The 230686-nt window shown below is 70.3% G+C and carries 199 protein-coding genes and 1 pseudogene (2 of these 200 only partly in view); 112 read left to right on the top strand and 88 right to left on the bottom strand.

Annotation, left to right across the window (positions count from 1 at the left end; translation table 11 throughout):
• The 11 genes from AB0K35_RS01520 to AB0K35_RS01470 all read left to right on the top strand — a co-directional run.
• On the top strand, positions 1 to 215 hold the final stretch of the coding sequence (locus AB0K35_RS01520) for an ABC transporter substrate-binding protein (RefSeq protein WP_238669542.1). It extends 1390 nt beyond the left edge of the window; only the last 215 of its 1605 coding nucleotides appear in the window; the start codon falls outside the window, past its left edge; it ends in the stop codon at positions 213 to 215.
• 10 nt (positions 216 to 225) lie between these two features.
• Complete coding sequence (locus AB0K35_RS01515; protein WP_238669541.1) at positions 226 to 1311, top strand: ABC transporter permease; 1086 nt, start codon at positions 226 to 228, stop codon at positions 1309 to 1311.
• On the top strand, positions 1308 to 2207 hold the full coding sequence (locus AB0K35_RS01510) for an ABC transporter permease (RefSeq protein WP_238669540.1): 900 nt from the start codon (positions 1308 to 1310) through the stop codon (positions 2205 to 2207). The genes AB0K35_RS01515 and AB0K35_RS01510 overlap by 4 nt, the downstream gene beginning before the upstream one ends.
• A 1-nt stretch (position 2208) precedes the next feature.
• Complete coding sequence (locus AB0K35_RS01505; RefSeq protein ID WP_363882900.1) at positions 2209 to 3186, top strand: ABC transporter ATP-binding protein; 978 nt, start codon at positions 2209 to 2211, stop codon at positions 3184 to 3186.
• The gene (locus tag AB0K35_RS01500; protein WP_357359928.1) at positions 3183 to 4154 is read left to right on the top strand and encodes an ABC transporter ATP-binding protein; all 972 of its coding nucleotides are present in this window, start codon (positions 3183 to 3185) and stop codon (positions 4152 to 4154) included. Before AB0K35_RS01505 ends, AB0K35_RS01500 begins: the two co-directional genes overlap by 4 nt.
• A gap of 14 nt (positions 4155 to 4168) precedes the next feature.
• Complete coding sequence (locus tag AB0K35_RS01495) at positions 4169 to 5401, top strand: amidohydrolase family protein (RefSeq protein ID WP_363882898.1); 1233 nt, start codon at positions 4169 to 4171, stop codon at positions 5399 to 5401.
• On the top strand, positions 5398 to 7083 hold the full coding sequence (locus AB0K35_RS01490) for a DUF885 domain-containing protein (protein WP_363882896.1): 1686 nt from the start codon (positions 5398 to 5400) through the stop codon (positions 7081 to 7083). The genes AB0K35_RS01495 and AB0K35_RS01490 overlap by 4 nt, the downstream gene beginning before the upstream one ends.
• Positions 7080 to 7451 (top strand): nuclear transport factor 2 family protein, encoded by a 372-nt coding sequence (locus AB0K35_RS01485; RefSeq protein ID WP_238669535.1) that lies wholly within the window; start codon positions 7080 to 7082, stop codon positions 7449 to 7451. The genes AB0K35_RS01490 and AB0K35_RS01485 overlap by 4 nt, the downstream gene beginning before the upstream one ends.
• Entirely contained in the window at positions 7448 to 7774 is a 327-nt protein-coding gene (locus AB0K35_RS01480) for a TIGR04076 family protein (RefSeq protein ID WP_357268774.1), read from the top strand. Before AB0K35_RS01485 ends, AB0K35_RS01480 begins: the two co-directional genes overlap by 4 nt.
• Positions 7771 to 8763 (top strand): LLM class flavin-dependent oxidoreductase, encoded by a 993-nt coding sequence (locus AB0K35_RS01475; protein WP_238669533.1) that lies wholly within the window; start codon positions 7771 to 7773, stop codon positions 8761 to 8763. The genes AB0K35_RS01480 and AB0K35_RS01475 overlap by 4 nt, the downstream gene beginning before the upstream one ends.
• A 101-nt stretch (positions 8764 to 8864) precedes the next feature.
• The gene (locus AB0K35_RS01470; RefSeq protein WP_363882891.1) at positions 8865 to 12206 is read left to right on the top strand and encodes a S8 family peptidase; all 3342 of its coding nucleotides are present in this window, start codon (positions 8865 to 8867) and stop codon (positions 12204 to 12206) included.
• 59 nt (positions 12207 to 12265) lie between these two features.
• On the opposite strand, the gene AB0K35_RS01465 is transcribed toward AB0K35_RS01470, so the two are convergent.
• The 5 genes from AB0K35_RS01465 to AB0K35_RS01445 form a co-directional block, all read right to left on the bottom strand.
• On the bottom strand, positions 12266 to 12748 hold the full coding sequence (locus AB0K35_RS01465; RefSeq protein WP_238669531.1) for a DUF2231 domain-containing protein: 483 nt from the start codon (positions 12746 to 12748) through the stop codon (positions 12266 to 12268).
• 117 nt (positions 12749 to 12865) lie between these two features.
• Positions 12866 to 13498: a LysE family translocator gene (locus AB0K35_RS01460; protein WP_363882888.1), complete on the bottom strand. Its 633-nt coding sequence runs from the start codon at positions 13496 to 13498 to the stop codon at positions 12866 to 12868.
• A 2-nt stretch (positions 13499 to 13500) separates the two neighbouring features.
• Positions 13501 to 14247 carry a metallophosphoesterase gene (locus AB0K35_RS01455; RefSeq protein WP_363882885.1) on the bottom strand — a complete coding sequence of 249 codons (747 nt, stop codon included), beginning with the start codon at positions 14245 to 14247 and terminating at the stop codon, positions 13501 to 13503.
• Between the two features lie 88 nt (positions 14248 to 14335).
• A complete protein-coding gene (locus AB0K35_RS01450; RefSeq protein WP_238669528.1) occupies positions 14336 to 15376 on the bottom strand; it encodes an SEC-C domain-containing protein in 1041 nt (346 codons plus the stop codon).
• 92 nt (positions 15377 to 15468) lie between these two features.
• Entirely contained in the window at positions 15469 to 16299 is an 831-nt protein-coding gene (locus AB0K35_RS01445; RefSeq protein ID WP_363882882.1) for an NAD(P)H-binding protein, read from the bottom strand.
• 103 nt (positions 16300 to 16402) lie between these two features.
• Here AB0K35_RS01445 and AB0K35_RS01440 point away from each other — a divergent pair, with 103 nt between their 5' ends.
• Both AB0K35_RS01440 and AB0K35_RS01435 read left to right on the top strand, forming a co-directional pair.
• Positions 16403 to 17329 carry an AraC family transcriptional regulator gene (locus AB0K35_RS01440; protein ID WP_238669526.1) on the top strand — a complete coding sequence of 309 codons (927 nt, stop codon included), beginning with the start codon at positions 16403 to 16405 and terminating at the stop codon, positions 17327 to 17329.
• A gap of 134 nt (positions 17330 to 17463) precedes the next feature.
• Positions 17464 to 19533: a phosphocholine-specific phospholipase C gene (locus AB0K35_RS01435; RefSeq protein ID WP_363882879.1), complete on the top strand. Its 2070-nt coding sequence runs from the start codon at positions 17464 to 17466 to the stop codon at positions 19531 to 19533.
• A gap of 183 nt (positions 19534 to 19716) precedes the next feature.
• Here the strand turns inward: AB0K35_RS01435 and AB0K35_RS01430 are convergent, their stop codons facing one another.
• The 9 genes from AB0K35_RS01430 to AB0K35_RS01390 form a co-directional block, all read right to left on the bottom strand.
• Positions 19717 to 20553, bottom strand: a complete 837-nt coding sequence (locus AB0K35_RS01430) for an aldo/keto reductase (RefSeq protein WP_363882876.1) — start codon at positions 20551 to 20553, stop codon at positions 19717 to 19719.
• 62 nt (positions 20554 to 20615) lie between these two features.
• Complete coding sequence (locus tag AB0K35_RS01425; protein ID WP_238669523.1) at positions 20616 to 22415, bottom strand: glycoside hydrolase family 15 protein; 1800 nt, start codon at positions 22413 to 22415, stop codon at positions 20616 to 20618.
• A 70-nt stretch (positions 22416 to 22485) separates the two neighbouring features.
• Positions 22486 to 22962, bottom strand: a complete 477-nt coding sequence (locus AB0K35_RS01420; protein ID WP_363882873.1) for a hypothetical protein — start codon at positions 22960 to 22962, stop codon at positions 22486 to 22488.
• 245 nt (positions 22963 to 23207) lie between these two features.
• Positions 23208 to 23894 carry a hypothetical protein gene (locus AB0K35_RS01415; protein WP_238669521.1) on the bottom strand — a complete coding sequence of 229 codons (687 nt, stop codon included), beginning with the start codon at positions 23892 to 23894 and terminating at the stop codon, positions 23208 to 23210.
• A gap of 125 nt (positions 23895 to 24019) precedes the next feature.
• A complete protein-coding gene (locus AB0K35_RS01410; protein WP_363882869.1) occupies positions 24020 to 25234 on the bottom strand; it encodes an exonuclease domain-containing protein in 1215 nt (404 codons plus the stop codon).
• Between the two features lie 14 nt (positions 25235 to 25248).
• The gene (locus tag AB0K35_RS01405; RefSeq protein WP_363882866.1) at positions 25249 to 25944 is read right to left on the bottom strand and encodes a DUF6218 family protein; all 696 of its coding nucleotides are present in this window, start codon (positions 25942 to 25944) and stop codon (positions 25249 to 25251) included.
• Positions 25945 to 26062: 118 nt separating this feature from the next.
• Positions 26063 to 26464 (bottom strand): hypothetical protein, encoded by a 402-nt coding sequence (locus AB0K35_RS01400; protein WP_363882863.1) that lies wholly within the window; start codon positions 26462 to 26464, stop codon positions 26063 to 26065.
• On the bottom strand, positions 26461 to 28914 hold the full coding sequence (locus tag AB0K35_RS01395) for an AAA family ATPase (protein WP_363882860.1): 2454 nt from the start codon (positions 28912 to 28914) through the stop codon (positions 26461 to 26463). Before AB0K35_RS01395 ends, AB0K35_RS01400 begins: the two co-directional genes overlap by 4 nt.
• Before the next feature lie 92 nt (positions 28915 to 29006).
• Entirely contained in the window at positions 29007 to 29405 is a 399-nt protein-coding gene (locus tag AB0K35_RS01390; protein WP_363882857.1) for a hypothetical protein, read from the bottom strand.
• A gap of 95 nt (positions 29406 to 29500) precedes the next feature.
• On the opposite strand from AB0K35_RS01390, the gene AB0K35_RS01385 reads away from it, so the two are divergent.
• A complete protein-coding gene (locus AB0K35_RS01385; RefSeq protein WP_363882854.1) occupies positions 29501 to 29878 on the top strand; it encodes a hypothetical protein in 378 nt (125 codons plus the stop codon).
• Positions 29879 to 29910: 32 nt separating this feature from the next.
• On the opposite strand, the gene AB0K35_RS01380 is transcribed toward AB0K35_RS01385, so the two are convergent.
• The 3 genes from AB0K35_RS01380 to AB0K35_RS01370 form a co-directional block, all read right to left on the bottom strand.
• Positions 29911 to 30528, bottom strand: a complete 618-nt coding sequence (locus AB0K35_RS01380; RefSeq protein ID WP_363882851.1) for a hypothetical protein — start codon at positions 30526 to 30528, stop codon at positions 29911 to 29913.
• A 51-nt stretch (positions 30529 to 30579) separates the two neighbouring features.
• On the bottom strand, positions 30580 to 32340 hold the full coding sequence (locus AB0K35_RS01375; protein WP_363882848.1) for a DUF6119 family protein: 1761 nt from the start codon (positions 32338 to 32340) through the stop codon (positions 30580 to 30582).
• Between the two features lie 101 nt (positions 32341 to 32441).
• Complete coding sequence (locus AB0K35_RS01370; RefSeq protein ID WP_363882845.1) at positions 32442 to 32975, bottom strand: DUF4352 domain-containing protein; 534 nt, start codon at positions 32973 to 32975, stop codon at positions 32442 to 32444.
• 481 nt (positions 32976 to 33456) lie between these two features.
• Here AB0K35_RS01370 and AB0K35_RS01365 point away from each other — a divergent pair, with 481 nt between their 5' ends.
• The 6 genes from AB0K35_RS01365 to AB0K35_RS01340 all read left to right on the top strand — a co-directional run bounded on the left by AB0K35_RS01365 (position 33457) and on the right by AB0K35_RS01340 (position 44969).
• Entirely contained in the window at positions 33457 to 35307 is a 1851-nt protein-coding gene (locus AB0K35_RS01365; RefSeq protein WP_363882843.1) for a class I SAM-dependent methyltransferase, read from the top strand.
• Between the two features lie 13 nt (positions 35308 to 35320).
• A complete protein-coding gene (locus AB0K35_RS01360) occupies positions 35321 to 36943 on the top strand; it encodes a class I SAM-dependent DNA methyltransferase (RefSeq protein WP_363882840.1) in 1623 nt (540 codons plus the stop codon).
• Positions 36936 to 38135, top strand: coding sequence for a restriction endonuclease subunit S (locus tag AB0K35_RS01355; RefSeq protein ID WP_363882837.1), 1200 nt, complete (start codon positions 36936 to 36938; stop codon positions 38133 to 38135). The genes AB0K35_RS01360 and AB0K35_RS01355 overlap by 8 nt, the downstream gene beginning before the upstream one ends.
• A gap of 60 nt (positions 38136 to 38195) precedes the next feature.
• Complete coding sequence (locus AB0K35_RS01350; protein WP_363882834.1) at positions 38196 to 41366, top strand: type I restriction endonuclease subunit R; 3171 nt, start codon at positions 38196 to 38198, stop codon at positions 41364 to 41366.
• 249 nt (positions 41367 to 41615) lie between these two features.
• On the top strand, positions 41616 to 42776 hold the full coding sequence (locus tag AB0K35_RS01345; RefSeq protein WP_363882831.1) for a hypothetical protein: 1161 nt from the start codon (positions 41616 to 41618) through the stop codon (positions 42774 to 42776).
• Between the two features lie 306 nt (positions 42777 to 43082).
• Positions 43083 to 44969 carry a DUF262 domain-containing protein gene (locus tag AB0K35_RS01340; protein WP_363882828.1) on the top strand — a complete coding sequence of 629 codons (1887 nt, stop codon included), beginning with the start codon at positions 43083 to 43085 and terminating at the stop codon, positions 44967 to 44969.
• A gap of 93 nt (positions 44970 to 45062) precedes the next feature.
• Here AB0K35_RS01340 and AB0K35_RS01335 read toward each other — a convergent pair whose 3' ends face one another.
• Positions 45063 to 45479 (bottom strand): winged helix-turn-helix domain-containing protein, encoded by a 417-nt coding sequence (locus AB0K35_RS01335; protein ID WP_363882825.1) that lies wholly within the window; start codon positions 45477 to 45479, stop codon positions 45063 to 45065.
• A gap of 243 nt (positions 45480 to 45722) precedes the next feature.
• Here AB0K35_RS01335 and AB0K35_RS01330 point away from each other — a divergent pair, with 243 nt between their 5' ends.
• Both AB0K35_RS01330 and AB0K35_RS01325 read left to right on the top strand, forming a co-directional pair.
• Entirely contained in the window at positions 45723 to 46022 is a 300-nt protein-coding gene (locus AB0K35_RS01330) for a DivIVA domain-containing protein (protein ID WP_363882822.1), read from the top strand.
• The gene (locus tag AB0K35_RS01325; RefSeq protein WP_238669503.1) at positions 46019 to 46270 is read left to right on the top strand and encodes a hypothetical protein; all 252 of its coding nucleotides are present in this window, start codon (positions 46019 to 46021) and stop codon (positions 46268 to 46270) included. Before AB0K35_RS01330 ends, AB0K35_RS01325 begins: the two co-directional genes overlap by 4 nt.
• A 137-nt stretch (positions 46271 to 46407) precedes the next feature.
• On the opposite strand, the gene AB0K35_RS01320 is transcribed toward AB0K35_RS01325, so the two are convergent.
• The 4 genes from AB0K35_RS01320 to AB0K35_RS01305 are packed head-to-tail and all read right to left on the bottom strand — an operon-like array spanning position 46408 to position 48627.
• A complete protein-coding gene (locus AB0K35_RS01320; RefSeq protein WP_363882819.1) occupies positions 46408 to 46638 on the bottom strand; it encodes a hypothetical protein in 231 nt (76 codons plus the stop codon).
• Positions 46639 to 46641: 3 nt separating this feature from the next.
• On the bottom strand, positions 46642 to 47925 hold the full coding sequence (locus AB0K35_RS01315) for a WXG100 family type VII secretion target (protein WP_363882817.1): 1284 nt from the start codon (positions 47923 to 47925) through the stop codon (positions 46642 to 46644).
• Positions 47922 to 48242, bottom strand: a complete 321-nt coding sequence (locus tag AB0K35_RS01310; RefSeq protein ID WP_363882814.1) for a type VII secretion target — start codon at positions 48240 to 48242, stop codon at positions 47922 to 47924. The genes AB0K35_RS01315 and AB0K35_RS01310 overlap by 4 nt, the downstream gene beginning before the upstream one ends.
• Positions 48229 to 48627, bottom strand: a complete 399-nt coding sequence (locus tag AB0K35_RS01305) for a YbaB/EbfC family DNA-binding protein (RefSeq protein WP_363882811.1) — start codon at positions 48625 to 48627, stop codon at positions 48229 to 48231. Before AB0K35_RS01305 ends, AB0K35_RS01310 begins: the two co-directional genes overlap by 14 nt.
• A gap of 208 nt (positions 48628 to 48835) precedes the next feature.
• Here AB0K35_RS01305 and AB0K35_RS01300 point away from each other — a divergent pair, with 208 nt between their 5' ends.
• Positions 48836 to 50770: a Na+/H+ antiporter NhaA gene (locus tag AB0K35_RS01300; RefSeq protein ID WP_363882808.1), complete on the top strand. Its 1935-nt coding sequence runs from the start codon at positions 48836 to 48838 to the stop codon at positions 50768 to 50770.
• A gap of 485 nt (positions 50771 to 51255) precedes the next feature.
• Here the strand turns inward: AB0K35_RS01300 and AB0K35_RS01295 are convergent, their stop codons facing one another.
• On the bottom strand, positions 51256 to 52656 hold the full coding sequence (locus tag AB0K35_RS01295) for an MFS transporter (RefSeq protein ID WP_363882805.1): 1401 nt from the start codon (positions 52654 to 52656) through the stop codon (positions 51256 to 51258).
• Positions 52657 to 52724: 68 nt separating this feature from the next.
• Between AB0K35_RS01295 and AB0K35_RS01290 the strand changes: the two genes are divergently transcribed.
• Together AB0K35_RS01290 and AB0K35_RS01285 are read left to right on the top strand one after the other, a co-directional pair.
• Positions 52725 to 53336 (top strand): helix-turn-helix domain-containing protein, encoded by a 612-nt coding sequence (locus AB0K35_RS01290; RefSeq protein WP_363882802.1) that lies wholly within the window; start codon positions 52725 to 52727, stop codon positions 53334 to 53336.
• Positions 53337 to 53497: 161 nt separating this feature from the next.
• Positions 53498 to 57526, top strand: a complete 4029-nt coding sequence (locus AB0K35_RS01285) for a discoidin domain-containing protein (RefSeq protein WP_363882799.1) — start codon at positions 53498 to 53500, stop codon at positions 57524 to 57526.
• 54 nt (positions 57527 to 57580) lie between these two features.
• Here the strand turns inward: AB0K35_RS01285 and AB0K35_RS01280 are convergent, their stop codons facing one another.
• Entirely contained in the window at positions 57581 to 58276 is a 696-nt protein-coding gene (locus AB0K35_RS01280; protein ID WP_363882797.1) for an NAD(P)H-binding protein, read from the bottom strand.
• Positions 58277 to 58341: 65 nt separating this feature from the next.
• On the opposite strand from AB0K35_RS01280, the gene AB0K35_RS01275 reads away from it, so the two are divergent.
• The 8 genes from AB0K35_RS01275 (at position 58342) to AB0K35_RS01240 (ending at position 67724) form a co-directional block, all read left to right on the top strand.
• The gene (locus tag AB0K35_RS01275) at positions 58342 to 58923 is read left to right on the top strand and encodes a TetR family transcriptional regulator (RefSeq protein ID WP_363882794.1); all 582 of its coding nucleotides are present in this window, start codon (positions 58342 to 58344) and stop codon (positions 58921 to 58923) included.
• 150 nt (positions 58924 to 59073) lie between these two features.
• Positions 59074 to 60285, top strand: a complete 1212-nt coding sequence (locus AB0K35_RS01270; protein WP_363882791.1) for an MFS transporter — start codon at positions 59074 to 59076, stop codon at positions 60283 to 60285.
• A 117-nt stretch (positions 60286 to 60402) separates the two neighbouring features.
• The gene (locus AB0K35_RS01265) at positions 60403 to 62079 is read left to right on the top strand and encodes an ABC transporter substrate-binding protein (protein ID WP_238669492.1); all 1677 of its coding nucleotides are present in this window, start codon (positions 60403 to 60405) and stop codon (positions 62077 to 62079) included.
• 6 nt (positions 62080 to 62085) lie between these two features.
• Entirely contained in the window at positions 62086 to 63042 is a 957-nt protein-coding gene (locus AB0K35_RS01260; RefSeq protein ID WP_238669491.1) for an ABC transporter permease, read from the top strand.
• The gene (locus AB0K35_RS01255; RefSeq protein ID WP_091399349.1) at positions 63039 to 63926 is read left to right on the top strand and encodes an ABC transporter permease; all 888 of its coding nucleotides are present in this window, start codon (positions 63039 to 63041) and stop codon (positions 63924 to 63926) included. Before AB0K35_RS01260 ends, AB0K35_RS01255 begins: the two co-directional genes overlap by 4 nt.
• Positions 63923 to 64939, top strand: coding sequence for an ABC transporter ATP-binding protein (locus AB0K35_RS01250; protein WP_363882788.1), 1017 nt, complete (start codon positions 63923 to 63925; stop codon positions 64937 to 64939). The genes AB0K35_RS01255 and AB0K35_RS01250 overlap by 4 nt, the downstream gene beginning before the upstream one ends.
• A complete protein-coding gene (locus tag AB0K35_RS01245; protein ID WP_112589347.1) occupies positions 64936 to 65937 on the top strand; it encodes an oligopeptide/dipeptide ABC transporter ATP-binding protein in 1002 nt (333 codons plus the stop codon). The genes AB0K35_RS01250 and AB0K35_RS01245 overlap by 4 nt, the downstream gene beginning before the upstream one ends.
• Entirely contained in the window at positions 65934 to 67724 is a 1791-nt protein-coding gene (locus tag AB0K35_RS01240; protein WP_363882785.1) for a gamma-glutamyltransferase family protein, read from the top strand. The genes AB0K35_RS01245 and AB0K35_RS01240 overlap by 4 nt, the downstream gene beginning before the upstream one ends.
• Here AB0K35_RS01240 and AB0K35_RS01235 read toward each other — a convergent pair.
• Complete coding sequence (locus AB0K35_RS01235; RefSeq protein WP_167457549.1) at positions 67721 to 68401, bottom strand: GntR family transcriptional regulator; 681 nt, start codon at positions 68399 to 68401, stop codon at positions 67721 to 67723. The two genes, AB0K35_RS01240 and AB0K35_RS01235, sit on opposite strands and share 4 nt — an antisense overlap.
• A gap of 70 nt (positions 68402 to 68471) precedes the next feature.
• Between AB0K35_RS01235 and AB0K35_RS01230 the strand changes: the two genes are divergently transcribed.
• Entirely contained in the window at positions 68472 to 69188 is a 717-nt protein-coding gene (locus tag AB0K35_RS01230) for a YoaK family protein (RefSeq protein ID WP_363882782.1), read from the top strand.
• A 3-nt stretch (positions 69189 to 69191) separates the two neighbouring features.
• Here AB0K35_RS01230 and AB0K35_RS01225 read toward each other — a convergent pair whose 3' ends face one another.
• From AB0K35_RS01225 to AB0K35_RS01210, 4 genes are read right to left on the bottom strand one after another with little or no spacing between them, the layout of a single operon-like run.
• Positions 69192 to 69818 (bottom strand): response regulator transcription factor, encoded by a 627-nt coding sequence (locus tag AB0K35_RS01225; protein WP_238669486.1) that lies wholly within the window; start codon positions 69816 to 69818, stop codon positions 69192 to 69194.
• Entirely contained in the window at positions 69815 to 71056 is a 1242-nt protein-coding gene (locus AB0K35_RS01220; protein WP_363882779.1) for a histidine kinase, read from the bottom strand. Before AB0K35_RS01220 ends, AB0K35_RS01225 begins: the two co-directional genes overlap by 4 nt.
• A gap of 5 nt (positions 71057 to 71061) precedes the next feature.
• A complete protein-coding gene (locus AB0K35_RS01215) occupies positions 71062 to 71514 on the bottom strand; it encodes an ABA4-like family protein (RefSeq protein ID WP_238669484.1) in 453 nt (150 codons plus the stop codon).
• Complete coding sequence (locus AB0K35_RS01210) at positions 71511 to 72437, bottom strand: hypothetical protein (protein ID WP_363882776.1); 927 nt, start codon at positions 72435 to 72437, stop codon at positions 71511 to 71513. The genes AB0K35_RS01215 and AB0K35_RS01210 overlap by 4 nt, the downstream gene beginning before the upstream one ends.
• A gap of 167 nt (positions 72438 to 72604) precedes the next feature.
• Between AB0K35_RS01210 and AB0K35_RS01205 the strand changes: the two genes are divergently transcribed.
• A complete protein-coding gene (locus tag AB0K35_RS01205) occupies positions 72605 to 73354 on the top strand; it encodes a glyoxalase (protein ID WP_363882773.1) in 750 nt (249 codons plus the stop codon).
• A gap of 19 nt (positions 73355 to 73373) precedes the next feature.
• Here the strand turns inward: AB0K35_RS01205 and AB0K35_RS01200 are convergent, their stop codons facing one another.
• Positions 73374 to 74012: a helix-turn-helix domain-containing protein gene (locus AB0K35_RS01200; RefSeq protein ID WP_363882770.1), complete on the bottom strand. Its 639-nt coding sequence runs from the start codon at positions 74010 to 74012 to the stop codon at positions 73374 to 73376.
• Between the two features lie 61 nt (positions 74013 to 74073).
• On the opposite strand from AB0K35_RS01200, the gene AB0K35_RS01195 reads away from it, so the two are divergent.
• On the top strand, positions 74074 to 74742 hold the full coding sequence (locus AB0K35_RS01195; RefSeq protein WP_238669480.1) for a class I SAM-dependent methyltransferase: 669 nt from the start codon (positions 74074 to 74076) through the stop codon (positions 74740 to 74742).
• Between the two features lie 200 nt (positions 74743 to 74942).
• On the top strand, positions 74943 to 76115 hold the full coding sequence (locus AB0K35_RS01190) for a beta-propeller fold lactonase family protein (RefSeq protein ID WP_238669479.1): 1173 nt from the start codon (positions 74943 to 74945) through the stop codon (positions 76113 to 76115).
• A gap of 59 nt (positions 76116 to 76174) precedes the next feature.
• Here the strand turns inward: AB0K35_RS01190 and AB0K35_RS01185 are convergent, their stop codons facing one another.
• Positions 76175 to 77041 (bottom strand): aldo/keto reductase, encoded by an 867-nt coding sequence (locus AB0K35_RS01185; RefSeq protein WP_363882765.1) that lies wholly within the window; start codon positions 77039 to 77041, stop codon positions 76175 to 76177.
• A 182-nt stretch (positions 77042 to 77223) separates the two neighbouring features.
• Positions 77224 to 77526: a helix-turn-helix transcriptional regulator gene (locus tag AB0K35_RS01180; protein WP_238669477.1), complete on the bottom strand. Its 303-nt coding sequence runs from the start codon at positions 77524 to 77526 to the stop codon at positions 77224 to 77226.
• Positions 77527 to 77591: 65 nt separating this feature from the next.
• On the opposite strand from AB0K35_RS01180, the gene map reads away from it, so the two are divergent.
• The 4 genes and pseudogenes from map to AB0K35_RS01160 all read left to right on the top strand — a co-directional run bounded on the left by map (position 77592) and on the right by AB0K35_RS01160 (position 82011).
• Positions 77592 to 78365, top strand: a complete 774-nt coding sequence (gene map / locus AB0K35_RS01175) for a type I methionyl aminopeptidase (protein ID WP_238669476.1) — start codon at positions 77592 to 77594, stop codon at positions 78363 to 78365.
• A gap of 185 nt (positions 78366 to 78550) precedes the next feature.
• A pseudogene (locus AB0K35_RS01170) lies at positions 78551 to 79225 on the top strand (CDP-alcohol phosphatidyltransferase family protein); the annotation flags it as partial.
• Positions 79226 to 79518: 293 nt separating this feature from the next.
• A complete protein-coding gene (locus tag AB0K35_RS01165; protein ID WP_363882761.1) occupies positions 79519 to 81174 on the top strand; it encodes a sulfatase-like hydrolase/transferase in 1656 nt (551 codons plus the stop codon).
• A gap of 36 nt (positions 81175 to 81210) precedes the next feature.
• Positions 81211 to 82011, top strand: a complete 801-nt coding sequence (locus AB0K35_RS01160) for an FkbM family methyltransferase (RefSeq protein WP_363882758.1) — start codon at positions 81211 to 81213, stop codon at positions 82009 to 82011.
• A gap of 12 nt (positions 82012 to 82023) precedes the next feature.
• Here AB0K35_RS01160 and AB0K35_RS01155 read toward each other — a convergent pair whose 3' ends face one another.
• Positions 82024 to 82422 (bottom strand): NUDIX domain-containing protein, encoded by a 399-nt coding sequence (locus tag AB0K35_RS01155; RefSeq protein ID WP_363882755.1) that lies wholly within the window; start codon positions 82420 to 82422, stop codon positions 82024 to 82026.
• Positions 82423 to 82491: 69 nt separating this feature from the next.
• Between AB0K35_RS01155 and AB0K35_RS01150 the strand changes: the two genes are divergently transcribed.
• The 3 genes from AB0K35_RS01150 to AB0K35_RS01140 all read left to right on the top strand — a co-directional run bounded on the left by AB0K35_RS01150 (position 82492) and on the right by AB0K35_RS01140 (position 85584).
• Positions 82492 to 82911, top strand: a complete 420-nt coding sequence (locus AB0K35_RS01150; RefSeq protein ID WP_363882752.1) for an ASCH domain-containing protein — start codon at positions 82492 to 82494, stop codon at positions 82909 to 82911.
• Between the two features lie 70 nt (positions 82912 to 82981).
• A complete protein-coding gene (locus AB0K35_RS01145) occupies positions 82982 to 83746 on the top strand; it encodes an ABC transporter ATP-binding protein (protein WP_363882749.1) in 765 nt (254 codons plus the stop codon).
• A complete protein-coding gene (locus AB0K35_RS01140) occupies positions 83743 to 85584 on the top strand; it encodes a hypothetical protein (RefSeq protein ID WP_238669471.1) in 1842 nt (613 codons plus the stop codon). Before AB0K35_RS01145 ends, AB0K35_RS01140 begins: the two co-directional genes overlap by 4 nt.
• A 9-nt stretch (positions 85585 to 85593) precedes the next feature.
• On the opposite strand, the gene AB0K35_RS01135 is transcribed toward AB0K35_RS01140, so the two are convergent.
• Together AB0K35_RS01135 and AB0K35_RS01130 are read right to left on the bottom strand one after the other, a co-directional pair.
• Positions 85594 to 86586 (bottom strand): hypothetical protein, encoded by a 993-nt coding sequence (locus AB0K35_RS01135; RefSeq protein ID WP_363882746.1) that lies wholly within the window; start codon positions 86584 to 86586, stop codon positions 85594 to 85596.
• 76 nt (positions 86587 to 86662) lie between these two features.
• Positions 86663 to 87367 (bottom strand): permease-like cell division protein FtsX, encoded by a 705-nt coding sequence (locus AB0K35_RS01130; RefSeq protein WP_357359778.1) that lies wholly within the window; start codon positions 87365 to 87367, stop codon positions 86663 to 86665.
• Positions 87368 to 87495: 128 nt separating this feature from the next.
• On the opposite strand from AB0K35_RS01130, the gene AB0K35_RS01125 reads away from it, so the two are divergent.
• From AB0K35_RS01125 to nrfD, 4 genes are all read left to right on the top strand, one after another.
• On the top strand, positions 87496 to 88293 hold the full coding sequence (locus AB0K35_RS01125; protein WP_363882743.1) for a PrsW family intramembrane metalloprotease: 798 nt from the start codon (positions 87496 to 87498) through the stop codon (positions 88291 to 88293).
• A gap of 148 nt (positions 88294 to 88441) precedes the next feature.
• Positions 88442 to 91717, top strand: a complete 3276-nt coding sequence (gene fdh / locus AB0K35_RS01120) for a formate dehydrogenase (RefSeq protein ID WP_363882740.1) — start codon at positions 88442 to 88444, stop codon at positions 91715 to 91717.
• Positions 91718 to 91719: 2 nt separating this feature from the next.
• Complete coding sequence (locus tag AB0K35_RS01115; protein WP_363882737.1) at positions 91720 to 92763, top strand: 4Fe-4S dicluster domain-containing protein; 1044 nt, start codon at positions 91720 to 91722, stop codon at positions 92761 to 92763.
• The gene (nrfD, locus tag AB0K35_RS01110) at positions 92760 to 93725 is read left to right on the top strand and encodes an NrfD/PsrC family molybdoenzyme membrane anchor subunit (protein WP_363882734.1); all 966 of its coding nucleotides are present in this window, start codon (positions 92760 to 92762) and stop codon (positions 93723 to 93725) included. Before AB0K35_RS01115 ends, nrfD begins: the two co-directional genes overlap by 4 nt.
• An 87-nt stretch (positions 93726 to 93812) precedes the next feature.
• On the opposite strand, the gene AB0K35_RS01105 is transcribed toward nrfD, so the two are convergent.
• The 8 genes from AB0K35_RS01105 to AB0K35_RS01070 form a co-directional block, all read right to left on the bottom strand.
• Entirely contained in the window at positions 93813 to 95372 is a 1560-nt protein-coding gene (locus AB0K35_RS01105; protein ID WP_238669549.1) for an OFA family MFS transporter, read from the bottom strand.
• Between the two features lie 404 nt (positions 95373 to 95776).
• Positions 95777 to 97357, bottom strand: a complete 1581-nt coding sequence (locus tag AB0K35_RS01100; protein WP_238669465.1) for an MDR family MFS transporter — start codon at positions 97355 to 97357, stop codon at positions 95777 to 95779.
• A gap of 72 nt (positions 97358 to 97429) precedes the next feature.
• Positions 97430 to 98050 (bottom strand): TetR family transcriptional regulator, encoded by a 621-nt coding sequence (locus AB0K35_RS01095; RefSeq protein ID WP_363882731.1) that lies wholly within the window; start codon positions 98048 to 98050, stop codon positions 97430 to 97432.
• 41 nt (positions 98051 to 98091) lie between these two features.
• Entirely contained in the window at positions 98092 to 98952 is an 861-nt protein-coding gene (locus AB0K35_RS01090; protein ID WP_363882728.1) for an alpha/beta fold hydrolase, read from the bottom strand.
• Positions 98949 to 99821 carry an SDR family oxidoreductase gene (locus tag AB0K35_RS01085; RefSeq protein ID WP_363882725.1) on the bottom strand — a complete coding sequence of 291 codons (873 nt, stop codon included), beginning with the start codon at positions 99819 to 99821 and terminating at the stop codon, positions 98949 to 98951. Before AB0K35_RS01085 ends, AB0K35_RS01090 begins: the two co-directional genes overlap by 4 nt.
• Positions 99811 to 101304 carry an NAD(P)/FAD-dependent oxidoreductase gene (locus AB0K35_RS01080; RefSeq protein WP_363882723.1) on the bottom strand — a complete coding sequence of 498 codons (1494 nt, stop codon included), beginning with the start codon at positions 101302 to 101304 and terminating at the stop codon, positions 99811 to 99813. Before AB0K35_RS01080 ends, AB0K35_RS01085 begins: the two co-directional genes overlap by 11 nt.
• Entirely contained in the window at positions 101305 to 101604 is a 300-nt protein-coding gene (locus AB0K35_RS01075) for a DUF4873 domain-containing protein (protein ID WP_363882720.1), read from the bottom strand.
• Positions 101601 to 102329, bottom strand: coding sequence for a TetR family transcriptional regulator (locus AB0K35_RS01070; RefSeq protein ID WP_238669459.1), 729 nt, complete (start codon positions 102327 to 102329; stop codon positions 101601 to 101603). Before AB0K35_RS01070 ends, AB0K35_RS01075 begins: the two co-directional genes overlap by 4 nt.
• A 48-nt stretch (positions 102330 to 102377) precedes the next feature.
• Between AB0K35_RS01070 and AB0K35_RS01065 the strand changes: the two genes are divergently transcribed.
• Complete coding sequence (locus AB0K35_RS01065; protein WP_357359757.1) at positions 102378 to 103268, top strand: diiron oxygenase; 891 nt, start codon at positions 102378 to 102380, stop codon at positions 103266 to 103268.
• 73 nt (positions 103269 to 103341) lie between these two features.
• Here the strand turns inward: AB0K35_RS01065 and AB0K35_RS01060 are convergent, their stop codons facing one another.
• The gene (locus AB0K35_RS01060) at positions 103342 to 103845 is read right to left on the bottom strand and encodes a VOC family protein (protein WP_238669457.1); all 504 of its coding nucleotides are present in this window, start codon (positions 103843 to 103845) and stop codon (positions 103342 to 103344) included.
• A 92-nt stretch (positions 103846 to 103937) separates the two neighbouring features.
• Complete coding sequence (locus AB0K35_RS01055) at positions 103938 to 104462, bottom strand: winged helix-turn-helix domain-containing protein (RefSeq protein ID WP_357268554.1); 525 nt, start codon at positions 104460 to 104462, stop codon at positions 103938 to 103940.
• A gap of 239 nt (positions 104463 to 104701) precedes the next feature.
• Here AB0K35_RS01055 and AB0K35_RS01050 point away from each other — a divergent pair, with 239 nt between their 5' ends.
• Entirely contained in the window at positions 104702 to 109126 is a 4425-nt protein-coding gene (locus tag AB0K35_RS01050; RefSeq protein WP_363882715.1) for a S8 family serine peptidase, read from the top strand.
• A gap of 69 nt (positions 109127 to 109195) precedes the next feature.
• Here the strand turns inward: AB0K35_RS01050 and AB0K35_RS01045 are convergent, their stop codons facing one another.
• Positions 109196 to 109702, bottom strand: a complete 507-nt coding sequence (locus tag AB0K35_RS01045; RefSeq protein ID WP_363882712.1) for a winged helix-turn-helix domain-containing protein — start codon at positions 109700 to 109702, stop codon at positions 109196 to 109198.
• A 269-nt stretch (positions 109703 to 109971) separates the two neighbouring features.
• On the opposite strand from AB0K35_RS01045, the gene AB0K35_RS01040 reads away from it, so the two are divergent.
• From AB0K35_RS01040 to AB0K35_RS01025, 4 genes are read left to right on the top strand one after another with little or no spacing between them, the layout of a single operon-like run.
• Positions 109972 to 110946, top strand: coding sequence for a phosphatase PAP2 family protein (locus AB0K35_RS01040; RefSeq protein ID WP_363882709.1), 975 nt, complete (start codon positions 109972 to 109974; stop codon positions 110944 to 110946).
• Between the two features lie 16 nt (positions 110947 to 110962).
• Positions 110963 to 111655 (top strand): response regulator transcription factor, encoded by a 693-nt coding sequence (locus tag AB0K35_RS01035; RefSeq protein WP_238669452.1) that lies wholly within the window; start codon positions 110963 to 110965, stop codon positions 111653 to 111655.
• On the top strand, positions 111652 to 113112 hold the full coding sequence (locus AB0K35_RS01030) for a HAMP domain-containing sensor histidine kinase (RefSeq protein WP_363882705.1): 1461 nt from the start codon (positions 111652 to 111654) through the stop codon (positions 113110 to 113112). The genes AB0K35_RS01035 and AB0K35_RS01030 overlap by 4 nt, the downstream gene beginning before the upstream one ends.
• The gene (locus tag AB0K35_RS01025; RefSeq protein ID WP_238669450.1) at positions 113109 to 113612 is read left to right on the top strand and encodes a hypothetical protein; all 504 of its coding nucleotides are present in this window, start codon (positions 113109 to 113111) and stop codon (positions 113610 to 113612) included. The genes AB0K35_RS01030 and AB0K35_RS01025 overlap by 4 nt, the downstream gene beginning before the upstream one ends.
• 19 nt (positions 113613 to 113631) lie before the next feature.
• Here the strand turns inward: AB0K35_RS01025 and AB0K35_RS01020 are convergent, their stop codons facing one another.
• From AB0K35_RS01020 to AB0K35_RS01010, 3 genes are read right to left on the bottom strand one after another with little or no spacing between them, the layout of a single operon-like run.
• Complete coding sequence (locus AB0K35_RS01020) at positions 113632 to 114657, bottom strand: D-alanine--D-alanine ligase family protein (protein ID WP_363882702.1); 1026 nt, start codon at positions 114655 to 114657, stop codon at positions 113632 to 113634.
• Positions 114654 to 115799 (bottom strand): alanine racemase, encoded by a 1146-nt coding sequence (gene alr, locus AB0K35_RS01015; RefSeq protein WP_363882699.1) that lies wholly within the window; start codon positions 115797 to 115799, stop codon positions 114654 to 114656. The genes AB0K35_RS01020 and alr overlap by 4 nt, the downstream gene beginning before the upstream one ends.
• On the bottom strand, positions 115796 to 116965 hold the full coding sequence (locus AB0K35_RS01010) for an acyltransferase (RefSeq protein ID WP_363882696.1): 1170 nt from the start codon (positions 116963 to 116965) through the stop codon (positions 115796 to 115798). The genes alr and AB0K35_RS01010 overlap by 4 nt, the downstream gene beginning before the upstream one ends.
• A gap of 148 nt (positions 116966 to 117113) precedes the next feature.
• Between AB0K35_RS01010 and AB0K35_RS01005 the strand changes: the two genes are divergently transcribed.
• Positions 117114 to 117986 carry an LLM class F420-dependent oxidoreductase gene (locus AB0K35_RS01005; protein WP_238669446.1) on the top strand — a complete coding sequence of 291 codons (873 nt, stop codon included), beginning with the start codon at positions 117114 to 117116 and terminating at the stop codon, positions 117984 to 117986.
• Between the two features lie 73 nt (positions 117987 to 118059).
• Here AB0K35_RS01005 and AB0K35_RS01000 read toward each other — a convergent pair whose 3' ends face one another.
• Positions 118060 to 120321, bottom strand: a complete 2262-nt coding sequence (locus AB0K35_RS01000) for a catalase (RefSeq protein WP_363882692.1) — start codon at positions 120319 to 120321, stop codon at positions 118060 to 118062.
• A 184-nt stretch (positions 120322 to 120505) separates the two neighbouring features.
• Between AB0K35_RS01000 and AB0K35_RS00995 the strand changes: the two genes are divergently transcribed.
• The 11 genes from AB0K35_RS00995 (at position 120506) to AB0K35_RS00945 (ending at position 132623) form a co-directional block, all read left to right on the top strand.
• A complete protein-coding gene (locus tag AB0K35_RS00995) occupies positions 120506 to 121405 on the top strand; it encodes an alpha/beta hydrolase (RefSeq protein ID WP_363882689.1) in 900 nt (299 codons plus the stop codon).
• Positions 121406 to 121541: 136 nt separating this feature from the next.
• Positions 121542 to 122327, top strand: coding sequence for an ATP-binding cassette domain-containing protein (locus tag AB0K35_RS00990; protein ID WP_238669444.1), 786 nt, complete (start codon positions 121542 to 121544; stop codon positions 122325 to 122327).
• Complete coding sequence (locus AB0K35_RS00985; protein WP_030490741.1) at positions 122324 to 123046, top strand: ABC transporter ATP-binding protein; 723 nt, start codon at positions 122324 to 122326, stop codon at positions 123044 to 123046. The genes AB0K35_RS00990 and AB0K35_RS00985 overlap by 4 nt, the downstream gene beginning before the upstream one ends.
• Positions 123047 to 123076: 30 nt before the next feature.
• Positions 123077 to 123955, top strand: coding sequence for a branched-chain amino acid ABC transporter permease (locus tag AB0K35_RS00980; protein WP_363882686.1), 879 nt, complete (start codon positions 123077 to 123079; stop codon positions 123953 to 123955).
• On the top strand, positions 123952 to 125064 hold the full coding sequence (locus AB0K35_RS00975) for a branched-chain amino acid ABC transporter permease (protein ID WP_238669443.1): 1113 nt from the start codon (positions 123952 to 123954) through the stop codon (positions 125062 to 125064). Before AB0K35_RS00980 ends, AB0K35_RS00975 begins: the two co-directional genes overlap by 4 nt.
• 83 nt (positions 125065 to 125147) lie before the next feature.
• A complete protein-coding gene (locus AB0K35_RS00970) occupies positions 125148 to 126434 on the top strand; it encodes an ABC transporter substrate-binding protein (RefSeq protein ID WP_363882683.1) in 1287 nt (428 codons plus the stop codon).
• Between the two features lie 145 nt (positions 126435 to 126579).
• Positions 126580 to 127347 (top strand): SDR family oxidoreductase, encoded by a 768-nt coding sequence (locus AB0K35_RS00965; RefSeq protein ID WP_238669441.1) that lies wholly within the window; start codon positions 126580 to 126582, stop codon positions 127345 to 127347.
• A 94-nt stretch (positions 127348 to 127441) separates the two neighbouring features.
• On the top strand, positions 127442 to 128053 hold the full coding sequence (locus AB0K35_RS00960; RefSeq protein ID WP_238669440.1) for a TetR/AcrR family transcriptional regulator: 612 nt from the start codon (positions 127442 to 127444) through the stop codon (positions 128051 to 128053).
• Between the two features lie 64 nt (positions 128054 to 128117).
• Positions 128118 to 130943, top strand: a complete 2826-nt coding sequence (locus AB0K35_RS00955; protein ID WP_363882680.1) for an AAA family ATPase — start codon at positions 128118 to 128120, stop codon at positions 130941 to 130943.
• A gap of 46 nt (positions 130944 to 130989) precedes the next feature.
• Positions 130990 to 132138, top strand: coding sequence for an acyl-CoA dehydrogenase family protein (locus AB0K35_RS00950; RefSeq protein ID WP_363882677.1), 1149 nt, complete (start codon positions 130990 to 130992; stop codon positions 132136 to 132138).
• Between the two features lie 20 nt (positions 132139 to 132158).
• The gene (locus tag AB0K35_RS00945) at positions 132159 to 132623 is read left to right on the top strand and encodes a MaoC family dehydratase (RefSeq protein WP_238669438.1); all 465 of its coding nucleotides are present in this window, start codon (positions 132159 to 132161) and stop codon (positions 132621 to 132623) included.
• A gap of 119 nt (positions 132624 to 132742) precedes the next feature.
• On the opposite strand, the gene AB0K35_RS00940 is transcribed toward AB0K35_RS00945, so the two are convergent.
• Positions 132743 to 133222, bottom strand: a complete 480-nt coding sequence (locus AB0K35_RS00940) for a peptidase inhibitor family I36 protein (protein WP_238669437.1) — start codon at positions 133220 to 133222, stop codon at positions 132743 to 132745.
• Between the two features lie 357 nt (positions 133223 to 133579).
• Here AB0K35_RS00940 and AB0K35_RS00935 point away from each other — a divergent pair, with 357 nt between their 5' ends.
• Positions 133580 to 137218, top strand: a complete 3639-nt coding sequence (locus tag AB0K35_RS00935) for a hypothetical protein (RefSeq protein ID WP_363882673.1) — start codon at positions 133580 to 133582, stop codon at positions 137216 to 137218.
• A 101-nt stretch (positions 137219 to 137319) separates the two neighbouring features.
• Here AB0K35_RS00935 and AB0K35_RS00930 read toward each other — a convergent pair whose 3' ends face one another.
• The gene (locus tag AB0K35_RS00930; protein ID WP_363882670.1) at positions 137320 to 138489 is read right to left on the bottom strand and encodes a cellulose binding domain-containing protein; all 1170 of its coding nucleotides are present in this window, start codon (positions 138487 to 138489) and stop codon (positions 137320 to 137322) included.
• On the opposite strand from AB0K35_RS00930, the gene AB0K35_RS00925 reads away from it, so the two are divergent.
• Positions 138488 to 138703 (top strand): hypothetical protein, encoded by a 216-nt coding sequence (locus AB0K35_RS00925; RefSeq protein WP_238669434.1) that lies wholly within the window; start codon positions 138488 to 138490, stop codon positions 138701 to 138703. The genes AB0K35_RS00930 and AB0K35_RS00925 overlap by 2 nt on opposite strands.
• A 62-nt stretch (positions 138704 to 138765) precedes the next feature.
• Here the strand turns inward: AB0K35_RS00925 and AB0K35_RS00920 are convergent, their stop codons facing one another.
• The gene (locus tag AB0K35_RS00920; RefSeq protein WP_363882667.1) at positions 138766 to 139764 is read right to left on the bottom strand and encodes an acetylxylan esterase; all 999 of its coding nucleotides are present in this window, start codon (positions 139762 to 139764) and stop codon (positions 138766 to 138768) included.
• 21 nt (positions 139765 to 139785) lie between these two features.
• Positions 139786 to 140823 (bottom strand): LacI family DNA-binding transcriptional regulator, encoded by a 1038-nt coding sequence (locus tag AB0K35_RS00915; RefSeq protein WP_238669432.1) that lies wholly within the window; start codon positions 140821 to 140823, stop codon positions 139786 to 139788.
• A gap of 318 nt (positions 140824 to 141141) precedes the next feature.
• Here AB0K35_RS00915 and AB0K35_RS00910 point away from each other — a divergent pair, with 318 nt between their 5' ends.
• From AB0K35_RS00910 to AB0K35_RS00870, 9 genes are all read left to right on the top strand, one after another.
• Positions 141142 to 143505: a glycoside hydrolase family 3 N-terminal domain-containing protein gene (locus AB0K35_RS00910; RefSeq protein ID WP_363882664.1), complete on the top strand. Its 2364-nt coding sequence runs from the start codon at positions 141142 to 141144 to the stop codon at positions 143503 to 143505.
• 11 nt (positions 143506 to 143516) lie between these two features.
• Positions 143517 to 144506 carry an ABC transporter permease subunit gene (locus AB0K35_RS00905; protein WP_363882661.1) on the top strand — a complete coding sequence of 330 codons (990 nt, stop codon included), beginning with the start codon at positions 143517 to 143519 and terminating at the stop codon, positions 144504 to 144506.
• Positions 144503 to 145414, top strand: coding sequence for a carbohydrate ABC transporter permease (locus tag AB0K35_RS00900; protein WP_363882658.1), 912 nt, complete (start codon positions 144503 to 144505; stop codon positions 145412 to 145414). Before AB0K35_RS00905 ends, AB0K35_RS00900 begins: the two co-directional genes overlap by 4 nt.
• Positions 145415 to 145467: 53 nt before the next feature.
• Complete coding sequence (locus AB0K35_RS00895; RefSeq protein ID WP_238669428.1) at positions 145468 to 147105, top strand: extracellular solute-binding protein; 1638 nt, start codon at positions 145468 to 145470, stop codon at positions 147103 to 147105.
• Positions 147106 to 147193: 88 nt separating this feature from the next.
• Positions 147194 to 147883 carry a DUF624 domain-containing protein gene (locus AB0K35_RS00890; protein WP_363882655.1) on the top strand — a complete coding sequence of 230 codons (690 nt, stop codon included), beginning with the start codon at positions 147194 to 147196 and terminating at the stop codon, positions 147881 to 147883.
• Positions 147880 to 149913, top strand: coding sequence for a beta-galactosidase (locus AB0K35_RS00885; protein ID WP_363882652.1), 2034 nt, complete (start codon positions 147880 to 147882; stop codon positions 149911 to 149913). Before AB0K35_RS00890 ends, AB0K35_RS00885 begins: the two co-directional genes overlap by 4 nt.
• Complete coding sequence (locus AB0K35_RS00880) at positions 149910 to 152048, top strand: alpha-glucuronidase (protein WP_238669425.1); 2139 nt, start codon at positions 149910 to 149912, stop codon at positions 152046 to 152048. The genes AB0K35_RS00885 and AB0K35_RS00880 overlap by 4 nt, the downstream gene beginning before the upstream one ends.
• 309 nt (positions 152049 to 152357) lie before the next feature.
• The gene (locus AB0K35_RS00875) at positions 152358 to 153728 is read left to right on the top strand and encodes a PHB depolymerase family esterase (RefSeq protein ID WP_363882649.1); all 1371 of its coding nucleotides are present in this window, start codon (positions 152358 to 152360) and stop codon (positions 153726 to 153728) included.
• 40 nt (positions 153729 to 153768) lie between these two features.
• A complete protein-coding gene (locus tag AB0K35_RS00870) occupies positions 153769 to 155151 on the top strand; it encodes an endo-1,4-beta-xylanase (protein ID WP_363882647.1) in 1383 nt (460 codons plus the stop codon).
• Between the two features lie 152 nt (positions 155152 to 155303).
• On the opposite strand, the gene AB0K35_RS00865 is transcribed toward AB0K35_RS00870, so the two are convergent.
• On the bottom strand, positions 155304 to 155999 hold the full coding sequence (locus tag AB0K35_RS00865) for a methyltransferase domain-containing protein (RefSeq protein WP_238669422.1): 696 nt from the start codon (positions 155997 to 155999) through the stop codon (positions 155304 to 155306).
• 28 nt (positions 156000 to 156027) lie between these two features.
• Here AB0K35_RS00865 and AB0K35_RS00860 point away from each other — a divergent pair, with 28 nt between their 5' ends.
• Positions 156028 to 156435, top strand: coding sequence for a MerR family transcriptional regulator (locus tag AB0K35_RS00860; protein WP_238669421.1), 408 nt, complete (start codon positions 156028 to 156030; stop codon positions 156433 to 156435).
• On the opposite strand, the gene sthA is transcribed toward AB0K35_RS00860, so the two are convergent.
• The 4 genes from sthA to AB0K35_RS00840 form a co-directional block, all read right to left on the bottom strand.
• Positions 156432 to 157835 (bottom strand): Si-specific NAD(P)(+) transhydrogenase, encoded by a 1404-nt coding sequence (sthA, locus tag AB0K35_RS00855; protein ID WP_357359681.1) that lies wholly within the window; start codon positions 157833 to 157835, stop codon positions 156432 to 156434. The two genes, AB0K35_RS00860 and sthA, sit on opposite strands and share 4 nt — an antisense overlap.
• A gap of 53 nt (positions 157836 to 157888) precedes the next feature.
• Entirely contained in the window at positions 157889 to 158914 is a 1026-nt protein-coding gene (locus AB0K35_RS00850) for a cellulose binding domain-containing protein (RefSeq protein WP_238669419.1), read from the bottom strand.
• A 287-nt stretch (positions 158915 to 159201) separates the two neighbouring features.
• On the bottom strand, positions 159202 to 159840 hold the full coding sequence (locus AB0K35_RS00845; protein ID WP_091399091.1) for a response regulator transcription factor: 639 nt from the start codon (positions 159838 to 159840) through the stop codon (positions 159202 to 159204).
• Positions 159837 to 161039, bottom strand: a complete 1203-nt coding sequence (locus AB0K35_RS00840) for a histidine kinase (RefSeq protein ID WP_238669418.1) — start codon at positions 161037 to 161039, stop codon at positions 159837 to 159839. The genes AB0K35_RS00845 and AB0K35_RS00840 overlap by 4 nt, the downstream gene beginning before the upstream one ends.
• A 146-nt stretch (positions 161040 to 161185) precedes the next feature.
• Here AB0K35_RS00840 and AB0K35_RS00835 point away from each other — a divergent pair, with 146 nt between their 5' ends.
• The gene (locus AB0K35_RS00835) at positions 161186 to 161944 is read left to right on the top strand and encodes an ABC transporter ATP-binding protein (RefSeq protein WP_238669417.1); all 759 of its coding nucleotides are present in this window, start codon (positions 161186 to 161188) and stop codon (positions 161942 to 161944) included.
• An 8-nt stretch (positions 161945 to 161952) separates the two neighbouring features.
• Positions 161953 to 164472, top strand: a complete 2520-nt coding sequence (locus tag AB0K35_RS00830; protein WP_363882640.1) for an ABC transporter permease — start codon at positions 161953 to 161955, stop codon at positions 164470 to 164472.
• Between the two features lie 53 nt (positions 164473 to 164525).
• Here the strand turns inward: AB0K35_RS00830 and AB0K35_RS00825 are convergent, their stop codons facing one another.
• Together AB0K35_RS00825 and AB0K35_RS00820 are read right to left on the bottom strand one after the other, a co-directional pair.
• Positions 164526 to 166139: a ricin-type beta-trefoil lectin domain protein gene (locus tag AB0K35_RS00825; protein WP_363882637.1), complete on the bottom strand. Its 1614-nt coding sequence runs from the start codon at positions 166137 to 166139 to the stop codon at positions 164526 to 164528.
• Positions 166140 to 166235: 96 nt separating this feature from the next.
• The gene (locus tag AB0K35_RS00820) at positions 166236 to 166658 is read right to left on the bottom strand and encodes a DUF2000 domain-containing protein (protein ID WP_363882634.1); all 423 of its coding nucleotides are present in this window, start codon (positions 166656 to 166658) and stop codon (positions 166236 to 166238) included.
• A gap of 50 nt (positions 166659 to 166708) precedes the next feature.
• Here AB0K35_RS00820 and AB0K35_RS00815 point away from each other — a divergent pair, with 50 nt between their 5' ends.
• Positions 166709 to 167512 carry an AraC family transcriptional regulator gene (locus AB0K35_RS00815; protein ID WP_363882631.1) on the top strand — a complete coding sequence of 268 codons (804 nt, stop codon included), beginning with the start codon at positions 166709 to 166711 and terminating at the stop codon, positions 167510 to 167512.
• A 6-nt stretch (positions 167513 to 167518) separates the two neighbouring features.
• Here AB0K35_RS00815 and AB0K35_RS00810 read toward each other — a convergent pair whose 3' ends face one another.
• From AB0K35_RS00810 to AB0K35_RS00780, 7 genes are all read right to left on the bottom strand, one after another.
• Positions 167519 to 168352, bottom strand: coding sequence for a helix-turn-helix transcriptional regulator (locus tag AB0K35_RS00810; protein WP_238669546.1), 834 nt, complete (start codon positions 168350 to 168352; stop codon positions 167519 to 167521).
• Positions 168353 to 168620: 268 nt separating this feature from the next.
• Positions 168621 to 170045 (bottom strand): aldehyde dehydrogenase family protein, encoded by a 1425-nt coding sequence (locus AB0K35_RS00805; RefSeq protein ID WP_363882628.1) that lies wholly within the window; start codon positions 170043 to 170045, stop codon positions 168621 to 168623.
• Between the two features lie 84 nt (positions 170046 to 170129).
• The gene (locus AB0K35_RS00800) at positions 170130 to 171095 is read right to left on the bottom strand and encodes a zinc-binding alcohol dehydrogenase family protein (RefSeq protein ID WP_363882625.1); all 966 of its coding nucleotides are present in this window, start codon (positions 171093 to 171095) and stop codon (positions 170130 to 170132) included.
• Complete coding sequence (locus AB0K35_RS00795; protein ID WP_363882622.1) at positions 171092 to 171454, bottom strand: hypothetical protein; 363 nt, start codon at positions 171452 to 171454, stop codon at positions 171092 to 171094. The genes AB0K35_RS00800 and AB0K35_RS00795 overlap by 4 nt, the downstream gene beginning before the upstream one ends.
• On the bottom strand, positions 171451 to 172317 hold the full coding sequence (locus tag AB0K35_RS00790) for an extradiol ring-cleavage dioxygenase (RefSeq protein ID WP_363882619.1): 867 nt from the start codon (positions 172315 to 172317) through the stop codon (positions 171451 to 171453). Before AB0K35_RS00790 ends, AB0K35_RS00795 begins: the two co-directional genes overlap by 4 nt.
• A gap of 30 nt (positions 172318 to 172347) precedes the next feature.
• Positions 172348 to 173118, bottom strand: coding sequence for a citryl-CoA lyase (locus tag AB0K35_RS00785; protein ID WP_238669408.1), 771 nt, complete (start codon positions 173116 to 173118; stop codon positions 172348 to 172350).
• Complete coding sequence (locus AB0K35_RS00780) at positions 173103 to 174239, bottom strand: CoA transferase (RefSeq protein WP_238669407.1); 1137 nt, start codon at positions 174237 to 174239, stop codon at positions 173103 to 173105. The genes AB0K35_RS00785 and AB0K35_RS00780 overlap by 16 nt, the downstream gene beginning before the upstream one ends.
• 198 nt (positions 174240 to 174437) lie before the next feature.
• Between AB0K35_RS00780 and AB0K35_RS00775 the strand changes: the two genes are divergently transcribed.
• From AB0K35_RS00775 to AB0K35_RS00760, 4 genes are all read left to right on the top strand, one after another.
• Positions 174438 to 175874: an amidohydrolase family protein gene (locus AB0K35_RS00775; protein ID WP_363882615.1), complete on the top strand. Its 1437-nt coding sequence runs from the start codon at positions 174438 to 174440 to the stop codon at positions 175872 to 175874.
• 4 nt (positions 175875 to 175878) lie between these two features.
• Positions 175879 to 176682, top strand: coding sequence for an IclR family transcriptional regulator C-terminal domain-containing protein (locus tag AB0K35_RS00770; RefSeq protein ID WP_363882612.1), 804 nt, complete (start codon positions 175879 to 175881; stop codon positions 176680 to 176682).
• 78 nt (positions 176683 to 176760) lie between these two features.
• Complete coding sequence (locus AB0K35_RS00765; RefSeq protein WP_363882609.1) at positions 176761 to 177336, top strand: DinB family protein; 576 nt, start codon at positions 176761 to 176763, stop codon at positions 177334 to 177336.
• A 252-nt stretch (positions 177337 to 177588) separates the two neighbouring features.
• Complete coding sequence (locus AB0K35_RS00760; protein ID WP_363882606.1) at positions 177589 to 178839, top strand: DUF222 domain-containing protein; 1251 nt, start codon at positions 177589 to 177591, stop codon at positions 178837 to 178839.
• A gap of 122 nt (positions 178840 to 178961) precedes the next feature.
• On the opposite strand, the gene AB0K35_RS00755 is transcribed toward AB0K35_RS00760, so the two are convergent.
• Positions 178962 to 179198, bottom strand: coding sequence for a hypothetical protein (locus AB0K35_RS00755; protein ID WP_363882603.1), 237 nt, complete (start codon positions 179196 to 179198; stop codon positions 178962 to 178964).
• A gap of 199 nt (positions 179199 to 179397) precedes the next feature.
• Here AB0K35_RS00755 and AB0K35_RS00750 point away from each other — a divergent pair, with 199 nt between their 5' ends.
• Positions 179398 to 180978, top strand: a complete 1581-nt coding sequence (locus AB0K35_RS00750; RefSeq protein WP_357359645.1) for a DHA2 family efflux MFS transporter permease subunit — start codon at positions 179398 to 179400, stop codon at positions 180976 to 180978.
• A gap of 54 nt (positions 180979 to 181032) precedes the next feature.
• Here AB0K35_RS00750 and AB0K35_RS00745 read toward each other — a convergent pair whose 3' ends face one another.
• The 4 genes from AB0K35_RS00745 to AB0K35_RS00730 form a co-directional block, all read right to left on the bottom strand.
• Positions 181033 to 181494, bottom strand: a complete 462-nt coding sequence (locus tag AB0K35_RS00745; RefSeq protein WP_238669400.1) for a DUF5709 domain-containing protein — start codon at positions 181492 to 181494, stop codon at positions 181033 to 181035.
• 121 nt (positions 181495 to 181615) lie between these two features.
• Positions 181616 to 182500 carry an alpha/beta hydrolase gene (locus tag AB0K35_RS00740; protein ID WP_363882595.1) on the bottom strand — a complete coding sequence of 295 codons (885 nt, stop codon included), beginning with the start codon at positions 182498 to 182500 and terminating at the stop codon, positions 181616 to 181618.
• A gap of 113 nt (positions 182501 to 182613) precedes the next feature.
• A complete protein-coding gene (locus tag AB0K35_RS00735; RefSeq protein WP_363882592.1) occupies positions 182614 to 183537 on the bottom strand; it encodes a sigma-70 family RNA polymerase sigma factor in 924 nt (307 codons plus the stop codon).
• A 94-nt stretch (positions 183538 to 183631) separates the two neighbouring features.
• Positions 183632 to 184042 (bottom strand): WYL domain-containing protein, encoded by a 411-nt coding sequence (locus AB0K35_RS00730; RefSeq protein WP_363882589.1) that lies wholly within the window; start codon positions 184040 to 184042, stop codon positions 183632 to 183634.
• Positions 184043 to 184362: 320 nt separating this feature from the next.
• Here AB0K35_RS00730 and AB0K35_RS00725 point away from each other — a divergent pair, with 320 nt between their 5' ends.
• The 3 genes from AB0K35_RS00725 to AB0K35_RS00715 are packed head-to-tail and all read left to right on the top strand — an operon-like array spanning position 184363 to position 186465.
• Positions 184363 to 184509, top strand: coding sequence for a hypothetical protein (locus AB0K35_RS00725; protein WP_363882586.1), 147 nt, complete (start codon positions 184363 to 184365; stop codon positions 184507 to 184509).
• Positions 184506 to 185663: a winged helix DNA-binding domain-containing protein gene (locus AB0K35_RS00720; protein WP_363882583.1), complete on the top strand. Its 1158-nt coding sequence runs from the start codon at positions 184506 to 184508 to the stop codon at positions 185661 to 185663. Before AB0K35_RS00725 ends, AB0K35_RS00720 begins: the two co-directional genes overlap by 4 nt.
• Before the next feature lie 37 nt (positions 185664 to 185700).
• Positions 185701 to 186465 carry a DUF2071 domain-containing protein gene (locus AB0K35_RS00715; protein ID WP_363882580.1) on the top strand — a complete coding sequence of 255 codons (765 nt, stop codon included), beginning with the start codon at positions 185701 to 185703 and terminating at the stop codon, positions 186463 to 186465.
• Here AB0K35_RS00715 and AB0K35_RS00710 read toward each other — a convergent pair.
• Entirely contained in the window at positions 186459 to 187436 is a 978-nt protein-coding gene (locus tag AB0K35_RS00710) for an aldo/keto reductase (protein WP_363882577.1), read from the bottom strand. The genes AB0K35_RS00715 and AB0K35_RS00710 overlap by 7 nt on opposite strands.
• 168 nt (positions 187437 to 187604) lie before the next feature.
• Here AB0K35_RS00710 and AB0K35_RS00705 point away from each other — a divergent pair, with 168 nt between their 5' ends.
• The 5 genes from AB0K35_RS00705 (at position 187605) to AB0K35_RS00685 (ending at position 191331) form a co-directional block, all read left to right on the top strand.
• Entirely contained in the window at positions 187605 to 187964 is a 360-nt protein-coding gene (locus tag AB0K35_RS00705) for a hypothetical protein (protein WP_238669392.1), read from the top strand.
• A gap of 34 nt (positions 187965 to 187998) precedes the next feature.
• Positions 187999 to 188559 carry a carboxymuconolactone decarboxylase family protein gene (locus AB0K35_RS00700; protein ID WP_363882574.1) on the top strand — a complete coding sequence of 187 codons (561 nt, stop codon included), beginning with the start codon at positions 187999 to 188001 and terminating at the stop codon, positions 188557 to 188559.
• A 4-nt stretch (positions 188560 to 188563) separates the two neighbouring features.
• Entirely contained in the window at positions 188564 to 189130 is a 567-nt protein-coding gene (locus tag AB0K35_RS00695) for a helix-turn-helix domain-containing protein (RefSeq protein WP_363882571.1), read from the top strand.
• A gap of 134 nt (positions 189131 to 189264) precedes the next feature.
• A complete protein-coding gene (locus tag AB0K35_RS00690; RefSeq protein WP_238669389.1) occupies positions 189265 to 189867 on the top strand; it encodes a dihydrofolate reductase family protein in 603 nt (200 codons plus the stop codon).
• Positions 189868 to 189978: 111 nt separating this feature from the next.
• Positions 189979 to 191331 (top strand): cellulase family glycosylhydrolase, encoded by a 1353-nt coding sequence (locus tag AB0K35_RS00685; protein ID WP_238669388.1) that lies wholly within the window; start codon positions 189979 to 189981, stop codon positions 191329 to 191331.
• A 113-nt stretch (positions 191332 to 191444) separates the two neighbouring features.
• On the opposite strand, the gene AB0K35_RS00680 is transcribed toward AB0K35_RS00685, so the two are convergent.
• Positions 191445 to 192389, bottom strand: a complete 945-nt coding sequence (locus tag AB0K35_RS00680; RefSeq protein WP_363882567.1) for a DJ-1/PfpI family protein — start codon at positions 192387 to 192389, stop codon at positions 191445 to 191447.
• A gap of 53 nt (positions 192390 to 192442) precedes the next feature.
• Here AB0K35_RS00680 and AB0K35_RS00675 point away from each other — a divergent pair, with 53 nt between their 5' ends.
• The 6 genes from AB0K35_RS00675 to AB0K35_RS00650 all read left to right on the top strand — a co-directional run bounded on the left by AB0K35_RS00675 (position 192443) and on the right by AB0K35_RS00650 (position 200726).
• Positions 192443 to 193009, top strand: coding sequence for a DJ-1/PfpI family protein (locus AB0K35_RS00675; protein ID WP_363882564.1), 567 nt, complete (start codon positions 192443 to 192445; stop codon positions 193007 to 193009).
• Between the two features lie 112 nt (positions 193010 to 193121).
• Positions 193122 to 195791 carry a carboxylate--amine ligase/circularly permuted type 2 ATP-grasp protein gene (locus AB0K35_RS00670; protein WP_363882561.1) on the top strand — a complete coding sequence of 890 codons (2670 nt, stop codon included), beginning with the start codon at positions 193122 to 193124 and terminating at the stop codon, positions 195789 to 195791.
• 99 nt (positions 195792 to 195890) lie between these two features.
• A complete protein-coding gene (locus tag AB0K35_RS00665) occupies positions 195891 to 197669 on the top strand; it encodes an N-acetylglutaminylglutamine amidotransferase (RefSeq protein WP_238669384.1) in 1779 nt (592 codons plus the stop codon).
• Positions 197670 to 199514, top strand: coding sequence for a S9 family peptidase (locus AB0K35_RS00660; RefSeq protein ID WP_363882558.1), 1845 nt, complete (start codon positions 197670 to 197672; stop codon positions 199512 to 199514).
• A gap of 17 nt (positions 199515 to 199531) precedes the next feature.
• On the top strand, positions 199532 to 200098 hold the full coding sequence (locus AB0K35_RS00655) for a hypothetical protein (RefSeq protein WP_363882555.1): 567 nt from the start codon (positions 199532 to 199534) through the stop codon (positions 200096 to 200098).
• A gap of 73 nt (positions 200099 to 200171) precedes the next feature.
• The gene (locus AB0K35_RS00650) at positions 200172 to 200726 is read left to right on the top strand and encodes a dihydrofolate reductase family protein (protein ID WP_357359615.1); all 555 of its coding nucleotides are present in this window, start codon (positions 200172 to 200174) and stop codon (positions 200724 to 200726) included.
• Between the two features lie 7 nt (positions 200727 to 200733).
• Here AB0K35_RS00650 and AB0K35_RS00645 read toward each other — a convergent pair whose 3' ends face one another.
• Positions 200734 to 203775: a BTAD domain-containing putative transcriptional regulator gene (locus tag AB0K35_RS00645; protein WP_363882552.1), complete on the bottom strand. Its 3042-nt coding sequence runs from the start codon at positions 203773 to 203775 to the stop codon at positions 200734 to 200736.
• Between the two features lie 491 nt (positions 203776 to 204266).
• On the opposite strand from AB0K35_RS00645, the gene AB0K35_RS00640 reads away from it, so the two are divergent.
• Positions 204267 to 206141: an adenylyl cyclase gene (locus AB0K35_RS00640; protein WP_363882549.1), complete on the top strand. Its 1875-nt coding sequence runs from the start codon at positions 204267 to 204269 to the stop codon at positions 206139 to 206141.
• 96 nt (positions 206142 to 206237) lie between these two features.
• Here the strand turns inward: AB0K35_RS00640 and AB0K35_RS00635 are convergent, their stop codons facing one another.
• Positions 206238 to 207437, bottom strand: a complete 1200-nt coding sequence (locus tag AB0K35_RS00635) for an FAD-dependent monooxygenase (RefSeq protein ID WP_363882546.1) — start codon at positions 207435 to 207437, stop codon at positions 206238 to 206240.
• Positions 207438 to 207630: 193 nt separating this feature from the next.
• Here AB0K35_RS00635 and AB0K35_RS00630 point away from each other — a divergent pair, with 193 nt between their 5' ends.
• The gene (locus AB0K35_RS00630; RefSeq protein ID WP_238669378.1) at positions 207631 to 208152 is read left to right on the top strand and encodes a TetR/AcrR family transcriptional regulator; all 522 of its coding nucleotides are present in this window, start codon (positions 207631 to 207633) and stop codon (positions 208150 to 208152) included.
• 343 nt (positions 208153 to 208495) lie between these two features.
• Here AB0K35_RS00630 and AB0K35_RS00625 read toward each other — a convergent pair whose 3' ends face one another.
• Complete coding sequence (locus AB0K35_RS00625) at positions 208496 to 209851, bottom strand: glycosyltransferase family 2 protein (protein WP_363882542.1); 1356 nt, start codon at positions 209849 to 209851, stop codon at positions 208496 to 208498.
• A 249-nt stretch (positions 209852 to 210100) separates the two neighbouring features.
• Between AB0K35_RS00625 and AB0K35_RS00620 the strand changes: the two genes are divergently transcribed.
• From AB0K35_RS00620 to AB0K35_RS00595, 6 genes are all read left to right on the top strand, one after another.
• On the top strand, positions 210101 to 211141 hold the full coding sequence (locus AB0K35_RS00620; RefSeq protein ID WP_363882539.1) for a GDP-mannose 4,6-dehydratase: 1041 nt from the start codon (positions 210101 to 210103) through the stop codon (positions 211139 to 211141).
• Positions 211142 to 211265: 124 nt separating this feature from the next.
• Entirely contained in the window at positions 211266 to 213653 is a 2388-nt protein-coding gene (locus AB0K35_RS00615; RefSeq protein WP_363882536.1) for a discoidin domain-containing protein, read from the top strand.
• A 176-nt stretch (positions 213654 to 213829) separates the two neighbouring features.
• The gene (gene fxsT / locus AB0K35_RS00610; RefSeq protein WP_363882533.1) at positions 213830 to 215356 is read left to right on the top strand and encodes an FxSxx-COOH system tetratricopeptide repeat protein; all 1527 of its coding nucleotides are present in this window, start codon (positions 213830 to 213832) and stop codon (positions 215354 to 215356) included.
• Positions 215357 to 215480: 124 nt separating this feature from the next.
• Positions 215481 to 216833 carry a tetratricopeptide repeat protein gene (locus tag AB0K35_RS00605; RefSeq protein ID WP_363882530.1) on the top strand — a complete coding sequence of 451 codons (1353 nt, stop codon included), beginning with the start codon at positions 215481 to 215483 and terminating at the stop codon, positions 216831 to 216833.
• The gene (locus AB0K35_RS00600; RefSeq protein WP_363882527.1) at positions 216830 to 217276 is read left to right on the top strand and encodes a hypothetical protein; all 447 of its coding nucleotides are present in this window, start codon (positions 216830 to 216832) and stop codon (positions 217274 to 217276) included. The genes AB0K35_RS00605 and AB0K35_RS00600 overlap by 4 nt, the downstream gene beginning before the upstream one ends.
• Positions 217277 to 217329: 53 nt before the next feature.
• The gene (locus tag AB0K35_RS00595; protein ID WP_363882524.1) at positions 217330 to 218418 is read left to right on the top strand and encodes a tetratricopeptide repeat protein; all 1089 of its coding nucleotides are present in this window, start codon (positions 217330 to 217332) and stop codon (positions 218416 to 218418) included.
• 61 nt (positions 218419 to 218479) lie between these two features.
• Here AB0K35_RS00595 and AB0K35_RS00590 read toward each other — a convergent pair whose 3' ends face one another.
• The gene (locus AB0K35_RS00590) at positions 218480 to 219016 is read right to left on the bottom strand and encodes an NUDIX hydrolase (protein ID WP_363882521.1); all 537 of its coding nucleotides are present in this window, start codon (positions 219014 to 219016) and stop codon (positions 218480 to 218482) included.
• Between the two features lie 41 nt (positions 219017 to 219057).
• Positions 219058 to 220404 carry a hypothetical protein gene (locus AB0K35_RS00585; RefSeq protein WP_363882518.1) on the bottom strand — a complete coding sequence of 449 codons (1347 nt, stop codon included), beginning with the start codon at positions 220402 to 220404 and terminating at the stop codon, positions 219058 to 219060.
• 238 nt (positions 220405 to 220642) lie between these two features.
• Between AB0K35_RS00585 and AB0K35_RS00580 the strand changes: the two genes are divergently transcribed.
• Positions 220643 to 220804 (top strand): hypothetical protein, encoded by a 162-nt coding sequence (locus AB0K35_RS00580; RefSeq protein WP_363882515.1) that lies wholly within the window; start codon positions 220643 to 220645, stop codon positions 220802 to 220804.
• Positions 220791 to 222035 (top strand): helix-turn-helix transcriptional regulator, encoded by a 1245-nt coding sequence (locus tag AB0K35_RS00575; protein WP_363882513.1) that lies wholly within the window; start codon positions 220791 to 220793, stop codon positions 222033 to 222035. Before AB0K35_RS00580 ends, AB0K35_RS00575 begins: the two co-directional genes overlap by 14 nt.
• A gap of 54 nt (positions 222036 to 222089) precedes the next feature.
• On the opposite strand, the gene AB0K35_RS00570 is transcribed toward AB0K35_RS00575, so the two are convergent.
• On the bottom strand, positions 222090 to 222539 hold the full coding sequence (locus AB0K35_RS00570) for a hypothetical protein (RefSeq protein WP_363882510.1): 450 nt from the start codon (positions 222537 to 222539) through the stop codon (positions 222090 to 222092).
• Between the two features lie 147 nt (positions 222540 to 222686).
• Here AB0K35_RS00570 and AB0K35_RS00565 point away from each other — a divergent pair, with 147 nt between their 5' ends.
• On the top strand, positions 222687 to 223883 hold the full coding sequence (locus tag AB0K35_RS00565) for an epoxide hydrolase family protein (RefSeq protein WP_363882507.1): 1197 nt from the start codon (positions 222687 to 222689) through the stop codon (positions 223881 to 223883).
• Between the two features lie 5 nt (positions 223884 to 223888).
• Here AB0K35_RS00565 and AB0K35_RS00560 read toward each other — a convergent pair whose 3' ends face one another.
• Positions 223889 to 224755: a metallophosphoesterase gene (locus tag AB0K35_RS00560; protein WP_238669093.1), complete on the bottom strand. Its 867-nt coding sequence runs from the start codon at positions 224753 to 224755 to the stop codon at positions 223889 to 223891.
• A 140-nt stretch (positions 224756 to 224895) separates the two neighbouring features.
• On the opposite strand from AB0K35_RS00560, the gene AB0K35_RS00555 reads away from it, so the two are divergent.
• Complete coding sequence (locus AB0K35_RS00555) at positions 224896 to 225747, top strand: alpha/beta hydrolase (RefSeq protein WP_363882504.1); 852 nt, start codon at positions 224896 to 224898, stop codon at positions 225745 to 225747.
• An 89-nt stretch (positions 225748 to 225836) separates the two neighbouring features.
• Here AB0K35_RS00555 and AB0K35_RS00550 read toward each other — a convergent pair whose 3' ends face one another.
• From AB0K35_RS00550 to AB0K35_RS00525, 6 genes are all read right to left on the bottom strand, one after another.
• Positions 225837 to 226853, bottom strand: coding sequence for an acetylserotonin O-methyltransferase (locus AB0K35_RS00550; protein ID WP_238669096.1), 1017 nt, complete (start codon positions 226851 to 226853; stop codon positions 225837 to 225839).
• A 42-nt stretch (positions 226854 to 226895) separates the two neighbouring features.
• A complete protein-coding gene (locus AB0K35_RS00545; protein ID WP_238669097.1) occupies positions 226896 to 227525 on the bottom strand; it encodes a hypothetical protein in 630 nt (209 codons plus the stop codon).
• The gene (locus tag AB0K35_RS00540; RefSeq protein ID WP_238669098.1) at positions 227522 to 228928 is read right to left on the bottom strand and encodes a selenium-binding family protein; all 1407 of its coding nucleotides are present in this window, start codon (positions 228926 to 228928) and stop codon (positions 227522 to 227524) included. The genes AB0K35_RS00545 and AB0K35_RS00540 overlap by 4 nt, the downstream gene beginning before the upstream one ends.
• Positions 228929 to 228942: 14 nt before the next feature.
• A complete protein-coding gene (locus tag AB0K35_RS00535) occupies positions 228943 to 229674 on the bottom strand; it encodes an ABC transporter ATP-binding protein (RefSeq protein WP_363882501.1) in 732 nt (243 codons plus the stop codon).
• Positions 229647 to 230372 carry an ABC transporter permease subunit gene (locus AB0K35_RS00530; protein WP_363882498.1) on the bottom strand — a complete coding sequence of 242 codons (726 nt, stop codon included), beginning with the start codon at positions 230370 to 230372 and terminating at the stop codon, positions 229647 to 229649. The genes AB0K35_RS00535 and AB0K35_RS00530 overlap by 28 nt, the downstream gene beginning before the upstream one ends.
• Before the next feature lie 103 nt (positions 230373 to 230475).
• Positions 230476 to 230686: the end of an aliphatic sulfonate ABC transporter substrate-binding protein gene (locus tag AB0K35_RS00525; RefSeq protein ID WP_363882495.1), read on the bottom strand. It continues 767 nt past the right edge of the window; only the last 211 of its 978 coding nucleotides appear in the window; its start codon lies beyond the right edge, outside the window — the gene reads right to left on this strand; it ends in the stop codon at positions 230476 to 230478.

Here is a 230686-nt window from a genome sequence, read left to right as displayed (position 1 = left end):
CTGTGGTGGCCGCCGGCAGGAAGGTCACCGCGACCCTCGACCTGGCCGGTCGGGCCACCGCCATGCAGGAGTGGCAGCGGCTGATGAACGCGTCCTCGCCGTACCTCGTGCTGGCCAGCAACTCCTCCATCGTCGTGGCGACCACGGACCTGACCGGGGCGGACTACACCGCCGCCGGTTGGCAGGTGGACGTCGCAGCGGTCGGCCGCAAGTAGTCCCGACGACATGACGACAGTCAACGACGGTGAGCCGGGCGCGGTCGCCACGACCGCGTCCCGGCCCCGGGGGGCCCACCCGCTGCTGACCTTCCTGGCCAAACGGGTGGCGGTCACCGCCGGCCTGCTGCTCGGCGTCACGGTGGTGACGTTCGGTCTGGTCAACGTGGTCCCCGGTGACCCGGTCACCGCCAACCTCTCCGACCAGGCGCTCAACGACCCCGCCGCGGTGGCCGCGTTCCGCGAGAAGTGGGGCCTGGACCAACCGCTCTGGGCCCAGTACCTGCACTACCTGGGCAACCTGCTGCACGGCGACCTGGGTCACTCCCAGCAGACCGGGCGGGCCGTCCTGGACGACCTGCTGCACTACGTGCCGGCGACCCTGGAACTGGCCCTGCCGAGCATGGTGCTGGCGCTGCTCATCGGCACGGGGGTCGGCATGCTCGCGGCGGTCCGCAACGGCCGGCTCACCGACCAACTGGTCCGGGTCGGCGCCCTGCTCGGGCTCTCCACCCCACCGTTCTGGCTGTCCCTGGTCGTGCTCTACGTCTTCTTCTACCAGCTCGGCCTGGCCCCCAGCGGCGGGCGACTCTCCACGGACTTCAGCCCGCCACCCACCGTCACCGGCATGTACACGGTCGACGGGGCGCTCGCCGGGCAGTGGGACGTCGCCTGGGACGCCGCCCAGCACCTGTCCCTGCCGGTGCTGGTGCTGACCTCGCTGACGGTGGCGATGCTGGTCCGCTTCGTCCGCTCGGCGATGCTCGAGGTGCTCCAGCAGGACTACATCCGGGCCGCGTACGCCAAGGGTCTGCCGACCCGGGTGGTGCTGCGCCGGCACCTGCTGCGCGCCGGCCTCGTCCCGGTGGTCACCGTCTCCGGCCTGGCGTTCGCCTCGCTGCTCTCCGGGACGGTGCTTGTCGAGAGCATCTTCGGCTGGCCCGGCGTCGGCCAGTACGCGTACCGCAGCGCCACGGCGCTGGACCTGCCCGCGATCCTCGGCGTCAGCCTCTTCGTGGCACTGGTCTACACGCTGGTCAACCTGACCGTCGACCTGCTGTACGGGCTCATCGATCCGAGGATCCGGTTGTCATGACGACACTTGCAGACCCGAAGGCGGAGCGGGCCCTGGGCCGACGCCGCTGGCTCGGCCGACTGCGCGGTGGCTCGACCAGCCGACCGGTCTGGCGTCAGCCGATCACAGTGGTGGCGTTGACGATCCTCGGTGGATGGTTGCTGCTGGCGTTGCTCGCCGACGTTCTCGCACCGTACGACCCGCTGGCGCAGAGCCCTGACACGTACGCGTCGCCCTCCGGGGCGCACTGGTTCGGCACCGACTCGCTCGGGCGCGACATCTTCAGCCGGGTCGTCCACGGCGCCCGCCTGTCCATCCCGCTGGCCCTGGCCATCGTCTCGCTGGCCCTGCTGGTCGGCGGGCTGCTCGGGCTGGTCGCCGGGTACGTCGGCCGGTTCGTCGACGAGGCGCTGATGCGCCTGACCGACCTGGTGTTCGCGTTCCCGCAGATCATCCTGGCCATGGCGGTGACTGCGGCGTTCGGCCCGAACACCCGCAACGCCGTGCTGGCCCTGGTCATCGTGTCCTGGCCGGTCTACGCCCGGGTGATCCGCAGCGCGGTGCTGAGCATGCGCGGCGACGACTACCTCAACGCCGCCCGCCTGCTCGGCGTCGGGCCGATCCGGGCGTTGCGCCGCGACGTGCTGCCCAACAGCATCGGCCCGGCGATAGTGCTGGCCACCCTGGAGCTGGGCAACGCTGTGCTGCTTCTCGCCGCCCTGTCGTTTCTCGGCCTGGGCCCCCGCCCGCCGGCCGCCGAGTGGGGCTCGATGGTGGCCCTCGGCGCGCAGGACCTGTCGATGTGGTGGGTCAGCGTCTTTCCCGGCCTCGCCATCCTCACCGTGGTGATGGCGTTCAACGTGCTCGGCGACGCGCTGCGCGACCGGCTCGACCCCCGCTACACGAAGGGACGCTGAGGTGGCACCGCTACTCGACGTCGACTCCCTGGCCGTCACCCTGCCCTCACCGCGTGGCCCGCTGCCGATCCTGCACGACGTGTCGTTGACAGTCGACGAAGGTGAACTGGTCGGCATCGCGGGGGAGAGTGGCTGCGGCAAGAGCCTCACCGCGCAGACCCTGCTCGGGCTGCTGCCCCCGGGGGCGGCGGTCACCGGCTCGGCCCGGTACGCCGGCACCGAACTGCTGGGCCTGGACGCCCGGGGCTGGCAGCGGGTCCGTGGCGCCGGCATCGCCATGGTCTTCCAGGACCCCAGCGCGGCCCTGCACCCGATGCTCACCGTTGGGCGGCAACTGACCGAACACATGCGGGTGCACCTGCGGATGGACCGGCGCGCTGCCGGCCGCCGCGCTGTGGAACTGCTCGACCAGGTCCGCATCCCGGACCCGGAGCGGGCGCTGCGGGCGTACCCGCACCAGTTCTCCGGCGGGATGCGGCAGCGGGTCGCCATCGCCATCGCGCTGGCCGCCCGGCCCCGACTGCTGATCGCCGACGAGCCGACGACCGCCCTCGACGTCACAGTGCAGGCCGGAATCCTCGCCCTGCTGGAACGGCTGCGCGCCGAGACCGGGCTGGCCGTCGCGTTCATCACCCACGACCTCGGGGTGCTCAGCGCCCTGACCACCCGTGGCTACATCTTCTACGCCGGGCGGGTCGTCGAGACCGGCCCGACGGGCAGCCTGCTCACCGCCCCCACCCACCCGTACACGGCCGCGTTGCTCGGCGCCCGACCGCACGGCACCCAGACCGGCGGGACGTTGCGGCCCATCCCGGGCGCGCCGCCGGCACCCGGCGAGGCGCCGCCGGGCTGCCCGTTCCAACCCCGATGCGGGTACGCCGAACCGTCCTGCGGCGAGGCCCCGCCCCCGCTCACCCCCGCCGGCGTCGACCGGTCGGTGGCCTGCGTGGTCCGTCCGCACCTGGAGGTGGCCGCGTGAACACCCCCGCCCGACTGTCCTTCACCGACGTCGAGGTCGAGTACCGCTCCCGAGGACGTGGGCGGGTACGGGCCGTCGCCGGGGTCAGCCTGGAGGTGTCGCCCGGCCAGATCGTCGGGCTGGTCGGTGAGTCCGGGTGCGGCAAATCCACACTGGCCCGCGTCGCGGTCGGGCTCAGCGCACCGAGCGCCGGCACCGTCGAGTACGCCGGCCGACCGGTCACCCCGCTGGGCTGGCGGCCCCGATCCGGTGCCGAGGTCGGCCTCCAGATGGTCTTCCAGAACCCGTACGCCTCGCTGAACCCCCGGCGCACCATCGGCTCGCAACTCCTCGACGGCGTGCCGGCCGCGGTCACCGGGTCGGCCCGCCGGGCCCGGGTACATGAGCTGCTCGAACGGGTGGCCATGCCGACCAGCGCCGCCCAGCGGTATCCGCACCAGTTCTCCGGCGGTCAGCGGCAGCGTCTGGCGATTGCCCGCGCGCTCGCCCCGGAACCCCGGATGATCATCGCGGACGAGCCGGTCACCGCGCTGGACGCCTCGTCCCAGGCGCAGGTGGTCAACCTGCTCGTCGGGCTGGTCCGCGACCTGGACATGGGCATGCTCTTCATCTCCCACGACCTGGCGTTGGTGCACGAGATCGCCGACGTGACAGCCGTGATGTATCTGGGCCGGATCGTCGAGGCCGCACCCACCCGCGAGCTGTGGCGCGAGCCCCGACACCCGTACACCCGGGCGTTGATCGACGCGGTGCCGCAGATCGGGCCCACCCCGCGCCTGCCCGCCATCCTCGCCGGGGAGGTGCCCGACCCGGCCAACGCGCCCACCGGGTGCCGTTTCCGGCCACGCTGCCCGCACGCGTTCGCCCCCTGCGGGGAGCAGCCCCCCACAGTCGACCTGGGTGACCGCAGCGTCGCCTGCTGGCTCACCGACTCCGCAACGGCCCCGACCGTCGCGCGCTCACTCTGAGGACACCCATGCGCATGCCCACCGAACAGGTCCTGGTCAACCTCGCCCTCTACGACGGTGTCCAGGACGCCCTCCAGCCGGATCGCGGCATCTGGATCGACGCCGATGGGATGATCCGTGCCGTCGGTCAGGTCGACGACGTCCTCGCCGAGGCCGGTGCCGCCCCGGTGGTCGACCTGGGCGGCGAGCACGTCATGCCGGGTCTGACAAACATGCACGTCCACCTCTCGTTGGGGTTGCCCGGCCACCTCGCCGACACTGTGCACAGCTCCAACCTGGCCGAGTTGGTGCTGCTGATGGCCGACTCGGCCCGGCGCACCCTGCACTCCGGTGTCACCACCGCCCGCCTCGTCGGGGAGAGCCGGTACGCGGACTTCGCCCTGCGCAGGGGGATCGAGGCCGGCGCTGTCGACGGCCCGCGCATCTTCACCGCCGGGCACGCGCTCTGCTGCACCGGTGGGCACGGCTGGGACGCCGACGCCCTGGAGGCCGACGGCGCGGACGGGTTCCGGCGGGCCACCCGCGAACAGCTCCGCGCCGGCGCCGACCTGATCAAGGTCTGCATCTCCGGCGGGATCGCGGGCCAGCACGAGGCGATCGACACCCCGCAGTTGCTCGACGACGAGATGGCCGCTGTCATCCGCGTCGCGCACGACTGGGGGCGCAAGGTCACCGCGCACGCCGGCCCGGCCGACTCGGTCCGCCGCGCCGTCGAGCTGGGCCTCGACTGCGTCGAGCACGGGTACGAGCTGACCGACGACGTCACCCGACTGATGGCCGAGCGGGGTGTCTGGTACGTGCCGACGATAGTGGTGAGCCGCTGCGAGCAGTTCTTCCGCGATTCCGGGGTGCCCGGCTGGCTGATGGACCGGGCCCTCGCGGCCGGGCCCCGGCACTGGGAGAGCCTTCAGTACGCCATCCGCAACGGCGTGCCGATCGCGCTGGGCAGCGACATGCCCCCGCACGCCGGCTACGACGAGACCACGGCGACCATCCGCGAGCTGGAGTTCATGGTGGACGCGGGGATGCCCGTCGCCGACGCGCTCAAGGCCGCCACCACCCGCCCCGCGCAGTGGCTGGAACGTGCCGACACCCTCGGCGCCGTCGAGGCCGGCAAGCATGCCGACCTGCTGGTGCTGCGCGACGACCCGACCCGCTCGGTCTCCGCGTTGCGCACCCTGCACGCGGTGATGAAGGGCGGGGTGGCGTACCGCGACGACCACGGCCGGCTCGGCGTGCCGCGATGAGCAGCATCACGCAGGTCGCCGACGGGTACCTCGACGCGCTCGCCGAGCTGGACCCGCAGGCGGCCGAGGCGGTGGGGCGTACCCCTCGATCGCATGTCCCGGACCTCTCGCCGGACGGCTTCGACGCCCGTGCGGAGCTGGCCCGGCGCACCGCGACGGCCGCGGCGGCGGCGACCACGCACGACCCCGGCGAGCGGTCCCTGGCCGATGCCCTGCGCGACCGGCTGGCCAGTGAGGTCGACCTGTACGACGTGGGGTTCACCACCCGACTGCTCGCCCCGCTGGCCACGCCGGTGCACCTGCTCCGGCAGCTCTTCGACAATCTGCCCCGGCACACCGAGGACGACTGGGCGGTGGTGGCCGACCACCTGCACCAGGTGCCCGACGCCCTGGACCGGTACGCCGCAACGCTGCGCCGGTCGGCACAGCAAGGACAACTGGTCGCCCGCCGCCAGGTGCTGGTGGTCGCCGACCAGTGCACCTCCTGGACCACCGCCGACTTCTACGGGCGGTTGGTCGACGGCTGTCCCGGCGGCCCGCTCGCCGCTCGGCTGCACCGGGGCGCGCGGCTGGCGAGCGCCGCCACCGCCGGTTTCGCCGCGTTCCTCCGCACCGAGCTGGCACCCTCCTCGTCCACCGTGGACGGTGTCGGCGGTGACCTGTACCGGGTCACCGCCCGCAGTTTCCTCGGCGCGACAGTCGACCTGAACGAGGTGTACGAGTACGGCTGGGCGGAGTTGGACCGCACCGCCGCCGAGCTGCGGACCGTCGCGGTCGAGCTGGGCCACTCGCGGGTGACTGCCGCGCGGGCGGCCCTGGACGCCGACCCGGCCGGTCGGGTGACGGCCGGGCCCGCCCTGGAGGAGTGGCTGCGCCAGCGCACCGAGCAGCTGACCGACGCGCTCGACGGGAGCCACTTCGACATTCCGTCCGCCACCCGCCAGGTGCTGTGCCGGATCAGCCCCGCCACGTCCGGGGTCATGTACTACACGCCGCCCGATCCGGCGTTTACGCGTCCCGGCGCGATCTGGTGGTCGGTGCCCACCGGCGAGTCGACGGTGCCGGTGTGGCGGCACGTCGGCACGCTCTGCCACGAAGGGCTGCCCGGCCACCACCTCCAGCACGCCGTCACCCTCACCACCGCCGCCCTGCATCCGTGGCAGCGCACCCTGTGCCAGGTGCACGGGTACGCCGAGGGGTGGGCGCACTACGCCGAGCGCCTCGCCGACGAGATCGGCCTGTACGCCGGCCCGGCCGAGCGGCTCGGCATGCTCGACGGTCAGCTGTGGCGGGCCGCCCGGGTGGTCATCGACCTGGGTCTGCACCTCGGGCTGCCGATCCCGGCCGGCAACGGGTTCACCGAGGAGCGCCGCTGGACGCCAGCGCTCGCGGTGGACGTCCTCACCCGCGTCGTCGGCCTGGACGCCGAGACTGCCCGCTTCGAGGTCGACAGGTATCTCGGCTGGCCGGCGCAGGCCCTGGCCTTCAAGGTCGGCGCACGGCTGTGGCAGCAGGCCCGCCGGGACGCCGAGCGCCGCGAGGGCGCCGCCTTCGACCGGAAACGCTTCCACCACACCGCGTTGGCGCTCGGACCCATGGGACTGGATCCGCTGCGCGCCCGTCTGGCCGACCTGCCCTGCCCCCCGGCACCGCCGTACCCGATCGGAAGTGACAGCCGATGAGCGATGAGCTCCGCACCACCATCACCGACCTGTACCGGTCCCTCGGCGACCGGCCCGCCTTCGACGCGCACCTGCACCCCGACCTGACGTTCTGGGAGTCTGACGCCGACGGCCTGCTGTCCGGCCTGCCCGCGCTCGACGACCTGCGCGACCGGCGGGCGACCCGGGCGACGGGGTCGGCGCCGATCTCGGTGGCGCCGGAGCACCTGCGCGCCGATGCCTGGGGCGACACGGGTCTGGTCCGCTACGTGCTGCGGGCCCGCTTCGCCGATGCCCGCCCGGACGAGTGTTTCCGGGTGACCGACGTGCTGCGCCGCGAGGATGGCTCCTGGCGCATCGTGCACCACCACGCGGAGGCCGTGCGATGAGCGCCGAGGAACCCACCACCGATCTGTACGACCTGCGGGTCGTGGTGGAGCGGATCGAGGGCCGCTCGGTGTGCGGTCTGAAACCGGGCGACCACATCGACCTGACCGGCTCCAACCGGCTCACCATACCGGCCGGGGGGCACTTCTGCCTGTACGCCCTGGCGGCGTGCCTGCCGTTGCTGCCGGCGAAGCAGCGGGCGCTGGCCGAGGGCGACTGGATGGCCCGGGACAGCCACGTCGCCTGTCCGGACCCGGACGAGCGGCTCATCATGCGCATCGAACGGACCGGCCTTCAGCGCATCCCCACCGAGGAGTTGACGTGAGCGCTGGGCTGGTCGGCATCGGCCTACAGTCCGACAAGTCCGCCGACGAGTACGCGGAACTGGCCGAACTGACCGAGCGGCACGGCTTCGACGTGTTGTCGGTCTTCGGTGACCTGATGTACCAACCGCCGATCTTCCCGCTGTTGGTGGCGGCCCGGCACACCCGGCGGATCCGCCTGGGCGCGGCGTGCCTCAACCCGTTCACCATGCACCCGGTGGAGGTCGCCGGTCAGGTGGCCGCACTGGACCTGGCCTCGCGGGGTCGGGCCTACCTGGGCCTTGCCCGGGGCACCTGGCTCAACGAGATCGGTGTGCCGCAGGTCCGTCCGATCCGGCGCATCGTCGAGACGGTCGCCGTCGTACGGCTGCTGCTCGCCGGCGACGACAGCGGTTTCCAGGGTCTGGAGTTCACAGTCGCGCCGGGCACGTCGCTGCGGTACACGCCGGCCCGTGCCGACGTGCCGGTCCTCGTCGGCACCTGGGGGCGGCAGACCGCCCGGGCAGCGGCCGGCTTCGCCAGTGAGGTCAAGGTCGGCGGGTCGGCCAACCCGGCGATGGCCCGGATGATGCGCGCCTGGCTGGACGACGCGGCGGTCGCGGGCCGGAACGGCACTGGTGTCGTGCTCGGCGCTGTCACAGTCGTCGACGAGGACGGTGCGATGGCACGTCGGGTGGCGCGCCGGGAGGTGGCCATGTACCTGGCGGTGGTCGCCGCGCTCGACCCGACGATCGAGGTGGACCCGGAGTTGCTGGCCCGGATCCAGCAGCACGTCGGCCGCCGGGAGGACGACCTCGCCGGTGCGCTGATCGGCGACGACCTGCTTGATCTGTTCGCCTTCTCCGGCACGCCCGAGCACGTCGCGGGGCAGGCCGCGGCGGTGTTCGACGCCGGGGCGAGTCGGGTGGAGTTCGGCACCCCGCACGGGTTGACGCCGCACGGCGGCATCGACCTGCTCGGCCGGCGGGTGCTCCCACTGTTACGCGGGTGAAAACTCCTCATCAAGGGCCTCGAAGATCACGTATTCCTGCATATGATCTTGCGGGAAGCCGCCCGAAGAGGCGCTTTCGTCCACATTAGACGAGGAGCGACATGCTCAGGAAAACGCGATGGCTGTTGGCCGTCGCCGTCACGGCCACGACGCTGACCGCCCTACCGGGCGGCGCTGCCACGGCCGGACCCAGCGACATCGGTCAGACCGGCGCACCCGCAGCCACTGCCGATCCGAAGACGCACACCGTCACCCTGCTGACCGGGGACGTGGTGACCGTACGGGACACCGGATCGGGCTGCCCACAGGCCACAATTCAACCGGCGGAAGACAACGCGGTGATCCACCAGAGCTGCGGCCCCGACGGTCACCTGCACGTCATCCCCGCCCGCGTCGCGTCCCAGATCGGCAGGGTTCTGGACCCCGACCTGTTCGACGTCACCACGCTGATCGCCGACGGCTACGACGACGACAACTCCACCGAGCTGCCGCTCATCGTGCAACCCGCCACCGCGTCCGCCCGGGTGGCCGCGCTCGGTGACGTGCTGTCGCTGCCCAGCATCGGTGCGGTCGCCGGCCGCGTACCCAAGAAGAGCCCGGCCACGGCGAAGCTCGCGACCAACTCGCTGCTCGTCGGCGCGAAGAAGGTCTGGCTCGACCGCAAGGTCCGGGCCACCGCCCTGACCGACGGCGGACGCCCGGCCGGCCTGGACCGCAACCTGGGCCAGATCGCCGCGCCGGACGCCTGGAAGGCCGGCTACACCGGCAAGGGCGTCCGGGTCGCGGTGCTCGACACCGGCGCTGACTTCACCCACCCGGACCTGGTCGGCCGGGTCGCCGAGCGGGCCGACTTCACCGTCGAGGGCGGTGACGCCGTCGACCACAACGGCCACGGTACGCACGTCGCGTCGACCATCGCCGGCACCGGCGCGGCCGCCCACGGCCAGCGTCGCGGCGTGGCGCCGGACGCCAAGCTGGTGATCGGCAAGGTTCTCGACGACCACGGCTACGGCGACGACTCCGGCATCATCGCCGCGATGGAGTGGGCCGCCACCCGGGCCGACGTCATCAACATGAGCCTCGGCGGCAGCGACCCGGACGACGGCAGCGACCCGCTGTCGCTCGCCGTCGACGCTCTGAGCACGTCCACCGGCGCGCTCTTCGTCATCGCCGCCGGCAACAGCGGCGGCGCCATCTCCTCACCGGGCTCGGCGGCCAGCGCGCTGACCGTCGGCGCTGTCGACCGCGACGACAAGCTCGCCGACTTCTCCAGCCGCGGGCCGCTGGTCACCAGCAACGTGGCCAAGCCGGAACTGGTCGCGCCCGGTGTCGACATCGTCGCCGCCCGGGCCGCCGGCACCAACCTCCAGGACCCGATCGACAGGTACTACGAGGCGATCAGTGGCACCTCGATGGCGAGCCCGCACGTGGCCGGCGCCGCCGCGCTGCTCGTCGAGCGCCACCCGGACTGGACCGGTGAGCGACTCAAGGCCGCCCTCGTCGGCGCCGGCGACCCGCTCACCGGCATCGACCCGTACGCCGTCGGCGCCGGCCGGCTCAACGCGGCCCGGGCCCTCGGTGGCCCCACCAGCGACCAGCCGGTGGTCAACCTCGGCACCTTCGCCCACCCGCAGTCCGGGACCAGCGAGACGAAGCTGAGCTGGACCGGTGAGTCGACGACCGTTCTCGACCTCGACGTGTCGATCGTCAACCACGACGGCCAGCCGGTGCCGCGCGGCGCGGCGTCGCTCTCGGCGAGCCGGCTGACGCTCAAGCACGGCACCACCGCCTCGGCGACGCTGCGGGTCAACCGCGCGGCGCTGGCCGCCCGGCCGGGCTTCTACCTGGCCACCGTCACCGCTCGTTCCGGCCGCAAGCTGGTCGCGACGACCCCGGTGAGCTTCTACGTCGAGCAGCCCAGCTACGACCTGACGATCCAGACGAAGCCAATGCCGGGCCTGAAGGACGGCGCGGAGAGCTGGATCAACCTGATGGTCACCAACCTCACCGACCCGGTGATCTACTACGACGGCGCGGGCGGTACGCCCGGAGACACCTTCACGCTGCGGGTGCCGGCGGGCCGGTACGCGGTCCTCGGCTCCTCCGTCGCCTACTACGTCGACAGCGACGTGCTGGAGACGACCCTCGCCGCCGAGGCCGACCTGGACGTGCGCGGCGCCCGGAGCGTGACGCTCGACCCGGCGCGGGCCAAGCCGGTGACGGCGACTGTCGACGGGGTGCCCACCACGCCCACCCGCACCGACCTCACCAACGTGCAGACCGCACCGAACGGCCTGTCCTGGTGGCACCAGATCAGCGGGTACGGGGCCAGGACGACGGTCCGCACCACAGCGCTGCCCAAGCCCACCGTCGGCTCCCGGCGCACCTGGGCGGCGGTCAACCTGGACTCGCCGGCCGGCACCACCAACCCGTACCGCTACAACCTTGTGCACGAGTACGCGGGCGGCGTGCCGGCCGACCCCGCCTTCCGGGTGAACAGGGCCGAGCAGGCCAAGCTCGCCCGGATCGAGGAGCGCTTCCACCAGGTGGACTCGGAGGGGATGGTCACCCAACTGATCCGCAGCGGCTTCACCGCGGACGGGGCGCCGGTGACGCAGACCCATGAGGGGAACCTGCCGCCGTACCGCACCGACTACCTCTCGGCTGGCTACCGCTGGGCCGACGAGGGTGTCTACGGCGGCCTGTCCGCTCAGGAGGCCCCCCGCACCTACCAGCCGGGCAGTCGGCAGACCAAGGTCTGGGCCCGGCAGCCGTTGCACTCCGGCTGGTACGACGACCCGGCCGGCGTCGACCACAGCTGCGCCACCGCGCCGTCACGGACCCGGGGCAACCTGCACATCGACCTGGTGTCGCTGACCGACCAGCACCAGCGGGCCGACTGCCTCCAGGGCGCCTCGATCGGCGTGAACCGCAAGCTGTCCTTGTACCGCAACGGGAAACTGGTCGAGGAGCGGGACCGCCCGCTCGCCGACTTCACAGTGCCACAGCAGGTGGCCGACTACCGGCTGACCCTCGACGTCGACACGAGCCTGATCCTGCCGATCTCCACCAAGGTCAACACGTCGTGGACGTTCCGGTCGGCCGGGCCGGACGGCACCGGCAGCGTGCCGCTGCCGCTGCTCGCTGTGGACTACGCGCTGCCGATGGACACCAACAACCACGCCACCGGCGGAACGGCGGAACTGGCCGTCCGGCAGATGCGCGGCATCAAGGCGCAGAAGGTGACGTCGTTCCAGGTCTGGACCTCGACGGACGACGGGGCCACCTGGAAGTCGGCCCGGGTCACCGGCAGCGACGACGGCTACCGGGTCGCGCTGCCGACGGCCGCCGCCGGGCAACCCGTGTCGTTGCGGGTGAAGGCCGCCGCCAAGGGTGGTAGCGGAATCGAGCAGACCATCATCCGGGCGTACCACGCCGGCTGACCGTCGACACAGTGGTGCGACCCGGCTCCGGCCGGGTCGCACCACCAGGTGCCGGACCGTCACTGGCCCTCCCAGACCGCCTTCGCCCCGGAGTCGCCCGTACGGAACACGTAATACACGGTGACGGCCGCGGCCACCAGCGACAACACCTGCAACGCCGGGGTCAGCAGTCGGGGGCGCGCACCCGCGGCGGGACGCGGCGGAACGAGCCGGACCAGTGCCAGGGCCACCACCCCCAACCCGATGCTGGCGTAGAGCGTGATGTCACCGAACTCCTGGTGCGCCTCCAGCTTCGGCAGGAACTCGGGGGTGACCCGCTTGGCGGCGCGCATCCGCTCAAGGAAGGCGTCGCCGGAGAGCTTCGTCAGCAGGGCGGCGACCGGCGCACCCACTGCCAGCAACCCCAGCACCCACCGGGTGTGCGGCCGGATCGGCGGTACGAACGCGTAACCGACAGTCAGCAGAGCCAGCAGCGGCACGAACACGACAGCGGCGTGCAGCAGCAGAGGGTGGGCCGGGATGCCCATGAACTCCTCGAACATCGGCGTCTCCTCCGGTGACATCAGCCTGGACGTTGATCGTCCACACCGGGACGCTATCGGTACCACGCGGGCGTGTCATCCCCGTCGATCACTCACCTGTCGCACCGCAGTGCGGACTCAGGTCGCCGCCGCACGTACGCCGAGGCCGACCAGGATCACGCCGGTCAGTCGATCGAGCATTCGTCGCACCGATGCGGTGCGGAGCAACCGGGCGGCGGCACCGGAGACGACGGTCCAGCCGGCGAGCCAACAGGTGTGCAGCGCGGCGTGCGCCGTGGCGAGCAGCACCATCGGCACCAGCACCGGTCGGCCCGGTTCGAGGAACTGCGGTGCCAACGTGAGGTAGATGGCGGCGGCCTTGGGGTTCAGCACGTTGCCGAGCAACCCTTGCAGGTACGGGTGGTCCACTCGCCAGGGCAGCCTTCGGGCGGGAACCGCCGGTCGCCGTTCCGCTCCCGCGCGGCGCGACGCGGACCAGAGCATCCAGAGCCCGAGCCCGACCAGATAACCGGCCCCGACCAGCTTGACCACCCAGAACGCCTGCGACGAGCGGAGCACCAGCGCGGCCAGGCCGACGGCGGCCAGCGTGGCGTGCGCGTAGAGCCCGGTCACCGTACCCAGGATCACCCACCAGCCCTGCCGCCGCCCGCCGGCGGCCACCCGCGAGATGACCAGGGTCAGGCTCGCGCCCGGCGTGGCGGTGATCGGCGCGACGGCGAGCAGGAAACCGAGCACCGCGACCCCGTGCATGCTCAGACCACCACCCGGTAGTGGGTGGTGAACAGCCCGGCGTCGTCGTACACGTGGAACGCGACGCCGGGCGGTTGGGTCTGGGTGGCCAACGGGCCCTCGCCCTCCCAGGGCATCCGCAGTGTGGAGACCACACCCGGGGCGATCCGCAGTGGACGGCCCGCGAAGGTGCTCGCGGCGGCGGTGTGGAAATGCCCCGTCAGCACGGCGACGACCTGCGGGTGGGCGGCGACGAGCTCGGCCAGGGGGTCGGCCGGCAGCAGCCGCATCGGGTCGATGACCGGGTGGTGCAGCACCACCGGCGGGTGATGCAGGGCGACGAACGTCGGCGTCCCGGCCGGCACCGAACCCAGCTCGTCGGCGAGCCAGGCCATCGTCTCCTCGTCCAGGTGACCGTCGTCCGCACCGGGCACCGACGAGTCGGCGAGGAGGAAGACCGCCCCGGCCACGTCGTGGCGGGCGTTGATCGGGCCGGTGCCGCCGCCGTCGTCACCGAGCAGACCCTTGCGGTACGCGTCACGCACATCGTGGTTGCCGGGGCAGAGCATCACCGGCAACGGAGAGTCGAAGAGCTTCGCGGCGGTCTCGTACTCGGCCACCTCGCCGTGGTCGGCGATGTCCCCGGTGATCAGGATCGCGTCGACAGGCCGTGGCAGGCCGTGCAGGTAGTCCATGACCCGGGCGGTCCGCTCGGCCGACCGGGGATGGCTGTCGAGGTGGGTGTCACTGAGATGCGCGATGACCAGCACGGGGGCTCTCCTAACGGCTACCAACATCAAGCCGTCAGGGGACACTACTCCGGCCAGGTCGGCCGCCGCAGCGTGGTGTCCGCCGAGGTCAGCTCCGGGAACGCGGCAGGCAGTCCTTCTTGTACTTGAGGCCCGAACCGCACCAGCAGGCGTCGTTGCGCTCCGGCGGCCAGGCGATCCGTGCGCTGGGCCGCGCCGACACCTCGGCCGCGTAGCCGGCCCGGACCGCCGCGTCGGCCGGATCGCCGCCACGTCGACCGGCGAACGCGGTCAACCCGGCCACTGTCGCGCCGAACACGCCCAACCCGGCCTGGCCTGCTTCCCTCAGCCGAACCAACTCCGTCTCCAGCCGGCCCCGGTGCGCGTCCCAGTCCGGCCCGTACACCTGGGTGAGGGCAGGGTGCTCGGCGAGCAGGCGATCGAATTCGGCCCGCGGCCAGAAGAGCAGATCCGACTCGGCGTCCCGACGCTCCCCGGCCCGACGCACGAGCTGGGTCTCCAGCCGGTCCGCCAGGTCGTCCTGCCGGTCGTGCGGCAGGTTCAGATTGCGGCGTACCCGATGCCGTTGTTGCAGCAGGAAGAAGGCGACACCCGGCGCGTCCGGCGGACCGAGCTCGACCACCGGGTCGACAGCGGTGCTGGCCGGCCCGGCCGCGGCAATCGCACCTTCGAGCACAGTGTTGACCGCCTCGCTCAGCCACGTCTCGGCGGTCGCCGAACGCCCACCGGCATCCAGCGCGGCACTGACGTAGGCGGGGGCGTCGGGCTGCACGAGCAGCAACGGGCGCAACGCCGTCAACTCCGCCAGCGCCTCGTCGTCGCGGCCGCCGGCCCGGAACAGCGCGCGGGCCCGCAGCGCGCGGGCGAACCCGGCCCGAGGGTCATCACCGGACGGGTACGCCGCCAGCGCCTGCTCCGCGTAGCGCAGCGCGGCCTCGGGCCTGGCCCGGATCTCGGCGATCTCGGCGGCCAGCGTGAACGCGTCCCCGGCGTCGTCCGGGTCCTCCAGCCGGCCCTGCTCGGCGGCCTCCGCTACGTCGGCGGCGACACCGAGCGGATCGGCGTTCCCGAGCGCCGAGCGGCGAAGTTCGGCGAGGTCAGCCTTGGTGAGTGTCTCTCTCGTCGGCACGATCTCACGGTACGTCGGGGTACGCGCGGAATGCGGGCAGATCACCTGTTACCCCGCTCTCACGCCGCGTCTTCTGCCTGCCGCCGGGCGGACTACGACCAGGCGCCGGCCGCCGCGGCCTGAGCGGCGTAGGTGTCGAAGTCGAGCGGGTCCCGTCCGAGAACTCGTCGTACCCCGTCGGTCGGTTCGGCGAGATGACCAGCCCGCATCCCGGTGAACAGGGCGTTCAGCGCCGTCGCCGCCTCCGCCGGATAGCCCTCGGCGAGCAGCTCCGCGTGGTACTGCTCGGGGGTGAGCTCCTCGTAGCGCATCGAACGGCCGGTCACCCGGGTGATCGTCGCCACCGCCGCGGCGAACGTGAGCGCACGAGGACCAGACAGGTCGTACACCTGTTCGTGGTGACCGGGCGACGTCAGCAGCGTCGCGGCCACGTCGGCGACGTCCTGGGCGTCGACGAACGGCTCCGGCGTGGCGCCCATCGGCAGGGCCAGCCGACCGTCGAGCAGCGGTTGGCGAAACAGGTCCTCGCTGAAGTTCTGGCTGAAGTTGTTCGGCCGGATGATCGTCCACTCGATGCCGGATGCGCGCACCGCCTCCTCCGCGGCGAGCATGCCGGGGGAGAAGTCAGCGACCCGGTCGATCCCCCGGCCGGAGAGCGCCACGATCCGGCCGACACCCGCGTCGACAGCCTGGGTCACGAAGTGTGTGGCCAGCGCCGGGTCCTCCGGAGCGAGCAGGTAGACCGCCGAGACGCCCGCCAGGGCCGGCTGCCAGGTGTCCCGCCGCGACCAGTCGAACCGCACCTCACCGGAGCGAGAGGCGGCCCGGGCGGACCGACCCGCAGCCCGCAGCGTCTGGACCAGCCGACGACCGGTCTTGCCGGTGCCAGCCATCACGAGTGTCGAAGATGCGTCCGTCGTCATGACCACCAGTCAACGCGCCCGGTCGAGGGCGGGACATGTCCTGTCGTACGTCAGGCATGTCCGATCGTCCGCGGTCCATCCTCCGCGCTCTATCGTCGGTGGCATGGACCCGTTCGACAGTCTGCTGCGCGGTCTGCACGCTAACGGCGCGGCCTTCGGCCGGTCGGTGCTGACGCCGCCGTCGGCGCTGCGGTTCACCGACGGCGCACCGCTGACGCTCTGCGTCCCGATGCGGGGCGAGGGCTGGATCTCCCACCCGGAGAGCGACAAGCCTCGCCTGGTCCGGGTCGGCGAGGCGGCCACAGTGCGCGGGCCGGCGCCGTTCGTCTTCTCCGCCGAGCCCCGGTCGAGCTTCGAGCCCGGGGAACTGCGCGACGTCCGGCGCGGCCAGACCGGCCCGGTCGAGCCGGTGGGCGCGGACCACACCGACAGTCTCGTGCTGCTGGTCGGGGTGTACCACGTCCGGGGTCGGGTGCCCCAGCGGTTGTTGGGCGCGCTGCCGCCGGTGCTCGTCGTGCCCGAGGACCAGGACTGCGCCGCGCTGCGCGACTACCTGGACGCCCAACTCGACGCGGGGCGGCACGGACGACAGGTGGTGCTGGACCGCCTGCTGGACTGGTTGCTGGTGTGCACCGTGCGGGACTGGTTCGACCAACCGGAGGCCGAGGCCCCCGGCTGGTACCGCGCGCTGAGCGACGACACAGTCGGCCCGGTGCTGCGCGCCATGCACGACGCTCCCGGTCGCCAGTGGACCCTGGCCAGCCTGGCCGCGCAGGCCGGAGTCTCCCGGTCGACGCTGGCCAAACGGTTCACCGCGTTGGTGGGCGAGCCGCCGCTCACCTACCTGACCGACTGGCGCATGACGGTGGCCGCCGACATGCTGTCCGAATCGAGCGCGACTGTCGCCGCCGTGGCACGTCACCTCGGGTACGCGGACGCGTTCGGGTTCAGCGCGGCCTTCAAACGTGTCCACGGCATGAGCCCGAGCCGGCATCGACGGCTCACCCGGGTCGACGCCACCGCGGCCTGAGCGGCTACTCGTCCAGGCCCGGAGCCGGTCGACGAGTGGTCGCAAAACCAACTAACCACTGTCATCTGCCGTCAACCCGTCGTCGGTAGCGTCCGGTCGCCAGTTTCCCGACCAGGTCGCACAAAGGCGGAATTATGGGCACTGTGGATCGCCGTACGTTCCTGAAGGCGATGGGAGTTCCCGCGATCGGCGCGGCGCTTCCGATGGACCTCAGCAAGGCGCTCGCCATCCCGGCGAACAACCGGACCGGCTCGATCGAAGACGTCGAGCACGTCATCATCCTGATGCAGGAGAACCGCTCGTTCGACCACTACTTCGGCACCATGCGTGGCGTACGCGGATTCGGTGACCCCCATCCGGCGACACTGCCGTCGGGCAAGGACGTGTGGCACCAGCCCAACGGGACCGACGAGCTGCTGCCCTTCCGCCCCGAGGTGAAGGACCTCGGCCGGACCTTCCTGCCGGACCCGCCGCACGGCTGGAACGACGGGCACGCCGCCTGGAACGACGGCCGGTTCGACAAGTGGGTGCCGAACAAGGGCGTCACGGCGATGACCTACCACACCCGCCAGGACCTGCCGTACCACTACGCGCTCGCCGACGCGTTCACCGTCTGCGACAGCTACCACTGCTCGCTGATGGGCCCGACCGACCCGAACCGCTACCACATGTGGAGCGGCTGGGTCGGCAACGACGGCAAGGGCGGCGGCCCGGTCATCACCAACGCCGAGGCCGGCTACGACTGGTCCACCTACCCGGAGCGGCTGGAGCGCAACGGCATCTCCTGGAAGATCTACCAGGACGTCGGCACCGGCCTCAACGCCGCCGGCTCCTGGGGCTGGACCAACGACCCGTACATCGGCAACTACGGCGACAACTCGCTGCTCTACTTCCACCAGTACCAGAACGCGCAGCCCGGAACGCCCCTCGCGGACAAGGCCAAGACCGGCACCGAGGTCAGGACCCAGGGCCGCGACCCGGAGGCGCTCCTGGCCGACTTCCGCGCCGACGTCGAGGCGGGACGCCTGCCGGAGGTCTCCTGGATCACCGCACCCGAGGCGTACACCGAGCACCCGAACTGGGAGCCCGCCTACGGCTCCTGGTACATCTCGCAGGTCATCGACATCCTCGCCGCGAACCCCGAGGTGTGGAGCAAGATGGCGCTCTTCATCACCTACGACGAGGAGGGCGGCTTCTTCGACCACGTGGTCCCACCGACGCCCCCGCAGACCCGCGAGCACGGGCAGTCGACAGTGCCGACCACCAACGAGATCTTCCCCGGCGACGCCGACCACCCGGCCGGACCGTACGGCCTCGGCATCCGGGTTCCCATGGTCATCGTCTCGCCGTGGACGCGCGGCGGCTACGTGAACTCGCAGGTCTTCGACCACACCTCACTGATCAAGTTCCTGGAGGCGCGGTTCGGGCCCGGCCGGCCGGACCTGATCGAGCAGAACATCACCCCGTGGCGGCGGGCCGTCGTCGGCGACCTGACCACGGCGTTCGACTTCCGGCACCCGAACCGCTCACGCGAGGTCAGGCTGCCCGACACCGACGACTTCAAGCCCGAGGAACTGGTCCGGCACCCCGACGAGGTGCCGGTCCCGCCGGCCGACCAGCGGCTGCCGAAGCAGGAGCACGGGGTACGCCCGGCACGGCCGATCCCCTACACCCTGCACGCCGACGGGCACCGCAGTGACGACTCGTTCCGGATCGACTTCCGCAACTCCGGCGGTGCCGCCGCTGTCTTCCAGGTCCGCCAGGCGGGCCGCGCGGACGCCCCGCGCAGCTACACGGTCGAGCCGGGCAAGCACCTGACCGACACCTGGCCGGTCACCTCCGGGTACGACCTGTCGGTGCACGGGCCGAACGGGTTCTTCCGCCGATTCGCCGACGGCCGGTCCCACCTCGACGTCACCCCCGCCTACGACGAGCACGACTACAAGCTCGCCCTCACGCTCACCAACCGCCTGTCGAAGCGGGTCGAGGTGACCGTCCGCGACGGGTACAACGCCCGACCGGTCACACTGTCGCTGCGCCCCGGCGAGACCGAGCGCGTCACGTGGGCGCTCGCCCGCACCCACGGCTGGTACGACCTGACGGTCCACGTCGCCGGTGACGCCGACTTCGCGTACCGCTGCGCGGGTCACGTCGAGAACGGCAAGGACAGCATCAGCGACCCGGCCCTCGGCGGGCTCGTCTAAGCGACACCGCGTCACCCGGGTCGCGGACGGCCCGGGTGACGCGGCTCGGCGCCGCGATCGGCGGCGGATGTGCGGATGAGCGGATGTGCGGATGTGCGGATGTGCGGATGAGCGTGATGACTCACAGGCATATCGATGCCGCACAGTCATCACGCTCGTCACGGCGCTCGTACGTCGGCTCGGTCAGAACTCCTCGTACACCGCCGGGTCCTGGTCCGAAAGCCGCCCGTCCGGGCGGCCCAGCGCGGTGATGGCCTCGACCTGCGCGTCGGTGAGCTTGATACCGAAGACGTCGAGGTTCTCGACCTGCCGCTGCGGGGAGGCGGCCTTGGGCAGCGGGATCACCTGACGGGCCACGTGCCAGGCGAGGATGGCCTGCGCCGGGCTGACGCCGTGCGCTGTCGCGATCTCCACGACGACGGGGTGCTGCTGCAGGTCGTTGCCGTGGCCGAGCGGGCTCCACCCCTGCACCAGGATGCCGTGCTCCCGGTGGTAGTCGAGCGCTTCCTGCTGCGGAAAGTACGGGTGCACCTCGATCTGGTTGACCACCGGGGCGACCCCGGTCTCGGCCACCAGCCGCTCGATGTGCTCGGGCAGGAAGTTGGAGAGCCCGATGTGCCGCACCAGCCCACGCTCACGCGCCTCGATCAACGCCCGCCACGCCTGCACGTACCTGTCGACCTTCGGGTTCGGCCAGTGGATCAGGTACAGGTCGATTCGGTCGAGGCCGGTGCGGAAAACACTCTCCTCGATGGTGGTCAGCGCCTCGTCGTAGCTGTGGTGCCGCCCCGGCAGCTTCGAGGTGACGACCAGCTCGTCCCGCACGTCACCGGCCGACCGGGCCGCCCGGCCGACAGCGCCCTCGTTCTCGTAGTTCACCGCCGAGTCGATCAACCGGTAGCCGGTCCGGATCGCCTGGCCGATCGCGTCGACACCCGCCGAGCCGTTCAGCCGGTACGTGCCGAGCCCGATCGCCGGCAGAGTGGTGCCGTCGGCTGCCGTCAGATGGGGAATCGTCATGATCGGAACCCTACCCGCGCGAGCCGTCCCGCAGGCTGGGTCTCTTCCGCCCGGACGGTCCCTCAGGTGGCCCCGTCACCAGCGGGGGCGTCCCTGATGGCGAGTGCGGCCTGGATGAGCGCGGCGTGGGTCAGCGTCTGCGGGTAGTTGCCGAGGTGGGCACCCGTCGCCGGGTCCACCTCCTCGGCGTAGAGGCCAAGTGGGCTGGCGTGGTCGGCCATGACCCGGAACAGCTCGACGGCCTCACGGCGACGCCCGGTGCGGGCAAGGGCCTGAACGAGCCAGAACGAGCAGGGAAGGAACGCGCCCTCGGTGCCGGGGAGGCCGTCACGTCCGGGCGGGTAGCGGTAGAGCAGTGGACCGCCGGCGGACAGCCGGTCCCGGATGGCGTCGATGGTGCCGCGCACCCGGGGTGACTCGGCCCGGTCCATGCCCAGCAGCGGCAGGACGAGCAGCGCCGCGTCGAGATCGGAGGAGCCGTAGCTGCGGACGTAGCTGACCGCCGTCGGGTCGAAGCCGCGCGTCCGGACCTCGGCGGCGATCGCAGCACGGGCGTTCTGCCAGCGTCGACGTTGACCCTCCCGCAGGGGGTGCGTGTCGGCGATGGCCAGGGCACGATCCAGAGCGAGCCAGCCCATGAGCTTGGAATGGACGTGTTGGTCGGGCTCCCGCACCTCCCAGATACCGGCATCGGGCTGCTGCCAACAACCGGCGACGACGTCGGCGAAACCGCGCACCGCCCGCCACGTCTCGGCGGAGAGGCGGTGCCCGCCCTGGGCGAACGCCCAGGCGGCGTCGATCACCCAGCCGTAGCCGTCGAGCTGGTGCTGACCGGCGGCGCCGTTGCCCATCCGTACCGGACGGCTGTCGAGGTAGCCGGGCCAACCGGACAACTCTCGCTCCGCCGGCACCTGCCTGCCGTGCAGGGTGAGCAGCGCCGGCAGGCGTGGCCGTTGCAGTCGGCTCGCGTGCAACAGCCACGCGAGGAAACCACGTGCCTCGTCGGTCTTGCCGACACTGAGGAAAGCGCTGACGCCGATGCTGGCGTCCCGGGGCCAGACATAGCGGTAGTCCCAGTTACGTCCCCCACCGGGATCCTCGGGCAGTGACGTGGTCGGTGCGGCCACCGGCGCTTTGCAGGGCGAGTAGGTCAACAGCCGCAAGGTGAGCAGACTTCGTACGACGTGTTCCCGGAACGGCAGCCGCTCGTCGATCTCCGCGGTCCAGGCCCGCCAACGGCTCTCGTCCTCAACCAGCAGGTCCCAGGCGGCCGTCGGCTCGACGTGGATCAGCGGTTCGCGGTGGGCCACGGCCAGCACGAGGGTGACCGGACGGCCCGGGCGGACGGTGATCGAGCTGGGCCGACCCGGTTCGATGCCGAACGCGGGCGTGCTGTCCAACGCGACAGCGAGCGCCCCCCACTCACACACGAGGGCCTGGCTCCGGTGGTGGGCTCGGGGCCGGCGGTGCCGTGCGCCGAGGCGGGGATCGAACTCCACCACCGCGTCGACCGGCGCCTGCTCGGCCGACAGCCGTCGCACGATCAGTGTCGCGGGCAGCAGGCGACCGCTGACCTCGGCCACCATCGCCTCGGTGAGGGTCAGCCGGCCGCCGCCCACCGCCCAGGTGGTTTCCAGGGTGGCGGTGTGCTGCCGGTACCGCCGTTCGACGACAGTGGCCGGCCCGGCCGGGCCGACCCGGAAGGTTCCGGCTTCCGGGCCCCCGACCAGTCGGCCGAACAGGGGATCGCCGTCGAAGCGTGGCACGCAGAGCCAGTCCATCGCGCCGTCACTCGCGACCAGGGCGGCGGTGCGAGTGTCGCCCAGCAGACCGTAGTCGCTGATCGGCGGCCCGTCAGTCATCGAGATCGCCCCTTGACGGGCCGGGCTGACGAACAACGTGCGTCCGGCGGGAACAACAGTCGTGTGCGGGTCACCTGGCCTGCAGGAGCAACCCAAGAAAGGCCCCGTAGATGACGTGGACGACAACCGTGACCAGCGGTGTCTGGATGCCGTAGTTGACGGCGAACAGGCCGGGCGGCTCCAACACCGCCGTGCTGGCCGGCCCCGCCCGTTGCGAGGCCATCCGCGGGTGGACACCAGGAAGCAGCGGAAGAATCACCGTCAGCGCGATCCCGACGTGCACGATCCCGAGCAGTGCCCCGATCCACCAGGTGGCGCGGTGCAACAGCGCGAACGTGGCCGCGTAACCGAGGGCGAAACCCTGACCGGTGCAGAGGTGCAGGAAGAACCCGACGACCCGCGCCCGGTCGGGATCGTCGGTGACGAAGGCCCCGAGCACCAGGGGAAGGTCGAGCCGAGTGAGACCGGCCAGCTGAGCGGAGATCATCGCCGCGGTGAGCGCCGCGGTGGCGACCAACCCGAACAACGCCCATCCGGCCCAGTCCATCTCAGCAGTCGTCGACGCCGCGGGCGTACTCGGTCATCGGTCCACCCTCCGGCTGAACAACGCGAATCCCACGGCCCGGACCGGACACCCGCCCCACCGGGTGCCCGGTTTCTCACCATAAGCCCACGAACCTGTCGCGCTGACCCGCTCGCGCAGATGTCCCTTGACGAGTTGACACCGGGTCGGTGCCGTGCCACTGCCTCAGGTAGGCGCTCCACCCATGCCGGCGGTGCGCTGCACGTCGGTCACGGCCAGGACGGCGGTGGTGGGCCGAATGCGCGACGACTGGCCCGCACGGCCAGAGCAGCGAGGGCAGCGTTGGCACCACCGCCGATCACCGCACCGATACCGAACGGTGCCACTCGACCGAGAACGATGATTCCCTGCTTGGTTCCGTACTTCGTGATGAAGTTCCGCCCCAGGACCGTGTTGATCTGGCGCAACGTGGCGACAGGCACCTTGGCGACAACCTGACGCCCCCAGTGTTGCCCCGTGCGCTCGGCGACCCTCGTGATGGTGGCGGAGCCGGACCCGCCGAGCATGATCCCCATCACGATCGTTCGGCGGCGCTCGACCTCGTCGATGCGGACTCCGTGGACTTCAGCGATCGAGAGCGCGAAGAGCGCGCTCAGCTGAAGTGAGGACAGAGCCTCGCCGGCCGTCAGCGCCAGTGCGACGCCCGTGCCGACGCCCGGTGCCGCTGCGGTTCCGCCGACGGCGGCGCCCGCCCCGGTCAACGCGCTGACATAGATCCGCTCCAGGTTGCGGATCACCTCGGCTGGTGTCGCCTCCGGGTTGCGCTGGCGGGCCCGGGCGAGGTTCTTCTGCACCAGTGGGGTCTGCAGGGCGATTGCCTTGTCCAGCAGGTCGAGGACCCGCTGCCCACGTGCGCCCGCCTCCGGCGCCGGTAAATCGAGGGCGTCGTCTGCCATGCCTTGAACTCCTTGGTCGTCACGTCTCAACTGGGCTGCCACTCGACCAACCGATCGGATCTTGCGTCACCTCATTGACCGGTGGACGCCCTACTGGGTGGGCGAGTTCGTTCCTTCAAGGCGCATTACTCAGCGAAGTCGGCGAGCATGCGCTGGTACGCGATGGGGTGCACGACCGGAACGGCGTACTGGCGGGCCTTCTTGGCCTTGCCGGACATCGAGTCGGGGTCAGCAGCCACCAGGAGGCGGGTCTTCTTGGTGACGTTGTCACCGACCTGGAGCCCTGCCGCCCGAGCATCTTCTTCCCAGGACCACCGCGGTGGTTCCATCGCCCCGGTGAAGACCACCACGTCGCCGGGTCGAAGCCGCCAACTCTTGGTCTGAGGCCGGGCCGGGCCGACGTCACGAGCGGCCTTGAGGGCATGGTCGACGTCGGAGGCTTGTAGCCCGAGCAACGAGGCAACCTGGTCCAGGTCGTGGCGTTCGGCCGACGTGAGGACGTTGTCCTCCAACGCCACGGCCGCCAGACTCGCCAGATAGGTGCGGTGCAGGTGGTCGACGTCGACTCGGGCGAGGCCGAGCTCTTCGGCCGTGGCGACGAGCGCGTCCGCTTCGCTGGCCGAGATATGCCGGTCAAGCAGTGCCTGGTCGAGCAGATCGAGGTACGCGTCCCCCTGTGGTTCACGGAGCCGCGGGAGCCGGTCCACCAGCCGAGCCAGGAAGTGCTCCTCCCGGTGCCCAGGCTCTCGGCGAGGCACCGGCACCACTGCTTCGGTAGCCAAGGGTGGCCAAGGCGCAGCCGCAGCGGCGTCAATGACGGACGTCCACGGCGGTGGCGTTCCTACGTCCCGCAGATAGCGGGCCAGAAGCTGCGAGGCCGCCCTCGCGTCATGCAGAGCGGAGTGGGCCTGGTGCGGCGGCAACCCCGCCGCGCGACAGCAGTCGTGCAGGCTGCGGCCGGCCGACGGGAGGAAGTGCCCGGCCAGCCGCATGGTGCACAGCCCTTCGGCCAGGCTGATCGGCAGTTCAATCCCCAACCGGCGGTACTCCGCGATGAGGAATGCGGCGTCGAAGTGCAGGTTATGAGCGACCAGCACCCTCCCGCGAAGGAGGCTGGCTACGTGACCTGCCAGCCGACCGAACTCCGGTGCGCGCCGTGCTTCGGCGGCCGAGATGCCGTGGATGAGTTGTGGACCGAGATCCCGGCCGGGGTTGACCAGGCTGCACCACTCGTGCGTCACCTGCCCGGCGTCGTCAAGGTGGATGACGGCGACCTCGACCACGCGGTCGTGCCAACTGGTGCGCAGGCCCGTCGTTTCCAGGTCGATAACTGCGTACACGTCGGGTCGACTCCTTAGATCGTGGCCTGAGCGGAGTTGTCGGCGGCAGCACGCAACCAGGCCAGCCACCGTGGAGGCAACGGCTGTGGCTCGCCCAGAGCGCGCAGGTACTTTCGGCGATACCGTGCCTGTTCCGTGTCCTGCCAGAGCTGAGCGGTCATGGCGACAGCCGACGTCAGGGCCAGCGCCGACCCCGCGACCGGCGATGCGGCGCGCGGCTGCGCGGCGAGCCGGATCGCCAGATCCTCGTGATCCGGCACCTCGCTGGGCCAGGCGAGCGGGGCCAGCTTCGACTTGGACACCGCACGCTGCCGGTCGATTGCGTCGCTGTAGGCGGACCGGTGCTCGGTGATCTCCGCGAGTAGGTCGGAGACGGTCAGCACGTTCCCCCGCAGCATGTTGACCAGTTCCTGCGGCAGTACGTGAGCGATCCTCTCCAGGATCGCGACCGGAGCCTCCCGGTTCCACCCCACCAGGCACCGCCCCTGCAACATCCACATGATGCGAACAAGTTGGTCGTCCTGCGCGGCTTCATCGAGGCGTACCAGCCACGCCCCGCCGGCGCGTCCGGTCGGGCTGAGCCGCCACACCGCTACCGCCTCGACGCCGTCCGCGTCGGGGCCGACGGCGAGAACAGCATGACCACGCGCACCGGGCACGTAGTCAACGGAAATGGCCAGTTCGCTCTCGGACTCCTCAGGTTCTGCCATCCCACGTCCTTCATGATCGACAACAGGAGCATCACAGTAGGTGTCAATGTGCTCACCCAGGCTCAGCCGGAGCGGCACCTCATCGCGCGTAGCGTCCAGACGCGAGTGTCTGAACAGATCACACGCGCGGGGTGAGCGGTTCAAGTCGCGCGAGCAGGGTGCTCACCTCGGCGTGCAGGCGACGCAGCTCCGCAGCCGTGGGGGCCAGCTCGTAGCAGTGGTGGTGCGTGGCGGCGGAGAGGCTCGCCCAGGCGAACGCCACCCGGCGGGCGGTTTCGCCGCCCGGACCGAGCCGGCCGCGCAGCATCAGCTGCTTCGCGCGGCCCTGCCGGCACGCCGCCACGGTCGGCTTCACCCGCCGCCAGTAGGCGTCGATGCCGCCTTCGAGGGCGAGCCGGATCAGGCAGGCGCAGGCCCGCGGCCACCAGCCAGCGGTCACGGCGGTGGCGCCGAGCAGACCGGACCCGCGCAGCAGTTGATCGGCCGCCGCCAGGCAGCGCTGTGGCGTCGGCGCGGTCACGACAGCGCCGCCGCGAGGAGGCGGGCGTCCGCGACCAGGCCGGGCAGGTCCGCCAGGTACGCACCGTGCACGCCTTCCCGACACGCCTGGTACGCGTTCACCGCACGTCGTCCGTGCCGGCGGCCGAGCCAGCCGAGCACGTCACCACCCTTCTCAGCGTCATCGAACACCGCCAACGCGACGGTGGTGGCGACCCGGCGGGACGCGTCCTCGATCGCCTCCTCGATGTCGGCGTGCCGGACACCCCGCGCCACGCGGTTCCGCCAGACCGAGCGGTGGCAGGCCGCTTCGACAGCAGAGCGGCACAGTTCCGCGACCACCGGTCCGCGTACCTCTGCGGGGATCTCCTCGTTGAGCGCCAACGCGTACGCGTCGTCCAGATAGCGGGTCACCGGGTCGGAGCCGGCCCGCAGCGTCACCACCGACCTCTCCGCGCGGGTCACCTCGATGATCCGCGCCTTGCCCAGGTCGAGCCGGCGCACCGCGTCCGGCAGGCGGGTATCGTGGGTGAAGACGACCACCTGCCGCTGCTCGGCCAGCTCGGCGAGCACCCGCGCGAGACCGTCCACCTTCGACGGATCCATGCTCTGCACCGGGTCGTCGACCACGATGAACCGGAACGGGCTCTCCGGGGCGCAGCTGCGGGGCAGGAACGTCGCCAGCCCGAGCGCCTGCATCTCACCCTGGCTCATCACACCCAGCGCCGTGCCGTTGTCGGCGCCGTCCACGCTGACCGGGAAGACCACCCGCCGCCGGGTGTTCGCGCCTTCCAACGTCATCGACCCGAGCTCGACGTTGCTTTCCTGCCGCAGCTGCGCCCAGATTCGCTGCGAGTGCCCGGCGAACGGCGCGACCCGCTCGTTGCGAATCTCTCCACCTGCGTCCTTCAGCCAGGCGCGCGCGGCTTTCAACCGGGTCACTGTCGCCTCCCGCGCCGGCAGTGCGCCGACGGTGGCCGCCCACTCGCGCACCTCGGCCGCCGCCGCCCGCCAGCCGGTGTCGCGTTGCCGCAGAAACCCCTCGGCATACGCGCGGGCCGCGTCGACCGCCGCCACCACCGCCGGGTACCGCGCCGCCAGGTGGTCGGCCAGCTCGGCCGGCTCCCCAGGTACGCGCCGCAGCGCGGCAACGGCGTCACGCAGCGCCCCGACCGTCGGCTCCGACCCGGTGCCCTCGGGCACAACGAGGTCATCGATCAGGTGGTGCGTCTGCCGCAGCAGGGCCGTCAGCCGGGTCGTCGCTGTCTGGGCGGCGACGCTGCGCTGCCGAAGGTCGCTGAGCGACTGCGCGGCGGCGGCACGCCAGCCACCGTCGAGGGTGCCGGTGGCACAGACCGGGCACGACCCGTCGCCTTCGTCCTGGTGATGTTCGAGGGCGAGGCGGAGCAGCTCGGCGCTCCGCAGCGCGGCCCGGGACCGACCACCGTCGTACCGCTGGGCCTCGACCGCCGCGTCCCGCAGCTGACCGGCGAGCCGGGTCGCCTCGTCGACCGGCGGCGGGGCGAGGGCGGCGACCTCCCGACAGAGCAGCACCTCCCGGTCGGTGGTCGCCTCGTCCGGCTCGTCGAGGATCGCCGCCACCGCGCCGAGGTCGACAGGGCCCCGGCCACGCAGCAGCACGGCGACCCGCCGGGCCCGGTCGTCGACGATCCCGTCGAGCGTGCCAACCAGGGCGGCGCGCTGTGCGCGTACCTCCTTGATTGCCGCTTCGTGCGGCCGGATGGCGCGCAGCAGACGCTGGTCGGCGTCGGCGAGCGCGTCCAGCCCGAGGATCGCGAAGAGCGCGTCGAAGAGCTGACTCTGCGTCCCGGCGGCGAGCTTGCCCAGCTCGGCCGCGGTGAGGAACGGCCGGTACAGCTCCAGGGGGCGGGCCAGACCCAGCTCGGAGAGGCCCGCGTGCCGGCCCTGTGCGCTGGTGACCGTCACCTCGGCGTCGGCCAGTTCGGCCCCGACCGGCCAGGCCCGGTTGACCCGGGTCGGGGTGGCCACCCCGTCGACGCGCAGTTCCACACCTACCCAGCACGGGTCCGGGTTGTGCAGGTTGCGCCACCCCGTACGCCACACGCTGGTCTTGTCGGCCCACCGGGCGCTGTCACCGGTGAGGGCGAGTTCGGCGGCCTCGGCGAAGCTGGACTTGCCGGAGCCGTTGCGACCGACGATCAGTGTGAAGCCAGGGCCGGGGCCGATCTGGATGGTCCGTTCCGGGCCGACGCCACGGAACCCGGCGACGGTCACCGACTTCAACCAGATCCGTTCCGCCGGACCCTCATCGGCGGGGGAGCGGGGGTCAAGCCGGGTCGGAGTACCGGCGAGCGCGGCGGTGAGGTCCTCCTCGCCGGTGAGGGCGGCGAGGACCAGCTCGGCAGTCTCGGTCGGTACGCCGTCAGCGGCGGCCAGTCGGTCGAAGATCAGCTCGATCAGCGGGGCGGTGGTCTGTGCGGGCTGGGTCATTGTCGTCTCCAGGCGTGTGGTGTCCGCGGGCCGACGGCTCGTCGGCCCGCCCGGGGTGAGCGGTGGAAGTGCGGGTTACCGCGGTCGCGCGGTCAGACCGTGGCGTTCGCGTGCCAGTCGCGCAGGAACGCGTCGACCAAGGCGTGCGCACGAGGACGCAGGTCGAAGGACTCCTCCCGCCGGCGGCGGGCCATGTGCGACAGGCCGTCGGCGGCCTCGTTGAGGGCGTGGCCGCTGTGCCCCTTGACGTGCGCGAACGTCAGGTCGGGGCGGTGGGCCACCTGCTCGGCGAGCCGGACCAGGGTCGGTTTGTCTGACCAGCGCCGCTGCCGCAGGCTGTAGCCGACGGGCATCGCGTCGGTCTCACCGGCCTGCCAGCGGTGCAGATACCGCACGGCTGTCAGGCTGTCCAGCAGCACGGCCATGCCCGCTGGCACCTCGTCAAACCCTGTGAGCAGATAGTCGACCGCACGCAGTTCGTCGACGAGCACCCGGGACCTGCCGGTCGGGTCGAGGCGGCCGGTGCCCCGCCCGAGCAGGCCGTAGTGGCCGTCGCTCGGCCGGTGCCCCGCCCGAGCAGGCCGTAGTGGCCGTCGCTGACCACGTAACCGATGCCACCGGCGCGGCCCTTCCAGCTGGCGTCGGTCGCCGCGACCAGCGGGCCGGCCGCCTTCGCCCAGCGGAGTACCCGGCCGCGCCCGCGCTGCTGGTCCGGGCGCGGCGGCGCATGCTCAAGGTGCTCGGCAGCGCGCCGCTCGGCGGTGTCGAGCAGCTCGCCGGCGGAGATCAGCTCGTCGTAGTGGGCGGCGGTGAGGGCGAGGTGGACGGCATCACCGATGCCCTGGCAGTCGTCGCAACGGGTGGCGCGGGTGTAGGGACGAAGGAGGAGGACGCGGTCGCGCAGGGGCGGGGGGAGCTGGGTCAGGGCGCGGAGGAACTCATCGGGGCGCACGACGCCTCCTGACGTCTCGTGATGGGGACACGCTGATTGGGGTCTCACAGCTCCGACACGTCGGTCGCGACGGCGGTCAGCTTGTCGCCGGAGCGCTTCGTGCTGGCCGTCTCCTCCTGCTGGACGGAGGCGGAGTCGCCGGTCACCTCAAAGGTGTTGATGATCGGGTCCTCGGCGCCCTTGACCTCGTACGTCACCTCATAGGTGCTGGACGGGTCGAGGCCGTCGCCGGTATAGGTGACGTCAATCCGGTAGGTGATGTTGCAGCCGGCGCTGCCGAAGCACTGCTTCCGCAGGGTCTTGACCTTGAGCTTGAAGTCGCCCTTCGTCGGGGTGTCGTAGACGGGTGCGGGCGGCGGCGTCGTCGCGGGCGCGGTGGTCGACGCCGCAGCACTGGTCGGGGCGGACGTGCTGGGGCGCGACTGGGATGCGGCGGTGGGGGCGGCCTTGCCCTGGTCGGGCGACTCCTCACCGTTCGTCGTCGCCAGCAGCACGCCGCAGCCGCCGAAGCAGAGCAGCAGCACCAGAACGGCAGCACCGGCGATGACCCACCTGACCTGGGATCTTTTGCGGCTGACGGGCTGCGGGCTCGTTGCGCCCACGGTCTCGGGCTGAGCCGGGGGCTCGGCCGACGGGTCCGGCTGGTGGTGGGGCTCGGTCATGGTTCTCTCCTTTGTTGAGCGGGATGCTGTGGAGCTGATGTCGTGAACGGATCAGGCGGACGGGATGCCGACGACCTCGACCTCGACGCCCTCGTTGCGCAGGGACTTCATCGCCCGGTAGAGCGCGACCTGGGCGAAGGTGAAGAGCGACTTCACGGTGAGCGGCTTGCCGGAGCCGAGAGCGATCGCGTAGATGACCTTGCGGGGCCGGAAGCCGGGGTCGATGACGCGCGCCGACGGCTGCTGACGGACCATCTCGGCCAGAGTGGTGCGGGCGTCGGCCTCGTACCGCAGGGCGTCGACCGACACCTCGCCCTGTGCGAAGAGGTGGCTCAACGCCGAGCTGCCCTTGGCCCGCTTGACGTGGATCAGTTCGTCGTCGGGTCCGAGCAGGTCGCAGGCCTCGATACCGCGGTTGTGCTGGCTCGTCCGCAGCAGCCGCCGGTCCAGCAGGGTCAGACCGCAGACCCGCGCAGCGTGGACGTTGTACTGCTCCTCGTCCGCGTGGTCGGTGGTCCAGGCCGGGAGTGCGATGCTGGCCGGCCTGGCCAAGATCTGCTCGATCTCGTCGCGGAGGAACGCGCGGTGCCGGTCGCCGATCTCGTACCAGCCGCCCTCGTGCAGCAGGAGCTGACTCGCACCGTGCGCGAGCTGCGCGGTGATCCATCGCGACACTGCCGTGGAGCCGATCTCCTCCTCGCCGGCCGCATCCGCGTAGAGGGTGACGCGTCCCTTGCAGAGCGACGTCCACCGCTCGCCGTCTGGGACGCCCTCGGTCTGCGCGAGCACGTCTGCCAGCGTGAGTTCCGTTAGGTGCACCGGGCGGAGGCCGGACTTCGGCACCCGAAGCTTGTACGACTGGATCCGCTCGATCTCGCTGACGATCCGGCCCGGTACGGCCAGCCCCACCTCCGCTGGATCCGGCAACCGGAGCAGCCGGTCCAGCTGCTCCTCCACTGTCGACAGCCGAGGGTCCCGGGCCGGCACCGGTCGGATCTGGGTGATGAACTCCAGGTCAGCGAAGGGTGCTTCCTGCTTGGAGACCCGGTCGATCTCCCGCAGGTCGGCGAGCAGGCTCGCGGGCTCGACGCCGAGGTGGATGCGCAGGGTGTCGCTGCCCTCGACCGGGGTGGCCTTGCCCGTGGACCGGCAGACGGTGAGGTTCGGGTTGAACGTCCGACCGCAGACCTGGCCGACGATCTCGCCCCACTTGTCGATGCCGTACATCCGGATGTGCTGACCGCCCGGGACCATGTTGCGGTCCACCCGGCCGGAGGTGCCGAACACCCGCCGGCGTACCTGCTTGATCTCGTCGGGGGCGAGCGACCGCACCGCGAAGCCGATCCCGAAGCCCGAGTTGGCCAGGTCCAGATCGACCATGTGACGGCCCACGGTGCCGTAGGCGAGGGCGTAGACGTGCTCGTCGACCGCGACGAGCAGCGCGGCACCGCCACTGCTGAAACCCAGGTCGATCGTCTCCCCGGTCAACGAGGCGAGCACGTCGCACCAGTCGGCCCGCTCGCGCGGCACCGTCCCGTGTACCAGCAGCGCCGGTGCACCGGCGACCAGGCGCTCCTCGACCATGAAGTCGTGCTGTCGCACGTAGCGGTGGTTCACCGCCTCATGCAGACCTTCGACGGTCGGCGTCACCCGTTCCAGCTGGTAGACCGACGTCAGATAGGTGCCCTCCGGCCGCTCGGGCAGGTCGAGGGCGAAGAGGGTAGGCACTTCGTAGGGCGGACGGGTGACGTCCTTGCGGACGACACGACGGTTGGTCGGTCTGGTCGTGGTCGGCTGGCTCGCACGGCGCACGTCGATCTCCTCGCGTTGAGAATCGGGGTGGCGGTGGCGGTGGTGCGGGGGAGGGGTGCACCGAGGGCGGGCTTCGCGGGTCCCGCCCTCGGCGCGAGCGGTCAGCTCAGGGCGACGTCGACGCCGCCGGAGAACATCGAGTCGTGCAGCTCGAGCTTGGTGAGCTTGACGTTCTTGGGGATGTCGAAGACGACGACGCCGTTGACCTGGTTGCCGGGGTTGATGTCGTTGAGGAACGTCTCGGCGTTCTTGTTCGCGTAGATCGCCGCGCCGGAGTCGGCGGAGTACTCGGTGCCGTCGGCCGCGTACGCCTTCTGGCTGCTGCCGTCGAACATCTGCGCTTCCTTGCCGATGTTCTTCACGTTGAGCGTGACCAGGCAGAACTGGCCCTGCGCCTTCTGGCCGAGCATGTCGTTGCCGATCTTGGCGACGCCGCACTTGGACGACTTGACCGTGAACTCGAACTTCCCGTCCCGGGCCGGCTGGCCGATCTTCGCGGTCTTCGCCGGCTTGTCCTCGCTCTTGGCGCCGCCCGCGTCGTTGCTGGAGTCGCTCGCGTTGTCGGTGGCGCCGGAGCCGCAGCCCAGCGCGACGACGGCGGTGGCGATCAGTGCGAGGGTCGTGGTCTTACGCATTGTGTTCTCCTTGACGGGTTGATGGGTCGGCCAGGGCTGGCGCTGGTGGCCGCTCCGGTGCCGCATCCAATAAGAGCGGCAGGCCGGCCGGCACGCGACAACGCATCGTGAGAAGACCGGCTATCAAGGGTCACGCCAGTAAGCTCTGATAACCCCCCCTACCACCTGTGATGACTTGCTCCGAATCCCGCTTGATCGGTAATGTCGCAGCGCGGACAACTGGACGGGTGGGGGGAGGTAGGGACAAATGTCGTCGACGGTCACGCTGGGGCAGATCGCCAGGTTTGCCCAGGTGCGCCGGCCCAGCGTCAGCAACTGGAGGCGCCGGCATCATGATTTCCCTGACCCGATAGGCGGTTCGCCTGGCCAGCCACTCTTTGATTCGGATGAAGTGGCCCGGTGGCTGGACCGTCGGCCAGTGCCGGCTCTGCGTGAGGATGAACTAGCGCCTCTCACGTACGGAGACAGATTCCGGGCAAGCATGGACCGTGGTGGCAGTCTCGATGAGACCCAGCTCGATCCCGACACATTCGCCGACGTCGCGCTCGAGTTGATCGCGCTGCGAGTGGCCCATCAACGCCCGCTGCCCGCCGACCTCGCCGCTCTCGCGGAGCTGTGCGTCAGAGCCGAGGCTCAGTACCCTGATCTCGTCGGCCTGCTCAGTCATGTCGGCGCTTGCGGCCAACCGGCGTTGTCGATGCTTGACGATGTCGAGCGTCTGGTGTCAGAGCTTGGTGCAGCGGCCGCGGCCGAGGAGGTGCTCTCCACAGCTGGTCGTCGTGGCTGGTCCGGTGGCCCGGTTGAGACGCCCGTCGAGATCTGCGACCTGATTCTGCGCTTGGCGAACGAGATGCTGGGAAATCTCACCGAGCTTGCCGTGGCTGATCTCGCGGCCGGCCCAGGGAAGATGCTCACCGCCATGATGGCCGCCGGCGGCCCACGCGAGATCCGGTGCGCTGAGGCAGACCCTGTGGCGGCAAGGTGGCTGCGTCTGAGGTCCTTCTGCCACGGCCACCAGATGATCACGGTCCTCACCGACGGACGGGACACGGGCAGTCTCTCGGGCTCGGACCTTGTCTTTGTCGACCCGCCATTCCAGCCCGGCGAGCAGGAACACCATGAGGAACACCCGCTGTCCTGGGCCTCTCGAGTGGTGGAGTGCCTCAGCGACGATGGCGCTGGGTTCGCCGTCGTGCCGGAATGGACGCTGACGCGCACGGGGATGTCGCGCCGGCTTCCGGTGACGTGGGTACGCGAGCAACTCGTGCGTCGAGGTTGCGTCCGCGCGATCATCCAACTACCCCGCCACATTCACCGCTTCATCGGCGGCACGGACCTTGTGCTGCTGGTGCTGGCGCCCGACGAGGGCGACACAACGCGAGACGTCGTTGTCTGCGACGCCGAACAGGTCCGGTCCCGGTACGGCCGGTCATGGATCGAACAGACAACGCGGCTCGTGTGCGGCTCGCGGGAATCGCGTGAAGCTGAGCAATGCACGGCGATTCCCGTGTCGGTGCTAATGGGTAGGCGGTCGCTCCTGCCGTCACATCTGTTGATACCCAAGGCGGCACCTGAGGACCACGTGGTGGAGGCGGTGCGGGCACGTGAGTCTGCGGCGGCAACCTTCAAAATGGGCGCGGATGACGCGATCACCACGCTGGAACGGATCGGGGTGACGACCCGAGCGCAGGGCATCGCATACCGCACGGTCGGCGAGTTGCTACGCGGCCGGCAGCTCATCCGCCTGCCGGGCCATCGCATACCCGATGCTGATCTGGGTCGAAGCGGTCAACGAGTTCTGGGTCGCGAAGAGCTGCTCGGAGAGGTTCCCGTCGGCGGGCGTCGCATCGACGTTCTCACACTCGGGCAGTACGCCGCAGCCGCGATCACGGAGCCGGGCGACGTGGTCGTCATGGCCGGCGACCAGCTTCGCGTCATGGTCGACGCTGCCGGCGGCAGTGTCCTGCTCACCCCCGTACAGGGCTTGCGCATCCCCGGCTACGTCAAACACTCGTCCCTGTACCGCGACGAGCCCCAGCAGGCATGGATCGGGCCGTACGCGCTGGCGGCCCTACTCGGCGCGGCGCGCAACGCGGCGCGCACCGGGATACGCGTGCGCAGCGTGACTCTGCACCAGCTGGAGATCCCCGTGTTGACCGCCAGCGACTACGGCCACCTCGATCAGGCGTCCATGATGCTCAATGACCTAGCAGAGCAGGCCCGCAACCAGGCTGCGGCATTGGATTTGGTCCGGCAGCGAATCGCCGCCGGCGTCGCCGACGGGGCGATGAGCCTGCGTTTCAAGCCCAACACATCGAACGCGACCATCTGAGGAGACAAAGCCAGTGCCCCCACGCGCGCGCAAGTCGGTAGAGCCGCAATCGGCCGACCTCAAAGACACCCTCTGGAAGTCGGCCGACAAGCTGCGCGGCAGCATGGACGCCGCCGAGTACAAGCACTTCGTACTCGGCCTGATCTTCCTCAAATACACCTCGGACGCGTTCGACGAGCGGCGAGCGCAGATCGAGGCCGAGCTGGAGGGGGAGGGCATCCCCGAGGAGAACCGGCCCGCGCTGCTGGAGGACCAGGACGAGTACGCCGGTCGGGGCGTGTTCTGGGTGCCGCAAGCCGCCCGTTGGGAGTCTCTCGCGCACCGTGCCAAGGCGGCAGCTGGCCAGACCAGCATCGGCCAGCTCCTCGACGGAGCGATGAAGGCCGTCGGCGACGCCAACCCCGACCTCAAGGGCGCTCTGCCGCAGGGCCTCTACAACGGGCGTGGCGTCGACGAGCGCCGCCTTGGCGAACTCGTCGACCTCATCCACAAGCTCCGTTTCCGTGACCAGTTCGACGCCGACGGCAAGCGCCGCAGCGCCCGCGACGTCCTTGGCGAGGTCTACGAATACTGCCTGGAGAAGTTCGCGCTAGCCGAGGGCCGACGAGGTGGCGAGTACTTCACACCGAAGAGCATTGTCAAGCTTCTCGTCGAGATTCTCGAACCACAGCCCGGGGAGCGGGTCTACGATCCGGCATGTGGCTCCGGCGGCATGTTCGTGCAGGCCGAGAAATTCATCGAGACCCACGGTGGCAAGGCGTTCGACATCTCGGTCTTCGGCCAGGAGCTCAACCAGAATACCTGGCGGCTGGCGAAAATGAACCTCGCAATCCACGGCATCGAAGCCAACCTCAGCACCAGGTGGGCGGACAGCTTCCACGAAGACCAGTTCCCCGACAAACGCTTCGACATCGTGATAGCTAACCCCCCTTTCAACATTTCCGACTGGGGCGGCGACCGGCTCGTCATGGACCCCCGCTGGGAATACGGCATTCCGCCAGTTGGGAACGCCAACTACGCGTGGCTCCAGCACATGGCCCACAAGCTCTCGCCGAAGGGCCGCGCCGGCATCGTGCTTGCCAACGGTTCCACGTCCAGCAAGCAGTCCGGCGAGGGCGATATTCGTCGGGCCATGGTCGAGGGTGACCTCGTTGCCTGTATGGTGGCGCTCCCCGGCCAGCTCTTCCGTTCCACCCAGATCCCGGCCTGCTTGTGGTTCCTCTCACGGGACAAAAGCCCGCAGGGGGTTAAGCGGCTCGCCAACCGTACCAACCAGATCCTCTTCATCGATGCCCGAAACATGGGCGTCATGGTGAACCGAACTGAGCGCGAATATACCGACGAGGACATCCATTTCATCGCCGGCATCTACCACGCCTGGCGTGGCACCGACAAGACGACCGAGTACGTAGACGTGCCCGGCTTCTGTAGGTCAGCCTCCCTAGAGGAAATACGCGAACACGACTTCATCCTCACGCCCGGCCGCTACGTCGGTGCAGCTGAAGTCGACACCAGTGGCGACGAACCAGTCGAGGAAAAGGTCTCCCGATTGACGAAGGAACTCTTCGCCGCCTTCGACGAGTCGGCGCGAATTGAGGCCGTGGTCCGCGAACAGCTCGGGAGGATCGATGTCTGAGATGATCCTGGGCGATGCACTTGAGGTGCTGATTGACCACAGAGGCAAGACGCCAAAAAAACTCGGCGGCGACTTCACTCCAACCGGCGTGCCAGTTGCATCGGCAATGCTCGTTAAGAAGGGTCGCCTTGATCTTGCCGGGGCGCGTCGGATTTCGCCCGAGCTGTATAGGCGATGGATGCCAGTGCCGACTCGGCGCCACGATGTGATTCTTACCTCTGAGGCACCTCTTGGTGAGTGTGCACTCGTTGATACTGACGAGCCGTTGGTGCTCGGCCAGCGATTGTTCGGCCTCCGCGGCAAGAAGGGCATTCTAGACAGTCGATACCTGTTCTATGCTTTCCAATTCCAGCGTGTTCGGGATGATCTCCATAGCAGGTCTAGTGGTACGACGGTTCTCGGAATTCGACAATCCGAGCTGCTGAAGATCCGGATTCCTGCGCCTGAGTTTCCAGTGCAGGTTGCGATCGCGGGTCTTCTGGGCGCACTGGACGACAAGATCGCAGTCAACGAGCGAATTGTCTCGACTGTCGACACCCTAGCATTGCAGAAATTGGAAGCCTTGTTGGCTGGGTTTAGCCTCAATGACGGATGGCGGGAGGCCACCCTCGGCTCGATTGCGAAAGTGAACGGTCGAAAGCGTGCATCTGTTCCGGGAGGCCAACTTCGCTACATCGACATCTCGAGCGTGTCGCCAGGGCAAGTCTCATGGCCAGAGCTATCGAGTTGGGATGACGCGCCGGGTCGGGCCCGCCGCGGCGTCTCTCGTGGTGATGTTATTTGGTCCACAGTGCGTCCAAACCGTAGGTCGCACGCACTCATTCTGGACGATGACCCTAACCTGGTTGCTTCCACCGGCTTCGCTGTCATGACACCAAAGGGCGTTGGTCCGGCGTATCTATACGGCATCACTACCCGGGAAGAGTTCGTCACCTATCTGGAGAGCGTCGCTGAGGGTAGCGCCTATCCGGCGGTTCGCGCTGAACGGTTTGCCGACGCGAAGGTTCCGCTCCCACCGGACGATTCGCTTATGGCGTTCGAGGACACCGTCATCCTGCTACGAGAACGGGCACACCAAGCCGACATCGAAAGCCGGGTGCTCACCAGGCTCCGGGACGCGCTCCTCCCCAAGCTGATTTCCGGTGAGTTGCGGATCAAGGACGCCGAGCAGTTCCTCTCCGACGCGGTTTGACACTCCATCCACACATCCCTGAGCAACTTTCCGCGCCTCGGCACCCACCCTGGAGAAGCCATGACCTTGTCGGACGACCCGACCTTTCCCCACGACGAGTCCGAGGCGGAGTGGGAGCACCACGTCAAGGATCAACTTGGCGAGTGGTGGCAGCCCATGACCGGCACGGAACTAGCGCCATCGCGCAAGGGTGATGGGGCGCGGAAGTCCTGGGGCGACTTGGTGCTGTATGGCCGGCTTCGCGACGCGGTCGCACGGATCAACCCGCAGTTGCCGCTGGACGCCGTGGACGAGGTGGTCGCCGAGCTCGAAAAGCGGACGTCGGCCGACGCGTTCACCGAGCGGCACCGCATCCACACGTTGCTCACGCATGGGGTGAAGGTCGGTTACGCGGATCCGGCGTCGGGAGAGAACCGCACCGACACGGCCTGGGTCATCGACTTCCTCGACCCGTACGGCAATGATCTGATCGCGGCCAACCAGGTGACGCTCAAGGATACTCGCCGCAAGCGCCGGCTGGATTTGGTGGCTTATGTGAACGGTTTGCCGCTAGCGGTGTTCGAGCTCAAGAAGGCCGGCGCGGCCGACGGCACTCGCGAGGCGTACGACCAGCTCCTCACCTATCGGCGTGAGTTCGGGGCGACGGCACTCGCGGTGCCGGTCTTCGCAGTCGCCAGCGATGGCATCACCGCTCGGATCGGGACGCTCTTCACCCCCTGGGAGCACATGGCTCCGTGGGACATCGACGAGCGCGGTGAGCCGGTTGACGTCACTGACGGCCGCGCGCTGGAGACTCTGATCGGTGGGGCGTTTGACCCCAAGGTCTTCCTGGACCTGCTGGTCAACTTTACCGCCTTCTCGCGAGAGCGGGGTGGCGCGATCGACACGGTACGTCTGGCGAAAGCTCACCAGATGTTCGCGGTCAACACCGCGGTCGACAAGACGATCACCGCGGTGGGCGGCGACGGCAAGATCGGCGTCGTGTGGCACACGCAGGGCTCAGGCAAGAGCATGGAGATGGTGTACTACACCGCGAAGGTGATGCAAGAGCCGGCGCTGCGCAACCCGACGATCGTGGTGCTCACCGACCGGATCGACCTGGACAGCCAACTCTTCCTCACCTTCGCCGCCAGTGACCTGCTCCCTGAGACGCCCGTACAGGTGGACACGAAGGAGCAGTTGATGCGCCTGCTGGACCGGCCGTCCGGCGGGATCATCTTCACCACCCTGCAGAAGTTCAACCGCTCCAAGGCGGACAAGGAAGCGAACATCGACTTCCCGCTGCTGTCGAAGCGGCGCAACGTGCTCGTGGTCGTGGACGAGGCGCACCGCAGCCACTACGACTTCCTCGACGGCTACGCCAAAAACCTGCATGACGCGTTGCCTAACGCGGCGTTCATCGCCTTCACCGGCACGCCAATCTCCAGGGCCGAGGCGAACACCCGCGCTGTCTTCGGCGACTACATCGACGTGTACGACCTGACCCGCGCCGTCCGAGACGGCGCCACGGTGAGGGTCTACTACGAGAACCGACATATTCCAGTGCACCTCCCCGAGGGCGTGAACCCGGTGGAGTTGGACGAGGAGGCCGAGGACCTGACGGTCGACCTCGACGAGGAGGAGATCAAGCGCGTTCGGCGGGCGTTTGCACAGTATGAGGATGTCGTCGGCCACGCTGATCGGGTACGGACGCTAGCCCAGGACATAGTCGAGCACTGGGAGCGGCGTCGGACCGAGATGGTCAAGCTGACCGGCAAGCCCGGCAAGGGCATCATCGTCTGCTACTCCCGGAAAGTCGCCGCTGACCTCTACGAGGAGATCACCGCGATCCGGTCGGAGTGGCACGACGAAGACGACGACCAAGGGCTGATCAAGGTTGTCTACACCGGCAGCGCTAAGGACCAGGAGCCGATTGCCACCCACGTCCGGGCGACCGGCGCGATCAAGAAGATCCAGCGCCGGGCCACGGACGCCGAAGACCCGTTGGAACTGGTGATCGTTCAGTCGCTGTGGCTGACCGGGTTCGACTCGCCGCCGCTGCACACGATGTACCTGGACAAGCCGATGCGCGGGGCAGCGTTGATGCAGGCCCTCGCCCGAGTCAACCGTCGATGGGGCGAGAAGCCCAGCGGTCTGGTGGTGGACTTCCTTGGCATCGCCGACGACCTCACCAAGGCGCTCGCCGAGTACACCCGGACCGACATCGATGAGAGGCCTATCGGAAAGGACATCAGTGCGGCCGTCGACATGGTGGTTGAGCTGCACGGCGTGATTGGCAGCCAGCTTCACGGCATCAACTGGAAGGCCAAGCGCGACTCGGGCAGACCGCGTGCCTTTTACCATGCCGCGCTCGACGTCGTGGATTACCTCCGCAGCCCTGAACCGGACCTGGAAGAGGGCAAGCCGACCCTCGCTGATCGTTACGCCGACACCGCCCGCAAGATCGCTCGCGCCTACAGCAACTGCCCCCGTGAGGACAAGCTTCGGCCACTACGGACGGACTTGGAGTTCTTCGAAGCCGTACGCCTGTATCTGGCCAAGTTGAGGGCCGAGGAGCGGGCGGAGCGGGGGCTCGCGACGGCGGCGGACGTCGAGCTGGCGATCCGGCAGCTAACGGCGAGCGCGATCGCGGTCGATGAGGTGGTCGATATCTATGAGGCGGCTGGCATCCAGCGCCCCGACCTGTCGCATTTGGACGAAGACTTCATGCGTCGAATGCGCGAAAGCCAGCGCCCTAACTTGGCCATCGAGGCACTGCGCCGAGCGATCGAGCGCGAGGTCCGGTTGGCCCACCCCCACAACGTCGTTGCTCAGGAGGGGTTCACCGCCAAGCTGTTGAAGACGATGCAGCGATACACCTCCGGCGGCCTCACCGCTGCCGAGATCATTGCGGAGCTGGTCGCGCTGGCCAAGGAAGTTTCGGCTGATCGCGGCAAGGCTGCCGAGATGGGCCTGACGGAGGACGAGTACGCCTTCTACACGGCTGTCGCGCAGAACGAGTCGGCCAAGGAACTGCTTGGCGACGAGGTGCTGGGGCAGATCGCCAAGGACCTCGTCAATGAGCTTCAGGATCTGCCGGTCGACTGGTGGATCCGGGAGCAAGCCCAGGCTCTGGTCCGCAGCAAGGTCAAGCGGTTGCTGGCCCGGTACGGCTACCCGCCCGACGCCCGTATGGATGCTGTTGATCTGGTACTCAAGCAGACCCGCACGTACGTGGAAGACCAAACGTAGCGCCGCGACGTCTCACCGCATCCGGAGGCGCATGTCTTGCGGTGAGGACGGCCGAGGTGCCTCAGCTTATTGTCCACAAACGGTGCTTGAATAGATCTTCAATTTGACCACGTGCTGTGGTTTTCTCGTTTGGGTGCCAGTGGTGGAGAGGAGCCTGTCGGGTGGGCCGGCGCGGTCCCGGCCCCCTGGCGGCACGTTGATCTGGCGAACAGCCAGCTGAAGTGAGGCGTTGGTGAGCAGGTTGAACGGGTGATTGAGCTACATGACGCGGTGAAGCAGTGCGCCGACCTGTTGGAGCGCCACCGGCGGCGTGCGCAGCGGATTGGTGAGCAGAACACCAAGGCAGGCTTGATCGAGCCCGTCATCGGCGCCCTGGGATGGGACTTGTTCGACCCCGATGAGGTGCACCGTGAGTACCGACGTCGTGGCACTGACAACCCGGTCGACTACGCCCTCCTACTACTACGCACGCCGCGACTGTTCATCGAGGCAAAGGGGCTTGGCGAGAATCTTGACGATCCGCGGTGGGCAAACCAGACGATCGCCTACGCCGCCGTCGCTGGCGTCGAGTGGGTGGCGCTCACGGACGGCTCGGAGTGGCGGGTCTATAACGCCCACGCGCCCGTGCCGGTTGAACAGAAGCTCTTCCGTGCTGTCCGACTTGAGGACGACGTTCAAGCGGTAGTCGAGCTGTTGAGCCTGCTCAGTAAGGACAACATGCGGGACAACCGGATCGAGGAGTTGTGGAAGGGCTTCTTCGTCGACCGACAGGTAAACGCCGAGCTTGTTGAGTTGTTCGCCGGCGGGGAGCCTGCGTCCGACCTTGTGGCGTTGCTCGACCGTCGGCTTTCTAAGCTCACCCGGGAGGACATCCGCTCCAGCCTGGTACGAGCGCGAGCAACCTTCGACTTCCCCGCGGCGGCCACGTCGATTGCCTCCCGAGCAGTTCCAGCGGCCCCTGTGCCGCTCATAGCTCAAAGGCAAGGGAGCAGCATTGAAAATCCGCAAGTCGTTCCGGTCGCGGAGGTTCAATCAAGGTTGAGTTCCAGCGCTGGCAAGCGCCGATCCGGTAAGCCGCTGGTCAGTCCAGAAGAACGCCGGCTTCATCTTCCCGACATGATCGACGTGGGCCGGCTACGGCCGGGCTGCACGCTCGTGGCCAGTTACTTCGGCAAGCAGCACCAGGCCGAACTCTTGGTCGACGGCACCATCCGGTATCGCGGACAGGTCTACAACTCGCCCTCAGGGGCGGGGGAGGCGGTGAAGATCGCCGTGCACGGTCCGGGTGTCTCGGCCACCACGAAGGCGACCGATGGTCTGGACTTCTGGCACACCGAGGACGCACGCACCGGCGAAGTGGTGTCCCTCAAGGAGATCCGGCGCCGGACCCTGGCGGATCTGTCCGCTTGACACATGCTGCCGATGGCCACGCCGGATACCGGTGCCGTGGCCTGGCGGAATATCGGCACGGTGACTACGAGCCCGATGGGTAGCCGTTTCCGCCGCACCCGAGATCGCCTCGGGCCCGAGGCGGTTAGTGCAGACGCTCGTCGACCTGCCCGACCTGCCTGATCTGTCACCGACGTCCGACTGACCTGACTTTCGGCCCGTACCGCCGCACACTCGGTCGCATAGCTCAGACCGTCGAGGGGCAGTGCCCCGAAGGACGTCCCGGTACCCTGACCGCACCGTCAATAAATCGTTCCGGGGAGCATCGTGGGGTTCCAGACGCCACAGTACAAGTTGTCCAAGCTTCTGGAACAGGCCGGCAACGGCAGGATCCAGCTGCCGGACTTCCAGCGCGGCTACAAGTGGGACGAGGAGCGCATCAGGTCGCTGCTCGTCACGGTGACGCTGGGACACCCGCTTGGCGTGCTGATGCTGCTTCAAACCGGCAACGATCAGGTGCGGTTCAAGCCGAAGGCGATCGAGGGAACTCCCTCGGAGTCTGGCAAGGCGGAGCCGGACCTGCTTCTGCTCGACGGGCAGCAGCGCCTGACGTCGCTCTACCAGTCACTGACCGGCTCGGGGGTGGTCGACACCGAGGATGCCCGGAAGAAGCAGGTCCAGCGACGCTTCTACATCGACATCGCCCGAGCTCTTGAGGACCCGGCCCGTCGGGACGAGGCGGTGGTAATCGTGCCGGGCGACGGGATCGAGCGGACCAACTTCGGCAAGGACATCCGCCTCGACGTGTCCACGCCGGAGAAGGAGCGCCAGCACGGCTACTTCCCGTTCCGTCTGATCTATGACTCGCCCGGTCAGCTCGACTGGTTGTGGAACTTTCCAGGGGAGACGGGCGACGCGACCGCGCGGAGAGCGCTCATCCAGCGCTTCCAGGGCGAGATCCTCACGCCGATGCAGAGCTACGAAATTCCAGCCATTGAGCTGGATAAGTCGACTACCAAAGGCGCCGTCGCCACGGTCTTCGAGAAGGTCAACACCGGCGGCCTTCCCCTCAACGTCTTCGAGTTGTTGACAGCTACCTTCGCCGGTGACGCCGCTTATTTCGACCAGCACGGCGATGACTTCCGACTGAAGGACGACTGGCAACTCACCGAGCAGATCATTTCCGCTCATCCCGTCCTGAGGGGCATCCGCAATACGGATTTCCTCCAAGCAGTCAGCTTGCTCGTGACCGCTCACGGGCCGTCGTTCACCTCCGCTCGGAAGGAGGACGTGCTGCGGCTCGAACTCAGTCAGTACTTGGCCTGGGCTGAGCAGGTGAGGGAGGCGCTGGTGTGGGTAGCACAGTTTCTCCGGGACGAACACATCCACCGGTCGCGCGACATCCCGTACCCGACGCAACTGGTGCCGTTGGCGGTGATCCGCGTGATCCTCGGCGAATCTGCGACTATCCATGGGGTTCGGAGCCGCCTTCGCCAGTGGTTCTGGTGCGGCATCCTCGGCGAGCTCTACGGCGGCGCTACGGAAACCCGCTTCGCGCGCGACGTTGACCAGGTCCCGGCCTGGGCGCGCGCCGTGACATCCCCGGACACCACAATCCAACTCCCGGGCACCGTATCGGGAGCGACGTTCGCTGAGTCCCGGCTGCTGTCGTTGCGAACCCGGCAGTCCGCCGCGTACAAGGGCCTGCACGCACTCTTGATGGCGGGGGGTGCCAAGGACTGGAGATTCCACCAGACCTTCGACCACACGCAGTACGTCGCTCTCGACGTCGACATCCACCACGTCTTCCCAAAGAAGTGGTGCGACGACAACAAGATTCCGCGCAATCTCCGCGAGAGCATCATCAACAAGACGCCATTGGCCGCGAAGACCAACCGTCTGATCGGTGGAGCTTCTCCTGCAACCTATGTGCCGAAGCTCGAAGGCGCCGCTGCCGTCGGCTCCGATGAGCTTGACGACATCATCGGTGCCCACCTAATCGACACTAAGGCGCTGCGAGCGGCTGACTTCGACGCGTTCTTCCTCGCTCGTCGGCGGGCGCTGCTGGAGTTGGTGGAGAAGGCCATGGGCAAGCAGGCGCAGCGGGACGTTGATGCGGGGGAGTTGACCGGGGGTGCGGAGGCGCCCGAGGCGTTCGCGGAGGAAGACGACGATCCACAGGACACAGGCGACCCCAACGAGGACGACCGCTAACCTCGTCTGCAGGGCGTCCCCAGATAACGGCGAGGCACTTCTACTTGATCCGCCGCCCACGCCGGCCATGCGGATCGGTTCGGCGGTTGCGGCTTAACTCTTGGTTGGGCGCATCAGCTCGACCTGGTCGCCGGGCTTGACCTCCACCTCGCCCTTGCTGTGGCGGATCTCCAACACCGGGACACCTTCGTCGAGGTGCAGCTCGTTGCGTTCTCGGCCAGTCGGCATTCGAGCGACGACCGACGCGCCGGCCGGCAACTCCACCCGTTGCCGGTCAGGCGCACTTCGCACCCGCGTTCCGTGGCCGCGGACGGTGCTGACCAGCCCTTCGGACCGCAGGATCGATATCGCCATCCGGACCGCCTCACGGCCGATGCCGTACTCCTGTGTCAGCCGGGATTCGCTCGGCAGCGATACCCCGGGCGCCAGCTCGCGAGACTCGATCCGCCTCCGCAATAGGTCAGCGACCTGCACGTAGACGGGCGTGTGTGAGCGCGGATCGACGGTCATACCTGGTAAGCCTTATCCCCCCGTGCGCCCTACTGGTTGTGCCCCTGTGCCCCTGTCCGTATATTTGCCTGAAGCGGCAGAGCCTCAAGGCGGGAGGCTGATCTATAGCCCGGTCGAGTGACGCCGTACAGCAACCCTGCTGCCGTGCCGCTAGTCGAAGCCGCGGTGGCAGGCGGGGTGGGCCCGCGCGAGCGGTGTGAACAAGGCCCACCCCTTCCATCAAGGGAAAGGCAGGCAGAGCAGATGAGTGCCCGCAACGAACGACCGGCACAGGAGGTCGGAGCGACGTATCGCTCCTCGACGTACACCAGCCTGCTGCCATGGCAGGTGCGCGAGCGCCGCTTCGCACCGACCAGGCTCGGACGTCGCGGTCTGAACCCCGACGACGTGTACGCCTTCCTCGACCGGGTCGCTGGCGACATGGCCGCCGTCTACGCCGCTCTCGCCGAGAGCCGCCGCGAGACCGCCCGGATCAAGGCCGGGCTGCGTCGCTGGCAGACCGATCAGGCCCGCGCCCGCAACGAGCGGGGCCAGGCCCGATGAGCCAGCGGTACGTCATCCACCTGCCCGTCGTTGCCACCGACCTGCCTGCCGCGCAACGCCTGGCCCGGGTCATCGGCCGGTGGATGCTGGTGCTGCCGATGACCGACCCGGGGGAGACCACCGTCTCCGAAGAGGACCATCAGCTCGTCCGGCACCGGGTCTTCTGTGACCTGCGCATGCCAGGCGGCCGGCGTTGCCTGCTCCGTGACGGCCACGACGGTGAGTGCTCGCGCCGCCTGCGCCGGTGACCGGATCGGCCCGATGGAAGGCCAGGTCAGCAGCCGTGACGGCGTCGACGGGGCACAAGAGCTACCGGGGGAGGCATGCTGGACCAGATCCACTTCGAGGCCGAGTTGCCCGCCAACGCGCATGCGCGCCGACGGGTTCAGCTCGCAAACAACATCCTTGCCGGGAACTCGCCGCTGGATCGCCAAGCCTTCACGATCTTCGCCGTGATCGCACCGGCGGCCGAGTTGAATTCGCCATCTTCGACATGGGCGTCGAGAGTGGCTGGATCGATCGTGAGAATCCGGTCGAACTTGTCATCCAAACCGAACTCGTACCGGACCTCGCCCGCAGCAGCCTCGACGCGCCGGGCGGTCACCATCATTCCCATGCCCTAGCCTCCCATGTCGGCGTAGTCCTCGTAGGTCGGCCCGGGTATGGACGATCCCCAGTCGGACACCTGGTTGGCGGCAAGATGCGCCTCACGGTATGCCGCCTGCGGATGTGCCCGGTAGTAATGCAACTCCGCCAGTTCGTGCTCTAGCAGAGCGTGATCCTCGGGCAACGGGTTGCCTCGGCGCAAGCGTAACCATGCCTCAGCCATGGGAGCGCTCGGATCATATCGTTGATGGATGACTCCGCCCGCGTAGTCGTCCATCGGGTGCTCGTCAAAGAAGATGTGCCGACGGATCTGTTCTATGTCCTCCCGCGAAAACCCGCGGGAACCGTCGAGGCGGGGGACCTCCGCGACCTGGCGAGCTATGAGGTCAACATCATCCTGCCTACGGATGGCGTCGTAGGCATCCTCTGCCCAACGGTCCTGCCGTCCATAGTCCGCAAGATCACGAGGCCGTGTGGTGTGGCCGCCATGAAGGCCCTGTGGCCCCTCTCCCGAGCTTCCCGACCGCGCAGGCGGCGAGTCGCGCAGCCGGCCCAGCGCCTGCTTGAGTTTCTCGATGAGGTCGCCGAGCCGGCGCATCTCCGGAATCAGCCGTCGCAGGCTGGTCAGCAGCCCTCGCAGCAACCGCGCGATCCGCGCCCCCCACGACGCCACCAGGGTCGTCACCTGCTCCACCACCAGCGGCGCGGCCAGTCCGCCGGTGATGAGGAGTTCGCCCGCGTACACGATGATGCGGGAGACGCAGGTGGCGATGGCGTCGCGGACCAGGAGCCGGACGGCGGCCACCAGGCCGGCGGCGCCTTCGGTGATCGTGGCCATGGTGTCGGCGCCCTGGGCGAGGCCGCTGATGGCCTGGCGCTGTTCGTTGGCCCAGGCCCGGTAGGCGGGTCCGGCACTGCCGCCCCAGCCGGCGACGTCGGTGCGGACGGCGCGGGCCAGTTCGGCGGCGTCGTCGCGGAGCGACCCTGCGACGTTGCGCCAGGTCTGGGCGTGTGCGGTGATCTGCGCGGGGTCGCCGGCGAGCCAGTCCAGCGCCTCGCTGAGCGGCTTGACGTGTTCGATGAGCCAGGCGATCCCGTACTGGAGCAGGGCGCCGACCGGGTCGGAGACGAACGCGAGAGCGTCAAGGCTGGCGCTCACGACGCCGATGCTGCCGTCGATCCAACTGCCGTTGCGGACGCCCTGGGCGATGAGTTCGATGTCCTCGCAGATCCACACGCCCGCCCAGGCGCTGGGCGGGGTGTCCACAGCGGCGGCGACGAGCGGGTTGGCCGTCACGGGCGCTGCCGCACTCCGTCGAGCAGGTGCTTGGCGTGGGCGTCGGACTCTCGGTACCGGTCCGCGCCGACCCGCAGCCTGCCGGCGGTGTCCCGCACCGATGCGGCGGCGCCGCCGATGCCGTCGACAAGGGTTCGTTGCAGGCCGTCGAGCAGCACCGGCATCATCGCGCAGAGCTGCCCGTAGGCGTCGGTGCCCAATCGGACGTGTTGGCCTGCCTGCTGGGCGGTGTCGAGGCTGCTGGCGCAGCGATCGAGGCGTGCGGCGTGGGCGGTCAGGTCGTCCGGGTCGACCTGGATGCCGTCACCGGCGGGCATCGGTCGATCCCTGGTCGGGGAGAAGCCGGCTACGGTACGAGTCGACGATGGCCTGGGTGCTCGGGTCGTCGCCCAATGACTGCGTGGCTGCGTCGCTGACCTGTCGGAGCAGGTCGGCACGCGCGGCAGTGGTGGTCTCCAGGATCTGTCGGGCGGTGTGCGCCGCGGGTTGTTGCCGGATGCGCTCGTCGAGCCGTAGGTCGATCAGTAGGCCGGCCGAGTCGACTGTGACGTCGACAGTCCGATCGGCATTGTGGGCGGCGCCGGTCAATTCGCGCATCGTCGCCGACAGCGTTTTCGCGCGTTCCGCCCGCTCGGCGAGCGATGACTCCCACTCGTCGAGTCGGCGCTCCGCCGCGTCCAGCGCAGCGTCGTCCGCCCACATGTCGACCCTCCCCGGGGGACCACTGCCGGCGGCAACCGGCGGGACATCACCGGCACGCTACCAACCGGTCGCCCTGCGTGCATGCCCTCGGGGTGAACGCCAAGGACGTTGCGCCAGGGGCAGCGAAGCGGGCACAGGAGTGTCGCCTTCGCTGAGGAGGAGTGGCAATCCGAACCACGTGACGGTCAGGTCGACGAAGATTGTCCCCGTGACGAGCGACAACACGCAGCGGGGGTGGTCCGCCCGAACCATCTGGGACAGGCGGTTCGACGCTCCGCTGCGCGCGTTCCTGCGTACCGAGACCGGCGGCGCGCGGGTGGTGCTGATCGCCGCGGTGGCGGCTCTCGTCTGGGCCAACCTGCACGTGTCGTCGTACGAGTCGGTCTGGAGCACGTCTCTGTCGGTCCGGCTCGGCGACTGGCAGGTGGAGCATGACGGGCGTACCTGGATCAACAGCGGCCTGATGACGTTCTTCTTCCTGGTCGCGGGGCTGGAGTTGCGCCGCGAGTTCGACATCGGTGAGCTGCGGGAGCGGCGTCGCCTGGCGTTGCCGATGTTGGCCGGGGTCGGCGGCATGCTGGTGCCGATCGCGATCTACCTCGCCATCAACGCCGGGCACACCACGGCGGCGGGCTGGGGCGCGGTGATGGCCACCGACACGGCGCTCGCGCTCGGCGCGCTGGCCGTCTTCGGGCCACGCTTCTCGGAACGGCTGCGGGGTTTCCTGTTGACCGTCGCCGTCGTCGACGATGTGGTGGCGATCGCGGTGCTGGCCATCGCGTACCCGCATCACCCCTCGCTGACGGCGCTGGTCATCGCGGCGGCGATTTTCGGCGTCGTACTGCTCGTCCGGGGCCTCGGGGTGCGGTTCGGCCCCGTCTACGCGCTGCTCGGGGTGGCGGCCTGGCTCGCCGTCTCGATGTCCGGTGTCGACCCGGTCGCGGTGGGCCTGGTGATGGGGTTGCTGAGCTACGCCTACGCTCCCGGCCGAGGCGACCTGCAGCGGGCCAGCGACCAGTTTCGCCTCTTCCGGGAACAGCCCACCCCGCAACTCGCCCGGATGGCCCGGGCGGGGCTCACCTCTGCGCTGTCGCCGAACGAACGGTTGCAGACGCTCTACCACCCGTGGGCGAGCTACGTGGTGGTGCCACTCTTCGCGCTGGCCAACGTCGGCATCGTGATCGACGGCGACCTGCTGGCCAGGGCCGTGACCTCTCCGGTCACGCTCGGGGTCGTGCTCGCGTACGTCGTCGGCAAGCCGGCCGGGATCGTGGCCACAGCGTGGTTGGTGACCCGGCTCAGCGGCAACCGCTTCCGGCCGCCAGTCGGTTGGGTTGCCGTCGTGGGCGTCGGCACGATCTCCGGCATCGGGTTCACCGTCGCGCTCCTGATCGCCACCCATGCCCTGAGCGGCCCAGCCCTCGACGAGGCGAAGTTCGGCATCCTCGTGGCGACGTTCGGCGCGTCACTCGTCACCTGGCTGGTGTTCCGCTCCGTCGGACGGCTCTCGCCAGCGCGGCGGACCCGCGCGCTGTTGGGCGTCACCGAGGGGATCGTCGACCTGATGCTGCCGGTCGACGGGGATCGCGACCACATGCGGGGGTCGCTTGAGGCGCCGGTGACTGTGGTGGAGTACGGCGACTTCGAGTGCCCCTACTGCGGGCAGGCCGAGCCGGTGGTCCGGGAGTTGCTGGCGGACTTCGCCAACATCCGGTACGTCTGGCGGCACCTGCCGCTCACCGACGTCCACCCCCATGCCCAACTCGCCGCCGAGGCCGCCGAGGCGGCGGGGGAGCAGGGCGCGTTCTGGGAGATGCACGACCTGCTGCTCGCCCACCAGGACGCGCTCAACCCCACCGACGTGCTCGGTTACGCCGAACAGCTCGGCCTGGACCTGGACGGGTTCCGGGAGCACATGGTGAAGCGTATGGGCGTGGACCGGATCGCCGAGGACGTCGACTCCGCCGACCTCAGCGGCGTCACCGGCACCCCGACCTTCTTCATCAACGGCCGGCGGCACCACGGCGCGTACGACATCACCGCGCTCTCGGCGGCGGTGAAGTCGGCGTTCGCGAGCGCGAAGCTCCGCCCCGAGTACCACCCTCGGGATCCCGGCCGCCGCGAGGGCGGGCCGGCGAGCTGACCGACGGGCACCGCGGTCGGTGCCGCCACGACCGCGGGTACGGGTGGACGCCTCGCTCACCCGCCGGCGGTCGCGGCGCCGTCGCTGGATCAACGGGGTCCGCCGCCGTGACCTCCGATCCGCCGCGGCGTCGCGGGGTGCGGAGGTGTTGGTCGGCTCCTTTGGAGCTGAATCGTTTGCGACATCACCGACGGGGCGGCGCTGCCGGCTGCGGGTTTGCAGCCGGGAGGCGGAAGCGGCAGGCATTCGGTCTGATTCGTTTGCGGCATCAGCTCCAAAGGCAGCGCGCCACAGCCCAGCCCCCACAGCCCAGCCCCCACAGCCCAGCCCCCACAGCCCAGCCCCCACAGCCCAGCCCCACAGCCCAGCCCCAGAGCTCAGCCCCAGAGCCCAGCCCCACAGCCCAGGGCCGTGCAAGCCGGGGCCCGGCAGCCAGGGTCCCGGCAGCCCCGCCGCAGCCCTCGCGGCCCAGGCGCCGCGGGCGGTCAGGTGACCGGGAGGGCGGCCAGCCGGTGGGCGCGGCGGCCCGCGACGGCCACGACGATCGCGAGGGCCAGGGCGATCAGGAAGAAGACGTCCGCGCCGGTGAAGGCCGCATGGAAGCCCGCCGTCGGGTCGGTGGCGGAGCTGGCACGGGTGTACGCGATGGTGAGGATCGCGATGCCGAGTGAGCCACCGAGTTGGTGGGCGACGTTGACGAGGCCGGACGCGGCGCCGGCGTCCTGCGGTTCGACTCCGGCGACGCCGCCCTGGGTCATCAGGATGATGGCGAGGCCCTGGCCGATTCCGATCACCAGCAGGGGCAGCAGCACGTCCGGGAAGTAGCTGGAGCCGGTCGAGATCCGCGACAGCCACGCCATGCCGACCAGCGCGACGACGAGGGCCGCCACCAGCAGGACAGGCCGGCCGAGCCGGTTCTGCAGGGGCCGGATGGCGTACACCATGGCGAAGAACATGCCGGTGATGGGCACGTACGCGAAGCCGGTCTGGAGGGCGCTGAGGTGCAGGACCTCCTGGAGGTACTGGCTGAGGAAGTAGAAGGTGGAGAAGGTCGCGCCGACGATGAGGATCCGCCCGGCGTACGCTCCGGAGCGCTCCAGGCTGCGGAAGAGTCGCAGTGGGGTGATCGGCTGCGGTGCCCGGTGTTCGATCAGCGCGAAGGCGCTCAGGAGGATGACGCCGAGGCCCAACGGGACAACGGTGCCCGGTGCGCTCCAACCGGTCGCGGCGGCCTGGATGAAGCCGTACACCAGGGCGGTCATGCCGCCGGTGGAGGTCAGCGCCCCGCCGAGGTCGAACGTGCCGGCGCGGCGTTCGGTCTCGACCAGGAACCGTGGGGCGAGCAGCGCGATGGCGATGCCGATCGGAACGTTGACGAGCATTCCCCAGCGCCAGGAGAGCAGGTCGGTGAAGACGCCGCCGATGACGATGCCGACGCTGCCGCCGGCGCCGATGACCGCGCTGTAGAGGGCGATCACTTTGGCTCGGGCCCCTGGTTGGGGGTGGTCGGCGACCAGCAGCGCGAGCGTGGAGGGCACCGCGAGCGCGGCGGCGAGACCCTGCACGACGCGGGCGGTGATCAGCCAGCTGCCGCTCTGGGCGAGGCCGGCGGCGAGGGACGCCGCGGTGAACACTGTGATCCCGGCGAGGAAGACGCGGCGGCGGCCGAGCAGGTCACCGGCTCGGGCGCCGAGCAGGAGCAGGCCGCCGAACGCCAGAACGTAGGCGTTCTGCACCCAGGAGAGCCCGGACTGGGAGAAGCCGAACTGCCGCTGCACGTGCGGCAACGCGGTCGTGATGATCGAGGTGTCCAGCGTCATCATCAGCTGCGAGCCGAGGATGAGCGCCAGGGCGATCCCGCGTCGGGAAGCGGGAGTCGGGGACATGGTCCGCCTTCTTTCGGGGCTAGACTGATAGGAGACCTCCGAATAAGTGGAGGCGCACTATCACTCTAGTGATAGTCGCCCTCCGGTTGCTAGCGCTGGGAGACATCGGCATCGTGACGGCCCTCACCCACCTGCGCGTGGCCCGCCCGCACCGGGCCGACGCCGCCCGCAACTACGACGCGATCCTGGAGGCTGCCCGGGTCGCCTTCGCCGAGCAGGGCGCGCAGGCTCCGCTGGAGGAGGTCGCCCGCCGGGCCGGAGTGGGCATCGCGACGCTCTACCGCAACTTCCCGACCCGGGAGGTGCTGATCGAGAACGTCTACGTCACCGAGGTCGAGGCGGTGTGCGCGACGGCCGGGGAGGCCGAGGGGCTCGCTCCCCGCGACGGCCTGTACGCGTGGCTGCGGCGCTTCGTGGAGTACATCGGGGCGAAACAACCCCTGGCCGCCGGCCTGAACCGGGAGTCCACCGCCTACCTGGAGTGTCGGCGGGCGCTCTACGCCGCCGGTGGGCCGCTGCTGGATCGGGCCCAGCGGGCTGGCGAGGTGCGCGCCGACGTGACGATCGACGACGTCATGCGCCTGGCCAGCGCCATCGCCTCCGGGCACTTTCCCCGCGCCGACCAGCGCGATCACGTGCTCACTGTCGCCCTGGACGGGCTGAGTACGCAGCCGGAGTGACGAACCCCGCGCGTCGATGTCCGAAGTGGAACAGTCGCGGAACGTGTTCGGGGAATCACGATGGACTCGGGACCTTGACTCTCGGGAAACATCGGGCCACCATCTGACAACGTTGTCACAGACCCCCGCCATCTGACAACGTTGTCATGTCTGGAGGCAAGATGTCCGAGCCATCGCCGATCTCACGGCGTACCTTCCTCTCCGCCGGCGCGACGCTGCTGGCGTCGGTCGGGGTGACCGCTGCCCTCCCGGACGCCCTCGCGTCCGCCGCCGTGCCGGCGCCGACCGCCACCCCCACCGACCTTGCCCGGTACCGCCCGGTGACGGTCTCCTCGACCGACTACGCGCCGACGCCGGCCACCTTCGCCGTGGACGGCCTGCCGCAGGTGGGCGTCCGGGGGAGTGGATGGCGCGCCGCCAACGGCGATCCACAGTGGATTTCGGTGGACCTCCAGGCGCTGTGCCGGATCGAGGCCGTCTCCCTGGTCTTCGAGGCCACCCTCACCGACGGGCCGTTCGACGGCAACTACACCGACACCGACGGTGACGAGATCCTCTCCAGCGCCGCCACGGCGTACCGGATCGAGGTCTCCACCGACGGCAGTGCCTGGCGGTCGGTGTACGAGACCAGCGAGGGCCAGGGCGGCACGCAGACCATCAAGCTTCCCGAGCCGGTCACCGCCCGGTGGATCCGGATGACCGCCACGAAGCGCTCGAACAGCAACCCGGTGGGCCTCAACGGCTTCCAGGTCTACGGCGTACCCCTCGCGGGCCGGCCGAAGGCCGAGGGATGGACCAGTTGGGAGGGTGGCAACACCGGCCCGGCTCCCGAGCTGAGGGTCGCCGCCGACGGCACTGTGCCGCTGGAGTCGGGCTGGTCGTTGACGATGGACGACTTCGCCGGCACCGCCGACGGCGCCGAGCTCTCCCGCGCCGGCGTCGACGTCCGGTCCTGGCTGCCGGCGACGGTGCCCGGCACCGTGCTGGGCACCCTGGTCGAGCAGGGCCACCTGCCCGACCCGGTGGCCGGCTTCAACAACATGCGCATCCCGGAGGCACTGTCCCGGCACACCTGGTGGTACCGGCGCGCGCTGCGACTGCCGCGCGACCTGGACACCTCGGCCGGCCGACGGATCTGGCTGGAGTTCGACGGGATCAACCACGAGGCGACAGCCTGGGTCAACGGCGTGCAGGTCGGCAGCGTCAAGCACCCGTTCGCGCGGGCTGCCTTCGACATCACCGACGCGTTGGCCGGTCACCGCGGCGAGCACGTCCTCGCCGTCCGGGTCACCCCGATGCCCCACCCGGGCACCCCCGGCGACAAGGGCCCCGACGGTCGTACCTTCCTCCAGTCGGCCCACCACTACCTTGACGCGCCGACCTACCTGGCGGTGTCCGGGTGGGACTGGATGCCGGCCGTCCGTGACCGGGTCACCGGCCTCTGGGACCACGTCCGCCTGCGCAGCACCGGCGCCGTGGTCATCGGCGACCCGCACGTGCAGACCACGCTGCCCGACCTGCCCGGCACCGACACCGCCGAGGTCACCATCCGGGTGCCGGTCCGCAACGCGGCGGCCAGCGCCACCACTGTCACCGTCCGCGCGGAGTTCGACAAGGTACGCGTCGAGTCCACGGTGACCGTCCCCGCCGGCGGGAGCACCACAGTCACCTTCGCACCGGAGCGCTTCCGCGCGCTGCGGCTGCGCAACCCCCGGCTCTGGTGGCCCAACGGCTACGGCGACCCCCACCTGTACGACCTCACGCTCACCGCCACCGTGAAGCGCTCGGTGAGCGACCGGCGTGCGCTCCGCTTCGGTGTCCGCGAGTTCGCCTACGACTGGCACCAGCCGATCGTCATCTCGCCGCCCGGAAAGCCCGCGTTGGAGTTCGTCGACGGCGCGGCGACCCAGACCGTCACGTTCGACCGGCAGCACGCCCAGCACGTACGCATCCAGGCCGGCCAGCGCGCCACCGGTTGGGGAATCTCGATGTTCTCGCTGTCGGTGGCCGACGGCGCCGGCCCGGATCTCGCCCTGCGCCGCGACGCCACCGCGTCGTCCTCGGAGAACGACGGCAACGGGCCCGGCAAGGCCGTGGACGGCGACGCGACGACCCGCTGGGCCTCGCAGGCCGAGGACAACCAGTGGATCCAGGTCGACCTCGGCGCGGCGGTCGACTTCGACCGGGTCACCATCGTGTGGGAGCAGGCGTACGCGCTGGACTACCGCGTCCAGGTCTCCGCCGACGGGGACGCCTGGACCGACGTGACGTCGGTCAGCAACGACACCCCGCTGGGCAGCCGCGCCACCCAGGTCGAGACGTTCGCCAGCCAGACCGCCCAGCACCTGCGCATCCAGACCGGCGCGCGGGTGACCTCGTGGGGCGTGTCCATGTGGGCGCTCTCCGTGCAGCGGCAGGCCGAGCCGGACGTCGACCTGGCCCTGGGCGCAACCGCCACCGCGTCGTCGTCCGACAGCGACTCGAACGGCCCGGACCGGGCCGTCGACGACAACCCCCGCACCCGCTGGTCGTCGACGTTCGAGGACAACCAGTGGATCCAGGTCGACCTCGGCGCTCCGGTCAGCTTCGACCAGGTCAGCATCGTCTGGGAGCAGGCGTACGCCCGCGACTTCGTCATCCAGGTCTCGGCCGACGGGCAGCGGTGGACCGACGTGAAGTCGGTCAGCAACGCCGTCACCCAACTCAAGATCAGCGTGAACGGTGTGCCGGTGTTCGCCCGGGGCGGCAACTGGGGCTGGGACGAGCTGCTGCGTCGGGTGCTGCCCGACCGGCTGGCCGACACGGTCGAGATGCACCGCGACATGAACTTCACGATGATCCGCAACTGGCTCGGCAGCAGCAACCGCGAGGAGCTGTACCAGGCCTGCGACGAGCAGGGCATCCTGGTGTGGAACGACTTCTGGCAGGCGGGCGCGTTCCTGCCCAACCCGCCCGGTTACGTCGACATCGCCGCCGACACGATCCGGCGGTTCCGCCACCACCCGAGCATCGTGGTGTGGTGTGGCGCGAACGAGGGTGACCCGCCGCCGATCGTGGACGCCGGGCTCAAGCAGGCAGCGGCCACCGAGCACCCGGAAATCCTCTACATTCCCAACTCGGCCGGCGGCATCGTCAGCGGTCACGGCCCGTACCACTGGGTGGAGCCGGCGACGTACAACAACAGGAACACCTACGACACTGGCGCGTTCGGTTTCCACACCGAGATCGGCATGCCTGTGGTGTCGGTGGTCGAGAGCATGCGCAACCTCGTGGGTGACGCGCCGCAGTGGCCGATCGGTGAGGTGTGGAACTACCACGACTGGTCGACCATCGGTAACCAGCGTGTCGGCACGTACCAGGCGGCGATCGACGCGCGGCTCGGTGAGTCCGCCTCGCTCGACGAGTTCGCCACAAGGGCGCAGTTCGTCAACTACGAGAGCCACCGCGCGATGTTCGAGGCGTGGAACGCCAACCTGTGGCAGGACGCCACCGGTCTGCTGCTGTGGATGTCGCACCCGGCGTGGCACAGCACGGTCTGGCAGACCTACGACTACGACCTCGACGTGAACGGCGCCTACTACGGGGCCCGCAAGGGGTGCGAGCCGGTGCACGTCCAGGCCGACCCGGGCACCTGGCAGGTCCGGGTGGTCAACCACACCGCCGCGCCGCTCAGCGGGGTCACGGTGAGCGCCCGACGCTACGACCTGAGCGGCAGGTCGTTGGGCTCGGCCCAGCGTCAGCGGGTGGACGTGGCCCGCTCGGCCACCACGGCGGTCTTCCCGCTCGCCGCTCCGGACGGCGGTGGGCTGCACCTGGTGCGACTGGAGCTGCGGGACGGCCGGGACCGGCTGCTCGCGGAGAACACCTACTGGCGCTACGACAAGGCCGAGCAGGTGCGGGCGCTCAACGACGTGCCGAGCACCCGACTGTCGACGTCGTCGAGCACCGTACGCGTCGTGGACGGGCGCAACACCGTCACCACGACGGTCCGTAACCAGGGTCGTACGGTCGCCGCCCTGGTACGGCTCGCCGTGCGCGACCAGCGCGGTGAGCGGGTCCTGCCGGCCCGCTACGACGACAACTACTTCTGGCTCCTGCCGGGGGAGAGCCGCGAGGTGCGGATCTCCTGGCCCGCCCGGTCGGGCCTCGCCCGCCAGGTCACGGTGACCGCGCAGGCGTACAACTCCTAGGGGTACGCGGTGGGAAGCGGCGCGGTGCGGGCCGCTTCCCACCGGCGGGGAGGGTCACTTCTTCTTCATGACGGCTTCGCGCCAGATCAGACCGGCGATGCTCGGCCTCACCTCGGTGGTGATCACCGCCATCGCCCGCCGGACGTACCGGTCATCGGTCAGCTGCGCCACCATGCTCGCCGCCAGGTCCGCGCGCGCCGTGAACAGGCCGTCCGCGACGTCCTGCGCCACCTCGTAGCGGGTGACGGTCGGGTGGTCGAACAACCCGGACGGCCGGGTGATGGTCCAGTCCAGGTCGCTGTCACGAACGAGGGACTCCATCCGCCGCATGTCCTCGTGCGCGGTGCGGCCTGCCCTGCGGTTGAACAGCGGGTCCAGCACGTTGTTGAAGAAGAACTCGCCGGTCGGGCGCCAGGTGGGGTCCAGCACGCTGGAGCTGACGGTGATCAGGCGCTTGATCCCGTGGCGGTGCATGGCGGCCATGATGTTCGCGTTGCCCCGGGAGTAGACGGTGATCGGCCTCGGGGTGAGGGGGACGCCCAGGCTGGACAGGACGGCGTCGCCGCCGGCCACGGCCCGGTCGACGGCGTCGGGGTCCGTTACGTCCGCGCTGACCACTGTGAGGCCGGGGCGGGGTTGAATGGCGTGCGGGCGGCGGGTGACCGCGACGACCTCGTGGCCGGCGGCCAGGGCCTGCCCGGTGATCTGACGGCCGGTGGGGCCGTTGGCGCCGAAGACGACAGTGCGCATGTGTTCGCTCCTCGCTGGGGGTTGACGCCGTTGACCGTGCCAGCGGGGGAGAGCATTATTCAACCGTGTTGAATAAAACGCGGGGTCGGCCCCGCGGCAACCCCGACACCAAGGCCCGCATCGCCGAGGCCGCCCGCGAGCTGTTCCTGAAGCACGGTTATCCGGGCACGACGGTTCGGGCCATCGCCGCCGCCGCTGGCGTCGACTCGGCGTTGATCAGTTACCACTTCGGCTCCAAGCAGGGCCTCTTCAGTCAGTCGCTGAACCTGCTGTGCGTCGATCCCACCGCGCTCGACCAGGCTCTGCGGGGCGACCGGGACCAGCTGGCCGACCGCCTGCTCGACTCGGTCACCGGCCTGTGGGACGCCACCGGGCCGGTGCAGAGCCGGATGGCGGTGCAGGATGACGACACGATGCGCGCCCTGCGGGACTACCTGGACGGTGAGCTACGCCTCCGCATCGCTGAATTTCTCGGCGGGCCCGACGCCACGCGACGCGCCACCGCCGCTGTCGGCGTGCTCGGTGGGCTGATCTTCACGCGTTACCTGAACCCGATCCGTTCGATCGGTGGGCTCTCACCGGTCGACGTCCGGCGGGTCTTCGGGCCGGCGCTGCGTGTAGCCCTGTCCGGCCGAGCCCTGGGCTGAGCGCGCGGCCACCTGATCTGGTCGTTTCGGGCTGTTACCGCATCTCCGCCAAGGTCGAGACCCATGCTGTACGCGGGCAGGGAGCCGCGACTCGGAGGGTGCGGGAGTCGGCGGCGCGCAGGCAGGGGTCCGATCCCGGGGAGACTGGTCATGTCCGACGCGAGCCGCGCCGGGGGCGCGACGCCTCGGTCGACGTCCGGCGCGGTGCGGGTCGCGTTCGCGTTCTGGATCACGCTCGTGGGCACCACGGTGCCGACGCCGCTCTACCCGCTCTACGAGGAGGAATTCGGCTTCGCGTCGTTGACAGTGACAGTGGTCTACGCGCTGTACGCGCTGGGAGTCGTCGTCGGGCTGCTGGTCTTCGGTCGGCTCTCCGATCAGATCGGTCGACGCCCGGTCATCCTCATCGCGCTGCTGCTCTCGGTCGCCGCCGACGCCGTGTTCCTCGCCGCCGTGGACCTGGCGATGATCATCGTGGGTCGGATCCTCGCCGGGCTGTCGGCCGCGCTGATCATCGGCACGGCGACGGCGGCGTTGGCGGAGCTGATCGACCCTCGGCACCCGAAGCGTGCCGCCACCGTGTCGATCTTCGCGAACCTGGGCGGCCTGGCCACCGGCACCCTGCTGTCCGGGATCGTGTCGGACGTGGCACCCGAACCGCTGCGGCTGCCCTGGGTGATCGTGCTGATCCTGGCGTTGATCGCGATCGTTGCGCTGCGCGGGGTGCCGGAGACGGTCCGGGAACGTTCGCCGGTGACGGTGCGGGTGCAGCGGTTGTACGTGCCGGCGAGCATCCGCGGCGCCTTCGTCCGCTCGGCGATCACCGCTGGCGCGGGCTTCGCCGCCCTCGGGGTGCTCACGTCGGTGAGCGGGCTTTTCCTCGGCATGGTCCTGCACGAGACCTCACACACCCTGGCCGCGCTCGTGGTGTTCGTGGCGTTCACCGGCGCGGCGTTCGGTCAGCTGCTGACCCGGGTGTTGTCCTCGCGCGCCGCGCTGGCCAGCGCCTGCGTCGGTCTGGTGGTGGGGGCGGGCCTGCTGGCGTTCAGCATGTGGATGGCGTTGCTGGCGACGCTGCTGATCAGCGCGGCGATCATCGGGGTCGCGTCCGGGGTGGCGGTCGGCGACGGCATCGCGACGATCACGATGAAGACCGAACCGCGGCACCGGGCCGAGACGGTGTCGACGTTCTTCGCCATCCTGTTCGCCATGCTCGGTGTGCCGGCGGTCGGGGTCGGTCTGCTGATCCAGACGATCGGGCTGCGCCCGGCCGGCGAGGTCTTCAGCGTGGTGGTGGCGGTGCTCGCGCTGGTCGTCCTGCTCAGCCTGGTTCGGGGCGGCCGGACCCGGCCCGCGAGCTGATCACCGGCCGGGCCTGTTCAGGGTGCCCGGGGTGCCTGGCGAGCCATTCACTGAGGTCTTGCGGCGGTCATCGTATACAACATACGCTCCCCGAATCGCCCACTCGAGGAGCTCTCCATGACGAACCTCTCCGTCCGCGACACGAACCTGCCCCGCCGCCGGGTGCTCCGGGCCGCCGTGGCGGCGGCCGCCGTCGTCTGCACGGTCGTCGCCTGCTCACCGGTGTCCAAGAACGACGGCGGCGACCCGTCCGGCGGCGACCAGGCGGCGGGCCAGGATTCCTTCGGCACGCCCGCCGACCCCGCCGCCGTGAAGCAGGGCGGCAAGCTGGTCATCGCCCTCTCCGCCGAGCCCGACGCGCTGGACCCGACACTGTCGAGAAGCCTCTACTCCCGCTACGTCTTCCAAGCCATGTGCCAGAAGCTCTACGACGTCAACGAGCAGGCGCAGGTCGTACCGCAGCTCGCGACGGCCCTGCCCACCACGAGCGGCGACGGCCGGACGGTGACCATTCCGCTGCGGCCCGGCGTGCGTTTCGCCGACGGCACGGCGTTCGACTCGGCGGCGGTGAAGGCGACCCTGCAACGCCACCTCACCAACGAGCGGTCGGCGCGTAAGAGCGAACTCGGTCCCATCGACGGCGTCGACACCCCGGACGCGCAGACCGTCGTCCTGCGGCTGAAGCAGCCGTTCGCGCCGCTGCTCGGGGCTCTCGCCGACCGGGCCGGCATGATCATGAGCGCCAAGGCGTTGCAGAGCCTCGGCGACGACTTCGCCTCGGCGCCGGTCTGCGTCGGCCCGTTCAAGTTCGCCAAGCGGGTGCCGCAGAACTCCATCGAGGTGGTGCGGGACCCCAACTACTACGACGCGAGCAAGGTGCACCTGGACGCCATCTCGTGGCGGATCCTCACCGACGCCAGCATCCGCGCCGCCAACCTGCGCTCCGGCGACGCCCAGGTCGCCGACTCCGTCTCCACCCAGGACGTCGCCTCGCTCCGGCAGGACGCGGCGCTTACCGTCCTCCAGTCACAGTCCCTCGGCTACCAGGGCCTGACCATCAACGTCGGCAACGTCGACGGTGTCGGCACCGCCCCCAAGCCGATCAACCGCCCCCTCGCCCAGAACGCCAAGGTGCGGCAGGCCTTCGAGCACGCGATCGACCGCAAGGCCCTTGTCGACGCGGTCTTCAACGGCGTGCACACCGCCGCCTGCTCGCCCATCTCACCCGCCAGCCCGTTCTCGTCGCCCGAGGCGCAGACCTGCCCGGCGCACGACCCCGCCAAGGCCAAGCAACTCCTCACCGAGGCCGGCGTGCAGACGCCGTACCCGGTCTCGATGCTCGCCTCGAACACGCCCGACACGCTGCGCCTCGCCCAGGCGTTGCAGTCCATGGTCAAGGACGGCGGGTTCGACCTGAAGATCAACCCGGTGGAGTACTCGTCGCTCCTCGACGAGCAGGACCGTGGCAACTTCGAGCTGCTGCAGCTCGGCTGGAGCGGGCGGATCGACCCGGACGCCAACATCACCAACTTCGTCGGCACCGGCGCCAGCCAGAACGTCGCCGGCTACAGCAACCCGCAGCTCGACACTCTGCTGACCCAGGCCCGGCAGGCCGGCGACGTCGAGGAGCGCAAGAAGCTGTACGGGCAGGCGGTCACGCTGCTTCAGCAGGACGACGCCCTGATCTACCTCTACCGGCAGCGCAACCTGACCGCCGTCAGCAAGCAGATCCAGGGCCTGCAGGTCTACCCGGACGGCGTGATCCGGGCGGCCTTCGCCGGCTTCGGCAAGTAGGCAGTAGTGGCCCGCTATCTGCTCACCCGCGCCTGGCAGTCGGCGCTGACCCTGCTGATGTCGACGATAGTGGTCTTCGTCGGCGTACGGGCGCTGCCCGGCGACCCGGCCCTCGCCCTGGCCGGCGAGGACCGGTCGCCGGAGGCCCTGGAGGCCATCCGGCGGCACTACGGGCTGGACCAGCCGCTGCCGGTGCAGTTCGCCCAGTACGTGGAGCGCATGGCACAGGGCGACTTCGGGGTGTCCATCCGCACCGGCACGCCGGTCTCGTCGATGCTCACGACCGCCCTGCCGGTGACAGTCGAGCTGTCCGTCCTGGCGATCCTCATCGCGGCGGCGCTGGGCGTCGGCGCCGGGGTGCTCGCGGCGGTCCGTCGTGGACGCCCGGCGGAATGGCTCGCCAACGGCCTGGCCCTGATCGGCCTGTCGGTGCCGCACTTCTGGCTGGGGCTGCTGGCGATCCTCTACCTGTCAGTGGCGACCGGGCTCTTCCCCGCCTCCGGCTTCGTGCCGATCCTGGAGGACCCCGTGGACAACCTGCACCACATCGTCCTGCCGGCCGTGATCCTCGGCACCGGCCTGGCCGCCATCATCATGCGGCAGACCCGGTCGGCGATGCTCGACTCCCTCTCCTCCGACTACGTGCGGACGGCGAAGGCGAAGGGGCTGCGACCGCGCGCCGTCATCACCCGGCACGCCCTGCGCAACAGCCTCATCGTGGTGGTGACCGTCGTGGGTCTCCAACTCGGCGGGCTGATCTCGGGCGCTGTCGTCACCGAACAGATCTTCGGGCTGCCGGGCTTCGGCAAGATGACGATCGACGCGGTGTTCCAACGGGACTACCCGGTGATCCAGGCCGTCGTCCTGCTCACCGCGGCTGCCTACATCGTGATCAACTTCTTCGTGGACCTGCTCTACTCGGTCATCGATCCACGCATCCGGGTGACGGGAGATCCGGCATGACCGTCCTCACCGTACCGATGGCGGAGACCGGCACCGCCAGCATCACCCGGCGTACCCGGGTGCTGCGGCGGCTGCGGCGCAACCCGCTCGCCGTGGTGAGCTTCGTCGTGCTCGCGCTGGCGGGCGTCATCGCGCTGCTCTCGCCCTGGCTCGCGCCCTATTCGGTCGACCAGACCGACTTCGCCCGTACGTTCGCGCCTCCGGGCACCGCCGGGCACCTGCTGGGCACCGACGACCTCGGTCGGGACGTCCTCTCCCGCATCATGCTCGGCGCGCGGGCGTCGTTGCAGGTCGGACTCCTGGCGGTGGCCACGTCACTGGTCATCGGGGTGCCGCTCGGGCTGGCCGCCGGCTACTTCCGGGCCTGGGACGCGGTGATCTCACGCTTCACCGACCTGCTGCTGGCGTTCCCGTTTCTGATCATGGCGGTGGGGTTGGCGGCCATCCGGGGCGCCAGCCTCGGCAACGCCGCGGTGGCCATCGGCATCGCCCAGATCCCCGGGGTGATCCGGGTCGTCCGCTCGGACACGCTGCGCCTCAAGTCGCTGGACTTCGTAGCGGCGGCCGTCGTGGACGGCGCGAGCGACCTGTGGGTGCTGGCCCGGCACATCCTGCCCAACGCGACCTCGGTGATCCTGGTGCAGGCCACTGTCGCCATCCCGGCCGCGATCCTCGGCGAGGCGGTGCTGTCCTTCCTCGGCCTCGGCATCCAACCCCCGGCGCCCAGTCTGGGCACCATGCTGGCCACCGCCCAGCAGTTCGCCGCCCGCGCACCGTGGGCCGCCGTCTTCCCCGGCGTGGTGATCATGGGTCTGGCGCTGGCGTTCAACGTCTTCGGTGACGCCCTGCGCGACGCCCTCGACCCGAAGGGAGACCGGCGATGACCACCGCCTCCGCGCCCGTGTTGGAGATCCGCGACCTGTCGGTGTCGTTCCCGACCGAGACCGGCACCGTCTCGGCGGTCGACGGGGTCAGCCTTGACCTCGCAGCCGGGGAGATCGTCGGGATGGTGGGCGAGTCGGGGTGCGGAAAGAGCGTCACAGCGATGAGCCTCGCCGGGCTGCTCCCGGGCAGCGCCCGGGTCACCGGGTCGGTCCGCCTGGACGGCACCCAACTGGTCGGGGCCCGCGAGTCGGCACTGCGCCGGGTCCGGGGCCGGGAGATCGCCTACATCTTCCAGGAGCCGATGACGTCGTTGAACCCGGTGCTCAGCGTCGGGCGGCAGATCGGGGAGGTGCTCCAGGTCCACGAACGAATGTCCCGACGGGCGGCGCGGGCCCGCGCCGTCGAACTGTTGACGCTCGTCGGGATCCCGTCCGCAGCCCAGCGGGTCGACAGCTATCCGCACCAACTCTCCGGTGGCATGCGCCAGCGCGTGATGATCGCGATGGCGGTGGCCTGCGGCCCGAAGGTGCTGGTGGCCGACGAGCCGACCACCGCGCTGGACGTCACCGTCCAGGCCGGCATCCTCCAGGTGCTGCGGGACCTGCGCGACCGGCTCGGCACGAGCGTCCTCATCATCACCCACGACCTCGGCGTGATCGCCGACATCGCGGACCGCGTCGTCGTCATGTACGCGGGCCGGGTGGTGGAACGGGCGCCGGTGGACGACCTGTTCGCCCAGCCCCGGCACCGGTACACGGCCGGGCTCCTGTCGGCGTCACCGCAGCCGGGCCGGCACGCCGGCACCGACCGGTTGACCGAGATCCCCGGGCTGGTGCCCGTTCTGGCCAGCCAACCCGACGCCTGCACCTTCGCGGATCGCTGCCCGGCCGCCGACGAGCAGTGCCGGGCCGCCGCCCCGCCGTTGGAGGACGTCGGTGGCACCGACCATGTCGCTGCCTGTTGGCACCCCTGCGCGACGGCACCGACGGCAGCTCAGGAGGCGAACCGATGACACCGCAGCCGAACGCCCTGGAGATCGCGGACCTGGTGATGCACTTCGGCCCGGTGCGTGCCGTGGACGGGGTGTCACTGACCATCCCGCGAGGCCGGGTCACGGCCCTGGTGGGCGAGAGCGGTTCCGGGAAGTCGACAGTGGGCCGATGCGTGGTGCGGCTCGTCGAGCCGACAGCGGGAACCGTCCGGATCGCGGGCACCGACGTCACCCACCTGTCCCGACGGCGGCTGCGTCCCCATCGCGGCGCGGTGTCGATCGTCTTCCAGGACCCGGCCGCGTCACTGGACCCGCGCATGCTGGTGGGCGAGATCGTGGCCGAGCCGCTGCGGCTGGCCGGCAAGCGGATCTCCCGGCGCGAGCGGGACGCCCGCGTCGCCCCCCAACTCGAACGGGTGGGCCTGCGCGCCGAGGTGGCCCGCCGCTACCCCCACGAGCTGTCCGGCGGGCAACGCCAACGCGTCAGCATCGCGCGGGCCCTGATCTCCGAGCCCATGTTGCTCATCGCCGACGAACCCACCAGCGCGCTCGACGTGTCAGTGCAGGCGTCGGTGCTCAACCTCCTCGCCGACCTGCAACGCGACATCGGGTTCGCCTGCCTCTTCATCACCCACGACCTGTCCGCTGTCGAGTACCTGGCCGACGACATCGCTGTCATGTACCTCGGTCAACTGGTCGAGACCGGCAGCCGCGAGCGGATCTTCGCCCGCCCCGCACACCCGTACACGCAGGCGCTGCTCTCCGCCGCGCCGGTGGCCGACCCGGTGCGTCAGCGCCACCGTCAGCCGGTGCTGCTCGGCGACGACCTGCCGTCCGCGCTCGACCCGCCGTCCGGCTGCCGGTTCCGGACCCGGTGCCCGCTCGCCTTCGACAGGTGCGCGACGGAGGTGCCGGCGCAGACCGCCATCGGCGACGGCATGGCCGCGTGTCACCTGGTCCGGCCGGACGGCACCGGTCCCGACGTTCGTACCGCAGATCCCAGTGAGGTGTTGTCATGACGTTCACCACCCGACCCACGTTGCAGGGCACCTTCGGCATGGTGTCCTCCACCCACTGGCTCGCCAGCCAGTCGGCGATGGGCATCCTGGAACGCGGGGGCAACGCCTTCGACGCCGCGGTCACCGCCGGTTTCGTCCTGCACGTCGTCGAGCCGCACCTGAACGGGCCGGGCGGCGAGGTGCCGGCCATCGTGGCCACCGCACGGGACCCCCGACCGAAGGTGCTGTGCGGGCAGGGCCCGGCCCCGGCCGGTGCCACCATCGCGCACTTCCGGTCCCTCGGAATGGACCTCATCCCGGGCGCCGGGCCGCTCGCGGCGGCCGTGCCCGGCGCGGTGGACGCCTGGCTCCTGCTGCTGCGCGAGCACGGCACGCTCACCCTCGCCGAGGTGCTGGAGCCGGCGATCGGCTACGCCGCCGCCGGGCACCCGCTGGTGGGCCGGGTCGGTGACACGGTGGCGGCCGTCCGGTCGTTGTTCGAGGAACACTGGCCCACCTCCGCCGCGCTCTGGCTGCGCGGCGGCCGGCCACCGGCCGCGGGGGAGTTGGTCACCAACCCGGCGTACGCGGACACCCTGCGCCGACTCGTCGAGGCGGGACGGGCGGCCGGCGCCGACCGGGAGGCCCAGATCGAGGCCGCCCGCCGGGCCTGGAGCACGGGTTTCGTCGCCGAGGCGATCGACGCGTTCAGCCGGCGGCCGTTCCAGGACTCCAGTGGCCGCCCGAACGCCGGGCTGGTCACCGGCGACGACATGGCCGCGTACTCGGCGAGCTGGGAGACGCCCGCCACCCTCGACTGGCACGGCTACTCGGTGGCGAAGACCGGTTTCTGGGGTCAGGGCCCGGTGCTGCTGGAGTCCCTGGCCACCCTGGACGCGCTCGACGACCCGGGCGCGTACGACCCGGCGACCGCGGCGGGCGTGCACGCCCAGGTCGAGGCGCTCAAGCTCGCCTTCGCCGACCGGGAGGCCTGGTACGGCGACGGGGCCGACGTGCCCGCCAAGGCGCTGCTCTCGCCGCAGTACGCCAGGGAACGGGCCGCCCTGATCGGCGATCGCGCGTCGGCGGAGTTGCGGCCGGGGCACCCGGACGGGGCGCAGCCGCGCCTGCCCGCCCACGTCCGACCCGGTGCCGGTCGGCGTACCGGGCCGACGGATGCCACGACGGGAGAGCCGACGGTCCAGTCTGACGGGGTCACCCGGGGCGACACCTGTCACGTGGACGTGGTCGACCGGTGGGGCAACATGATCTCCGCTACGCCCAGCGGCGGCTGGTTGCAGAGTTCCCCGACCATCCCGGAACTCGGCTTTCCGCTGGGCAGCAGGTTGCAGATGTTCTGGCTGGAGGAGGGGCTCGCCTCGTCGCTGGCGCCGGGCCGCCGCCCGCGTACGACGTTGAGCCCGACGATGGTGCACCGCGACGGCGAGCCGGTGCTGGCCTGCGGCACCCCCGGTGGCGACCAGCAGGACCAGTGGCAGTTGCCGTTCCTGTTGCGGCACCTCGTCGGTGGGCAGAGCCTTCAGGAGGCCATCGACGCGCCGGCGTGGCACACGGTCAGCCTGCCGGGGTCGTTCTACCCCCGCGACATGGAGCCCGGTGTCCTGGTGGTGGAGGACCGGCTCGACGAGGGCGTGCTGGCGGCCCTGCGGGCGTACGGACACGAGGTGCGGGTCACCGACGGGTGGAGCCTCGGTCGGCTCTGCGCGGTGACCCGTGATCCGGCGACGGGCGTGCTGGCGGCCGGTGCGAACCCCCGGGGGATGCAGGGCTACGCGTGCGGTCGTTAGCGGGCGCCGTAGCCGCCTTCGGCGTTCTCGTACGCCGCTGCGGATGCCGCGTCGAGGTGGTCGAGCGCGGCCCGCTCGGCGCGGTCACCGTCGCCCGACTCGATGGCGTCGACGAGTTGGATGTGCTCGGCCCACGAGTGTGGCGCGCGTTCGGCCGCGCCGAGCCGGAAGACCCACTGGACATGGAGGTAGAGCGACTTGGCGATCGACGACAGCCAGGGGTTTCCGCTGATCTGGAGGATGCGCAGGTGCAGCGTGCTGTTCAGTTCGGCGACGCGGGCCAGGTCGTGGCGCTGCGTCGCCTCGCGGCCCTGGTCGAGCAGGGCGCGCAGGGACGCCACGTCGGCCGCTGTGGCCCGCTCGGCGGCCAGCCGGGCGGCCAGTGTCTCCAACCGCTGGCGCACGGCGAACATGTCGGTGATGGTCCCGCTGCTCGGTGAGGCGACGACCGCTCCCCGGCGGGGGAGGATCACGACGAACCCCTCCGCCTCGGCGACGCGCAGCGCCTCCCGGACGGGGTTGCGGGAGACGCCGAAGTCCTCGGCGAGCCGGTCCTCGGTCAGCCGTTCTCCGGGAAGGTAGTCGCCGTCGATGATGGCGGTCCGCAGCGCGGCGAGGACCTGATCGCGTAGCGGCAGGTGTTGCGCGCCGAGCTTGTCCCGTAGGTCTTCAGCCACCTGGTTGCCTCTCCGTGAACGTGTCCGGACAAAGTGTATACGAAGAACAATTATTGGAAGGTGGCCGACAGTGTCGAGCACAGCGCCCCGCGTCACCCACCCCCACGTCGCCCCGCGCCGAGACGAGCGCCTGCTGCGGCGACGGCAGGCCCTGGTCGTCGTTCTCACCTTCCTCACCGGGAGCGCCGACGCTCTCGGTTTCCTCGCCCTCGGCGGCGCCTTCGCCAGCGTGATGACCGGCAACATGGTCCTGCTCGGGCTCTCGGCCGGCCGGGGCGAAGCCGACCTGGCTCTGACGTCGGGCTGCGCCATCGCCAGCTTCATCGTCGGTGTCCTCGCGGGCGCCCGCGTCGTCGGCTCGGCACAGCCCGACGATCCGGTCTGGCCCCGGCGGGTCACCTGGGCGCTGGTCCTGGAGCTGTCGGTGTTCGTGGTGTTCGCCGTCGTCTGGGAGGTCACCCTGCACACCCCCGACGCGGCTGTCCACCTGGCGTTGCTGATGCTGTCAGCGGTCGCGCTGGGCGTGCAGAGCAGCGCGATCCAACGCTTCGGGGTGTCCGGCCTGTCCTCCACGTACCTGACCGGCACGCTCACCAGCCTGATCGCCGGGGTCGCCGCCCGCAGCCCGTGGGCCACCCTGCGCCCCAAGGCCCAGGTGCTGCTGGCCCTCATGGTCGGCGCGGCGGTCGGCGCCCTTGTCGCCGTGCACCTGCCGGTCGTCGCCCCGGCACTGCTGATCGTGCCGCTGGTGCTCGTCATCGCCGTGTCCGCGCGGATGCGGGCGTGAGCGTCAGACGCCGCGAGCGAACAGGGCCAGGCGTACCCGGTTCGGGCTGTCGGTCTTGGTCATCAGGCTGGTGATGTGGGTCTTGACGGTGGTGACACCGATGTGGAGCTGGTCGGCGATCTCGGTGTTGGACAGGCCCTCGGCGACCAGGTCGAGCACGTCCCGTTCCCGGGCGGTCAGGCCCGGCAGGGCCGGCGGTGACCCCGGGCGGGCGTGCACCGCGCGCTGCACGAGGCGACGCAGCACCTCCGGACTGAACGGGCTGTCACCGACGGCGGCCCGGCGGATGCCGTCCAGCAGCTCGGTCGGGGGCGCGTCCTTGAGCAGGAACCCGCACGCTCCCGCGGTCAGCGCGGGGTAGAGGTGGTCGTCGTCGCCGAACGTGGTCAGCACCAGGACTCGGGTGGCGGGGCGTTCGGCGAGGATCCGGCTGGTCGCGGTGATCCCGTCGACACCGGGCATCCGCAGGTCCATGACGACGACGTCGGGGAGCAGCCGCCCGGCCAGCGGAATCGCCTCCCGGCCGCTGTCGGCCTCCCCGACGACCTCGATGTCGGGCTGGGCGTCGCAGAGCATGCGCAGCCCGGCCCGGATGAGGTGCTGGTCGTCGACCAGCAGCACCCGGATCACGCCGGCTCCGGCGCGGGCGACCCGGCCGGGGCCTCCCGCTCGCGGGGCACCGACCCGACCGGCGCGGCGGCGGCCACTGCCGGAAGGACGGTCCGTACCCGCCATCCGGTGCCGGTCGGCCCCGCCTCCAACCGGCCGCCGAGGACCTCGACACGCTCGCGCATCCCGGTGATGCCGTGGCCGCCACCGACCGGCACGCCCGCCGGCACCCCGTCGCGCCCGTTGTCGGTGACCTCCCAGTGCACGGAGCCGTCCCGGACAGCGACCACGAGATGCGCGAGCGCCGACGTCCCCGCGTGTTTGGCCACGTTGGTCAGCGCCTCCTGGGTCAGCCGCAGCACCGCCATGCCGCGCACCGCGTCGAGTGAACCGATCGCCGGGTCGAGATCGGCCTCCACAGTGACACCCGCCTGCCGGGCCCGGTCGATGGACGCGCCGATCGCCGCCGGCAGCGCGGACGGTTCGATGGCGGTCAGCGCCGCGTCGCCGCGTACCCCGTCGGGGTTGCGCAGCACCGCGACCAGCCGGCGCAGTTCCGCGAGGGCCGCGGTGCCGGTGCCGTGCACGTCGTCGAAGACCTCGCCCACCCGCGGGTCCAGGTCGGTGAGCACGTGCCGGGCCACGCCGACCCGCAGCACCATCGACGCCACATGGTGCGCGACGACGTCGTGCAACTCGCGGGCGATGGCGCTGCGTTCGTCGGCGCGGGCCGCGCGACTCTCCGACTCGTGCTGGCGTTGCTCGGCCACCGCCCGCTCCACGGCCTGCCGACTCAGCTCCCGGTTGGCGCGGATGACGAGGCCGAGCAGCACCGGCACACCGACCTCCAGGGCCAGGCCGACGACGCCCGAGGCGACCTGGCCGACCGGGTCGCCGACCGAGTCGGTCAGGTCCACCACCACCAGCAGCACGGCGGACAGCCAGATGGTCCGGGGGCGGCGCGCCCGCATGGTGATCTCGAGCAGTGCCCAACTCGCGCCAACCTGGTTGATGGTGAAGTCGTCGACCAGGCAGATCGCGACAGTCAGCAGGGCGGCCTGCGCCACCAGGTTGACCACCGGCCGACGGTGCGCCGCCAGCGCCACGGCGAACGCGAGCACCGCGAGGATCCACTGTGGTGTCGTGGGCGTGCTGGTGGAGTGCGGAACGAAGAGCAGGTAGCACAGCCCGCTGAGATCGAGCAGCACCATCCGCACGAGGGTGTCCCGCACGTCGAACAGTCGCCCCGGCCAGCTCACGGTGGTCAGCCTAGGTGCTGCGGGCCGGTGGCGACGGCCGCCGGCCGCCGCCACCGGGTCCGGACCGCGAGGTACGCGGCCAGACCGAGCGGTCCGAGCAGGATGGTCAGCAGCAGCACCGGAGCCATCACCAGCGCCGGCACCCCCCGATCGCGGCTGTCCAACCACGCCCACCGCCCGACGAACAGATCGAACGCGATCATGTGCGCCCAACCCGCCGCGGCCCCGTCGGAGGTGCCGAGCAGGTCGCGCACCCCGGCCAAGGTCGGCGACCCCACGGCCGGCAGCACGTCGCCGAACGCCGGCAGCACCAGCAGCGCGTAGATCACCACGACCGGCGCCACGATCAGCGGCGAGGCGATGATCCGGGCGGTCCACGACCAGCGCGGCAGCAGGATCATCAGCGCCCAGAACGGCGCGGCCACCGCGAACGTCAGGGAGAACAGCGTCGCGGTCACGCGGCCAGCGCCAGTTCCGGGCGACGTCGGCGGGCCAGCACCAGGCCGGTGGCGCTCGCCGTCGCGACCACCAGTGCCGCGAGCGCGGCGAGCGTGACGGCGTCCGGCCGCAGCAGCGGTTGTTCGCGCAGGGCCTGCCAGGTCAACAGCACTGTGAGTACGCCGTACGCGCCGCCCGCGACGACCAGCAGCCGGGCGCGGGTGCGCTCGTCCAACCGCGTCGCGAACCGGCTCAGCAGGATCGCCAGGATCGGCAACGCCTGAAGGGCGTGCAGCCCCACGAAGTGCCCGATCCGCAGGTCACCGCCCGTGGTGCTCCAACCGACGACGGGCAACCCCGGCCCACCGTCGGGCACGCCGACGCTGTGCGCCCCACCGATCCCCTCGATCCCCGGGTCCTGCATCGGCAGCGCCATCGGCACCGCCGCGAGCATGCCCAGCAGGGACAGGCCGAGCCCCCATCCGACGGCGGTTGCGGCGACCCGATCGGGGATCCGCTGGATCAGGACCACGATCCCGATGACGAGGTGCGCGAAGAACAGCACCATGATCGCCGCCCCCATCGCCGCGAACAGCGCGGTGTTCACCGGGGTGCTGTCGTTGAAGTGGCTGGTCTGCCCGCGGATCACCTGACCGACGATCACCGCGTTCTCGACGACCGCCACCGCGACGATGACGACGACCGCCCTCTCGACGGCCCGGCTGCGTCGCGGCAGCAGGGAGAGCATCCAGGCGAGCGTGGCGCCGTACAGCACAAACGACACGGCGAACTTGAACGGCTTGAGCCAGATCGGCGCCCCGGTCAGGACGCGCGAGTCGACGAGGATGCCGACCACGGTGATGACGGTGAGCACCGCCATCACGGATACCAGGAACATCAGCGGGCGGTTCCAGCGCGCCGCCCGGCGCACAACGGTAGTCATGTCTGTAGATGGTCGTAGCCGCGTCCGCCGATCGCGTCCGACCCCGAGCCCCGGTTGCGGCCGCTGGTCGGAGCCCGCCTCCTCCCTGGGTAGGAGACGAAACCCCTCGAGGGTCGCTCGGTGATGCTGGCACAATGGCCGGCCTGCCGACCGGACGGGGATCGACGATGACGACCAATGCGGACCGTGTCCAACCGAACGAGACCACAGTGCCGCTGCTGCACTGCCCGGCCCCGGAGGAGACCCTGGCGTTCTGGCGGGCGCTCGGCTTCGAGGTGGCCTACGAGCAGCTCAAGCCGTACGTGTACCTGGCCTTCACCTGGAGTGGGCTCCAGCTGCACTACGGCCCGGCGCCCAAGGACCTGGACCCGGCGAAGGAGCATTCCGGCGGCTGCCTGGTGATGGTGGACGCGGTGGCGTCGTACCACGCGGTGTTCACCGAGGCGATGCGCCGCAGCTACGGCAAGGTGCTCGTCAAGGGCCTTCCCCGGATGACCCGCTACCGCGCCGGGGCGTCGCGGTTCAGCATCGTCGACCCGTCGGGCAACACCATCGTGTTCATCCAGCGGGACGAGCCGATGGAGGTGGAGTACGGCGGGTCGCAGGAGCTTGACGGGCTGGCCCGGGTGCTCGACAACGCGCGGATCCTGCGCGAGTTCAAGATGGACGACCGGGCGGCCTACCGGGCGCTCGACTCGGGGATTCGCCGCCGCGCCGAGGACGCCCCGGTGGTCGAGCGGGCGACGGCGCTGGCCGGCCTGATCGAGCTGGCAACCGCGTTGGGCAAGGCCGACCGGGTGCCCGAGTGGGGTGCCCGACTCCGGGCGCTGTCCCTGACCCCGGAGCAGCGGACGCAGGTGGCGCAGTACGTCGCCGACCCCACCCTCCTCGAACCGTGGTGGCCCGACCCGCGCTGACCCCTGACCTCCCCGCGCCTCACGCGCCGTCGGCGCAGAGTTGGGAGGTCAGGGCGGTGCGGGCCCACTCCTCCCACGCGTCCGGTGACCAGTCGCGGTCCCGGACGAAGATCAGGTAGAGCTGCGGGCTGAGCAGGCCGAACAGCAGGTCCGCGGCCATCTCGACGGAGAGGCCGGGACGGGTGTCGGGCTTGCCGACCAGGGCTTCGGCCACCGCGTACTGCACCGTGTAACGCGGGTCGGGGCCGTCCGGCCACTGTGCGGCGATCTCCGGGTCGGTGGCTGCGGCAGCCGCGATCAGCGGCATGATCGGGGCGACCCGGCCCAGGATCTCGCGGGTGCCGTGGACGTGCGCGCGCAATTGCCCGGCTGCGGTGGGCTCGGCGCACGCGGCGCGAAACCACTCCCGATCCATTGTGGCGACCGGCTCGGTGTCCCCGGCGATGGACGTATCGACGACGTCCTTGAACAGCGTGCGCTTGTTGCGGAAGACGAAGTAGACAGTTTGGACGGCCACGCCCGCCCGGTCCGCGACCTCCTGCAGGCTCGTCGCCCCGTAGCCCTGCGCGATGAACAGCTCGCGAGCCGCCTCGACGACCTTCTCGCGGGTGCGGCGGGAGCGCTCGGCTCGCTTGTCGGGCCGCTTGACTCTGTCCATATTGCGAGCCTACCTTTAGAGTCAGTCACTAGAGTTGCACTATAAATTCTTGGAGGAGACGATGAACCAGCCCCACGCCACCCCGAACCCGGGACCGGACCTGGCCTCGACGCGGCGCGACACGGAGGAGGAGTCCGTCCACCGCGCGCTGGAGGGCTACTACCGCACCGGCAAGCCACCGTGGGACACCGGCGTGACTCCGCCCGAGCTGATCGACCTGGTGGAGGGGCGCGGCGCACTACCGCCCGGCCGCGCCCTCGAACTCGGCTGCGGCACGGGGACCAACGCCACCTACCTCGCCCGGCACGGCTGGGACGTGGCGGCCGTCGACCTGATCGACCGCGCCGTCGACCAGGCCAGGGAGAAGGCCGCGGCGGCGGGAGTGGCCGTACGGCTGCTGCACGGAGACGCCACCCGCCTCGACGAGCTGGACCTGCCAGGCCCCTTCGACCTGTTCTTCGACCTGAGCTGCTACTGCGGGGTCCCACTGCACCGCCGCGACGCCTACGCCGCCGGGCTCACCCAGCGCGCCGCCCCCGGAGCGCTGTTGCTGATGTTCGGGTACGGCCCCGAGCCGCTCGGCAGTCCGATCCCCGAGGTCACCTCGTGGGCGGCGGGCGTCACCGCCGACGAGCTCCGAGCCAGGTTCACCGGCTGGGAACTGATCGACGTCACGCCGGGCACCAACTCGGTGCCGACCTTCTGGTTCACGCTGCGCCGCGACGCCTAGCACCCTGCGGAATTCCGCCCCGACGCGCCGAAGGTCCGCTTCGCCGTAGGCCAACGTCCGCCTGCCCGCCCGGGGATTCCACAGAACGGCACGAAATTACCGCTTTAGGGTAAGTATGGCCAACCCGCCTAGCTGCTCCGATACCTTTTGAAGGAGAGGAAAACTCGTATTCCTCCCTTCGGGTGCATAAGGAGTCAGAGATGAAGCGCAGCGTCGCGCTCGCGGCAGCCCTCCTGGCAGGCCTGACCAGCGTCGGATCGATCCCGGGGACCGCCTTCGCCGATGGCGGCGGCCCTGGGTACCACGACGACCGCAAGGGGGGTGATCACCACCACGGCGACGAGGGCGCGGTCTTCGTCCAGACCAACAAGGCCGAGGGCAACACCATCAAGGTGTACGACCGCGACGAGGACGGCCGTCTCACCAAGGCCGGCGAGTACGAGACCGGCGGGCTGGGCGGCTTCACCATCGGCGCGCCACTCGACGCGCTGGCCTCGCAGGGTTCCCTGACCTACCACAAGGGGCTGCTGTTCGCGGTGAACGCCGGCAGCAACACCGTGACGGTCTTCCGCGTCGAGGGCACCCGGCTGCACAAGCTCCAGGTCATCTGGTCCGGCGGTCTCCTGCCGGTCAGCGTCGCGGCCCGTGGTGACCTCGTCTACGTGCTCAACGCCGGTGGCGAGGGTTCTGTGCAGGGCTTCGAGCTGCAGAAGGGGCGGCTGTCCCGGATCGAGGACGCCAACCGGTCGCTCGGGCTGCACAACGGCAACCCGCCCGCGTTCGGAACCGCCCCGGCCCAGGTCAAGATCGACCCGGACAGCGAGTTCGTGCTGGTGTCCACCAAGGGCGCCAACGTCATGTTCAGCTACGAGATCGGTCGCCACGGCGAACTGTCCCGCAACCCCGTCATCAGCGACGCGGGCAACACCCCGTTCGGCTTCACCTTCGACACCGAGGACTCGCTGCTGGTCACCGAGTCGGGCGCTAACGCGGTGAGCCGGTTCGAGCTGGAGGACGACGGCGCACTCGACCAGGTCGGCCCGTCGGTGCCCAACGGCCAGCAGGCGCCGTGCTGGATCCAGCGCGTCGGCGACTACTTCTTCGTCGCCAACGCCGGCAGCTCCACCATCAGCTCCTACCGGGTCAACGACGACGGCAAGCTGGAAATCGTCAAGAACGTCGCCGCCGACACCAACGGCGGGTCGATCGACATGACCACCAGCGACGGCTTCCTGTACGTGCAGAACGCCACCGCCGGCAACGTGCAGGGCTACGAGGTCAACGACGACGGCTCTCTGAAGCTCGTCACCACAGTGGAGGGTCTGCCGAAGTTCACCGACGGCATCGGCATGGAGGGCATCGCCGCCTCCTGAGCACGCCACCCGCTGGTCCCGGTCGCTCGTCGACCGGGACCAGCTCCTGTCGGGGGTCGCTAGTCGAGGCTGGCCAACTCGTCAGGCGACAGGACCAGCGCCCCGGCGGCCAGGTTCTCGACCAGGTGATCGGGGTTGCCGGTACCGGGGATGGCCAGCAGGTGCGGGCCGCGGCTGAGGGTCCATGCGATCCGCACCTGTGCCGGCGTCACGCCGTGCGTGCGCGCGATGGCCTCCACTGCCGTGTTGGCGGCCACGCCGCCGGTCTCACGTCGGTCGCCGGCGATCGCGAAGAACGGCACGAATGCGACGTTCTGTTCACCGCAGGTACGCACGAGCTGATCCTGCGTACGTCGGGTGTCCACACCGTACGTGTTCTGCACGCAGACCACCGGGGCGATCGCCTGCGCCTGCGCGAGGTGGTGCGGACGGATGTTGGACAGGCCGAGATGCCGGATGAGGCCGGCGTCACGGAGTTCGGCCAGCGCGCCGAAGTGCTCCGCCACCGAGTCCAGCCCGTCCTGGCGCAGGTTCACGACATCCAACTGGTCGCGGCCGAGTTGGCGCAGGTTCTCCTCGACCTGCCCACGCAGCTGATCCGGCCGGGCCAGCGGCTGCCACTCGCCCGAGGGGTCGCGGCCCGGTCCGACCTTCGTCGTGATGACCAGGTCGTCGGGGTACGGCGACAGCGCCGTGTTGATCAACTCGTTGGCCGACCGGAGCGGCGAGAAGTAGAACGCGGCAGTGTCGATGTGGTTCACCCCGAGGTCGACCGCCTGGCGTAGCAATCTGATGACCCGCGCGCGGTCGCTCGCCGCGCCGGCGCTACCCGTCAGGCGCATCGCGCCGAATCCGATCCGATTGACGGTGAGATCGCCGAGCGTCCAGGTGCCAGCGGATTCCGCACTGATTGTGGTGGTGGGCATTGGGCGAACCTAGCCACCGCCGCTGACCTGCGCAGTCGGGCGTCTGCCCGATACCGGTCGGGAAGGATCGCTGTTAGGTTATCTATCGTGGGAAGCGCTTTTCCGGCGGCACAGTGACAGCCTGCGGTTCAAACGGATCCTGACCGCATTCGCGTTTGGCGCTGGCGACAGGCCGTCGCGCGCTAGGAGGCCAACCGCTCGCGCGCGGGGCGCGTCGGTCGAGGCAGTTCGGCACCGCCGTCCGGCTTGTTGATCTCCGACCAGACGGCGTCGAGGGAGAGGCCGAGGACGTCGGCGATCGCCGCGATGGTCGGGAAGGCGGGGGTGGCTATCCGGCCGGACTCGATCTTTCGAAGGGTCTCTGGTGAGACGCCCGCGTCCAGCGCGGTGAGGAGCATCGAACGCTCTCCACGGGCTCGACGCAGGAGCGCGCCGAGGCGCTGTCCGCGTTCGAGCTCTTCGGGAGTGAGCGGCAACCTGACCATGTCCCGATTCTAGTACCGGGATAATATGGCCGGGATACTTATTGGTCGCCCGAGGAAGGCGCTGCATGATCGAGATCCTGAGCCCCACCGACGTGCTGCGAGCGAAGGACACCGGCGCGCTGGTCGCCGGCATCCTGCAGACGTTGAAGAGCCGCTGCGTGGTCGGCACCAACCTTCTGGACATCGACCGGTGGGCGCAGGCCATGATCACCGAAGCCGGGGCGCAGTCCTGCTACGTCGACTATGAGCCGTCCTTCGGGCGGGGGCCGTTCGGCCACTACATCTGCACGTCGGTCAATGACGCAGTGCTGCACGGGTTGCCGTACGACTACCCGCTCGCCGACGGCGATCTGCTCTCGCTCGACCTCGCCGTCTCCCACCGTGGGGTCGTCGCGGACTCGGCCATCAGCTTCATGATCGGCGACGTCCGACCACCGGAGAGCGTCGCGCTGATCGACGCGACCGAGCGCGCGTTGCGGGCGGGGATCGCCGCCGCCGGCCCCGGCGTTCCCATCGGTGACATCTCCCACGCGATCGGCTCGGTCCTCAACGCGGCGGGATACTCGGTCAACACGGAGTTCGGCGGCCACGGCGTCGGATCGACGATGCACCAGGACCCGCACGTCTCCAACACCGGGCGCCCCGGTCGCGGCTACCGGCTACGCCCGGGGCTGCTGCTGGCGCTGGAACCGTGGGTGATGGCGGACACCGCCACGCTCGTCACCGATGCCGACGGCTGGACCCTCCGCAGCGCGACGGGCTGCCGGACGGCGCACAGCGAGCACACCATCGCCATCACCGACGACGGTGCGGATGTGCTCACGCTGCCGACGCCCTGACCCGTACGGCACGATCGACGCCCTCATCGGTGAGCCGACGACGGGCCACCCACGATGGGCGATTAACCGCCCGTCGAAGGGGCACGTCCTCCGTGGCGCCCTGCCGGGTCGCGTTCAGAATGAACCGATCGGTCATATTTTCCGTGATGACGGTCAGGGTCACCCACCAGAGTCACGGAGGCACGATGTCAACGGTTCGAACTGGTCCGGTCATCGGACTGCTCGTGCAGATCGTCCTGCTGGCGGTGCTGGCGGAGACGGTCGGTCTGGGCACGGCGGGCTGGGTGGCGGGTCTGGCGTACGGGATGGTCCTGTGCGCCCTGCTCAGCAAGGGGATGTCCCGCTCGGGCGCGGGCGCGCTCAGCCCGGCGGACCGGGTGACCCTGAGCCGGGCGATCCTCGTCGGCGGCGTGACGGCCCTGGCCGCCGACTCGTTCGGCCGGTCGGCGCCGGTCACAGTGATGGTCGTCCTCACCAGCGTGGCGTTGGCCCTCGACGCCGTGGACGGATACACGGCCCGCCGCACCGGGACCACCAGCGAACTCGGCGCGCGCTTCGACATGGAGATCGACTCCTTCCTGGTCCTGGTGCTCTGCCTGCACGTGGCACCCACGGTGGGTGCCTGGGTGCTCGTGATCGGCGCGATGCGCTACCTCTACGGCGCCGCGACCTGGGTGTTGGAGTGGATGCGGGGATCCGCGCCACCGCGGTACTGGAACAAGGTCGTCGCCGCGACCCAGGGCGTGGTGTTGACGGTGGCGATGGCCGACATCCTGCCCGCGCCGCTGACGACAGTGGTGCTTGTGGCGTCGGTGGCACTGCTTGTCGAGTCGTTCGGGCGTGACGTCGCCTGGCTCTGGACGACCCGGCACCTCCGCCACACCGTCATCCACTGCGCCCCGGACGCGACTGTCCAACCGGCCAGCTCGGCGAGCCACAGCACCCCGAGGGCCGCAGCAGGCCTGGCCGAGCTGACCCCGGGCCAGACCGATGGGCTGCAGTGGTCGGACCGTCCCACTGTCACGGTGGCCCGACGCGGGATCGCCCGCGTCTGAGCCGCCCGGACGCCGCGCCCAACAAAGATCATGGAAGGATGCCCGGGTTGTCGCTCTTGACGCGCGTACGGCAGCTGCCGAGCCAGGGACGGAGGGCGATGACTGGCGAAACCTCCGGCGGGACCGCCGACGGCACCGATGCCGAGGAACGGCCGAGACGCTCCGTCGCCGCCCGGCTGACGACAGTGCTGGCCGCGCTGCTCGTCCTGCTCGTCCTCACCGTGCCGTACGACTTCGGCCGACTCAGCCCGGCGGCGTTCGCGCGGATCCCCCTGGAGGCGCTGCTGGTAGTGGCCCTCCTGCTCGCTCTGCCCGCTCGCGGCAGCCGACTGGTCGCGACGGTGGCCGGCGCGGCACTCGGCCTGCTCGGCCTGTTGAAGCTGCTCGACCTGGGCTTCACCGCCGCGCTGAGCCGGGCGTTCGACCCGGTGCTCGACTGGGCGCTCCTCGACGAGGGGTTCGCCTTCCTCAGCGAGTCGTACGGCCGACCGGCCGCCATCGGCGTCGCCATCACCCTGGCGGTGGTGCTCGTGGGCCTGCCCACACTGGTCACGCTGTCGATGCGGCGACTGCGGCGGCTGGTGGTCCGGCACCGCACCGGGACCACCCGGATCGTGGCCGCGCTGGTGGTCGTCTGGGTGGCCTGCGCCGCGTTCAACGTGCGGGTGGTCGAGGGCGTGCCGGTCGCCGACACGTCCGCGACCACACTGGCCAACGGTCACGGCTTCCAGGTGCGCCTGCGCCTCGACGACCGCGAGACGTTCGGCGCGCTGATCGAGGCCGACAGGTACGGTGACACCCCCGGTGACCAGCTACTGACCGCGCTGCGCGGCAAGAACGTGGTCGTCGCCTTCGTGGAGAGCTACGGCCGGGACGCCGTCGAGGACCCGGAGTTCGCGCCGCAGGTCGGTGCGGTGCTCGACAGTGGCACCAGCGAGCTGAGCGCGGCGGGTTTCGCCGCGCAGAGCGGCTTCCTCACCTCGCCGACCTTCGGTGGCGGCAGTTGGCTCGCGCACGACACGCTGCTCTCCGGCCTCTGGATCGACAACGACCAGCGGCACCGCACCCTGCTGGCCAGTGACCGGATGACCCTCAACGGCGCCTTCCGCCGGGCGAACTGGCAGACCGTCGGCGTGATGCCCGCCGTCACCAGGGCCTGGCCGGAGGGTTCCTTCTTCGGCTACGACCGGTTCTACGACGCCAGGAAGCTCGCGTACCGTGGCCCGAAGTTCAGCTTCGGCACCCCGCCCGACCAGTACACCCTCGCCAGCTGGCAGCGCCTGGAGCAGGCGAAGCGCGACGGCAATGTGATGACCGAGCTGGCACTGGTGTCGAGTCACGCGCCCTGGACACCCGTCCCGCCGCTGCTCGACTGGGCCGACGTCGGCGACGGCGCGGTCTACCGTGGGGCCGGCGTGGGCAGGTCCGACGACAAGCGCCGCAACACCGCCCAGATCCGGGCGGACTACCGAAAGTCCATCGAGTACACCCTCGGCGCGCTCATCTCCTACGTGCGGACCTACGGAGACGACGACCTCGTGTTCATCGTCCTCGGTGACCACCAACCAGCCGCAGTCGTCACCGGCGAGAACGCCAGCCACGACGTCCCGATCTCGATCATCACCCGGGACCGGGCCGTGTTGGACCGGATCTCCGGGTGGGGCTGGCAGGACGGGCTGAAGCCCGGGCCGCAGGCGCCGGTCTGGCGGATGGACGCCTTCCGGGACCGGTTCCTGACCGCTTTCGGACAGTAACCCGGCCACCTCTCTCACGGACTGGACCCCAGACAGATGACGGCTACCACCGACACCAGGATCGCCGCGCTCCGGACCGACCCGACAATGTCGCTGCTGCACCGGTCGCTTGACGTCTACTACGGCGATCCCGAGCGGGACGCGAGGATGGACGCGTTCTACTCCCGCTTCGTCAGCGGCGGGGACCTCGTCTTCGACATCGGCTCCCACGTGGGCGACCACATCGCCAGCTTCCGTCGCCTCGGTGCCCGGGTCGTCGCTGTGGAACCGCAGCCGCTGTGTCTGCGCGCCCTGCGGGCGATCTACGCCGACGACGACAAGGTGACAGTTGTGGACGCAGCGTGTGGCGCGCTCTCTGGGCGCACCCGGTTGCACGTCAACTCCGCCAACCCCACCGTCTCGACCGCCTCACCGGACTTCGTCCGCGCCGCGAGGGGCGCGGGCGGGTGGGAGGGCGAGGTGTGGGACACCGACATCGAGGTCGCGGTGGTCACCGTCGACGCGCTGATCGAGACGTACGGCGTGCCGACCTTCACCAAGATCGACGTTGAGGGTTTCGAGGACGAGGTGCTGGCCGGCCTGAGCCGCCCGCTGCCCGCGTTGTCGTTCGAGTTCACCACCATCGCGCGTGCGGTCGCCGACAGGTGTCTCGATCGCCTGACCGCGCTGGGCTTCGACGGGTTCGACGTCGCGGTGGGCGACGACAAGTCGATGACGTTCCGACGTTGGATGTCAGCGACCGACCTGGCGACGCACCTGCGCGACCTGCCGCACTCCGCTAACTCCGGCGACGTGTACTGCGTGGCGCGCGACAGGCAGACCATCACCACGCCGTAGCCGTACCCGACGTCAGATCATGCGCAGGACGAGCGCGGCGGAGACCGCCAGCTCACGATCGAGCACCTCGTCCCGGGGGACGAACACCATCGCCTGCCCCTCACCGAGGACCACGTCCTCCTGACGGGCCGTGGTGGTGCCACGGAACACGTGGACAGTCACGGTGTGCGGGAAATCCGCCTCGTACGGGCGCGGTCCGCTCCACAGCGGGTGCAGCTCACCCACTGTCAGACCAGTCTCCTCCAGTAGTTCGCGGCGGGCCGCCTCCTCCGGTGACTCGCCGGGCTCGGCATGGCCACCCGGCAGGCTCCACTGGCCCGGCGAGACGGCCACATCCTCGTCGCGGTGCTGCAGGAGCACCGCGCCCGACGGATCGACGAGCAGCACGAGGGCGACGCTGTAGGTGGCCATGACGAAACCGTGCCACGTCGCCGCGAGCATGTCGACGACGGCCGCGCCCGGGTCGCGTACGCTCCGCGGATGGACCTCGATGATCTTCCGCTTGCCGAGTTCGCGTTTCCGGGGCCACTGCGGGACAGGCTCGTTGACGCGATCCTGTCCGGGGCGAAGACGTCGACGACCGGTCTGCTGGTCGGGTACGAGTGCGCGAACGAGCCGCTGCCCGAGGTGGGTCAACTGTCCGCGGTGGTGGACTCCGCCGGCCGCCGGGTCGCGGCCATCGAGCTGACCGATGTACGGGTGGTCCGCCTCGCCGACGTCGACCTGCCACACGCGCTGGCCGAGGGGGAGGGCGACGAGTCGCTGGCCCAGTGGCGTGCGGGGCACGAGGAGTTCTGGCACAGCGCCGAGGTACGCGCCGAGCTGGGCGATCCAGAATTCACAGTGGACGATGACACGCTGGTGGTGACCGAACGCTTCCGGCTGCTGCACGTGGCCTGAGGGTGTCCGACCACTGTGGAGGCCCGAGCAGTGGGCCACGCCGTCGTGCACTGTCACCTATGCTCGGCGCGTGATCCCCCCGGCACTCGAGATCCGTGGCCTGGTCAAGACCTTCGCGGCGCATCGCGCTGTGGACGGCGTCGATCTGACCGTGCACCCCGGCACCTTCCACGGCATTGTCGGGCCCAACGGCGCCGGCAAGTCCACCACCATCGGGATGGCAGTCGGTCTGGTCACCCCGGACTCCGGGCAGATCCGGATCCTCGGCCACGACGCGCTGCGCGACCGCCGTGGGACCCGCGCGCTGACCGGCGTGCTGCCCGACGGCCTCGACTTCCCCGAACGCCTCACCGGCGCCGAACTGCTGCGCTATAGCGCCGGCCTGCGCGGGCTGCCCCGGGCCGCGGCCACCGACCGTGCCGCCGAGCTGATCGAGGTGCTCGGCCTGGCCAAGGGTGCCGGCACCCCGTTGGCCGACTGCTCCACCGGCACCCGCAAGAAGCTCGGCCTCGCCCAGGCGCTGCTGCACGCGCCCCGGCTGCTCGTGCTCGACGAACCGTTCGAGGCGGTCGACCCGGTCTCCGCGGCCACCATCCGCCGGGTGCTGCGCCGGTTCGTGGCCGGCGGCGGCACCTGCGTGCTGTCCACCCACTCGATGCTGCTCGTCGAGCAGATGTGCGACGAGGTCACCGTGATCCATCAGGGCCGGGTGGTCGCCGCCGGGACGGTCACCGAGGTCGCCGCCGGCAGCAGCCTGGAGGACCGGTTCGTCGAGTTGGTCGGCGCCGAAACCTCCGGCAGCGCCGGTCTGGACTGGCTGACCGGGGCACGATGAGCGCGGAACTGACCGCCCCCGACCGGTTGGGCGGCACCCTCGGCGCGATGGCGGTACCGGCCCGGATGCGCGCGACGATGCTGCGTCGCTCGTTGCGCGAGCACCCCGGCCCCACGGTGGCCGGTCTGGTCGGTCTGCTCGCCGCCGCCTGGTTGATCCGGTACGCGCTCCGCGGTGACCAGCACACACTCGGCCTGCTCGCCGGGGCGTGGGTTCTCGGCTGGATCGTGTTGCCCCTGCTGCTCGGCGGCGGTCGTGGCCGGGTCCGCCCGGCCCACCTGCGGTTGGAGCCGATCGGCGGGGTTCCGGCCGCGATCGGTCTGCTCGCCGCGTCGGCGATCGGTATCGGTCCGGCTGTCTCGCTGGTGGCACTCGCCGCGCTGCCGGTGCACGCCACCCGGTACGGCACCGTCGCGGTCCTCGTCACCGCCGGCGGCGCGGTGCTGCTCTGGCTGCTCGGGCTGATCGGCTCGGCCATCGCGCTGGAGGTCGTCGGCCACGCCGGCGGTCCGGCCGGGGCGCTGCTCACCGGCGTCTTCACCGGTACGGCGATGGGTGTCGCCGGGTCGCTCTGGGCGGTCTTCCCGTGGGTGTCGGTCCTGCTCGTGGCAGCGCCGGGAGAGGTGGTCCGGGCCATGGCGTACGTGCCGAGCGCCTGGCCGGTCGCCGCCGTGACCGGGCCAACCGGGCAAGGGGTGCGCCTGATGGCGACCCTGGTGGGAATCGTGGCGCTCTGCGCCGCCGCGTACATCATGCTTGTCCGAAGGGTGATCGCCGCCGGCGCGGCGTTCCGGCCGCGCCGGACCGTGGCGGCGTCGACGGCCGCGGTTGAGCGCGAGTGGTGGGCGTGGGTGCCGGCCGCGACGCGGGCGGTCGCGGGCCGTGAGTTGCGGGCCTGGACGCGGCATCCGCTGCGGTTGCAGTATCTGGCGTTCGCTGTGGTGTACGGGGCGCTGCTCGCCGGGCTGCCGCTGCTGTCCGACGTGGACCTCCTGCTGCCGTGGGCCGGGCCGCTCGCAGTGCTCGGCGCGGCGGCGATGTCGGCCGGGCTGGTCGGGCTGGACGGCACCGCGCTGTGGCTGCCGCTCACCACACCGGGCGGCGAACGGGCGGAGGTCCGGGGACGGGCAGTGGCCTGGCTGGTGCTGGTCACCCCGATCGGGGTGCTGCTCGCCGTCGCCGGTGTCCTCCTCGCGCCCGACGTCGACCCGCTGGCAGCACTCTCCACCCTGCCGGCCCTGCTCGGCGCGGGCGCGTCGGTGCCGGTGTGGGTGTCGTTGCTGCGCGTACGCCCGGTGGCCGACCCGCGGCATCCGACCGCGGCCGACAACCCGACCGACATCGTCAGCGTGCTGGTTGCCACAGCGGCCGGGCTGCTCGCCGCCGCGCCGGTGCTCGCCCTGGCCTTCTGGGGCCCGTCGGCGGTGGCGCCGCTGTTGCCGCTGGTCGGGCTGCTCGGAGGCGCCGCCGCCTGGTGGGGTGGCGTGTGGTTGGCCGACGAGCGGCTCGCCCGGCGCGGCACGACTGTGCTCGCCGCGGCCGGTCAGCGGAGCCGCCCCCCGGAGACGGCGCTCCCGCTGACGTGGGACGCGCAGTGGTATCGGGAGAACAAGTCGACAGCGTGGGCGCTGGGGTTGCTGACCGTCGGGTGGATTCCGGTGATCCCGCAGGGGTTGATGCCGCTGGCGTTCGGAATCGACAGCGGGTGGATCGTGGCCGGTCACCTGGGCGGGAGCGCGCACACGGCGGTGGGGTTGGCAATGGTCGGTCTGGGCGTCGCGATGCTGCTCACCGGCCTGGTGCTGTGGGATCGTCGAGCGCAGCCCGGCGGCTCCTGATCCACAGCTCTACCACAGCGCCAGTTGACCCTCGACCTCGTCCGTGTGTGGCTCCCGGAGCTGCCAGAGGCGGAGCACCCCGAGGCGGGCGTCGTGCGTCATCCACCGCCCGTGTCCACCGGCGGACCGGATCGAGTTCTGGGGCATGTCGACGCCGTAGTCCAGCACGGTCTGCGGGCGCAGCGTGCGGGTGGAAAGCAGGAGATGCTGCTCGGCGTCACCCTCGTCGGTCGCGACGCCGACAATGACCCAGTCGTCGGATACGACGGCCGCGGTCTCGTGCATCCGGTAGTCGTCGGAGTCGCCGAACTCCGGGATGTCGTCGTAGCGGCGCTCCACCCGGGCACTGTCGTCGGCGACATCGCGTATCGCGATCCGGCCGCTGCCGTGCGGCATGGAGAGGTAGAAGCTCCCGCTGGCGTTCATGTCGGCCAGACAGCCGTTCAAGCTCTGCCCGGCGGCCAACCGCCGATCGCCAGTCGTCCAGCGGTAACTGAGGCAGGTCTCCGGTCCCACAGCGACATGCAGCCCGACGTGCTGTCGATTGGCGTCCAGGATGAATGTGGCGAAGCCCTCAACGGTCTGAAGGGGGCGCCGGTCCACCTCGGACCCGCCCCCGGACGCGTCCAACACGACGAGTTGGTCGCCGGCAGCGTCGGGCAGAAACAACCAGAGAAGGTCGTCCCCGGCCAGGTGACAACTCGGCCGGGGCCAACCTGTCGAGAAGACAGTGCCGTGCTCGACCTCCCACAGGACCCGGCCATCGGCGCTGCGGACCTGCACCTGGCGGGGTCCCACGAGCGCGAACCGCGACAGGTCCGCAGCCACGCCGACGGCCAGGCTCGGGTCCTCGTCGGAGGACTCCCACGCCAGCGCGACGGTCAGGTCCGAGTGCAACACGCGCAGCGAACGACGGCTCCACGCCAACAACCCCGTGCCGGTCAGCCACTCGACGACGGTCGGCGGCGTCATCACTGTCTCGGCGATCAGCAACGGGCGCACAGCCGTGAGCCTACGCACGACGAGAAGCTGTGGTCGTGCTCGCAGTCAGGAGCCATGGCAGTGGATGCCGCAGGCGTTACAGCATCGCCAGAGGGGCAAGGGGTACGCCGTCGACTCCGTCGAGCCTCATCAGCTCGCCCACGCCAGATCCTTGTCCGTTCAGGGGCATCTCGAACCGCCACGACTCGTGCGTCATCTGCGGTTGGAGCTGCGTGGACAGGTCACCCTTGCCCTGGCACCGCTTGCGCAGGCGCTCGTACGCGGCGTCGCGGTCCTCGAATTCGATCGACTTCGCCGTTGGGAGTGCCCGGACGGCCTTCTCCACGGCGGCGCGTTGTTCGTCGGTCGCCGACGACGTGAGCCGGACGATGACGCCGATCCGCGATGGCCGAGGGTCGACGTCCGCGATCCTGAGCGCCACGTCCTGCACGCCGTCGGCCTCAACCATCACCAGTTCGATCGCCTCGGCGATCGACGCGTCGGTGACTGTGGCGTGCAGAAGCTCCGGCATGTACTCCGGCTTGAGGGCCGCCAGCAGGTCGGGCTGGTCCTTCAGATCCGCCTTCTGGCGCTCGTACGCCTGCTCGCGGGTTTCCAGGGACACCTCAGTGACACTGGGCATCGACCGGAGCTGCTGCTCCACGCTGCCCTTCTGCGCCACGGTCACGTCGTTGTCGAGGAAGACGGTCAACGCCACGTCCCCGGGTTCCTCTGGTTTCGAGGTGCAGGCGGGAAGGGCGAGCAGGACGACGAGTGACAGTAACGGTGCTCCGCGGCGCATGGGCGCAGATCGTAGCCATCACTCGCGTGCATCGCCGTCCCTTGACAGCTGACGTCGCCGCTGGGAGGTCGTCAGGATCTCGGTGCCGGGGCTGGTCTTCGTAACAGTGGTCCGCCAGACTGCGCGGTATGCGTGATCGGTGGCGCCGGTGGGCGTGGGTCGGAGTGCTCGTCATCGGGTTGATCCTCTATGTGGCGGTGCTGCGGACCTTGGTCAGCACCAAGAATCCGAACTTCGTACCGGCGTTGATCCTGCTCGGGTCGACGCTTGTGCCGTTGACGTTCCTGACGTTCGCGCAGGCCCGGACCGGGCGGTGGCAGGTGCCGGCGTCGGTGCTGGTGACGTCGGCGTTCTTCGGCGGTGTGATCGGCACTGTGGTCGCCGGCACCCTTGAGTACGACACTCTGCGCGGCCTCGGCACCCTGCCGATGCTGTTCGTCGCGTTGATCGAGGAATCGGCGAAGCTGATCGTCCCGGTGGTGCTGCTGTTCACGGTGGTGGCCCAGCGTCGCCGCCGGGTGCCCTCCGACGGGCTGATCATCGGCATCGCCGCCGGCATGGGGTTCGCCGCGCTGGAGACGATGGGTTACGCCTTCAGCGCGCTGCTGAGTTCGCAGGGCAACATCGGCGCGGTGGAGCAGACGCTCTTCATCCGGGGCCTGACGGCGCCCGCCGGTCACACCGCGTGGACCGGGCTGACCGCCGGCGCGCTCTGGGCGTTGCTGGCGAGCCCGAGCGTCGCTCGGCTCTTCGGGTTCATCGGCACGTTCGTGGGTGTCGTCGTCCTGCACACCCTTTGGGACACGTTCTCCGGTTCGCTGGTCTTCGTCGTGTTGGCGATCATCAGCATCGGCTGGTTGTTCTGGGAGCTGCGCCGCTACCGGACCTTCAGCGATCAGCACACCGGCCAGCTGCAACCGCACTGACCAGCGCCGTACTCCCATGCCTCTCCCGGCCCTCGCACCACACTGCCGGGGGAGGCATGACTGTTGGTGATCTCGCTGCGACCGGGCCGGCACCTCATCTAACGTCAGAGTGTTCATATTTGGCGGGATAGGTCGGGAAGGTGCGGCGATGGGGGTGCGCAGCTGGTTCGAGGGTTGGCCGGTCTACCGCCAGCTCACCGGCACGGACCCGCTGGGCCGGGGTGCCGCGGCGAAGTCCGACGGGTCCCGCGCGCTCACCGCCCGCACCGATACCGCCGATTCGATGGCGCGCTCCGTCTGCCCGTACTGCGCTGTGGGTTGTGGTCAGCGGGTGTTCGTCAAGGACGGGCAGGTCAGTCAGATCGAGGGTGATCCGGACAGCCCGATCTCGCGGGGTCGGCTCTGCCCGAAGGGTTCGGCGAGCAAGAGCCTGGTCACCAGTCCGCTGCGGCAGACCACTGTCCGCTACCGCCGGCCGTACGGCACCGAGTGGGAGGACCTCGACCTCGACACGGCGCTGAACATGATCGCCGATCGGGTCCTGGCCGCCCGGGACGAGACCTGGGAGGACGTCGACACGCAGGGTCGACCGCTCAACCGGACGCTGGGTATCTCCAGTCTGGGTGGGGCGACGCTGGACAACGAGGAGAACTACCTCATCAAGAAGTTGTTCACCGCGATGGGGGCTCTCCAGATCGAGAACCAGGCCCGTATTTGACACTCCTCCACCGTCCCCGGTCTGGGGACCAGCTTCGGTCGTGGCGGCGCCACCCAGTACCAGCAGGACCTGTCGAACTCCGACGTCATCGTCATCCAGGGTTCGAACATGGCCGAGGCACACCCGGTGGGCTTCCAGTGGGTGATGGAGGCCAAGCGTCGGGGGGCGAAGGTCTTCCACGTCGACCCGCGGTTCACCCGTACCAGCGCGCTGGCTGACTCGTACCTGCCGATCCGCGCGGGCACCGACATCGCGCTGCTCGGCGGGGTGGTGCGCTACATCCTCGACAACGAGCTGGACTTCCGGGAGTACGTCGTCGCCTACACCAACGCCGCGACGATCGTGACCGAGGAGTACGCCGACACCGAGGACATGCACGGCCTCTTCTCCGGCTTCAACGACGACAACGCCACCTACGACCAGGCCAGTTGGCGGTACGAGGGTCACTCGCAGAACCAGACGACCCGCGACAGCGAGACGCAGCGGGAGACGGCGGCCGGGCTGGAGAACGAGTCGCACGGCGCGCCGGTCGGCGGCGAGACCCAACGTGACGAGACGTTGCAGCACCCCCGCTGCGTCTACCAGATCCTCAAGCGGCACTTCGCCCGCTACACCCCGGAGATGGTGGAACGGGTCTGCGGCATCCCGCAGGAGAAGTTCTTCGAACTGGCCCGGGCGTGGACCGAGAACTCCGGCCGTGACCGCACCGGCATGCTCGTCTACTCGGTGGGCTGGACGCAGCACAGCGTCGGCGTGCAGTACATCCGCACCGGCGCGATCATCCAGCTCCTGCTGGGCAACATGGGCCGCCCGGGTGGCGGGGTGATGGCCCTTCGCGGGCACGCCAGCATCCAGGGCTCGACCGACATTCCGACGTTGTTCAACCTGCTGCCGGGCTACCTGCCGATGCCCCACCACGCCGAGCACCCGACCCTGGACAAGTGGGTGGACAGCATTGCGCACCCCGGGCAGAAGGGCTTCTGGGGCAACGCCCGCACCTACGGCGTCAACCTGCTCAAGGCGTACTGGGGTGACGCGGCCACCGCCGACAACGACTACTGCTACGGGTACATGCCGCGGATGACCGGCGACCACGGCACCTACCAGCAGGTGCTCGACATGATCGACGGGAAGATCAAGGGCTACTTCCTGCTCGGGCAGAACCCGGCCGTCGGTTCGGCGCACGGCCGGGCGCAGCGGCTCGGCATGGCCAACCTCGACTGGCTCGTGGTCCGGGACCTGTTCATGATCGAGAGCGCCACCTTCTGGCAGAACGCGCCGGAGATCGAGACCGGCGAGATCGCACCCGAACGGTGCCGCACCGAGGTGTTCTTCCTACCGGCCGCGTCGCACGTGGAGAAGGAGGGCACCTTCACCCAGACCCAACGGCTGTTGCAGTGGCGGGAGAAGGCCGTCGAGCCGCCAGGCGACGCCCGCTCCGAACTCTGGTTCTTCTACCACCTCGGTCGCGTCATCCGGGAACGGCTCGCGACGTCGACGAAGCCACGCGACAGGGCGCTGCTCGACCTCGCCTGGGACTACCCCACGCACGGCCCGAACGTCGAGCCGAGCGCCGAGGCGGTGCTGCGCGAGATCAACGGGTACGACGTGGCCACCGGTCGGCCGCTGGCGTCGTTCACCGAGATGAAGGACGACGGCTCCACCGTCGGCGGTTGCTGGATCTACACCGGGGTGTACGCCGACGGCGTCAACCAGGCGGCCCGCCGCAAACCCGGCTCGGAGCAGTCCCTGGTGGCGCCCGAGTGGGGTTGGGCGTGGCCGGCGAACCGGCGCATCCTCTACAACCGTGCCTCCGCCGACCCCGACGGCAACCCGTGGAGTGAGCGCAAACGCTACGTCTGGTGGGACGCGGACAAGAGCGAGTGGACAGGCTACGACGTGCCGGACTTCGAAAAGACCAAACCGCCGTCCTACCGACCGGAGCACGGCGCCTCGGGTGTGGCGGGCATCGCCGGCGACGACCCGTTCATCCTCCAGGGAGACGGCAAAGGCTGGCTGTACGCGCCCACCGGCGTGCTCGACGGACCGATGCCCACCCACTACGAGCCGGTCGAGTCGCCGGTGCGCAACCCGCTCTACCGACAGCAGGCCAACCCGACCCGCAAGGTCTACACCCACCCGATCAACACACTCAACCCGAGCCCGCCGGAACCGTACAGCCAGGTGTTCCCGTATGTGTTCACAGTCAGCCGGCTCACCGAGCACCACACCGCCGGTGGGATGAGCCGGACGGTGTCGCCGCTCGCGGAGCTGCAACCGGAGATGTTCGTCGAGGTGTCGCCGGAGTTGGCTGCCGAACGTGGTCTCACCCACCTGGGGTGGGCACACATGGTCACCGCCCGTGCGGCCGTCGAGGCGCGGGTGCTGGTGACCGACCGGCTCACCCCGTTGCGGGTGGACGGTCGGATCATCCACCAGGTGTGGTTGCCGTACCACTTCGGTTTCGAGGGTCTGGTCACCGGTGACTCGGCGAACGACCTGTTCGGTATCAGCTTGGACCCGAACGTGCTGATCCAGGAGAGCAAGGTCGGCACCTGCGACATCCGATCCGGGCGGCGCCCGCGAGGCGCCGAGCTGCTGGCTCTCGTCGTCGACTACCGGCGACGGTCCGGCGACCTCAACCCGCACTATCCACCGCAGGTCACGACCGACTCCGCGGACAGCGGCCCGGACCAGGAGGTCTGACCATGCCCCACACCAACGCCCTGTACGGGCCGCTGGACCCCGCACCGGACGCCGGTTACGAGAACCCGCCGCCGCAGATGGGGTTCTTCACCGACACCAGCGTCTGCATCGGCTGTAAGGCGTGCGAGGTGGCCTGCAAGGAGTGGAACGGTGTCCCGGAGAGTGGGCTCGACCTGCTGGGAATGTCGTACGACAACACCGGAGCGCTGACAGCGAACTCGTGGCGGCACGTCGCGTTCGTGGAGCAGCCCCGTTCGGCCGGCTGGGCGACTCCGGCGTTCGCGGGGGACCCGGACGGGCCGGCGATCAGCCCGGTGACGGCGGCGGCCGGCGCGCATACCAGCACCGACACCGGAACGTACCCCGGCCTGCCCACCGGCTCGCCCGCCGCGGCGGCCCGCATGTCGGGCGGACCGGAGTTTCTGGGGATGCCGGGTGCGCAGCCACCGGGGAGGGGCTCGGGCGCGGAGGGGCGGACGGATTTCCGCTGGCTGATGATGTCGGATGTGTGCAAGCACTGCACCCATGCGGCCTGCCTGGATGTCTGCCCGACAGGTTCGCTGTTCCGGACGGAGTTCGGCACAGTGGTGGTGCAGGAGGACATCTGCAACGGCTGCGGTTACTGCATCTCCGCCTGCCCGTACGGCGTCATCGATCAACGCAAGGATGATGGTCGGGCGTGGAAGTGCACGCTGTGCTACGACCGCTTGGGCGCGGGCATGACCCCGGCGTGTGCGCAGGCGTGTCCGACGGAGTCGATCCAGTACGGAGAACTGGACGAGTTGCGGGAGCGGGCCGCCGCGCGGGTCGCGAAGCTGCATGAGCGCGGAATGCCGGAGGCCCGGTTGTACGGGCACGACCCGAACGACGGCGTTGGTGGTGATGGTGCGTTCTTCCTGCTGCTCGACGAGCCGGAGGTGTACGGACTGCCACCGGACCCGATCGTCACCACCCGCGACCTGCCGGCCATGTGGAAGCGTGCCGGCCTGGCGGCGATGACGATGGCGGCCGCCACGGCCGTCGCGTTCCTGGGCAGGCGGCAATGACCCGCGGCGGCGAGCAGCTCACCGTGCCGCCAGCCGACTTCGCCTCCTACTACGGCCGCCCGGTTCTGAAGCCGCCGGTGTGGAAGTACGACATCGCCGGCTACCTGTTCACCGGAGGCCTCGCCGCCGGAAGTGCGCTGATCGGCGCGGGCGCCCAACTGACCGGACGACCCGGGCTGCGCACTGTGGGCCGTTGGACAGCTCTCGGCGGTGTCGCCGCCAGCACGTACCTGCTGGTCCACGATCTTGGCCGACCGGCCCGGTTCCATCACATGCTCCGGGTGGCCAAGGTGACCTCGCCGATGTCGGTCGGCACCTGGATCCTCGCCGCGTTCGGCCCGCTGGCCGGTGTGGCCGCGGTCGCCGAGCTGGCGCCGCTACTCCCGCAGCACGGTGTGCTCGGCCTCGCCCGTCGGATCGCACCGCCCGTCGGCAACGTCGCCGGCCTGGCTGCCGCGGCAACCGCGCCAGCGCTGGCGACGTACACCGGGGTGCTGCTCGCCGACACGGCCGTGCCGTCCTGGCACGACGCCTACCCGTCGCTGCCGTTCGTCTTCGCCGGCAGCGCGCTCGCCGCCGCGTCCGGGATCGGCCTGATCGCGGCACCGGCCGCCGAGACCGCCCCACTGCGACGACTCGCCCTGGCCGCCGCCGCCATCGAGTTTGGCGGAGGGCACCAACTGGAGCGGCAGGGCCTCACCAGCGAGCCCTACAGGCACGGACGCAGCGGCCGGCTGGTCAAGGCGGGACGCGTCCTGCTCGCCGTGGGCACCGCCACCGCGCTGCTCAGCCGACGCAGCCGGGTCCTGGCGGCGATCTCCGGCGCCGCCCTCGTGGCATCGTCGGTCGCCACCCGGTTCGGCGTCTTCGAGGCGGGCCGGGTGTCGGCCCGCGATCCGAAGTACACGGTCGTGCCACAACGGGGGCGGCTCGACGAGAAGAGGTCGGCCACCCAGCTCTGAGCGGATCGGCGCAACGGAAGGCGCCCCCTTCAAGGGGACGCCTTCCGTTGCGTTGCAGGAGGTCTGGCCGCTATGGGCCACCGCGCGTCAGCCGGTGAACAGCTTCGCGGCGGTGATGGCGGTCTGGACGATGCCGTACCCGAGCAGCACCGCGACCAGCAGCCACGACAACCAGAGCCGCCCGGTCTGGCTACCGACGCGCGGCGGCGCGGGCGGCTGGCTGTCGCGCCCGAGAGCGACAGGCTCGGTGATTGTCGCCTTCGCCACGGGCGAGGTCGGTCCCCGGTTCGGTTCGTGGAACCGCTCGGGCACGGAACGCACCAGCAGGTTCGCGATGAACCCGATGGCGAGGATGCCGACCATTGTGAACAGCGCGGGCCGGTACGCCGCCGCGGTGAGGGTGCCGGGCTTGCCCTGCGTGTCGAGGATCCCGTTGACGATCAGCGGACCGGCGACACCCGCAGCCGACCAGGCGGTCAGGATCCGGCCGTGGATCGCCCCGACCTGGAAGGTGCCGAACAGGTCACGCAGGTAGGCGGGCATGGTGGCGAAACCGCCACCGTAGAAGGAGATGATCGCGGCGGCGATCAGCACGAAGACCGCTGTCGCGGAGTGGCCAGCCACGGCGAGCAGCAGGTACAGCACCATGCCGACGCCGAGGTAGACCATGTAGATGGGCTTGCGGCCGATGAGGTCGGACGTCGTCGACCAGACGAACCGCCCAGCCATGTTGAACAGCGACAGCACTCCCACGAAACCGGCCGCCGCCGACACCGAGACAGTGGTGGCGGTCCCGTTGTCCCGGAAGAAGTCCTGGATCATCGGGCTGGCCTGCTCCAGGATGCCGATGCCCGCTGTGACGTTGCAGAACAGCACGATCCACAGCAACCAGAACGACCGGGTACGCACGGCGTTCGACGCCGACACGCTCGCCGTCGTCACCAGCGGTTTGGCGGCGACGCTGGCGGGGTCGAAGCCGGCGGGCCGCCAGTCCGGTGCCGGAACCCGGACGTTGAACGGGCCGAACATCATGATCACGAAATAGCCGATGCCGAACGTGACGAAGAGCGCCACGAGGGCGTGCCCCGACGCGACGGCGGCCGGGTTGTCGGGGTTGTAGCCGGAGTCGTAGAGGGAGAGCAGTTGGCGCGCGAGCGGGCCGGCGACCAGGGCGCCGCCGCCGAACCCCATGATGGCGAGCCCGGTGGCCAGGCCGGGGCGGTCCGGGAACCACTTGATCAGGGTGGAGACGGGCGAGATGTAGCCGATGCCGAGCCCGATGCCGCCGATGACGCCGTACCCGAGATACAGCAGCCAGAGCTGCTGGGTCGCGATGCCGAGCGCGCCGACCAGGAACCCGACGGCCCAGAAGCACGCCGAGACGAACATCGCCCGGCGCGGTCCGTTCCGCTCCACCCAACGGCCGCCCACCGCCGCTGACGAGCCCAGCATGACGATGGCGATACTGAAGATCGCCCCGATCGCCGTCTGGCTGGTGTCGAAGTGCGCGATGAGGGAGTTCTTGTAGACACTCGTCGCGTAGACCTGGCCGATGCACACGTGCACGGCCAGGGCCGCGGTCGGGATGAGCCAGCGGCTGTATCCCGGGGGAGCGACAGTGTGCCGAGGATCGAAGACCGACAGCATGGGCATCGTCCACACCTCCTGCGGCCGAACAGGCCGCGACGTTGCCGAGCTGTCGACCCGGCAGTTGGCCGAGCGGCGCCGCCGCAGTGGCGGCCCGGCGCACGTCTGGCGTCAGCCGTTGACCGGCTCAATCTCACGTTACGTGGCAAGACGTTCACGTCATGTGGTTACCGGGAAACGCGCAACCCGAGACGTCGGCTCGTCACCGGCGGCGGCCGGTGGGTCAGCTCGCACGCTTTGCTCTGCTTCAACCGACGCAACAGTCAGGGCCCGAAACCGCTGCGCGGGCTGAAGCAGAGCAAAGGTGGCGGCAGGGAGAGTGCCCTCGCTGATTCGCCATTTCCGGCCTGGGCGCAGAGCGGGGGCGGGCCAATCGGCCCGCCCCCGCCCTGCTGGCGTACGGCTCAGTGAATCGCGGCTTTTGCCGCCGCCTCCTCCTGGGCGCGTCGTTCGTCCCCGCTGAGGGTGTGCAGCGGCTTCTCCTTGATGAACAGCACGACGATCAGCGCGAGCAGCGCGATCGGCGCGCCGACCAGGAAGAGGTCCGCGGTGGCGATGCCGTACACGTCCTGCACGATGCGCAGCACCGGCTCGGGCAGGGTGGACAGGTCGGGCACCTCGGCGGAGCCACCGCCGGCGGTCGCCGCCGGGCCGAGCCGGTCGGTCGTCAGCGAGGTCACCCGACTTGCCAGGACCGCGCCGAGGGCGCTGACCCCGATCGCGCCGCCCATGCTGCGGAAGAACGTCAGCACGGAGGTGGTGGCACCGAGTTCGTGGGCCGGCACGTCGTTCTGCGCGGCGAGCACGAGGTTCTGCATGAGCATGCCGACGCCGACGCCCAGCACGGCCATGTAGATCGACAGCACGAGGACGCTGGTGTTGGCGTCGATGGTGCCCAGCAGCAGCATCCCGACGGTCATCACCGCGGCGCCGGCCACCAGGTACGCCTTCCACCGGCCGTACTTCGTGATGAGCTGGCCGGCCACCGTCGACGAGACGAGCAGACCGAAGATCATTGGGAGGCTCATCAGGCCCGCGACGGTGGGCGACTTGCCCAGCGAGATCTGGAAGTACTGGGACAGGAAGACGGTGCCGCCGAACATCGCGACACCGACCAGCACGCTGGCGATGGTGGCCAGGGAGACCGTGCGGTTGCGGAAGATGCTCAGCGGGACGATCGGCTCCGCCGCCCGCGACTCGACGAACACGGCCAGCGCCAGCAGGACCAGACCGCCGATGACCATCACTGCCGTCCAGCCGGAGGCCCAGTCGAACTTGTTGCCGGCCAGGGACGACCAGATCAGCAGCGTGGAGACGCCCGAGGTGATGAGCAGGGCCCCCAACCAGTCGATCTTCGCCTTACGACGGACGACCGGCAGGTGCAGGGTGCGCTGAAGCAGGGCGATGGAGATGATGCTGAACGGGACGCCGATCAGGAAGCACCACCGCCAGCCCAGCCACGACGTGTCGACGAGCAGGCCGCCGATCAGCGGGCCGGCGATGGTTCCCACACCGAAGACCGCGCCGAAGATGCCGGCGTAGCGGCCCAGCTCACGCGGCGGGATCATCGCCGCCATGACGATTGTGGCCAGCGCCGTCATGCCGCCGGCGCCGATGCCCTGGACGACCCGGCTGAGCAGCAGAACCTCGACGTTCGGCGTGAAGCCCGCGATGAGTGAACCCACCACGAACAGTCCCAGTGACAACTGGATCAGCAGCTTCTTGCTGTACAGGTCGGCCATCTTGCCCCACAGCGGCACCGTCGCCGTCATGGCGAGCAGTTCGCTGGTGACGATCCACGTGTAGACGGTCTGGCTGCCGTTCAGATCCGCGATGATCCGCGGCAGCGCGTTCGCCACCACTGTGGAGGCGAGGATGGACACGAACATGCCGACCATCAGGCCGGAAAGGGCCTGGAGAACCTCCCGACGCGACATGCGCGTGCCGACCTCGGCGGTGTCGGCGGGCGGGACGGTGGTGGTCATTGACGCTCCCTTGTCGGGTTTCTGGCGGAGTGGCTGGCCCCGGAGCTGATGCGGCGGGGAAGAGACTGCGGGTCAGGAGATGGCCGGTGGGTCCGGCAGGCCGGCGGCGATCGCGGCGAACGCCTCGTCGACGAAGTCGTGCAGCGGCCGGGCGTCGTCACCGGCGGCCCAGCGCAGCATCGCGGTGCGGAAGGCGGCACCGGCGACAGCGACGACCAGCGGCGGATGGCCGTGGTCGAGGCCGACGCCGAGGCGGGTGGCGACGACCGCCACCATGGCCTGCTCGGTGGCGCTGTTGCCGGCCACCAGCCGGGGCAGCAGCGCGGGGTTCTGGGTGATGACAGCCAGTCGCAGCCGCCACAACTCCCTGTCGGCCTGGATCGAGTCGACCGCCTCGTCGAGGGCGACCCGCACTGCCTGCAACGCCGACACCTGCGCGGGGGCGGCCGCCAGACGCGCCACTACCGGGTTGCCGTCGAGCGCCGGATCGTCGGTGAGCGCCTCGTCCTTGCAGGTGAAGTAGTTGAAGAAGGTCCGTGAGGAAACGTCCGCGGCCTCGCTGATCTCCTCCACCGTCACGTGCTCCAGGCCGCGTTCGGCGACCAGCCGCAGCGCGGCGGCCGTCAACGCCGCCCGCGTCTGCGCCTTCTTGCGGTCGCGACGCCCGGGCGCAGCGTGGTCGGTGTCGGTCACGCTGGCGAGGTTAGGAGCGAACTTGCAGAGTCTGCAAGTTTTTAGAGTGTGAAGTGATCTTCCTGACTCGTGACCTGGACGGAGACCGAGGGATCCGGTCGTTCGGTGTGGGGCACGGCGCCGGTGGTCTCCAGGATGAGCGCGGCGACCAGGTCCGGGTCGTCGCTCATCGGCACGTGCCCGCAGCGGGGCAGCGTCACCACCCGCGCCGCCGGCAGGCCCGCGCGGGCCCGCTCGGCCTGGTGGACGCCGAAGATCCGGTCGCGGTCACCCCAGCCGATGGTCACCGGCACCGTCGCGTCGGACAGCCGAAGGCAGTCGAAGCGATAGTCGCGGGCGGCTCGGGCCACGGCGTTGAAGCCGACCCCGCGTCGCAGGGCGAGCGCGTCGCCCAGCGCGCGTTCGACATCCAGCAGTGTCGGGCGGGCCATCAGCGGCGCGAAGCACAACGCCCGCAGGTACGCCGAGCGCAGCGCGACCCGCATGATCGGCGTGGGCAGGTACGAGTTGGCCCGCAGCATCCGGAGGATGGCCAGCGCCCGGCGGCGCTCCGCCGGGGTGAAGAAGCCGGCGGGGGAGAAGGCGGTGGCCGAGGCGACCGCCCCGGTGGCGGCAAGCTCCAGGGCGATCGCCCCGCCGAGGCTGTAGCCGGCGACGTGCGAACGCTCCAGCCCCCACTCGGTCAGCGCCGGCAGGACCCCGGCCACCGTGGCGGCCATGTCGGCGGGCATGCCGGTGCCGGGCACCGGGGAGTTCCCGAAGCCGGGCAGGTCGAGCGCGATCACCTCGTGGTGGGCGGTCAACCGGTCGAACACCGGCTCCCACGCCTGATGGCGGTGACCGATGCCGTGGATGAGCACGAGCGGCTCGCCGCTGCCCGCACGGCGGAAATGAATGCTCATGGCCGCTCTCCCACCGACGTCCTGCCGAAGGAACGCCCGAGCTGGCGTACCTCGTCTTCCATCTGGCCGACCATGGTTTCGCCGCCGAGACGGGTGATCAACGCGTCCGAGAGGCCGCTCAGCACCACCGGCCGCAGCGCCTGCACCAGGGCGAGCGCCCGGGGCACGTACACAGTGCGCTTGCGGCGCTCGATGCCGTGCAGCAGGGCCTCGACGCACTGCTCGACGGGCACGACGGCGGACAGCGGCCACGGCAGCCGGCGCAGCGTGGTGCGGAACGACGCCAGGTCGGCACGGATGTCGCGGACCAGGTCGGTGTCGGTCCAGATCGGATGCGCCGTGCCGACGGTGACGCCGCGTGAGCGGGTCTCCAGGCGCAGCACGTTGGCGAACTGCTCCACACCCGCTTTGGACGCGCAGTAGGCGGCCATGCCGGGCATCGCCGTGAAAGCGGCAGCCGACGAGACGATCAGGACGTGACCACGGGCGGCGGTGACGTGGGGCAGCGCCGCGCTGACAGTGCGGATCGCGCCGCAGAGGTTCACCTCGACGGTACGGACCAGCGCGTCGACCGGTCCCACGGCGACTGTGCCCAGGTTCGCGATGCCCGCGTTGGCCACGACCACGTCGATGCCACCGAAGCGATCCACAGTGGGGGCGACGGCGGCGTCCAGCGCCGCCTGGTCGGTGACATCACACTCGTACCAGTGCGCGTCGAGGTCGGCGCTCAGCTGCTGGAGCAGCTCGCCTTCCAGCCCGACGAGGGCGACCCGGGCTCCACGGGAGACGGCCGCACGGGCCAGTTGCGCCCCGATGCCGCGCGCCGCGCCGGTGATGAACAGGGTCCTGCCCGTCAGGTCATACCGCATCGGCGTGCTCCCGCTCCGATTCGTTGGGGGTGCCGCCGGTCGAGGCGACCTGGTAATCGGCCGGGCGGAACCGGCGCAGCCGCATCCGGAAGCTGGTGGCGAAGCCCGGCCAGATGGTGGTGTTACGGCCGGTGGCGTCGAGGTACCAGCTCGAACAGCCGGTCTGCCAGACGGTGCCGGCCATTTTCTTGTCGACCCGCTCGGTCCACCGTCGTTGCGCCAGCGCGGTGGGCTCGATGGCCTGGATGCCAGTGGCCCGCATGTGACGCAGGGCCGCGAGCACCAGATGCAGCTGCGCCTCGATCATCAGCACCACCGAGGTGTGCCCGAGCCCGGTGTTCGGGCCGAGCAGGAAGAACAGGTTGGGGAAGCCGGCGATGGTAGTGCCCCGGTACGCGTGCATGCTGGGGGTCCACGCGTCGCCCAGGCTGCGCCCGCCCCGACCGTGGATGCGCCGGACGACGGGGGAGTCGGTGACGTGGAACCCGGTCCCGAGGATGATCGTGTCCGCCCGGTGGTGGACGTCGTCGTCGGTGACGAGACCGTCCGGCACGATCCGAGCGATGCCGGCGGTGACCACGTCGACGTTCGGTCGGGTGAGCGACGGCCAGTAGTCGTTGGAGATCAGGACCCGCTTGCAGCCCATCGCGTAGCGGGGGGTGAGCTTGTCGCGCAGGTTCGGGTCGGGAACCTGACGCCGCAGCGTACGCACTGACAGGCGCGAGGCAAGGCGGTTGACCGCCGGGTGCAGGAAGCCCAGGCCCATGCTTTCGCGTACCAGATAGAGCCCTGCCCGGGCGGCCCGCTGCGCACCGGGCACGGTGCGGAACGCGGCCTGCTCGACCCCGCTGATCCGGCGCGACAACCTCGGCATGATCCAGGCGGGACTGCGCTGGAAGAGCGTCAGCCTCGCGACAGTCGGCTGGATCTGTGGCACGAACTGGACCGCCGAGGCGCCGGTGCCGATCACCGCGACCCGCCGGCCGGTCAGGTCGTGGTCGTGCCGCCACCGGGCGGAGTGGAACATCGTCCCGGCGAACTCGTCGATCCCGGGCAGGTCGGGGATGGCCGGGTCGCTGAGCGGGCCGGCGGCACAGATCAGTACCCGGGCGCTGTGGTCGCCGCCCGAGGTGCGCAACAGCCAGCGTTGGCGCTGGTCGTCCCACCTCGCCTCGTGCACCTCGTGGCGCAGACGCAACTTCGGGCGGATGCCGAAGCGGTCGACGCAGCCCCGCAGGTAGTCCCAGATCTCCGGCTGACTGGAGAAGGTGTTCGACCAGCGGGGGTTGGGGGCGAAGGAGAACGAGTAGAGGTGCGACGGGACATCACAGGCGCAGCCCGGGTAGCTGTTGTCCCGCCAGGTGCCGCCGACGTCCGCACCCCTGTCGAAGACGAGAAAGTCGGTGAAGCCGGCCCGCTGTAGGCGGATGGCGGCGCCCAGGCCACCGAATCCGGCGCCGATGATGGCGACGTCTGTTTCCATTCACTCCTCCGTGGGCTCGGGCGCGGCAGGCGGGTCGGCCTCTGGCGGCCAGGGCGGATCGCCCACGCCGGTGATGCGTACGCCGCCCCACGGATCGACCTCGGCCAGTCGGGCCGCCCGAACGCGGTCGGTGATGCGCACCTCGACGTCGCGCCGGCCGGAGCGCAGCAGGTGGGCCACCCGCGGCTCGGGCTCGATCCGTCCGCCCCAGTGGAAGCGGCCGTCGACGGGCTCCCACCGCCCGCTGAGGTGCACCCGGACCGGGGTGCCCTCGACACCCGCCGGGCCGTGGTAGCTCACGGCACGATCCGCTCGTGGGCGCGGGTGAGCTCGTGCGGCAGGTCGGCGCTGGCCCGCACCCCCTCGATGCCGCTCCACAGCAGGGTGGTCAGGTAGTCGGTGAGGGCCGCCCGGCTGATCGGCTGGCCGTGTGTGGTCCACCAGTCGCCGACCGCCTGCACGAAACCCACCAGGCCGTACGCCCAGGGCTCGGCGGGACCGGCGTCCAGGCCCAGCGTGCGTAGCCGGTCGCCGATCACCCGGGCGAGCCCGGCGGCCACCTGCCGGCTGGTGCCCGCGATCACCTGGTGGATGCCGGGGTCGCCGGACTGGTGCATCAGGAACCGGTAGAGCCTCGGTTCCGACTCGATCACGCCCAGGTAGGCGTCGATCGTCGCTTCGACCAGGCCACGTTCCTCGCGGACCTGTTCGATGGCGGGCGCGATGGTGTCGACCATCCGGGCCGCCACCACCTCGCTGACCGCTACCCAGAGCTGCGACTTGTCGGCGAAGTAGCGGTACAGAACCGGTTTGCTGACGCCAGCGGCGGCGGCCACCTGTTCCATGTCGACCTCCGGCCCGTGCCGCAGCAGCGCCTGCATGGCGGCCCCGACCAGCTCCTGCCGTCGTTGCTCGCGATGGTCTGCCCAGCGGTCTCGGCGGCCGTTGCCCTTCGCCTTCGGGCTGCCGTCGGGAGGGATGGCCGACGGGTCGGACGCATTGACATCGGTGAACGGCGATTGCATGCTACTACTCGTAACAGTTACCGATCGTCACGTCAATATGGAGGAACCATGGAGGCGGCGGAAACCGAGCGTGCGGCGGTCGCCGAGCGACTGCTCACGTCCTCACTGCGGACCAGCTACGACCCCACCGTCGAGATCGACTGGGACGCCCCGCACACCCCCGGCGCCTACTGGCTCCCGCCGCAGCGCAGCAGCCTCTACGGCACCCCGTTGTGGGAGCAGCTCAGCGAGGAGCAGCGCGTCGAGCTCACCAAGCACGAGGTGGCCAGCGCGGCCAGCGCCGGGCTGTGGTTCGAGACGATCCTCATGCAGATGCTGATCCGGGAGTACTACCGCGCCGACCCGACCAGCCGGCAGGCCCAGTACGCGTTGACCGAGGTCGCCGACGAGTGCCGGCACTCCATCATGTTCGGCCGGCTGATCGAGGCGATGGGTTGTCCCGTCTACCGCGCCAGCGCCACCGACCACCACCTCGGGCGCTTTCTCAAGGCCACCGCCAGCGGCCCCAGGATGTTCGCCGCGATCCTCATCGCGGAGGAGATCCTCGACGCGTTCCAACGCGAGATCATGGCGGACGAGTCTCTCCAGCCGCTCATCCGGATGGTCTCCCGCATCCACGTCGTGGAGGAGGCGCGGCATGTCCGGTTCGCCCGCGAGGAACTGGCCGCCGCGGTCGCGGCCACCGGCCCGCTGGGCATGGCGTACGCCCGACTGTTGGTCGGTCGTGCCGCCTACACGATCGCCAACCGCCTGGTCCATCCCGACGCGTATGCGGCGGTGGGCATCCCGCCGGCTGTCGGTCGTGCCGCTGCCCGCGCCAACCCGCGCTGGCGTGCCACCCTGCGCTGGTCGGCGGCGCGGGTGCACGCCAACCTGGCGGACGTCGGCCTGGTGGCGGGGCCGGGGCGTCGGCTCTGGGCCCGGGCCGGGCTGATCTGATCGTCGCCCCGCGCGCCGAGCGGCATGGGGCGGCCCGTCTCCGGCCGGACCCCACGCCGCCCGTCTGGGCTCACTAGCTGCGAGCGAAGCCACCCTTCGGCGCGATGATCTCCAGGTTCGTCCCGTCCGGGTCGTTGAAGTACGCGACAGCGGTGCCGACCGCCGCCGGCGGCTCCACCTCGCCGGACGCGAACGTGTACGGCTGGCCGAGGAACTCGAACCCGGCCTCGCTCATCCGGTCGTAGACCGCGCGTACGTCGTCCACGTGGAAGCACAGGTGCATCGAGCCGGGCCGGTTGGCCGCCACCTGGGCGGCGTCGCCGATCGGCTCCTGGAACTGGATCAGGTCGATGCCGAGGTTGTCGAGGTTGAACGTGGCGTACCGCAGCTTCGTCGTCGGCAACCCCTGTGACTGCGCGAACCCCGCGCCGTGCATGCTTTCGTCCCGAACGACCGGTTCCGCGCCGAGCAGGGCCTGGTAGAACGCGACCGAGCGGTCGAGGTCACTCACCGCGATCCCGACGTGCGCGGCCTTCTTCAGCCCGATGGACACGGTCGAGGGATTGGGGAATGCCATCCTGACTCTCCTTACCAGCGCTCTTCGTCGCCTGTGTTGTTGCTGATCTTCCTGGCGTACCCAGGGCGAGATCAGTTCATGCGACGTGGCTGTCAGGCCCGCTCGACCCGCGCCTGCTGGTGATCTGTCAGCCGCAGCCCCACCCCGCGCACGACATCGATGGTGGCCCCGGTGCCCAGGTCGTGCAGCTTGCGGCGCAGCCGCTTGACCAGCGACTGCACGTCCGCCTTGCGTTCGCGCCCCTCGTCACCCCAGACCGAGCGGTGCAGCTCGGCGTAGCTCCAGACCCGGGCCGGCTCGGTGATCAGGCAGGTCAGCAGGTCGTGTTCCAGGCGGGTGAGGTCGATCTCGCGTTCCCCGCAGCGGGCGCTGGAGCGGGCAGAGTCGATCACCAGGGCGGCGACCGGCGCCGGTTCGGACGGGGCGGCCACCTGCTGAGGAGCGGCGATCAGCCGGCGCAGCTCGTCGAGGTCGGCGACCAGCAGCAGCGGCGCGATGCCGTCGAGAAGCTCAGCGAGCCGGATGCGCTCGGCGGGCGACGGGGTCACCGCGATCAGCAGTGGGAACGGCTCGTCGGCCGGCTCACTCCTGTTCACCGTTGCCTCGTCCTCGGCCACCGCACCACCCGGGATCGATGGGCATCCCTGCCCAACTCTCGTCACGGTCCTGACAATGATTGGCAAGCGTGCCGCCAGCCAGGGCAACTCTTAGCGACAAGTTGCTCACGGCAAGTTCTTGATCGTCCGTTCTTCTCGATCATAGTGTCCACTCGGGCAACCGGCGTGACCCGCGCGGTGCATGGGGAGGTCCACCATGGCCCACTACACCCTGGGTCGTTCTGAGGGAGGCAGCACCGATGTTCAGACGTCCACAATGGCGGCGCGCGGCCAGATCGCTGGTGAGCGCCGGCGCGGCGACGATCCTCGCCGCGACATGCTTGGCCACTGTCAGCTCCGGCGCGCAGGCCGCGCCGGGCGGTGCGATGGGGGCGGGCGCCCCGACCGGGGACAAGATCCGACCGGAGCTCGCCAAGCAGCTCCAGGCCAAGAGTGAAGGGGACTTCTGGATCCGGTTCAAGGACCGGGCGGACCTCAGCAAGGCCAGCGCCATCAAGGACTGGTCGAAGCGTGGCACGGCGGTGGCGGACGCGCTGCGCAAGACCGCCGCCGCGAGCCAGGGCAAGATCCGGGCCGACCTCGACAGCTCGGGCACCAGATACCAGACCTTCTGGGCCACCAACGCCATCAAGGTGAACAGCGGTTCGCTGGCGATGGCCCAGAAGTTCGCCGGGCACTCGGAGGTCGAGGGCCTCTACGCCCCGGTCGCGTACAAGGTGCCGGAGACGACCAAGGGCACCGACGAGAAGACGGTGAACGCCCTGGAGTGGGGCATCGCCAACATCAACGCCGACGACGTCTGGTCCCAGTACGGAGTCAAGGGCGAGGGCATCACCATCGCGAACATCGACACCGGGGTGCAGTTCAACCACCCGGCGCTGGTGAACTCCTACCGGGGCAACAACGGCGACGGGACGTTCGACCACAACTACAACTGGTTCAACGCCGCCAACGCTACCGGGGCCTGCGCCACCGCCCCCTGCGACGGTGATGGCCACGGTACGCACACCATGGGCACCATGGCCGGCTCCGACGGCGCGAACCAGATCGGTGTCGCCCCCGGGGTCAAGTGGATCGCGGCGAACGGTTGCTGCCCCAGTGACGCCGCTCTTGTCGAATCCGGTCAGTGGATGCTCGAACCGCTCGACCTCAACGGTCAGAACGCGGACGCGAGCAAGCGACCGAACATCATCAACAACTCGTGGGGCACCCAGGACCCGTCCAACGAGCCGTTCATGGAGGACGTGACGGACGCCTGGGCCGCGTCCGGAATCTTCGGCACCTGGTCCAACGGCAACAGCGGGCCGGCCTGTCAGACCAGTGGCTCGCCGGGCAGCCTCGTCAGCAACTACTCGACCGGTGCGTACGACGTCAACAACAACGTCGCCGGCTTCTCCTCCCGCGGGGCCGGTCAGAACGGCGAGATCAAGCCCAACATCTCCGCGCCGGGCGTGAACGTCCGGTCGAGCATCCCCGGCAGCGCCTACGGCAGCATCAGCGGCACCTCGATGGCCGCACCGCACCTCGCGGGCGCGATAGCGCTGCTGTACTCGGCGGCGCCGTCGCTGGTCGGCGACGTCAACGCCACCCGCGCGCTGCTCAACGGCACCGCGATCGACAAGGCCGACGACCAGTGCGGTGGCACCGCCGCCGACAACAACGTCTACGGCGAAGGTCGACTGGACGCCCTCGCGTTGCTCAACGCCGCCCCGACCGGCGACATCGGCACGCTGGCCGGCACGGTCACCGACGCGACCTCCGGCGCCCCTGTCGCCGGCGCGACACTGACGCTCACCGGCGCGTCCGAGCGTGAGCTGACCACCGGTGCCGACGGCAAGTTCTCCACCCAGCTCCCCATCGGCGACTACCAGGTCGCCGTCGCGGCGTTCGGGTACGCCAGCACCACCAGAACGGCAACGGTCGCGAAGGCCGCGACCACGACGCTCAACGTCGCCCTCACGGCGGTGCCGAGTGTCAACGTCACCGGAGCGGTCACCGACGGCTCCGGCCACGGCTGGCCGTTGTACGCGAAGGTGACAGTGACTGGCGTGTTCGGTGTCTACGACTACACCACCCCGTCGAACGGCCGCTACAGCATCAAGCTGCCGGCCGGGCAGACGTACACCCTGAAGTACGAGCCGCAGTACCCGGGCTACCAGACAGTCACCAAGCAGGTGGTGGTCGGCTCGGGCAACGCCACCGCCAACGTCGCCGTGCCGGTGGACAGCAGCGTCTGCACCACCGCGCCCGGATACACGACCGGCTCCGACGGTGAGTACGAGACCTTCGACGCCACGACCACGCCGGCCGGCTGGACCGTCGTGGACAACGCGGGCAGCGGTCAGGTCTGGAAGTTCACCGACGACGGAGACCGGGGCAACCTGACCGGTGGCACCGGCAACTTCGCGATGGTCGACAGCGACGCCTACGGAGCGGGCACCAGCCAGGACACCGCCCTGGTCAGCCCGGTGGTCGACCTGACCAGCGTCACGGCCCCGGTCATCCGGTTCAACCAGGACTTCAACCAGCTCAACGACGACACGGCCGACGTGGACCTGAGCATCGACGGCGGTGCCACCTGGACCAACGTGCTCCGGCAGGAGACCGACGTCCGGGGACCGAAGCTGACCGAGATTCCGATTCCGCAGGCCGCCGGCCAGGCGCAGGTGCAGGTCCGCTTCCGCTACTACGACGCCTCGTACGAGTGGTGGTGGGAGGTCGACAACGTCCTGATCGGCAGCCAGGTCACCTGCGTGCCGGTCGACGGTGGTCTGGTCGTCGGCAACGTCCGCGACAAGAACGACGGCAGTTACGTCAACGGCGCGACCGTCACCAGCAAGGACCGGCCCGCCGAGAAGGCCGTCACGGTGGCGACCCCGGACGACCCGGGGCTGGCCGACGGCTTCTACTGGATCTACTCGTCGCTCACCGGCGAGCACCCGTTCACGGCGACCGCCGGCAACTACGTCAGCCAGACCAAGTCTGTCGACGTCGAGGCCGACTGGGCGACCACCGCGAACTTCCAGCTCGCGGCCGGTCGACTGGCGGTGACGCCGACGCAGCTGAGCGCGACGCTCCAGATGCCCAACGGCAAGACCAGCAAGTCGTTCACGGTGACCAACACCGGCGGCGCGCCGGTGGAGGTCAAGTTCGGTGAGCGGGACAACGGGTTCGAGCTCCTGCGGGCGGACGGTTCCACTGTCACCCGGCAGCAGGTGCTCGGGTCCGCTGGAGCGCCGGAGCAGCGGCTCACCGTCCCGACGTCGTTCGCCGCCAAGGCGTCCGGCAAGGAGGCCAAGGCGGCTGCCGCGGCGACCGGCCCGCAGGCGGCGCCGTGGACCGACATCGCCAACTACCCGGCCACGATCATGGACAACCGGGTGGTGAACCTGGACGGCAAGGTGTATTCGCTCGGTGGCGGCGACGGTGAGGCCTCCACCACCAAGAACTACGCCTACGACCCGGCCGCGCAGACCTGGACGGCGATCGCCGACCTTCCCGGCGCGCGTAACGCAGTGACCGCCGGCGTGGTGAACGGCAAGATCATTGTCACGGGCGGCTGGGGCGACGCGGGCCCGGACTCCGCCACCTGGTCGTACGACCCGGGGGCCAACACCTGGACCGAGCTGGCCGACAACCCGGCACCGCGGGCCGCGGCCGGTCAGGCAGTCGTCGACGGCAAGCTGTACGCGGTCGGTGGCTGCACGACGGCGGCCTGTCTGCCGATGTCGAACAGCGTCGTCCGCTACGACCCGACCGGTGACAAGTGGGAGACGCTGGCCAACTACCCGAAGTCGGTGGCCTTCGCCTCCTGCGGCGGGATCGACGGCGTCCTCTACTGCACCGGCGGCAATGACGGGTCCGCCGCGCAGAAGTCCAGCTACGCCTTCGACCCGGGTGCCAACACCTGGACCGCCATCGCCGACGCGCCGACCGACAACTGGGCCAGCTCGTACGCGGTCGCCAGCGGCAAGCTCCTCGTCGTCGGTGGCTCGCAGGGTGGGGCCATCAGCAACGCCGGCTTCGCCTTCGACCCGGCCGCCGGGTCGTGGTCCAACCTGCCCAACTCGAACACCGCGCGGTACCGCGGCGGCGCGGCGTGCGGCTTCTACAAGATCGGCGGCTCGTCCGGCAACTTCAACGCGGCCCCGGACAGCGAGGTGCTCCCAGGCTTCGAGGGTTGCTCCGAGTCGGCGGCCGACGTCAGCTGGATGACCATCGACAAGTCGGCGGTCACCCTCGCACCGGGCGCGAAGGTCACTGTCACCGTCGGGCTGACGGCGAACGTGGACCAGCCGGGCACCTACTCCGGCGCCGTCGCGATCTCCGAGAACACCCCGTACTCGGTGGCGCCGGTCGCGGTGACCATGACCGCGAACCCCCCGAAGACCTGGGGCAAGCTCATGGGTACGGTCACCGGCACCAGCTGCCAGGGTGCGACAGCGCCGCTCACCGGTGCTGTCGTACAGGTCGACTCGTGGGCGGCCTCGTACACCTTCGCCACCGACGCCGAGGGCAGGTACGCCTACTGGGTGGACCGCCGCAACAACCCGCTCACCATGATCGTGGCCAAGGACGGCTGGAAGCCGCAGACCCGTCAGACCAGGATCGACACCGCCACTCCGACCGTGGAGAACTTCGGTTTGGCACCCATCAGGTGCTGACGCACTAGCCGATGAGGTCCGGCCCGCCTGGTCCCCGACCAGGCGGGCCGGACCGCGCCCGGGGGTGATTCAGACGGGAGCGAGCCGGAAGCCGACGCCGCGTACCGAGTGGATCGTCGCCGCGGCGTTGAGACTGGCGAGCTTGCCGCGCACCCGGCGGATCACCGAGTGCATGTCGGAGCCCCGGCCGAGGTGCCGGTTGCCCCAGACCTCGAGGTGCAGGCGCTCGTAGGTCCAGACCTGACCGGGCGCGTGCACCAGGCAGAGCAGGACGTCGTGCTCCAGTCGGGTCAGGTCGATCTCCTGGTCGCGCCAGCGCAGCACCCGGCGGTCGGAGTCGACGGCCAGATCCGGTGGCGGTGGCTGTGGGCTCGGCGCCACCTCGGCGAGCGCCACCCGGGTCGGGGGAGCCGGGGCGGCAGGCGCCTCGACCACCCCGAGGAACTCTCGTGCCTGGTCGACTGTCGAGACGATCAGGAAGGCGTCACTGCCGCCGAGCAGCCGGGCCAGATGTCGCCGCTCGGCCGGCGAGGATGCGATGCCGATGACCAGGCTGGCCACTGGGATTTCCTGCATGTGCCAACACCTTCCGGTTCCCCAACTCACTCCGGATGGATTTTTCGTACCGCCGACCGAAACATCGATCGGCGTCCTGACCCTAGTGGTGGCTGATCTCGGCTGGGTAAAACATAGTTGCATGGAAGCATGTGAATCCCATCGCGCCGTCCAGGTCCACCCGGTCCCACCGCCGACGATCCGCTTTCCGGAGGCGGTGGGGGTGGTTGTGACAGAACCAAGACAATCCGAGGACGGGGTACGGACCTGGCGAAGCGAGCATGGTCGCCATGTCCATCGGATCGTTGTACCTCGTAGGGCGGTCGACGCCCGGTCCGGCGCGACCGCTGCCCCACGCCCGCGCGGCGGTTCCACTGGGCCTGCGGCTGCTCGCGGCGGCGCTGTGCGCTCTGGTTGCCCTGACCGTCACCGCCGCCGTCTTCGTGCGGACGTACCCCGGGCAGTGGCTGGACGGGGTGCTCCTGCCGCGCGCCGAGCGAGGCGGAGGGTACGAGCAGCAGACCGTGCTGGTGGGCCCGGCCAAGACGGTGCTGGCCACCTTCGGCAGCCCGAGCCTCATCGCGGCTCTGCTCGGTGTGGTGCTGCTGGTGGGTGTGCTGCGCCGGCGGCTGGTGGCGGGGGCCGTGGGTGTGGGCATGGTCGTCTGTGCGGTGCTGCTGGCCGGCGCCGTGAAATCGGAGCTGCCCCGCCCGGATCTGCAGGTTCTGAGCTCCACCACCCACAACAGCTTCCCCAGCGGTCACGTCGCTGCGGCGACCGCACTGCTGCTGGCGTTCATGCTGGTCCTGCCCGGGTGGGCCCGGCGCTGGCTGGCGGCGCCGGGCGCTGTGGGGGTGTCGGTGATCGCCTCCGCCACGATGATCGCGGGCTGGCACCGGTTCAGCGACGTGCTCGGTGGCGTACTGCTGGGGGTGACGGTGTTCTGCCTGGGCGCGGCCGCGTTGGCGGCCTGGTCCGGCGACGGCGACACGACCGGCGGTTCGGACGGTGGCAGCCTCTGGCGCAGGCTGGCCGAGGCGGGAGTCGGGCTGGTCGTGCTGGTCTGGGCGCTGCTGGTGGTCGTGCCCGGTCTGGCCGCGTCGGTGCAGCGGGGTTTGTTGATCGCCATCGTGGCCGCCGCCGCGTCGACGATGTTCCTGGTGGGCGCTGTCGTGTTCCTGGTGCGTTCGACGGAGTTCGCGGTTCGGGTTCCCGCGCGGAGCCCCGCGCCGCCGCCATCGACGGGAACCCGAAACATCTCATGATGGGATACTTGACGACATGTCCCAGGTGCTGTTGATCGAAGACCACCAGACGGTGCGCGACGGACTGCAGTTGGCGCTCACCCGACAGGGCCACACAGTGCATGCCGTGGGCACCGGTGAGCAGGGGTTGGAACGGCTGCGCACGACCCCGTCCGATGTCGTGGTCCTCGATCTCATGCTGCCCGGGATGGACGGGTTCGAGGTCTGCCGTCGGATCCGGCAGCTCGGCGACCTGCCGATCATCATGCTCACCGCCCGCAACGACGACATGGACGTGGTGGCCGGCCTGGAGGCCGGCGCCGACGACTACGTGGTCAAGCCCGTGCAGGCCCGGGTGCTGGAGGCGCGCATCCGCGCGGTGCTGCGGCGGACCGGTGGCGACTCGCGGCGCGGCGGCGACCGGACCGGCCTGGAACAGCACGGTGCGTTGACCATCGACCGGGCCGCGCTGGTGGTCAGCAAGGACGGAACGCCGGTCAGCCTCGCCCCGACGGAGCTGCGGCTGCTGCTCGAACTCTCGCACACGCCGGGCCAGGTGCTCAGCCGCCAGCAGCTGCTGGAGGCCGTGTGGGAGCACGGGTATCTGGGCGACTCGCGACTCGTGGACGCCTGCGTCCAGCGGGTACGCGCCAAGATCGAGGCCGATTCGTCGGCACCGCTCTACATCCAGACAGTGCGTGGTTTCGGATACCGGTTCGGGCCGCTGTGACACTGTGGCGCCGGGTCGGCGCGTGGGTCTCGGGTCTGCGGGTCCGACTCGTCCTGGCGTTCGCGCTGCTGGGCGTGACCACGACGGTGGCGGTGGCCAGTGGCAGCTACTTCCAGGCTCGGACCGTCATCCTCCAACAGGCGCAGGACGCCGCTGTGACGTCGCTGACCGACCAGCTCACCAAGGTCTACCCGATCGTCCAGCTTCCGCCGACCCAGGACGACCTCGAACTGTTGGCCCAGCGCCTCAGCGACCGGGAAAGCTTCGCGGTGGTCGTCTACCGGGACATGCGGACACAGAGCGGCTCCAAACTCGCCGACCCGCTCACCCCCGAGCTGCGGCAGGAGGTCCGTGACGGTCGCATCGGCTGGCAACGTGTCTCGCTCGCCGGAGAACCCGCGCTGCTCATCGGTACCCAGTTGGCGCTGGACAGCCCGGACGGCATGTCCCGCCCGTCCGGGGTGGAGATCTACTCGGTGCGCAGTCTCGTGCCCGAGCAGCAGAGCATCGACCAACTCGCCAGCAGGGCATGGCTGACCGGCGGGTTGTCCCTGCTCCTCGCCGTCCTGCTGGCCCTGCTGTCCGCCCGCGGAGTCCTGCGGCCCGTCCGCGACCTCAGCCAGGCGGCGCGCCGCCTCGGTGAGGGCGACCTGAGCACCCGGTTGACGATCCGGGGCGCCGACGAGCTGGCGGATGTGGCACGGACCTTCAACGACACCGCGGGCACGCTGGAGCGGCAGGTAGGCGAGCTGCGGCGACTGGAATCCGACGCCCGCCGCTTCGTGGCCGACGTCTCGCACGAACTCCGGACTCCGCTGGCCGCGATGACGGCGGTCACCGACGTGCTCGACGAGGAGGCGGAACACCTGCCCGGGGACGCGGGCCGGGCCGCCCGGCTGGTCAGCCAGGAGACGCAGAACCTCACCCAACTGGTCAACGACCTCATCGAGATCAGCAGGTTCGACTCCGGCACCGCGCGGCTCGCCCTGGACGACGTCGACGTGGCCGCGGCGGTGACCGCGACCCTGCGCATCCGCGGCTGGCTGGACCGGGTACGAACGGAGTTGGCACCCGGCATCGTGGCTCGACTCGACCCCCGCCGACTGGACGTCATCGTCGCCAACCTGGTCGGCAACGCCTTCCGGCACGGTGCCGAGCCGGTGTCGGTACGGCTCAGCGCCGACCAGGACTGGGTCACCATCGAGGTGGCCGACCGGGGACCCGGACTGGACCCGGAGGTGTTGCCACACGTCTTCGACCGCCTCTACAAGGCCGACACCGCGCGAACCCGCTCCGAGGGCAGTGGCCTCGGTCTCGCCATCTCCTGGGAGAACGCACGCCTGCACCGTGACGGCGATCGACGGGGGAGTCTCGTAGCGGGCAACGGCCACCACGGCGGCGCGGTGTTCACCCTCCGCCTGCCCCGCGAAACGGCGGACACCGGAGGTGCCCGGTGACCGGCCGACGGACGGGCCGCGCGCTGCTCGCCAGCGGCCTGCTGCTGACGCTGGTCGCGGCGGGCTGTGGGGTACGACCCAGCGGGGTCATCACCGGTCGCCCCCCGATCAGCGGCCCCGCCCAGGGCACGTGGCTCTACCTGCTCGCGCAGGGCGAACTGGTGCTGGTCCTCCGCCCGGTCAACGCGGACCCGTCGCCCACCGCCGCGCTCTCGCTGCTCGCGGCCGGTCCGCAGGAGAACGAACGCGCCCAGGGTTTCACCAGCGACGTTCCGGCTGGCCTCGACCCGGTCACCGTGACGGCCGGAGCCGGTCGGTCCGGTGACCTCACGGTGCGGGCGAACATCGCGGCGCAGGCGTTGTCAGCGCGCGCGGTCGACCAGATCATCTGCACGAGCGTCGCCGCCGCGGCGCAGGTCAGCGCGGCGAACACCGCCACCACCGTCACCATCGTCGGGTCGGACGGCGCCCGAGGGCCCCGGGCGTGCCCGATCAGGTGACCGGGCACCGAGCGCCGACTCACACCAGGTGGTCGACAGCGCGTTCCGGCCGGGGCAACCCGCTGTGGTGGCAGTGGTCCTGATCGGCCAGCGCGCCGGCGATCAGGATGTCGATCAAGGCGGCGAAGCCGATGCCGGCCTGCTGCCAGATCTGCGGGAACTGGGACGCGGCGGTGAAGCCGGGGAACGTGTTGACCTCGTTCACTATGGGCTCGGTCGAGCCCTCGGTGGGCAGGAAGAAGTCGACCCGCAGCAGCCCACGGCAGTCGAGGGCCTGGAAGGCGCGGATCGCACGGTCCTGAAGCACCTCGGTGGTCGCCGCGTCGAGCGGGGCGGGAATCTGGAAGATCGCCCCGCCGTCGTACTTCGCGTCGTAGTCGAAGAAGCCAGCACCGGTCACCCGGATCTCCAGCGGCGGGCCGGCCTGCACCCGGCCGTCCGGGTGCTGGAGCACAGCCACGTCGATCTCGCGCCCCCGCGCTCCCTGCTCGACGAGCACCTTCGGGTCGACCTGGCGGGCCTGCTCCAGCGCGGCGGGAACTCCCGCCCAGTCGTCCACCCTGACGACGCCCAGGCTCGACCCGGCCCGGGCCGGCTTGACAAAGACCGGCAGCTCCAGCCGACGCTGGTCCTCGGGGGACAACTCCTCGCCGGGACGCAGTGTCACCCCCGGGCTGACCCGCAGGCCCTCCGCCGCGAGGAGCCGCTTGGTGACCCCCTTGTCCATGCCGGCGGCGCTGGCGAAGACGCCGTTGCCGACGTACGGCACACCGAGCCACTCCAGCAGCGACGACACCGTGCCGTCCTCGCCGTACGGGCCGTGCAGGGCCGGGAACACCACGTCCTGGGCACGCAGGACGCGCAACGCCGCGGGCAGGGGCGTCGGTCGGCCGCCGACGTGCCACAGGCCGTCGCGGTCGATGAGCACCTCGGTGACCTGGTACCGCTCACGGTCCAGGTGGGCGAGGATGCTCGCCGCCGAGCGGCAGGACACCTCGTGCTCGCCGCTCTGCCCGCCGTACAGCACTGCCAGTCGGGTTGTCATGAGTTCCGTGCCCTTCCGTGGAGGTGCTCGCGGGCCACCCGGGCCCCGATACCGGTCAAGATCTCGTGTGGGTTGGTGTCGGCCCAGCGGGCCCACTCGACGACAGTGGGAGGGTGCTGGTCGTCGCCCTCGGCCGGGCCGAACACCACCACCGGGTCGCCGATCGTCACGGGAAGATCCCCGGCGTCGACAACGCACTGGTCCATCGCGATGCGCCCGACGATCGGGCACCGCCGGCCGCCGAGCCACACCGAGGCGCGGCCACCCGCGGCCCGGGGGAGCCCGTCGGCGTAGCCGAGCGGCAGCAGCGCGAGCGTGGTCGGTGCGCCGGTCACGTGCTCGGGCCCGTAGGAGACGCCAGTGCCGGCCGGCACCCGCTTGACGTTGACCACGCTCGTCCGCACTGTCATCGCGGGGCGCAGCCCGAACTCGCCCGGACCGTTCACGCCGAACGGGTCCACGCCGTAGAGGGCGATCCCGATCCGGCAGAGGTCGAATCGGGTCCGCGGTGCGGAGAGCGCGGCGGCCGAGTTGGCCAGGTGGACGAGGTCGGGGCTCAGGCCAGCAGATCGTGCGGTCCGCAGCGCCTCCTCGAAGATCGCCACCTGACGGGTGAGCGCGGGGGCGCCCGGCAGGTCGGCGTCGGCGAGGTGGGACCACACCCCGCGCACCCGGATCCCACCCTCTCGTTCGTACTTGCGGGCCCAACCGACCAGTTCCGGCCAGTCGTCCCCGGCGGCCCCGTTGCGGGACAACCCGGTGTCCGCCTTGAGCTGCACCATCGCCGGCACGCCGAGCAGACGGGCCGCGTCGGCGACGGCGTGCAGGTGCGCCGTCGTGGACACGCCGACGTCGACGCCAGTCTTGATCAACATACCGAAGTCGTCATCCGGGCCGTGCAGCCAGCTCAACGTGGGCGCTGTCACACCCGCCTCGCGAAGGGTCAGCGCCTCGGCCGTCGAGGTCACCCCCAGCCAGGAGGCGCCGGCGCGCAGCGCGGCCCGGGCCACCTGCACCGCACCGTGGCCGAACCCGTCGGCCTTGACCACCGCCATCAGTCCGGTGCCGGTGACCGACGCGATTGCCCGCACGTTGCTGGCGATCGCGTCCAGGTCGATCAGGGCTTCGGCGAGGGCGCTCATCCGGCCGCCTCCACGCGGCGCGCGCCGGGCAGCGCGAACAACCAGCCCGCGCGAACCGCCAGCAGCCCGCGGTGAACGGCCAGGCTCAGACCGATCACCAGCCCGCTCAGCAGAATCGGATAACCGAGCACTATCAGGCCCTGAGCGGACCCATCCAGCCCGGAAAGCGGTACGAGCAACAGCCGGTGCAGCAGGGCCAGGACCGGCATGTGGATGACGTAGATCGGCAGTGTGATGCGGCCGAGCCTAGCCAGCGGTTCGCTGAGCGCCGACCACCGCGACAGCCGGGCAGCGGCGGTTATGCCGAAGATCACTGCCAGCACGGAGACCGCCGGCCATACCCCGAACCACTGCTGGGCGCCGGTCACCGCCATCGCGGCGAGCGCCAGGACGTAACCACCAGAGGTCAGCAACAGCCGGCGGCGGCTGGCGGTGGCGGCCCACCGCTGGATCTGCGGCCGCAGGTACAGGCCGGCGAGGAAGAAGACCAGGTTCTGGTAGAGGCCGGCGCGGTTGCCCGGGGTGTCGAGCAGGCCGGCGGCGGCGACGGCGGACAGCGCGGCGGCGGGGACCAGGACCAGCGCCCGGGGCGCCCGGCGGGTCACCTTGGCGATCGTGAAGTAGAGCGCCAGGGCGTACAGGTACCAGAGGTTGGACGGCGTGACGGTGAGCTGCTCCAGCAGGCCGAGCGCCGAGGTGGCCCGGTCGGTAGGCAGTTGCGGCGCGGCGGCGAGGACCACTGTGTGGATCAGCAGCCAGACGGCGTACAGGTAGAGGAACCCGGCGATCCGGCTGCGGGCGACCACCCGCCACTGCCGCTGGGCGGCGTTCGCCGCGAAGACGCCCGAGATGGTGAAGAACAGCGGCATCCGCAGCGGGAGGAACTGCTCACCCAGCGTTCCCCAGAAGCCCGGCACCGGTACGCCGACGTGCCAGTCGATCTGGAGGTAGTCCTTCACGACGACGTGCCACAGCACGACGAGGATGATGCAGACGCCCTTCGCGGCATCAGCCCACTGCGCCCGGTGTGACCCGGCGGCAGGTGCGGGCGCGGAGGCAGGGGTGGGTCCGGTCCGGTGGCGGTGGCGGTGGCGGAACCGGACGCGCGTCGCGTCGGGCTTCAGCTCGACGGGCCGGGGCTCGGTGGGAGACAGCTGTTGGATCACTCACCGAAAGCTGCCAGCCGGATATCCGCGCGTGATCCACGAATTGTCATGGTCCGGTAATGGACGCCGCCGGAGCTGATTCGTAGGCGGTTCCGAGCCGCCTCCGGCAGACGCCGGGCGGCACTAGGCTCGTTGCGGAGGTGCCAACATGAAGCTCGGGCTGCACTACTGGAACTACTCGACTCCGGCCGACCCGGCCGCGATCGCACCGACCCTGGCGCAGACGGCGACAGTCGCCGAGCAGGCCGGCGTCGCGTCGTTCACGGTGATGGACCACTTCTTCCAGATGGACGCGGTGTTCGCGGCCGAGGAGCCGATGCTGGAGGCGTACACCACGCTGGGCTACGTCGCGGCCATGACGCAACGGATGACGCTGGGCGTGCTGGTCACCGGCGTGATGTACCGCTACCCGGGGTTGCTCGCCAAGACCGTGACGACCCTCGACGTGCTCTCCGGCGGCCGGGCCCGCCTCGGCATCGGCGCCTCCTGGTACGAGCGGGAGCAGCTCGGGCTGGGCGTGCCGGTCGTCCCGGTGGCCGAGCGGTTCGAGCGGTTGGAGGAGACGCTGCGCATCTGCCTTCAGATGTGGAGTGCCGACGACGGCCCGTTCAACGGGCAGCACTACCAGCTCGCCGAGACCATCAACTCGCCGCAGCCGTTGAGCCGCCCGCGCCCGCCGATCATGATCGGTGGTGGCGGCGAGAAGAAGACCCTGCTGCTGGTGGCCCGGTACGCCGACGCCTGCAACCTGTTCGGCCGCGGCGGCATCGACGACATCGCGCGCAAGCTGGATGTGCTGCGCGGGCACTGCGCCGCCGAGGGCCGTGACTACGACACCATCGAGAAGACCGTGGTCGCCGCCCAGGCGCCGCTGGACGACACCGACGCGTTCCTCGCCGAGGTGTCCGAGTACGCAGCGCTCGGCGTGCGCGAGGTGCAGGTGACGCCGGATCGGGACCCTGTCGAGTTCGCCCGGCGGCTCGGCGACGAGGTGCTGCCCCGGTTGGCCGACATCGGCTGATTCCACAGCGCCAGGACCCTGACCAGGGCCGTCCTCCCGGTGGTGCGGAGGACGGCCCTCGTCTGTGCCTGGGTCAGGCGACCGCGGCGGGGAACCGTTCCCAGACCCGGTGTGCGGCCATCAACTGCTGCACGGCGGTCAGCGCCTCGGCGCCCGAGCCCGCCGCCACGACGCCCGGGGTGCCGGCGACTCCGACCTGCTCCAGCACTGTGACGCCGGAGCCCCAGGCGCCGATCGCCTTGGCGTGCCGCCAGCACTCCTCGACGAGAAGCAGCACGCGGGGGTCCACGGTGGTTGGGGCCGGCGTGCCCGCCTTGGCGTCGCGGGCGGGCAGGGCATCCGGTGCGGGTGCCGGCGCGCCGGCCAGGAGGACCGCGTCGAACTCGACCGACCGGCCGGTGGCGAAGGTGCGCTGCACCGGCAGGTCGCCGACCATGCCGCCGTGCGGGGCGATCAGCAGCGGCACCATCCCGGCGTCGAACACGGCCCTGCGGACCTCGTCGACGCCCTCCAGGTCGCCGTCGGGGTCGACGACGATCCCGACCATCCGGCCGTCACTCGGCCACTCCCGACCGACCTGCGACAGCGCCGGGCTGGGCGTGACGTCGGGAAGCGGCACTGTCGGCTGGGGCGCGGGCAGGCCCAGGCCGGTGGCGACCTGTTCGCACAGCACCGGGTCGATGTTGGCGAGGCTCTGCAGCTGACGCTCCTTGATCGCCTGGTGGTAGCACTTGCCCAGCTCGAAGGTGTACGCCCTGATGATGTGTTCCTTCTCGACCGGCGACATGCTCAGCCAGAACAGGCGGACCTGGCTGTAGTGGTCGTCGAACGAGGCAGGGTTCGCGCGTACCTTCGGCGCCTGCGCCACGGTCACCGGCACGTCGACGAAGGCGTGCTCGGCGTCCCCGGCGGGGAACGGGTTGCCGCCGTCGAGCGAGTTCGGTCGGTACGGTGCGACGCCTGCGTGCACGGCGTGCTGGTGGAAGCCGTCACGCAGCATGTCGTTCACCGCGGCGTGCGGGCGGTTGATCGGGATCTGCGTGAAGTTCGGCCCGCCCAGGCGGGTGAGCTGGGTGTCGAGGTACGAGAAGAGCCGGCCCTGCAACAGCGGGTCGTTCGTGACGTCGATGCCCGGGGGCAGGTGACCGAGGTGGAAGGCGACCTGTTCGGTCTCGGCGAAGAAGTTCGTCGGCGTCCGGTTGAGCACCAGCTTCCCGATGGGCTGCACCTCGGCCAGCTCCTCCGGCACGATCTTCGTCGGGTCCAGCAGGTCGATGTCGGCGAAGGTCTCCTCGGGAGTGTCCGGGAAGACCTGGATGCCCAGCTCCCACTCGGGATACGCGCCGGCCTCGATGGCGTCGTAGAGGTCGCGTCGGTGGAAGTCCGGGTCGATGCCGCCGATCAGCTGCGCCTCCTCCCAGGTCAGCGAGTGCACGCCCAGCTTCGGCTTCCAGTGGAACTTTGCCAGCACCGTCTCCCCGGCCTCGTTGACGAGGCGGAAGGTGTGCACGCCGAAGCCCTCCATCGTCCGGTACGAACGCGGAATGCCCCGGTCGGACATGTTCCAGATGGTGTGGTGCTGCGCCTCGGTGTGCAGAGACACGAAGTCCCAGAAGGTGTCGTGGGCGCTCTGCGCCTGCGGGATCTCCCGGTCGGGGTGCGGCTTGCCGGCGTGGATGATGTCCGGGAACTTGATCGCGTCCTGGATGAAGAAGACCGGGATGTTGTTGCCGACCAGGTCGAAGGTGCCCTCGTCGGTGTAGAACTTCGTGGCGAAGCCACGGGTGTCGCGGACCGTGTCGGCCGAACCCCGCGAACCGAGCACCGTGGAGAACCTGACGAAGACGTCGGTCTCGCGCCCCTTCTTGAGGAACCCGGCCCTGGTGACCGCCTCGGCGGTGCCGTACGCGGTGAACACACCGTGCGCGCCGGCGCCCCGGGCGTGCACCACGCGCTCCGGAATGCGTTCGTGGTCGAAGTGCATGATCTTCTCGCGTAGGTGGTGATCCTGAAGGAGCACCGGGCCGCGCGGGCCGGCCTTGAGCGAGTGGTCGGTGTCGCGCAGCCGCGCGCCGTTCGCGGTCGTGAGGTAGGCCCCCTGCTGACCGTTGGCGATCGTCGGCGCGCCGGTCTCCGCGCCGGTCGGCGTGCGCGTCTGCGGTGCCCCCTGTTCGGGCTTCGGCGGTAGCGGGTCGTGCGGCGTCGTCGGCTCCTCGAGCGGCGGTGGCGCGCTCCCCGGCGCACCGGGGACATCCGGGGTGAGGGCGTCGGCGATCTTTCCTGAAGCGGTCTTCACGACGTTCTTGACCGCCTCGGCGGGCTTGCTGGAATCCACTGAATGAACCTCTCGATGGCGCGTGTGCGGGCCGGCGTCTGCCCTGCTACCCCAGGTCAGAGGGTCGAAACACCATTCATCTCGGCATCCCGCGCCCGGACTGGTGATTTCGCCGATGCCGAGATCGGCCAAGCAGCTAAAACTGACACACGTCGATATCCCTCGACTTTAGGGAGTGCCCGACGTGTCCTCACCAACCACCACCCGTCCCCGTTCCGTCGCAGCCCGTGCCACCCGGTTCGCGTTGGCCGCCGTCCTGGCCGCCGGCGGCGTACTGGCCGGATCCTCCGGTGCCGCCCAGGCCGCCGGCCCGTACGAGCGGGGCCCCGCCCCGACCACCGCGATCCTGGAGGCCAGCCGCGGCCCGTTCGCGACGGCCTCGCAGAGCGTGTCCTCGCTGAGCGTCACCGGCTTCGGCGGCGGCGTCATCTACTACCCGACCAGCACCAGCGAGGGCACCTTCGGCGCCATCGCCATCTCGCCCGGTTACACAGCCGCCTGGTCCAGCATCAGCTGGCTCGGACCGCGCATCGCCTCGCACGGGTTCGTGGTGATCGGCATCGAGACCAACACCCGACTGGACCAGCCGGCCAGCCGGGGCCGGCAGTTGCTCGCCGCCCTGGACTACCTCACCCAGCGCAGTTCGGTGCGGACCCGGATCGACAGCAGTCGACTCGCCGTGGCCGGCCACTCCATGGGTGGCGGGGGCAGCCTGGAGGCGGCATCGTCGCGGCCGTCGTTGCAGGCCGCTGTGCCGCTGGCACCGTGGAACACCGACAAGAGCTGGTCCGAGCTGCGGGTGCCCACCCTGATCGTCGGTGGGGAGAGCGACAGCGTCGCGCCCGTCGCGACGCACTCGGTGCCGTTCTACAACAGCATCCCGGCCTCCGCCGAGAAGGCGTACCTGGAGTTGAACGGGGCGAGCCACTTCTTCCCGCAGACCACGAACACGCCGACCGCGCGGCAGATGGTGGCCTGGTTGAAGCGCTTCGTCGACGACGACACCCGTTACGAGCAGTTCCTCTGCCCCGGCCCGAGCGGCTCGCAGATCCAGGAGTACCGCAACACCTGTCCCAGCGCCTGACGGCGGTCACGGGGCGGTCGCCGCTGGCGGCCGCCCCGTCCACGTGCGCGAAGGGGCATTGAAGGTCTTGACGCCAAACCCGAGAAACGTACACTGCGAGTGTAAATAAACACCCGCCACGACAGAGGGATGGGTGATGGAGCGCGGCCTCGAACTGCACCACATCGGCGTCCGTTTCGGCGGCCTCACCGCCCTCGACGACGTGTCAGTGCGGGTGCCACCCAACCGGGTGGTGGGCGTCATCGGGCCCAACGGCGCCGGCAAGACCACGCTGTTCAACGTGATCTGCGGCTTCGTCGCACCGGAGACGGGCTCACTCACCCTCGACGGCCGGCCGCTGCGGCCACGGCCGCACCGGCTGACCCGGCTCGGCATCGCCCGGACCCTCCAGGGCACCGGACTCTTCGCCGGGCTCAGCGTGCTGGAGAACGTGATGACCGGCGCCTCCCACACCGCCCGTGCCGGCTTCGTCCCGGCGCTGCTCGGGCTGCCGGCCAGCGACCGCGACGAGCGCCGGCTGCGCGGGGACGCCCTCGCCATCCTCGACGAGCTGGGCATCGCCGAGCACGCCGGGGCCGCGCCGACCACACTGCCCTTCGCCGTACGCCAGCGGGTCGCCCTGGCCCGCGCGCTCGCCGCGCGGCCCCGGCTGCTCCTGCTCGACGAGCCGGCCGGTGGCCTCGGAGCGGACGACATCGCCGAGCTGGCGGAGCTGGTCCGGCAACTGCCCCGGCGGGACACCGCCCCCTGCGCCGTGCTCCTGGTCGAACACCACATGGACCTGGTGATGGCCGTCTGTGACGAACTCGTGGTGCTCGACTTCGGCCGGGTCATCGCCGCCGGCACCCCGGACGAGATCCGCGACGACCCCGCGGTCACCGACGCGTACCTCGGTGTCACAGTCGAGGAGGCATCCCCATGACCGCGACCGACCTGCTCGTCGTGCGGGGGCTGGTCGCCGGTTACGGTGCCGCGCCCGTGTTGCGGGCCATCGACCTCACCGTCCCGGCCGGCACCATCGCCGCTGTCGTCGGCGCGAACGGCGCCGGCAAGACCACTCTGCTGCGCGCGCTCTCCGGCATGATCCGCCCGGCCGCCGGCCAGGTCCTGCTGGCCGGGGAAGACCTTCGCGGTACGCCGGTGGAGCAGCTCGTCCGACGCGGCATGGCGCACGTGCCGGAGGGTCGTGGCGTGATCAGCGAGCTGACCGTCGACGAGAACCTGCGGCTGGGCGGGCTGTGGCGACGCGACCGGGCCGACGCCGGGCGGGCCCTCGACGAGGTCTACCAGCTCTTCGAGCCGCTGGCCCGACGCCGCCGGCACCTCGGTCACCAGCTCTCCGGCGGCGAGCGGCAGATGCTCGCGCTCGGTCGGGCCCTGGTCGGCAGACCCCGTCTGCTGCTGCTGGACGAGCCGTCGCTCGGCCTTGCGCCACGGGTGGTCGCCCGGACCATGGCCCTGCTCCGCCAACTGCGCGACCGCACCGGGCTGACCGTCCTGCTGGTCGAGCAGAACGTGCGCAGCGCGCTCGCCGTCGCCGACCAGGGCGTCGTGATGTCCCTCGGTCGGGTGGTGATCGCCGCCCCGGCGGTGCAGCTACGCGACGACGTCGACCTGCGCCACGCGTACCTCGGTTTCTGACCACCACCTCGTCCCCCGGAGGGAGGACTGTTGGACCGCTTCGTGTTCCTCACCGTCGACGGCCTGTCCCGGGGCGCGGTGTACGCCGCGTTCGCGGTGGCCCTGGTGCTCATCTGGCGGGCGGCGCGGGTCGTCAACTTCGCCCAGGGAGCGATGGCCGTCGCCGCCGCGTACGTCGCCTACACGGTCAGCACCGCTACCGGTTCCTACTGGCTGGGTTTCGTGGTCGCGATCGTCGCCGGCCTGCTGCTCGGCGCGCTGGTGGACCGCGTGGTGATGCGGCACGTCGATCACGCCTCACCGCTCAACCCGGTGATCGTCGCGCTCGGGCTGGTGCTGCTGATCCAGGCCGTACTGGGCATGGTGTACGGCAGCGAGTTCCGCCCGGCCGAGGCCCCGTTCAGCCGGTCCGCCCTCACCGTGGGTGGGGTCGCCGTGCTGTCCCCGTACGACCTGTTCGTCTTCGCCACGATCGGCGTGGTGGTCAGTGGCCTGGCCTGGATGTTCGCCCGTACCCCGGTGGGGTTGCGGATGCGCGCGGCGGCCTTCGCTCCGGAGGTCTCCCGGCTGCTCGGGGTCAACGTCGGTGGGATGCTGACCCTCGGCTGGGCGCTCGCCTCCGGGGTGGGCGCGCTGGCCGCCATGCTGGTCCTGCCGACCGAGTTGGGCCTGCACCCGCACGCGATGGACCTGGTGTTCGTCTCGGCGTTCACCGCGGCGGTGGTCGGCGGGCTGGACAGTCCACCGGGGGCGGTGGTCGGTGGGCTGGTGGTGGGGCTGCTGCTCTCCTACGTCAGCGGTTACGCCGGCAGTGACCTCACTCCGCTCGCGGTGCTGGTCCTGCTGCTGGCGGTGCTGCTGGTCCGGCCCGGTGGGCTGTTCGCCCCGGTCGCGGCGAGGCGGGTGTGAGCGCCACGAGGGCGGCGCTGCCGCCGAGAGAGCAGCTGGACGACCGGGGCGGCCGACCGGTCGACCGGCGACGCGGCTCCACACTGCTGCGCCACCTGGCTGTGGTGCTGGCCGCCGGGTTGCTGTTGGTGGCGGTCAGCTACTCCGTCGAGCCGTTCCGCAACTTCCAGCTCGCAACTGTGGCCGCCTACCTCTGCGCGACGGCTGGGCTGACCGTCCTCACCGGGCTCAACGGTCAACTGTCGCTCGGGCACGGCGCGTTGATGGCCACCGGGGCGTACACGGTGGCGCTCTGTCAGACCGCGTTCGCCGACCGGGGGATGACCGGCGGCTGGCTGTTGCCGCTGTCGTTGGGTGCGGCGATCGTCTGCACGGTCGCGGTCGGCGCGGTGGTCGGTGTGGCCGCGGCCCGGCTGCGCGGCCCCTACCTGGCCGGGGTCACCCTCGCGGTGGCCGTGGTGGTGCCGGCGCTGGCGGTCACCTTCGACGGCGTGTTCAACGGCGAGCAGGGGCTGTCGGTGCCGGTGGAGCCGCCGCCGTTGTCGCTCGGCCCGTACTTCCCGTACGAACGGTGGCAGCTCTGGGTCACCGGCGCGGCCACCCTGCTCGCGTTGCTGCTGTTGGCGAACCTGATCCGCAGCCGGTACGGGCGTACCTTCCGGGCGGTCCGCGACGACGAGGTGGCGGCCCGCCTGGCAGGCATCCACGTGGCCCGCACCCAGGTCCTCGCGTTCGTGGTCAGCGCCGCCACCGCCGGGCTCGGCGGCGCGCTCCTGGCGGTGCTCGCGCAGAGCGTCTCACCCGGCGCGTTCTCGCTGACCCTGTCGCTGTTCCTGCTGATGGCAGTGGTGATCGGTGGCCTGGGTCGACTGACCGGCGCGTTGTGGGGAGCCGTCCTGCTGGTCGCCCTGCCCGATCTGACCCACTCGGTGACCGAGATGCTCACGCTCTCGCCCGCGGTGGCGCAGCGGCTGGAGGGCAACCTTCCCCTGGCGATCTTCGGGCTCACCCTGATCGTCGTCATGATCGCCGCCCCCGGCGGTGTGCAGGGTCTGCTGTCGCGTCTCGGCCGGGCGTTGCTGGCCAGGCGGCCGACCCGGCGTTCCTGAGCTGTCCTCGGTCCGGCCTCGGCCGGGCGCCCCACCACCACACCGTTCCCAGACAACCGGACCGAGAAAGGTCGGTGTTTCCCATGCACCGTAAAGCGCATCGCGGCCTCGCGATCGCCAGCACCCTTGCCCTGCTCATCACCGCAGCCGGCTGTAGCGGCGACGACGGACCCGGCTCCGGCGGGGCGTCGGTGCCGGGTGTCACCGCCACCGAGATCGTCGTCGGCACCCACATGCCGCTGACCGGGCCGGCCTCGGCCGGCTACTCGAAGATCGCCCCGGCGACGAAGGCGTACTTCGACTACGTCAACGCCAACGGCGGAGTGCACGGCCGCAAGATCACCTACAAGATCATGGACGACGGCTACAACCCCGCGAACACCCAGCAGGTGGTCCGTCAGCTCGTCCTCCAGGACAAGGTCTTCGCCGTCCTCAACGGTCTGGGTACGCCGACGCACACCGGTGTGCTCGACTTCCTCAAGAGCAACCGGGTGCCAGACCTGTTCGTCGCCTCCGGCAGCCGCAGCTGGGACCAGCCGGACAAGTATCCGGGCACGTTCGGGTTCAACCCGGACTACACGGTCGAAGGCAAGATCCTCGCCAACTACGCGAAGCGGGACCTGGCCGGGCAGAAGGTCTGCTTCCTCGGTCAGGACGACGACTTCGGGCGGGACAGCCTGGCCGGCGTGGAGAAGGTGCTCGGCGCCACGGCCGTGGCGGTCAAGCAGACGTACGTCACCAGCAACACCAACGTGGCGCCGCAGATCGGCGCGTTCAAGGCGGCCGGTTGCCAGGTCGTCGTGCTGGCCACAGTGCCCGGCTTCACCGCGCTCTCCATCGGCACCGCGGCGCGGCTGGGCTTCAAGCCGCAGTGGCTGGTCTCCAACGTCGGCGCCGACCACCCGACACTGGCCAAGCAGCTCGGCGCCGCCGCGCCGCTGTTGGAGGGCATGGTCGGCACCAACTACCTGCCGATGCAGAACGACACAGCGAACCCGTGGATCCAGCTCTTCACGAAGGTCAACAAGGAGCACAACGGCGACGCGCCGTTCGACGGCAACACCGTCTACGGCATGTCGGTCGGCTACCTCTTCGTGCAGGTGCTGCTCGCCGCCGGCAAGGACCTGAGCCGGGAGAAGGTGCTGGAGGCAGTGCAGAAGGGCGGCTTCCAGGGCCCCGGGCTGGTGCCGCTGCGCTTCTCCGCGAAGGACCACTCCGGGTACGGCGGCCAGCGGTTGAGCCGGGTGAGTGGGGGAGTGCAGAGCTACTTCGGGCCGGCGTACGAGACGGACGAGGCGGACGGGTCGGTCAACGAGTACACCGCCACCCCGGCCGCGCCGCCGGCGAACGGGGTGCCGACCGTCTCCTGAGGCCCCGCAGCCCCGACGTCCGACCGGGCGTGGTCCCGCCCGACCACGCCCGGTCGGACGACTGCGCGCGTGCTGTCGGCTCGGCCTGCCGACCGGTCGCCGGAGGCGTTGACCGATACCGATCGACGCTCCTACTATCTGCACCGTGAATGCATATTCGGACCGACTCGCGGGCCGGGTCGCCATCGTCACCGGCGCCAGTCGGGGGATCGGTCTGGCCATCGCCCAACGCCTCGTCGCCGAGGGCGCGCGGGTGGGTCTGACCGCCCGCCGCCCGGAAGGGCTGGCCGAGGCGGTCGCCACCCTGGGCGGTCCGGCGCACGCCCTTGCGGTGCCGGGCCGGGCCGACGATCCCGAGCACCGGGCCGCCGCGGTGCGCCAGGTGAGCGCGGCGTTCGGCCCGGTGGATCTGCTGGTCAACAACACCGGCATCAACCCGGTGCACGGCCCGCTGGTCGAGCTGGACCTGGCTGCGGCCCGCAAGATCCTCGACGTGAACGTGGTCGCCGCGCTCGGCTGGGTGCAGGAGGTCTGCGCCGCCGGCATGACCGAGCGCGGCGGCTGCGTCGTCAACGTCTCGTCGATCGCCGGGCTGGGCCCGTCCCCCGGCATCGCCTGCTACGGGGTCAGCAAGGCTGCGCTCAACCACCTCACCGCCAGTCTCGCCGTGGAGCTGGGGCCGATGGTCCGGGTCAACGCGGTCGCCCCCGGCGTGGTGAAGACCCGCTTCGCCGCCGCCCTCTACGACGGGCGGGAGGCCGAGGTCGCCGCGCGGTACCCGCTCGGACGCCTCGGTCTGCCATCGGACGTGGCCGGCGCTGTCGCCTTCCTGGCCTCCGACGACGCCAGTTGGATCACCGGGCAGACCATCGTCTGCGACGGTGGCGTCTCGCTGACCGGCCGGGCCGGATGACGACGTCGGCGGAGCGTCCGGAGCCGCTGATCAACGGCTGTCTAGACTCGGCGGTGCGTCGGGGGACGCCATGGCGGTGAGGGGGCGAGGGCGGATGGACGGGGTCGATGTGGCGGGCCGGGTCGACGGGCGCACCGCCCGCGCCGAGCGGACCCGCGCGGCCATCGTCGAGGCGCACCTCGCGCTCATCTCCGAGGGTGACCTCCGCCCGACCGGGGAACGCATCGCGGAGCGGGCCGGGATCTCGTTGCGCACCCTCTGGACCAACTTCAAGGACATGGAAACCCTCTTCGAGGCCAGCGGCGCGGAGGTGCTCCGTCAGCAGGACGCCGCCTACCGGCCGATCTCGACCGGGCTGCCGTTGGCGAAGCGGGTCGACGCGTACTGCCGGCAGCGGGCCCGGCTGCTCCAGCTCATCGCGCCGTCGGCGCGGGCCGCCCAGATGCGTGAGCCGGTCTCCGAGCAGCTGCACCGCAACAAACTCAAGCACATCGAACGGGTCCGCGACGAGGTCGAGGAGCTCTTCGCCGTCGAGCTCGCCGAGGCCGGGCCGGGCCGGGAGCAGTTGCTCAACGCCCTGGTGGCGGCGAGCACGTGGCAGGCCTGGTCGATGCTGCGCTACGGGCTCGATCTCGGCGTGGACCAGGCCCGCGCGGTGATGTCCCGGACCGTGGGCGCCCTGCTGGCCGAGGTCGCGCCCGACTGATTCCGGCCCGGCCCGATATCGCCCCCTCTTTCCATTCGGTTTCCGATGGGTAACACTGGCAGGCATGGTTACTGCATCAAGAGTGCAACTAACCGTGCTGCGTGGCCGGGACGACGAGTGCCGGGCTGTCCGGAGCCTGCTCGACGGCATGACCAACGCCGGCGGTGCCCTGCTGTTGCGTGGAGAGCCCGGATCGGGCCGGACGGCACTTCTCGGCTACGCCCATCGGCACGCCGAGGGTGGCTGCACCGTGCTGGCCGGCAGCGGGCTCGCCGAGGAGGCCGCCCTGCCGTACGCCGGCCTGCAACGTCTTGTCGACCCGGTGCTCGACCGGGCCGCCGCGCTCCCCGGTGAGCAGCGCCAACTGCTGCGGCGCGCACTGGCCGGGGAGAGCTGCCCGGCCGACCGGCGGTTGACCCTGTCGATGGCGGTGCTCGGGCTGCTCGCCGCCGCCGCCCGGGACCGGCCGCTGCTCGCCACCATGGACGACATCGACCGGGGTGACCCGCAGACCGCGCAGGTGCTGGCGTTCGTGGCCCGCCGACTGCGGCACCTGCCGCTCGCCGTCCTGCTCACCGCGGACGTCACCGCCAACCTCGACGGGATACCGGCGCACCGACTGCGCGCGCTGAGCGAGCACGAGAGCCGCGCCGTCCTCACCGATCGACTCGATCGGCTGACCGAACGCGAGGGCGTCAACCGGCTCCCCGACCGGCCAGCCACGTCGGCCCTGACCGCCTTGGCCGCGATCGGCGGCGGCAACCCGCAGGCCCTTGTGGACCTCGCCGAGGTGCTCACCGCGGGGCAGTGGCGGGGCGAGGAGTCACTGCCCGCCGCGCCACCGGCGGACGGAGCGCTGGGTCGCGCGTACCGTGCCCGGCTGGACCGGCTGCCCCCGGAGACCCGGCGGGTGCTGTTGCTCGCCGCGCTCGATGAGGACGGCGAGCCGGGCACCCTGATCCGGGCCACGGCAGCCGCCGGCGCCGAGGTCGAGGCGCTCGCCCCGGCGGAGGTCGCCGGCCTGGTCCGCGTCGAGCAGCGCGGCGTCACGTTTCCGCAGCCGCTGGTGCGCACGATGATCGCGGCCAGCGCGCCGCTCGCGGAGCGTCGCGCGGCGCACCGACTGCTCGCCGAGGTGCTGGTCGCGGACGGGCAGCGGCTCCGCCGGGCGATGCACCTCGCCGCCGCGACCGCCGGTGCCGATCCGGCCCTCGCCGCCGAGCTGGAACAGGCGGCGGTCGGCGGACCCGACGGCTGGGTCGCCGCCTCGGTGGCCCTGCGGTGGGCCGCCGAGCTGAGCGACCAGCCGAGGCTGACCGCCACCCGCCTGCTGACCGCAGCCCGGTACGCCTGGGCCGGGGGACAACCCGACGAGGCCCGGCTGCTGCTCGACCGCCTCCGCGCGGTCTGCGTCGACCCGGTCGTTCGAGGCCGCGCCGATCTGCTCCGCGGCGAGCTGGAGCTGCGCTGCGGCACCGCGATGAGTGCGTCGGCCACGCTGCTGGCCTCCGCCGCGGCGGTAAACGGCACCGACCGTGCCCTGGCGTTGACCGGGCTGGTGCGGGCCGGGGAAGCGGTCTGCTTCACCGGCGACCAGTACCGGTACGCCGAGATCGGCCGGCGGGCGCTGGCGTTGCGGCGACCGGACGACCCACCGGCCATCGAGGTCATGGGCTGTCTGGTCGCCGGGGTGGCGGCGACCCTGCGGGGCGACCACGAGCGAGCCGGGCCCGCGCTGCGCCGCGCCGTGGTGCTGGGCGACCGGCTGACCGGTTGGGCGTTGACCCCCACCGCGCTCAGCTGCGCCGCGGCGGCCGGACTGCTGGTGGCAGTGGACGGCGCGGCCCACCGGCTCGCCGAACGCGCCGTCGAGCTGGCCCGGGAACGGGGTGAGTTGTCCATGCTGCCGCGGGCGTTGGAGCTGCGGGCGGTCGCCGAGTACTGGCTGGGTCGGCACGAGGCGGCGGCGGAGACCTCCCGCGACGGGCTGCGCGTGGCTCGGGCCACCGGGCAGGTCAACTGCGCCAACGTCCATCTGGGCATGCTCGCCGTCCTCGCCGCGATCCGGGCCGATCGGGAGACCAGCCTGCGGCGGATCCGCGAGATCGGCGAGTCGCCGACGCCGGGCAGCCGCCCGCATGCGCTCGCCGCGTGGGCTCTGGCGGTGCTCGACCTGGTTGACGGCCGGCACGCCGAGGCGGCGGAGCGGCTGGCGTCGCTGGCTCGGCTCGGCACGCGCCGAGGCCAGGTCCTCGTGCAGGTGATGGCCACCCCGTACCTGGTGGAGGCGGCGGCGCACCTGGCGCACCGGCCGGCGGCGACGGCCGCGCTCGCCGCGTTCGACAGGTGGGCCAGCAGCACCGCGAGCCCGTTGCGCCGGGCCCTGTCCGCGCGGTGTCACGCACTGCTCGCTCCTCGGGGCGGCCCCGAGGCGGAACGGGACTTCCAGGCGGCGCTGCGTCTGCACCCGACCGAGGCCGGCACGTTCGAGCGGGCCCGCACCGAACTGCTCTTCGGTCAGGAGCTGCGCCGCAGTCGACGCCCTCGCGACGCGCGGACGCACCTGCACCAGGCCCGCGAGATGTTCAGCCTGCTCGGGGTGGAGTGCTGGGCCGAGCAGGCCACCACGGAGCTGCGGGCGGCCGGGGAGTCGATCGGTCCGCCGGACCTGCCCGCGGCGCGGTTGTTGACCGGCCAGCAACTGCGGATCGCCGAGTTGGTCGCCGAGGGCGCCACCAACCGGGAGATCGCCGCCCGGATGTTCCTCTCCACCCGCACCGTGGATCACCACCTGCGCAACGTGTTCCACCGGCTGGGCATCCGTTCGCGGACCGAACTGGCCCGCGCGTTCACCGCCGAACGGCACGTCGGTCTGGCCTTCGACCGGTGAACGTCCGGTCTGGACGCGTTTAACTATCACCGCTAGTTTGAGCGTCATGGACCTCACCCTCTCCGCCGAGCAGGCGGCGGTCCGCCAGCTGGCCGCCGAGTTCGCCGACCGCGAGCTGCTGCCGCACGCGGCCGCCTGGGACCGCCGCGAATCGGTCGACCCCGCCATCGTCGGCATGCTCGGTGACCTGGGCTTCCTGGGGCTGACCATCGCCGAGACCGACGGCGGTTCCGGCGGCGACCACCTCGCGTACTGCCTGGTCCTGGAAGAGTTGGGCCGGGGCGACTCGGCGGTGCGTGGCATCGTCTCGGTCTCCCTCGGCCTGGTCGCCAAGTCGATCGCCGCGCACGGGAGCGCGGAACAGCGTGCCGAGTGGTTGCCGAAGCTCTGCGCCGGCAGCGCACTCGGCTGCTTCGCGCTGACCGAGCCGGACAGCGGATCGGACGCGGCCGCACTGGGCACCCGCGCGATCCGCGACGGCACCGACTGGCTGCTCACCGGCACCAAGATGTTCATCACCAACGGCACCACCGCCGACGTCGCGCTGGTCTTCGCCCGCACCGGCGGCCCCGGGCACCGCGGAATCACCGCGTTCCTGGTGCCCACCGACAGCCCGGGGCTGACCCGGCGGGAGATCCACGGCAAGCTCGGCCTACGCGGTCAGGCCACCGGCGAGCTGGGCTTCGACGAGGTGCGCGTGCCGGACACGGCCCGCCTCGGTGCCGAGGGCGCCGGGTTCCGGCTGGCCCTGGCCACCCTCGCCAAGGGGCGGATGTCGGTGGCCGCCGGCTGTGTCGGCATCGCCCAGGGTTGCCTCGACGCGGCAGTCGGTTACGCCGGGCAGCGCACCCAGTTCGGCAAGCCGATCGCCGCACACCAGCTCGTCCAACAACTGCTCGCCGCCATCGCGGTCGACACGGCCGCCGCCCGGCTGCTGGTGTGGCAGGTGGCCGACCTGATCGACCGCGACCAGCCGTTCGCCACCGAGGCGTCGACGGCCAAGCTCTTCGCCAGTGAGGCCGCCGTCCGCGCGGCCAACAACGCGGTCCAGGTCTTCGGCGGGTACGGCTACATCGACGAGTATCCGGTCGGCAAGTATCTGCGCGACGCCAGGGTGGCAACGCTCTACGAGGGCACCAGTCAAATTCAGCAACTCCTCATCGGACGCGCGCTCACCGGCGTCAACGCCTTCTAACAGCTGTAGGGAGATCCGGCATGAGAGTCTTCACCTCCGTCGAGGAGTTGGCCGCCGCGACCGGCGAGAGCCTCGGGCCCGGTCCGTGGCAGCGCATCGAGCAGAGCCGCGTCGACCTCTTCGCCGACGCCACGGACGACCACCAGTGGATCCATCTCGACCCGGTCCGAGCCGCGGCGGGGCCGTTCGGCGGGACGATCGCCCACGGGTACCTCACCCTGTCGCTGCTGCCAGCCCTGGCGGGCGGGCTCTACCGGGTCGAGGGGGTGGCGATGGGTGTCAACTACGGGCTGAACCGGGTGCGCTTCCCCGCGCCACTGCGGGTCGGCGCCGCCGTACGCGCCACCGCCACCATCGTCGACGTGTCGCCGGTGAGCGGCGGTGTGCAGCTGGTCGTGACGGTCACAGTGGAGAGCGACAGTGGCGGCAAGCCCGTCTGCGTGGCCGAAACCGTGAGCCGGCTCTACCGCGCCGTGGAGCAGTGACCGACGAGTTCGGCGAGGGTCGCGAGGTGCTCGGTGCTGCGTCCTACCCGGCCTCCTGAGCACCTCCGCAGGCTGAGGGGCGGCGACGGGATCCCGTCGCCGCCCCATCGCTGCGCGTCCTAGCAGTCGACGCGGAGCGAGCTGGCCCTGTTCCTTGCGCTCGTCGCCAGATTGACGTTCTTGCTGTTATTCCAGATCGATTGCAGCGGTGTCCCCGTTCCGCTGGCATTGTCGAAGAGGCGCATCGTGCCTCCGCCGCGGTTCCGTACCGACTCGATGTTGTTGTTCATGCCGGACGGCATAGCCAGGTTGGGCTCACAGCGGGCCAGGATGTACATGGTTCCCGTCGCGTTGAGGCCGGTCCACAGGCAGGCGTAGCCGGCCGGACAGTCGCCCCAGGCCTGGGTTCCGAAGTCGACCGCGGTCAAGCCGCTGCTCGTCGCGGTCTGCGGCCGGGCGTCGGCGGACGCTGCGGACGCCGGAGAGCCCGCCAGCGGCACGAGCAGGCCGACGGCGACCGCGAGGGCCGCGAATCGGTGCCGCACCGAAAGTCGGGGTCGCGACAGACCGTTTTCAGCTGCCGTAGGGGTGATATTCATGTCTACCTTTCCTGGACTGCTGACGCTTCAACAATTGACGTTGCCTCGGTAGCGAACTCGTAATCGAATACCCCCTCTTCCATTCGGGGATTGCGTGACACCCCCGTACCCAGGGCGGCCATCAGTGCTGTGGGTAACAACGCCGATGCCGTTTCTGGCGTGCATCACACACCCCCTCCAGTTCTCCTTGGTGTCGTCGATCGACTCGAGTCGTCGAACGTGGCCGTACGCCTGGTTGCGCGGTGGCTGCTATCCGACACTCGTCGATCGGCGTTCACGGAACTAGATATAGTCGCCAATGGATTGTTTGCCAATAATGTCGCCAGGCTGACAAACAACTCTGTGACGGGGGACAACGTGGGAAGACCTGAGCGGCCGCTCGACCCGGAGGCAGGCGAGCTGGAGCGGTTCGCACTCGACCTGCGTCAGCTGCGGACAAAGGCGGGTTCGCCGACCTACCGTCAACTGGCCAGACGCGCGCACTTCTCGGTGACCACCCTGGCGAAGGCGGCCAGCGGAGAGACCGTGCCAAGCCTTCAGGTGACACTGGCGTACGTGGCCGCCTGTGACGGCGATCCAGCCGAATGGACCGAACGGTGGCACAGCCTGATCGCGAGCATGACGTCCGCCGAGACGGTGGGGGCCAGCCGCGGGCCGTACTGGGGAATGGCAGCGTTTCAGCCGGAAGACTCAGAATGGTTCTTCGGACGTGAGCGCATGGTGGCCCAGCTCTGTGAAATGCTCACCCGCCTCCGGTTCGTCGCGGTTTTCGCCCCGTCTGGTGCGGGCAAGTCGTCCCTACTGCGAGCGGGTCTGATAGCGGCTGTGGTCGATAATCCGGTGAAGGGTCTGCCGACCTGGGCCACACTGCTGATGACGCCCGGCGAACATCCCATCGAAGAGCTCGCGTTCCAGCTCGCCAATGAGCAGGACCTGGCTCGTGACACGGTCCAACGCCAACTGACCGATGATCCGGCCAGCATTCGCGAAACGATCGAGCAGATTCGTGATGCCCGCTCATCGGTCGCGAACATGCTCATCGTGGTGGACCAGTTCGAGGAGCTCTTCACGCTCTGCCGGGACGAGGAGGAGCGATCGGGCTTCATTGCCGCGCTGCTCGCCGCAGCGGAGATCCCCAGGGTTCGCGTGGTGCTGGGAGTGCGGGCCGATTTCTATGGTCGGTGTGCCGCCTATCCGGCCCTGGTGGCCGCTCTCCATGAGCACCAGCTGTTGATCGGCCCGATGGACGATGAGGATCTGCGTCGGACGATCACCGGCCCCGCCGAGCGCGCCGGGTTGCTCGTCGATCCGGCACTGGTGGAGATGGCAGTGGCAGACGTCGGCGGTCAGACGAGCGCGCTGCCGCTGCTGTCCCACGCGCTGTTGGAGACGTCGCGCCTGCGGCAGGGTAAACGGATCACACTGGCCCACTACCGCGAGTCAGGCGGCGTGAACGGCGCCATCACGCGTACCGCCGAGGGGGTGTACGCGCAGTTCGACGAAAGGCAACGAGGGCTGGCACGGGACATCTTCCTGCGCCTGACCGCCCTCGGTGACGGCACCGAGGACACCCGACGCCGGGCGCCCCTCGCCGAGTTGGTGGGTGGGTCGGACCCGTTGGCCGCGGCTGAGGTGCTGGGCAGGTTGACGGCCGCGCGGTTGGTCACGGCCGATGAGAAGGGCGTCATGGTGGCCCACGAGGCCCTGATCCAGGAGTGGCCCCGGCTGCGTCGCTGGCTGACCGAAGATCGGGAGCTGCTGCGCTCCCATCGCAGGCTGACGGGGGCTGCCGCCGAGTGGGATCGGCATGACCGTGTGGACGGATTCCTGTATCGGGGGGTCCAGTTGGCGCTCTGGGGAACGCACCAGGTGATGGACCTCAGTGACCTGGAACGGGACTTTCTGGAGACCAGCCGTGCCCGAGAGAGCCGGCGCCGGGCAGCCCGACGGCGGCGGACCAGCGTGGCGTTGACCGCGCTCGCGGCGACCGTTGTCGTCGTGAGCGTCCTCGCCGCAGTGGCACTGGTGCAGGCGAACAGGGCGGCCGCCGAACGAGACCTCGCTGTTTCCCGGCAGCTGACCGTCGAGGCCAACAACCAACTGCAGATCGATCCACAGCAGGCGCAGCGCCTCGCCCAACGCGCTCTGACCACACGCCCGACCGTCGGCGCGGAGATGGTGCTGCGCCAGGCCGCCGCCGATGACCGACTGCAGGCGATTGTGCCGATGAGCGGCAAGAAGGCATTGGGGGTGGCGTTCAGTCCGGACGGAGGGCGGGTGGCGGCCACCGGGACCGACGGCGAGGTGCGGGTGTGGACCTGGGCCGGGCACGGCGTCTCCGGCCCGGGCCTGGCTCTCACCGGCGGACCCGAGGGACAGGTCTGGAGCCCGATGTTCAGCCCGGACGGGAAGCGACTGGTCACCGCCGGGTCGGACGGCACCGTCCGGATCTGGCAGGTCGATGGAACCACCGGTGCCATCGTTTTACGCGGGCACGAGGGCCCGGTCTGGGGAGCGGCCTTCAGCCCCGACGGACGGTTGGTCGCCAGTGCTGGCGAGGACACCACCGTTCGGGTCTGGGATGCCCGCGGCGGCTACCCACCGGTGGTGCTGCGTGGGCACAGGAAGGTGGCGGTCGGTGTGGCCTTCAGCCCTGACGGGCGCCAGTTGGCCAGCAGCGGCCACGACGCGACGGTGCGACTCTGGGACCTGGCCACGCGATCCACCAGAACGATTCTCACCGGGCCACGCGAGGCCACCAGGACACTGGTGTTCAGCCAGGACGGCACCCGCCTGGCCTGCTCCAGCGCCGACGGTACGGCCTGGGTGTGGCCGCTGACCGGGCCGGAGGCCCCGGTGGTGCTGCGCGGGCATGAGGGCACTGTGGAAGGGCTCGCGCTGAGCCCGGACGAGCAGTGGGTCGCGACCACCAGTGACGATCTGACCGTACGGATCTGGAACGTCAACGGCGCTGGCGACCCGTTGGTGCTGCGCGGCCACACCAACCGGGTCTGGGCGTTGGCGTTCAGCAGGGATGGATCCCGGTTGGTGAGCGCCGCCGATGATGGCACGTTACGGATCTGGGACCCGGGCAGCGATCGTCTGATCCTGCGGGGCCACAAGAAGGCCACCTGGTCCGCCGCGTTCACCCCGGACGGGCAGCGGGTGGTCAGCGGCGGCGAGGACGGCACGGTGCGGGTCTGGGAGCTGGCCGCACCCGCCGAGCCTCGGGTGCTCGGCAGCCACGACGGCGACGTCTACGGTCTCACTGTGAGTCCGGACGGGACGAGTGTGGCCACCGGCGGCCGCGACGGCAGCGTACGGGTCTGGGACCTCGCCGGCAGACACGATCCGGTGGTGCTCCGGGGGCACGAGAAGCAGGCGTGGACCGCTGACTTCAGCCCTGATGGCCGCCGCCTGGCCAGCGTCAGCAACGACCGGAGCCTGCGAATCTGGGACCTCAGCGGTCAGAGTGCCCCGGTAGTCCATCGGGTCGCCGAGGAGATCCGGTACGCCGCCTTCAGCCCGGACGGCACGAAGGTCGCCACAGCCGGCGCGGAGGGCACCCTACGGATCTGGGACGCTCTCGGCACTGCCGAACCACTACTACTTCCCGGTCACGAGGGACTGGTGTGGGCCGTGGCGTTCAGCCCGGACGGACAACGGGTCGCCAGTGCCGGCTTCGACGGCACCGTGCAGATCCACTCCGTCGCGGGCGGCAGCGCGCCGATCGTGTTGCGAGGGCACGAGGGTCCCGTCTGGCACGTGTCGTTCAGCCCGGATGGGCAGTGGGTGCTCAGCTCTGGAAAGGACGGCACCGGTCGGCTGTGGCGCGCTTCGGAGGCCGCGCAGTCAGTGACCTTCGGGGGATTCGGCGCCTCCGTGGAGACCGTCGACTTCAGCCCGGACGGCGAGCGGCTCGTCTCGACGCATGACGACGGCACCGTACGCGTCTGGCCCTGCCGTGCGTGTGTTCCGGTCCAGAACCTGATGTAGCCGTGAGGGCCACCGTTCACGGCGTTGACGCGGGGTCTCGCCGACCAGCGGGTGCCGGGGGCGGTGCCGGGCCGCCGGGCCCGGCACCGCGAGGGCCGGTGTCAGGCGACCGCGCAGGCGGTGCCGTTGAGGGTGAACGCGGCCGGCCGGCCGGTGCCACCCGTGTGGGTCGCCTGGAAGCCGATGTCGACCGAGGTGTTGGGCGCGATCGTCGCGTTGTAGGAGACGTTGCGGGCGGTCACCGCTCCGCTGGACGGGGAGTAGGTGGCGTTCCATCCGCTGGTGATGGCCTGCCCACCGGGCAGGGTGAACGCCAGGGTCCAACCGTTGACCGGCGTGCTGCTCGTGTTGGTCACCGAGACCGACGCGGTGAGACCGCTGTTCCAGGCGTTGACCGTGTACGTCACGCGGCAGTCGCCGGACGGCGGGGGAGTGGTCGGCGGGGGCGTGGTGGGCGGGGGCGTGGTGGGCGGGGGCGTGGTGGGCGGGGGAGTGGTCGGAGGTGTGTCGCCTCCGATGCTGCCGGGCACGGTACGGAGAGCGTCGTACCAGGCGGCGGCCATCTTGCGGTAGCCAGTGGCGTTAGGGTGCACCCCGTCGGCCAGATCGCTGAGCGTCAGGGCGCGGTACATGTCGACCAGGTGTACGCGTTTTCCGGCGGCGGCCCGGCTCTGCACGATCCCGGGGATCGCGGCGTTGTAGCCCCGGACCTGGTTGTCAGCGCCGGACTTCGGGATGATCGTCGCGACGAACACGTCAGCGTTCGGGGCGGTGTTGGTGATCCGGTCGACGAGCGTGGCCAGCCGCGACGGAGCCCCGGACGTGTCGCCGTACATGTCGTTGGTGCCGATGTGCAGCAGCACGGTCCGCGGGTTCGTGGCCCGCAGCCAGTTCACCACGTTGGCGTCGATCTGGGCGATCGTCCAGCCGGAGTGGCCCTGGTGGTCGTGGTCGCCGAGGCTGGCTGGCCCGTTGAACTGGGAGCCGACGAAGTCGATCCGGTAACCACCGGACGTGAACCGCTGCCACAACTCGATCCGGTAACCGCCGGGGACGTTGAATCCGTCGGTGATCGAGTCGCCCAGTGGCATCACGCGTATGCCGCCGTTGGACTCCGCGCTGGCGGGAGTCGTCGCGACCGGCACGGCGGCGATGATGGCGGCGACGGCGGCCAGGGCCGTCCACCACCGGCGGGCCCGCCGGGGTCTCGACGTCCGTGCGCTGGCGGTCGGTGCGAGGGGGACGGGTTGAACGAGGGCTGGACTGCGCATGGGACTTCCTCTGGTGGGGGTGCGCGACGTCAGCGGCCACCGGGAGACGGTTGCCGCCACGAACGCGGTACGCGGAGGTGGGGTGCTCGGCACGACCAGGAGCCCGGACGTCTGCACTGGTGGTCGTGGCGGTTCGGGGTGGGCACCGGTCGTCGAGGGTCTGGCGCGACGGACCGATGAGCCGTGGCGGAAGTGTGCCCTGCACCTCGCCTGACGCACCATAGCGTGTTATCGCTAACACCGGCAATGCATCGGCGTTCAACGATGCCTGGGCTGCTACTCCCGGCCTGGATGGAGCACGGAACGCAGCCAGCGAAGCTGACGCCGGACGTGCACGGCCTCGCCGCCCTCATGGCCGTTGAACGGGTAGACGTGCATCTCCCGCTCGGGCGGGACCGGCCTCCCGTTCGCGGCGCCGTAGTGGTTGTAGGCGGCGAAGGCGGTTCGCGGCGGGCAGACCGTGTCGCGTTGGCCCACCCCGAAGTGCGCCGGAGCCGTCGCCCGACGCGCGAAGCTCACCCCGTCGACATAGGACAACGTGCGCCACACCGCCTGCTCGGCCTCCCGGTGCACAGCGAGGTACCGGGCGATCTCTCCGTACGGCGCGAGGTCGGTGAGCGCGACGGCCCGGCGCATGTCGCACAGGAACGGGGCGGTGGTCAGCACCGCGCTGAGATCCTCGACGAGACCCGCCACCGCCAGGGCGATGCCGCCGCCCTGGCTGTTGCCGACCACAGTGACCCGGTCACCGTCGACCCCCGGCAGCGCGCGGACCGCCTCGACAGCCCGCACCGCGTCGGTGATCAGACGGCGGTAGTGGTAGTCGCGCGGATCGAGGATCCCCCAGGTGGCCGGCCAGGGTCCGCCGGGCGCGCCGTGCGGGTCGGGGGTGTCCCCGGCGCCGTGCTGCCCCGCCTGGCCCCGGTTGTCCATCAGCAGGTGCGCGTACCCGGCCACCGCCCAGGTCGGCCGCTCGTGGGGCAGGCCGCGCCCGCGTCCGTAGCCGGCGTACTCGACCACGGCCGGCAGCGCCTCTCGAACCCCGGCCGGGCGCGTGTACCAGGCGCGGACCGGGTCACCGCCGAAGCCGGCGAACGAGACGTCCCAGGAGTCGAGCAGCCGCAGGTCGGTGGGTTCGGAGCGGACGTCGACGAGCACCGGTACGGCGGCTGCCTCGGCGAGCGTGTCCCGCCAGAACTCGTCGAAGTCGTCGGGTTCGGCGACCTCGGGTGCGTACCGCTGGAGCTCGTCGAAGGTGGAGGCGGAGTGGGGCACGGGTCCTCGCAGGGGCCGGGGTCAGTGCGGGTGGGCGGGGGGCGCGGTGCTCTCCCGGACGACCAGCTCGGTCACCAGGTCGATCCGGCTGGTAGCCGGCTCGTTTCCCCTGGTCAGGTCCAGCAACATCTGGGTGGCGATGCCGGCCATGTCGCGCAACGGCTGGTTGATCGTGGTGAGCGCCGGGTCGGTCCAGGCCGAGACCGGCAGGTTGTCGTACCCGATCACCGAGAGGTCCTCGGGCACTCGCAGGCCGCACTGACGGGCGGCCCGGAGCACTCCCATGGCCTGGATGTCCGACCCGGCGAAGATCGCCGTGGGTCGGTCCGGCCGCTGGAGTAGTTGCAGCCCGTGGGCGTGCCCGGCTCCGGCGGAGAAACTGCCGTAGCGGATCAGCTCGCGGTCGACCACTATCCCGGCTTCGTCGTGGGCCGACTGGAAGCCGGCGGCGCGGGCTCGGCTGCACAGCACGTCGGGTGGCCCGGAGATGATGGCGATCCGTCGGTGCCCCAGCTCCAGCAGGTGCCGGGCGGCGAGCAGGCCACCGTTCCAGTTGTTCGACCCGACGGTCGGCACGGAGGCCGAGGTGGCACTGTCGGTGTCGACGACGACGAACGGAATGCCCTGCCGGCGCAGGTGCTGTTGTTGGGCCTCGGCCAGGTGGGAGAGGACGAACACCACGCCCAGGGGGCGGTCGGCGAGTAACGCCTCCAACCATCGTGTCGGCGGGCGGTGCGCGCCGTCGAGCTGGGCGATCGACAGCCCGATGCCGGCCGCCGAGGTCACCGCCTCGACGCCCCGCAGGATCTCCATCGCCCAACCCGTGTCGAACTCGTGGAACACGAGGTCCACCCGGCCGCCGCTGGTCGCGTGTCGCCGGGCGCGGCGCTGGTACTGGTGGCGGTCGAGGCTCGCCTCCACCCGGGCTCTGGTGCCGGGGGCGACGTCGCCGCGTCCGTTGAGGACCTTGGACACGGTCGCGACCGAGACGCCGACATCGTTGGCGATGGTCGCGATGGTGGTGGAGGCGGGTGGGTCGAGCGGGCGGTGCTCTGTCATCGCGGCCTCATACAACATCCGAAAGTTTCGGGCGACCTTAACATGATGAGACATTCACGCCAGTGTGTGCGGCAGCCGGACTGCGCATTCACGGACATTGCGCGGCTTGTCGACGACGGAGCGCCGATGATGGGGTCACCGTGTGCAGGAAACACCCTCTGGTAGTCCGATTGAGACTCTTGACAGGCATCGATGGGCCACTTAGGTTGCCGAAAAGGTTACGCAGGTTTCCGGAAAGTTTCGGATCGTGAGAAAGGTCCGCCACCGAGCCGGTTCCACCAGGGCACGGGGATGTGGCCGGAGCTAAGGGGTCAGGGCATGAGCAGTCAGTCGCTCGAGGACGGCGGCACCGCGCCGTGGCGAGATCAGCGGCTGTCGCCGACCGAGCGAGCCGAGGCGCTCCTGCCGATGATGTCAGTCGAAGAGAAGATCGCCCAGCTCGTCGGGGTCTGGGTCGGCGCCGACGCCAGCGGCGAGGGCGTCGCACCGCACCAGTCGGACATGATCAGCGAGTTGCCGCAGTGGAGCACTGTCATCCAGTACGGGTTGGGCCAGTTGACCCGCCCGTTCGGCACCGCCCCGGTCGACCCGGTGTCCGGCGCGCGGTCGCTGGCGGCCTCGCAGGCGCAGATCGTTGCCGCCAGCCGGTTCGGCATCCCGGCGCAGGTGCACGAGGAGTGCCTCACCGGGTTCGCGGCGTGGCGGGCCACCGTCTACCCGACTCCGCTCAGCTGGGGCGCGTCCTTCGACCCCGACCTGGTCGAGGCGATGGCCGACCGGATCGGGCGGTCGATGCGCGCCGCCGGTGTGCATCAGGGCCTCGCCCCGGTGCTGGACGTCACCCGGGACTACCGCTGGGGCCGCACCGAGGAGACGATCGGCGAGGATCCCTACCTGGTCGGGACGACAGGTGCCGCCTACGTGCGGGGCCTGGAGCGGGCCGGCGTGGTGGCCACGCTGAAACACTTCGCCGGCTACTCCGCCTCCCGAGGCGGACGCAACCTCGCGCCGGTGCCGATGGGTCGGCGCGAGCTGGCCGACGTCATTCTGCCGCCGTTCGAGATGGCGCTGCGCCTCGGCGGCGCCCGCTCGGTGATGAACTCCTACGCCGAGATCGACGGCCTGCCCGTCGCGGCCGACCGTGGGCTGCTGACCGGGTTGTTGCGTGACGAGTGGGGCTTCACCGGCACCGTGGTGGCCGACTACTTCGCCGTACGGTTCCTCCAGACCCTGCACGGAGTCGCCGAGGATGCCGCCGACGCGGCCCGGCTCGCCCTGCGGGCCGGAATCGACGTCGAGTTGCCCACGGTGGATGCCTTCGGCGACCCGCTGGTGCAGGCGGCTCGCCGCGGCGAGGTCGACGAGGCGCTGATCGACTGCGCGCTGCGTCGGGTGCTGATCCAGAAGATCGAGCTCGGTCTGCTCGACGAGGGCTGGCGGGAACTGCCCGACGACGTGGCGTCCCTGCGCTTCGACGACGAGGCCAGCCAGGACGTGGCCCTTCGCCTCGCCCGGGAGTCAGTCGTCCTGCTGCGCAACGCCCGCGTCCTCCCGCTGTCAGTGGGTAGCCGGGTCGCCCTGGTCGGTCCGCTCGCCGACGACCCGATGGCCATGCTCGGCTGCTATTCGTTTCCCAACCACGTGGGCGTCCACCACAGCGACTACGGGCTCGGCCTGCGCATCCCCACCCTGCGCGACGAGTTGGCCCGACGCGTCCCGCTGCTCACCCACGAGCCGGGCTGCGCCATCACCGGCGAGGACACCTCGGGCATCCCGGCCGCGGTCGCCGCGGCCGCCGCCGCCGACGTGTGCGTGCTGGCCGTCGGCGACCGGGCGGGAATGTTCGGCCGGGGCACCTCCGGTGAGGGCTGCGACGCCGTCGACCTGCGACTACCCGGCGTGCAGAGCGACCTCGTCCGCGCCGTCCTCGCCACCGGCACCCCGGTCGTCCTGGTGTCGATGGCCGGCCGCCCGTACGCGCTCGGTCCGGAGTTCGACGGCGCGGCGGCCGTGGTGCAGGCGTTCTTCCTCGGTCAGCTCGGTGGGCAGGCGCTCGCCGAGGTGCTCACCGGCGCGGTCGATCCCTCCGGGCGGTTGCCGGTCAGCGTTCCCCGCGACGCCGGCGGGCTGCCGAGCACCTACCTGGCGCCGCCGCTCGGCCGGCGCAACAAGGTCTCCTCGATCGACCCGACCCCGGCGTACCCGTTCGGCCACGGGCTGAGCTACACCACCTTCGAGTGGTCCGACGCGACGGTGGTCGAACCGCGCGAAGATCCGACTGCCTGGCCGGTCGACGGCGAGGTGCGGGTGCGGATCACCGTGGCCAACACCGGTGAGCGGGCCGGCACCGAGATCGTGCAGCTCTACCTGCACGACCCGGTCGCGCAGACCACCCGTCCGGTGGTCCGGCTGATCGGCTACACCCGGCTGCCGTTGGCGCCCGGCGAGGCGGCACACGTGACGTTCGGCGTACCGGCCGACGTGGCGTCGTTCACCGGGCTGGCCGGCCAGCGGATCGTCGAGCCCGGCGACGTCGAGCTGCGCTTCGGCCGATCGAGCGGCGACGTGGCGGCGGCCCTGCGGCTGCGGCTGGTCGGCACCGAGCGCCAGGTCGGTTTCGAGCGGGAACTGCTCACCTCGGTGCGGGTCGAGCCCCTCGTGGCTGTTCCACAGTCGGCATAGGAGGGTCGAGGATGACATCCACCCTGCGGCCACCGCCGCCGGCGCCGCCGCGTTCACCGCAGGAGGCGCAGGGCCCTGCCCCGCGCTCGCCACGACGCGGTCGCAGTTGGCGACAGGCGCTGCGCCGGGACTGGCAGCTCTACTCCCTCACCATCCTGCCGCTGCTGTTCTTCCTGGTCTTCCGGTATCTGCCGATGCTCGGCAACATCATCGCCTTCCGTCGGTTCAAACCGGGCGGCAGCATCTTCGGTGAGTACTGGGTCGGGCTGCGCTACTTCCGGATGTTCCTCACCGACCCGACGTTCTGGGAGGTGTTCACCAACACCCTGGTGCTCGGGACGCTGACCCTGCTGTTCTGCTTCCCGCTGCCCATCGTGTTGGCGCTGCTGCTCAACGAGGTCCGGGCCCGCCGCTTCAAGCGGTTCGTCCAGTCCGTCTCCTACCTGCCGCACTTCCTGTCGATAGTGATCGTGGCGGCGATGGTCATGCAGCTGACCTCGATCGAGGGCACGGCCAACCAGCTCGTCAACCTGTTCGGCGGCGACCCGGTGGCGTTCCTGCAGAGACCGGAGTGGTTCCGCACCATCTACGTCTCGTCCGAGGTCTGGCAGACCGTCGGCTGGGGCACGATCCTCTACCTCGCCGCCCTCACCACCATCGACGAGGACCTGTACGAGGCCGCCCGCATCGACGGCGCCGGCCGGCTGCGCCAGACCTGGCACGTCACGTTGCCCGGCATCCGTCCGACCATGGTGACGTTGCTGATCCTCAACATCGGCAGCTTCCTGGCGGTCGGGTTCGAGAAGATCCTGCTGCTCTACAACCCGTTGACGTACCCGACCGCCGACGTGGTGTCCACCTATCTGTTCCGGATGGGCTTCCAGTCGAGCAACTTCAGCTACGCGGCCGCCATCGGCCTCTTCGAGGCGGTGATCGGGCTGGTCCTCGTCCTGTCGGCGAACGTCATCTCCCGGCGCACGGTGGGGACGAGCCTGTGGTGATCCTCGGTACGAAGACCGACGCCCCGAAGACCCGCGGGCCGGATGACAGCCGGGGTTACCGGGTCTTCCGAGTCGTCAACACGGTCGTCCTGATCGGCGTCGTGGTGGCGACGCTGTACCCGTTCCTCAACATCGTCGCCCGCTCGCTCAGCGAAGAGGCGTACATCATCGCCGGCAAGGTGACCATCGTCCCGCGTGGGTTCGACCTGACCGCTTACAAGCTGCTGATGTCGGACGCGTTGTTCTGGACGAACTACCGCAACACTGTGGTGTACACCGTGGTCGCCACGCTCATCTCGATCGTGCTGACCACCTGTTACGCCTACGTGCTGTCCAAGCCGCAGCTCAAGGGGCGCACCTTCCTCATCGGTGTCGCGCTGTTCACCATGTTCTTCTCCGGCGGCCTGATTCCCAACTACGTGCTGGTCACCAGCCTGGGCATGAAGAACACCATCTGGGCCGTGGTGATCCCCAATGCCATCAGCGTGTTCAACCTGCTGGTCATGAAGGCGTTCTTCGAGAGCCTGCCGAGCGAGTTGGAGGAGGCCGCGGCGGTCGACGGGCTGAACACGTACGGCATCCTGCTGCGGATCGTGTTGCCGCTGTCGAAGGCGATCATCGCGACGATGGTGCTCTTCTACGCGGTCTCCTTCTGGAACTCGTGGTTCACCGCGTTCCTCTACATCGACCAGCAGGATCTGCTGCCGGTCACCGTGTACCTCCGCAATCTCATCGCGGGCGCCACTGACGCACAGCAGTCTGGCGCCGCCGCCGCCGACGTCGTGCAGGCCGCGGCAACCCTCCAGGCCGTGACGATCGTGCTCACCACACTGCCGATCCTGGCGGTCTACCCCTTCGTTCAGCGGTACTTCGTCCGCGGCGTCATGCTCGGCGCGGTCAAGGGATGACGGCGAGCGCCGCACCGCTGCACCTCCGAACCCCACCACCGAAAGGACGAGCCATGCTCCACAAGACGTGGCGCCGCGTGGCGGTAGCCACAGCGGGTCTGCTCGCGCTATCCCTTGCCACCGCCTGTTCCGAGGACCCCGGTGAGTCGACGGACCTCTCCGAGAACCGGGTCGGCGCGATGGCCAACTACGGCATCGGCGACCAGTTCAAGGCCACCGAGGCACTCTCCTTCTCCACCCTCTACAACAACCACACGTTCTACCCGCTCAAGGAAGACTGGCTGTTCTGGTCGGAGCTCACCAAGCGGACCAATGTCAAGATCGATCCGGTGGCCGTGCCGCTGAGCGACTACGAGCAGAAGCGCAGCCTGCTGATCGGCGCCGGCGACGCTCCGCTGATCATCCCGAAGACGTACCACCCGCAGGAGGACGCGTTCGTGGCCTCCGGGGCGATCCTCCCGGTGAGCGACTACCTGGATCTGATGCCGAACCTCAAGGACAAGATCAGCAAGTGGAACCTCCAGCCGGAGATCGACAACCTGCGGCAATCCGACGGTAAGTTCTACCTGCTGCCCGGCCTGCACGAGAAGCCCACGCAGGACTACACGGTGCTGGTGCGCACCGACATCATGCAGGAGCTGAACCTGGCCGTCCCGAAGACCTGGGACGAGTTGTACACCGTGATGAAGGCGATGAAGGCGAAGTACCCGAACGTCTACCCGTACTCCGACCTCTTCAGCAAGCCCAATCCGACCGGCGCGCTGCTGAACATCCTCGGCTCGGCTCACGGCACCTACGCGGGCTGGGACTTCCAGCACGCCACCTGGGACCCGGCGGCGAAGAAGTTCAGTTACACCGGCTCGTCCGACCAGTACAAGCAGATGGTCACGTTCCTGCACAAGCTCGTCGCCGAGGGTCTGCTCGACCCGGAGAGCTTCACCCAGACCGATGACCAGGCACGGCAGAAGCTCGCTAACGGCAAGTCCTTCATGGTCACCGGCAACGCGCAGACCCTGGTCAACAACCACCGGCCCGACCTGGCCAAGACCCTGCCGAACGCCAAGATGGCCAAGATCCCGCTGCCGATCGGCCCGGCCGGTGAGGTCAACCCGTTCCCCCGCCTGGAGAACGGCATCATGATCTCCACGAAGGCCCGGGAGAGCAAGAACTTCGTGGCCATGATGCAGTTCATCGACTGGTTGTGGTACTCGGACGCGGGCCTGGAGTTCGCCCGCTGGGGCATCGAGGGCACCACCTTCACCAAGGACGCGTCCGGCAAGCGCACGCTCAACCCCGGCGTCGACTTCCTCGGCCTCAACCCGAAGGCGCCCAAGCACCTGCAGAAGGACTTCGGCTTCCAGAACGGCGTCTTCGCCTACGGCGGCAGCCCCGACCTGGTCCGTGGCTTCTTCTCGCCGGAGGAGCTGGAGTTCCAGAAGGTGATGGACGCCCGCAAGCCGAGGGAGGTCCCCCCGCCGCGCCCGTTCACCGACGAGGAACGCGAGCAGGTGTCGCTCTGGGAGACCCCACTGAAGGACTTCGTCACCCAGAACACCCTGAAGTTCGCCCTGGGCCAGCGCCCCCTCAGCGAGTGGGACGCGTACGTGGCCGAACTGAAGGCCAAGAACGCCGACCAGTACATCGAGCTGGTCAACAAGGCGTACGAGCGGTTCCAGAAGAAGAACGGCTGACCAGCGGGGGTCCGGTCGGGCGGCCTGTCGCGGCCCGACCGGACCCCCGGCGACCACGGATCAGCTGCGTCGACCGGAGGGAGCGACAGTGAGTGGCGCGACTCAGACCCGGCGACAGTTCGGCGACGGACCACTGTCGCGGATCACCTCGCGCGTCTACATCCTGCTCGTGGTCGAGCTGCTCCTGCTGCTCACCACACTGCCCGCCCTGCTCCCGCTGCTTCTGCTGGGCCGTGACCCCAGCAACCTGCCCCTGGCCGCGCTCCTCCTGGTACCGGTCGGCCCGGCGGTCTCCGCCGCCCTGTACGCCCTGCGCCACCAGCGGGCCGACCTGACCGACCTGCATCCGGCCAGAGTGTTCTGGCGTGGCTACCGGGCCAACGTGCTCGGTGTGCTGCGCGTCTGGGTGCCGACGCTGCTGTGGCTGACAGTGCTCGCCGTGAACCTCGCCTACCGCGGCGCGGTCGGCCTGTCGAGCTGGTGGGCGGTGCCGCTGGTCCTGATCGGAGTGGGCGTGACGCTCTGCGCGGCCAACGCCCTGGTGATCACCTCGCTGTTCGACTTCCGCACCCGGGACGTGCTCCGGTTGGCCGCGCACTTCCTCGTGCGTACCCCGGCTGTCACCGTCGGCAACGGCCTGCTGCTGGCCGCGGCGGCCGGGATCACCGCGGTCTTCTCCGAAGCGGTGTTGATGCTGCTCGCGTCCATCGCGGCGCTGGCGTACCTGCGCGTCGGCGACCCGATGATCCACCTGATCCGGAAGGAGTTCACCGCATGAGCCTGCCCCTCAGCGCCAAGGTGCCCTTCGGGGGCGACTACAACCCGGAGCAGTGGCCCGAGGACGTGTGGAAGCAGGACTACCGTCTCTTCGACAGCGCACGGATCGACCTGGTCACCCTCGGCGTGTTCGAGTGGGCGCTCACCCAACCCGCCGAGGACACCTACGACTTCGCGCTGCTGGACAGGATCGTCGAACGGGCCAGTGCCGAGGGACGCGGGATCTGCCTGGCCACCGGCACCGGAGCCCACCCACCGTGGTTGGCGAGGGCGTACCCCGAGGTGACCCGGACCGACTTCGAGGGCCGCAAGCACCGCTTCGGTCAGCGACACAACTCCTGCCCCAGCTCGCCGGTCTTCCGCCGGCTTTCGACGGAGCTGGCCCGCCGGGTCGCCCGCCGCTACGCCGACACACCGGCGGTGCTCGCCTGGCACGTCGGCAACGAGTACGGCGGCGCCTGCTACTGCGCGCTGTGCGCGGACGGCTTCCGGGGCTGGCTGCGCCACCGCTACGGCACCCTCGACGAGCTGAACGAGGCCTGGTACACCACCTTCTGGTCGCACACCTTCACCGACTGGGACGAGATCGAGCCGCCGTCGGCGTTGACCGAGCACTGGCGCGGCCCGGACCACACCGCGTTCCCGGGCATCACCCTCGACTACCTGCGGTTCACCTCCGACGCGATGCTGACCAACTTCCGCGACGAGAAGGCGGCCATCCGGGAGTCCAGCCCGACGCTGCCGGTGACCACGAACTTCATGGGCATGTACCGGCCGATCGACTACCATCGCTGGGCCCCTCATCTGGACTTCGTCTCCTGGGACAACTACCCGCCCGACGACGAGTCGGCGGCCCGGATGGCGCTGACCCACGACCTGATGCGCGGGCTCAAGGACGGCCAGCCGTTCTGGCTGATGGAACAGACCCCGAGCTTCACCGCGTGCCGCGACGTCAACCCGTTGAAACGCCCCGGCCTGATGCGGCTGTGGAGTTGGCAGGCCGTGGCGCACGGCGCCGACGCCGTGCTCTTCTTCCAGCTGCGTGCCTCCCGTGGGGCCAGCGAGAAGTACCACGGCGCTGTCATCGGGCACGCCGGTCGCTCCGACACCCGGGTGTTCCGGGAGGTCGCCGAGCTGGGCGCCGAACTGGAACGGCTCGGCCCGGCGTCGTTGGGCGCGCGGACCCCGGCCCGGGTGGCGCTGCTGTTCGACTGGGACAGCTGGTGGGCGTTGGAGCTGTCCGACGGCCCGTCCCGGCTGGTCCGCTACCAGCAGGTGGTGCTCGCCTACCACAGGGCACTCTGGGACGCCGGTGTGGACCTTGACGTCGTCGCGGTGACCGCCGACCTGTCCCGCTACGACGTGGTCGTGGCCCCGGCTCTGCACCTGCTCAAGGGTGACCTGCCGCAGCGGCTGGAGGCGGTGGCGACGCGCGGCGGGTCGGTGCTGACCACCTACCTGTCCGGCCGGGTGGACGAGAACGACCAGGCGTTCCTGATGGACGTGCCGGGCCCGCTCGGGCAGCTCATGGGTGTCCGGGTCGACGAGTGGGACGCCCGCGGCCCGGAGGTGGTCAACCCGGTCCGCCTCGGCGACGGCGTGGATCAGGTGGACGTCGACGCGCGACTGCTGTTCGAGCTGGTGATCCCGCAGGGCGCGCAGGTCGTCGGCACCTACCGGGCCGACTTCTATGCGGGTACCCCGGCGGTGACCCGCAACTCCTTCGGCGCCGGTGACGGCTGGTACGTGGCCGCCGGGCTGGACCAGGCCGGGGTGTCCTGGGTGGTGCGGCAGGTGCTCGCCCGGCACGACCTGCTCGGGCCCTACCCGGACGTGCCGGACCTGGAATCCGCCGTCCGGGTCGCGGTGGACGGGTCGCGGCTGCTGTTTCTGCTCAACCACCGCGCCGAGCCGGTCGAGGTGACCGCCCGGACCGGCGGCGTCGACAGGCTCACCGGCGACCGTGTGGCGGCCGGCGGTGCCCTGCGGCTGCCGGCGTACGGGGTTGTCGTGCTGGAGGAGGACCGGTGAACGCCGAAGAGTCGGTGGAGTTGGAGCAGCTGATGTTCGTCGAGGAGCCGATGGACGGTGACGAGCCGCGCGTCCATCCGGCCTGGCTGCCCCCGGAGGCGTTCCGGTCGCTCGGCGCGCGTCGCATCCTCCTGCATGGCGAGGGGTTGCTCGTCGACACTGTCCTCAACGAGGTCTCCCGCGCCTGCGCCCGTTACGGCGGACGGGTGTGGCACTCCCCGTCCTGGGACGTCGACGTCGACCTGGTGCTCGCCCTGCGCGACGCCGCTGAGCTGCCCAACCCGGCGGTGGAGGCGGCACGCGCCGCCGGCGAGGCGGCGCTGGTCGAGCTGGGCGACGGCGGGACGCTCGGCGACGAGGGTTTCGTGTTGGCGCGGGCCGGCGACGTGACAGCGGTGCTGGCCGACGCGCCCGCAGGCCTGCTGTACGGGCTCTTCCACGTGGTCCGGCTCTGCGCGGCGGCCTTCGACCCGGCCCGACCCCCGGAGCGGCACCGGCCGGCGCTGCGCCGACGAATGCTGAACCACTGGGACAACGTGGCGGTGCACCCGGTGATGGGCCAGGTCGAACGGGGGTACGCGGGCGGCTCGATCTTCTGGCAGGACGGCCGTCCGCGCGGCGACCTGGCCCGGGTACGGGAGTACGGGCGGCTCCTGGCCTCCTGCGGGGTCAACGCGATCTCGGTGAACAACGTCAACGTGGCCCGCACCGAGGCGCTGCTGCTCACCGAGCGGCTCGGCGACGTGGCCGAGATCGCGGACGCGCTGCGCCCGTACGGCATCCGGGTGCACCTGTCGGTCAGCTTCGCCGCTCCGGTGGTTCTCTCCGGCCTGCCGACCGCCGACCCCCTGGACGAGACTGTGCGGGCCTGGTGGGCTGCTGCCACCCGGCGCGTGTACGACCGCATCCCGGACTTCGGCGGCTATCTGGTGAAGGCCGACTCGGAGGGGCAACCAGGCCCGTTCACGTACGGCCGCGACCACTCCGACGGGGCGAACCTGCTGGCCGAGGCCCTCGCCCCGTACGGGGGAGTGGTGCACTGGCGGGCGTTCGTCTACAACCACCACCAGGACTGGCGGGACCGGTCCACCGACCGGGCGCGGGCCGCGTACGACCACTTCGCCCCGCTCGACGGGCGGTTCCGCACCAACGTGGTGGTCCAGGTGAAGTTCGGCCCGGTGGACTTCCAGACGCGGGAGCCGGTCTCGCCGGTGCTCGCCGCGATGCCGGCGACCCGGCTGGCGGTGGAGTTGCAGGTCACCCAGGAGTACACGGGCCAACAGCGGCACGTCTGCCACCTCGGCCCGTTGTGGAGTGAGGTGCTCGGCTTCTCCCCCTGGGGGCCGGGTGGGCGGACGATCGCCGACGTGGTCACGGGGGAGACTGCGGCCGGCGGCGGGATGGTCGCCGTCGCCAACGTCGGCGACGACCTCTTCTGGACCGGGCATCCGTTGGCACAGGCCAACCTGTACACGTTCGGCCGGCTGGCCTGGGACCCTCGGCGGGACCCGACGGCGATCCTCGACGAGTGGATCACGCTGACCTTCCCGCCGTCGGCGACCGCCGACGCGGAGCTGGTGCGGCGGACCCTGCACGAGATCATGGACGACTCGTGGCGCACGTACGAGCGCTACACCGCCCCGTTGGGCGTCGGCTTCATGGTCAACCCCGGCGACCACTACGGTCCCGGCGTCGACGGGTACGAGTACAGCCGGTGGGGCACCTACCACTTCGCCGACCGTGACGGCGTCGGCGTGGACCGCAGCCGCGCGTCGGGCACCGGCTTCGCCGGCCAGTACCCGCCGTACTGGGCCCAGGTGTACGAGTCACCCGAGACCTGCCCCGACGAGCTGTTGCTCTTCTTCCACCACGTGCCGTACGGGCACGTGCTGCACAGCGGCTCGACAGTCATCCAGCACATCTACGACACCCACTTCGCGGGGGTCGAGGAGGTGACGGCGATGCGACGGAGGTGGCAGACGTTGACCGGCATGATCGACCCGAGCGTGTACGAGCGGGTCGCCGAACGCCTCGACGAGCAGGTGCGCTGCGCCACCGAGTGGCGCGACCAGATCAACACGTACTTCTTCCGCAAGTCCGGGGTGCCGGACGAGCGAGGACGGGACATCTACTGAGCGGCGGCGAGGGCGGCCCGACCATCCGGTCGGGCCGCCCTCGTGACCGTGCGCCTCGGCGGCCTCGCAGGTTCCGAAAACGTCCCGATAATTTATCGCCACCCATCGGCGCTGATCATGCCCGCCGATGCCCATTGTTGCGCAGGTGACCGCCGGATCCGTTGCGGCGAAAGGTTTCCGGAAGTCTTGACAATCGAGTGTGCTCGATTGAAGCTGACATGGTCACGCGAGCCGCGGTCAAGGTCGGGCGAAGGGCAGTCCTCGACTTAAGTCCCCTTCCACGCGCCTTTTTCGCAAGGGATCGCGACGATGACACTGAAGACAAAAATGCTTGGCGTCGTCATGGCGGCAGTGACACTGGCCGCCGCCGCGTTGACGTTCGCCACCCCCGCGTCGGCGGCGACGCTCACGCAGGTGACCAACTTCGGCACCAACCCCACCAACCTGCAGATGCACCTGTACGTCCCGGACCGGGTGGCCGCCCGACCGGCGATCCTCCTGGCCATGCACTACTGCACCGGCACGGGCCCCGCGTTCCACTCGGGCACCCAGTACGCCTCCCTCGCGGACCGGTACGGGTTCATCGTGATCTACCCGTCGGCAACCCGCAGCAGCAAGTGCTGGGACGTCTACTCACCGCAGGCGCTACGCCGTGGCGGCGGCAGCGACCCGGTCGGGCTGATGTCGATGGTCGACTACGTGCGGCAGCGCTACTCCGCCGACCCTGCGCGGATCTTCGCCACCGGCACCTCTTCCGGCGCGATGATGACCAACGTCATGCTGGGCGACTACCCGGACGTGTTCGCGGCGGGCGCCTCGTTCGCCGGGGTGCCGTTCGCCTGCTTCGCCACCGGCGGCACCTCGGAGTGGAACAGCCAGTGCGCCAACGGGCAACTCATCCGGACCGCGCAGCAGTGGGGTGACCTGGTCCGGGAGGCATACCCCGGCTACACCGGCCAGCGGCCCCGGATGCAGATCTGGCACGGTACCAACGACGAGACGCTGCGCTACCCGAACTTCGGTGAGCAGGTCAAGCAGTGGACCAACGTGCACGGGCTGAGTCAGACCCCGACGTACACCGACTCCCCGCAGTCCGGCTACACCCGCACCCGGTACGGCAGCAGCGGCCCGATGGCACCGGTCGAGGCGATCAGCATGCAGGGTGTCACGCACAACGTGCCGGTCGACGCCGCGCAGGTGATCCGCTTCTTCGGGCTGGACGGCACCGCGCCGCCGACCACCCCGCCGCCGACGACGCCGCCCCCGACGACGCCGCCCCCGACGACGCCGCCCCCGACGACGCCGCCCCCGACGACGCCGCCCCCGACGACGCCGCCCCCGACGACGCCGCCGCCGACCGAGGGCGCCTGCCGGGTCGGCTACACGGTCAACGCCTGGAACAGCGGCCTCACCGCGAGCGTGGCCATCACCAACACCGGAGCCACCGCCGTGAACGGCTGGGCGCTGACCTTCACGCTGCCCAGCGGACAGCGCATCACCAGCGGCTGGAACGCCCAGTACGCCCCGGCGAGCGGTGCGGTGACCGCCCGCAACGTCTCCTACAACAACACCATCGCCCCGAACGCGTCGGTCGAGATCGGCTTCCAGGCCACGCACGAGGGTGGCACCGGCAAGCCCACCTCGTTCGCCCTCAACGGTGCCGCCTGTTCGGTGTCCTGATTTCCCTTCCCACCCCACCACCCCTAGAAGGAGTCACACGATGAGAAGTACGAGATGGAAGGCGGCATCCAGAGCCGCCATCGCGCTCGCCGGCGCGGGTGCCCTCGCCGCCAGCATGGCGCTGTTCGCGACGGCACCCGCCTCCGCCGGGACGACGCTCGGCGCGTCCGCCGCCGAGAAGGGTCGGTACTTCGGTACGGCGGTGGCCGGATTCAAGCTCTCCGACAGTGCGTACACCACGATTTTGAACCGTGAGTTCAACATGGTGACCGCCGAGAACGAAATGAAGATGAACGCCACCGAGCCGCAGCAGAATCAGTTCAGCTACGGGGCCGCCGACCAGATCGTCAACCACGCCCGCAGCCGCGGGATGAGCGTGCGGGGTCACACCCTGGCGTGGCATTCGCAGCAGCCCGGCTGGATGGAGAACATGAGCGGCAGCGCGCTGCGCCAGGCGATGCTGAATCACGTGACGCAGGTGGCCACCCACTTCCGCGGTCAGGTGGTGGCGTGGGACGTGGTGAACGAGGCGTTCGCCGACGGCAGTTCCGGCGGCCGTCGCGACTCCAACCTCCAGCGCACCGGCAACGACTGGATCGAGGCGGCGTTCCGGGCGGCGCGTGCCGCGGATCCGGGCGCGAAGCTCTGCTACAACGACTACAACACCGACAACTGGACGCACGCCAAGACCCAGGGCGTCTACAACATGGTGCGCGACTTCAAGGCCCGTGGCGTGCCGATCGACTGCGTGGGCTTCCAGTCGCACTTCAACAACGATTCCCCGTACGTGAGCAACTACCGCACCACGCTGTCGAGCTTCGCGGCGCTCGGCGTGGACGTGCAGATCACCGAGTTGGACATCCAGGGCGCTTCGGCGAACACCTACCGCAGCGTCGTCGAGGACTGCCTGGCCGTGGCCCGCTGCAACGGCATCACTGTGTGGGGGATCCGCGACAGTGACTCCTGGCGCGCTTCGCAGACCCCGCTGCTGTTCAACAGCAACGGCTCGAAGAAGCCCGCGTACGACGCGGTTCTCGCCGCGTTGAACAACGGCACCACGCCCACCGACCCGCCCACGGACCCGCCGACCGACCCGCCGACCGACCCGCCCACGACTCCGCCTCCGGGCACGGGTGGCTGCACGGCGACGGTGTCGGTGAACCAGTGGACGGGTGGCTTCGTGGCGAATGTTCGAGTGACGGCCGGCTCGTCCGCGCTCAACGGCTGGACGGTGACGATCGCGCTGCCGTCGGGCGCAACGGTCACCAACGCGTGGAGCGCCGACCGCAGCGGTAACAGCGGCTCGACAACCTGGACGAACGTGTCGTACAACGGCCAGGTCGGCGCCGGACAGTCCACCGAGTACGGCTTCCAGGCCAACGGCACCGCCGGCAGCCTCAGCCCCACCTGCTCGGCCCGCTAAAGCCCCACCGGCCGGTGCGGAGGCCCACCGCCTCCGCACCGGCCCCTCACAGCCCTCGTTGATCAAGAGGTTTGCGTCATCCGGCCTGGCGTGTCATGACGCAAACCTCTTGATCACCGGAGTGGGGGGAGGGGGCGCCTGGGTGTTGGCGGTCACGCTTGGGCGGCGACGAGGAAGATCGGCACGACGACGAGGATCCGGTTCGCGTGGGCGCGTTCGACCTGCTCGGCGAGCCAGGTCTCCTCGTCGGTGATCCGTCTCAACAGGTCGAGTGCGGTGTCGTCGGTGAACACGGCGGTGTGCACCTCGACGATCGGGTCGGTGAACCCGGCGTCGAGCAGCAAATTGCGATACCTACGGGCAACGCGTGGCGACGGGAGTGAGTCCGCCTTCGCGTGGACCAGCCGACGGGTGGTTTCCGACTCGTCCGAGTCGATGGCGATCATGTCCCAGTCCTGGCCGAGCAGCACGGCCCGGCCGCCCGGTGCGAGCACCCGCCGGGCCTCGGCGACAGCTCGCGCCGGTTCGTCGAGCACGTGCAACACCTTGTCGGCCCGGTAGTAGGCAGCCGATCCGGTCTTGAGCGGCAGCTCGGTGGCGTCGCCGACGTGGAACTCGCCGGCCGGCCAGCGCCTTCTGGCCGCGGCGATCATCTCGGGGTCGAGGTCGACGCCGATCGCGTGGGCTCCGCGCTCGGCCAGCTCGGCGACGGCGCGGCCACTGCCACAGCCGGCGTCGACGACAGTTCGGCCAGCGAGGTCGCCGAGCAACTCGTAGGAACGGGTGCGCAGGTCGACGGCTGCGGGCTCGCTCTCGATGGCATCGAGGACAGCTAGAAGACTGGACATGCCCGCCATGCTCGGACTTAATGTCGACATGAAGTCAAGCCCGATGACGATCGGTGAGGTGGCCGACCACTTCGGCCTGCCGGCGCACGTCCTGCGGCACTGGGAATCGGTGGGTCTGCTCTGCCCCGCCCGGGTCACCGGCAGCCGTCGCCGCTACACCCGCGACGACCTGTTCCGGGTGGCTTCGATCCTGCGCGCGAAGCAGGCCGGCCTGCCGCTGCCGGACATCCGGGCGTTCCTCGCCGCGGGTGACCCGGCCGCCCGCAAGGATGTGCTGCGCCGCAACCATGGCGCGCTGCAGGCCAGGATGGCGGCGCTGCGGTCGGCGCTCGATCTGCTGGAGGCCGGGCTGTCCTGCTCACACGAGGACATCTCGACCTGCCCGAACTACCGCACCCATCTGGCGGAGTTGGTGGAGGCCGGGGGACGTGGCTAGCCGTCGATGCGGACGATGTTGCGGATCTTGTTGGACGCGTCCAGGGCGGCGACCTTGTACGCCTCGGCCAGCGTCGGGTAGTTGAACACCGCGTCGACCAGGTAGTCGATGGTGCCGCCGCAGCCCATCACCGCCTGACCGATGTGGACGATCTCGGTGGCGGCCGTGCCGAACACGTGCACCCCGAGCAGTCGGCCGTCGTCGGGGGAGACGAGCAGCTTGAGCATGCCGTACGAGTCGCCCACGATCTGACCCCGGGCCAGTTCGCGGTACCGGGCGATGCCCACCTCGAACGGTGTCGAGCTCTCGGTGAGCTGCGCCTCGGTCTGCCCGACGAAGCTGATCTCCGGGATCGTGTAGATGCCGATCGGTTGCAGGCCGTGCATCTCCCGGATCGGCTCACCGCAGGCGTGTTGCGCTGCCAGCCGGCCCTGCTCCATCGAGGTGGACGCGAGCGCCGGAAAGCCGATCACGTCGCCGACGGCGTAGATGTTCTCCACACTGGTGCGGTAGTTGGCGTCCACAGCGATCCGGCCGCGTCGGTCCGCCTCCAGCCCGGCCGCCTCCAACGCCAGGTCGTCGGTCTGGCCCTGCCGCCCGGCCGAGTACATCACAGTGTCGGCGACGATCTTCTTTCCGCTCTTGAGGATGCACAGCGCCGCCGTCTGGTGCTTCTCGACGGCGGCGACCTCCTCGCCGAAGCGGAACGCCACGGACAGGTCGCGCAGGTGGTACTTGAGTGACTCGACGACCTCGTCGTCGCAGAAATCCAGCATCCGCTCACGGCGTTCCACCACCGTCACCTTGGTGCCGAGGGCGGCGAACATCGAGGCGTACTCCATGCCGATCACGCCGGCGCCGACCACGACCATGCTGCGGGGTACGGCCTGAAGGTTGATGACGCCGTCGGAGTCCACGATCGTCCGGTCGTCGAAGTCGACGCTGTCCGGGCGGGCCGGGCGGGTGCCCGCCGCGATGACGATCTTGTCGAAGGTCACCCGGGACTCGCGGCCGGAGCCGCCGTCGACCCAGATCGAGTGCGCGTCGGCGAAACGCCCGGTGCCGGTGATCATCGCGACCCGGTTGCGGGCCAGCTGATTGCGGATGACGTCGGTCTGCCTGGTGATGACGTGCTGGGTTCGGGCGGCCAGATCGCTGACCGTGATCTCCTCCTTGACCCGGTAGCTGCTGCCGTACAGGTCCCGCTGGCTCAGGCCGGTCAGGTAGAGCACTGCCTCGCGCAGGGTCTTGGAGGGCACGGTGCCGGTGTTGATGCACACCCCACCGATCATGTCGCGGCGGTCCACGATGCCGACCCGCCTGCCGAGCTTGGCGGCGGCGATCGCGGCCTTCTGACCGCCGGGTCCGGAGCCCAGCACCAACAGGTCGTAGTCATACACAACCGCTAGCGTCGCAAGATGTCGTGGCTAGCGCCAGACCCCGGAGTCGAGCGTTATTCGTCTGCCACAGTGCAGAGGCCGCCGTTCAGCGTGATCTCCTCCGGCAGTTGCGTGCCAGAGGCGACGAGCCCCAGCGACACAGTGCCGCCGGGCGGGATCACCGCGTTGCGACCGGTGTCGCGCACCCGCAGGTAGCTGTTGTTGAGCCGGTCGACCACCTTCGCGCCCCAGATGCCGTGGACCTGCTGGCTGGCCCAGAACCGCCACGTCATCGTCCACCCGTCGACCGCCGTGGTGCCGGTGTTCTCGACGACGAGATGGGCCACGAAGCCGTCCGGCCACTGCCGCACGACGGATCGGACCGCGCAGCTCGGCGGCGGCGGCAGGGTGGTCACCGTGACCGGTGCGGACAGTGGGGACAGGTGTCCGACCTCGTCGCGGGCCTGCACCACGAAGGTGTACGTGGTGTTCGGCGTCAACCCGCTGATCTGGGCACTGTTCACGGGCGGGTACTGGTACACCTCACGGACCCGGGTGAGAGTGCCGACGGCGTCGACCTGGAACACCTCGTACCGGTCGAGCGCGACGTTCTCCACCGAGTGCGCCCACCGCAGCCGGACCACAGTGGCGGCGACGTCGTACGCCACCGGTTGACCAGGCGCGCCCGGCGGCTGGTCGTCCCCGGGCGGCATGGTCAGCCGCAGGCTCGGGTTGGACACCGAACTGTTGCCGGCCGCGTCCAGAGCCCACACCGAGAAGGTGTACGTGCGCGAGGGCCGCAGGTTGGTGATCCGGATGCTGTTGGTGTCTGTCGAATACTGGGCGCCGGAATCCTCGAACTGCGCGCCGACCGGGTAGCGGACCACCCCCACGTTGTCGGTCGAGGCCTCCCAGGTCAGCTCGACCGAGGTGGTGTCGATGGCGACGACGGTGATCGGGCCGGGTGCGGTGGGCCGTTCGGTGTCGGCGGCGGCGGCGCGCGCCGGGGTCGCGCCGGCAGCGAACAGGGTTGCTGTCAGTGCGCACGCGACCAGCGCGGCGGCCTTCGAGCGAATTGCTCGACTTCGACGATCACGCACGATGAATCCCCCGCCTCCGGTCGTCCACCACTCCACCAATTCATCTACATCGATACTAGGTCACTGTTGCTCGGCAGAATGCCCCGTCGGATTCGGACGCCGACCTTGGCACGCCGGTCGCCCCAGGGCTGGTGGACGGTGTGGCGGTCGTTGCCTTTGGAGCTGAATCGTCTGCGACATCGGTGGCCGCCGGTGCCGCTGATTCGTTCACGACATCAGCTCCAAAGGCAACGAACAAAGACATCAAGCCGCCCGCGAGCCGCCGCCCGCGAGCCGCCGCCCGCGACCTAGCCGACGAGGCGGCGTTCCCAGGCCCAGGCGGCGATCTCGACCCGGTTGCGGGCCTTGAGCTTCATCTGCACGCTCGCCAGGTGGGTCTTGACGGTGCCCACGGCGATGAAGAGCTGGGTGGCGATCTCGGCGTTCGTCAGGCCGCGGGCGACGAGCTTCACCACGTCGAGTTCCCGTGGGGACAGGCCACCGTCGTCGCGCGCCGGAGCGGGCGAGCTGAGGTGCTCCAACAGCCGTACCGTGATCGAGGGGCTGATCAGCGCGTCGCCGGACACGGCCGCGCGGACCGCCTCCACCAGCAGGGCCGGGCCGGAGTCCTTGAGCAGGAAACCGCACGCGCCGTTGGAGAGCGCGGTGTGCACGTACTCGTCGAGGTCGAAGGTCGTCACGACGACCACCCGGATCGGGTCGGCGACGCCCGGCCCCGCCAGCAGCCGCAGTGCCTCAAGACCGTCGAGGCGGGGCATCCGGATGTCCAGCAGCACCACGTCCGGGCGCAGTCGTCGGGCCAGCTCGACGGCCTGGACGCCGTCGGCGGCCTCGCCGACCACCTCCATGTCCGACTGGGCGCCAATGATCATGCCGAAGCCGGTCCGGACCATGGCCTGGTCATCGGCGATCAGCACCCGGATCACCGGGCCACCGCCGCTTGCAGCGGGAACGCCGCGTCGAGCACCCAGCCACCGGCGACGCCGGGCCCGGCGGTGATCGTGCCGCCGAGGGCGCGTACCCGCTCGGTGAGGCCGATCAGGCCGAAGCCGTGCCCCCGGGCCGGCGCTGTCCGCGGCGACGTGCCGTCGTCGGCGACCCGGACCAGCAACCAGTCCGGGGTACGCCGTACCGCCACGTCCACTGACCGCGCGTCCGGCGCGTGCTGGCGGGTGTTGGTCAGCCCCTCCATCACTACCCGGTACGCCGACGTCGAGACCTCCACCGGCAGTCCGTGCAGGTCGCCGTCGACGTGCAGTCGTGCCGGCGCGTTCGCCGCGCCGTTGAACCCGGTCAGCAGCGGCTCCAGCTCGGTCACCCCGGCGAGTGGGGCCAGAGGCGCGTCCGGTGGGGCGTCCGGGTTGCGCAGGATGCCGACCATCCGCCGCATCGAGGCCATCGTCTCCGCGCCGGCCCGCTCGATCTGCTCCAGGGCGACGATCACCCGCTGCGGGTCCTGCTCGGCGACGAACCGGGCGCCCTGCGCCTGCACCACGATGCCGGTGACGTGGTGGGCGATGAAGTCGTGCAGGTCCCTGGCGAACTCGGCACGCTGCTCGGCGCGGACCAGCGCGATGGCCCGCTCCCGGCCGGCTGCCATGATCCGCAGGTAGAGCCCCACCCCGGCGGCGCCGGCCGCGGCGAGCACCTGGAGCAGGCCGAAGATCACCAGCAGGTTCTCGGTGCCGACGCGCAGTGGCATCGCGGCGACGGCGAGCCCGGCGGCCGCCGCCGCCCACGGGGCGAGCCGGGCCGCGCCCCAACGGCTCACCACGAAGACCACGCCGATCAGCCCGGCCGACTCGGCGAGCCCCCAGGTGCGGGCGGGCAGGAGGCCGCCGCCTCCGGAGACGAGCACCACCCCCGCGGTCACGGCCAGTGAGGCGGTGGCGAGGGCCAGCGCGGCCACCGGCAGCCGCCGGGAACCCGGCCGGTGCACTGGCAGCCAGAGTGGCACGGTCGCCACCGCCAACCCCACCGGCACCAGCAGGAGCACGAGAGCGGCGAGGCTTCGTTCATCCGCCGTGCTGGCCGCGAAGTCGAAGAAGGCGAGCAGGCCGAAGGCCACCAGCCCGGCCGTCTGGGCCAGGCGTACCCAGAAACGTCGAAGATCCGGCGCGCTCATGATGACCCAGCGTAGCCAACCGGACGGAGGTGGCAGATCGGCCAAAAGGCAGACCCGACGACGGCGATACCCGGCCCCGGGCCGATGCGCCCACCCGCCGGTCGCGGCGACGCTGTCCGGGTCACCACGCAGCCACTGGAGGAACGATGACAACCCACGCCCCGCCGGAGACCAGCCACGCCGCGGTCGCCGCGGTCAACCTGGTGAAGGTGTACGGCAGCGGCGACACCGCCGTCCGTGCCCTGGACGGGGTCTCGGTCGGCTTCGGCCGGGCCGAGTTCACCGCGATCATGGGCTCGTCCGGGTCCGGCAAGTCGACACTGATGCACTGCCTCGCCGGCCTCGACACCGCCACCTCCGGTCGCGTCCTGCTCGGCGGCACGGAGCTGACCGGCCAGTCGGACCGGACGCTGACCCGGGTACGCCGGGAGCGGATCGGGTTCGTCTTCCAGTCCTTCAACCTGCTGCCGCAGCTCACCGCCGCGCAGAACATCACGCTGCCGCTGGACCTCGCCGGTCGGCAGCCCGACGCTGAACTCCTCGCCCACCTGGTACGGGTGCTGGGCCTCGGCGACCGCCTGAACCACCGGCCCAGCGAACTGTCCGGCGGCCAGCAGCAGCGGGTGGCGTTGGCCCGGGCGCTGGTGGCCCGGCCCGAGGTGGTCTTCGCCGACGAACCGACCGGCAACCTCGACTCCCGCTCCGGGGCGGAGGTGCTCACCATCCTGCGCGACTCGGTACGCGACCTCGGCCAGACCGTCGTCATGGTCACCCACGACCCGATCGCCGCCGCGTACGCCGACCGGGTGGTGCTGCTGGCCGACGGCCGGCTGGCCGGCGAGATCGACAAGCCGAACCAGGTGTCGGTCACCGACGCCCTGCGTGACCTGGCGGCCAGCCGATGAGGGCGACGGTGCTGCGTACCCAGACGACAGCCGCGGCGCGGCGGCCCGGCCGGCTGATCCTGACCGGCCTGGCGATCCTGGTCGCGTCGTTCGTCGTCTTCGGCACCGTGCTGGTGCAACAGATCACCGAACGGACAGTGCGGGACAACCTCAGCGGCACCCCGGCCGTCACCGATCTGGTGATCGGCACCCCCGGCGTGCCGCCACCCACAGTGACCGACGTGCGGCAGGTCCGGGCCGTGCCCGGGGTGGCCGAGGCGGTGGCCCGGGTGGCCACCGGGGTCTCCATCGGAGAGGGCTACCTCAACCTCCAGTCCGACCCGGGCACCGGTCCGCTGACCACGGTCCGGGTGATCGAGGGCAGCTACCCGGACCAGCCCGGCGAGATCGCGATCACCCCGCGCACCGCCGAACGGCTCGGGCTCTCGGTGGGCACCACCACCAGCGGCACCGGCGGTGAACTCACCACGCCCGCCCCGCTCACAGTGACCGGCATGGTGGAGACCGGCGCCGACGCCGGTTACGACGCGTACGCCCCGGACAGCGCCGTGATCGCCTGGGCGCGCCTGACGGCCGTGGAGCGCATCGACCTGCGGGTGGCCCCTGGCAGCTCGGCCGAGACCGTACGCCAACGGGTGACCGCCGCGGTCGCCGGCCAGCCGATCCGTTCCGGCGCCGAGGTGCGCGAGGCCGAGGCTCAGGCGGCGGCCCAACAGGTCGGCAGACTCTTCATCCTGGTCGGCATGTTCGTCTCCATCGCGGTCGTCGCGGCGGCACTGGTGGTCACCTCGACCTTCCGCATCGTCTTCGCGCAGCGGATGCGGCAGCTCGCGCTGCTGCGGGCGGTCGGCGCGAGTCGGGGCACACTGGTGGGTGCCCTGACCGCAGAGGGAGCCCTGACCGGGTTGGTCGCCGGCGTCGTCGGGGTCGCCAGCGCCCTCACCCTCGGGTACGCGCTGCCGGCGATCCTGCGCGCCACCGGCCACGCTGTCTCCTCACCGGGCCTGCCACTGGCGGCTGCGGTCGCTGTGGTGATCGGCGCCGTCGTGATCACCGTGCTGGCCGTGCTGGCACCGGCGCTCTCCGCCGCCCGGGTCTCCCCGCTGGAGGCGCTGCGCGCGGCGAGCACCACCGCCGGTCGGCGCGGCATCGGCGCGCTGCGTCTGGTCCTCGGGCTGCTCCTGGCCGTCGGCGCGATCCTGGCGGCGGTCGGGACGATCAGTCAGTTGCCGAAGCCGGAGCAGTCGGACTACGACCCGTCGATGCCACTGCTCATGCTCGTCGGGTCCGGCGGGTTGGCGTTCTTCGCGCTGGTGGCCCTCGGCCCGCTACTGGTGCGTCCGGTGCTGGCCGTGGTGGGTTGGCCGCTGCGTCAGCTCGGGCCGCTCGGGCGGATGTCGGTCGGTGGGATCGGCGGGGCGCCGCGCCGGGCCGCCGCGGTCTCCGTCGTGGTCGCGCTGGGCGTGACACTGATCTCCGGGGTGGTCATCGGCGGCGCGTCGTTGCAGATCCTCGCCGACCGCGAGATGGCCCTCTCGGCCCCGTCCGACTTCGAGGTCACCAGCAACGGTGGGACGCTCCCGCCGGCCGTGGTGACCCGCGCCGAGGCGGCACACGGCGCGCTGGCGAGGGTGGTGCCGTACCGGATGGTCGACGACGCCTGGCTGCTGCGCGGCGCGGACAAGCTCGGCGACGTCGAGTCCGGTTATCCGACCAGCGACCTGGACCTGGCGGCGTTGCCGAGCACCGGTGCCCTGGACGTGGCCCAGGGCACCCTGACCGATCGTGGCCCCGGCCGGATCGTGCTCAACAGCTGGGTCGCGCGGGACGCGGGTCTGCGGGCCGGCGACACGGTCACGCTCGCCGTCGCCACCGGCACTGTCGACGTGCGGGTGGCCGCCGTCCTGCCCGGTGACGGGCCGCTGCACGCGGGCATCCTCGCCGATCCGGCCGACCTGGACCGGCTCGGTGTGCCGAGCGCGTACACCGGTCTGCTGGCCGACGCGGCCGGTGCCGGCGAGGACGGTCGCACCGTCGGCGTACGGGCGCTGCGGCAGGCGATCGGAGGCAGCGACGGGGTGGGCCTCGCGGTGCTCGCCGACGAACGGGACCGCAACGACGCGTTGGTGCGCACCCTGATCTGGATCGCCGTCGGTCTGGTCAGCCTGACCGTCCTGATCGCGGTGGTCGGCGTGGGCTCCACCACCGCGCTCTCGGTGGTGGAGCGGGTACGCGAGTCCGGCTTGCTCCGGGCGATCGGGCTGTCCCGGACCGGCCTACGCACCATGCTGACCGTCGAGTCGGGCCTGTACGGGGTGATCGGCGCGACCATCGGCCTGGTGCTCGGCATTCCGTACGCCTGGTTGGCGGTCCAGACCCTCGGGATCGAGGCGCCGCTGACCACGCCGCTGCTGCCGCTGGCCGGGCTCTTCGTGGTGCTGGTCGGGTTGACCGCGCTGGCCGGGGTGCTGCCGGCCCGTCGGGCGTCGCGGGTCAGCCCGGTGGTGGCACTGGGGGCCGACAACTGAGCACCGCCGTGGGGTGACGCCGTACGTTCGGCGCCACCCCACGGCGGCCTGGATCAGTTGGGGTTGTTGGCGTGGGTCAGCGTTTCCCAGGCGACGAAGAGGTTGTTGGTGCCGGCCGGACGTTGTTGCAGCGTGAGGGTCTGGGTGTTGGTCATGACGTTGCCCAACCGGGTGCTCATCGCGTTGAAGCCGACCTCGGTGATCGGTCCGAGGCCCCGGGTGAGGCTGCCACCGCAGAGCCAGGAGGGCGGCGCCTCGCCGAGCTGGTAGCGCGAGTGGAAGCCCAGCGCCTGACGCAGCCGTTCACCGACCTGCGGGTACAGGTCCCGTCCCTGGATCCGGGAGGTCTCCGCGACGTGCGAGATGGCGGAGATCCCGTACCCGGTGTGGACGAAGTCGCGGCAGGTTTCCTGGGCGAGGCCGGCGACGAAGGTGGACTGGCCCTGCCAGTAGCCGATGATCTCCGCGCTGGTGTCCAGGCCGCTGCCGGGCAACGTGTACGGCAACGCGCCGTCGCTGGGCAGGTAGACGAAGGCCCGGGCGCGGTTGAGGAAGCGGGTGGTCGCCGCGTCGTACACGGCCCGGTCGTCGAGGAACACCGCGATGCCGACGGTGGCCTCCATCATCGTCAGCTCCCAGTTGCCGTTGCTGTTCGATCCGTTGCGCACCATCGGCAGGTAGACGTTGCGCAGCATGGTGGCGAAGCGGTTGGCGTTGGGCCAACTCGTGTACGTGTACTTGATGATCTCGGCCGCCCGGGGCCAGACCGAGGCGGCCCAGCCTGTCTGCAGGGGAGCGTTGCTGCCGGTGTGCGCGGTGATGGTGGCCGACCACGCGTCCATGATCTGGATGGACTTCTGCGCGTACCGGGCGTCCCCGGTGACGTACCAGGCGAGCGCGTCGGTGTACGCCGCGATCGCGTCCTCCCGCTCGTCGGTGCAGCCGTTGTTCGGGTTGGAGTAGGAACCACACTCGACCACCGAACGGGGCGCCGGGGTGCGCGACAGGGAGGCGTACCGGCTGCTCATCATCTGGTTGTGGGCCGCCGCCCACGGCTGCGCGCCGGCCTGCACCCGGCCGCGGACGAAGTCGAGCTGGCCTTTGCTGACCAGCACGCCGGGGTGGGTGAAACCACCAGAGGGCGGTGGTGTGGTGCCACCGCCGGTGGGCAGCGTCCAGGTCTGGTTGGCGGTGCCGGTGCAGCTCCAGAGCTGTAGCGGGGTGCCGTCGGCCGAGCTGGGGCCGGTCGCGTCGAGGCACTTGCCCGATGTTGGGTTGACCAGTTGCCCGGCGCTGGGCGACCACTGCTGCGCTCCGGTGCCGTTGCAGTCGTAGATCTGCACCCGGGCCCCGTTGGCGGTGCTGGCGGCGGCGATGTCAAGGCACTTGCCCAGCGCCCGGATCGTGCCGTCGTCGGCCACCGTCCACTGTTGCGCTGTGGAGCCGTTGCAGGTGAAGAGCTGCACCGGCGTGTTGTTGGCCGGGTTCGCGGCGGCCACGTCGACGCACTTGCCGCCGTACCCGGTGATGGGGCCCGTCGTGGCCGCCATCGCTGGCGATGCGCCGACGACCAGGCCGGTCGGTACGGCGAGCAGGGCCGCGGCGAGCGCGGAGGTCAGTCTGATGCGGGGGCGGCGGGGCGGGAGCCCGGCCAATCGTCGCGCCATGTGGGGGTCCTTCCGGGGCGGCGAAACAACTGTAAAGTGTGTTAATCATTACAGTCATACACACCGATATCAATGTCTTCGTCGCCACGGATGCCGTTACGGGTGCATGGACGCACCCTTGAGCACCTTGTCCACCACGTTGCGCGGCGCGTGCAGCGCCAGGCCGACCAGGTCGAGCTTGTCGCGTCCGACCGCCTGGACGGCGGCGCGGTTGTCCCGGTCGTTGCCGGTGCCGAACAGCTCGGAGGTGAAGATCGCCAGCCGTAGGCCACGGGTGAGGGCGCGCGAGTGCGCGCCGACCAATGTGGCCTCGTCTCCGGCGAAGACCAGCACCGGCTGACCGAACATCGGCAGGTAGCTGGTGCCGTCGGCGTCGCGGTACTCCTCGCCGACCAGCTCCGGCAGCGTGCTCGCGATGCCGCTGACCAGGAAGGCGGTGACGTTCAGCCGTTGCCAGCTCGCCAGGTCGTTGCGGAGCAGCACGGCGATCTTGGTGGGAAAGCGGATCGGTTCGGTCATGGCGTCGAGCCTGCCCGCCCCGACGCCTACCGGTCTTGTACGTTCTTAGCGTGGCCACCCGCCCGGCGGGCTCGCACGTCAGCGCGTGGCGACCCGCGGTAGCCGGGGTCGCCGAGGTCTTCCACGCCCATTTCGTCGACCACGCCTACCCCCGGCACATCCACCAGGTGTGGACGCTGTTGATCGTCGACGACGGCGCGGTCCGCTTCGACCTGGACCGGCACCGGCACGGCGCGCTGCGCACGTCGGTCACCCTCCTGCCGCCGTACGTGCCGCACGACGGCAGCTCCGCCACCCCGGACGGCTTCCGCAAGCGGGTCCTGTACCTCGACACCTCGGCGCTCGACGCGGAGCTGGTCGGGCGGGCCGTCGACGAGCCGGACCTGGCCGATCCGCAGCTGCGCGACCGGGTCCACCACCTGCACCAGGTGCTCACCACACCCGGCGACGAGTTCGAGGCCGAGAGCAGGCTCGCGTTCATTCTGGACCGGCTACGCCGCCAGCTCCGCCAGCGTTCCCCGGCCGGTGGCCAGCCTCCTGGACGCGGCCTCGCGGTGCGACTACGGGAGCTGCTGGACGCGCGGACCGTCGAGGGCATCACGCTGGGAGAGGCCGCGGAGCTGTTGCACGCCCACCCGACCCACCTGGTCCGAACGTTCACCCAGGTGCACGGCGTGCCACCACACACGTACCTGACCGGCCGTCGGGTCGAGCTGGCTCGTCGCCTGCTCCTCGCCGGGCAGCGGCCTGTCGAGACCGCCGTCGCGGCCGGGTTCTTCGACCAGGCGCACCTGACCCGCCACTTTCGGCGCTACCTGGGCGTCAGCCCAGCCCGCTACCCCCGCCCGAGCTGACAGCGGTCAGACGAGCTGGCCGCCGATGACGGCGAGCAGGCGCAGCTTCTCGTCGCTCGGCGACCCGGGCACGGCGGTGAAGACCAGCAGTGTCTGTGACTGGTCGGGATCCACAAGTGTCTGACAGTGCAGCTCCAACGCCCCGACCTCCGGGTGCACGAAGTGCTTGGGCGGGCAGTAGCCGGCGGGCACCGGGTGCTCCCGCCACAGCTGCGCGAATTCCGGGCTCCTGGCCAGCAGGTCGTCGACGAGCGCGGCGGCCCGTGAGCCGCGCCCGTCGCGAGTGTACGCCGCGTGCAGGTGCGCCACGAGCAGGCGACTCTGCGTCTGGTGATCCTGCGCCGGGTGCAGTTGCCGGGCTCTTGGGTCGGTGAACCAGCGGTGGTGCGCGCTGCGCGCCAACCCGGTGTACCGGGTCTCGTCACCGAGCAGGGCGACGGCCGGCGCGGTCTGCGCCAGGGTCTCGCCGAGGTGGTTCACCACCTGGGCCGGGGTGTCGTGCATCCGGTCGAGGATGCGCATCATTCCCGGGTTCACGTGGTCGGCCCGCATCGCGCGGCGCGGAACGGCGTGACCGGCGAGCTGGAACAGGTGATCACGTTCGGCCAGGGAGAGCCGCAGGCCCCGGGCCAGCGCGGCGAGCATCTGCTCCGAGGGGTGCGGCCCGCGCTGCTGCTCCAACCTGCTGTAGTAGTCGGTGGACATCCCGCTCAACGTGGCGACTTCCTCACGCCGTAGCCCTCCGGTGCGCCGGCGCGGGCCCCGGGGCAACCCGACGTCCTCGGGCTGGAGCGCCTCGCGGCGGGTGCGCAGGAAGCTGGCGAGTTGGGCGCGGTCCACGGTGTCTCCGATCGGTGGGGCCGGCTGGATCGGCACGTCGTATTCAACAGGCAGGTCCGGCTGCGATGTTCCGCCGCCGGGTCCGGATCCCGGACGGGGCGGCCTCTGCAGCGCGCCCTTTGCTCTGCTTCAGCCACGGCAACACCGGATGTCCGATATTCGGACGCCGGGCGTTGCCTCCGGTGCAGCAGAGCAAAGGACGCAGCGGGTGGTGGCGGGGCCTTGCCCTGGGACGCGTTTCGGGCCGGGCCAGGGCCGTCCCGCGCGGTCAGCGCTGGATGGACTTGGTCTCCAGGAACTCCTCCAGACCGAAGCGGCCGAACTCGCGGCCGTTGCCGGAGTGCTTGTAGCCGCCGAACGGGGCGAGCGGGTTCCAGTGGCCCGCGTTCACGTCGACCTGGCCCACGCGCAGCCGCCGGGCGACGGCAAGGGCGTGCTCCGGCTCACCGAAGACGCCGCTGGTCAGGCCGTACAGCGTGCCGTTGGCGATGGCCACCGCCTCCTCCTCGTCGGCGTAGGGGATGATCGTCAGCACCGGGCCGAAGATCTCCTCCTGGGCGATAGCGGAGGCCGGGTCGACGTCGGCGAAGATCGTCGGCTGGACGTAGGCCCCGACGGGCAGCCCCTCGGGCCGCTGCGGGCCGCCGAACACGAGCCGGGCGCCGTCGGTGATGCCCCGCTCGATGTAACCGACGACCTTCTGCCGGTGGGCCTCGGACGCCATCGGGCCGACGCGGGTGGCCTCGTCGCCAGGGTCGCCGACGGTGTACTGCTTCGCTGCCTCGACGGCCAGGGCCACGACCTCGTCCTGGCGGGCGGCGGGCACCAGCATCCGCGGCCACGCGCCGCAGACCTGGCCGCCGTTGCTGAACGCCATCATCAGGCCCCGCTCGACAGCGGTGGGCAGGTCGGCGTCGTCGAGGATGATGTTCGCGCCCTTGCCGCCCAGCTCCAGCGCGACCCGCTTGACGGTCGCCGCGGCCACCGCGGAGATCCGCTGACCCGCCCGGGTAGAGCCGGTGAAGGAGATCATGTCGATGTCCGGGTGGGCGGAGATCGCCTCGCCGACGGTCGCGCCGGTGCCGTAGACGACGTTGAAGACACCCGCAGGTACGCCGGCCTCGGCGGCGACCTCGGCGAGGACGCGCGCGGTCAGCGGGGCGTTCTCGGACGGCTTGAAGACGATCGTGTTGCCGGCGAGCAATGCTGGCGCCAGCTTGGAGACGATCTGCTGAAGCGGGAAGTTCCACGGCGTGATCGCGCCGACCACGCCGATCGGCTCGCGGACGATCAGCGAGTTGCCGACCTCCTCGGTCCAGGCGAAGTCGTCTGCCAGGCCGGCGATGGACTCGACCACGGCGGCCGGGAACGCGACCTGGGCGGTCCGGGACATGCCGATCGGCGAGCCCATCTCGGCGGTGATCGCCTGGGCGATCTCCTCCGTGCGGGCGGCGAGGCCGGCGCCGAGGCGGCGCAGCACGGCCGCCCGGTGTTGCGGGGTGGTCGCCGACCAGGCCGGGAATGCGGCTCGGGCGACGGTGACGGCGCGCTCGACGTCGGCGGCGGTGCCGGCCGGGGTCTCGGCGACGACCTCGCCGGTGGCCGGGTTCACCACGGGAAGGGTGCCGGCGGAGCTGGTGACGGTCTCGCCGCCGATCCAGTGGCCGGTGACGGTGTAGGTGGAAGGTGTCATGGACCGACCGTCGCACCGCTACCGAACCCCAACCAGGTGCGGTTTATCCAGGGTCCCGCGATCCCTGGGTGGGGCCCGGCCCGCTCAGAGCGTGAGGACGATCCGGCCGGCGGTGGTGCCCACGTCCTGCCGGGCCCAGGCGTCAGCGATGGCGTCGAACGGCACGATCTCGTGGTCGACGGTGAGCCGGCCGGCCGCCGCGTGCCCGGCCACCACTGTCAGCGCCGCGGCCCGCTCGGCGGTCGACAACCCGTTGTTGGTGTAGCCGATCATCCGCAGTGCCCCGCTGCGCAGCACGGCGGACTCGATGGGTGCGCTCGCGCCGGCCGCGGCACCCAGGTTGACCAGCCGTCCACCCGGGCGCAGCACCCGCAGCGCCGCCGCGGCCGGGACACCGAAGACCGGGTCGAGGACGAGGTCGACCGGCCCGTCGGCGGCGTCGCGCAGCCGGTCGGCCATCGACGCGACATCGTCGTCGGGGAGCAGTGGGAGGGCGACGGCGGCGCCGAACTCCAGGGCGCGGGCCCGTGCCGCGGCCGACCGGGCCACGGCAATGACCCGGCGGGCGCCGCCGAGCAGGGCGAGTTGGACGGCGGCCTGGCCCACCACGCCCCCGGCGCCGAGCACGATGACCTGTTCGCCGGCCGCCAGGCCGCCGGCCTCGGTCAGCGCCGCGTGGGCGGCGACCGCAGAGAGACCGAGGGCGGCGAGCAGTGTCAGCGGTACGCCGGCCGGCAGCGCCACCACGTCGGCGGTCGGCACCGTGACAGTGCTCGCCATGCTGCCGTCCACACCGGAACGCATCCCGGCCGACGTGCCGAACCAGACAGCGGTGCCGTCGGCGAGCCGACCGACCCCCTGCACACCCGGCACGTACGGGGTGCTCGGCGGGCCGAAGTAGCTGGTGCCGCTGGCGCAGAGCACGTCCAGCGGGGTGATCGGCACGGCCTCGACGGTGACCGCCACCGCACCGTCGGCCGGCACGGGCGTCGGCCGTTCGGTGATCGCCGGCACGGCGCCGCAGGCGGTGAGCACTGCCGCGCGGATCACGTCGCGATGTCCGGGTAGGGCATCGAGAAATGGGCAAGCCTCGCGCCGTAGGACTTCTGGTATTCCAGCGGCGCGGTGTTGTCCCGCTCGAAGAGGGCGATGAAGAGGGTCAGGGTGAGGAACGGGTGCGCGCCCAACTCGAAGAGCTTCACGTGGTCGTGGGTGGCCAACGCCTCGCGCTCCACGTCGTCGAAGCGCAGCCAGGTGCTCGCCTCGCCGGTGTGGCAGTTCAGCACGGCGTTGGCGCGTTCGGTTTCCCACCAGGCGACCAGCTCGCGCGGCTCGCTGCGGTAGCGCTCGACCAGCTCCGGATCCCGGTCGACGGTGAAGAGGAACTTGTTCAGCAGGTATCTGCTCATGCCGTCGGCGCTCCGTTCGGGTACCAGGTGAAGTACGCCTCCATGGTGTGAAACAGATCGAGGGTGTCCACGTAGTCGGCCTTCACCCCGGCGCCGGCCACGCCCATCATCAGCATGAAGTCCATGAAGCCGTGGGTGGCGTTGCCCGGTGAGTGCAGGCTGTCCAGGGTGACCTCGCGCAGGCACTCGTCCAGGTCGCCGTTGGCGATCCACTCGACGGCCTGCCTGTCGAACTCCGGGTCCGGGCCGTGCGGGCCGAACTGCCGGGGGCCACCCAGCTCCAGTGAGAGGTGACCGGTGCCGATGACGGCCACCCGCAGGTGCGACGGCCACGACTCGACGATGTCGCGGATGCTCTGGCCGAGCTGGACGAAGCGCTTCGGCTGCGGCAACGGTGGCGCGAAGATGTTGGTGTAGATCGGCACGATCGGCAGGTCGGCCTCGGGCCGCAGCGTGATGATCGGGCAGGTGATGCTGTGGTCGATGCGCAGCTCGTTGCTGAACGCGAGGTCGAAGCCGGCGTCGAGCCCGGCCCGCAGGATGTGCCCGGACAGGTCCTCCTGGCCCGTGAGCAGCATCCGGGGCAGCCCGAACTCGCGCTCCTCGTTGTACCAGTTGGCGTCGTAGTGGGGCGCCTTGCCGACCAGGAACTGCGGCATGTTGTCCAGCCAGAGCTGGTGGAAGTGGTCCGAGCCGACCATCACCAGCACGTCGGGTCGGGCTCGGGTCAACGTCTCCCGGAACGCCAGGATCTTGCGGGTCCACTCGTCGGCGAACGGTGGCCGATCCTCGCCTGTGGCGGTGCTGGCCCGGTAGTAGAAGGGGTGGTGGGTGGAGGCGATGACCGCGACGATGGAGGCCATTCCCACTCCTTTCGGGGGTGGAGGAGGGGATCAGGGTTCGTAGACGGCGTTGCGGTCGACGGTGCGGTAGATGTCCATGCCGAGCGGTCGTCGTCGCTCCTCGGCGAGGTGCCCGAGCAGCCCCGCCGCGCGGGCCAGCAGGGCGAAACCGCGCAGCATCTCGACCGGGAGCCCGAGGTCGGCGAGGGCCGCCCCGCAGACGCCGGCGCCGTTGAGCGGCAGGGTGCGGCCGAGCACCTGCGGGTGTACGCGTCCGATCGCCTCGAACAGCAGCAGGTGCGGGCCGTGCAGACCCTCCTCGGTGGCGATCCTGATCAGCACCGGGGTGCGCGGGTCCTGCTCCTTGTGCACGGGGTGCCCGAGCCCGGGGACCAGTCGACGCTCCCGCTTGGCCCGGGTGACCGCGTCGAGCGCCACCGCGTCGTAGTCGGTCACCTCGCCGGCCTGGGTGAGCGTGTCGGCGAGGAAGCGTCCACAGTCCTCGGTGACGCCGAGGAAGCGAGAGCCGCCGCCGAGCAGGCCGGCGGCGAGCGCGCCCTGCAACGACTCGGGCGCGGACAGGTACGTCAGCCGGGCGGCGATCGCCGTCGGGGTGAAGCCGTGGTCGGCGAGGGCCACCAGCACCGCCTCGAAGACCCGTACCTCACCCGGGGTGGGACGGCGGCCGGCGACCAGCCAGTACGCCAGTTCGCCGAAGCCCACAGTGCCCATCAGGTCGGCGGCCAGGTCCTGTCCGAGCAACGAGATGGTGGTCGGGTCGGAGGTGCCGATCCCGGTGGGGAAGCTCAGTTCTTCAGCCACGCGCGGATCTCCTCGCCGTGTTCGTCGAGCCCCGGCGGTGGCAGCTCGTACCGGGCCGGGGTGTCGGAGAAGGTGATGGGGTTGCGGACACCGGGCACGTCTCCGACGGTGACGACCGGGTCGAGTCCCAGTTCCTCGGCGAGCGCCACACCACCGTCGATCGTGTTGATCGGCGCGCACGGGACGCCGGCGGCGAGCAGGTCCCGAAACCACTCGTCCTTTGTCCGCCTGGCGAGGCGTTCGACAAGCAGGGGCCGCAACTGTTCGCGGTTGGCCGTGCGGTCCTGGTTGCGGCCGAAGCGCGTGTCGTCCGGCAGGTCGGGCAGGTCGAGCACCTGGCAGAGCTTGCGGAACTGCCCGTCGTTGCCGGCGATGACGATCAGCTCGCCGTCGGCGGTGGGCAGTGGCTCGTATGGGAAGAGGCTGGGGTGCGCGTTGCCCATCCGGAACGGGACGGTGCCGCCGGCGACGTAGCCGCTGGAGTGGTTGACCAACCCGGACAGTGCCGAACTGAGCAGGTTGACCTCGACGTGCTGGCCTCGTCCGGTCTCGCCACGGTGGTGCAGCGCGGCGAGGATGCCGATGCTGGCGTGCAGCCCGGCCATTACGTCGAAGACGGAGATGCCAGCCCGGTACGGCGAGCCGTCCGGGTCGCCGGTGAGGCTCATCAGGCCCGAGATGGCCTGCACCATGAGGTCGTAGCCGGGAAAGTCCTTACCGGCGCCGGTGCCGAAGCCGCTGATGCTCGCGTACACGATCTTGTCGTTGTGCGCGGCCACGGTGTCGTAGTCGAGGCCGAACCGGGCGAGGCCACCGGGCCGGAAGTTCTCGATCAGCACGTCGGCGCGGCGGGCCAACTCCTGCGCGGCGGCCAGGTCGTCGGGTTTCCTGAGGTCCAAAGCGATCGACCGTTTGTTGCGGTTGATGCCGAGGTAGTACGTCGAGACCCCGTCACGGGTGGGCGGCATCCAGGTGCGGGTGTCGTCGCCACCGGGGCTCTCCACTTTGATCACCTGGGCACCCAGGTCGGCCAGGAGCATCGTCGCGTACGGCCCGGCGAGGATCCGGGAGAAGTCCGCGACGAGCAGGCCGGCCAGTGGGCCTGTCGAATGCTGCACCATGTTTCCGCCCGTTCTGCGGACACCTGTCCGCCGGGACAGCTTGCGATACCGCACCGTGCGTGTCAACGGTGCTTTTATCGAACGGGGCCACACTCTTGACACGCTTTGTGGCTGGGACCACACTTGCGCCACTCGGGCTGGCCGCACAGCGGACAACGGTCCGGATTCCCCTCGTACTCCGAAAGGAATGGGTGGCGAATGAGCGCAACCGACCGGCCGGTGGTCTTCCGTAACGGCCTGGTTCTCACCATGGACGACGCGCGCACGGTGCTGCCCGGCGCCGACGTGCTGGTCGTCGGCGGCCGGATCGCGCAGGTCGGTGTCGGCCTCACCGCACCCGACGACGCCCTGGAGATCGACGCCACCGACGGCATCCTCATGCCCGGCATGGTCGACACCCACCGGCACCTGTGGCAGACCGCGATGCGCGGGTACGGCGCCGACTGGACCCTGACCCAGTACTTCGTCTGGTACTACCTCGAGTCGGGCAAGCTGTTCCGGCCCGAGGACGTCTACGCCGGCAACCTGCTCGGCGCGATCGAGGCGATCGACGCCGGCGTCACCACCACTGTCGACTGGTCGCACGGGTTGCAGACACCCGAGCACGCCGACGCCGCAGTGGACGCCCTGGAGGCGGTCGACGGACGGTTCGTGCTCGCCTACGGCAACATCCAGCAGGGGCCGTGGGAGTGGGCCACCTCGCCGGAGTTCCGCGACTTCCACCGCCGCCGCATCGACGGTGGCAAGCTGGCCGGCTTCCAGTTGGCGTTCGACGTCACCGGCGACCCCGCCTTCCCGGAACGGGCCGCGTTCGAGGTGGCCCGGGAGTTGGGCGCCGCGGTCACCACCCACGCGGGCGTGTGGGGCGCCACCAACGACGACGGTATCCGGCTGATGCACGAGAACGGGTTCATGACCCCGTCGAACGTCTACGTGCACGCGGCGACGCTCACCCAGGACTCGTACAACCGGATCGCCGCGACCGGCGGCTCGGTCTCCGTCTCGACCGAGAGTGAGCAGAGCGCCGGCCAGGGCTACCCACCCACCTGGCAGTTGCGCCACCACGACATCCCGGTGTCACTGTCGATGGACACCAGCGTGTGGTGGAGCGGCGACCTCTTCTCCGCGATGCGCAGCACGCTCGGCGCGGACCGCTCCCGGGAGCACCTGGAGGCGCACGCCAAGCAGGAAACCATCACCCACTGCCACCTGCGCGCCGAGCAGGTCGTCGAGTGGGCCACCCGTGGTGGCGCCCGTGCGCTCGGTATGGACGCCACAATCGGCGCGCTCACCCCCGGCCGCGGGGCCGACGTCGTGCTGATCAAGAACGACGCCTCGCCGGCGATGTTCCCGATCCTGAACCCGCACGGTCACGTCGTCTTCCAGGCCCAGCGTGCCGACGTGCACACAGTGCTGGTGGGCGGCCGGGTCGTGAAGCGCGGCGGCCGCCTCGTCGGCGTCGACCTCGCCGCAGCGCGGGCCACTGTGGCGGCGACCATCGACCACCTGCGCGAGACGATGGGGGAGCAGGCGTGGCAGCGGGGAATGAACCCGGACATCCCCGAGACCGCGATCCTGGAGAACCCGTACCAGTACACCGAGTGGGACGCCGGGTCGGCGCAATGGAAGCATTAAGGACATGAGTGACAACGGAAGGGGCGCCGGACCCGACTTCATCGAGGCTCTCGCCCGTGGCCTCGACGTCCTGCGCTCCTTCCGTCCGGCCTGCCCCTCGATGACGCTCAGCGAGATCGCCACCGCCACCGGCCTGGCCCGCCCCACCGTCCGGCGCATCCTCATCACGCTCGAATCGCTGGGCTACGTCCGCGCGGTCGGCCGCGGCCACACCCTCACCCCGCGCGTCCTGGAGCTGGGGATGGCGTACGTCAACGCGCTGAACATGTGGGACGTGGCCCGGCCGCACATGGAGAAGCTCGTGGCGCAGACCAACGAGTCGACCTCGATGGCCCAGCTCGACGGCAGCGACATCGTCTACGTCGCCCGGGTGGCCGTCCCCAAGATCGTCACCCTGGGCGTCACCATCGGCACCCGCTTCCCGGCACCGGCGACGTCGATGGGCAAGGTGCTGCTTGCGGCCCTCCCACCGGACACGCTGGCGACCGTTCTCGCCGAGCCCAGCCGCTCCGGCATCACACCGCGCTGGCAGCCCGCGCCGGGCGACCTCGACGCCGTGCTGCGCGAGGTCCGGGCGAAGGGCTGGGCGCTCGCCGACCAGGACCTGGCCCCGGGCATCCGGTCCGTCGCCACCGGCGTACGCGACGGCGAGGGGCGGGTCGTCGCCGCCATCAACGTGACAGTGCACGCCGCCGAGACCTCGCTGGAGACCCTGCGCGAGGAGCACCTGCCGCGGTTGTTGCGCGCGGCCGCCGACATCGGGCACGACTGGGCGCTCACCGCCGCCGTGCCGGTGGTCACCGTCTAGGGCGTTCCCTGTCGATCATGGTGTTCCGTGGATCGTCCGGGGCAGCGCCGACACCCGACCGGATGCCATAGTGCCGCGATGAAGGCGGACCTGCACAGTTACTTGAAGGGCGGCCGCGAGTCGCTGCTGTGGAAGCTCGACGGGCTCGGCGAATACGATATTCGGCGTCCGTTGACCCCGACCGCGACCAACCTGCTCGGTCTGGTGAAGCACTCGGCGGCCATGGAGATCCTCTACTTCGGCGTCGTGTTCGGCCGACCGTTCGAGCAGGAGCTGCCGTATGTCGGCGACGGCGCGGAGACCAACGCCGACATGTGGGCGAGCGCGGACGAGACCCGCGAGGAGATCGTGGCACTGTACCGTCGCGCGATCGCCCACGCCGACGCCACCATCGAAGCCCTTGCGCTGGATGAGGTCGGCCGCGTGCCGTGGTGGGGCGATGTTGCTGTCACGTTGCACCACGTCCTGGTCCACGTCATCGCGGAAACACAACGGCACGCGGGCCACGCCGACATCGTGCGCGAACTCATCGACGGCGCGGTCGGGCTGCTGTCTGAGAACGACAACCTGCACCCGGCCGACGAGTCGTGGTGGCTGGACTACCGCCAGCGAGTTGAGCAGGCTGCCCTCGACGCCAGCAAACGCGGCAACTAGGTTCGCTGCCGATCGTTCACCCGCGCTCAGGTTACGGGCAGCCTGCCTGCCCGCCTGCCCGCCTGCCTGCCTGCCTGCCTGCCCGCCTGCCCGCCGGCACGGTCTGCGGCGGCGGCTCATGCGGCGGCTCATGCGGCGAGCCCGGCCGACGAACGGAGACTCCGCGCGGACGCCCCCGACGCCCAGGCCGGGCCGATCGAGCATTGATCATGGTGACTGAAAAGTGTCGTACACCTGTTCTAGTCTCGGGTCATGGTCGAGGAGTTGGCGCAGGCAGACGACGCGGTCGCCGCCTGCGTCGACGCCGCCACCTGGGCCCTTACCGAGCACGACCTGATCGCCGCGCTCGACGCCGCGCACCGCCTCGAGCAACGCCTCGCCGCCGTGAAGCTAGCCCTGATCCGTGAGCTCGACGGCCGCGGCACCGCCACCGCGCAGGGCGCCTCGTCGACCGCGGTGTGGCTGCGCGAACGGTTGCGCCTCACCATCCCCGCCGCCCGCCGTCTCGTCGACCTCGCCACCGCCCTCGACACCGGCAACCCAGGGGTACGACAAGCGCTAGCCGACGGGCAGATCAGCCTCGATCAGGCCCGGGTCATCGCCTCCACGATCAACACCGTGCAGACCACCGCTGGTCCCGAGGCGGCCGACAAGGCCGTCGGTGTGCTCACCGACTGGGCCGGGCAATTCGACCCCACCCACCTGCGCACACTCGGCACCCGCATCCTCGATCACGTCGCCCCCGACCTCGCCGACGCCGCCGCCCGAGCCGCCCTCGAAGCTGACGCACGGCGGGCCACCCGCGACCGACACCTCACCCTCTCCGAGCAGACCGGCGGCCGCCTGCGACTCACCGGCATCCTCGATACCGAAACCGCCGGGCTGTTCCGCGCCGCCATCGACCCGTTGAGCACGCCCTCGGGCGCCGATGACTCCCGGTCCGCCGGGCAACGCCGCCACGACGCCCTCGCCGACATCTGCCGGCTCGCCCTGCGGACCAGCGAGCTGCCCGAGCACGGCGGCGACCCCGCGCAGATCGTCGTCACCGCCACCTACGACGAACTGACCCGGCAGTTGGGCGCTGGCACCCTCGACACCGGCCTGCACCTCACCCCGGAAACGGTTCGCCGCCTTGCCTGCGACGCCACCATCCTCCCCGCCGTCCTCAGCAGCACCGGCCAACCACTCGACGTCGGCCGACAACGCCGTCTCATCTCAGGGCCGCTGCGACGCGCCCTCGTGCTGCGTGACCGCGGCTGCGCCTTCCCCGGCTGCGACCGACCACCACGCTGGTGCCACGCCCACCACATCCACCACTGGGCCGACGGCGGCACCACCAACCTCGACAACAGCGTGCTGCTCTGCGGCCACCACCACCGACACCTGCACCACAGCGACTGGACCGTGCGACTCGCCGGCGACGGCCACCCCGAATTCGTGCCACCCGCCTGGCTCGACCCCGAACAACTCCCCCGCCGCAACCACTACCACCGACGAACGTGAGCACCAGCAGCGTCCAACGATCATGTGCCAGCAGGCCAGCCCAGTACGCCCTACTTCCGTGCGGTTCACCAAGGCGAAGCGAGGTGCGCGGCCAGGGCTCGGCACGCCCCACTCTCAGCCAGTCACTCGGGGCGGAATGCGGCCGTGCCGCACGCCGCGCCTGTGGTTGACGTGCCAATCGTTACGACGGTGATCGCGTAGTCGCCAGCCAGCCATTGGCCGGTGCCGCGTTGGCCGGTGCCGTGCTGGTCCGGGCCGCGTTGGCCGGTGCCGTGCTGGTCCGGGCCGCGTTGGCCGGTGCCGTGCTGGTCCGGGCCGCGACCCGCCGCCGGCTCGCGGTTCTGTCGTCTGATCGACACCCCGACGTCCAGTCACAGTCGTACGGCCGTTCGGATGCGACGCCGGGCCGTCACGAAATCCGGCGGCGAATCGTCACAGCTGGCGGTTAGTCTTCCTCCGCGCGTCGTCGTCCTGGCACGACGCGCCCCCGCGCCCGGTTGGCGCGGCATCGCCGCCACCGCCCACCGTCGGCCGGCTCAATCGACTTCAGGAGAGTTAGTGACACAGCAATCCATCGCGACATCGGACAAACTCGACGCTGCGGTGCTCAAGGTGGCGGGCGTCGTCGTCCTTGGCGCGATCATGTCGATCCTCGACGTGACGGTGGTCAGCGTGGCGCTGCCCAAATTCCAGAGCGAGTTCGACGCGTCCTACGCCCGCGTGGCCTGGACCATGACCGCCTACACCCTCGCGCTCGCCACAGTGATCCCGCTCAGCGGGTGGGCGGCGGACCGGTTCGGCACCAAACGGCTCTACATGGTGGCGCTGGCCCTGTTCACTATCGGGTCGGGGCTCTGCGCCATGGCCGACACGATCGGCGAACTGATCGGCTACCGGGTCCTGCAGGGCCTCGGTGGCGGCATGCTCATGCCGCTGGGCATGACCATCATGACCCGGGCCGCCGGGCCGCACCGGATCGGCCGGTTGATGGCCGTCCTCGGCATCCCGATGCTGCTGGGGCCGATCGGCGGCCCGATCCTCGGTGGTTGGCTGATCGACACCGCGAGCTGGCACTGGATCTTCCTGATCAACCTGCCGATCGGCCTGATCGCCCTGGTCTACGCGCAGGTCGCGCTGCCGAAGGACGCGCCCGAGCCGTCCGAGTCGTTCGACTTCGTCGGCATGCTCATGCTCTCGCCGGGTCTCGCCCTCTTCCTCTACGGCATCTCGTCCCTGCCGGAGGCGGGCACCTTCGCCGAGACCAAGGTCTGGGGCCCGATGCTGGTCGGCGGCGCGCTGGTGGTGGCGTTCGTGCTCTACTCGTTCAAGCCCCGGCACCCGCTGCTCGACCTGCGGCTGTTCCGCAACCGCAGTCTGACCATCGCGTCGGTGACGATGTTCGTGTTCATCATCGCGTTCATGGGCGCGGGCCTGCTGTTCCCGAGCTACTTCCTGCAGGTGCGCGGTGAGTCGACGCTGGCCGCCGGCCTGCTGATGGCCCCGCAGGGCATCGGCGCGATGATCACCATGCCGATCGCCGGCACGCTGGCCGACCGGGTGCCGATCGGGCGTACCGTCCCGTTCGCGCTGGGTCTCATCGTCGTCGGGTTCTTCGGTTTCACCCAGGTCGACCCGCAGACCTCGTACTGGCTGCTCGGCGGGTCGCTGTTCGTGATGGGTCTGGGCATGGGCGGCACGATGATGCCGATCATGACGTCGGCGTTGCGGACGTTGCAGGCGCAGGAGGTGGCCCGCGGCTCGACGCTGGTCAACATCCTCCAGCAGATCGGCGGCTCCGTCGGCGCTGCCGTGATGTCGGTGATCCTCACCAACGAGCTGAACGGCTCTCGGCCGATCCCCGGCCTGGTGGACGAGAGCGGCAAGCCGGTCACCGAGGCCGGGCTGGCCATCGCCTCCCAGCAGCGGCCGGAGCTGCTTCAGCAGATGCCGGTGGACCCGTCGCTCATCGAGCGCGGGCTCGACTTCGCCGCCAAGTCGTTCGCCAGCACGTTCTGGGTCGCGTTCGCGTTGGTCGTGCTCACGCTCATCCCGGCGGCGTTCCTGCCGCGTCGGCGTCAGCCGGCGCAGCTCGACGACCCGCAGGGCGAGCAGGTCAGGACGCCGGTCGTCATCCACTGACCGATCCCGCCGCGCCCGGCACCCACTGAGGTGCCGGGCGCGGCGGGTACGGCGTCAGCGCAACGGACCGTCGCCGGGCCCGTCCGGGTCCTCGACGACGTGGATCGCCGCTTCCTCCGCGCTGGCGGCACCCGCGTCGATGCCGGCGTCCCACGCCACCGACTCGGCCTCGTCGTCCTCGCGGACACCCTCGTCGTAGGCGACGAGACGGCCGGCGCGTGCCTCCGCCTCGTACCCCCGGCGGGTCAGCTCGTCCTCGTCGTCGCCACCCTCGGCGTACGGGTCGACATCCGGCACCTCCTGGGCGAGGTGTTGCTCCAGCGATTCGCCCGCGCGCTCCTCGGCTGGCGTGGTGCCGAACCGGTTTGCCGCCGTCCAGTGGTCCTCGGCGATGATGCCGGTGTCGAGGGGGTCGCCGACCCGGTCGTCGTCGAGGGTGTCGGAGGCGTCCAGGACGCCGTCGTCCTCAACCACGTTCCACTCGTCGACGGAATCCATCCGTTCGGTCTGGCTCACGGTGGTCTCCTCTTCGTCACGGTGCAGCAAAGCGCTCAGCCTATGACCGTGCAACGCGCCAGCATCCCGAGGCCTGCCCGTTGTGACGAACGAACCTCGGGGCGGGCGGCGCCGCTGTGGGTCAACGCTTCAGCAGCTCCGCCACAGCGTCGGTGAACTCCACCGGCTGCTCGATGTGCGCGAAGTGTCCGCTTCGCTCCAGCGTCACCAGCCGCGAGTCCGGAAGCCCCGCGTGCAACTGCTCGGCCCAGCGGGGGCCGCAGATGAAGTCGTACCTTCCGACGATCACCACGACGGGCACGGTGATCTCACCGAGGTTCTCCCGCACGTCGAAGGGCGTGGGGTCCTGCGCGCCGGCCGGCGTCGCCCAGATCCGGACGGCCGCCTGAAACGGGGCGAACTCGTCCTGTCGCCCCCAGAAGTCGGCGAAGTACACAGGCAGGGCGGCGCGCAGAGCGGCCCCCAACGACTCGTTGCCAGTCGCGCCGCCGATCTGCGCGAAGGCAGCCGGGACCGCCGCCGCCTCCGGCCGGTCCGGGTGCCGCTGCGGGTAGGCGGCGAGGCCGGCCATGGCCTCGCCCCAGAATTCGGCTCCGGTGACGGGCGAGGTGTCGTACAGGGCGAGGCCCGAGATCCGATCCGGGTGGGCCAGCGCGTACCGCTGGACGACGAAACCACCGTGCGAGTGCCCGAGGAGGTATACCCGGGGTTCGCCGAGGTGCTCGACGACGGCGTGCAGGAACCGGACATACGTGTCGAGACGGTAATCGTCGGGATGGTCGAGCTGCCCTGACGCGCCAGTGCCCACCGGCTCGACGTAGACCATCGTGAAGTGCGTCTCAAGGCTGGGCGTCCGCAGGTATTCCCACTCGATGCCCGGGCCGCCGGAGTGCGCCACGCAGACCGGGCCGGTGCCGGCGACGTGGTAGACCTGCCGAACGCCATCCACTGTGAACGTGTGGGCACCGGGTGCGAGGGCGCTGACGTCGTGGCTGGTGAAACCCATGAACTATCTCCCGATCCGAGACCCGCGCGGCGTCCGCCGACACGGCAACTGGTGCATGACGCGGACCAGATGCGCGGGGCGCGGGAAAAGTTCGCTCGGTCGGAGAAGTTTCTTCAGACCAGCGCGGGGACGGGGTGGAAGAGGGTGAGTTGGCGTACCCGGCCCTCGCGCAGCACCTGCAACCACAGTGCCGCCGGTGGGCAGTGCTGTGGGTCGTCGGGTGGGCTGATCAGGTCGGTTTCCCAGATCAGCACGTCGCCGCTGGCCACCACGTTGCGCAGCCGCTGACGTACCCCGGCGGTCAGGTCGCGGTTCATGCCGTTGATCGCCAGATCACGGCCACCGCGCGGGCCGCCCGGCACGATCATCTCGGCGTCCGGCCACCAGCTCTCGCGGACCACCCGCTCGAAGTCGCCGCCCATCGCCGTGGTGATCATGTCGTGGCCCGCCCGCCACCGCGAGTCGTTCGAGGCGGTGACGTCCGTGTGGGCGGCGTCCGCCGCCGCCCGCAGGCCGCCGGCGAGCGCCCGGCGGGCGTGGCTGAGGCGGCTGCGGACGGTGCCGACCGGCACACCACACACTGCCGCGATCTGGTCGTACGAGGACGCGTCGCTGAAGTACCGCAGCAGGGTGACGAGCCGGTCAGGTTCGGACAGTTGCCCCAGGGAGTGCCACACCCAGTCGCGCATCGCGGCCCGGTCCAGTGCCTCCTCCGGGGTGGGTGTGTCGGCGGGGCGGGTGAACCACTCGGGTTCGGCGACCGGGACGGCTCTGGGCCCACGCAACGTCATCCGGCTGTTGTTACGGACGATGGCTCGCAACCACTGGCCGACGGCGTTCGGGTCGCGGACCTCGCCGATGCGACGCAGGGCGACGACCATCGTGTCCTGCACCGCGTCCTCGGCGTCCGGTCCGTAACCGAGGACGCTCAGCGCGACGGCCCGCATCCCGGCCTCGTGCCGGGCCAGCAGCGCCCCCAGCGCAGCCGCGTCTCCCGCCTGCGCGAGTACGACCAGCTCTCCGTCGCTCTGCGTCACGCCCAGTTCCTCCCCGAAACGCCTGTTCTGAACGCTTGTGCTCCATCAAGCGTACGGCGGGCCGGCGTGTCGATGCCCCGGGCCGTCGACCGTCCTACGCTGCGGACGGGCTGGCGGCGCGGGTCGCCCGGGAGCCGATCTGCCGCAGGTGCGCGATCAACTCCGGAGGCTCGTGCAGCTCCATGTCGTAACCGAGGGTCAGCAGGCGCCACGCCAGCCACTCCAGAGTGTCGGCGTTGCTGCGCAACCGGCGGGAGGTCGCGTCGATCGGCTCCAGATCGACGCCGGCGTCACCGAGCGGGCCTGCCATCCGCTCGATCGGCGCGTGCAGCGTCACCACCGCCCGGTAGACGGGCGTCAGCTCAAGCAGCTTCTCCGCCATGAACGAGGCGGCGTCGGACGCCGGCAGTTGCCGTGCGGCGACCCGGGTCCGGGTGGGGCGCAGGTCGGTGATCCGGTCGACCCGGAAGATCCGCCTGTCGTCACGGTCGTTGTCGTAGCCCACCAGATACCAGCGCCGACCCGCCGACCCGCCGACACCAGCTTGTACGGCTCGACGAGCCGTTCGGTGTCCACGCCGTCGCGACGGCGGTAGGTGAATCGCAGCTGCTCCCGGTTGTTGACGGCGGCGGCCAGCGCGTTCAGGTGCTCCGGGTCGACAGTCGGCCGGGGGTGTCGGACATGATCCCAGAATGCCAGCGATGTGTGCCAGAAGCTGTCCTACATGGGCCGTAGCGTTCGGGGCATGACGCCATTTCGCAGGCCTGGAACGACTCGCCGGTCGGGCTGCTGGCCTGGATGATGCAGACGTTGAAGGAGTTCACCATGACGGTGTCGACGCCGGAACAGGCCATCGACCGGGACCACCTGCTCACCAATGTGAGCCTCTACCCGGGCAGCCACTTCGTGGCGATGGACGAGCCGCTGGCGCACGCGGCGGTCATCCGCGCGTTCTTCGCGGGCCTGCGATGATCGAGCTGACCTGGGCTCAGGTCTCCGCTCGACGTCTTCAGCGGCACCGGCTCGACCCGTCGGCCGCGCCGACGGCACCGGACGCCGCACGCGTCGCCGACGTGGTGTCGGCGATCTGCGGCGCGCACGCCCAGATCGCGTCGGCCGCCGAGCTGTCCATCGGGCTGCGGCTGCCGGGCGCGACCCGCGCCCTGGTGCGCCGATCACTGTGGACCGATCGCACAGTGGTCAAGACCCGGGGGCCGCGCGGGACGGTGCACCTGCTCGCCGCGGCGGACCTGCCGATGTGGGTCGGCGCGCTGTCCGCGTTGCCGGCCCCGTCGTGGGAGCGAAGTGTGGTCCTGCTGACGCCCCGGCAGACCGAGCAGGTCCTCGCGGCCATCGCCGACGCGGTCGCCGAGGCCGACCTGACCACCGCCGAGCTGACCGAGGAGGTCGTCGCCCGTACCGGCCCGTGGGCGGGTGACCTGGTCATGGAGGCGTTTCAGGACAAGTGGCCCCGGTGGGTCGCGGCGATGACCGCCGCCACCCGGGCCGGAGTGGTCTGCTTCGGCCCGAATCGCGGTCGGGCCAGCACGTACACCAGCCCAACCCGGTGGCTGCCCGACTTCGCGCCGATGCCCGGCCGGGCCGCTCTGGCCGCCCTCGTCCGCGGCTACCTGCACGCGTACGGGCCGGCCACCCCGGCGCAGTTCGCCCGGTGGCTGGGGGTGCCCACGGGGTGGGGGACGTTGCTGTTCGACTCGCTCGACCTGACCGAGGTGACGGTGGAGGGCGCAGGGGCCTGGGTGACCGCCGACGACACCGAGTTCCCCGACGACCGGCCGTCCGGGTTGCGGCTGCTGCCGTACTTCGACGCGTACGCGGTTGGCTGCCACCCCCGCGAACGGCTCTTTCCCGGTGCCGCCGCCGAGCGGGCGCTCGCCGGTGGTCAGGCCGGCAACTATCCGGTGCTGCTGGTCGACGGGGTGGTCGCCGGCGTGTGGCATCAACGCCGTTCCGGCCGCTCGATCCGGGTCACCGTCGAGCCGCTGCGGGCGCTCGGAGCCGCCCAGAAGCGGGCGTTGGGGGAGGAGGCCGAACGGGTCGGCGAGATCCTGGAGGGCAAGGCGTCGTTGACCATCGGCACCGTCAGTGTCGGTCCGCATGCCTGAGGCCACGCCGGCTCACCGCCTGGGCGACGATGGGAGTGTGCACCCCGAACCGGTCGACCACGCGCCCCGGCAGGCGTTCCCCTGGGCGCTCCTGCGCCAACGCTGGGAGGACCTCACCTTCCTGCACTGGGCCGTCGCTCCGGAGGTGGTCGCGCCGTTGCTGCCCGCCGGCACCCGTCCGGACACCCTGGACGGGGTCAGCTACGTCGGCCTGATCGGTTTCCGGATGGTCGGGCTGGGCCTCGGCCGGGGGCCGGGGGTGCCGTACTTCGGCACCTTCTGGGAGACAAACGTCCGGCTCTACTCCGTCGACGACGCCGGCCGCCGAGCTGTCGTGTTCCGCTCGCTCGACGCGTCCCGCCTGCTGCCGGTGCTGGTGGCGCGGGCGACGCTGCGCCTGCCGTACCTGTGGTCGTCGATGCGGTTGGATCGCGACGGCGACCGTCGCACCTACCGCTGCCGGCGACGCTGGCCGGGGCCAGCGGGCGCGACGAGCCGGATGGTGGTGCGGGTGGGGGAGCGGATCGTCGAGCCGACCCCGCTCGAACACTTCGTCACCGCCCGCTGGGGGCTGCACACCCGGGCGTACGGGCGCACGCTGCACCTGCCGAACTGGCATCCGAGCTGGCCACTGCACCGGGCCGAGATGCTGCACCTGGATGACGAGTTGGTCGCCGCCGCCGGGCTACCGGCACCGGTCGGGCCACCGGTGAGCGTGCTCTACTCGCCCGGTGTCGGGGTCAGGTTCGGCCCGCCGGTGGCGGCCCGGCCACGCGGTGCCGGGCCGCCGGAGCCTCAGTAGCGGCCACCCTCGGGTGCGGGCAGCGCGTCCAGGTCGGCAAGGTCCTCGGCGCTGAGCCGCACGTCAGCGGCCAAGCAGTTGTCCACCAGGTACTTCGGGGTCTTGGTGCCGGGGATCGGGATGACCTGGTCCCCCTGGGCGACCACCCAGGCGAGGGCGACCTGCGCGGGGCTGAAGCCGGCCCGGTCGGCGATCTCCCGGACCCGGGCGACGATGGCGAGGTTCGCGCGCAGCGCGTCCTGCTGGAAGCGCGGCAGGCCGCGCCGGAAGTCGTCGGCGGGCAGGTCGTCGAACGAGGTGAACCGGCCGGCGAGGAAGCCGCGACCGAGCGGGGAGAACGGCAGGAAGGCGATGCCCTGCTCGGCGCAGTACGGCAACACCTCGGTCAACGGGTCGCGCGTCCACAGTGACAACTCGGACTGCACCGACGCCACCGGGTGCACGGCCTGGGCCCGCACGATCTGCGCGACAGTCACCTCGGACAACCCGAGCTGCCGGGCCTTGCCCGCCGCCACGACCTCGGCCATCGCGCCCCAGGACTCCTCGATGGGCACCTCCGGGTCGACCCGGTGCAGTTGGTAGAGGTCGACGTGGTCGGTGCCGAGCCGGCGCAGGCTCTCGTCGATCGCGGCGCGGATGTGCTCCGGGCGGCCGTTGTTGCCGATCTTCGGCAACTTGCCGGTGTCGCCGGTGGGGGAGGTGGCCACCAGGCCGACCTTCGTGGCCAGTACGGCCCGCTCCCGGTGACCGCCGGCCAGCGCCCGCCCGACCAGCTCCTCGTTTGTGTACGGCCCGTACACGTCCGACGTGTCGATCAGTGTCGCGCCCAGGTCCAGTGCCTGTCGGATGACGGAGATCGACGTGTCGTCGTCGTGAGGGCCGGTGATGTCGTAGGCGTGGCTCATGCCCATGCAGCCGAGGCCGATGACGCCGACCTCGGGTCCGGTGCTGCCCAGCGTGGTGGTTCGCATGCGCCCACGCTACGACTGGCCCGGCCGACCCGCACCCGCCGAGCGGGGCATTGATGTTCCCGGGCAGGTGACGACTCTCACCGGAAATGGACTCGGGAGTCCGGTACGGTGAGGGCTAAGCGGACCTGCGAGTCCGGATATGCCTGAGAGTGACCCACGAGGAGCCCCATGACCTACGTACGGATCAGTGACGCCCTGCGCGCTGTGGTCTTCGAGCCGACGCGCGACCTGACCGAGGCGCTCGACGAGTTCTACGCCCCCGACTACACCCACCGCAGCGACGGCGAGACCCTCGACCGGGCCGGATTCGTCGAGATGGTGACCCAGGTCCGCGGTCAGATCGTCAGCGGCACCGTGCGGGTCCTCGACGAGCTGCGCGACGGTCTGCGCTACGCCGAACGACACGTCTACGAGATCACAGTGGCCGACGGGTCGACCGCCCGGCGGGAGATCACCATCTTCGGGACGTACGCCGAGGACGGCCGCTTCCGCCACCTCAGCGAGACGGGTTTCGACCTGCCCGCCTGACCCCACCTCGACCACCAACAAAGAAGAGAGAGCCATGCCCCGCCTTACCGACCCCGACCCGAACACGATTCCGGCCGACGTCCGCGCCGTTCTGTCCGCCCTGCCGCCCGACCCGATGGTCAAGATGCTGACCCACTCGACCGGCACCGTGAACCTCTTCATCCAGCTCGCGAGGGCGCAGTTCACCTCGTTGGAGCTGCCCGCCCGCTCGCGGGAGCTGGTCATCCTCACCGTGGCCGCGCACACCGGGTGCGAGTTCGTGGCGGCCCAGCACGGCCCGATGTCCGCGACGGCCGGCGTCGACGAGCGCACCCGGGGGATCATCAGCAGTCGGGACGTCGACAACCCGCACCTCTCCGCGTACGACCGCACGCTCATCCGGTTCGCCGCCGAGGTGGTGCGGTCACCGCGGGTTCCCGACGACCTCTTCGACCAGGTGCGGCACATCCTCAGCGAGCGCGAGATCGTCGAGGTGCTCCAGGTGATCGGCTACTACTGGTCGTTCGGCCGGGTGGCCACTGTGCTCAACGTCGAACTCAGCACCGTGTACGGCGACGAGCCGCTGCTGACCGACGAGACCGAGCGGGCAGACTGAGGCGATGACCGCGCCGACGCCGAGCGACCCGGATACCCCCCATCGGCGGCTGGACGCCCGTCGCAACCAGGAGCGGGTCATCGCCGCCGCCCGGGAGCTCTTCAGCGAGCAGGGTCTCCAGGTGACGGTGCCGCAGGTGGCGGAACGGGCCGGGGTGGGTCGCGCGACTGTGTACCGCAGCTACCCCAGCAAGGAAGACCTGATCGTCGCTGTCGTCCAGCGGCAGTTCGAGGAGTTGGAGCAGCGCATCCGCGCGGCGCTCGACGGCGTCGACGCGTACCGGGAGTGGTGTTCCTTCGTGCCCGACCTGTTCGGACGCCTCGCCCGCGACCGGGTCCTCGCCGACGCGTTCTTCGAGGGCCGGCTGGTGCCCGCCGCGCGCATCCTGGAACTGATCGGGCAACTGGTGGCGGCAGCCCGAGCGTCCGGCAAGATCCGCCCGGACGCCGGGGAGCTGGACATCCGGGTAATCCTCTGCGGAGCGGTCCGGCAGCTCATCGTGTTCGACGAGCGCGACCCGGCGGTGTGGCGCCGCTACGCCGACCTCGTGCTCAACGCGCTGCGCCCCTGACGGCCACGGCTGACACTGGGAGAAAGCTCGGCCGACGTGTCGAGGACGGTAGCGCGGCTTCGACAACGTGTTGAGGGCCGGAGACAGCCGGCCTCGCCGACAAGCCGACACCCCACGGACCGAGGAGCGGATCGATGACGAAGGTGACGACCGGAGCGACGATGTCGTTGGACGGCTACATCGCGGACGCGTCCCACGGCGGCTTCGAGTATCTCTTCCAGTGGTACGAGAACGGCGACGTCGAGACGCCGACGGTCGACCCCGAGCTGACCTTCCGGACGTCCGCCGCGAGCGCCCGGCACCTGCGGGCTCGCACCGAGCGCACCGGCGCGCTCGTCGTCGGCAGGAGGCTCTTCGACATCACCAGCGGGTGGGGTGGCCGGCATCCGTTGGACGTGCCGGTCGTGGTTGTCACGCACAGCGTGCCGGAGGGCTGGGCACCCGAGAACGACTCCTTCGTCTTCGTCACCGACGGCATCGAGAGCGCCATCGCCCGGGCGAAGGCGATCGCCGGCGACAAGGAGGTCGGCGTCAACGGCGGCACCATCGCCGCCCAGGTCGTCGAGGCCGGCCTGCTCGACGAGGTGCACGTCGACCTCGTCCCGGTCCTGCTCGGCGCCGGCATCCCGCTCTTCGCCGACCTGAGGATCGCGCCACTTCAGCTGGACGGTCCGTTCAGCGTCGTCGAGGGCGATGGCGTCACCCACCTGGCCTACCGGGTACGCCCAGCGGCCTGAGCGCCGCGGGGGCCAGCGCCCCCACCTTGCTCCCATAGTCATTGATCGATATTGTGCGCGCAGGCGCCGCCCCGCCTCAGACCACCACCGTCGATCCGAAGCGGGTTCCGCATGCGCACACTGAGACTTGTCACGACCCTGGCCGTCGCCGGCCTGCTCGCCGGTGGGGTGGCAGTGGTCGCCGCCACACCGGCCAGCGCGGCGAGGGCCGTGTTCTCGGTGACGAACAACTGGGGCAACGGCTACCAGGGGCAGGTCACCGTCACCAACGACACCTCCGCACCGATCACCAGCTGGCGGGTCGAGTTCGACCTGCCGTCCTCCTCGGCGGTCAGCCAGTCGTGGAACGCGCAACAGACGACCTCGGGCAGCCACTACACCTTCGCCAACGTGTCCTGGAACGGCACCCTCGCCGCCGGCGCCTCCACCTCGTTCGGCTTCCTCGTCAACGGCACCGGCACCCCGGTCAACTGCACGGTGAACGGCGCGTCCTGCGCCGGCGGCCCGCCCCCGACCACGCCGCCGCCCACCACCCCGCCCCCGACGACCCCGCCGCCGACCACCGGCACGCCGGTCGAGCGACACGGGCAACTGCGGGTCTGCGGCACCACGATGTGCGACAGGTCCGGCGCGCGGGTGCAGCTGCGGGGCATCAGCAGCATGTGGCTCAACTGGGAGACGGCCCCGTACGCCGAGAACCTCTCCGCGTTGACCTGGATGCGCGACAACTGGAATCTCCAGGTGATCCGCGCGGCCATGGGCGTGGAGCCGGCGGGGGCGTACCTCAGTGACCCGGCCAAGGCGCGCGCGCAGGTGGAGACCATCATCAACAACGCGGTCACCGCCGGGGTCTACGTGATCGTCGACTGGCACGCGCACGAGGCGCAGAACAACCAGTCCCAGGCGGTGGCGTTCTTCGGTGACCTGGCCCGCCGGTACGGCCACCTGCCCAACGTCATCTGGGAGCCCTACAACGAGCCGCTCCAGGTGAGCTGGACCAATGTCATCAAGCCGTACCACCAGGCGGTGGTGTCCGCGATCCGCGCCGCCGACCCGGACAACATCGTCGTGCTCGGCACCCCGACCTGGTCACAGGACGTGGATGTCGCGGCGGCCAGCCCGGTCACCGGCACCAACCTGATGTACACCCTGCACTTCTACTCCTGCACGCACGGGGCGTCGCTGCGCGCCAAGGGCGACGCGGCGATCCGCGCGGGTCTGGCGCTGTTCGTCACGGAGTGGGGCGCCAGTAACGCCGACGGCGGCCTCGACGGCCGGTCCTGTCTGCCCGAGGCGCAGTCCTGGATCGACTGGATGAAGGCGAACGGCATTTCGTGGACGGCCTGGAAACTCGACGTCGGCACCGACACCACGAACCTGCTCAGCCCGGGGGCGCCGGTGACCGGCGGGTGGACCAACTACCTGCACGGCCACGCGCCGTTCGTGGTGGCGAACATGAGGTGATCCCGGCGGCGCCTTGACCGGGATTGTTCGAATCGAGACTGCTGATGTCGGGGTGTCCAGGCCGGCGGGACACCCCGACATCACCGACCCCCAGCACGACCACCGTCGCAGGGTCAGGGGGTGAAAGCCCGCCGGTACGCGGTAGGGGTGGTGGCGAAGGCCCGCTGGAAATGCGCACGGAGGTTGGTCGCCGTGCCCAGGCCGGTGCGCCGTGCGACCTCGTCGATGGTGATTCCGCCGTCCTCGAGCAGAGTGCAGGCGGCGCGCAGCCGTTGCTGGATCAGCCAGGCTCGTGGGCTCATCCGGAGCCGACTCTGAAAGGCGCGGTGCAGCGTACGGCTGGACATCACACCCTGCCGGGCAAGGTCCGCGACGGTGATCGGGCGGTGCAGATTGCCGCTCGCCCAAGCGGTGACAGCGGCCAACTCGTCGTCCGGACCCGTTACGTCGACCGGAATGAACTGGGCCTGACCGCCGGCCCGGTGCAATGGTGTGACCATGTGCCGGGCCCGTTGGATGGCGACAGCCTGCCCGTGGTCGCGGCCGACGAGGTAGAGGCACATGTCAAGACCGGCGGCGAGTCCGGCGCTGGTGAGCACCTCACCTTCGTCGATGTAGAGCGCACCCGCGTCCACTGACACCAGTGGGTGCTCGTGGGCGAGCGCGTCGGCGTGCGCCCAGTGGGTCGTCGCGCGGCGGCCGTCGAGCAGACCGGCCTGGGCCAGCGCGAAGGCGCCGGTGCAGATCGACGCGATGCGAGCGCCACGACGGTGGGCGAGCCGTAGCGCTTCGAGGGCGCGCGTCGGTGCCGGGCCACGGCGGAACCCGGGCACGATCACCGTGTCGGCATCGTCGAGGGCGTCAAGCGTCGCGGCGACGGTCAGCTCCAGGCCGGCGGTGGTGGTGGTGACCGAGCCACCGTCCAGTGCGCACACAGTCATCGCGTACCGACCGTGGCCCTCGTGGCCGAACACCTGCGTCGCGATGGTCAGATCGAAGGCGACGACTCTGGGCAGGGCGAGAACGGCGACCTGATGCGTGGCGGAACTCTTACGCATGATGGCAAGGATGCCACTCGTCGCCGCCCGCTCGACGGGAGATTCTGGGCCGTATGCGAATCGAGATCGTGGTGTTCGACGGCTTCGACGAACTGGACGTCTTCGGGCCGTTCGAGGTGTTGTCGATGGCCGGTTTCGACGTGGCGCTGGTCGCCGTCGAACGGTCGGGGCTGGTCACCAGCATGCGGGGCGTCCAACTCCAGGTCCCCGAGGTGCTGGGTCGGGCCGACGGTGTGATCGTCCCGGGTGGCGGATGGCTGAACCGAACGCCCGAGGGTGCCTGGGCGCAGGCGCAGCGCGGTGTGCTGCCGGCGAGGCTGGCCGCGCTGGCACCATCGGCCCGGTGGATGGCGTCGGTGTGCACCGGTGCGCTGGTGCTCGCGTCCGCCGGCCTGCTGACCGGTCGGCGGGCGACCACCAACCGCAACGCGTACGACGAGTTGCGCGCGCACGACGTCACAGTCCTCGACGAGCGGGTGGTCGACGACGGTGACCGGGTCACCGCCGGCGCGCTGTCGGCCGGACTCGATCTGGGCCTGTGGCTCACGGAACGGGAACTCGACGCCGCCACCGCCGACCGGGTCGCCGCGGCCATCGAGTACCGGGCTGCGCGACGCTGAGCAGCGCGAACAGAACGGGCGCGTCACCTTAACGCGCCGGAAACACCCCCGGTACCAACCCTGGGAACGCTCGTCGGACAGCCAGACCACCGACACGCGAACCGGGGTGACAATGGCCGACAACACCACAAACGCGCCGACGTACGACGAGCCGGTGGGCCGGTCCGGCAACGGCCGGACGCTGCCCACCCCCCGTACGAATTCGGTCCTGTCGCTGGACGACGGCGATCCGGCGGACCTGGCCACGATCGGGGTGGAAGAGGAGTTCCACGTCGTCGACCTGCACACCCGGGAGTTGGTGCCCCGCGCCGGGGAGTTGCTCGACCGGTTGCCGGCGGCCTCGTTCACCGCCGAACTGCACCGCAGCGTGGTGGAGACCAACACCGCTGTCTGCCGCACCCTGGACGAGATCCGCGCCGAGCTGACCCGGCTGCGTCAGGCGGCCGTCCAGGTCGCCGACCGGGCCGGTCTGGGCATCGTGGCGGCCGGTACGGTGCCGCTGCGCGCCGACGGCGACCCCAGTGTCACCCCCACCTCCCGCTACCGGCGGATGCTCGACGAGTATCAGATGCTCGCCCGGGAGCAGTTGATCTGCGGCGCGCAGGTGCACGTCGGTGTCTCCGACCGGGACCTGGCGGTGGCGGTCACCCGCCGGGTCCAGCCGTGGCTGCCGGTGCTGCTCGCCCTCTCCACCAGTTCGCCGTACTGGATGGGCCAGGACAGCGGCTACGCCAGCGTCCGCTCCCTGGTCTGGCAGCGCTGGCCCACCGCTGGCGATCCGGGCGAGGTGACCAGCGCCGCCGACCACGAGGCGTTGGTCGCCGAGCTGATCTCTTCCGAGACCATCACCGACCCCGCCATGATCTATTTCGACGTCCGGCCGTCGGCGCACGTGCCCACGGTGGAGCTGCGGATCACCGACGCCAACCCCGACGTCGAGACCATCGTCCTGCTCACCGGTCTGTTCCGGGCGCTCGTCCGACGGGAGGTCGCCGCCCTGCGCGCCGGTGTGGAACGCACTGCCGTGCGACCACCGGTACTGCGCGCCGCCGTGTGGCGGGCCGCCCGCTCCGGGTTGGAAGGTGACCTGCTCGACCTGCCCCGGTCGGCCCGACCGGTGCCGGCCGCCCAGGCGGTCCGCCGCCTGGTGACCGACCTGCGCCCACAGCTGGTGGCGACCGGGGACTGGGAGCAGGTCAGCGAGCTGACCCGGTACGCGCTGGAACGTGGCAGCTGCGCCGCGCGGCAGCGGCGGGCGTACGAGCGACGGGGCCGGTTGGCCGACGTGGTCGACCTGCTGCTCGACGAGACCCGGGGCCGGGTCCGTGCTCCGCTGCCGGGTGCGCCGACACCGCCGGCGCTGCCCACGTACGTCGACGCCGGCGACGAGGTCTTCGGACCGGCCGGACCGCAACCGGCGTACGCCCCGATGCTCGCGGCCCTGCGCCAACTCGGCGCCGGGGCCCTGCGTCAACGCGAACACGACCGGGACGAGGAGCAGCGGGCCCGAGGCGTGACGTTCAGCGTGGCCGGCGAGGCGAGCACCCGGCTCTTCCCGGTCGACCTGGTGCCCCGGGTGGTGCCCGCCGCCGACTGGCGGACCCTGCGGACCGGCCTGGTGCAACGCGCCCGCGCCCTCGACGCGTTCCTGCGCGACGTCTACGCCGACCGGGCCGTGGTGGCCGACGGTGTGGTGCCGGCGTGGGTGGTGGAGTCCTCACCCGGGCTGCGCCCGACAGGCGCGCTCATGGGCCGTCGGGGCACCCGCGCCCAGGTGTCCGGCACCGACCTCGTCCGGGACCCGGACGGCGGCTGGTACGTGCTGGAGGACAACCTGCGGGTGCCCTCCGGAATCGGCTACGCGGTGCAGAACCGTCGACTGACCCAGGCGGTGTTGCCGGAGCTGCCGGTGCCGGAGGATCTGCTGCCCGCCGACGAGACGCCGGCGATGCTGTACCGGGCGCTGGTCGCCGCCGCGCCCGCCGCGGCCGACGACCCCGCCGTGGTGGTGCTCAGCAGCGGCCCCGGTGACCCGGCGTGGTTCGAGCATCGGCTGCTCGCCGACGAGATGGGTGTGCCGCTGACCGAGACCAGCGACCTGCTGGTGGAGGAGGGTCGGGTCCGACTGGTCCGCGACGGCTGCCGCCGCGAGGTCGACGTGATCTACCTGCGGATGGACGAGGAGGCGCTGCTGCACGCGCCCGGCGCGGACGGGGTGCCGCTGGGCTGGCCGCTGCTCGCCGCAGTGCACGCCGGGCGGCTCACGCTGGCCAACGCGCTGGGCAACGGTGTCGGTGACGACAAGGCGCTGTACGCGTACGTGCCCCGGCTGATCGAGTACTACCTGGGCGAGAAGCCGCTGCTCGGGGACGTGCCGACGTACCTGTGTGGGCTGCCCGAGCAGCGGGCCGAGGTGCTGGGCCGGCTCGACGAGCTGGTGCTCAAGCCGGTCGACGGGTACGGCGGTGACCGGGTGGTGATCGGCCCCCGCGCCGAGGTGGAGGAGTTGGCCGCCGTCCGGGAGCAGATCCTCGCGGCCCCGCACCGGTGGATCGCCCAGGAGATGATCGCGCTGACCACCCACCCGGTCTTCGACGGCACGGCGCTGGCTCCCCGTCACGTCGACCTGCGGGCGTTCGTCTTCCTGGGTGACACCGCCGAGGTCGCGCCGGTGGCACTGACCCGGGTGGCTCCGGCCGGCAGCATGATCGTCAACTCGTCGCGCGGCGGCGGGTCGAAGGACACCTGGCTGCTCGGTGGAGCCGACGAACAGTCGGCGTAACCGACGCTTGACCCACCCGTCATCGGGACGCAACCCGGGCCGCCAAGCCTGGACCGGTCAGCGGCCCCCAGCGGATCCAGCCGATGAGAGGTGTACGCCATGTGCGGTATCGGAGGCGAGTTCCGCCTCGACGGAGCGCCGCCGGACCTGGCCGCCGTCGAGCGGATGCTCCCCGCCCTGGCCTCCCGGGGCCCGGACGGCGAGGGTCGGTGGCAGCACGGGCCGGTGGCCCTGGTGCACCGCCGGCTGCGCATCATCGACCTGTCCGACGCGGGCGCCCAGCCGATGGTCGACACCGAGCTGGGTCTGGCCACTGTCTTCAACGGCTGTATCTACAACTACCGGGAGCTGCGCGACGAGCTGACCACCGCCGGCTACTCCTTCCGGTCCACCTCGGACACCGAGGTGATCCTCAAGGCGTACCACAGGTGGGGGGCGGCCTGCGTCGAGCGGTTCTACGGGATGTTCGCGTTCGCCCTGGTCGAGCTGGACACGCACACGGTGGTGCTGGCCCGGGACCGGCTCGGCATCAAACCGCTCTACCTGGCCGAAGGGCCGGGCCGGGTGCGCTTCGCCTCGACAGTGCCGGCGTTGCTCGCCGCCGGTGACGTGGACACCGACCTCGACCCGGTGGCGCTGCACCACTACATGAGCTTCCACTCGGTGGTGCCGCCGCCGCGCACGATCCTCGCCGGGGTCCGCAAGCTGCCGCCGGCCACCGTGCGGGTGATCACCGCAGACGGCCGGAGCACGGACACCACCTACTGGCGGCCGGGGTTCAACCGGGCCGCCGTCCCCGCCATGTCCGCCAACGAGTGGCAGGAACGGCTCATGGCGGCGTTGCGCACCGCCGTACGACGGCGGATGGTCGCCGACGTGCCGGTCGGCGTGCTGCTCTCCGGCGGTCTCGACTCCAGCCTGATCGTCGCCCTGCTGGCCGAGCAGGGCCAGACCGGCCTGGCCACCTTCAGCATCGGCTTCGAGGCGGCGGCGGGGGAGAGCGGCGACGAGTTCCACTACTCCGACCTGATGGCCCGCCACTTCGACACCGACCACCAGCAGATCCGCATCGGCGCGAAGCGGTTCGTCCCCGCCGTGCACCAGGCCATCGCGGCGATGAGCGAGCCGATGGTCAGCCACGACTGCGTAGCGTTCCACCTGCTTTCCGAGGAGGTCTCGCAGCGGATCACGGTGGTGCAGTCCGGCCAGGGCGCCGACGAGATCCTCGCCGGCTACGACTGGTACCCGCCGATGGCCAACGTGGCCCGCGCGGACGCCGTCGAGGCGTACGCCCGGGTGTTCTTCGATCGTCGCCACGACGCGCTCGGCGGGCACCTGGCGCCCGAGTGGATGCTCGACCACGACGCCAGCCTGGAGTTCGTCGCCGCGCACTTCGGCGCGCCCGGAGCGGACACCGCGCTGGACGCGGCGCTGCGCCTGGACAGCCTGGTGATGCTCGTCGACGATCCGGTCAAGCGCGTCGACAACATGACGATGGCCTGGGGGCTGGAGGCCCGGGTGCCGTTCCTCGACCACGAGGTGGTCGAGCTGGCCGCGGCCTGCCCACCGGCCCTGAAGCTGGCCCACGGCGGCAAGGGGGTGCTGAAGGCGGCGAGCCGGGGCATCGTCCCGGACGAGGTGATCGACAGGCCGAAGGGCTACTTCCCGGTGCCCGCCATCCGGCACCTCTCCGGTCCGCTGCTCGACGACGTGCGGGACGCGCTGACCGCCGGACCGGCGCGCGAGCGGGGCCTGTTCCGCAAGGACTACCTGGAGGAGTTGCTGGACGCGCCGAACGCCCGGCGGACCACGCTGGGCTCCAACGCGCTCTGGCAGCTCGGGCTGCTGGAGCTCTGGTTGCAGCGGATCGGGGTTTAGATGAGCGTACGGATTGAGTCGCCGCGCACCACCCGGCGGCCCCGACCCGCCAGCCACCGGCCGGTGTCGCCGCCGGTGCCGATCAGCGAGGAGTTCGCCCCCGCGCCGTCCCCCGACGGCCGTCGGGTGGCGTTCCTCTCCGACCGGGCCGGCACGCCCGGCGTCTGGGTCTGCCAGGTCGACGCGGGTGCGCCCGTCGCGGTGCCAGTCGGTGACGAGCCGGTCCTCGCGCTGAGCTGGTCCCCGGACGGCCAGTGGTTGGCCTGTGTCGTCGCCCCCGGTGGCGCGCCCCGCACCGAGCTGTGGGTGTTACGCCCCGACGGCACGCGACGCCACCAGGTCGCCGGGTTCGGTCGACGCAGCGCCGCGCTGGCCGGCTGGCTGCCTCACGGCGCGGTGCTGGTGGTCACCGAGACCGACGAGCACGGGCAGGCCCTGCTGGTCGACGCGGCCACCGGTCACCGGCGGGTGCTCGCTGAGGGCGACCTGCTCACCCTCCTGGACGTGACCCCGGACGCCGCTGTGGCGCTGCTGCGCCGCGGCCCCCGTAACGCCCGCTGGCTGGAGGTGCTCGACGTGGCCACCGGCGTTCGGCGGCGGTTGTTCCCGGACACCGGGCGGGGCAGCACCGACCAGGGCTGGTTCGGCCCGGACGGAACGAGCGTGCTGGCCCGCACCGACGCGTACTCCGAACTCGCCGCGTTGGTGCGGGTCGACCTGACCCGACCGGAACAGCCGCCGACCCGGCTCGCCGGGCGACCGGACGCCGAGCTGGAACACGTCACGCCCAGCGCGGACGGGCAGCGCGGCGCGTTGCTGTGGAACACCTACGGCGGGCGCAGCGAGCTGAGCCTGCTCGACTTCGCCAGCGGTGTGCAGCGGGCCGTCACCGCCCCCGGCGAGGTGCTCGGCGACGCCGTCTTCGCCGCCGACGGCGGCCTGCTCTGCCTCACCGCGCAGGGGCCGGTGCAGCCCCGGGAGCTGTGGCTGGTCGACCCGTCGACAGGGGTGCCGCGCCCGCTGCGGCCGGCCACCGCCCCGCGCTCCGACGATGCCGGTGTCGCACCGCAACTTCTCGACCTGCGCGCCCGGGACGGGCTGCCGCTCTCCGGCTGGCTCTACCGCCCGGCAGGGCCGGGCCCCTGGCCGACCGCGATCAGCCTGCACGGTGGCCCGGAGGCGCAGGAGCGTCCCGGCTACAACCCGCTGTTCCAGGCCCTGGTGGCAAAGGGCATCGCGGTCTTCGCGCCCAACGTCCGTGGGTCGTCCGGGTTCGGCCGCTCGTTCGTCGCCGCCGACAACCTCGCCGGCCGCTACGGCGCGATCGCCGACGTGGCGGCCTGCGCCGACTTCCTCGTCGACGCTGGCGTCGCCCGGCCCGGCCAGCTCGGCGTTCTGGGTCGCTCCTACGGCGGATACCTGGTCCTCGCGGTGCTGGTGAACTTCCCCGGGCTGTTCGCCGCCGGGGTCGCCGAGTGCGGCATCTCCGACTTCCGGACCTTCTTCGCCGGCACCGAGCCGTGGATCGCCGCCGCCGCCGTCAGCAAGTACGGCGACCCGCACCGGGACGCCGATCTGCTGCGCGACCTCTCCCCGCTGACCCACATCGACCGGCTGGACGTGCCGGTGCTGCTGATCCACGGCGCCAACGACACGAACGTGCCGGCCGGCGAGTCGGCGCAGGTCGCCCAGGCCCTCGCCGACCGCGGTGTGCCGTACGGGCACCTGGTGCTCGCCGGGGAGGGGCACGACTTCCTGACCCGGACCAACGCCGAGGCGGCCCGTGCGGCCACCACCGGCTGGCTGACCCGGCATCTCGCCGCGACCGCGAGCGTCTTCGGCTGAGGCGTTATCCTGCGCCGGTGGAGGTCGCGGCGCAGGACGAGCGGTTGGCCGCGGACCTGGGTCGCTGGCTGGCCGAGGTGACCTTCGTCGACCTGGACACCGACGAGGTCACCGCGCGGGTGATCGACGCGGTGGTGCGGTGGGCCGAGGCCCAGGGCTGGCGGGTGTACCGGCGTGCGCCAAGCGTGCTGCCGTTGCCGCCGCCCCTGGAGCAGCGGCACTCGGTGCTCGACGTGGCGTGTGCCCGTCCGGACGGCCCACCCGTCGTGGTGGAGGTCGACCACACCGACCGGGCCCGTACGGTGCAGAAACTGCGCGCGGAGGCGGACGCCGGCCGGATCCCGATCTGGGTGCGGTGGGGTGTCGGACGTTTCACAGCGCCGCCACCGCCGGTGCGGATGGTGACCGTCGAGGTGACCCGGCGGGCCGGCCCGACCGGGCGCGGGCGGCTGCACAGCCGCGGCGGTGACCGCCCCGCCCCGGCCCACTCGACCGGCGGCGGCACCGTCACCCCGCAGGCGCTGCCGATCCCGTCGACCGACCCGGCGCAGGGCCCCGTCGACGACGGGCGTAAGAGCACCTGAAGCGAATCGTAAGCGGGCTCCGGCAGAGTTCTGGGTGTCACCGGAGAGCACGACAGACACCCAGGAGATCCCGATGCGCAAGCTCATCAACTCGACCTACATCACCCTCGACGGCGTCATCGAAAACCCGATGTGGACCATGCCGTACTTCGACGAGGAGGCCGCCAGCCTGGCCGGGGCGCAGACCGAGGAGGCCGACGCGATGCTGATGGGCCGGGCCACCTATGACGGCATGTCCGCCGCATGGCCGACCAGGGACGAGAGCGACCCGACCACTGGCGCCGCGTACTTCAACAACGTCAAGAAGTACGTCGCCTCGACCACCCTGACCAACCCCACCTGGAACAACACGGAGGTGCTCCAGGGCGACCTGGTCGAGGCGGTCACCGCGCTCAAGGCCCGGCCGGGCAAGAACATCATCCAGTACGGCTTCGGCTCGGTCACCGCCGAGCTGCTCCGGGCGGGCCTGGTGGACGAGGTCCGGTTCTGGATCCACCCGGTGCTGGAGGGCGGCCCCAGCCTCACCACGCCGCTGGCCGACGTCAAGGCGTCGTTCGACCTGGTCGACACCCGGGTGCACAAGAGCGGCGTGATCGTCGCCTCGTACCAGCCGAAGGTGTCCTCCTGAGCACCGGTCAGAGCTGGGCCCGGGCCTCGCCCGGGCTCAGCTGCGCGCCCTCGGCGAGCAGCGCGTCGAAGCGTTCCGGCCCGAGTTCGGCTCGCAGTCGTGCTGTCGTCCGGTCGGTGTCGTCGCGTTCGGCCGGAGCGGCGGGGGACTGCGTGGCGAGTCGGGCGGCGGCTGCGGCGCCCAGCAGTCGGGCGGCGACCTCGGGGGAGCGGACGGCCGCCGCCATCCCCTCCAGCGGTCCGACCGCGTCGCGCATCGTCGCCATCGCCTCGGCGGCCTCGAACGCCTCGATGTGCAGGGCCAGTGCGGCGTCCGGGTCGCCGCCCTGCTCGACCGCGTAGCCCAGCTCGACCAGCACCATCGGCAGGTAGAGCGCGGGTTGGCTCTCGCCGCGGCCCAGGTCGGCGAGGTGGCTGAGGTGGGTGACGGCCAGATCGAGCTTGCCGTCGCGGCGGGCGGCCAGCCCGAGGCTCATCTCCGCGAAGATCAACGCTCCGGGCGAGCCCTGCTCCACCGCCAGGTCGTAGGCGCGTTCGGCCAGTTCCCGACCCTGCGCGTAGTCGCGGGTCTGTACGGCGAGCCAGGCCAGCCAGGACAGCTCGGCGCAGACCTGCGGCCACAGCGCCAGCTCCTCGGCCCAGCGCAGCCCGTCGCGGTGCAGCGCGGCGGCGCGCTCGTGCTCGCCGCGCATGTCGGCCAGCCCACCCACCCACTCGGTCGCCCGGAGCCGACCCCACCGGTCGCCGAGGTCGGCGAAGAGCGCGGCGCTGCGGGTCGCGGTGCGCTCCAGGGTGGCCTGGTCACCGTTGGCGTGGGCGATGTGGGCCAGGGAGGTGAGCACCGCCGCCTCGGTCCACGGATCGGCTGCGGCGGTGGGCAGCAGCTCCGACACCAGGGCCAGGTCGCCGTGTTCGATCACCGCGTTGGCCGCGAACCACGCGGCGTGGCTGTCCGGGTCGGCGGCCACTGCGGCGCGTACGTCGTCCGGTGCGATCACCTCACCCTGCGACAGGGCGAAACCGACCCGCCAGGGTGCCGCGCGGGCCTCCTGCTCCGGGTCGCCGGGCACGGCCAGCGCCCGCCGCGCCTCGGTGAGCCGGCCGCGCAGGAACCAGTACCAGCTCAGTGCGACAGCCAGGCGCAGCCCGCCACCGTGCGCCAGCGCCGACCGCAGGTTCGCCAGCTCGGTGTCGAGAAGCGCCAGCCACCGCTGCTGGTCGGCCCCGCGCAGCCCGGGGTCGGCCCGTTCGGCCAGCTCCGTGTAGTAGGTGGCGTGCCGCCCGCGTACCTCGTCGGCGTCGGTGAGGCGGTCCAGGCAGAACGCGGCCACCGATTCGAGCAGCCGGTAGCGGGGGGCTGCACCGGAGTCGTCGAGCACCACAAGCGACCGGTCCACCAGCCGGGCGAGGACGTCCAGGTCGGTTCGGCAGACCTGTTCGGCGGCCTCCGGGGTGCAGCCGTCCGGGAACACCGCCAGTTGGGCGAGCACCACCCGGTCGGACTCGTCCAGGAGGTCCCAGCTCCAGCCGATCACCGCGGTGAGTGTCCGCTGTCGAGGTGGCACGTCCCGCTGCGCGGTGGTGAGCAACCGGAACCGGTCGTCGAGCCGGTCCACCACCCCGCGTACGCCCAGCGCGCGGACCCGGGTCGCGGCCAGCTCCAACGCCAGCGGTAGACCGTCGAGGCGGCGGCAGAGCTGGGCCACCGCCGTCGCGGTCTGTCCGTCGAGGCGGAAACCGCGCTGCTGCGTTGCGGCGCGGGCGACGAACAACCGGGCCGCCGCCGAGCGCCGGACCGCCTCCAGGTCACCGTCGTCCGGCACCGGCAGTGGGGGTACCTCCCAGATCAGCTCACCGGTCAGCCCGAGTGGCTCTCTGCTGGTGGCCAGCACGCTCACCCCGGACACGTCGCGCAGCAGCCGGGCGACCAGCTCGGCGACCGGTTCGATGACGTGTTCGCAGTTGTCCAGCACGAGCAGCAGCTGCCGGTGCCGCAGGGCCGTGACCACCCGGTCGGTGGGGGACTGGGTCGTTCCGGCGGCCTCGTGGGCGCCCAGGGCGCCGAGCACCTGTTCGGCGACGCGGGCGTCGCCGGCCGGGAGTGGTGCCAGCTCGACCAGTCGGACACCGTCCGGAGGAGACGCCGCTCGGGCCGTCTCGGTGGCCAGCCGCGTCTTGCCGACGCCACCTGGCCCGACCAGCGTGACCAGTCGCTGCCGGGGCAGCAGCGCCAGTAGCTCGGCCAGCGCCTCGTCCCGCCCGATCAACTCGTCGAGCGGGGCCGGCAGGTTGTTCCGGATGGTCGCCGCCCTCGGCGGGGCGTTCAGGCCGGCGTCCTGTTCGAGGATCCTGCGGTGCAGGGCGACCAGCTCCGGGCCGGGGTCGAGGCCCAGCTCCTCGGCGAGCCGGGCCCGCAGCTCGGCGTAGCTCTCCAACGCCTCGGACTGGCGGCCGGCCGCGTACAACGCGCGCAACTGCACCGCCCGCAGGCCCTCGCGCAGCGGATGCCTGGCGACCAACTCGGCCAGGTCCGCGGCCACCAGGTCATGCTCGCCCCGGGCCAGCCGGGCCTGCGCCAGCCGCTCCTGAACGACGAGGCGCTGCTCGCCGAGGCGGGCCGCCTCGGCGCGCACGAACTCGGCGTCGGCCACGTCGGCGTACGCCTCGCCGCGCCACAACGCGAGGGCCTCGGTCAGCCGTTCGACATCGGCGCAGCGGGCCAGCTCGTCGAAGCGGCCGACGTCGACCGCGTCGACCCGCAGCAGGTAGCCGGGTGGCCGGGACTCGACAAGCTCGCGGGCGCCGGGCTCGGCATCGTTCAGCGCCTTGCGGAGCTGAGACACCCGCACCTGGAGGGCTCCGGCCGGATTGGCGGGGGCGTCGTCACCCCACAGGTCGTCGATGAGGCGGTCCGCCGAGACGACCTGGTTGCGGTTGGCCAACAGGTCGGCCAGCAACGCCCGTACCTTGGTGCCGGGCACCACCACCGGCTCGCCGGCGTCCGTGGTCACGGCGAGCGGCCCGAGCACCCCGAACTGCACGGCGGTCATCCTAGCGCCGGCGAGCAGACCTGAATCAGACTGTGAACGGGCGGAAGCCTGGGCATGCACCACCACAACTCCATGATCGACGGAGTGGAGGGAGAGACCCTCGCGCGATCTTGCACTTTCTGTGGCGGCATCAGTCGCAAAAGCCGCATGGCGGCAGCAGGGAGTGCAAGATCGCGGGGTTGGGGCCCAGGAGCGTGGGAACGGAACTGCACTCCTCAGCATCGGGCGCCACAACGGGGCTCTCTTGGACATGCTTGCGTCGGTGCTGCCTGACTGACACCGACTCGGTCCGGGTCACCGCATGACCGTTGTTCCCACCCGCTCGGCTTGAAGTTCGCGTGTCCGTGGTCATGGCGCGCGGCCGGCTCAGGGGGTAGAAACATGTCAACCCTTCGGTGCGACCCCACCTTCGACCGCAGGGATCAGAGAGCGCTCTCACCGCCCCGAGCTGCGCCGGAAGTACGCCCCGGCCAGCGGAGAGGACGAACCACATGACAACCCCGTCCCGAGACGTGCGCCGGAGATCCGGTCGTACCCTCCTGCTCGCTCTGGTCTTGACCACCGCCACCACGATGACCAGCACGGCGGCCAGCGCCGGCCGCCCGACGCACGGCGCACCCGACTTCGGCCCGAACGTGACGATCTTTGACCCGTCGATGCCGGTCGGCGAGATTCAGCAGACCCTCGACGCGGCGCACGCCCGCCAGGTCGACAACGAGATGGGCACCGAGCGGCACGCGTACCTGTTCAAGCCCGGCACGTACGGCACGGCCGCGCAGCCGTTGCAGGCCAAGGTCGGCTACTACACCGAGGTGTCCGGCCTGGGCGCCTCGCCCACCGACGTCACGGTCAACGGCAAGATCGAGGTCTACAACCGCTGCCTGGCCGACGGGGGCACCGGCAACTGCCTCGCGCTGGTGAACTTCTGGCGCACCCTGTCCAACCTCTCGCTCACCATCAATGCGGCCGGTCAGGACGACTGCCGGTCGACGGCGAACTTCTGGGCGGTGTCCCAGGCGGTGTCGATGCGCCGGCTCAACATCGGCGGCGGCAGCCTGTCGCTGATGGACTACTGCACCGCGGGCCCGCAGTACGCCAGCGGCGGGTTCATCGCCGACTCGCGGCTGCCGGCCACCACCAACGGCTCCCAGCAGCAGTGGCTGACCCGCAACAGCGAGGTCGCGAGTTGGTCCAACGCGGTGTGGAACCAGGTGTTCGCGGGGGTCGAGGGCGCGCCCGACGACGCCACCTTCCCCGACCCTCCGTACACCACACTGGAGGCCACCCCGCTCAGCCGGGAGAAGCCCTACCTCTTCGTCGACGGCAAGGGTCGTTACCAGGTACGGGTGCCTGCGGCGCAACGCGACAGCCGGGGCGTCTCCTGGGCCGACGGCATCACGCCGGGGCGGACCATCGGGATCGATGACTTCTTCATCGCCAAGCCGTCCGACCCGGTCCGCGTCATCAACAGCCAGTTGGCGCGCGGCAAGCACCTGCTGCTCACCCCCGGCACCTACGACATCGCCCGCAGCATCGAGGTTCGGCGACCGAACACCGTCGTGCTCGGGATCGGGCACGCCACGCTCACCGCCGTGAACGGCGCGATCCCGCTGGATGTGGCCGGTGTGCCAGGGGTGATCGTCGCCGGTGTCACTATCGACGCCGGCACCGTCGAATCACCGGTCCTGCTGCGGGTCGGACGCCAGCACGGCCACAACGCGAGCAGCCCGCACAACCCGACCACGCTCTCCGACGTGTACTTCCGGGTCGGCGGCCCGCACATCGGACGGACGAACACCGCGCTGGAGGTCAACAGCGACAACGTGCTGATCGACCACACCTGGGTGTGGCGGGGTGATCACGGCGTCGAGGGCTTCACCGAGGGCGTCAACGGTGACACCGACCGCTGGCGTACCAACACCGGTCGCTACGGCGCCGTCATCAACGGCGATCACGTGACAGCGACCGGCCTGTTCGTCGAGCACTTCCAGCGCTACAACACGGTCTGGAACGGCGAGCACGGCACCACGATCCTCTACCAGAACGAGCTGCCGTACGACCCGCCGACGCAGGCCGACTGGATGAACGGCCCGGTCGAGGGTTGGGCCGGGTACAAGGTCGGTGACCGGGTGCGCCACCACACCCTGTACGGCGGCGGGGTGTACGTCTTCAACCAGAACAACCCGTCGATCCACACCGAGAACGGCTTCGAGGTCCCGGACCGGCCTGGGGTGCGGCTGCACCACATCATGACCGTCAACCTCAGCGCCGGCACCATCGACCACGTGGTCAACGGTGTCGGCGAGGCGGCCGACATGACCAAGGTCGGCGCTCCGGTCTACCTGGCCCGGCACCCGACTCCGTAGCGGGACCGGGCGTACCGACGGGGCCGGAGCCGGCGACGGCTCCGGCCCCGCACGGATGGTCTGCCACGGCCCGCCTGACCTGTTGCGGGCGGTTGCCTAGCTCGACCGGGACCCGGCGGCCGGTCGATAGTCCGGCAGTGGCGGGAGCCTGGGCTGTAGGCGTCGTTCCACTCCCGCCATGGCTCCGAGCAATGGAAGTCGGGCCATCGTGTTGCGAGCCCAGATGCCGGCCCGGCTCTTCGGGGCGAGCATGCCGATGAAGAGGTTAGATTGACTCCGCTCGACCATCTTCCGATGGCCCTGCTCGTACCGGTGGAAGGCGATCCGATGATCCCCGCCGGCGGATGCGAGTTCTCCCGCGAGTCGGTAGGCGCCGATGAGAGACAGCGTCGCCCCGGCGCCGGCAGCCGGTGACGCACAGTGCGCGGCGTCTCCGAGGAGCGCGACCCGCCCGGACGACCACGACGCCATCCGCACCTGGCTCAACGCGTCGAAGTAGAAGTCAGGATCGGTGAGTGCGCCCGCCAGCAGTTGCGGGACGTGCCATGGCAGGTCCGCGAACGCCTCCCGCAGCAGACGCTTCTGCTGCTCGACGTTCCGGTAGTCGTACGTGAGGGGCCTGCTGCGGAACAGAAAGTTCACTTTGGCCCCGGCATGGGTGCCCGAACGATAGATGCCCGCCGCCCGACCCGGTCGGTTGTAGAGCGTCACCCACCGCTGCTCACCCAGGTCAGGGTTTACGTTCGCGGATGCGAAGTAGTGCCCCAGATGCCGGAGGAACTGCGACTCTGGGCCGAAGGCCAACTGCCGCACCGTGGAGTGTGTGCCGTCAGCGCCAACGATCAGGTCGAACCGGCGGGTCGGGCCGTGCTCGAAGGTGACAGTCACGCCATCGTTGTCCTGGTCGATGGTGCGGATCGAGTCATCGAAGATGTACTCGACGTCGTCCTTTGTCGTCTCGTGCAGGATCGCCGCCAGGTCGCCGCGCATGATCTCGACCTCGGTGCTGGCGGCTCTGCCCTGGATCGCCCGCATGTCGATGCGAGCCACACTGCGATTGTCCTCGTCCACGAAGGACATTCCGATCACGTCCGCCGCCGCCGCGCGGACTCGCGACATGATCCCCATCCGTTCGACGACGTCAACGGCCTGCCCGCGTACGTCGACACCGTTGCCGCCCTCGCGCAGGCGGGGCGCACGCTCGACCACTGTGGGCGCAAAGCCATACCTGGCCAGCCAGAAGGCCAGGGTCGGCCCCGCGATGCTGGCCCCGGAGATGAGAATCCGCTGGTTCATTGACTCCTCCTTGCTGGCGCAGCGAGGAGCACGCCAGTGGCACGTGCGCCGCTTGCGTGTTCCGGGGAGTTTTCGTAGGCTAAATGAAATACGCGTTCCACTTGACGATATGGAATGGTCGTTTCAGATGTCAACCCCTGCCGCCGATGGCGTGACCCGACGCAGGGCGGACGCCGTCCGCAATCGCCAACGTGTGCTGGCGGCGACGAAGGCCCTCTTCGCCGAGGGGCGCGTCGCCATCACCGTCGACGCAATCTCGCAGCGGGCGGGCGTGGGAGCGGCCACTGTCGTGCGCACCTTCGGCAGCAAGGAGGCGCTCATCGACGCGGCCGTGGCCGAGCTGCTCGAACCGCTCATTCAGCGTGGCCGGGACGCGCTGCTTGAGCCGGATGCCGAACAGGCTCTTCGAGGCTTCCTCGTCGAGGTGATCGCGTTTCAGTCCGCGCACTGGATCATGGGTGAACGGCTCGGGGACATGGAGCTACCGAGCACGACGGCGCAACGAGCCGCTCTGAACAAGGTCGGGCTCGATCTGATCACCAGGGCCCGGGACGGCGGTGCGATCCGTACCGACATCGACGCCACCATCGTTACCGTGTTGATCAGCGAGGTGACCTACGCGATCGCGAGGTCGAAATCCGCATCACCGGCACTCGCCGAGAATTACGTCTTGGTCATCATGGACGGGCTCCGCCCGCAGCAGGACAGGGTCTGAACTGGTCTGGAGGTATGGGTCGCGTCGGGCACCCGTGCCCGCTGCCGGTCCTGTATCTGGGGGAAGGCCAGGGCAAGAGCAGGAACGCACCGGCACACAGCACTCCGATGGCGGCGGCCAGGCCGACCGGCCCGGGCAGCAGGGTCACCACGGTCACCACTCCGCCCAACCCGACGCCGGCGAGCAGCACACCGGGTGCGACGACCAGCACTCTCATCGCGGCGACGCCTCCAACAGAAAGTGCGGCTGGACGCCCCGTGCCGTCCAGCTTCTGCGGGGGGCGACCTCCCGGCATCGGGTAAGAGTCCAGTCCGTTCCGGCCGCCGGCCGCGGGGTGGTGCGCTCAACCACGGCCCGACCGCTCCATCGGCCGTGGCGCTCCGGCGGGCAGCAACTCGTCCTCGCCCAGCCAACCGAGCACCGGGCGGGCGCGTTCGTCGTCGAGTCGCAGCAGGCGGGCGCCGGCGTGCCGGTCCAGCCAGCCACGCAGCGCGCCAGCCGCGATCCGCCGGTTGATCCAGTTGACCAGCGGCACCGAGTCACCCAGCGGCAGCGCGGTCGGTGCGATGGCGTGCCAGGCCGCCGAGCCGATCGGGCTCACCTCGCACCGCCAGCGCGGCCGGCGTCCTGGTGGGTCGACGAAGAGCAAGCGTTGCCCGGACGCCAACTGCCCCAGCATCGTCGGATGCCCGTCGACAGACCAGCGGGTACGGCTGAACAGCACCACCCAGTCGCGGGTGTCACCGGCGGGCAGCGGGCCGACGTCGCCGCGCAGCGTGGCGAGCAGGTCACCCAGGCCCAGCCGTACGGGTCGACCGAGGAGTCGCCTGACCAGGTGGTCGGCGAGCAGCGTGGCCCGGAACACCGGCAACCGGTGCCGGGGCTGGGTCATCCGCAGATATCCGACCAGGCTGCCCAGCAGGTGTCGAGAGCGGATGGTCGGCCCGAGCAGCCGGGTGGACGCGCCACGGCTGTGCGTCACGACGGCGTCGGGAAGCATCCACATCTCATGACCGGCCTGGTCGAGCTGCCGCGCGAGGACCACGTCGTTCCAGTAGACGGGGAACGTCTCGTCGAGGATCGTCTGCTGCCCGAGCACCCTGCGGCGTAGCAGCACGCAGCTGCCCGAGGCGAGTTGCCGGGGACGGGTGAAGTCCTCGCCCCGCAGCTGGAACCGGTGCAGCGCCTGGCGGAACCCGGGCAGTCGGCGCAGCGCGGTCACCAGTGCGATGGTGGCGGCGAAGCTGGGCTGTTGGGCGTAGTGCGCTTGGACGGTGCCGTCCGGGTTGAGGTACAGCGGGCTGACCCCGGCGACCTCCGGCCGCTCGCGCAGATGGTCGACGATCCGGGACAGCGCGCCCGGGTGAAACCGGATGTCGCTGCTGAGCAGCAGGACCAGCTGTCCGTTCGCGCGGCGGTACGCCTGGTTCACGGCGGCGGCGAAACCGTTGTTGTGTTTGTTGCGGATCAGTCGGACCCGTGGTTGGTCGGCGAGCAGGTCGGCAGAGCCGTCGGACGAGCCGTTGTCGACGGCCACCACCTCGTAGTCGAGATCGGGGTCGGCGGTCGACGCCAGCGAGTCCAGGCACTGCCGGGTCTGCTCGCGGGTGTTCCAGCTGACCAGCAGCACCGACAGCAGCGGAGCGCCCATCTCGACACCGCCGGGTCGTTGCGGTGGCGGACCCAGAGTCTCTCTCAACGGGCCGTCCTCCCTCCTCTTCGGGTGGTCCCGGGCATGCCGGTGGCCACCTCCGGGAGAAGTTACCCGCGAGAAAGGGCCTAACAATGATGAATAGCGAGATACAGCACTTTCCACCACAAAACACGCATATCTACACGAGACATTGGGTCAAGTGTCCGTTTGGTGGCCCTTCGGTGGGTTACCGTCGTGGCCGGCCGTCCGGTTGCCGCAGCGGGCCGACCGTACCGTCGTTGCGAGGAGTTCCAGATGGACCTGCCCGGTTCCGCCGTCGGTGCCGACCCGTCGACGACCCTGACACCCCGGCGCATTCTGGTGACCGGGGGTGCCGGCTTCATCGGCAGTCACGTGGTCGCCCGGCTGATGCTGATGGGCAGCCAGGTCCGGGTGCTCGACAACTTCTCCACGGGCCGGATCGAGAACCTGGCCGACGCCGCGTCCGGCGGGTTGACCGAGGCGGACGTCGTATCGGGTGACATCCGTACGCCGGAGGGTGTCGAGGTCATCCACCAGTGGCAGCCGGACGTGGTGGTGCACCTCGCCGCGCAGCCGAGCGTTCCCACGGCCCGTCATTCACCCCTGTACGACGCGGACGTGAACGTGTTCGGCACCGTGAACGTGCTGGACGCCTGCGCGCGCGGCGGCGTACGCCTGCTCGTCAACGCGGCCAGCAGTGACATCTTCGGCAGCGTCGCCGCCGACGAGTTGCCGGTCCGCGAGGACCATCCGATCGCGCCGGTGAGCCCGTACGGCGTCAGCAAGGCCGTGGGCGTGCACTACGTCGACTGGTACGGGCGTCAGCACGCCCTGTCGTACACCTCGATGGTGTTGGGAAATGTCTACGGGCCCCGGCGGGAGGGCGGCGACTGCGGCGTGGTGTCCCTGATGGCCGACGCGCTTCTCGAGGGCCGACAGGCGGTCATCTACGGCGACGGTACGCAGACCAGGGATTTCGTCTACGTCAGCGATGTGGCCGAGGCGATCGCTGTCGCCTGTCACCACGACGGGGTGGGGATGGTCAACATCGCCTCGGGCCGGCAGACGAGCGTCAACGAGGTGTACGACACGGTCCGGGAGGCGTCCGGCGTTGGCGACGCGGCCCGTTACGAGCTGCCGCCCTGGCCGGACGAGGTGCGCAGCATGGCGCTGGACACCAGGAAGGCGCGCGAGCTGCTCGGGTGGTATCCCAGAATCGGCTTCACCGAGGGCGTGCGGATGACGGTGCGCGACGCGCGTCGCCGCCAGGCCGGCAGCCAGAACCTGTCCCTGGTGTGGGCGCTCAGCCACTGATGACGAACCGCATAATTCCCGTCGTCTGATCGGTAATTTCATCGATCAGTCTAACTCTTGCGGGTCGGCATCCACTACTGCCACGATGGCCGTCAATGCCTTCCGTCCCGAAGGAGTGGTCGTCATGGCGGTGTCCCGCCGCAGGTTCGTCACATCGGTGCTGGCCGGGTCCGCCCTCGCCACCGCCTCCACCACCGAGCTGCTCACCGCAGTGGCCAGCCCCGCGCACGCCGCCAGTCCCCCCGGGGACGTGGTCGGCAAGGTGACGGTCGGCTACCAGGGCTGGTTCAGCGCACCCGGCGACGGCGCGCCGATCGGCGGATGGTGGCACTGGGGCCGCGACCGGTTCCAGCCGCCCTCACCCGCCAACACCACAATCGTGTCCTGGCCGGACATGCGCGAGTACACCCGCAGCTATCCCACCGCGTACCCCAACCTGGGCAACGGCCAACCGGCCACCCTCTTCTCCTCGTACGACCAGCAGACCGTGGACACCCACTTCCGGTGGATGCAGGAGAACGGCTGCGACACCGCCGCGCTGCAACGGTTCAACCCGATGGGCGACGAGGGCCCGACCCGCGACGCGATGACGCAGAAGGTGCGCTCCGCGGCCGAGCGTCACAACCGCAAGTTCTACATCATGTACGACGTCACCGACTGGCTGAGCTTCCAATCGGAGATCAAGACCGACTGGACGACGAAGATGGCGGCGCACACCGCGTCCTCCGCGTACGCCCGGCAGAACGGCAAACCGGTCGTCTGCATCTGGGGCTTCGGCTTCAGCGAGCCCAGCCGTCCCTTCACCCCCGGGCCGTGCCTGGAGGTCATCAACTGGTTCAAGGCGCAGGGCTGCTACGTCATCGGTGGCGTGCCCACCTGGTGGCGGCAGGGCATCGAGGACTCCCGCCCCGGCTTCCTCGACGTCTACCACGCGTTCCACGCGATCTCACCGTGGATGGTCTACCGGGCCAGGACCGTGGAGGAGCTGGACTCCTACTACAACAACGTCAACGTCGGCGACATGGCCGACTGCGCGGCGCGCGGCATCGACTACCTGCCCTGCGTGATGCCCGGCGACCTCGCCGGGGGCCACCGCAAGCACGGCGACTTCTACTGGCGGCACATCTACAACATGGTCCGACTCGGATCCCAGGGCCTGTACGTGTCCATGTTCGACGAGTACAACGAGGGCAACCAGATCGCCAAGACGTCCGAGACCCAGGCCACCACCCCCGCCGGGGCGAACATCAGGGCCCTGGACGAGGACGGCGTGGCCTGCTCCTCCGACTACTACCTGCGGATCACCGCCGACGGCGGCCGGATGCTCAAGGGGCAACTCGCGCTCACCGCCGTACGCCCCACCCCACCGATGGTCGGCACCCCTCCGCCGGTCAGCGGCAACCTGGCCGCCGGCAGACCCACAGCGGCCAGCAGCCAGGGCGGCGGGTTCCCGGCGTCGAACGCTGTGGACTCGAACGCCGGCAGCTACTGGGAGAGCGGCGGCGGTGGGTTCCCACACTGGTGGCAGGTCGACCTCGGCGCCAGCCACCAGGTCAACAAGCTCGTGGTCCGGCTGCCCGCCGGCTGGGGAGCGCGCACCCAGACCATCACCGTGCAGGGCAGCGTCGACGGCAACTCCTTCGCCACCATCGCCGGGGCCTCCGCGTTCGCCTTCGACCCGGCCACCGGCAACAGCGTCACCCGCACGCTGACGACCACCACGGCCCGCCACGTCCGCCTCAGCATCAGCGGCAACACCGGCTGGCCGGCCGCCCAACTCGCCCAGATCGAGGTGTACGCCGGCAGCACCGTCCCGGACAACCCGCCGACCGCCCCGAGCGGCCTCACTGTCACGGGCAAGACCTCGACGAGCGTGTCGCTGGCGTGGACGGCCTCCACCGACGACACCGGCGTGACGGGCTACCAGGTACGCCAGGGCGGCACGGTTGTCTCCACCGTCACCGGCACCACGGCGACGGTGAGCGGGCTCAGCCCGTCCACCGCGTACACCTTCTCGGTGGTTGCCCGCGACGCCGCCGGGAACGCCTCCAGCGCGTCCACCGCGGTCACCGTCACCACGGACGCCGCGGCGAACTCGGACCTCGCCCGGGGTCGACCGACGTCGGAGAGCAGCCACGTTCAGAGCTACGGGTCGGGCAACGTGGTCGACGGAGACGCGAACAGCTACTGGGAGAGCGCCAACAGCGCGTTCCCGCAGTGGGTGCAGGTCGATCTGGGTTCCTCGCGCACAGTTGGGCGGGTGGTGCTGAAGCTGCCACCGTCGTCGGCGTGGGGGAGTCGGACGCAAACCCTCTCCGTGCAGGGCAGCACCGACGGGGGGAGCTTCGGCACGCTTGTCGGGTCGGCGGGGCGGACCTTCGACCCGGCCACTGGTAACCAGGTGACGCTGACGTTCAGCGCCGCGCAGGCGCGCTACGTGCGGATCACCGTCACCGGCAACACCGGGTGGCCGGCCGGGCAACTGTCCACCCTGGAGGTGTACGCGAACTGAGCCGGTCATGGGGCGGCCGCCGGACGCCGACCGGCGGCCGCTCACCCATCGTCCGTGTGGCTACGCGCCCTACGCACCGACCTGGCTAGCCCTCACCGCTTGGACCTACATGGGTGCCGAGGGAGACGGCTGGCAGGTTGATTGGCGTGGAGTGGCCTGTGTGGCAGCCTGGCTGAGTGACCAATGGTGACAGTGAGACCACAGGTTGGGACTTTTTCGTTTCGTACACGCAGGCCGATCGGTCGTGGGCGGAATGGATCGCGTGGCTGTTGGAGGAAGACGGCCATCATGTGTTGGTTCAAGCGTGGGATTTCGTGCCGGGTACTCACTGGATCCAGGGCATGCAGGATGGGACACAGCACGCTGAGCGAACGATTGCGGTGTTGTCGCCGGAGTATCTGACGTCTGTGTATGGCGGCGCAGAGTGGCAGGCTGCTTGGGCGGCAGATCCCGCCGGTCGTCTCCGCAAGCTGCTCACTGTGCGGGTAAGTGACTGTGAGCGACCGGGTCTGTTGGCCAACGTGGTGGGTGTCGACATATTCGGCGTGCCCGAGGCGAAGGCGAAGGCCCGGGTCCGATCGATGGTGGCACGAGCGCTTGTGGGGCGGGCCAAACCATCCAGCCCACCTGCCTTCCCGGAGAGCCGGGCGATGCCGCGAGAGACGCGGTTCCCGGGGGCTCTGCCGACGGTATGGAACGTGCCCGCCCGCAACCCGCACTTCACGGGACGGGATCGGGACCTGAAGGCGTTGGCGGAGGGGTTGACGGCGGGCTTACCGCTCACCGTGCATTCGATACGTGGGCTGGGAGGAGTCGGTAAAACGCAACTCGCAGTCGAGTATGCGAACCGGCACATGAGTGCCTACGACCTGGTGTGGTGGGTGGCAGCCGAGAAGCCCGCGTTGATTCCGGACCAGTTCGCGCGGCTGGCACAGCGGTTGGGTCTGGAAACCGAAGTCGATCCGGAGACGCTGCGGGTGACGGTGCATGAGGCGTTGCGGGAGGTGCCCGGATGGCTGCTCGTGTTCGACAACGCCGACGCTGTCGAGCAGGTGCGCCCATGGTTGCCAGCGGTTCCGCTCCCGCCGGGTATCCCCGGCCATGTCCTCATGACAACCCGCCGGGGCGGGTTCTCGGCCATAGGGCGCGTGCACGACCTGGACGTGGTCGAATCGGGCGAGGCGGTGGACTTGATGCGAGCACGGGTGCCTGCGCTCCCTGAGAACGTTGCAGTGCAGATCGCCGAAGAGTTGGGCCGGTTGCCGTTGGCGTTGGAGCAGGCCTCCGCCTATCTCGATAGCACTCAAATGCCGCCCATCGAGTATCTGCATTTGCTGCGTACGAGGGCCCCGGAGTTGTACAGCCGCGGCCAGTCTGCGTATCGGCCGGAGAAGATAACCACCGTGTGGGAACTGAGTCTTGAACGTCTGATGGCGGACAGTCCATCCTCTGTTCAGTTATTGGATATCTGTGCCTACTTGGCGCCAGAGCCAATACCGTTGGACTTGTTCACTACTCACCATGGTTGGCTGCCGGAGCCGTTGGCGGTAACCGCACGGGATCCCCTGGGCTTCAGCGACGCCGTGGCTGCGGTGGTGGACTATTCGTTGGCGAGGCGCACGGAATCAGGGTTGCAGCTGCATCGCTTAGTGCAGGCCGCGTTGAGGCACCGTCACGGTAAAATCGTCTCCGGCACCTCCTGAATGACCAGCTGAGGGGAAGCCGGTAGTGGATTCGTTGGCTGTGGCGTTGGGCTTGTTGCGGGCCTCCGTGCCTGGTGATGATGTTCTGCGGTCTCCTGAGGGATGGCCTAGGTGGTCGGTTCTGTTGCCGCATGTTCTGACGGCCACCGGTCATGTGTCTGATGATGGTGGCGAAGATTCTGCGGTGGCTCAGGATTGTAGTTATCTACTTGATCGCGCTGCGACGTTCCTTCAGGCACACGGGCGATACGTCGAGGCCACGCCTCTGCTTGAGCGGGCGTTGGCCATCGCTGAGGCGGTGCACGGGCCGGACCATCCTGACGTCGCGACGGGGCTGAACAATCTCGCCATGGTCCTGCAGGATTTGGGGGATGCGGCGGCGGCTCGGCCGTTGCTTGAGCGGGCGTTGGTCATCGTTGAGGCGGTGTACGGGCCGGACCACCCTGACGTCGCGACCGGGCTGAGCAATCTCGCGACGGTCCTGCGCGACTTGGGGGATGCGGCGGCGGCTCGGCCGTTGCTTGAGCGGGCGTTGGTCATCGCTGAGGCGGTACACGGACGAGGCCACCCTGACGTAGCGATCCGGCTGAGCAATCTCGCCATGGTCCTGCGGGCTTCGGGGGATGCGGCGTCAGCTCGGCCGCTGGTTGAGCGGGCGTTGGTCATCGCTGAGGTGATGCATGGGCCGGATCACCCTGTCGTTGCGACCCGGCTGAACAATCTCGCCCTAGTCCTGCGCGACTTGGGGGATGCGGCGGCGGCTCGGCCGTTGCTTGAGCGGGCGTTGGTCATCGCTGAGGCGGTGTACGGGCCGGACCACCCTGTCGTTGCGATCCGGCTGAGCAATCTCGCGACGGTCCTGCGCGACTTGGGGGATGCGGCGGCGGCTCGGCCGTTGCTTGAGCGGGCGTTGGTCATCGCTGAGGCGGTACACGGACGAGGCCACCCCGACGTCGCGACCGGGCTGAACAATCTCGCGACGGTCCTGCAGGATTTGGGGGATGCGGCGGCGGCTCGGCCGTTGCTTGAGCGGGCGTTGGTCATCGCTGAGGCGGTGTACGGGCCGGACCACCCTGACGTCGCGACCGGGCTGAACAATCTCGCGACGGTCCTGCGCGACTTGGGGGATGCGGCGGCGGCTCGGCCGTTGCTTGAGCGGGCGTTGGTCATCGCTGAGGCGGTACACGGACGAGGCCACCCCGACGTCGCGACCGGGCTGAACAATCTCGCGACGGTCCTGCAGGATTTGGGGGATGCGGCGGCGGCTCGGCCGTTGCTTGAGCGGGCAGCGGCCATCGCTGAGGCCGTGCACGGGCCGGACCACCCTGTCGTTGCGACCGTGCTGCACAATCTCGCCATGCTCCTGCGGGATGTGGGGGATACGGGGGCGGCTCGGCCGTTGCCTGAGCGGGCGGTGGTGATCGACGAGGCGGCGACGGGCCTCGCGCAATCGTATTCAGAGGAGATCGTTAAATGAGCCAGGCCGATGCTGCCACCCTTGCTTACTGGGGTGAACACCGCGAGCAGTTACGGCAATCGGAGAACCAGCGTGCGGTCCTCACCAACTACCTGCTTGCCATCACGGCTGCGCTGAGCGGCCTCATCGCGCAACAGAAGTTCGCCGCCACAACTTTGCCGCTGTCTATTCTAATCACGCTGTCGGGACTATTCGGTGCCCTAGCGGCAGCGAAATATCACGAGCGTGCCGAATATCATCTCCAGCAAGCTCGGGCCCTGACCCAGGCACTGAAAGAGGACGGCTCGTTGGCGCGCGGCGACGATCTTATACGGCAATTCCGGGAAGCACACTACGAAAAGCACCCTCGCCTACATCGAGTGCGCTTACACCACCTGTGGACCGGACTTCATTGCGGAATAGCGGCCTACGGAGTTGCATTGATCATTACAACACTCCTGTGAGCGTCGGATTCGTGCCTTGGCACCGAGGTGCCGGACGGGTGGGTTGATCAAGGATGCTGGTGGTGAATCCCTTGGCAGTGGCCTTGAGTCTGTTGCGGGCCGCCGCGCCCGGTGAAGATGTTCTGCAGTCCCCTGAGGGATGGCCTAGGTGGTCGGTTCTGTTGCCGCATGTTCTGACGGCCACCGGTCATGTGTCTGATGATGGTGGCGAAGATTCTGCGGTGGCTCAGGATTGTAGTTATCTACTTGATCGCGCTGGAACCTTCCTTCAGGCACACGGGCGATACGTCGAGGCCACACCTCTGCTTGAGCGGGCGTTGGCCATCCATCAGGCGGTGCACGGGCCGGACCACCCTGACGTCGCGACCGGGCTGAACAATCTCGCCCTAGTCCTGCGAAATATGGGGGATGCGGCGGCGGCACGATCGCTGCTTGAGCGGGCCTTGGCCATCGACGAGACGGTGTACGGACGGGACCACCCTGCCGTTGCTATCGGGCTGAGCAATCTCGCCCTGGTCCTGCAGGATTTGGGGGAGATGGCAAGGGCTCAACAGATGGCTGAGCGGGCCTTGGCCATTAGTGAGGTGGCGTTCGGGCCGGACCATCCTGACGTCGCGACGGGGCTGAACAATCTCGCCATGGTCCTGCAGGATTTGGGGGATGCGGCGGCGGCTCGGCCGTTGCTTGAGCGGGCCTTGGCCATCGACGAGACGGTGCGCGGGCCGGACCACCCTGCCGTTGCTACCGGGCTGAACAATCTCGCCCTGGTCCTGCGAAACTTGGGGGATGCGGCGGCGGCGCGATCGCTGCTTGAGCGGGCCTTGGCCATCGACGAAACGGTGTACGGGCCGGACCACCCTGCCGTTGCTACCGAGCTGAACAATCTCGCCACGGTCCTGCACGCCTTGGGAGACGCGGCGGCGGCTCGACCACTGGCTGAGCGGGCCTTGGCCATTAGTGAGGCGGCATACCGGCCGGATCACCCTGACGTCGCGATCCGGCTGAGAAATCTCGCCCTGATCCTGCGGGATTTGGGGGACGCAGCGGCGGCTCGACCACTGCTTGAGCGGGCCTTGGCCATCGTCGAGACGGTGCACGGACCGAACTCAGAAGGGGGCAGTTCGCCAGATCCGCATTCGTAAGCCGTAACAGGCGTCTGGGCTGGTGAGCGACCGACGAGTTGACGGGTGCGCCGGAATTTGTTCACGCAGTCCGCGACCGACGCTCTGCTTCGTGTTCTGCTCCATCACCGGATGGCGGTGGGAGGACCGAGCCGCCAGCAAGGTACAGCGCAGCGTGTAGGTCGTGAGCGCTCATCGCCGCACGCACTCGGGTGGCGACGTTGTCGGGAAGGCGCTGCTCGGCCTCTCGGGGCGAGAAGAAGGCGGCGTCCTCCAACTCCTGTCCTGGCAGGACGAGACCATCGAGGTTGGCTATAGACCCGCAGTCGAAGGTAAAGCTGACAATTGCGCGCGGCCGCTGCGCGGCGGGCGGTGCCCAGTCCACTACGAGCAGGTCGCCCACCACCGCGGCGATCCCCAACTCCTCTCGGATCTCACGGGCGCAGGCGTCATGTGGGTATTCGCCCTCGTCGACGTAGCCGCCGGGGAAGGCCCAGTGGTCGCGGTACGTGGGCTTGACGAGCAGCACGTTGCCGGCCGGGTCGGTGATGAAGGCCGCAGCGGCGGCGTAGAAGGAAGCCAGGTTGGCGTACCACGTGGCAGGCTCCGTCCAGGTCACCTTCGTGACGCTAGCGGACGGGTCCAGGTGTGGCTCCCGCGCTACGCGGCTGCCGGCATGGTCGCGAGGCTGTGCAGAACTTCGCTGACCTGGGACGACGCCTGCTGAGGGCTGAGTGTTGCCGCCAGTTCGCGGACGCGCTGTTGCACACGTGCCGAATGGATGCCCGAGGCGTGCTGTGCCAACTTCCGACCCCAGTTGCAGGCGGCGTCGGTGTCCCCAGCGCGGGCATGAGTCACGGCGACGAGAGCGGTGTGCAGGGCACGCGTCCGGGTGTTCTCGCTGGCGAGGGTGAGAGCGTCGGTCGCGTGGTCAAGGGCCTGCGAATACAGCTGTAGGTCGCCCAAGCACCTCAGTGCGGCTCCGGCGAGGTGGGCCGGGCTGAAGTAGGTGACCCATCGTGGACCGGGGACTGCGCCTGCGCGGTCGAGAGCACGCTCGGCTCTGGCGAGCGCGAGCTGGCAGCCTCGTCGCTCGCCTGACTGCGCGTACGCGGTGGCGGCGGTGGCGTTCAGCCGAGCGAGTACGGCGGCCGGCGCACGCCCTGCCCCGTCGATGGCCGCTTCGGCTAGCCGGGCCGCGTCCCGAGATTGGCCCAGGTGCACGGCCTGGGTAGCGAGGTTGGCCAGCAGGTGTGCGCCGTACAGGCGGTCATCGGCGGCCTTGGCGAGCCGCAATGCGACGGTCACGTGTTGTTGGGCAGTGGCATGGTCGCCCGCGTCATATGACATGAAGGCGAGTTGTCCGCACAATGTCGCGGCTGCGCGCATGAGGTGACGCCCAACGGCTTCGGTGTAGGTGCCGTGCAGCATGGGTGCGACCTGGCGTACGAGGAAGTCGGCCATGAGGGAACGGGTGCACGGAGAGCCGCTGCCGTGGCGTCGGTCGAGGTCGGTGAAGTGGTCCGCCAGCGCGTACAGCGACTGGACGTCGGTGGAGGTGACTTGCTGTCGGCCGCTCCTGCTGACTGTCACGTCGCTCGGGTCATACCGCCAACCGAGTGCCGTCTGTAGGGCTTTGCCGCTGTCGAACGGCCCGCTGACCTGTGAGCTGAGGTGCTTGGCGAGCCTCGTCCAGATCTGCTCGGCGGTATCGATCGCGCCGTCGACGGACGCGGGGTAGACGCACGTTCCGACGCTGTCGGCCGCACCGAAGCCCAGCTCCGTGGCGGCGACGAACCGACCGAGCTTGCGGGTCAGGGTCTCGGCCATGGCCGTCTGGACGTGCTCGCCTGGCCGGCGACCCCGCAACCACCAGTAGACGCTGGCAGCGTCGTAGCGCCAAGCGCCCTCGTTGCGCCCGGCGTGGTTGAGCTGCCGAGCGAAGGCGGCGTGGGCGTTGCCGTAGCCGGCGGCAAGCAGCAGCCCTTCGAATGCTGCGTTCGTCACCGGTCGCGCCATGGTTCCGCCTCCAGGTATCAGCCAACTACAACTAGTGACGAGCCTATGGGTTGATGCGGTCCTATGGGGACCTGCGCAACCCCGCGCAACCCACGTCCTGACCAGCGCAATCGCACGCATTGCTTGCCATCTGGTCCGTCGATCGGCAACCGGCTTCGGTGATTGCAGGAGCCCTAGGCGCCGGCGATGTCCTAGCGTCGCGCGCCGACTGACGGAGGTGGTGGGAATGCACGGCGACGAGCCGACGAGCAGGGGCGAGGAGTGCGACGCGGTCGAGCGGGAGGCTGCCAAACAGCGTCTCTTGGCGCAGGCCGAGGCGGAGCGCGTACCCGTGGAGGACACGACCCGTGCGGTCCCGGACCGGCGGTGGCGGCGTGACCAACGATGACGTCCCGATCGGTCGCCGGGTGGCACGGTGGCGGGTGCGGCGGTCGATGACGCAGCAGATGCTGGCCGACCGGCTGCGCAGGTCGAAGAGCTGGGTGGACAAGGTGGAGCGGGGAGTTCGCGCCCTGGACCGGTACTCGGTGATCCAGGAGTTGGCCCACGTGCTGCGGGTCGACCCGGAGGTGCTGCTCGGCCAGCAGCCCAGCACCTCGGCGGGCATACCGGACGGGGTGGACGACATCCGGGCCGCGCTCGCCCGCTACGGCACCCCGCAAGCCGCGCAGCATACGGACGAGCTGAGGAGGCAGGTCGGGTACGCCTGGCTGAGCTACCAGCACGCGCACTACGGCCAGTTGGTGCGAGTCCTTCCGGGTCTGCTCGACGCCGCTCAGGCCGTGCGGTCACCGGAGTTGCTGGTGCAGACGTACCGGATCACCTCGTCGTTGTTGGTGAAGCTCGACGAGGCCGACCTCGGGTGGCTGGCCGCCGACCGGGCGATGTCCGCTGCCGGCGACGACCCGATCCTGGCGGCAACAGCAGCCATCTCGGTAGGCCAAGCGCTCCGCGCGCAAGACCGAGACCACCTGGCCCTGGCCGCACTGCTCCCCGCCGCCAATCGCCTCCTTCCACCCTCATCCCACGATGGTGATCAAGAGGTTTGTGGGACCTTTGGAGATCAAAATTGCCTCAAACCTCTTGATCACCGGGGTCGGGGCGATCACCGGGTTCAGGGCGACAGCCGGGAGTGGGCGGTGGGTGGGACGTTGCTGCTTCAGGCGGCCCTGGCCGCCGCCGGTTGCGGCGAGCACCGCCAAGCCGACGAGCTGACCGAGCGGGCCGCGGGGATCGCCGCCAGCCTGAGGGGGTACGACGATCCGCACCGCACCAACTTCGGGCCGATCGCTGTCGAGTTGGCCCGTGTTCTGGTGGCGGCGCAACGAGGTGACGCCGCCGAGGCGCTGCGAAGGCACCCGATTGTGGTGCGGCGGGAGGGGTGGCGGCGGTTGCCGGCCGAGTATCGGGGCGCGTACCTGGTCGACGCCGCTCGGGCGTACCTCCAGGTGGGTGACCTGCGCGGGGCTGCTCGCGCGCTTGTCGACGCGGACAGCATCGCGCCGGCTGAGGTTCGGTGCCGGCCGTTGGCGCGTACCCTCATCGCCGATGTCGCCCGCGCGCAGCCCGCGCCGGCCGGCGTGGCGCGACTGGCCACGGTGGTCGGGCTTACCCATTGACAGACGAGCGTCGGCGCAGGTCGTCGGCCGGGCGAATGGTGCGTACCGGCAGCGTCAGTGCTCCCAGAGGTCCTCGGTGCGGAAGTACCTGGCGGTGAACGTCTCTTCCAGGGGGCCGGTGTCCGTCTCGTCTGTCCACCAGCCTGGCCAGACGTCGACACCGGAGGGCGCGCTGATGGCAGTCAGGACGGTGGAGCACCGGTGGCAGCGTCGAGGCGCGGAGTCCCGGAACCGCCCGCCGCAGTCGCATCGCCGTAGCCGTGCCTCAAGTGCCGCCATCAGCGTGGCGTAGGTCCTGTCCTCGAAAGGGAGCGCGTCGGCGATGCTCCTGAACGTCCTGTCGTAGTAACCGACATCTACCCGCATCGGGCAGCTCTCGCAGTAGAGGAAATGGCAGTCCAGCATCGGCGAGTGGTCGAGGCGGTAGAGGCGTTCGTGGCACTCCGGACAGGTGATTTCCTCGCCGTTAAGCCAGTTGTCGTCGAGTTCGTCCGGTTGGCTCACCGGTTGATCATCTCATGGGTGCGACGTGGAGGCGCGTCGGCGATTCGCGTTTCGGTCCGGGTGGTGCCGGCCCGCTGTGAGACTGGGCGAGTGCCGACTCCATCGGTGCATCGGCACTGTCCGACTCGACGTGGCGAGGTGGGGAAGATGCCCAACGACAACGAGATTCGTCCCTTCCGGCTGGACATACCGGAGGACACGATCGCCGACCTGCGTCGCCGGATCGCGGCTACCCGCTGGCCCACTCGCGAGTTGGTCACCGATCGCTCGCAGGGGGTGCAGTTGGCGACGATCCAGGAGTTGGCCCGGTACTGGATGTCCGATTACGACTGGCGTCCGTGCGAGACGAAGCTGAATTCGTTGCCGCAGTACACGACGACCATCGACGGCGTCGACATTCACTTCATCCACGTGCGGTCGCAGCATGAGAACGCCATGCCGCTGATCATGACGCACGGCTGGCCGGGCTCGGTCGTCGAGCTGCTCGGAGCCGTCGGCCCGCTGACCGACCCGACGGCGCACGGCGGCACGCCCGAGGACGCGTTCCACCTGGTGCTGCCGTCGTTGCCGGGCTACGGCTTCTCCGGAGAGCCAACCGAGCCTGGCTGGAATTCCGCGCGGATGGCGCAGGCGTGGGCGAAACTCATGGACCGCCTCGGGTACCAGCGCTACGTCGCACAGGGCGGGGATGTCGGCGCCGCCGTCACGGACGCCATGGGACGCCAAGGTCCCCAGGGGCTGCTCGGCATCCACGTGAACCTGCTCGCCGGGGCGGTAGGCATCAAGGACAAGTTGCCGGCGAAAACCGAGCAGGAACGCGCCGCGCTGGACGCGCTCAACCTGTTCGCCAAGGACGGCTTCGGCTACTTCCTGGAGCAGTCCACCCGGCCGCAGACGATCGGCTATTCGCTGCTGGACTCACCTGTCGGGTTGGCGGCCTGGATGCTCGACCACGACACGGACAGCTACTACAAGATCTCCCGGGCGTTCCTCGACGGCGAGCCGAGCGGCGGCCTCACCCGCGAGAGCATCCTCGACAACATCACGCTGTACTGGTTGACGGGTACCGGTGCCTCGTCCGCCCGGTGGTACTGGGAGCAGGGGCGGTTTCAAGCGGCGGCCCAGGCGGCCGGTCAGGCCCCGCCGCCGGTCACGGTGCCGGTCGGCTTCACCACGTTCCCCGGCGAGATTTGGCCCGCTCCACGTAGCTGGGCCGAGGCGGTCTACCCCGGCATCGCGTACTTCAACGAGGCTGACCGCGGCGGGCACTTCGCGGCGTGGGAGGAGCCGGAACTCTTCTCCGCCGAGGTGCGGGCCGCGTTCCGGCCGCTGCGGAAAGCCTGACGTCGTCACCCGCTGACGGACGAGCGCCTGCGTACGTCGTCGGCCGGGTTGATCGTGCGTACCGGATCGGGCACCGGCGCGCGGGGCTGCCACTCGCGGGGGTAGCCGAGGGAGACCTCCTCGAACCGGACCCCGTCGTGGAACGTGGTGCGGGGGATGTGCAGGTGCCCGTACACCACTGTGGCCGCGCCGAAGCGCAGGTGCCAGTCGCTGGTGCGGACGGTGCCGCACCACTGGGCGAACAGCGGGTACCGCAGGACGTCGGTGGGTTCGCGCACCAGCGGGTAGTGGTTGACCAGCACCGTCGGCAGCGCCGGGTCGCGTTCGGCCAGCCGGCCTTCGGTCTCGGTGACCCGGGCCGCGCACCATGCCTCCCGGCTCGGGTACGGGTCGGGGTGCAGCAGCGCCTCGTCGGTGCACACCACCCCGGCCTCGTACGCCAGGGCCAGCGACTCCTGCTGGGTGCGTGCCTGCGGCACCCGGAACGTGTAGTCGTAGAGCACGAAGAGCGGGGCGATGGTCGCCGGGCCGCCGTCGCCGTCCCACACCGGGTACGGATCCTCCGGAGTGACCACCCCCAACCGTCGGCACATCCGCACCAGCTCGCGGTAACGCTCCGCACCGCGCACCGTGACCGGGTCGCGCGGTGGCGTCCACAGCTCGTGGTTGCCCGGCGCCCAGATGACCCGCGCGAACCGACTGCTCAGCAGCCCGAGCGCCCACTCGATGTCGGCGAACCGGTCGGCGACGTCACCGGCGACGAGCAGCCAGTCCCCGGCGTTGTCCGGGTGCAGGTCCTGCACGAACGCGCGGTTCTGCGGGTGCCCGACGTGCAGGTCGCTGACGGCCCGTAGCCGGGGCGGAAGGTTCACCTCCCGAGGTTAGGACGGCAGAGGGTGGTCGCGGAACCTCTGCGCCTGCCGTTCGGGCCGATCCGACGGCCCGCATATCCGGCGACCCGACGGGAAAGCGCGGGGCGTCCGACAGCCCGAGACCGGAGCAGGAGTAAAACATGCCTTTCATCACCGTGGGGACGGAAAACTCCGCGCCCATCGACCTGTACTACGAGGACCACGGTTCCGGTAAGCCGGTGGTGCTGATCCACGGCTTCCCGTTCAACGGCGCGACCTGGGAGAAGGAGACCACCGCGCTGCTCAACGCCGGATACCGGACGATCACCTACGACCGGCGCGGTAACGGCAACTCCGCCCAGCCGGCGTTCGGGTACGACTACAACACGTTCGCGGCGGACCTTGACGTGTTGATGACCGAGTTGGACCTGAACGAGGTGACCCTGATCGGTCACTCGATGGGCACCGGTGAGGTGGTCCGCTACCTCGGTAACTACGGCTCGCAGCGGGTCAGCCGGGCCGTGCTGCTCAGCCCGTTGCAACCGATGCTGGCCAAGGCGAGCGACAACCCGGAGGGCGTCGACCGGAGCCTGTTCAAGGGTTTCCAGGACGCCATCATCAAGGACCGCTTCGCCTACCTGACGTCCTTCTGTGACGCGTTCTTCAACCCGGACCAGAACATGGGCAAGCGGGTCAGCGAGGAGGCGTACCGGGCGCACTGGCAGATCGGCGCGATGGCCTCCGGTAAGGCCACCCACGACAGCGTGGACGCCTGGCAGGAGGACTTCCGCCAGGACCTGCCGAAGATCAACATTCCGGTGTTGATCGTGCAGGGTGACCAGGACCGGGTGCTGCCCTACCCGGTGACCGGTCAGCGCCTCGGGCCGATGATGCCGACCGGCACGCTCGTCACGCTCAAGGGCGCGCCGCACGGCATTCCGTGGACCCACGCCGACGAGGTCAACAAGGCGATCATGGACTTCATGAAGCAGCCGGCGAAGGCTCGCGCCTGACCCGTACCGGTAGCCGATCGGACGCCAGCGCCGTGAGGCGCCGCGGCACCCGGCCCACGGTTCGCACCGGGGCCGGGTGTCGTCGTCGGTCAGGCCCGGCGGGCCACCACAGCGCCGTTGGCGCCGGGCGCGTCGAACGGCACGGTACGCACGTCGACGAAGCCGGCGTCGGTGAGCCAGGCCGCGTACTCGGCGCCCGAGTAGTTCCGCCCGCCCTCGGTCTCGACAAGCATGTTCATCCCCATCAGGGCCGCCTCGGGCGGCCCGGTGCGCTCGTCGTTGAGCAGCAGTTCACAGACGACGATCGCCCCGCCGGGTGGCAACGCCGCGTGGCACCGGGCCAGTAACGCCCGGTTCGTCGGCTCGTCCCAGTCGTGCAGGATCATGCTGAGCAGGATGACGTCGTGCCCGTCCGGTAGCGCCGGGTCGGCGAGGAAATCACCGGCCACGGCGTCGATCCGCCCGGTCAGGCCGGCCTCAGCGATCCGCTCCCGGGCTCGGACGCAGACATGCGGCAGATCCAGGACGGTCGCCCGCAGCTCGGGCAGACGGCGGCAGAACTCGATCGGGAACGCGCCCGCCCCGCCGCCCACGTCGAGCAGCCGGCGGTGCGCGGAGAAGTCGTAGGCGTCGGCCAACGCGCTGGCGGTGAAGCTGGACGTGGAGAACATCGCGTCCCAGAACTGCGCCAGCATCTGCGGGTCCTCGGTGTCGAACATCGACTGTTGGGACTCCGGATCCCAGGTCAACGGCCGATCCGTGCGCAGGGCCTCGCCGATGCGGTGCCAGGGCAGGTAGGTGCGCAGGTCCGAGTAGCGAACCTGCGCCCCGAAGTAGTACGGGCGACCCTCGACCAGGAACTGCTCGGCCAACTCCGAGTTGCGGTAACCGTCGCCGGCCTTCTCCAACAGGCCGAGCGACGCACAGGCGGCCAGCAGCAGGTCCGCGGGCCGGTCGGGCAACCCGAACTCGGCGGCGGCCTGCTCGACGGTCATCGTCCGCCCGCCGGCCAACCGGGTGAACAGGCCGAGTTCAACGCCGACCGCGAGGGTCTTGAACCCCCACACACCGGCCACCAGACGCATGAGGGGAGTCGGGGTGATCACCAGGACATGAGATCACACATCACACGTTTCCACGATGGATGGTCACGCCCGGATCAGCGTCACCAACCCCGCGGCCACCAGCACCCCGGCCCACAGCCGGTCCACGTTGAACCAGGCCCGACGCAGCACACCGACCCCGAACACCTGATAGACCAGCAACGCGACGACCAGGGCAACGCCGAGCATGGCCACCGTGTGCACCCCGGCCGCCGCGATGCCGGACAGCGCACCCACCGGCGCGGCGGCCAGGTGCCCGGAGTGACCCCCGGACACCGGCTCGGCCACCAGCACCGGCAACAGCATTAGCCCGGCGCCGTGCGCCGACGACATCAGGAACGACCAGCCGGCGAGCTGCGCCGCGGACAGCCGCATCCCCGCCCAGCGGAAGTGCCGCTCGGAGAGCAGCCGCCACAGCCCGAAGGCGACCAGCAGCACACCGCCGACCACCGCGAGAGCGGTGCTCGCCGTCACCGACCGGGTGGCGGCGACCAACGCGGCGACGATGGCCACCGAAGCGAGATGCCCAGCCGCGATCGGCGGCAGGGCGCGCAGCAGCGCCAGCCGGTTGCGCTCCTGGAGACCCCGGGCCACCGCGAACAGCCACCCCATCGCCGGGTTCAGACCATGGAACGCGCCGAGCGCGGCGAGCGTCGCCAGTGTGGTGACGGTCATGGAAAGCAGTACGAGTCTGAGGACGCGTCGCCGCCCTGCAACCGGGTCTGGTGCACCCGCAGGCCGCGGAACTCCTCCCCGTGCGGGAAGAACCGCTCATCCGGGGTCAGCCCACCGGCGTCCACGTCGACGTCGAGCTTCGCCAGCCAGGCGCCCACCCCGTCGGGGTAGAACTGGTCGTCCCACGCGCCGTAGAGCGAGTTGCTGACGTAGACCCGCCGGCCGTCGCGGCTCACCTCCACCATCTGCGGGCCACCGGCCAACGCCTCGTCCGGCGCGGACGGGTGCGCGGTCCGGCGGACGATCCCGCCGAGGTGCACCGAGCCCGTCTGCACCGGGTGCAGGGGGTCGCTGACGTCGTACTGGCGCAGCTCACCGGTGCCCCAGCAGGAGACGTAGAGGAACCGGTCGTCCACCGACAGGTCGATGTCGGTCACCAGTGGCGGCACCGCCCCGAACGGCTTGAGCAGGTCGGGCAGCTTCGCCGGATCGGCCGGCTCGGCCGGGATGTCGATCACCTTGGTGACCGCCCAGGCGTCCCCGTCGCGATGCCACAACCAGATCGAGGCGGACAGGTCCTCGACGCTGATCACCACCCCGACGAACCCGTACGACTTCGTCGGGTCGTGCGCCGGCCGCAGCTCCAGCGGCATCTGATACTGGTCACCGAGATCGACCCGTTGCACGTGCCGGCGTTTCGCCAGGTCCCAGAAGTGGATGGCGTGCCCGTAGCGACGGCCCAGCAGCAACTCGCCGATGATGCCGTCCTCGATCATCGACGGGGTGCCCCACTCGCTGGTGACCAGCACGTCCTGGGTCAGGTGCCACCACACGTCGTACGCCAGGAACTGCGGACCCCGGTCGGCCTCCCACGCCCCGCGTACCTCGAACGTGGTGTGATCGAGGATGGCGATGCCACCGGGACCCTCCTCGCCGTCCGCGCCGCCCAGAGCGGAGAGATAGATGCCGTCCGGGCCACAGTGCACAGTGTGCGGCCGCGAGTAGCCGGCCCGCTTCGCCAGCTCCTCCGCCCCGATCACCTTGACGATCTGCGGCTGGCGCGGATCAGGCTGAGTGTCGAGCACGTGGATGCGTGACGACCGCAGGCCGGGCACGATCAGGTAGCGCCGCTCGACGTGCGGGTGCGGGGCGGTCGGGCAGAGCGCGCTGCTGCACGCGTTCCAGCCGAAGTGGTGCAGCTCGTCACCGACGTACGGCAGGTCGGTCCAGCCGACGACCCGGCCGTAGTCGGCCGAGTCGGGGTCGGTGTCCAGCACCACGATGGCGTCCGGACGGCTGGCCGTCCGGTCGAAGGCCGCCACGTAGGCGAGCTTCTCCGCCGGTGCGGTCACCGCCTCGCGGGGCGAGGGGTAGAACGTGGGATCGGGAGTCCAGCGGGTCATCACAGCTCCGCTCGTCAGGTGGTGGGGACGCCAAGTCGGTCGAGCAGGTGGCGGCGCAGCGCGCCGAAGGCCGGGTCGTCCGGGGTGCGGATGGGGCCGAGGTCGACGGGTAGCTCCGCGGCGATGCGGCAGTCGTCGAGGAGCAGGATCCGGTCGGCGAGCAGCAGCGCCTCCTCCACGTCGTGGGTGACCAGCAGGGCGGCGAAGCCGTGCTCGGCGCGCAGCCGGCGCAGCAGGATCTGCATCCGCAGTCGGGTCAGCGCGTCCAGCGCGCCGAACGGCTCGTCGAGCAGCAGCAGGTCCGGTTCGCGGACCAGAGCCCGCGCCACTGCCACCCGCTGCGCCTGCCCGCCGGACAACTCGGCCGGCCAGGCGCGGTGCCGCTCGGCGAGACCGACCTCGGCCAGCGCCCGCCGGATCCGCCCCGGGCCGTCCACGCCGGACAGCCCGAGCCCCACGTTGTCCGCCACCCGTTTCCACGGCAGCAACCGGTGTTCCTGGAAGACCACGGCGGCGGTGCCGTGTACGACGCTCGTCCCGCTGGCCTCGCCGTCCAACCCGGCGAGAATCCGCAGGAGCGTGCTCTTGCCGGAACCACTGCCGCCCAGCAGGGCCACCACCTCACCCCGGGCGATGCTCAGGTCGACCCCGGCCAGCACGACCGTCGGCCCGAACGCCCGGCGCACCGCGTGCGCGGTCAGCACCGGCTCCGCGCCGGTCAGGTGGCCCGCAGTCCGCGACGCCATGTCAACATCCTCCTCTCCAGTACGCGCAACGCACTGTCGGATATCAGCCCGAGAAGGGCGTAGACGAGCAGGCCGAGCACCACCACGTCGGTCTGGCTGAACTCCCGCGCCTCCATCATCAGAAAGCCGATCCCGGTCTGGGCGTTGACCTGCTCGCCGACGACCAGGCTGAGCCAGGCCGCGCCGATCGCCAGCCGCAGGCCGAGGAAGAGCGACGGCAGCGCGCCGGGCAGCACCACGTGGCGCAGCCGGGCGGCCTGGCCCAGACCACAGGTACGGGCCGCCTCCACCAGCCGTTCGTCGATGTCCCGGATGCCGGCGTAGGTGTTGAAGTAGATGGGGAAGAACGCGCCCAGCGCCACCAGGCTGATCTTCAGTGATTCGCCGATGCCGACCCAGATGATCAGCAGCGGCACCAGCCCGAGGTGCGGCAGCATCCGGGCCATCTGCACCGGCGGGTCGACCAGGTCGTCACCGAGCCGCAGCAGCCCGGCCACGGTGCCCAGGGCCAGGGCCAGGAGACCTCCGATCAGCAGGCCCGCCCCGGCGCGGGTGAGGGAGTCCAGCAGGTGGATGCCGAGTGTTCCGTCCCGGCTGAGCCGCAAGCCGGTGGCCAGGACGTCGCTGGGCGCGGGCAGCTTCTCGGCCGCCAGCAGCCCGGTCCGCGCGGCCAACTCCCAGCCCAGGACCAGCGCCACCGGGCTCACCACCCGCCGCCAGCGCCGGGCCGGCCGCTGATGACGGGGTACGACCGGCACCGCGCCGTGACCTCGTCGGGCGCCTCGACGAGGCTGGTACGACTCACTGGAACACCTCGTTGAACCGACCGTCGACCCGGGATCGAAGGTCGACCGGCCCCGGGATGAGTTCCAGGGCGATGAAGCTGTCGGTGATCGCCTGAAGTTCGTCGCCGATGGCCGGGGTGACCGGGGCGAGGGGCCTGGCGCTGCGGGCCAGCGCGCGGCTGGTGACGTCCTGCGGGATCTTCAGCTCCGGTGCGAGGGTGCTGGCT

Source organism: Micromonospora sp. NPDC053740 (assembly GCF_040677775.1).
In the GTDB taxonomy this organism is placed as follows: Bacteria; Actinomycetota; Actinomycetes; order Mycobacteriales; family Micromonosporaceae; genus Micromonospora; species Micromonospora alfalfae.
This window is presented reverse-complemented; position numbering and strand designations above follow the sequence as displayed.

What these genes read in the sequence shown, in the direction of transcription:
- AB0K35_RS01515 (WP_238669541.1), top strand. Translation starts at nt 226, where the DNA reads ATGACGACAGTCAACGACGGTGAGCCGGGCGCGGTCGCCACGACCGCG.
- AB0K35_RS01510 (WP_238669540.1), top strand. Translation starts at nt 1,308, where the DNA reads ATGACGACACTTGCAGACCCGAAGGCGGAGCGGGCCCTGGGCCGACGC.
- AB0K35_RS01495 (WP_363882898.1), top strand. Translation starts at nt 4,169, where the DNA reads ATGCCCACCGAACAGGTCCTGGTCAACCTCGCCCTCTACGACGGTGTC.
- AB0K35_RS01490 (WP_363882896.1), top strand. Translation starts at nt 5,398, where the DNA reads ATGAGCAGCATCACGCAGGTCGCCGACGGGTACCTCGACGCGCTCGCC.
- AB0K35_RS01485 (WP_238669535.1), top strand. Translation starts at nt 7,080, where the DNA reads ATGAGCGATGAGCTCCGCACCACCATCACCGACCTGTACCGGTCCCTC.
- AB0K35_RS01480 (WP_357268774.1), top strand. Translation starts at nt 7,448, where the DNA reads ATGAGCGCCGAGGAACCCACCACCGATCTGTACGACCTGCGGGTCGTG.
- AB0K35_RS01470 (WP_363882891.1), top strand. Translation starts at nt 8,865, where the DNA reads ATGCTCAGGAAAACGCGATGGCTGTTGGCCGTCGCCGTCACGGCCACG.
- AB0K35_RS01465 (WP_238669531.1), bottom strand. Translation starts at nt 12,748, where the DNA reads ATGTTCGAGGAGTTCATGGGCATCCCGGCCCACCCTCTGCTGCTGCAC.
- AB0K35_RS01460 (WP_363882888.1), bottom strand. Translation starts at nt 13,498, where the DNA reads ATGCACGGGGTCGCGGTGCTCGGTTTCCTGCTCGCCGTCGCGCCGATC.
- AB0K35_RS01445 (WP_363882882.1), bottom strand. Translation starts at nt 16,299, where the DNA reads ATGACGACGGACGCATCTTCGACACTCGTGATGGCTGGCACCGGCAAG.
- AB0K35_RS01440 (WP_238669526.1), top strand. Translation starts at nt 16,403, where the DNA reads ATGGACCCGTTCGACAGTCTGCTGCGCGGTCTGCACGCTAACGGCGCG.
- AB0K35_RS01435 (WP_363882879.1), top strand. Translation starts at nt 17,464, where the DNA reads ATGGGCACTGTGGATCGCCGTACGTTCCTGAAGGCGATGGGAGTTCCC.
- AB0K35_RS01430 (WP_363882876.1), bottom strand. Translation starts at nt 20,553, where the DNA reads ATGACGATTCCCCATCTGACGGCAGCCGACGGCACCACTCTGCCGGCG.
- AB0K35_RS01425 (WP_238669523.1), bottom strand. Translation starts at nt 22,415, where the DNA reads ATGACTGACGGGCCGCCGATCAGCGACTACGGTCTGCTGGGCGACACT.
- AB0K35_RS01420 (WP_363882873.1), bottom strand. Translation starts at nt 22,962, where the DNA reads ATGGACTGGGCCGGATGGGCGTTGTTCGGGTTGGTCGCCACCGCGGCG.
- AB0K35_RS01415 (WP_238669521.1), bottom strand. Translation starts at nt 23,894, where the DNA reads ATGGCAGACGACGCCCTCGATTTACCGGCGCCGGAGGCGGGCGCACGT.
- AB0K35_RS01405 (WP_363882866.1), bottom strand. Translation starts at nt 25,944, where the DNA reads ATGGCAGAACCTGAGGAGTCCGAGAGCGAACTGGCCATTTCCGTTGAC.
- AB0K35_RS01395 (WP_363882860.1), bottom strand. Translation starts at nt 28,914, where the DNA reads ATGACCCAGCCCGCACAGACCACCGCCCCGCTGATCGAGCTGATCTTC.
- AB0K35_RS01380 (WP_363882851.1), bottom strand. Translation starts at nt 30,528, where the DNA reads ATGACCGAGCCCCACCACCAGCCGGACCCGTCGGCCGAGCCCCCGGCT.
- AB0K35_RS01370 (WP_363882845.1), bottom strand. Translation starts at nt 32,975, where the DNA reads ATGCGTAAGACCACGACCCTCGCACTGATCGCCACCGCCGTCGTCGCG.
- AB0K35_RS01365 (WP_363882843.1), top strand. Translation starts at nt 33,457, where the DNA reads ATGGACCGTGGTGGCAGTCTCGATGAGACCCAGCTCGATCCCGACACA.
- AB0K35_RS01355 (WP_363882837.1), top strand. Translation starts at nt 36,936, where the DNA reads ATGTCTGAGATGATCCTGGGCGATGCACTTGAGGTGCTGATTGACCAC.
- AB0K35_RS01350 (WP_363882834.1), top strand. Translation starts at nt 38,196, where the DNA reads ATGACCTTGTCGGACGACCCGACCTTTCCCCACGACGAGTCCGAGGCG.
- AB0K35_RS01335 (WP_363882825.1), bottom strand. Translation starts at nt 45,479, where the DNA reads ATGACCGTCGATCCGCGCTCACACACGCCCGTCTACGTGCAGGTCGCT.
- AB0K35_RS01330 (WP_363882822.1), top strand. Translation starts at nt 45,723, where the DNA reads ATGAGTGCCCGCAACGAACGACCGGCACAGGAGGTCGGAGCGACGTAT.
- AB0K35_RS01325 (WP_238669503.1), top strand. Translation starts at nt 46,019, where the DNA reads ATGAGCCAGCGGTACGTCATCCACCTGCCCGTCGTTGCCACCGACCTG.
- AB0K35_RS01320 (WP_363882819.1), bottom strand. Translation starts at nt 46,638, where the DNA reads ATGGGAATGATGGTGACCGCCCGGCGCGTCGAGGCTGCTGCGGGCGAG.
- AB0K35_RS01310 (WP_363882814.1), bottom strand. Translation starts at nt 48,242, where the DNA reads ATGCCCGCCGGTGACGGCATCCAGGTCGACCCGGACGACCTGACCGCC.
- AB0K35_RS01305 (WP_363882811.1), bottom strand. Translation starts at nt 48,627, where the DNA reads ATGTGGGCGGACGACGCTGCGCTGGACGCGGCGGAGCGCCGACTCGAC.
- AB0K35_RS01295 (WP_363882805.1), bottom strand. Translation starts at nt 52,656, where the DNA reads ATGTCCCCGACTCCCGCTTCCCGACGCGGGATCGCCCTGGCGCTCATC.
- AB0K35_RS01285 (WP_363882799.1), top strand. Translation starts at nt 53,498, where the DNA reads ATGTCCGAGCCATCGCCGATCTCACGGCGTACCTTCCTCTCCGCCGGC.
- AB0K35_RS01280 (WP_363882797.1), bottom strand. Translation starts at nt 58,276, where the DNA reads ATGCGCACTGTCGTCTTCGGCGCCAACGGCCCCACCGGCCGTCAGATC.
- AB0K35_RS01270 (WP_363882791.1), top strand. Translation starts at nt 59,074, where the DNA reads ATGTCCGACGCGAGCCGCGCCGGGGGCGCGACGCCTCGGTCGACGTCC.
- AB0K35_RS01265 (WP_238669492.1), top strand. Translation starts at nt 60,403, where the DNA reads ATGACGAACCTCTCCGTCCGCGACACGAACCTGCCCCGCCGCCGGGTG.
- AB0K35_RS01255 (WP_091399349.1), top strand. Translation starts at nt 63,039, where the DNA reads ATGACCGTCCTCACCGTACCGATGGCGGAGACCGGCACCGCCAGCATC.
- AB0K35_RS01250 (WP_363882788.1), top strand. Translation starts at nt 63,923, where the DNA reads ATGACCACCGCCTCCGCGCCCGTGTTGGAGATCCGCGACCTGTCGGTG.
- AB0K35_RS01245 (WP_112589347.1), top strand. Translation starts at nt 64,936, where the DNA reads ATGACACCGCAGCCGAACGCCCTGGAGATCGCGGACCTGGTGATGCAC.
- AB0K35_RS01240 (WP_363882785.1), top strand. Translation starts at nt 65,934, where the DNA reads ATGACGTTCACCACCCGACCCACGTTGCAGGGCACCTTCGGCATGGTG.
- AB0K35_RS01210 (WP_363882776.1), bottom strand. Translation starts at nt 72,437, where the DNA reads ATGACTACCGTTGTGCGCCGGGCGGCGCGCTGGAACCGCCCGCTGATG.
- AB0K35_RS01205 (WP_363882773.1), top strand. Translation starts at nt 72,605, where the DNA reads ATGACGACCAATGCGGACCGTGTCCAACCGAACGAGACCACAGTGCCG.
- AB0K35_RS01200 (WP_363882770.1), bottom strand. Translation starts at nt 74,012, where the DNA reads ATGGACAGAGTCAAGCGGCCCGACAAGCGAGCCGAGCGCTCCCGCCGC.
- AB0K35_RS01195 (WP_238669480.1), top strand. Translation starts at nt 74,074, where the DNA reads ATGAACCAGCCCCACGCCACCCCGAACCCGGGACCGGACCTGGCCTCG.
- AB0K35_RS01190 (WP_238669479.1), top strand. Translation starts at nt 74,943, where the DNA reads ATGAAGCGCAGCGTCGCGCTCGCGGCAGCCCTCCTGGCAGGCCTGACC.
- AB0K35_RS01185 (WP_363882765.1), bottom strand. Translation starts at nt 77,041, where the DNA reads ATGCCCACCACCACAATCAGTGCGGAATCCGCTGGCACCTGGACGCTC.
- AB0K35_RS01180 (WP_238669477.1), bottom strand. Translation starts at nt 77,526, where the DNA reads ATGGTCAGGTTGCCGCTCACTCCCGAAGAGCTCGAACGCGGACAGCGC.
- map (WP_238669476.1), top strand. Translation starts at nt 77,592, where the DNA reads ATGATCGAGATCCTGAGCCCCACCGACGTGCTGCGAGCGAAGGACACC.
- AB0K35_RS01165 (WP_363882761.1), top strand. Translation starts at nt 79,519, where the DNA reads ATGACTGGCGAAACCTCCGGCGGGACCGCCGACGGCACCGATGCCGAG.
- AB0K35_RS01160 (WP_363882758.1), top strand. Translation starts at nt 81,211, where the DNA reads ATGACGGCTACCACCGACACCAGGATCGCCGCGCTCCGGACCGACCCG.
- AB0K35_RS01155 (WP_363882755.1), bottom strand. Translation starts at nt 82,422, where the DNA reads ATGGCCACCTACAGCGTCGCCCTCGTGCTGCTCGTCGATCCGTCGGGC.
- AB0K35_RS01150 (WP_363882752.1), top strand. Translation starts at nt 82,492, where the DNA reads ATGGACCTCGATGATCTTCCGCTTGCCGAGTTCGCGTTTCCGGGGCCA.
- AB0K35_RS01140 (WP_238669471.1), top strand. Translation starts at nt 83,743, where the DNA reads ATGAGCGCGGAACTGACCGCCCCCGACCGGTTGGGCGGCACCCTCGGC.
- AB0K35_RS01130 (WP_357359778.1), bottom strand. Translation starts at nt 87,367, where the DNA reads ATGCGCCGCGGAGCACCGTTACTGTCACTCGTCGTCCTGCTCGCCCTT.
- AB0K35_RS01125 (WP_363882743.1), top strand. Translation starts at nt 87,496, where the DNA reads ATGCGTGATCGGTGGCGCCGGTGGGCGTGGGTCGGAGTGCTCGTCATC.
- AB0K35_RS01115 (WP_363882737.1), top strand. Translation starts at nt 91,720, where the DNA reads ATGCCCCACACCAACGCCCTGTACGGGCCGCTGGACCCCGCACCGGAC.
- nrfD (WP_363882734.1), top strand. Translation starts at nt 92,760, where the DNA reads ATGACCCGCGGCGGCGAGCAGCTCACCGTGCCGCCAGCCGACTTCGCC.
- AB0K35_RS01105 (WP_238669549.1), bottom strand. Translation starts at nt 95,372, where the DNA reads ATGCTGTCGGTCTTCGATCCTCGGCACACTGTCGCTCCCCCGGGATAC.
- AB0K35_RS01100 (WP_238669465.1), bottom strand. Translation starts at nt 97,357, where the DNA reads ATGACCACCACCGTCCCGCCCGCCGACACCGCCGAGGTCGGCACGCGC.
- AB0K35_RS01090 (WP_363882728.1), bottom strand. Translation starts at nt 98,952, where the DNA reads ATGAGCATTCATTTCCGCCGTGCGGGCAGCGGCGAGCCGCTCGTGCTC.
- AB0K35_RS01085 (WP_363882725.1), bottom strand. Translation starts at nt 99,821, where the DNA reads ATGCGGTATGACCTGACGGGCAGGACCCTGTTCATCACCGGCGCGGCG.
- AB0K35_RS01080 (WP_363882723.1), bottom strand. Translation starts at nt 101,304, where the DNA reads ATGGAAACAGACGTCGCCATCATCGGCGCCGGATTCGGTGGCCTGGGC.
- AB0K35_RS01070 (WP_238669459.1), bottom strand. Translation starts at nt 102,329, where the DNA reads ATGCAATCGCCGTTCACCGATGTCAATGCGTCCGACCCGTCGGCCATC.
- AB0K35_RS01065 (WP_357359757.1), top strand. Translation starts at nt 102,378, where the DNA reads ATGGAGGCGGCGGAAACCGAGCGTGCGGCGGTCGCCGAGCGACTGCTC.
- AB0K35_RS01060 (WP_238669457.1), bottom strand. Translation starts at nt 103,845, where the DNA reads ATGGCATTCCCCAATCCCTCGACCGTGTCCATCGGGCTGAAGAAGGCC.
- AB0K35_RS01050 (WP_363882715.1), top strand. Translation starts at nt 104,702, where the DNA reads ATGTTCAGACGTCCACAATGGCGGCGCGCGGCCAGATCGCTGGTGAGC.
- AB0K35_RS01045 (WP_363882712.1), bottom strand. Translation starts at nt 109,702, where the DNA reads ATGCAGGAAATCCCAGTGGCCAGCCTGGTCATCGGCATCGCATCCTCG.
- AB0K35_RS01040 (WP_363882709.1), top strand. Translation starts at nt 109,972, where the DNA reads ATGTCCATCGGATCGTTGTACCTCGTAGGGCGGTCGACGCCCGGTCCG.
- AB0K35_RS01035 (WP_238669452.1), top strand. Translation starts at nt 110,963, where the DNA reads ATGTCCCAGGTGCTGTTGATCGAAGACCACCAGACGGTGCGCGACGGA.
- AB0K35_RS01020 (WP_363882702.1), bottom strand. Translation starts at nt 114,657, where the DNA reads ATGACAACCCGACTGGCAGTGCTGTACGGCGGGCAGAGCGGCGAGCAC.
- alr (WP_363882699.1), bottom strand. Translation starts at nt 115,799, where the DNA reads ATGAGCGCCCTCGCCGAAGCCCTGATCGACCTGGACGCGATCGCCAGC.
- AB0K35_RS01005 (WP_238669446.1), top strand. Translation starts at nt 117,114, where the DNA reads ATGAAGCTCGGGCTGCACTACTGGAACTACTCGACTCCGGCCGACCCG.
- AB0K35_RS00990 (WP_238669444.1), top strand. Translation starts at nt 121,542, where the DNA reads ATGGAGCGCGGCCTCGAACTGCACCACATCGGCGTCCGTTTCGGCGGC.
- AB0K35_RS00985 (WP_030490741.1), top strand. Translation starts at nt 122,324, where the DNA reads ATGACCGCGACCGACCTGCTCGTCGTGCGGGGGCTGGTCGCCGGTTAC.
- AB0K35_RS00970 (WP_363882683.1), top strand. Translation starts at nt 125,148, where the DNA reads ATGCACCGTAAAGCGCATCGCGGCCTCGCGATCGCCAGCACCCTTGCC.
- AB0K35_RS00960 (WP_238669440.1), top strand. Translation starts at nt 127,442, where the DNA reads ATGGACGGGGTCGATGTGGCGGGCCGGGTCGACGGGCGCACCGCCCGC.
- AB0K35_RS00955 (WP_363882680.1), top strand. Translation starts at nt 128,118, where the DNA reads ATGGTTACTGCATCAAGAGTGCAACTAACCGTGCTGCGTGGCCGGGAC.
- AB0K35_RS00950 (WP_363882677.1), top strand. Translation starts at nt 130,990, where the DNA reads ATGGACCTCACCCTCTCCGCCGAGCAGGCGGCGGTCCGCCAGCTGGCC.
- AB0K35_RS00945 (WP_238669438.1), top strand. Translation starts at nt 132,159, where the DNA reads ATGAGAGTCTTCACCTCCGTCGAGGAGTTGGCCGCCGCGACCGGCGAG.
- AB0K35_RS00940 (WP_238669437.1), bottom strand. Translation starts at nt 133,222, where the DNA reads ATGAATATCACCCCTACGGCAGCTGAAAACGGTCTGTCGCGACCCCGA.
- AB0K35_RS00925 (WP_238669434.1), top strand. Translation starts at nt 138,488, where the DNA reads ATGGGACTTCCTCTGGTGGGGGTGCGCGACGTCAGCGGCCACCGGGAG.
- AB0K35_RS00930 (WP_363882670.1), bottom strand. Translation starts at nt 138,489, where the DNA reads ATGCGCAGTCCAGCCCTCGTTCAACCCGTCCCCCTCGCACCGACCGCC.
- AB0K35_RS00915 (WP_238669432.1), bottom strand. Translation starts at nt 140,823, where the DNA reads ATGACAGAGCACCGCCCGCTCGACCCACCCGCCTCCACCACCATCGCG.
- AB0K35_RS00910 (WP_363882664.1), top strand. Translation starts at nt 141,142, where the DNA reads ATGAGCAGTCAGTCGCTCGAGGACGGCGGCACCGCGCCGTGGCGAGAT.
- AB0K35_RS00905 (WP_363882661.1), top strand. Translation starts at nt 143,517, where the DNA reads ATGACATCCACCCTGCGGCCACCGCCGCCGGCGCCGCCGCGTTCACCG.
- AB0K35_RS00895 (WP_238669428.1), top strand. Translation starts at nt 145,468, where the DNA reads ATGCTCCACAAGACGTGGCGCCGCGTGGCGGTAGCCACAGCGGGTCTG.
- AB0K35_RS00885 (WP_363882652.1), top strand. Translation starts at nt 147,880, where the DNA reads ATGAGCCTGCCCCTCAGCGCCAAGGTGCCCTTCGGGGGCGACTACAAC.
- AB0K35_RS00875 (WP_363882649.1), top strand. Translation starts at nt 152,358, where the DNA reads ATGACACTGAAGACAAAAATGCTTGGCGTCGTCATGGCGGCAGTGACA.
- AB0K35_RS00870 (WP_363882647.1), top strand. Translation starts at nt 153,769, where the DNA reads ATGAGAAGTACGAGATGGAAGGCGGCATCCAGAGCCGCCATCGCGCTC.
- AB0K35_RS00865 (WP_238669422.1), bottom strand. Translation starts at nt 155,999, where the DNA reads ATGTCCAGTCTTCTAGCTGTCCTCGATGCCATCGAGAGCGAGCCCGCA.
- AB0K35_RS00860 (WP_238669421.1), top strand. Translation starts at nt 156,028, where the DNA reads ATGAAGTCAAGCCCGATGACGATCGGTGAGGTGGCCGACCACTTCGGC.
- AB0K35_RS00840 (WP_238669418.1), bottom strand. Translation starts at nt 161,039, where the DNA reads ATGAGCGCGCCGGATCTTCGACGTTTCTGGGTACGCCTGGCCCAGACG.
- AB0K35_RS00835 (WP_238669417.1), top strand. Translation starts at nt 161,186, where the DNA reads ATGACAACCCACGCCCCGCCGGAGACCAGCCACGCCGCGGTCGCCGCG.
- AB0K35_RS00825 (WP_363882637.1), bottom strand. Translation starts at nt 166,139, where the DNA reads ATGGCGCGACGATTGGCCGGGCTCCCGCCCCGCCGCCCCCGCATCAGA.
- AB0K35_RS00820 (WP_363882634.1), bottom strand. Translation starts at nt 166,658, where the DNA reads ATGACCGAACCGATCCGCTTTCCCACCAAGATCGCCGTGCTGCTCCGC.
- AB0K35_RS00805 (WP_363882628.1), bottom strand. Translation starts at nt 170,045, where the DNA reads ATGACACCTTCCACCTACACCGTCACCGGCCACTGGATCGGCGGCGAG.
- AB0K35_RS00795 (WP_363882622.1), bottom strand. Translation starts at nt 171,454, where the DNA reads ATGAGCAGATACCTGCTGAACAAGTTCCTCTTCACCGTCGACCGGGAT.
- AB0K35_RS00790 (WP_363882619.1), bottom strand. Translation starts at nt 172,317, where the DNA reads ATGGCCTCCATCGTCGCGGTCATCGCCTCCACCCACCACCCCTTCTAC.
- AB0K35_RS00780 (WP_238669407.1), bottom strand. Translation starts at nt 174,239, where the DNA reads ATGGTGCAGCATTCGACAGGCCCACTGGCCGGCCTGCTCGTCGCGGAC.
- AB0K35_RS00775 (WP_363882615.1), top strand. Translation starts at nt 174,438, where the DNA reads ATGAGCGCAACCGACCGGCCGGTGGTCTTCCGTAACGGCCTGGTTCTC.
- AB0K35_RS00770 (WP_363882612.1), top strand. Translation starts at nt 175,879, where the DNA reads ATGAGTGACAACGGAAGGGGCGCCGGACCCGACTTCATCGAGGCTCTC.
- AB0K35_RS00765 (WP_363882609.1), top strand. Translation starts at nt 176,761, where the DNA reads ATGAAGGCGGACCTGCACAGTTACTTGAAGGGCGGCCGCGAGTCGCTG.
- AB0K35_RS00760 (WP_363882606.1), top strand. Translation starts at nt 177,589, where the DNA reads ATGGTCGAGGAGTTGGCGCAGGCAGACGACGCGGTCGCCGCCTGCGTC.
- AB0K35_RS00740 (WP_363882595.1), bottom strand. Translation starts at nt 182,500, where the DNA reads ATGGGTTTCACCAGCCACGACGTCAGCGCCCTCGCACCCGGTGCCCAC.
- AB0K35_RS00725 (WP_363882586.1), top strand. Translation starts at nt 184,363, where the DNA reads ATGACGGTGTCGACGCCGGAACAGGCCATCGACCGGGACCACCTGCTC.
- AB0K35_RS00720 (WP_363882583.1), top strand. Translation starts at nt 184,506, where the DNA reads ATGATCGAGCTGACCTGGGCTCAGGTCTCCGCTCGACGTCTTCAGCGG.
- AB0K35_RS00710 (WP_363882577.1), bottom strand. Translation starts at nt 187,436, where the DNA reads ATGCGAACCACCACGCTGGGCAGCACCGGACCCGAGGTCGGCGTCATC.
- AB0K35_RS00705 (WP_238669392.1), top strand. Translation starts at nt 187,605, where the DNA reads ATGACCTACGTACGGATCAGTGACGCCCTGCGCGCTGTGGTCTTCGAG.
- AB0K35_RS00700 (WP_363882574.1), top strand. Translation starts at nt 187,999, where the DNA reads ATGCCCCGCCTTACCGACCCCGACCCGAACACGATTCCGGCCGACGTC.
- AB0K35_RS00695 (WP_363882571.1), top strand. Translation starts at nt 188,564, where the DNA reads ATGACCGCGCCGACGCCGAGCGACCCGGATACCCCCCATCGGCGGCTG.
- AB0K35_RS00690 (WP_238669389.1), top strand. Translation starts at nt 189,265, where the DNA reads ATGACGAAGGTGACGACCGGAGCGACGATGTCGTTGGACGGCTACATC.
- AB0K35_RS00685 (WP_238669388.1), top strand. Translation starts at nt 189,979, where the DNA reads ATGCGCACACTGAGACTTGTCACGACCCTGGCCGTCGCCGGCCTGCTC.
- AB0K35_RS00680 (WP_363882567.1), bottom strand. Translation starts at nt 192,389, where the DNA reads ATGCGTAAGAGTTCCGCCACGCATCAGGTCGCCGTTCTCGCCCTGCCC.
- AB0K35_RS00675 (WP_363882564.1), top strand. Translation starts at nt 192,443, where the DNA reads ATGCGAATCGAGATCGTGGTGTTCGACGGCTTCGACGAACTGGACGTC.
- AB0K35_RS00670 (WP_363882561.1), top strand. Translation starts at nt 193,122, where the DNA reads ATGGCCGACAACACCACAAACGCGCCGACGTACGACGAGCCGGTGGGC.
- AB0K35_RS00665 (WP_238669384.1), top strand. Translation starts at nt 195,891, where the DNA reads ATGTGCGGTATCGGAGGCGAGTTCCGCCTCGACGGAGCGCCGCCGGAC.
- AB0K35_RS00660 (WP_363882558.1), top strand. Translation starts at nt 197,670, where the DNA reads ATGAGCGTACGGATTGAGTCGCCGCGCACCACCCGGCGGCCCCGACCC.
- AB0K35_RS00650 (WP_357359615.1), top strand. Translation starts at nt 200,172, where the DNA reads ATGCGCAAGCTCATCAACTCGACCTACATCACCCTCGACGGCGTCATC.
- AB0K35_RS00645 (WP_363882552.1), bottom strand. Translation starts at nt 203,775, where the DNA reads ATGACCGCCGTGCAGTTCGGGGTGCTCGGGCCGCTCGCCGTGACCACG.
- AB0K35_RS00640 (WP_363882549.1), top strand. Translation starts at nt 204,267, where the DNA reads ATGACAACCCCGTCCCGAGACGTGCGCCGGAGATCCGGTCGTACCCTC.
- AB0K35_RS00635 (WP_363882546.1), bottom strand. Translation starts at nt 207,437, where the DNA reads ATGAACCAGCGGATTCTCATCTCCGGGGCCAGCATCGCGGGGCCGACC.
- AB0K35_RS00620 (WP_363882539.1), top strand. Translation starts at nt 210,101, where the DNA reads ATGGACCTGCCCGGTTCCGCCGTCGGTGCCGACCCGTCGACGACCCTG.
- AB0K35_RS00615 (WP_363882536.1), top strand. Translation starts at nt 211,266, where the DNA reads ATGGCGGTGTCCCGCCGCAGGTTCGTCACATCGGTGCTGGCCGGGTCC.
- AB0K35_RS00600 (WP_363882527.1), top strand. Translation starts at nt 216,830, where the DNA reads ATGAGCCAGGCCGATGCTGCCACCCTTGCTTACTGGGGTGAACACCGC.
- AB0K35_RS00595 (WP_363882524.1), top strand. Translation starts at nt 217,330, where the DNA reads ATGCTGGTGGTGAATCCCTTGGCAGTGGCCTTGAGTCTGTTGCGGGCC.
- AB0K35_RS00580 (WP_363882515.1), top strand. Translation starts at nt 220,643, where the DNA reads ATGCACGGCGACGAGCCGACGAGCAGGGGCGAGGAGTGCGACGCGGTC.
- AB0K35_RS00565 (WP_363882507.1), top strand. Translation starts at nt 222,687, where the DNA reads ATGCCCAACGACAACGAGATTCGTCCCTTCCGGCTGGACATACCGGAG.
- AB0K35_RS00555 (WP_363882504.1), top strand. Translation starts at nt 224,896, where the DNA reads ATGCCTTTCATCACCGTGGGGACGGAAAACTCCGCGCCCATCGACCTG.
- AB0K35_RS00545 (WP_238669097.1), bottom strand. Translation starts at nt 227,525, where the DNA reads ATGACCGTCACCACACTGGCGACGCTCGCCGCGCTCGGCGCGTTCCAT.
- AB0K35_RS00540 (WP_238669098.1), bottom strand. Translation starts at nt 228,928, where the DNA reads ATGACCCGCTGGACTCCCGATCCCACGTTCTACCCCTCGCCCCGCGAG.
- AB0K35_RS00535 (WP_363882501.1), bottom strand. Translation starts at nt 229,674, where the DNA reads ATGGCGTCGCGGACTGCGGGCCACCTGACCGGCGCGGAGCCGGTGCTG.